The 230,686-nt window shown below is 69.4% G+C and carries 173 protein-coding genes, 12 pseudogenes and 1 riboswitch (2 of these 186 cut by a window edge); of the genes and pseudogenes, 109 read left to right on the top strand and 76 right to left on the bottom strand.

Translation table 11 applies throughout. The features are described from left to right. The 7 genes from OG609_RS02765 to OG609_RS02735 form a co-directional block, all read left to right on the top strand. Window positions 1–90, top strand: partial view of a M20 family metallopeptidase gene (locus OG609_RS02765; protein WP_327271269.1) — the 3' portion only. The gene continues 1,056 nt to the left of window position 1, outside the view; the window shows 90 of its 1,146 coding nt (coding positions 1,057–1,146); its start codon lies beyond the left edge, outside the window; the stop codon is at window positions 88–90. Further along, window positions 87–944: a GNAT family N-acetyltransferase gene (locus OG609_RS02760; RefSeq protein WP_327271268.1), complete on the top strand. Its 858-nt coding sequence runs from the start codon at window positions 87–89 to the stop codon at window positions 942–944. Before OG609_RS02765 ends, OG609_RS02760 begins: the two co-directional genes overlap by 4 nt. Next, a complete protein-coding gene (menC, locus tag OG609_RS02755) occupies window positions 941–2,047 on the top strand; it encodes an o-succinylbenzoate synthase (protein ID WP_327271267.1) in 1,107 nt (368 codons plus the stop codon). The genes OG609_RS02760 and menC overlap by 4 nt, the downstream gene beginning before the upstream one ends. After that, on the top strand, window positions 2,044–2,958 hold the full coding sequence (locus OG609_RS02750; protein WP_327271266.1) for a serine hydrolase: 915 nt from the start codon (window positions 2,044–2,046) through the stop codon (window positions 2,956–2,958). Before menC ends, OG609_RS02750 begins: the two co-directional genes overlap by 4 nt. A gap of 2 nt (window positions 2,959–2,960) precedes the next feature. Then, window positions 2,961–3,212, top strand: a complete 252-nt coding sequence (locus OG609_RS02745) for a hypothetical protein (protein ID WP_327271265.1) — start codon at window positions 2,961–2,963, stop codon at window positions 3,210–3,212. Continuing rightward, window positions 3,209–3,853: a PucR family transcriptional regulator gene (locus OG609_RS02740; RefSeq protein ID WP_327271264.1), complete on the top strand. Its 645-nt coding sequence runs from the start codon at window positions 3,209–3,211 to the stop codon at window positions 3,851–3,853. Before OG609_RS02745 ends, OG609_RS02740 begins: the two co-directional genes overlap by 4 nt. 146 nt (window positions 3,854–3,999) lie before the next feature. Continuing rightward, window positions 4,000–4,446 (top strand): nitroreductase family deazaflavin-dependent oxidoreductase, encoded by a 447-nt coding sequence (locus OG609_RS02735; protein ID WP_327271263.1) that lies wholly within the window; start codon window positions 4,000–4,002, stop codon window positions 4,444–4,446. Between the two features lie 77 nt (window positions 4,447–4,523). Here OG609_RS02735 and OG609_RS02730 read toward each other — a convergent pair whose 3' ends face one another. Together OG609_RS02730 and OG609_RS02725 are read right to left on the bottom strand one after the other, a co-directional pair. Further along, window positions 4,524–5,255, bottom strand: coding sequence for a flavodoxin family protein (locus OG609_RS02730; protein ID WP_327271262.1), 732 nt, complete (start codon window positions 5,253–5,255; stop codon window positions 4,524–4,526). A gap of 166 nt (window positions 5,256–5,421) precedes the next feature. Next, window positions 5,422–6,657, bottom strand: a complete 1,236-nt coding sequence (locus OG609_RS02725; RefSeq protein WP_327271261.1) for an MFS transporter — start codon at window positions 6,655–6,657, stop codon at window positions 5,422–5,424. A gap of 118 nt (window positions 6,658–6,775) precedes the next feature. On the opposite strand from OG609_RS02725, the gene OG609_RS02720 reads away from it, so the two are divergent. From OG609_RS02720 to OG609_RS02705, 4 genes are all read left to right on the top strand, one after another. Continuing rightward, window positions 6,776–7,252 carry a winged helix-turn-helix transcriptional regulator gene (locus tag OG609_RS02720; protein WP_327271260.1) on the top strand — a complete coding sequence of 159 codons (477 nt, stop codon included), beginning with the start codon at window positions 6,776–6,778 and terminating at the stop codon, window positions 7,250–7,252. A gap of 133 nt (window positions 7,253–7,385) precedes the next feature. Beyond that, complete coding sequence (locus OG609_RS02715; protein WP_114248076.1) at window positions 7,386–8,063, top strand: ABC transporter permease; 678 nt, start codon at window positions 7,386–7,388, stop codon at window positions 8,061–8,063. After that, on the top strand, window positions 8,060–8,737 hold the full coding sequence (locus tag OG609_RS02710) for an ABC transporter permease (RefSeq protein ID WP_327277921.1): 678 nt from the start codon (window positions 8,060–8,062) through the stop codon (window positions 8,735–8,737). Before OG609_RS02715 ends, OG609_RS02710 begins: the two co-directional genes overlap by 4 nt. Further along, complete coding sequence (locus OG609_RS02705; RefSeq protein ID WP_327271259.1) at window positions 8,734–9,687, top strand: ABC transporter substrate-binding protein; 954 nt, start codon at window positions 8,734–8,736, stop codon at window positions 9,685–9,687. The genes OG609_RS02710 and OG609_RS02705 overlap by 4 nt, the downstream gene beginning before the upstream one ends. Before the next feature lie 79 nt (window positions 9,688–9,766). Here OG609_RS02705 and OG609_RS02700 read toward each other — a convergent pair whose 3' ends face one another. Then, window positions 9,767–10,741 carry an acetylxylan esterase gene (locus tag OG609_RS02700; RefSeq protein ID WP_327271258.1) on the bottom strand — a complete coding sequence of 325 codons (975 nt, stop codon included), beginning with the start codon at window positions 10,739–10,741 and terminating at the stop codon, window positions 9,767–9,769. A gap of 351 nt (window positions 10,742–11,092) precedes the next feature. On the opposite strand from OG609_RS02700, the pseudogene OG609_RS02690 reads away from it, so the two are divergent. Together OG609_RS02690 and OG609_RS02685 are read left to right on the top strand one after the other, a co-directional pair. Next, a pseudogene (locus OG609_RS02690) lies at window positions 11,093–11,368 on the top strand (FAD-dependent oxidoreductase); the annotation flags it as partial. 195 nt (window positions 11,369–11,563) lie between these two features. Continuing rightward, window positions 11,564–11,839, top strand: a complete 276-nt coding sequence (locus OG609_RS02685; protein ID WP_327271257.1) for a DUF2087 domain-containing protein — start codon at window positions 11,564–11,566, stop codon at window positions 11,837–11,839. Between the two features lie 45 nt (window positions 11,840–11,884). On the opposite strand, the gene OG609_RS02680 is transcribed toward OG609_RS02685, so the two are convergent. Then, entirely contained in the window at window positions 11,885–13,048 is a 1,164-nt protein-coding gene (locus OG609_RS02680) for an ABC transporter ATP-binding protein (protein WP_327271256.1), read from the bottom strand. A 106-nt stretch (window positions 13,049–13,154) separates the two neighbouring features. Here OG609_RS02680 and OG609_RS02675 point away from each other — a divergent pair, with 106 nt between their 5' ends. Next, entirely contained in the window at window positions 13,155–14,450 is a 1,296-nt protein-coding gene (locus tag OG609_RS02675) for an alpha/beta fold hydrolase (protein ID WP_327271255.1), read from the top strand. Window positions 14,451–14,517: 67 nt separating this feature from the next. Here the strand turns inward: OG609_RS02675 and OG609_RS02670 are convergent, their stop codons facing one another. Beyond that, a complete protein-coding gene (locus OG609_RS02670; RefSeq protein WP_327271254.1) occupies window positions 14,518–15,090 on the bottom strand; it encodes a rhodanese-like domain-containing protein in 573 nt (190 codons plus the stop codon). Between the two features lie 100 nt (window positions 15,091–15,190). Here OG609_RS02670 and OG609_RS02665 point away from each other — a divergent pair, with 100 nt between their 5' ends. Then, window positions 15,191–15,469 (top strand): metal-sensitive transcriptional regulator, encoded by a 279-nt coding sequence (locus tag OG609_RS02665; protein WP_093896672.1) that lies wholly within the window; start codon window positions 15,191–15,193, stop codon window positions 15,467–15,469. Window positions 15,470–15,510: 41 nt separating this feature from the next. On the opposite strand, the gene OG609_RS02660 is transcribed toward OG609_RS02665, so the two are convergent. The 3 genes from OG609_RS02660 to OG609_RS02650 are packed head-to-tail and all read right to left on the bottom strand — an operon-like array spanning window position 15,511 to window position 18,058. Further along, window positions 15,511–16,257, bottom strand: a complete 747-nt coding sequence (locus OG609_RS02660) for a sulfite exporter TauE/SafE family protein (protein ID WP_327271253.1) — start codon at window positions 16,255–16,257, stop codon at window positions 15,511–15,513. Further along, window positions 16,254–16,613: a rhodanese-like domain-containing protein gene (locus OG609_RS02655; RefSeq protein ID WP_327277920.1), complete on the bottom strand. Its 360-nt coding sequence runs from the start codon at window positions 16,611–16,613 to the stop codon at window positions 16,254–16,256. The genes OG609_RS02660 and OG609_RS02655 overlap by 4 nt, the downstream gene beginning before the upstream one ends. A gap of 59 nt (window positions 16,614–16,672) precedes the next feature. After that, window positions 16,673–18,058 carry an MBL fold metallo-hydrolase gene (locus OG609_RS02650; protein WP_327271252.1) on the bottom strand — a complete coding sequence of 462 codons (1,386 nt, stop codon included), beginning with the start codon at window positions 18,056–18,058 and terminating at the stop codon, window positions 16,673–16,675. A 227-nt stretch (window positions 18,059–18,285) separates the two neighbouring features. On the opposite strand from OG609_RS02650, the gene OG609_RS02645 reads away from it, so the two are divergent. From OG609_RS02645 to OG609_RS02605, 9 genes are all read left to right on the top strand, one after another. Then, window positions 18,286–20,970: a beta-N-acetylglucosaminidase domain-containing protein gene (locus OG609_RS02645; protein WP_327271251.1), complete on the top strand. Its 2,685-nt coding sequence runs from the start codon at window positions 18,286–18,288 to the stop codon at window positions 20,968–20,970. Window positions 20,971–21,195: 225 nt separating this feature from the next. Then, window positions 21,196–22,164, top strand: a complete 969-nt coding sequence (locus OG609_RS02640; RefSeq protein WP_327271250.1) for an NADPH:quinone oxidoreductase family protein — start codon at window positions 21,196–21,198, stop codon at window positions 22,162–22,164. Then, window positions 22,161–23,348 carry an acyl-CoA dehydrogenase family protein gene (locus tag OG609_RS02635; protein WP_327271249.1) on the top strand — a complete coding sequence of 396 codons (1,188 nt, stop codon included), beginning with the start codon at window positions 22,161–22,163 and terminating at the stop codon, window positions 23,346–23,348. The genes OG609_RS02640 and OG609_RS02635 overlap by 4 nt, the downstream gene beginning before the upstream one ends. Then, window positions 23,345–24,475, top strand: coding sequence for an acyl-CoA dehydrogenase family protein (locus OG609_RS02630; protein ID WP_327271248.1), 1,131 nt, complete (start codon window positions 23,345–23,347; stop codon window positions 24,473–24,475). The genes OG609_RS02635 and OG609_RS02630 overlap by 4 nt, the downstream gene beginning before the upstream one ends. 174 nt (window positions 24,476–24,649) lie before the next feature. Beyond that, a complete protein-coding gene (locus OG609_RS02625; protein WP_327271247.1) occupies window positions 24,650–26,254 on the top strand; it encodes an ABC transporter substrate-binding protein in 1,605 nt (534 codons plus the stop codon). Between the two features lie 23 nt (window positions 26,255–26,277). Next, window positions 26,278–27,243 carry an ABC transporter permease gene (locus tag OG609_RS02620; RefSeq protein WP_327277919.1) on the top strand — a complete coding sequence of 322 codons (966 nt, stop codon included), beginning with the start codon at window positions 26,278–26,280 and terminating at the stop codon, window positions 27,241–27,243. After that, window positions 27,236–28,093 (top strand): ABC transporter permease, encoded by an 858-nt coding sequence (locus OG609_RS02615; RefSeq protein ID WP_327271246.1) that lies wholly within the window; start codon window positions 27,236–27,238, stop codon window positions 28,091–28,093. Before OG609_RS02620 ends, OG609_RS02615 begins: the two co-directional genes overlap by 8 nt. A 62-nt stretch (window positions 28,094–28,155) precedes the next feature. Next, on the top strand, window positions 28,156–29,073 hold the full coding sequence (locus tag OG609_RS02610; protein ID WP_327277918.1) for an ABC transporter ATP-binding protein: 918 nt from the start codon (window positions 28,156–28,158) through the stop codon (window positions 29,071–29,073). Then, the gene (locus OG609_RS02605) at window positions 29,066–29,758 is read left to right on the top strand and encodes an ABC transporter ATP-binding protein (protein ID WP_327271245.1); all 693 of its coding nucleotides are present in this window, start codon (window positions 29,066–29,068) and stop codon (window positions 29,756–29,758) included. Before OG609_RS02610 ends, OG609_RS02605 begins: the two co-directional genes overlap by 8 nt. 259 nt (window positions 29,759–30,017) lie before the next feature. On the opposite strand, the gene helR is transcribed toward OG609_RS02605, so the two are convergent. The 3 genes from helR to OG609_RS45995 form a co-directional block, all read right to left on the bottom strand. Continuing rightward, the gene (gene helR / locus OG609_RS02600; RefSeq protein WP_327271244.1) at window positions 30,018–32,165 is read right to left on the bottom strand and encodes an RNA polymerase recycling motor ATPase HelR; all 2,148 of its coding nucleotides are present in this window, start codon (window positions 32,163–32,165) and stop codon (window positions 30,018–30,020) included. Window positions 32,166–32,355: 190 nt separating this feature from the next. Further along, window positions 32,356–33,585 (bottom strand): glycosyltransferase, encoded by a 1,230-nt coding sequence (locus tag OG609_RS02595; protein ID WP_327271243.1) that lies wholly within the window; start codon window positions 33,583–33,585, stop codon window positions 32,356–32,358. Between the two features lie 137 nt (window positions 33,586–33,722). Beyond that, window positions 33,723–36,047 (bottom strand): carboxypeptidase regulatory-like domain-containing protein, encoded by a 2,325-nt coding sequence (locus OG609_RS45995; protein WP_442817931.1) that lies wholly within the window; start codon window positions 36,045–36,047, stop codon window positions 33,723–33,725. Window positions 36,048–36,508: 461 nt separating this feature from the next. Between OG609_RS45995 and OG609_RS02580 the strand changes: the two are divergent. The 3 genes and pseudogenes from OG609_RS02580 to OG609_RS02570 all read left to right on the top strand — a co-directional run. Continuing rightward, window positions 36,509–36,758, top strand: a pseudogene (locus OG609_RS02580) (hypothetical protein); the annotation flags it as partial. 139 nt (window positions 36,759–36,897) lie between these two features. Next, window positions 36,898–37,092 carry a hypothetical protein gene (locus OG609_RS02575; RefSeq protein ID WP_327271242.1) on the top strand — a complete coding sequence of 65 codons (195 nt, stop codon included), beginning with the start codon at window positions 36,898–36,900 and terminating at the stop codon, window positions 37,090–37,092. 524 nt (window positions 37,093–37,616) lie between these two features. Further along, window positions 37,617–37,949 (top strand): annotated as a pseudogene (locus OG609_RS02570) (hypothetical protein); the annotation flags it as partial. A gap of 18 nt (window positions 37,950–37,967) precedes the next feature. Here OG609_RS02570 and OG609_RS02565 read toward each other — a convergent pair. The 4 genes from OG609_RS02565 to OG609_RS02550 form a co-directional block, all read right to left on the bottom strand. Further along, entirely contained in the window at window positions 37,968–38,978 is a 1,011-nt protein-coding gene (locus tag OG609_RS02565) for an alpha/beta fold hydrolase (RefSeq protein ID WP_327271241.1), read from the bottom strand. 174 nt (window positions 38,979–39,152) lie between these two features. Beyond that, window positions 39,153–39,491, bottom strand: coding sequence for a DUF779 domain-containing protein (locus OG609_RS02560; RefSeq protein WP_327271240.1), 339 nt, complete (start codon window positions 39,489–39,491; stop codon window positions 39,153–39,155). Window positions 39,492–39,667: 176 nt separating this feature from the next. Further along, window positions 39,668–40,399 (bottom strand): polysaccharide deacetylase family protein, encoded by a 732-nt coding sequence (locus OG609_RS02555; protein ID WP_327271239.1) that lies wholly within the window; start codon window positions 40,397–40,399, stop codon window positions 39,668–39,670. A gap of 31 nt (window positions 40,400–40,430) precedes the next feature. Continuing rightward, the gene (locus OG609_RS02550; RefSeq protein ID WP_327271238.1) at window positions 40,431–41,744 is read right to left on the bottom strand and encodes an MGDG synthase family glycosyltransferase; all 1,314 of its coding nucleotides are present in this window, start codon (window positions 41,742–41,744) and stop codon (window positions 40,431–40,433) included. Window positions 41,745–41,928: 184 nt separating this feature from the next. On the opposite strand from OG609_RS02550, the gene OG609_RS02545 reads away from it, so the two are divergent. The 3 genes from OG609_RS02545 (at window position 41,929) to OG609_RS02535 (ending at window position 43,553) form a co-directional block, all read left to right on the top strand. Then, window positions 41,929–42,321 (top strand): BlaI/MecI/CopY family transcriptional regulator, encoded by a 393-nt coding sequence (locus OG609_RS02545; protein WP_327271237.1) that lies wholly within the window; start codon window positions 41,929–41,931, stop codon window positions 42,319–42,321. A 120-nt stretch (window positions 42,322–42,441) separates the two neighbouring features. Then, entirely contained in the window at window positions 42,442–42,621 is a 180-nt protein-coding gene (locus OG609_RS02540) for a hypothetical protein (protein ID WP_327271236.1), read from the top strand. Further along, on the top strand, window positions 42,618–43,553 hold the full coding sequence (locus tag OG609_RS02535; RefSeq protein WP_327271235.1) for a M56 family metallopeptidase: 936 nt from the start codon (window positions 42,618–42,620) through the stop codon (window positions 43,551–43,553). Before OG609_RS02540 ends, OG609_RS02535 begins: the two co-directional genes overlap by 4 nt. 24 nt (window positions 43,554–43,577) lie before the next feature. Here OG609_RS02535 and OG609_RS02530 read toward each other — a convergent pair whose 3' ends face one another. Continuing rightward, entirely contained in the window at window positions 43,578–44,276 is a 699-nt protein-coding gene (locus OG609_RS02530) for a response regulator (protein WP_327271234.1), read from the bottom strand. Then, a complete protein-coding gene (locus tag OG609_RS02525) occupies window positions 44,273–45,871 on the bottom strand; it encodes a sensor histidine kinase (protein WP_327271233.1) in 1,599 nt (532 codons plus the stop codon). Before OG609_RS02525 ends, OG609_RS02530 begins: the two co-directional genes overlap by 4 nt. A 219-nt stretch (window positions 45,872–46,090) precedes the next feature. Here OG609_RS02525 and OG609_RS02520 point away from each other — a divergent pair, with 219 nt between their 5' ends. From OG609_RS02520 to OG609_RS02510, 3 genes are read left to right on the top strand one after another with little or no spacing between them, the layout of a single operon-like run. Then, window positions 46,091–46,906 (top strand): ABC transporter ATP-binding protein, encoded by an 816-nt coding sequence (locus OG609_RS02520; RefSeq protein WP_327271232.1) that lies wholly within the window; start codon window positions 46,091–46,093, stop codon window positions 46,904–46,906. Then, window positions 46,896–47,759, top strand: a complete 864-nt coding sequence (locus OG609_RS02515; protein ID WP_327271231.1) for an ABC transporter permease — start codon at window positions 46,896–46,898, stop codon at window positions 47,757–47,759. Before OG609_RS02520 ends, OG609_RS02515 begins: the two co-directional genes overlap by 11 nt. Before the next feature lie 53 nt (window positions 47,760–47,812). Beyond that, window positions 47,813–48,847, top strand: a complete 1,035-nt coding sequence (locus OG609_RS02510; RefSeq protein WP_327271230.1) for an ABC transporter substrate-binding protein — start codon at window positions 47,813–47,815, stop codon at window positions 48,845–48,847. Between the two features lie 106 nt (window positions 48,848–48,953). Here OG609_RS02510 and OG609_RS02505 read toward each other — a convergent pair whose 3' ends face one another. Both OG609_RS02505 and OG609_RS02500 read right to left on the bottom strand, forming a co-directional pair. Continuing rightward, entirely contained in the window at window positions 48,954–50,210 is a 1,257-nt protein-coding gene (locus OG609_RS02505) for a hypothetical protein (protein ID WP_327271229.1), read from the bottom strand. Between the two features lie 44 nt (window positions 50,211–50,254). Next, window positions 50,255–52,288, bottom strand: coding sequence for a transglycosylase domain-containing protein (locus tag OG609_RS02500; RefSeq protein WP_327271228.1), 2,034 nt, complete (start codon window positions 52,286–52,288; stop codon window positions 50,255–50,257). Window positions 52,289–52,879: 591 nt separating this feature from the next. On the opposite strand from OG609_RS02500, the gene OG609_RS02495 reads away from it, so the two are divergent. The 18 genes from OG609_RS02495 to OG609_RS02415 all read left to right on the top strand — a co-directional run bounded on the left by OG609_RS02495 (window position 52,880) and on the right by OG609_RS02415 (window position 71,795). Continuing rightward, on the top strand, window positions 52,880–54,694 hold the full coding sequence (locus tag OG609_RS02495; protein ID WP_327271227.1) for a hydrogenase maturation protein: 1,815 nt from the start codon (window positions 52,880–52,882) through the stop codon (window positions 54,692–54,694). Between the two features lie 48 nt (window positions 54,695–54,742). After that, window positions 54,743–55,822, top strand: a complete 1,080-nt coding sequence (locus OG609_RS02490) for a hydrogenase expression protein HypE (RefSeq protein ID WP_093897375.1) — start codon at window positions 54,743–54,745, stop codon at window positions 55,820–55,822. 83 nt (window positions 55,823–55,905) lie between these two features. Further along, window positions 55,906–57,690, top strand: coding sequence for a nickel-dependent hydrogenase large subunit (locus OG609_RS02485; RefSeq protein ID WP_327271226.1), 1,785 nt, complete (start codon window positions 55,906–55,908; stop codon window positions 57,688–57,690). Beyond that, a complete protein-coding gene (locus OG609_RS02480; protein ID WP_327271225.1) occupies window positions 57,687–58,277 on the top strand; it encodes a hypothetical protein in 591 nt (196 codons plus the stop codon). The genes OG609_RS02485 and OG609_RS02480 overlap by 4 nt, the downstream gene beginning before the upstream one ends. Then, entirely contained in the window at window positions 58,274–58,942 is a 669-nt protein-coding gene (locus tag OG609_RS02475; protein WP_382942818.1) for a DUF5947 family protein, read from the top strand. The genes OG609_RS02480 and OG609_RS02475 overlap by 4 nt, the downstream gene beginning before the upstream one ends. Continuing rightward, window positions 58,939–59,640, top strand: coding sequence for a DUF6084 family protein (locus OG609_RS02470; protein WP_327271223.1), 702 nt, complete (start codon window positions 58,939–58,941; stop codon window positions 59,638–59,640). Before OG609_RS02475 ends, OG609_RS02470 begins: the two co-directional genes overlap by 4 nt. Continuing rightward, a complete protein-coding gene (locus OG609_RS02465) occupies window positions 59,637–61,085 on the top strand; it encodes a hypothetical protein (RefSeq protein WP_327271222.1) in 1,449 nt (482 codons plus the stop codon). Before OG609_RS02470 ends, OG609_RS02465 begins: the two co-directional genes overlap by 4 nt. Further along, a complete protein-coding gene (locus OG609_RS02460) occupies window positions 61,082–61,630 on the top strand; it encodes a hydrogenase maturation protease (RefSeq protein WP_327271221.1) in 549 nt (182 codons plus the stop codon). Before OG609_RS02465 ends, OG609_RS02460 begins: the two co-directional genes overlap by 4 nt. A gap of 16 nt (window positions 61,631–61,646) precedes the next feature. Next, window positions 61,647–61,751: a DUF6893 family small protein gene (locus OG609_RS45990; protein WP_382903752.1), complete on the top strand. Its 105-nt coding sequence runs from the start codon at window positions 61,647–61,649 to the stop codon at window positions 61,749–61,751. A 123-nt stretch (window positions 61,752–61,874) separates the two neighbouring features. Further along, window positions 61,875–62,267 carry a hydrogenase maturation nickel metallochaperone HypA gene (gene hypA / locus OG609_RS02455; protein WP_327271220.1) on the top strand — a complete coding sequence of 131 codons (393 nt, stop codon included), beginning with the start codon at window positions 61,875–61,877 and terminating at the stop codon, window positions 62,265–62,267. Between the two features lie 3 nt (window positions 62,268–62,270). Further along, window positions 62,271–63,092, top strand: coding sequence for a hydrogenase nickel incorporation protein HypB (hypB, locus tag OG609_RS02450; protein ID WP_327271219.1), 822 nt, complete (start codon window positions 62,271–62,273; stop codon window positions 63,090–63,092). 23 nt (window positions 63,093–63,115) lie between these two features. Further along, window positions 63,116–65,527 carry a carbamoyltransferase HypF gene (gene hypF / locus OG609_RS02445; protein ID WP_327277917.1) on the top strand — a complete coding sequence of 804 codons (2,412 nt, stop codon included), beginning with the start codon at window positions 63,116–63,118 and terminating at the stop codon, window positions 65,525–65,527. Window positions 65,528–65,579: 52 nt separating this feature from the next. After that, window positions 65,580–65,900, top strand: coding sequence for a HypC/HybG/HupF family hydrogenase formation chaperone (locus tag OG609_RS02440; RefSeq protein WP_093897385.1), 321 nt, complete (start codon window positions 65,580–65,582; stop codon window positions 65,898–65,900). Further along, window positions 65,897–67,024 carry a hydrogenase formation protein HypD gene (gene hypD / locus OG609_RS02435; RefSeq protein WP_327271218.1) on the top strand — a complete coding sequence of 376 codons (1,128 nt, stop codon included), beginning with the start codon at window positions 65,897–65,899 and terminating at the stop codon, window positions 67,022–67,024. The genes OG609_RS02440 and hypD overlap by 4 nt, the downstream gene beginning before the upstream one ends. Window positions 67,025–67,034: 10 nt before the next feature. Next, complete coding sequence (hypE, locus tag OG609_RS02430; protein WP_442818056.1) at window positions 67,035–68,138, top strand: hydrogenase expression/formation protein HypE; 1,104 nt, start codon at window positions 67,035–67,037, stop codon at window positions 68,136–68,138. A gap of 318 nt (window positions 68,139–68,456) precedes the next feature. Beyond that, the gene (locus OG609_RS02425) at window positions 68,457–69,311 is read left to right on the top strand and encodes a pyridoxal-phosphate dependent enzyme (RefSeq protein WP_327271217.1); all 855 of its coding nucleotides are present in this window, start codon (window positions 68,457–68,459) and stop codon (window positions 69,309–69,311) included. Window positions 69,312–69,313: 2 nt separating this feature from the next. After that, window positions 69,314–70,540 carry an MFS transporter gene (locus tag OG609_RS02420; RefSeq protein ID WP_327271216.1) on the top strand — a complete coding sequence of 409 codons (1,227 nt, stop codon included), beginning with the start codon at window positions 69,314–69,316 and terminating at the stop codon, window positions 70,538–70,540. 52 nt (window positions 70,541–70,592) lie between these two features. Continuing rightward, window positions 70,593–71,795 carry an ornithine cyclodeaminase family protein gene (locus tag OG609_RS02415; RefSeq protein ID WP_327271215.1) on the top strand — a complete coding sequence of 401 codons (1,203 nt, stop codon included), beginning with the start codon at window positions 70,593–70,595 and terminating at the stop codon, window positions 71,793–71,795. A gap of 63 nt (window positions 71,796–71,858) precedes the next feature. Here OG609_RS02415 and glpK read toward each other — a convergent pair whose 3' ends face one another. The 3 genes and pseudogenes from glpK to OG609_RS02400 form a co-directional block, all read right to left on the bottom strand. Further along, complete coding sequence (gene glpK, locus OG609_RS02410; protein WP_327271214.1) at window positions 71,859–73,376, bottom strand: glycerol kinase GlpK; 1,518 nt, start codon at window positions 73,374–73,376, stop codon at window positions 71,859–71,861. 45 nt (window positions 73,377–73,421) lie between these two features. Next, a complete protein-coding gene (locus tag OG609_RS02405) occupies window positions 73,422–74,267 on the bottom strand; it encodes an MIP/aquaporin family protein (RefSeq protein WP_327277915.1) in 846 nt (281 codons plus the stop codon). A 162-nt stretch (window positions 74,268–74,429) separates the two neighbouring features. Further along, window positions 74,430–74,690, bottom strand: a pseudogene (locus OG609_RS02400) (MarR family winged helix-turn-helix transcriptional regulator); the annotation flags it as partial. Window positions 74,691–74,694: 4 nt separating this feature from the next. Here OG609_RS02400 and OG609_RS02395 point away from each other — a divergent pair. After that, a pseudogene (locus tag OG609_RS02395) lies at window positions 74,695–75,072 on the top strand (integrase core domain-containing protein); the annotation flags it as partial. On the opposite strand, the gene OG609_RS02390 reads toward OG609_RS02395, so the two are convergent. After that, window positions 75,069–76,340 (bottom strand): APC family permease, encoded by a 1,272-nt coding sequence (locus tag OG609_RS02390; RefSeq protein WP_327271213.1) that lies wholly within the window; start codon window positions 76,338–76,340, stop codon window positions 75,069–75,071. The pseudogene OG609_RS02395 and the gene OG609_RS02390 overlap by 4 nt on opposite strands. A gap of 278 nt (window positions 76,341–76,618) precedes the next feature. Here OG609_RS02390 and OG609_RS02385 point away from each other — a divergent pair, with 278 nt between their 5' ends. Together OG609_RS02385 and OG609_RS02380 are read left to right on the top strand one after the other, a co-directional pair. Continuing rightward, complete coding sequence (locus OG609_RS02385) at window positions 76,619–76,960, top strand: hypothetical protein (protein ID WP_327271212.1); 342 nt, start codon at window positions 76,619–76,621, stop codon at window positions 76,958–76,960. A 102-nt stretch (window positions 76,961–77,062) separates the two neighbouring features. Continuing rightward, window positions 77,063–77,737, top strand: coding sequence for a DUF305 domain-containing protein (locus OG609_RS02380; RefSeq protein WP_327271211.1), 675 nt, complete (start codon window positions 77,063–77,065; stop codon window positions 77,735–77,737). A 103-nt stretch (window positions 77,738–77,840) separates the two neighbouring features. On the opposite strand, the gene OG609_RS02375 is transcribed toward OG609_RS02380, so the two are convergent. Further along, window positions 77,841–79,502 (bottom strand): ABC-F family ATP-binding cassette domain-containing protein, encoded by a 1,662-nt coding sequence (locus OG609_RS02375; RefSeq protein WP_327271210.1) that lies wholly within the window; start codon window positions 79,500–79,502, stop codon window positions 77,841–77,843. A 710-nt stretch (window positions 79,503–80,212) separates the two neighbouring features. Further along, a riboswitch (cyclic di-AMP (ydaO/yuaA leader) is annotated at window positions 80,213–80,398 on the top strand. A 4-nt stretch (window positions 80,399–80,402) separates the two neighbouring features. Here OG609_RS02375 and OG609_RS02370 point away from each other — a divergent pair. Next, window positions 80,403–81,146 carry a transglycosylase SLT domain-containing protein gene (locus OG609_RS02370; protein WP_327271209.1) on the top strand — a complete coding sequence of 248 codons (744 nt, stop codon included), beginning with the start codon at window positions 80,403–80,405 and terminating at the stop codon, window positions 81,144–81,146. 135 nt (window positions 81,147–81,281) lie between these two features. On the opposite strand, the gene OG609_RS02365 is transcribed toward OG609_RS02370, so the two are convergent. Further along, on the bottom strand, window positions 81,282–81,932 hold the full coding sequence (locus tag OG609_RS02365; RefSeq protein WP_327271208.1) for a DUF2461 family protein: 651 nt from the start codon (window positions 81,930–81,932) through the stop codon (window positions 81,282–81,284). Between the two features lie 296 nt (window positions 81,933–82,228). Here OG609_RS02365 and OG609_RS02360 point away from each other — a divergent pair, with 296 nt between their 5' ends. Further along, window positions 82,229–82,561, top strand: coding sequence for a hypothetical protein (locus tag OG609_RS02360; RefSeq protein ID WP_327271207.1), 333 nt, complete (start codon window positions 82,229–82,231; stop codon window positions 82,559–82,561). A 61-nt stretch (window positions 82,562–82,622) separates the two neighbouring features. Here the strand turns inward: OG609_RS02360 and OG609_RS02355 are convergent, their stop codons facing one another. Then, on the bottom strand, window positions 82,623–82,940 hold the full coding sequence (locus OG609_RS02355) for a hypothetical protein (protein ID WP_327271206.1): 318 nt from the start codon (window positions 82,938–82,940) through the stop codon (window positions 82,623–82,625). A gap of 349 nt (window positions 82,941–83,289) precedes the next feature. Between OG609_RS02355 and OG609_RS02350 the strand changes: the two genes are divergently transcribed. Next, complete coding sequence (locus OG609_RS02350) at window positions 83,290–84,687, top strand: APC family permease (protein WP_327271205.1); 1,398 nt, start codon at window positions 83,290–83,292, stop codon at window positions 84,685–84,687. A gap of 56 nt (window positions 84,688–84,743) precedes the next feature. Here OG609_RS02350 and OG609_RS02345 read toward each other — a convergent pair. Then, window positions 84,744–84,859: pseudogene (locus OG609_RS02345) on the bottom strand (TolB-like translocation protein); the annotation flags it as partial. A gap of 232 nt (window positions 84,860–85,091) precedes the next feature. On the opposite strand from OG609_RS02345, the gene OG609_RS02340 reads away from it, so the two are divergent. Together OG609_RS02340 and OG609_RS02335 are read left to right on the top strand one after the other, a co-directional pair. Further along, a complete protein-coding gene (locus OG609_RS02340; RefSeq protein ID WP_327271204.1) occupies window positions 85,092–86,468 on the top strand; it encodes an IS1380 family transposase in 1,377 nt (458 codons plus the stop codon). A 465-nt stretch (window positions 86,469–86,933) separates the two neighbouring features. After that, window positions 86,934–87,656: an alpha/beta hydrolase gene (locus OG609_RS02335; protein WP_327271203.1), complete on the top strand. Its 723-nt coding sequence runs from the start codon at window positions 86,934–86,936 to the stop codon at window positions 87,654–87,656. A 28-nt stretch (window positions 87,657–87,684) separates the two neighbouring features. Here the strand turns inward: OG609_RS02335 and OG609_RS02330 are convergent, their stop codons facing one another. The 6 genes from OG609_RS02330 to OG609_RS02305 all read right to left on the bottom strand — a co-directional run bounded on the left by OG609_RS02330 (window position 87,685) and on the right by OG609_RS02305 (window position 94,277). Further along, window positions 87,685–87,870: a hypothetical protein gene (locus tag OG609_RS02330; protein WP_327271202.1), complete on the bottom strand. Its 186-nt coding sequence runs from the start codon at window positions 87,868–87,870 to the stop codon at window positions 87,685–87,687. Between the two features lie 391 nt (window positions 87,871–88,261). Continuing rightward, a complete protein-coding gene (gene gap, locus OG609_RS02325; protein ID WP_327271201.1) occupies window positions 88,262–89,260 on the bottom strand; it encodes a type I glyceraldehyde-3-phosphate dehydrogenase in 999 nt (332 codons plus the stop codon). A 107-nt stretch (window positions 89,261–89,367) separates the two neighbouring features. After that, window positions 89,368–90,324: a GlxA family transcriptional regulator gene (locus tag OG609_RS02320; protein ID WP_327271200.1), complete on the bottom strand. Its 957-nt coding sequence runs from the start codon at window positions 90,322–90,324 to the stop codon at window positions 89,368–89,370. 238 nt (window positions 90,325–90,562) lie between these two features. Next, the gene (locus OG609_RS02315; protein ID WP_327271199.1) at window positions 90,563–90,991 is read right to left on the bottom strand and encodes a hypothetical protein; all 429 of its coding nucleotides are present in this window, start codon (window positions 90,989–90,991) and stop codon (window positions 90,563–90,565) included. A gap of 762 nt (window positions 90,992–91,753) precedes the next feature. Next, on the bottom strand, window positions 91,754–92,869 hold the full coding sequence (locus OG609_RS02310) for a MerR family transcriptional regulator (protein ID WP_327271198.1): 1,116 nt from the start codon (window positions 92,867–92,869) through the stop codon (window positions 91,754–91,756). A gap of 397 nt (window positions 92,870–93,266) precedes the next feature. Then, window positions 93,267–94,277 carry an ABC transporter permease gene (locus tag OG609_RS02305; protein WP_327271197.1) on the bottom strand — a complete coding sequence of 337 codons (1,011 nt, stop codon included), beginning with the start codon at window positions 94,275–94,277 and terminating at the stop codon, window positions 93,267–93,269. A gap of 324 nt (window positions 94,278–94,601) precedes the next feature. Here OG609_RS02305 and OG609_RS02300 point away from each other — a divergent pair, with 324 nt between their 5' ends. The 12 genes and pseudogenes from OG609_RS02300 to OG609_RS02245 all read left to right on the top strand — a co-directional run bounded on the left by OG609_RS02300 (window position 94,602) and on the right by OG609_RS02245 (window position 116,498). Further along, entirely contained in the window at window positions 94,602–95,681 is a 1,080-nt protein-coding gene (locus tag OG609_RS02300; protein ID WP_327271196.1) for an NAD(+)/NADH kinase, read from the top strand. Between the two features lie 73 nt (window positions 95,682–95,754). Beyond that, on the top strand, window positions 95,755–96,408 hold the full coding sequence (locus OG609_RS02295) for an HD domain-containing protein (protein ID WP_327271195.1): 654 nt from the start codon (window positions 95,755–95,757) through the stop codon (window positions 96,406–96,408). A gap of 196 nt (window positions 96,409–96,604) precedes the next feature. Next, on the top strand, window positions 96,605–97,477 hold the full coding sequence (locus OG609_RS02290; RefSeq protein WP_327271194.1) for an EamA family transporter: 873 nt from the start codon (window positions 96,605–96,607) through the stop codon (window positions 97,475–97,477). Between the two features lie 88 nt (window positions 97,478–97,565). Next, window positions 97,566–97,760 carry a hypothetical protein gene (locus OG609_RS02285; RefSeq protein ID WP_327271193.1) on the top strand — a complete coding sequence of 65 codons (195 nt, stop codon included), beginning with the start codon at window positions 97,566–97,568 and terminating at the stop codon, window positions 97,758–97,760. Between the two features lie 38 nt (window positions 97,761–97,798). Next, a pseudogene (locus tag OG609_RS02280) lies at window positions 97,799–98,254 on the top strand (serine hydrolase); the annotation flags it as partial. Between the two features lie 177 nt (window positions 98,255–98,431). Continuing rightward, window positions 98,432–99,292: a Gfo/Idh/MocA family protein gene (locus OG609_RS02275; RefSeq protein WP_327271192.1), complete on the top strand. Its 861-nt coding sequence runs from the start codon at window positions 98,432–98,434 to the stop codon at window positions 99,290–99,292. Window positions 99,293–100,307: 1,015 nt separating this feature from the next. Further along, a complete protein-coding gene (locus OG609_RS02270; protein WP_327271191.1) occupies window positions 100,308–101,249 on the top strand; it encodes a sterol desaturase family protein in 942 nt (313 codons plus the stop codon). 80 nt (window positions 101,250–101,329) lie between these two features. Continuing rightward, the gene (locus tag OG609_RS02265) at window positions 101,330–110,746 is read left to right on the top strand and encodes a non-ribosomal peptide synthetase/type I polyketide synthase (protein WP_327271190.1); all 9,417 of its coding nucleotides are present in this window, start codon (window positions 101,330–101,332) and stop codon (window positions 110,744–110,746) included. Continuing rightward, complete coding sequence (locus OG609_RS02260) at window positions 110,736–112,418, top strand: phytoene desaturase family protein (protein ID WP_327271189.1); 1,683 nt, start codon at window positions 110,736–110,738, stop codon at window positions 112,416–112,418. The genes OG609_RS02265 and OG609_RS02260 overlap by 11 nt, the downstream gene beginning before the upstream one ends. Further along, on the top strand, window positions 112,415–114,163 hold the full coding sequence (locus tag OG609_RS02255; protein WP_327271188.1) for a phytoene desaturase family protein: 1,749 nt from the start codon (window positions 112,415–112,417) through the stop codon (window positions 114,161–114,163). The genes OG609_RS02260 and OG609_RS02255 overlap by 4 nt, the downstream gene beginning before the upstream one ends. Further along, window positions 114,160–115,215 (top strand): MDR family NADP-dependent oxidoreductase, encoded by a 1,056-nt coding sequence (locus tag OG609_RS02250; protein WP_327271187.1) that lies wholly within the window; start codon window positions 114,160–114,162, stop codon window positions 115,213–115,215. Before OG609_RS02255 ends, OG609_RS02250 begins: the two co-directional genes overlap by 4 nt. A gap of 80 nt (window positions 115,216–115,295) precedes the next feature. Continuing rightward, window positions 115,296–116,498, top strand: coding sequence for a cytochrome P450 (locus tag OG609_RS02245; protein WP_327271186.1), 1,203 nt, complete (start codon window positions 115,296–115,298; stop codon window positions 116,496–116,498). An 85-nt stretch (window positions 116,499–116,583) separates the two neighbouring features. Here OG609_RS02245 and OG609_RS02240 read toward each other — a convergent pair whose 3' ends face one another. Beyond that, window positions 116,584–117,873 (bottom strand): cytochrome P450, encoded by a 1,290-nt coding sequence (locus OG609_RS02240; protein ID WP_442817930.1) that lies wholly within the window; start codon window positions 117,871–117,873, stop codon window positions 116,584–116,586. 705 nt (window positions 117,874–118,578) lie between these two features. Between OG609_RS02240 and OG609_RS02235 the strand changes: the two genes are divergently transcribed. Both OG609_RS02235 and OG609_RS02230 read left to right on the top strand, forming a co-directional pair. Further along, a complete protein-coding gene (locus OG609_RS02235) occupies window positions 118,579–119,817 on the top strand; it encodes a DUF4032 domain-containing protein (protein ID WP_327277914.1) in 1,239 nt (412 codons plus the stop codon). Window positions 119,818–120,077: 260 nt separating this feature from the next. After that, window positions 120,078–122,783 carry a SpoIIE family protein phosphatase gene (locus OG609_RS02230; protein ID WP_327271184.1) on the top strand — a complete coding sequence of 902 codons (2,706 nt, stop codon included), beginning with the start codon at window positions 120,078–120,080 and terminating at the stop codon, window positions 122,781–122,783. A 153-nt stretch (window positions 122,784–122,936) separates the two neighbouring features. On the opposite strand, the gene OG609_RS02225 is transcribed toward OG609_RS02230, so the two are convergent. Beyond that, complete coding sequence (locus OG609_RS02225) at window positions 122,937–123,557, bottom strand: TetR/AcrR family transcriptional regulator (RefSeq protein WP_327271183.1); 621 nt, start codon at window positions 123,555–123,557, stop codon at window positions 122,937–122,939. 453 nt (window positions 123,558–124,010) lie between these two features. On the opposite strand from OG609_RS02225, the gene OG609_RS02220 reads away from it, so the two are divergent. Together OG609_RS02220 and OG609_RS02215 are read left to right on the top strand one after the other, a co-directional pair. Then, window positions 124,011–125,207: a cytochrome P450 gene (locus OG609_RS02220; protein WP_327271182.1), complete on the top strand. Its 1,197-nt coding sequence runs from the start codon at window positions 124,011–124,013 to the stop codon at window positions 125,205–125,207. Window positions 125,208–125,238: 31 nt separating this feature from the next. Next, entirely contained in the window at window positions 125,239–125,427 is a 189-nt protein-coding gene (locus OG609_RS02215; RefSeq protein WP_093897037.1) for a ferredoxin, read from the top strand. Here OG609_RS02215 and OG609_RS02210 read toward each other — a convergent pair. The 10 genes from OG609_RS02210 to OG609_RS02165 form a co-directional block, all read right to left on the bottom strand. Continuing rightward, window positions 125,414–125,806 (bottom strand): hypothetical protein, encoded by a 393-nt coding sequence (locus OG609_RS02210; protein ID WP_442817929.1) that lies wholly within the window; start codon window positions 125,804–125,806, stop codon window positions 125,414–125,416. The genes OG609_RS02215 and OG609_RS02210 overlap by 14 nt on opposite strands. Further along, window positions 125,803–127,089: an MFS transporter gene (locus tag OG609_RS02205; protein WP_327271181.1), complete on the bottom strand. Its 1,287-nt coding sequence runs from the start codon at window positions 127,087–127,089 to the stop codon at window positions 125,803–125,805. Before OG609_RS02205 ends, OG609_RS02210 begins: the two co-directional genes overlap by 4 nt. 89 nt (window positions 127,090–127,178) lie before the next feature. Further along, window positions 127,179–127,385, bottom strand: coding sequence for an MbtH family protein (locus tag OG609_RS02200; RefSeq protein WP_327271180.1), 207 nt, complete (start codon window positions 127,383–127,385; stop codon window positions 127,179–127,181). Window positions 127,386–127,473: 88 nt separating this feature from the next. Continuing rightward, window positions 127,474–128,970 carry an amino acid adenylation domain-containing protein gene (locus OG609_RS02195; protein WP_327271179.1) on the bottom strand — a complete coding sequence of 499 codons (1,497 nt, stop codon included), beginning with the start codon at window positions 128,968–128,970 and terminating at the stop codon, window positions 127,474–127,476. Next, window positions 128,967–132,335, bottom strand: a complete 3,369-nt coding sequence (locus tag OG609_RS02190) for a non-ribosomal peptide synthetase (protein WP_327271178.1) — start codon at window positions 132,333–132,335, stop codon at window positions 128,967–128,969. Before OG609_RS02190 ends, OG609_RS02195 begins: the two co-directional genes overlap by 4 nt. Continuing rightward, window positions 132,328–134,127 carry a carbamoyltransferase family protein gene (locus tag OG609_RS02185; RefSeq protein WP_327271177.1) on the bottom strand — a complete coding sequence of 600 codons (1,800 nt, stop codon included), beginning with the start codon at window positions 134,125–134,127 and terminating at the stop codon, window positions 132,328–132,330. The genes OG609_RS02190 and OG609_RS02185 overlap by 8 nt, the downstream gene beginning before the upstream one ends. Before the next feature lie 50 nt (window positions 134,128–134,177). Further along, window positions 134,178–151,340, bottom strand: a complete 17,163-nt coding sequence (locus OG609_RS02180; protein ID WP_327271176.1) for a non-ribosomal peptide synthetase — start codon at window positions 151,338–151,340, stop codon at window positions 134,178–134,180. 501 nt (window positions 151,341–151,841) lie between these two features. Then, complete coding sequence (locus OG609_RS02175) at window positions 151,842–154,034, bottom strand: AfsR/SARP family transcriptional regulator (protein ID WP_327271175.1); 2,193 nt, start codon at window positions 154,032–154,034, stop codon at window positions 151,842–151,844. Between the two features lie 707 nt (window positions 154,035–154,741). After that, window positions 154,742–156,175, bottom strand: coding sequence for an ATP-binding protein (locus tag OG609_RS02170; protein ID WP_327271174.1), 1,434 nt, complete (start codon window positions 156,173–156,175; stop codon window positions 154,742–154,744). Continuing rightward, window positions 156,172–157,830, bottom strand: a complete 1,659-nt coding sequence (locus OG609_RS02165) for an FAD-dependent oxidoreductase (protein WP_327271173.1) — start codon at window positions 157,828–157,830, stop codon at window positions 156,172–156,174. The genes OG609_RS02170 and OG609_RS02165 overlap by 4 nt, the downstream gene beginning before the upstream one ends. 516 nt (window positions 157,831–158,346) lie before the next feature. Here OG609_RS02165 and OG609_RS02160 point away from each other — a divergent pair. From OG609_RS02160 to OG609_RS02150, 3 genes are all read left to right on the top strand, one after another. Continuing rightward, on the top strand, window positions 158,347–159,804 hold the full coding sequence (locus OG609_RS02160) for a multicopper oxidase family protein (RefSeq protein WP_327271172.1): 1,458 nt from the start codon (window positions 158,347–158,349) through the stop codon (window positions 159,802–159,804). A gap of 261 nt (window positions 159,805–160,065) precedes the next feature. Next, window positions 160,066–160,698: an alpha-ketoglutarate-dependent dioxygenase AlkB gene (locus OG609_RS02155; protein WP_327271171.1), complete on the top strand. Its 633-nt coding sequence runs from the start codon at window positions 160,066–160,068 to the stop codon at window positions 160,696–160,698. Window positions 160,699–161,048: 350 nt separating this feature from the next. Further along, the gene (locus OG609_RS02150) at window positions 161,049–161,816 is read left to right on the top strand and encodes an SDR family NAD(P)-dependent oxidoreductase (protein ID WP_327271170.1); all 768 of its coding nucleotides are present in this window, start codon (window positions 161,049–161,051) and stop codon (window positions 161,814–161,816) included. 41 nt (window positions 161,817–161,857) lie between these two features. Here the strand turns inward: OG609_RS02150 and OG609_RS02145 are convergent, their stop codons facing one another. The 4 genes and pseudogenes from OG609_RS02145 to OG609_RS02130 all read right to left on the bottom strand — a co-directional run bounded on the left by OG609_RS02145 (window position 161,858) and on the right by OG609_RS02130 (window position 163,699). Then, window positions 161,858–162,424: a YcxB family protein gene (locus tag OG609_RS02145; RefSeq protein ID WP_327271169.1), complete on the bottom strand. Its 567-nt coding sequence runs from the start codon at window positions 162,422–162,424 to the stop codon at window positions 161,858–161,860. Between the two features lie 41 nt (window positions 162,425–162,465). Continuing rightward, on the bottom strand, window positions 162,466–162,864 hold the full coding sequence (locus OG609_RS02140) for a hypothetical protein (RefSeq protein WP_327271168.1): 399 nt from the start codon (window positions 162,862–162,864) through the stop codon (window positions 162,466–162,468). Between the two features lie 241 nt (window positions 162,865–163,105). Beyond that, window positions 163,106–163,361: pseudogene (locus tag OG609_RS02135) on the bottom strand (isochorismatase family protein); the annotation flags it as partial. Further along, window positions 163,349–163,699 carry a hypothetical protein gene (locus OG609_RS02130; RefSeq protein WP_327278399.1) on the bottom strand — a complete coding sequence of 117 codons (351 nt, stop codon included), beginning with the start codon at window positions 163,697–163,699 and terminating at the stop codon, window positions 163,349–163,351. The pseudogene OG609_RS02135 and the gene OG609_RS02130, both read right to left, overlap by 13 nt. Window positions 163,700–164,172: 473 nt before the next feature. Here OG609_RS02130 and OG609_RS02125 point away from each other — a divergent pair, with 473 nt between their 5' ends. From OG609_RS02125 to OG609_RS02115, 3 genes are all read left to right on the top strand, one after another. After that, complete coding sequence (locus OG609_RS02125) at window positions 164,173–164,736, top strand: hypothetical protein (RefSeq protein ID WP_327271167.1); 564 nt, start codon at window positions 164,173–164,175, stop codon at window positions 164,734–164,736. A gap of 95 nt (window positions 164,737–164,831) precedes the next feature. Further along, window positions 164,832–169,424 carry a cation-translocating P-type ATPase gene (locus tag OG609_RS02120; protein ID WP_327271166.1) on the top strand — a complete coding sequence of 1,531 codons (4,593 nt, stop codon included), beginning with the start codon at window positions 164,832–164,834 and terminating at the stop codon, window positions 169,422–169,424. Between the two features lie 83 nt (window positions 169,425–169,507). Beyond that, complete coding sequence (locus OG609_RS02115) at window positions 169,508–170,143, top strand: DUF1345 domain-containing protein (RefSeq protein ID WP_327271165.1); 636 nt, start codon at window positions 169,508–169,510, stop codon at window positions 170,141–170,143. A 152-nt stretch (window positions 170,144–170,295) separates the two neighbouring features. On the opposite strand, the gene OG609_RS02110 is transcribed toward OG609_RS02115, so the two are convergent. Beyond that, window positions 170,296–171,117: a hypothetical protein gene (locus tag OG609_RS02110; RefSeq protein ID WP_327271164.1), complete on the bottom strand. Its 822-nt coding sequence runs from the start codon at window positions 171,115–171,117 to the stop codon at window positions 170,296–170,298. A 220-nt stretch (window positions 171,118–171,337) separates the two neighbouring features. On the opposite strand from OG609_RS02110, the gene OG609_RS02105 reads away from it, so the two are divergent. Then, window positions 171,338–172,354, top strand: a complete 1,017-nt coding sequence (locus OG609_RS02105) for a LysR family transcriptional regulator (RefSeq protein WP_327271163.1) — start codon at window positions 171,338–171,340, stop codon at window positions 172,352–172,354. Between the two features lie 733 nt (window positions 172,355–173,087). Here OG609_RS02105 and argG read toward each other — a convergent pair. Then, on the bottom strand, window positions 173,088–174,533 hold the full coding sequence (gene argG / locus OG609_RS02100; RefSeq protein ID WP_327271162.1) for an argininosuccinate synthase: 1,446 nt from the start codon (window positions 174,531–174,533) through the stop codon (window positions 173,088–173,090). A 280-nt stretch (window positions 174,534–174,813) separates the two neighbouring features. Between argG and OG609_RS02095 the strand changes: the two genes are divergently transcribed. From OG609_RS02095 to OG609_RS02085, 3 genes are all read left to right on the top strand, one after another. Next, a complete protein-coding gene (locus OG609_RS02095) occupies window positions 174,814–176,052 on the top strand; it encodes a sensor histidine kinase (RefSeq protein ID WP_327271161.1) in 1,239 nt (412 codons plus the stop codon). Beyond that, a complete protein-coding gene (locus OG609_RS02090; protein ID WP_327271160.1) occupies window positions 176,024–176,719 on the top strand; it encodes a response regulator transcription factor in 696 nt (231 codons plus the stop codon). Before OG609_RS02095 ends, OG609_RS02090 begins: the two co-directional genes overlap by 29 nt. 330 nt (window positions 176,720–177,049) lie before the next feature. After that, window positions 177,050–177,313: a hypothetical protein gene (locus OG609_RS02085; protein ID WP_327271159.1), complete on the top strand. Its 264-nt coding sequence runs from the start codon at window positions 177,050–177,052 to the stop codon at window positions 177,311–177,313. Between the two features lie 513 nt (window positions 177,314–177,826). Here OG609_RS02085 and OG609_RS02080 read toward each other — a convergent pair. The 3 genes from OG609_RS02080 to OG609_RS02070 form a co-directional block, all read right to left on the bottom strand. After that, window positions 177,827–179,413: a N,N-dimethylformamidase beta subunit family domain-containing protein gene (locus OG609_RS02080; protein WP_327271158.1), complete on the bottom strand. Its 1,587-nt coding sequence runs from the start codon at window positions 179,411–179,413 to the stop codon at window positions 177,827–177,829. A 239-nt stretch (window positions 179,414–179,652) separates the two neighbouring features. Continuing rightward, a complete protein-coding gene (locus OG609_RS02075; RefSeq protein WP_327271157.1) occupies window positions 179,653–180,078 on the bottom strand; it encodes a hypothetical protein in 426 nt (141 codons plus the stop codon). Window positions 180,079–180,625: 547 nt separating this feature from the next. Continuing rightward, on the bottom strand, window positions 180,626–181,570 hold the full coding sequence (locus tag OG609_RS02070) for a helix-turn-helix domain-containing protein (RefSeq protein WP_327271156.1): 945 nt from the start codon (window positions 181,568–181,570) through the stop codon (window positions 180,626–180,628). 146 nt (window positions 181,571–181,716) lie between these two features. Here OG609_RS02070 and tkt point away from each other — a divergent pair, with 146 nt between their 5' ends. The 9 genes from tkt to OG609_RS02025 all read left to right on the top strand — a co-directional run bounded on the left by tkt (window position 181,717) and on the right by OG609_RS02025 (window position 195,008). Then, window positions 181,717–183,804, top strand: a complete 2,088-nt coding sequence (gene tkt, locus OG609_RS02065) for a transketolase (protein WP_327271155.1) — start codon at window positions 181,717–181,719, stop codon at window positions 183,802–183,804. A gap of 19 nt (window positions 183,805–183,823) precedes the next feature. Continuing rightward, a complete protein-coding gene (gene tal / locus OG609_RS02060; protein WP_327271154.1) occupies window positions 183,824–184,960 on the top strand; it encodes a transaldolase in 1,137 nt (378 codons plus the stop codon). Beyond that, entirely contained in the window at window positions 184,957–186,669 is a 1,713-nt protein-coding gene (gene zwf, locus OG609_RS02055) for a glucose-6-phosphate dehydrogenase (protein ID WP_327271153.1), read from the top strand. Before tal ends, zwf begins: the two co-directional genes overlap by 4 nt. Beyond that, a complete protein-coding gene (opcA, locus tag OG609_RS02050; RefSeq protein WP_327271152.1) occupies window positions 186,666–187,601 on the top strand; it encodes a glucose-6-phosphate dehydrogenase assembly protein OpcA in 936 nt (311 codons plus the stop codon). The genes zwf and opcA overlap by 4 nt, the downstream gene beginning before the upstream one ends. Further along, the gene (gene pgi, locus OG609_RS02045; protein ID WP_327271151.1) at window positions 187,594–189,279 is read left to right on the top strand and encodes a glucose-6-phosphate isomerase; all 1,686 of its coding nucleotides are present in this window, start codon (window positions 187,594–187,596) and stop codon (window positions 189,277–189,279) included. Before opcA ends, pgi begins: the two co-directional genes overlap by 8 nt. A gap of 15 nt (window positions 189,280–189,294) precedes the next feature. After that, window positions 189,295–190,173 (top strand): phosphogluconate dehydrogenase (NAD(+)-dependent, decarboxylating), encoded by an 879-nt coding sequence (gene gnd / locus OG609_RS02040; RefSeq protein WP_327277913.1) that lies wholly within the window; start codon window positions 189,295–189,297, stop codon window positions 190,171–190,173. A gap of 5 nt (window positions 190,174–190,178) precedes the next feature. Then, window positions 190,179–190,784 carry a histidine phosphatase family protein gene (locus tag OG609_RS02035; protein ID WP_327271150.1) on the top strand — a complete coding sequence of 202 codons (606 nt, stop codon included), beginning with the start codon at window positions 190,179–190,181 and terminating at the stop codon, window positions 190,782–190,784. A 955-nt stretch (window positions 190,785–191,739) separates the two neighbouring features. Continuing rightward, window positions 191,740–194,394, top strand: coding sequence for an amino acid permease (locus OG609_RS02030; RefSeq protein WP_327271149.1), 2,655 nt, complete (start codon window positions 191,740–191,742; stop codon window positions 194,392–194,394). 209 nt (window positions 194,395–194,603) lie between these two features. Continuing rightward, window positions 194,604–195,008 (top strand): FG-GAP repeat protein, encoded by a 405-nt coding sequence (locus tag OG609_RS02025; protein WP_327271148.1) that lies wholly within the window; start codon window positions 194,604–194,606, stop codon window positions 195,006–195,008. Here the strand turns inward: OG609_RS02025 and OG609_RS02020 are convergent. Continuing rightward, window positions 194,998–195,582 (bottom strand): TerD family protein, encoded by a 585-nt coding sequence (locus tag OG609_RS02020; RefSeq protein ID WP_327271147.1) that lies wholly within the window; start codon window positions 195,580–195,582, stop codon window positions 194,998–195,000. The two genes, OG609_RS02025 and OG609_RS02020, sit on opposite strands and share 11 nt — an antisense overlap. Before the next feature lie 183 nt (window positions 195,583–195,765). Here OG609_RS02020 and OG609_RS45985 point away from each other — a divergent pair. Both OG609_RS45985 and OG609_RS45980 read left to right on the top strand, forming a co-directional pair. Further along, window positions 195,766–195,951 (top strand): annotated as a pseudogene (locus OG609_RS45985) (IS110 family transposase); the annotation flags it as partial. 256 nt (window positions 195,952–196,207) lie between these two features. Then, window positions 196,208–196,375: a hypothetical protein gene (locus tag OG609_RS45980; RefSeq protein WP_385656055.1), complete on the top strand. Its 168-nt coding sequence runs from the start codon at window positions 196,208–196,210 to the stop codon at window positions 196,373–196,375. Window positions 196,376–196,459: 84 nt separating this feature from the next. On the opposite strand, the gene OG609_RS02010 is transcribed toward OG609_RS45980, so the two are convergent. Together OG609_RS02010 and OG609_RS02005 are read right to left on the bottom strand one after the other, a co-directional pair. Continuing rightward, window positions 196,460–197,452, bottom strand: a complete 993-nt coding sequence (locus tag OG609_RS02010; RefSeq protein WP_327271146.1) for an aldo/keto reductase — start codon at window positions 197,450–197,452, stop codon at window positions 196,460–196,462. A 3-nt stretch (window positions 197,453–197,455) separates the two neighbouring features. Further along, a complete protein-coding gene (locus tag OG609_RS02005; protein ID WP_327271145.1) occupies window positions 197,456–197,668 on the bottom strand; it encodes a hypothetical protein in 213 nt (70 codons plus the stop codon). Between the two features lie 222 nt (window positions 197,669–197,890). Here OG609_RS02005 and OG609_RS02000 point away from each other — a divergent pair, with 222 nt between their 5' ends. Then, a complete protein-coding gene (locus OG609_RS02000) occupies window positions 197,891–198,157 on the top strand; it encodes a hypothetical protein (protein ID WP_327271144.1) in 267 nt (88 codons plus the stop codon). Window positions 198,158–198,256: 99 nt separating this feature from the next. Here the strand turns inward: OG609_RS02000 and bla are convergent, their stop codons facing one another. The 5 genes from bla to OG609_RS01975 all read right to left on the bottom strand — a co-directional run bounded on the left by bla (window position 198,257) and on the right by OG609_RS01975 (window position 201,794). Next, window positions 198,257–199,228: a class A beta-lactamase gene (gene bla, locus OG609_RS01995; RefSeq protein ID WP_327271143.1), complete on the bottom strand. Its 972-nt coding sequence runs from the start codon at window positions 199,226–199,228 to the stop codon at window positions 198,257–198,259. 443 nt (window positions 199,229–199,671) lie between these two features. Further along, a complete protein-coding gene (locus tag OG609_RS01990) occupies window positions 199,672–200,526 on the bottom strand; it encodes a DUF3592 domain-containing protein (RefSeq protein ID WP_327271142.1) in 855 nt (284 codons plus the stop codon). Between the two features lie 80 nt (window positions 200,527–200,606). Then, a complete protein-coding gene (locus OG609_RS01985; protein ID WP_327271141.1) occupies window positions 200,607–201,092 on the bottom strand; it encodes a hypothetical protein in 486 nt (161 codons plus the stop codon). A gap of 1 nt (window position 201,093) precedes the next feature. Then, window positions 201,094–201,372 (bottom strand): hypothetical protein, encoded by a 279-nt coding sequence (locus OG609_RS01980; protein ID WP_327271140.1) that lies wholly within the window; start codon window positions 201,370–201,372, stop codon window positions 201,094–201,096. Then, entirely contained in the window at window positions 201,369–201,794 is a 426-nt protein-coding gene (locus OG609_RS01975; protein ID WP_327271139.1) for a hypothetical protein, read from the bottom strand. The genes OG609_RS01980 and OG609_RS01975 overlap by 4 nt, the downstream gene beginning before the upstream one ends. 369 nt (window positions 201,795–202,163) lie before the next feature. Between OG609_RS01975 and OG609_RS01970 the strand changes: the two genes are divergently transcribed. The 5 genes from OG609_RS01970 (at window position 202,164) to OG609_RS01950 (ending at window position 209,962) form a co-directional block, all read left to right on the top strand. Next, window positions 202,164–203,534, top strand: coding sequence for a hypothetical protein (locus OG609_RS01970; RefSeq protein WP_327271138.1), 1,371 nt, complete (start codon window positions 202,164–202,166; stop codon window positions 203,532–203,534). Continuing rightward, window positions 203,534–204,820 carry a hypothetical protein gene (locus tag OG609_RS01965; RefSeq protein ID WP_327277912.1) on the top strand — a complete coding sequence of 429 codons (1,287 nt, stop codon included), beginning with the start codon at window positions 203,534–203,536 and terminating at the stop codon, window positions 204,818–204,820. Before OG609_RS01970 ends, OG609_RS01965 begins: the two co-directional genes overlap by 1 nt. Window positions 204,821–204,823: 3 nt before the next feature. Beyond that, window positions 204,824–207,739: a hypothetical protein gene (locus OG609_RS01960; protein ID WP_327271137.1), complete on the top strand. Its 2,916-nt coding sequence runs from the start codon at window positions 204,824–204,826 to the stop codon at window positions 207,737–207,739. Between the two features lie 535 nt (window positions 207,740–208,274). Continuing rightward, window positions 208,275–208,844: a DinB family protein gene (locus tag OG609_RS01955; protein ID WP_327271136.1), complete on the top strand. Its 570-nt coding sequence runs from the start codon at window positions 208,275–208,277 to the stop codon at window positions 208,842–208,844. Between the two features lie 470 nt (window positions 208,845–209,314). Continuing rightward, complete coding sequence (locus OG609_RS01950; protein WP_327271135.1) at window positions 209,315–209,962, top strand: class I SAM-dependent methyltransferase; 648 nt, start codon at window positions 209,315–209,317, stop codon at window positions 209,960–209,962. 46 nt (window positions 209,963–210,008) lie between these two features. On the opposite strand, the pseudogene OG609_RS01945 reads toward OG609_RS01950, so the two are convergent. The 8 genes and pseudogenes from OG609_RS01945 to OG609_RS01910 form a co-directional block, all read right to left on the bottom strand. After that, window positions 210,009–210,107: pseudogene (locus tag OG609_RS01945) on the bottom strand (NUDIX domain-containing protein); the annotation flags it as partial. A 56-nt stretch (window positions 210,108–210,163) separates the two neighbouring features. Beyond that, window positions 210,164–210,925, bottom strand: coding sequence for a MerR family transcriptional regulator (locus OG609_RS01940; RefSeq protein WP_327277911.1), 762 nt, complete (start codon window positions 210,923–210,925; stop codon window positions 210,164–210,166). A gap of 123 nt (window positions 210,926–211,048) precedes the next feature. Next, window positions 211,049–211,218, bottom strand: a pseudogene (locus tag OG609_RS01935) (IS5/IS1182 family transposase); the annotation flags it as partial. A gap of 372 nt (window positions 211,219–211,590) precedes the next feature. Continuing rightward, on the bottom strand, window positions 211,591–212,403 hold the full coding sequence (locus tag OG609_RS01930) for an ABC transporter ATP-binding protein (RefSeq protein WP_327271134.1): 813 nt from the start codon (window positions 212,401–212,403) through the stop codon (window positions 211,591–211,593). Continuing rightward, window positions 212,400–213,380 (bottom strand): ABC transporter ATP-binding protein, encoded by a 981-nt coding sequence (locus tag OG609_RS01925; protein ID WP_327271133.1) that lies wholly within the window; start codon window positions 213,378–213,380, stop codon window positions 212,400–212,402. The genes OG609_RS01930 and OG609_RS01925 overlap by 4 nt, the downstream gene beginning before the upstream one ends. Before the next feature lie 5 nt (window positions 213,381–213,385). After that, a complete protein-coding gene (locus OG609_RS01920) occupies window positions 213,386–214,273 on the bottom strand; it encodes an ABC transporter permease (RefSeq protein ID WP_327271132.1) in 888 nt (295 codons plus the stop codon). Further along, the gene (locus OG609_RS01915; protein WP_327277910.1) at window positions 214,270–215,223 is read right to left on the bottom strand and encodes an ABC transporter permease; all 954 of its coding nucleotides are present in this window, start codon (window positions 215,221–215,223) and stop codon (window positions 214,270–214,272) included. The genes OG609_RS01920 and OG609_RS01915 overlap by 4 nt, the downstream gene beginning before the upstream one ends. Continuing rightward, window positions 215,220–216,851, bottom strand: a complete 1,632-nt coding sequence (locus OG609_RS01910; protein WP_327277909.1) for an ABC transporter substrate-binding protein — start codon at window positions 216,849–216,851, stop codon at window positions 215,220–215,222. The genes OG609_RS01915 and OG609_RS01910 overlap by 4 nt, the downstream gene beginning before the upstream one ends. Window positions 216,852–216,987: 136 nt before the next feature. On the opposite strand from OG609_RS01910, the gene OG609_RS01905 reads away from it, so the two are divergent. Continuing rightward, a complete protein-coding gene (locus tag OG609_RS01905) occupies window positions 216,988–218,037 on the top strand; it encodes a LacI family DNA-binding transcriptional regulator (protein WP_327271131.1) in 1,050 nt (349 codons plus the stop codon). 4 nt (window positions 218,038–218,041) lie between these two features. Here the strand turns inward: OG609_RS01905 and OG609_RS01900 are convergent, their stop codons facing one another. The 4 genes and pseudogenes from OG609_RS01900 to OG609_RS01885 form a co-directional block, all read right to left on the bottom strand. Further along, window positions 218,042–219,676 carry an amidohydrolase gene (locus OG609_RS01900; protein WP_327271130.1) on the bottom strand — a complete coding sequence of 545 codons (1,635 nt, stop codon included), beginning with the start codon at window positions 219,674–219,676 and terminating at the stop codon, window positions 218,042–218,044. Between the two features lie 635 nt (window positions 219,677–220,311). Continuing rightward, window positions 220,312–220,767 carry a MaoC family dehydratase gene (locus OG609_RS01895; RefSeq protein ID WP_327271129.1) on the bottom strand — a complete coding sequence of 152 codons (456 nt, stop codon included), beginning with the start codon at window positions 220,765–220,767 and terminating at the stop codon, window positions 220,312–220,314. Window positions 220,768–220,812: 45 nt separating this feature from the next. Then, window positions 220,813–222,333, bottom strand: coding sequence for an acyl-CoA synthetase (locus tag OG609_RS01890; protein WP_327271128.1), 1,521 nt, complete (start codon window positions 222,331–222,333; stop codon window positions 220,813–220,815). A 3-nt stretch (window positions 222,334–222,336) separates the two neighbouring features. Next, a pseudogene (locus OG609_RS01885) lies at window positions 222,337–222,993 on the bottom strand (amidohydrolase family protein); the annotation flags it as partial. On the opposite strand from OG609_RS01885, the gene OG609_RS01880 reads away from it, so the two are divergent. From OG609_RS01880 to OG609_RS01865, 4 genes are all read left to right on the top strand, one after another. Continuing rightward, on the top strand, window positions 222,943–223,422 hold the full coding sequence (locus tag OG609_RS01880; RefSeq protein WP_327271127.1) for a PaaX family transcriptional regulator C-terminal domain-containing protein: 480 nt from the start codon (window positions 222,943–222,945) through the stop codon (window positions 223,420–223,422). The pseudogene OG609_RS01885 and the gene OG609_RS01880 sit on opposite strands and share 51 nt — an antisense overlap. A 95-nt stretch (window positions 223,423–223,517) precedes the next feature. Continuing rightward, on the top strand, window positions 223,518–224,912 hold the full coding sequence (locus OG609_RS01875; RefSeq protein ID WP_327271126.1) for an NAD(P)/FAD-dependent oxidoreductase: 1,395 nt from the start codon (window positions 223,518–223,520) through the stop codon (window positions 224,910–224,912). Between the two features lie 52 nt (window positions 224,913–224,964). Then, window positions 224,965–225,105, top strand: coding sequence for a hypothetical protein (locus tag OG609_RS01870; protein WP_327271125.1), 141 nt, complete (start codon window positions 224,965–224,967; stop codon window positions 225,103–225,105). 24 nt (window positions 225,106–225,129) lie between these two features. Then, window positions 225,130–226,485, top strand: a complete 1,356-nt coding sequence (locus tag OG609_RS01865) for a carboxylesterase/lipase family protein (RefSeq protein WP_327271124.1) — start codon at window positions 225,130–225,132, stop codon at window positions 226,483–226,485. 22 nt (window positions 226,486–226,507) lie between these two features. Here OG609_RS01865 and OG609_RS01860 read toward each other — a convergent pair whose 3' ends face one another. Continuing rightward, complete coding sequence (locus tag OG609_RS01860; protein WP_327271123.1) at window positions 226,508–226,666, bottom strand: hypothetical protein; 159 nt, start codon at window positions 226,664–226,666, stop codon at window positions 226,508–226,510. A gap of 350 nt (window positions 226,667–227,016) precedes the next feature. Between OG609_RS01860 and OG609_RS01855 the strand changes: the two genes are divergently transcribed. Continuing rightward, the gene (locus OG609_RS01855; RefSeq protein ID WP_327271122.1) at window positions 227,017–228,045 is read left to right on the top strand and encodes a helix-turn-helix domain-containing protein; all 1,029 of its coding nucleotides are present in this window, start codon (window positions 227,017–227,019) and stop codon (window positions 228,043–228,045) included. Window positions 228,046–228,197: 152 nt separating this feature from the next. On the opposite strand, the gene OG609_RS01850 is transcribed toward OG609_RS01855, so the two are convergent. After that, window positions 228,198–228,404 (bottom strand): hypothetical protein, encoded by a 207-nt coding sequence (locus tag OG609_RS01850; protein ID WP_327271121.1) that lies wholly within the window; start codon window positions 228,402–228,404, stop codon window positions 228,198–228,200. Window positions 228,405–228,487: 83 nt separating this feature from the next. On the opposite strand from OG609_RS01850, the gene OG609_RS01845 reads away from it, so the two are divergent. Further along, on the top strand, window positions 228,488–230,686 hold the 5' portion of the coding sequence (locus OG609_RS01845) for a S8 family peptidase (RefSeq protein ID WP_327271120.1). Its footprint extends 1,185 nt past the window's final position; 2,199 of the gene's 3,384 nt are visible here — the first part of the coding sequence; it begins with the start codon at window positions 228,488–228,490; the stop codon falls past the right edge of the window.

Here is a 230,686-nt window from a genome sequence, read left to right as displayed (position 1 = left end):
GAACTGCCCCGCCGCGCGGCACTGGTGGCCTCCCTGGTGGCCTCGCTCGTACGCGAGCCGCTGTCCGTACCCGGCCGGGTGACATCGTGAACGGTACGGAGTCGGCTGTCGCGGCGGCCGCCGCGGATCTGGCCGCGCACCGTGCCGGCGTGACCGTCACGGAGCTGCACGGACTGGACGAGATGCTGGCGGCCTGCCAGGTGCTGGACCGGGTCTGGCGGCCCGATCCCGGCAACCCGCTGATCACCCCGGAGCTGTTGCGGGTCTTCGCCCACTCCGGCAGTTATGTCGTCGGTGTCCACCAGGACGGCCGGATGGTCGGATTCTGCCTGGGCTTCCTGGCCACCGCCGGACTGCACTCGCACATCGCCGGGGTGGACGAGAGCGTTCGGGGCCGCAATGTCGGCTTCGCCGTCAAACTCCATCAGCGGGCCTGGGCCCTGGCCCGTGGCATCACCACGGTCACCTGGACCTTCGACCCGCTGATCAGCCGCAACGCCTACTTCAACCTGGCCAAACTGGGCGCGGCGCCGAGCGAGTACCTGGCCGACTTCTACGGCGCGATGCAGGACGAGGTCAATGCCGGGACCGAGACGGACCGGCTGATGGTCCGCTGGGAGCTGACCGGCGGACACGCCGTCGGCTCCGCCGCGGGCACACCTCACATCGTCACGGTCGACGACGCGGGTGCACACGCCGTGGTCGGTCTGGACGCCAAACCCGACGGCGGCCCCGCCGTCGGGCGCCGGGACGGCGACACCGTCCTCGTCCGGATCCCCTCGGAGATCGAGACACTGCGCCGCACCGACCCGCCCCTGGCCCGCGAATGGCGGTACGCGCTGCGGGAGGTACTCGGCGGCCTGATCGCCGAGGGGCACACCGTCACCGGATTCACCCGGGACGGCTGGTACGTGATCGACAAACGTCAGGAGAGGCAGGCATGAAGCTCGTCGGTGTGGAACTGCGCCGGATCGCGATGCCGCTGGTCGCACCCTTCCGAACCTCGTTCGCCACGATGACCACCCGGGAGATCCTGCTGGTCAGGGTCGAGACCGAACACCATGAGGGCTACGGCGAATGCGTCACCATGGCCGATCCGCTGTACTCCTCGGAGTACACCGCGGCCGCGGCGGACGTGCTGCGCAGCTGTCTCGTGCCCGCGCTCGCCGCCCTGCCGGCGCTCGACCCCTGGGCGGTCGCCCCGGCACTGGCCGCGTTCAAGGGGCACAGGATGGCCAAGGCCGCCCTGGAGACCGCGGTGCTGGACGCCTGGCTGCGCGCCCATGAACTGTCGATGGGGCAGTGGCTGGGGGCGACGGCCGAGCGGGTGCCGGCCGGGGTGTCGGTCGGCATCATGGACTCGGTCCCCGCACTGCTCGACGCCGTCGACGGCTATCTCGCCGAGGGCTATCTGCGGATCAAGCTGAAGATCGAACCCGGCTGGGACGTGGAACCGGTGCGCGCGGTCCGGGAGCGCTTCGGCGACGGCGTACTGCTCCAGGTGGACGCCAACACCGCGTACACCCTCGCCGACGCCGCACAGCTGGCCCGGCTCGATCCGTACGGGCTGCTGCTGATCGAACAGCCCCTGGACGAGGAGGACATCCGGGGCCACGCGGTACTGGCCGAGCGGGTGAGCACCCCCATCTGTCTGGACGAATCCATCGTCTCCGCCCGCTCGGCGGCCGACGCGATCGCCATGGGTGCCTGTTCGGTCGTCAACATCAAGCCGGGGCGGGTCGGCGGCTATCTGGAGGCACGGCGGATCCACGACGTGTGCGCCGCGCACAGTGTCCCGGTCTGGTGCGGCGGAATGCTGGAGACCGGCCTCGGCCGGGCCGCCAATGTCGCCCTCGCCGCCCTGCCGGGCTTCACCCTGCCCGGTGACACCTCCGCATCCGACCGGTACTACAGGACCGACATCACCGAACCGTTCGTGCTGAAGGACGGCCATCTCGACGTGCCCCGCGCACCGGGGCTCGGACTCTCCCCGATCCCCGAGCAGCTGGCCGAAGTGACCGAATCGACCGAATGGATCAGCCGATGACCGCAACTGTGTCAGGCACCGTCGAGACCAGGATCCGGACGGCGTTCGACGACGCCGGGGTCCAGGGGTACTTCTTCGCCCGGGAGATCGACGGCGACCGCACGATCGGCGTCGCGGCGGACGAACCGGTCTGCCTCGCCTCCGTGTTCAAGATCCCGATCGCCCTCGCCTACGCACGCGAGGCCGCCGCAGGACGGCTGGACAGGACCGAGCGCCACTCGGTGGACCCGCACTACCGCGACGGCGGCATCGGCACCTCCGGCTGCGCCGACCCGGTCGAGATGAGCCTGCGCGACCTGGTCCACATGATGCTGACGATGAGCGACAACGCCGCCACCGATGTGGTGCTGGCCCGCGTCGGTCTCGACACCGTCAACGGACTGCTCGCCGAACTGGGCCTGCGGCGGACCCACTTGATCGGTGGCTGTCTGGAGCTGACCGGCTCGCTCTTCGCCGACCTCGGCGTGACCACCGAGGTCGAGGCGCACGCGAGGATGGCGGCACTCGCCGCGCAGGGGCCCAAGAAGCTTCTGGAGCTGTCGGTGTGCGTCCCCGAACGAACCACCCGGGGAACGGCCCGCGACATCGCGGAACTGCTGGTCCGGATCTGGCGCGACGAGGCCGGCCCCGCCGAAGCCTGCGCCGAGGTACGGGCCGTGATGTCCCAGCAGATCTGGCCGCACCGGCTGTGGTCCGGCTTCGACGACAGTTACCGAGTCGCAGGCAAGACCGGGACGTTGCCGGGCTGGCGCAACGAGGCCGGGGTGATCGAGGACCGCGACGGCGGGCGCTGGGCGGTGGCGGTCTTCACCCGGTCCGACCGGCCGGACCTGCACAACTCCCGGGCGGACCGGGTGATCGGGCAGGTGGCAGCACTCGCCGTCGACGAACTCCGATCAATTAGCTTGTGAAGATGACGGAGCAGCCGCGGGCCGTGCTCGGCCGGATCCTCAACGATCTGGGTTCGACGTTGATCGAGGTGGTGGCCGGGCAGGCCGACCCGGCCCGCACCGTCAGCGGAGTGCTCATCCAGGACCCGCTGGACGACGCCGACTGCGCGCGGATCTGCTTGCCACGGTCCTGGAGGGCGGCACGCACGCGCCGCAGGCCGCCGTACGGCTGGGACTGTCCGCGCAGCCCGCCTGCGTACTGGCGCTCGCGGTGACCGGCGAGCCGTCGGCGCCCGACCGGGTGGCCGCGGGCCACCGCATCGCCGAGGCCCTCGCCCTGCACCTGGCCGCGGTCCATCCCCGTACGGCCGCGGCCTCACTCGGGGGCGTCACCTACGCGGTGCTGCCCACGAGTTCGGACGAGCACGCGCTACGGGTGGCCGAGGCGTTCCTGGGCCGTATAAACAACCGTGTCCCCGCCGTCATCGGCATCGGCCGGCTCGCCGCCCGCCCGGCCGAGCTGCGCCGCTCCCACGCCGACGCGGACCGGGCGCTGCGCGTTCTCGGCTCCGGCCGCTCGCAGCGCCGGGCCGCACGGCTGTCGGACGTCTACGCCGCCTCGCTGCTGGAGGAGCTGACGGACCGGATCGCCGCCGAGGACGATCTCCCCGACGGCCCGGTCATCCGGCTGCGCGCCCACGACGCCCAGCACAACACCGCCCTCACGGACACTCTGGAGGCCTGGCTGAGCACCTTCGGCGATGTGGCCGCCGCAGCTGACGCCGTACACATCCACCCCAAAACCTTCCGCTACCGGCTCAAACGGCTGGCCGTGGTGGCGGGCATCGATCTCAACGACCCGGAGGCCAGATTCGAAGCGATGCTGCAACTGCGGCTGAATCCGCCGCACCCCTGACGCCGGCCCGACTGCCGCCATGACACGCGGATCCGCCCGGCCCAGGGCGGGCGGAATGATGAAAGAGTTCTCGGAGCAGCGGGACGCACCTGTGCCCGCATGTCCGCGTGTCTGCGTAACCGAATGTCGACGATGGGACAGATGCCATGCCTCTCAAGGGTGAGTACGAGCCGAGCCCCGCGCAGTGGGTCCGCGATCAGGTCGAGCTGTTCGAGAGCTCCGGCGGGACGGAGGGGATCACGATGCGGGGCCTGCCGGTCATCATCCTGACCACCCGCGGGGCCAGGAGCGGCAAGATCCGCAAGACCCCGCTCATGCGGATCGAGCACAACGGCACGTACGCCGTGGTCGCCTCGCAGGGTGGCGCGCCCAAGCACCCCGTCTGGTACCACAACATCGTGGCCGACCCTCGCGTGGAGCTGCAGGACGGCCCGGTACGACAGGACATGAACGCCCGTGAGGCCACCGGCGAGGAGAAGGCGGTGTGGTGGCAGCGCGCGGTCGAGGCGTTCCCCGACTACGCCGACTACCAGCTCAAGACCGACCGGCAGATTCCGGTCTTCGTCCTGGAGCCGGCAGCCGAACAGCACTGACGAGCGCCCGGGGGAGGCGTGGGCCGCACGCCCGCCGCGCCTCCCCTCGGACGCGGTCTCGTCGGCTGGGGGCGCGGTCAGCGGTGCTCCGGGTTGGGATAGTCCGAGCGGCAGCCCGCATCCCACTCGGAGCGCTGGTTGCCGTGGGCCGGGATGCCGTTCGCACGCCTCAGCATCGTGGCGAGATGCATCAGGTTCCAGGCCATGAAAGAGGTGTTGCGGTTGGTGAAGTCGTTCTCCGGACCGCCCGACCCCGGGTCCAGATACGACGGGCCGGGCCCCGCCTCCCCGATCCAGCCCGCATCGGCCTGCGGAGGGATCGTGTAGCCGAGGTGCTGGAGGCTGTAGAGCAGATTCATTGCGCAGTGCTTGGCGCCGTCCTCGTTCCCGGTGATCAGACAGCCGCCCACCCGGCCGTAATACGCGTACTGGCCCTTGTCGTTGAGGATGCTGGAACAGGCGTAGAGGCGCTCGACGACTCGTTTCATCACCGAGCTGTTGTCCCCCAGCCAGATCGGCCCGCACAGCACCAGGATGTCGGCGGCCATCACCTTCTCGTACAGCTCCGGCCAGGCGTCCGTCTGCCGGCCGTGCTCCCTCATGTCCGGCCAGACGCCGGTCGCGATGTCGTGGTCGACGGCCCGGACCACCTCGGTGGTGACGCCGTGCTCCTCCATGATCGCGCGGCTGTGGTCGATCAGCCCCTGCGTATTGCTGATCTCCGGGGAGCGCTTGAGCGTGCAGTTGAGGTACAGCGCGCGCAGATCGTCGAAGCGGTAGGTGCCATCGGTGCGGCCGGGCGACGACATGCGGGGGCTCCTCGGTATGCATACGGGGAAGGGGCGTGAACCCCGGTCTACCGTCATGTGCGGCCGTACCGGGCGGTAGGCGCGCGGGTGCCCCCCATACGCAGCAAGTCCGGCTCCCGGAATCGCCGGGCCTGCCGCGCCGGTGCAGTGGGCGCCGCCCCCGGTATCAGGCGGATGCGCTCGGCGCTCCGGTCGTGCCTGCCGCAGGCGTTTCGTTGCGGGTCGCCGCCCACACGAGGAGTGCGAGTGCGCTGATCGCGGCACCGAGAACGCACACCGCACCCCATCCGGCCACCGCGTAGACGGTCGTCGAGGCGAGGGCGCCCGCAGCGCTGCCGACCGAGTAGAAGACCATGTAACCGCCGATCAGACGGCTGCCCGCGTCGGGACGGGCCGCGTAGATCAGGCTCTGACTGGTCACATGGACGGCCTGCACGGCGAGGTCGAGGACGACCGCGCCGATCGCCAGTGCCCAGAGCGACTGCCGGGTGAGGGAGAGGGGGAGCCACGACACGGTGAGCAGGGCCAGTGCGACGCCGGTTGTCCACCCGGCGAGGCCGCGGTCGTGCAGGCGCCCGGCCGGAGCGGCCGCGAGCGCGCCCGCAGCCCCCGCGAGCCCGAACGCCCCGATCGCGGTATGCGAAAGCGACAGCGGGGGTTCGCTCAGAGGCAGCGCGACGCAACTCCACAGGGTGCTGAACGCGGCGAAGATCAGCAGAGCGAGCACAGCTCGGACACGGAGTACGCGTTCCTCGGCGAACAGGACGAGTGTCGAGCGCAGCAGCTGCACGTATCGCATGGATGTGGGCGGTGTGGCGCGTCGTGGCAGCACACGATGGAGGGACAGGGTGAGCGCGAGGGTCAGTGCCGCCGATGTGAGGTAGACCGTTCGCCAGCCCGCCAGGTCGGACAGTGCACCGGAGACCGTGCGGGCCAGCAGGATTCCGATGACGATTCCGCTGGTGACCAGGCCGACCGCGCGGCCGCGTCGGTCCGGGGCGGACAGCGATGCGGCGAAGGCCACGAGGGTCTGCGTCACCACGGCGAGAAAGCCCACCGCGGCCAGGGCGGTCAGCAGGATCGGTGCGGTGGCCGCGGTCCCGGTTGCGATGAGTGCCGTCGCCAGCAGTACCAGCTGGGTCACGACGAGGCGCCGCCGGTCGACCAGATCGCCCAGGGGCACGAGCAGGAACAGCCCGAGGCCGTACCCGATCTGAGTGAGGGTGACGACGATGCCGACGGTCGCCGCACTGATCCGGAAGTCCTGGCTCAGGGTGACCAGTAGGGGTTGCGCGAAGTAGACATTGGCCACCGCCACGCCGGACGCGACCGCGAACAGCAGTGTCGTGCGTCCGGACAGGGTGCGAGCCGGTGTCGCCCCGTTCGTGTTCTCGGATCTCATCGTTCTCTCGCTGCCGGGCACGTGGCATCCCTCGATCGCATTGGTTGCATGTTGCTACCAGGTCGACCGTAGCCGCATCTGGTAGCATGTTGCAACCGATGGTGCGAGGGAGGACGGCATGGTCAAGCGGACACGCTTCGACGAGAGCGACTGCCCGGTGGCTCGTTCGGTCGACGCGATCGGCGACTGGTGGTCGCTCCTGATCGTCCGCGACGCGTTCGACGGCAGTCGCCGCTTCGGGGAGTTCCAGCGCAGCCTGGGCGTGGCGAAGAACATCCTCGCGTCGCGCCTGCGTGATCTGGTCGCGGGCGGCATCCTCGAGATGGCGCCGGCGGCCGACGGCAGCGCGTACCACGAATACGTGCTGACGCCCAAGGGCAGAGATCTCTTCCCGGTCATCGTCGCGCTGCGGCAGTGGGGCGAGGGCCACTTCTTCGATCCCGGCGAACCGCACTCGGAGATGGTCGACCTGCGGCACGGCCGTCCGCCCCGGGCGCTGGAGGTCCACTCGTCCGACGGGCGGCAGCTCGGACCGGACGACATCACGGTGAAGAAGGTCGAACGCCCCGCGGCCTCGGCGGCAGCGTCCGAATAGGCCGACGCGCCGCACGGCCCGGAGGCGCCGCCACCTCCCCGACCGTCCGCGTCACACGCGTACGCCCCGCACGGCCGCCCGGACAGTCGATCAGGACGCGCGTCCGCCCGCCTTCCCGCGCTCCAATGGACGGGTGACCGCGCCTCCCGACGACTGCCTCGCGCGCAATGAGTGGCTCTGCGGTGCCTACCTGACCAGCCGTCGCGAGATTCTTTGGGACGCTGTCGTCCAGCACCTGCAGCTCACCGCGGTCTCCGTACTCCTCGGACTGGTCCTCGCCGTTCCGCTCGCCCTCGCGGCGCGCCGCCGGCGCTGGGCGGCCGGCCCGGTCCTCGGCGTGACGACCATCCTCTACACCGTGCCGTCGCTCGCCATGTTCTCGCTGCTGCTGCCGGTGTACGGACTCTCCGCCTCGCTCGTCGTCGCCGGACTCGTCCTGTACTCGCTCACCCTCCTCGTAAGGAACATCCTCGCCGGACTGCGCGCCGTGCCCGCGGAGACCAGGCAGGCCGCACGTGGCATGGGGTACGGCCCCGTGCGTCTGCTCGTCGCCGTGGAGCTTCCCCTGGCCCTGCCCGCCGCCATGGCCGGACTGCGTATCGCGACCGTCTCCGCGGTCTCCCTGGTCACGGTCGGTGCGATCGTCGGCTACGGCGGACTCGGCAACCTCATCTACTCCGGGATGAACACGTACTTCAAGGCCCAGGTGCTCACCGCCTCCGTCCTCTGCGTCGTCATCGCCGTCGCCGCCGATGTGCTGCTTCTTCTCGCGCAACGAATCCTGACCCCGTGGACCCGGAGGCGGTCGTGAAAACCCTCGCCGCCGCCTGGTCCTGGCTCACGACCCCGGCGCACTGGTCCGGCGACGGCGGCATCTGGAACCGTCTCGGCCAGCATCTGTTCCTCACCGTCGTCTGCCTGCTCATCAGCTGTCTGATCGCCCTGCCCATCGCCCTGGTCCTCGGCCATCTCGGCAGGGGCGGCGCACTCGCCGTCAACATCTCCAACATCGGCCGGGCCGTCCCCACCTTCGCCGTGCTGGTGCTGCTGCTTCTCACCCCGATCGGCGGGTACGGCGAGTGGCCGACCATCATCGCCCTCGTCCTCTTTGCCGTACCGCCGCTGCTCACCAACGCCTACGTCGGCATGCGTGAGGTCGACCGCGATGTCGTACGGGCGGCCACGGGAATGGGCATGACGGGCAGACAGCTGATGCTGGGAGTGGAGGTGCCGCTCGCCCTGCCCCTGATTCTCACCGGCGTACGGATCGCCGCCGTCCAGCTTGTCGCCACCGCCACCCTCGCGGCGCTGGCGGGCGGCGGGGGACTCGGCCGCATCATCACCGCGGGCTTCAACCTCGCCTCCACCGCGCAGGTGGTCGCCGGGGCCGTGCTGGTAGCCGCCTTCGCCCTGATCGTCGAAGGGCTCTTCGAAGTGGCACAACGCCTCGCCCCCGACCGGTTCCGTGGCGAGGAATCAGGATGAGGCCGGGAACGGCCCTCCCCGTACTCCTCGCGCTCCTGCTGTCGGCGAGCGCCTGCACCACCGGCCCCTCTCTGGAGAACCAGGGCGAGGTCACCGCACCGCCGGGCGACAGCAAACACCTCACCATCGGCTCCGCGGGCTTCACCGAGAGCGATCTGCTCGCCCAGATGTACGCGCTGCTGCTCGACCGGGCCGGTTACTCGACGAAGATCATCTCCGTCACCAACCGTGAGATCTACGAACCGGCCCTGGAGAGCGGCCAGATCGACGTCGTACCGGAGTACGCGGCCACCTTCGCGGACTGGCTGAACGCCAAGAGGAACGGCGCCGACGCAGCCCCCGTCGGCTCGCCCGACCTCACCGCCACGATGAAGGCCCTGCGCGCTCTCGCCGCACCCCGTGGCCTCACCGTCCTCGACCCCGGGCGTGCCGTCGACCAGAACGCCTTCGCGGTCGCCGCCCCGTACGCGGCGAAACACCACCTGAATACCCTCGGCGACCTCGGCGGATCCGGACTGCCCGTGCGTCTGGCCGCCGGCGACGAATGCGTACAACGCCCCTACTGCGCACCCGGGCTGAAGAAGACGTACGGCATCCGCATCACGGCCGTGGACCCCAAGGGTGTCGGCACCACCCAGGCCAAACAGGCCGTCCAGAACGGTCAGGACCAGATGGTCCTGACCACCACCACCGACGCCACCCTCGACGACTTCGGCCTCGTCCTGCTCGCCGATGACAAGCACCTGCAGAACGCCGACTACCTCGTCCCCGTAGTCAACCGGTCCCGGGCGGGCAGCGAAGGCGTACGCAAGGCGCTGGGCAAGCTCAACACCGTACTGACGACCGCGGACCTGGCCCGGCTCAACGAGCAGGTCGACAGCTGGCGACGGCTCCCCGAGGACGTGGCACGCACCTACCTGGAGTCCGAGAACCTCATCCCGCGCGGCTGAAAGACTCCTGAAGATCTTGCTCGGGCCGCCCGACTCACAACGAATCAACGCGGCGCTGCACCGGGGTCGCTCTTCGGGATCAGGCCGTCAGCTTCCCGGGCAGCCAGCCCAGCTGCGCGGCCTCCTGGAACGGCCCACCGCCCTCGTGGTCGTTGAAGTCGTACACCTCGATGGTCTTGTCCTGGTGGGTGTACGCGTTGAAGGCGGCGAAGACGGTCGAGGGCGGGCAGGTCATGTCCTCCAGAGCCGTCGAGAACAGCGCCGGTGCACGCCCGCGTGCGGCGAAGTGCACCCCGTCGAAGTAGGACAGAGTGGCCCTCGCCTGCTCGGCCCGTCCCCGGTGCGTCTTGAGGTAGCTGCCCACCTCGCGGTACGGGTTGCGGTCGGTGACGGTGAGCGCGCGGGGGAAGTCGCACAGGAACGGGACGTCCGGCGCGATCGCCGTGAGGTCGGCTATCAGCCCGCCGACGGCGAGCGTGATGCCGCCGCCCTGGCTCTCACCGATGGCCGCGGTGCGCGCCGCATCGGTCAGCGGATGCGAGCGCGCCGCCTCCACCGCACGTACCGCGTCGGTGAACACGCGCCGGTAGTAGAACGCGTGCGGGTCCTCGATGCCCCGGGTCATGAAACCGGGGAACGAGGGCGCGCTGCCCACCGGGTCGGGGGTGTCGCCGACGAGCCAGCCGCTGCCCTGGCCCCGGGTGTCCATCACGAAGTGCGCGAAACCGGCCGACGCCCAGAGCAGATGGGTGTGGGGCAGGCCCCGCCCGCCTCCGTAGCCGATGAACTCCACGACCACCGGCAGCGGTTCGGTGGTGCCCGCCGGGAGAACGAACCAGCCCTTGACCGGGTGACCGCCAAAGCCCGCGAACGTCACGTCGTACACGTCGACGGTCGTCAACCCCGTGCCCGTACGCAGCTCGAACCGGGCGTCGAGGTCGTGGGACCTGGCCTCGTCGAGGGTCTCGGACCAGAACGCGTCGAAGTCCTCCGGCTCCACCGAACGGCTGCGATAGTCGCGCAGTTCGTCGAGGGGCAGATCGAACAGGGACATGCGAAACCGCCTTCTTCGCAGGGGTGAGCGATCACCCGGAGGGATGGTTGATCACACCGTACGGGTGCGGGCGGCGCGCGGGCGAGGGTGCCCCTGCGCCCGGAAGAAGTTGTGTCCGATCTCTTGACGGGCACTGGACCGGCCCTCACAGCACTCGTCAATGCGCATTACTGATACGCCTTACCTGATCCGAGGAGCCATGGTGGAGGACCCCAGGAAGGCGCGCCAGGCCCGGCCGTTCACCCGTACCGGCCGGCCGCACGGCCCGCCCGCGTCAGGCCGAGGTCGCACGGCTCGCCGGGGTCTCACAGGCCACGGTCTCGCTCGTGCTCGCGGACAAGAAGCAGGGCGACGCACGCCCCCGAGCAGGCCCGGCCGCTCAACCAGCGGGGCATCACCGTCTGCTTCGCCCTCTCGCACCACGAGGGCGAGAACCACACCATCGACCGCCCCGCCGACTACGGGTTCTGGCGCTCCTACCGCCCCGACTTCTGGCCCGGCCCGCTCCTCGGTTTCCAGGCGCCCGACCCCCGCTCCCTGGAATCGGTACCGCGTACCTTTGTCCCCAACCCGGACATCGACCCGCTCGCCGTCAGCGCCGACCAGAGTGCGGACGCGGGCGGCCGAGTTCCGGTACGCAGGACGGGGCGGCGTACATGGTCCACGAGGCGGGCGAGCGGCTCCAGGGGGCCATTGCGGTGGCCCGAGCCGTTCAGGGCCTGCCCGGCGGATCGGGGCCGGGCAGGCCCCATCCGCCATCCGGCCCGCGGGCGCGCCGAAAACACGTTGCCCGCAGGCCGGAGGCCTGCGACGCTCCCTCGCATGCCTGACAACGATTCAAGCGGTTCGGACCAGGTCGCGGCGCTCTTCTCGCACGGCCGTCTGACGGCGATCCCCCGTAAGACGGCACGCCGTGAGCAGTTGCTGGTCCACCTCAGCGAGACGCTCTTCGAGCGGGACCGGACCTACACCGAACGTGAGGTCAACGAGGCACTGCTCACGGTGCACGAGGACTGCTCGGCGCTGCGCCGCCACCTGGTCGTCGCCGGTCTGCTGCTCCGCCCCAAGGACGGCAGCAGCTACCGGCGTGGGCGGTAGGGCGAGTCCTGACCGGCGCGTGGCGTGGGGTGTACAGCGCGCGCCCTACGCGTCCGCGACCGAGTCGAACTGCACCTCGTCCCGGCCTACTCCCTGCGCATCGGCGTCCACCGAGCGGCGCAGCGCCTCGTGGAGTTTGGCCGGAGTCAGCACGCCGAGGAACCGCGACCCGTCCAGCACCGCGACCCACCCGGCGTCGTGCTGGAGCATCTCGCTGAACGCCTGCTTCAGCGGCGCACCGACCGGCACCCAGGCGTCCATCCGGCGGGCCAGCTTGCCGACCGTGCCGCGTTCCCCGGCGATCCGCATCGCGTCCGCCGACACCCAGCCGTGCAGGTCGCCCTCGCCGTTCAGTACCACCGCCCAGCGGGCACCCGCACTGCTCAGCCGTGCCGCCGCCGACCTCACCGGCTCGTTCAGCCGGGCGACCGGCGGCTCCTCCAGATCGTCCGGCTCGATCGTGGTGACCGAAAGGCGCTTCAGACCCCGGTCGGCGCCCACGAACTGTGCCACATACGAGGTCGCGGGAGACCCGAGCACCGCCCCGGGGCTGTCGAACTGCTCGATGCGCCCCGCCCCGTAGACCGCGATCCGGTCACCCATCCGGACCGCTTCCTCGATGTCATGGGTGACCATCAGGACCGTCTTCCTGACCGTCGCCTGAAGATTCAGGAATTCGTCCTGCAGCCGCTCACGCACCACCGGGTCGACCGCGCCGAACGGCTCGTCCATCAGCAGCACCGGCGGGTCGGCGGCCAACGCCCTCGCCACGCCCACCCGTTGACGCTGCCCTCCGGAGAGCTGGGCGGGGTAGCGGGAGCCGTACGTCTTCGGGTCGAGGCCCACCAGATCCAGCAGCTCGGCCGCCCGCTCGCGGGCCCTCGCCCGCTTCCAGCCGACCAGCGAGGGGACCGTCGCGGTGTTGTCGAGGATCGTGCGGTGCGGGAAGAGACCGACCTGCTGGATGACGTAGCCGATCCGGCGGCGCAGTTTCACCGGATCGACGCCGGAGATGTCCTCGCCGTTGACCAGGATCCGGCCCGACGACGGCTCGATCAGCCGGTTCACCATCATCATCGTGGTGGTCTTGCCGCAGCCGGACGGTCCGACCAGGGTGACCAGTTCCCCCTCGGCGACCTCGAAGGAAAGGCCGTCGACCGCGCTCGTACCGTCCGGATAGACCTTGCTGACCTGCTCGAACCGGATCATGCCTGCACGGTAGGAGGCCCCCGGGCGTGCCGCACACGGGCCGCGACTGTCCGTGTCACGGCCATGTGCTGAACTGTCCGTGGAACATCTGATTCAGGAGCACCTTGTGAGCAGCTACCGGCACCCCGGCATCGTCTTCACCGACCGCTATTTCACGGTCCCGCTCGACCACACCGATCCGGGCGGTGAGCAGATCGAGGTCTTCGGCAGGGAGGCCGTTGCGAGCGGCAAGGACGGCGAAGAGCTGCCCTGGATGGTCTATCTGGAGGGTGGCCCCGGCTTTGGCGCCAGGCGCTTCATCGGCACGGAGGCATGGCTGGGGCGGGCCGTGCAGCAGTTCCGTGTGCTGCTCCTCGACCAGCGCGGCACCGGCCTTTCCACCCCGGCCAACCGGCAGACCCTGCCGCTGCGCGGCGGCCCGCGCGAGCAGGCCGACTATCTCGCCCACTTCCGCTCCGACAACATCGTGCGTGACTGCGAGCTGATCCGCCCGCAGCTGACCGGCGGCGAACCGTGGACGGTACTCGGCCAGTCCTTCGGCGGCTTCTGCGCCGTCCGCTATCTGTCGGCCGCCCCCGAAGGGCTCAAGGCCGTCCTCATCACCGGGGGACTGCCCTCGCTCGACGCGCACGCCGACGACGTCTACCGAGCCGCCTACCCGCGGATCGAGCGCAAGGTCGCCGCCCACTACGCCCGCTACCCGCAGGACGTCGAGCGCGCCCGGGAGATCACCGCTCACCTCGCCGAGCACCGCCCGGAAAGCGCGGGGCACCGTCTGACACCCGAGGGGTTCCAGTCCCTCGGCATCATGCTGGGCGGCGGCAACGGCAGCCACCAGCTGCACTACCTGCTGGAGAACACCTTCGTCCGTACACCGCTCGGCACCGAACTCTCCGACACCTTCCAGGAGGCGATGCGCACGGCCAACTCGTTCGCCGGGCATCCGCTGTACGCGCTGATGCACGAGGCGATCTACGGTCAGGGCGAACAGCCCACCGGCTGGGCCGCCGAGCGGGTGCGTGCCGAATTCCCGCAGTTCGACGTGGCCACGGCGCTCAAGGGCGACGGACCGGTGCTCTTCACCGGTGAGAGCATCCACCCCTGGCACTTCGAGGTGGACCCGGCGCTGCGACCGCTGCGCGAGACGGCCGAGCTGCTGGCCTCCCGTACCGACTGGGCGCCGCTGTACGACACCGAGCGGCTGGCCGCCAACGACGTGCCGGTCGCCGCAGCCGTCTACCACGACGACATGTATGTCGACACCGGGCACGCGCTGCGCACGGCGGAGTCGATCCGCGGTCTGCGTACCTGGGTGACCAATGAGTTCGAGCACGACGGGCTGCGTGCGGGAGGACCGCGCGTACTGGACCGCCTGCTTGCCCTGGTACGGGAAGACGTCTGATCCGTTCCCGCAACGGGAGGAGCCGGTCACGCGGGTGCGTGACCGGCTCCTCCCGCTACGGGGCGGCTCAGTTCTGGAGGGCGTCCAGCGTCGCGTCCAGGTTCGCGGCCGAGTGCGGGGCCCGGTTGTACGGAAGCTTCGACAGGGCCGCCGCCATGCCGCATGTGTTCGTCACGGCGGCGAAGACGAGCCCGGAACCGACGCCGGCGGAGATCCAGCGCGCGGCCGGGAAGCGCACCCCGGCGAGCAGGCCGGCCACCACGAGCGAACCGGCGGCGAGCCGGACCTGACGCTCCATCGGCCAGGTCGCCCGGGTGCCGGCGGGACGGTCGAGATCGCGGCCCTCGCCCTCCCAGGCCGAGGTGCCGCCGGACAGGGTCACGGCGTCGATGTCGGCCGCTGCGAGAATGTCGCAGGCCCGGGTGGAGCGGACGCCGGAGGCACACACCACGAGAAGCGATCCGCGGGCCGCGGCGGACTTCAGCGCGGGCACCGCCTCGTGGAGGCGGTCCAGCGGGATGTTCAGAGCACCGGGAACGTGCCCTGAGGCGTACTCGCCGGGGGCCCGCACATCGATGACGGTGAACTCCGCGAGACGGGCCGCGGCCTGGGCGGGGGAGAGGGAGACGGGGCTGGTCACGAGCAGTGTTTCCTTTCGTTCACCGGGGCTGAGGAGGGACTCGGTCCCTCCTTCCCCATTCAGGTTAGAATACCCCTTGGGGTATCAGGAGGAGGATGTTGTGGAACTCGACATGGCGGCCGACGAACTGAAATCGGTCCTCAACCGACTTCGCCGCGCACAGGGCCAGCTCGCCGGCATCATCAGGATGATCGAGGAGGGCCGGGACTGCGAGGACGTCATCACGCAGATGGCAGCCGTTTCCCGGGCGCTCGACCGGGCCGGTTTCGCGATCATCGCGACGGGCCTGCAGCACTGCATGGCCGACGGCGGCAGTGAGCCCGCGGACCGCGACCAGATGCGGGCGCGACTGGAGAAACTCTTTCTGTCGCTGGCCTGAGCCGGCGGGCGCGGGCTGGTGGCGGGGGGTGACGCCGTGGCTCACACCACGGCGTCGACGAGCATGAACACGGCCACGGCCAGCAGTACCGCACCGAAGATCCGCTGCAACCAGGCTGTGGACACCTTCGCGGCCAGGCGCTGCCCGTCCCAGGCCCCGAGCACCGCCGCCGCCGTGAACGGGGCTATCACCGCCCAGTCCAGCGCGGTGGGCGTGGCGAGGCGGGTGACCAGGGCGGCCGTGGAGTTCACCGTGATGACCAGCAGGCTGGTACCGACCGCCGCGGTCATCGGGACGGCCAGCACGGTGACCAGGGCGGGCACCGCGAGAAACCCGCCGCCCACACCGAGGAACCCGGTCACGGCACCGAGCCCGGCGCCCGCCCGCGCGGCCCGCCCGGCGGGCACGGAGTCCTGTGGTGCGGGCTCGGCCCGAGGGCGGAGCATCCGTACCGCGGCGACCATCGCGAGCACCGCGAATGCCGCGGTCAGCACCCCGGACGGAATCCGCACCGACAGCGCCCCGGCGACCGCCGCCGGAACGATTCCTGCTGCGGCGAAGAGCCCTCCCGTACGCCAGCGGACCCTGCCCTCCCTCGCATGGGCGACCAGCCCGGTGAGGGACGTGATGATGACGATGAGCAGGCCGGCGGTGGTGGCGGCGGCCGGGGTGAAGCCGAGCAGATAGATCAGCGCGGGGACGGCGAGAACGCTTCCGCCGCCGCCCAGCCCGCCGAGCGCCAGACCCACAACCGCCCCGGCGGCCAGCGCCAGGATGAGCGTGGTCATGCGACGATGCCCGCCGCCCCGTGCCGGCCGTGCACGGGCAGGCCCGCGGCGGCCCAGGCGATCATGCCGCCCACGACGTCGACGGCCTGTGAGCCGCGGTCGGCGAACATCCGGGCCGCCTGCCGGGACCGGTTGCCGGAGCGACAGATCACCACCACCGGACGGCCCGTCGCCGAGTCCGGCAGTGATGCGCCCTCGGTGAGCCGGGACAGCGGTAGATGGATCGCACCCGGCGCGTGCCCGGCGTACCACTCGGACGATTCACGTACGTCCAGCAGAACCGCCGCACCGTCGGCGGCCCGCCGGGCGGCCTCGGCCGGGGTGACGCGGCCGGGGCCGCGACGGAAGAAGGGCATCGGGGAAGACAAGGAAAACACTCCTCGGGAGCGGCGTACGGGGTACGGACGTCGGGTGGTCAGGCTACGGAAGCCGGGGATGCAGGGACGGTCAGGCTCAGGCCGGCCTGTACCGCCGCACCGAAACCGTCGTCGACGGCCACCACCTCCCGTCCTGCGGCATCCAGCAGTGACGCCGCGATCGCCGCCCGCATCCCGCCCGCGCAGTGCACCCACACGACGCCCGGCGGCACTTCGTCCAGCCGCCGGGGCAATTCGTGGACGGGAATGTGCACCGCCCCCGTGATGGCACCGCCGCTGTGCTCGGCGTCCCTGCGCACATCGAGAACCACCGGGTCCTCGCCGCGTGCCCGGGCAGCCGCCAGACCCGCGAAGTCGGACCTGCGGAACGACCGCAGCTCTGCCGGCTCGTGTACCCAGCTCTCGGGATCGCCGATGGCCGCGGCCACCGGCCGGCCCATGCCGACGCGGGACAGCTCCCGCTGCGCATGCGCGACATCGGCGGCCGTACCCGCCAGCAGGGTGACGGGCTTCCCCCGAGGGATCAGCCAGGCCAGATACGTCGCGAGCTGTCCCTCGCCCTCGAAGTTGAACGATCCGGCGACATGGCCCTCGGCGAACGCCACCCGGCTGCGCAGATCCACCACCCACTCGCCCGCGGCCAGCCGCCGGGAGATCTCCTCGGCATCGGCCGCGCCGGGCGGGGTCAGATCGATCGGATCAGGGCCCGCGGCATTGGCCGGCCCCATGTGCGCGTAGTAGGCGGGTACGTCGTCCAGACCGGCGAGCAGTTCGGCGACAAAGGTGTCCACGTCCTTGACCAGCGCGTCGTTCCGCTTCCGCTCGTCGCCGACGGTCGTCGCTGTTCCCTCGGCCTGCGAGGAGGAACAGAAGCTGCCGAAACCGTGCGTCGGCAGAACAGGAACGGCGTCTTCGAGCTCGGCGGCGAGCCGGTGCGCAGAGGCGTGCTGGGCGCGGGCCAGTTCGGCGGTGAGCCGCGGCTCCACCAGATCGGGCCGGCCCACACTGCCGATCAGCAGTGAGCCGCCGGTGAAGGCGGCGACGGCGCGGCCGTCCTCCTCCAGCACATAGGACGTGTGGTGCGGGGTGTGCCCGGGAGTGGCGAGCGCGCGGAGGGTGAGCCCGTCGTCGACCGATGCCGTGTCACCGTCGGCCACCGGCACCCGGCTGAAGGAGACCTCCGCGGCGGCGGGCACCAGGTACCGCGCCCCGGTGACGCGCGCCAGCTCCAGGCCACCGGTCACATAGTCGTTGTGCAGATGCGTCTCCACCACCAGGGCGATCCGCACACCGCGCCGGGCGGCTGCGGTGATGACCCGGTCGATGTCGCGCGGCGGATCCACGACCAGGGCGGCCCGCTGCCCGCCCGCCAGATAACTGCGGTTGCCGAGGCCCGGTGTCTCCATGGTGTCGACGAAGAACACGACACGGCTCCTTCCGTTCGGTTTACCCCGGGGGGTATCTGTTGGTCAGGATAACATTGATACCCCAGGGGGTATTTCGAGAGCGAGTGAGACGTAGGTAACGCCGATAAAAGCCCAGGTCCACGTGTTGATGTTGTCCAGACCATTGACATGCAAGCGACACGATGTTGAATTCGGTGTTGTTGTGTTGTGCGACTCCGGTGACTTGAGTGATCAATGGAGGACCAGTGACGCTTCGCCCACCCCGTCTTACCGCGCTAGGCACGGCGGCGACCCTGCTCGCCGGCGGTCTGCTGACCGCCGTGCCGCCCGCCCAGGCAGCCGACAGCACCCGTTCCGCCACCCAGGCGAAGGCCGCGGCGGGTCAGCGGACTCCCGCCATTGCGCCGATCCCGCAGTCCGTGAAGAGCCGATCCGACCGGATCACCATCAGCCCCACCGTCACCCTGGTGGCGGGCGCAACCTCCGACGAGCCATCCCTCAAGGTGGTGGAGACCGCGATGCGCCGGGCCGGTGCACAGCGCGTCGTACGCAGCGACAGACCCGGCAGGAGTGGGCTGACCGTCCATGTCGGTGACTCCGCCGCGCTCGCCGCCCAGCACCTCGACGGCCCGTCCGTGCTGCCCGCCGACGGCTATGTCCTCGGCATCGGCGCCGGTCGCATCGTCCTCGCCGGCAAGGACACCACCGGCACGTACTACGCCGCGCAGACCTTGCGTCAGGTCCTGCCGCAGGCGAAGCATCCGGGTGCCGAGGTCGCCGGAATCGCGGTACGCGACTGGCCCGGCACCGCGCTGCGCGGCGTCATCGAGGGCTTCTACGGCACCCCGTGGTCGCACGAGGCAAGGCTCGACCAGCTCGACTACTACGGCGAGCACAAGATGAACATCTATGTGTACTCGCCGAAGGACGACCCGTATCTCCGCGCGAAGTGGCGCGATGCCTACCCCGCCGACCGGCTGGCCCAGATCAAGGAGCTCACCGACCGGGCCGTCCAGCGGCATGTGGAGTTCACGTACGCGCTCTCGCCCGGCCTCTCCGTCTGTTACAGCTCGGACGCCGACGCCAAGGCGCTGGTCGACAAGTTCCAGACGATCTGGGACATCGGCGTACGGACCTTCGCCGTGCCGCTCGACGACATCAGCTACACCAACTGGAACTGCGCCGAGGACAAGGCGAAGTGGGGGACCGGCGGCGGTGCGGCGGGCGCGGCGCAGGCCTTTCTGCTCAACCGGGTCAACAAGGAGTTCATCTCCACCCACCCGGGCGCCCAGCCGCTCCAGATGGTCCCCACCGAGTACTACGATGTCTCCGCCTCGCCGTACAAGACGGCGCTGTCCGAGCAGCTCGACCCCGATGTCCTCGTCGAATGGACGGGTGTCGGTGTCGTCGCACCGACCATGACCGTCGCGCAGGCCGACGCCGCCCGCACGGTCTTCAACCACCCGATCCTGACGTGGGACAACTACCCGGTCAACGACTACGCGACCAACCGGTTGCTGCTCGGCCCGTTCAACGGACGGGAGAAGGGTCTGCCCGGCAAGCTGGCCGGGATCACCGCAAACCCGATGATCCAGCCGTACGCCTCGAAGATCGCGCTCCATACCGTTTCCGACTACGCCTGGAACGACGCCGCGTACGACCCCCGCGCCTCATGGGGTGCGGGACTGAAGGAGTATGCGGGCGGCGACCCCCGCACGGAGAAGGCGCTGCGGGCCTTCGCCGACGTCAACTACAGCTCGGCACTCAACAAGGACCAGGCACCCGAACTGGCGGCGGAGTTCGCCGGCTACTGGAAGTCCGGTGACGCCGCCCGGCTTTCCTCGGTGCTCGGTGCGCTCGGCTCCGCGCCCGACCGATTGCGCAGCAGCCTCCCGGACCGCGGCTTCATCGCCGACTCCGACCCCTGGCTGGATGCGACCGAGTCCTGGGCGACCGCCGCTCGCACTGCCCTGCGCATGGTCGAGGCGGCCCGAGCCGGAAAGGGAGCGCAGGCCTGGGAGCTCCGGCAACAGCTGCCCGCGCAGGTCACCGCGGCGAAGTCCTTCGCCTACACCGGCCTCGACGGCCGCAAGGTGCCGGTCGCCGTCGGCGACGGGGTACTGGACCGGTTCATCGACGCGGCGAACGCCGAGCACGACCGGATCCTCGGGGTGAGCGGGCGGCCCTCGGCATCGACCAGCCTGGGCACGTACCAGAGCAACACGCTCGCGCGGATGCTGGACGGCGACGACTCCACCTACTTCTGGAGCGACGGTGCCCCCGCCGCAGGTGACCAGATCACCGTGGACCTGGGCCGGGCGCGGGACATCGGTGACATCACCCTCGCCATGGCCAAGCCGGGCAGTACCGACGACTACCTCCACGAAGGGGTGCTCGAGTACTCGGCCGACGGGCAGAGCTGGCAGCAGCTCACCGCCTTCTCCGGAAAGCCGGAGGTCACCGCGGCCGTGCCCGGCGGAACGAAGGCCCGCTACGTGCGGGTACGGGCGACCGCGGGCCAGGACAACTGGCTCGTCGTACGGGAGTTCAGCGTCGTGACCGAGGACGGGGCGGTGACCGGCGGACCGCCCGCCGCGACCGGATCCTCGTTGCGGGCGGCGTCCGACGGAGACCCCGGCACCGTCTACCGGGCGGCACGCGCTCCGGAGGCCGGGGAGTCGCTGGAGGTGGGGCTCGTCGTTGCACGTCCCGTCAGGTCCGTCACCGTCCTGCGGCCGGCCGGGTCGGCGGGCCGAGCCGACATCCAGCTGCGGGGCACCGATGGAACGTGGCAGACCGTCGGCGCGCTCGTCGGCCCGTACACCGAGGTATCCACTGCGGGCCGTACGGCCGACGCGGTACGCCTGGTCTGGAGCGCGGGGTCGGCGGCGCCGCAGATCGCCGAAGTGGTGGTGGCCGGCCAGGACTGAGGTCTGACGGACGGAGTGCGGGGGGATTGCGCCGTCCACCTCCCTGGTCGGGCCCGTGGACCCGTCCCATGCCAGGTCCGGCCCGAACTCTTTCGGGCCGGACCTGGCACATCCATGTTCGCCTCAGGCCGAAACCGGCACCGGCAGGTTGTTCCCAGAGGGGCAAGCGACCGCTTAGTATGCGCCGGAGCAGTGGTAATGCCGACAGTGTTGTGGAGGCCCCTCATGCAGGCATGGCGAGTGCACCGGAACGGCGAGCCGAGCGAGGTGATGCGGCTCGAAGAGACCGACCGGCCCACGCCCGGCGACGGGCAGGTGCTCATCGAGGTGCTCGCGGCGAACATCAACTTCCCCGACGCGCTGCTCTGCCGCGGCCAGTACCAGGTGCGGCCGCCGCTGCCGTTCACACCCGGCGTGGAGATCTGCGGCAGGACGGCGGACGGACGGAGAGTGCTCGCCACACCCGCCCTGCCGAACGGCGGGTTCGCCGAGTACGTCGTCGCGGACGAGGCGGCCCTGCTGCCCGCCCCGGACGCCCTCGACGACGCCGAGGCCGCCGCCCTGCACATCGGCTACCAGACCGGCTGGTTCGGCCTGCACCGCAGGGCGCACCTCCAGGCGGGCGAGACCCTCCTGGTCCACGCCGCGGCCGGCGGTGTCGGCAGCGCGGCCGTCCAGCTCGGCAAGGCGGCCGGAGCCACCGTCATCGGTGTCGTCGGCGGCTCCGAGAAAGTGAAGACCGCCACAGAGCTCGGCTGCGACCTGGTGATCGACCGCCGCAGCGAGGACATCGTCGCCGCGGTCAAGGAGGCCACCGGCGGACGCGGCGCCGACGTGGTGTACGACCCGGTCGGTGGCGACGCGTACGCCAAGTCCGTGAAGTGCATCGCCTTCGAGGGCCGGGTGATCGTCGTAGGCTTCGCGAGCGGCGTCATCCCCGCCCCGGCGCTGAACCACGCCCTCGTCAAGAACTACTCGGTCCTCGGACTCCACTGGGGCCTGTACAACACCAAGGACCCGGCCGCGGTCCGCGCCTGCCACGACGAACTCACCCGGCTCGCGGCTCAGGGCGTCATCAAGCCGCTGATCAGTGAGCGGGTCGAGCTGGCCGGGGCCGCGGTCGCCGTCCAGCGGGTCGCCGACGGCATCAGCACCGGCCGGATCGTCGTCCTCCCGACAGGAGCCGCCCGATGACAACGCCTGACGCGGCCGAACTGCGCCGCCGCACCCAGGACCTGCTGGCCGCACACCCCCCGGCCGCCACCGACCGCACCGACTTCCTCAGGGCCCGCTTCGACGCCGGACTCGCCTGGGTGCACTACCCGGCCGGCCTCGGCGGCCTCGACGCGCCGCGCTCCCTGCAGCCCGTCGTCGAAGCCGAACTCGCCGCCGCGGGCGCCCCCGACAACGACCCACGCCGGATCGGCATCGGCCTCGGCATGGCAGCCCCCACCATCCTCGGCTACGGCACGGACGAGCAGAAGCAGCGCTTCCTGCGTCCCTTGTGGGTCGGCGAGGAGGTCTGGTGCCAGCTCTTCAGCGAACCGGGCGCCGGCTCCGACCTCGCCGCACTCGGCACCCGCGCCGTCCGCGACGGCGAGGACTGGGTGGTCGACGGACAGAAGGTCTGGACATCCAGCGCCCATCTGGCCCGCTGGGCGATCCTCATCGCCCGCACCGACCCGGACCAGCCCAAGCACCGCGGCATCAGCTACTTCATCTGCGACATGACCGACCCCGGCGTCGAGGTCAGGCCGCTGCGCCAGATCACCGGCGAGGCCGAGTTCAACGAGGTCTTCCTGACCGGCGTACGCATCCCGGACAGCAGGCGCCTGGGCCCGGTCGGCGAAGGCTGGAAGGTCGCCCAGACCACCCTGATGAACGAGCGGGTCTCCATCGGCGGAGCACGTATCGCGCGCGAGGGCGGCATGATCGGCCCGGTCGCCCGGACCTGGCGCGAGCGTCCCGAACTGCGCACCCACGACCTCCATCAGCGCCTGTTGACCCTCTGGGTCGAGGCAGAGGTGGCCAGGCTCACCGGCACTCGACTGCGCCAGCAGCTCGTCGCCGGACAGCCCGGTCCCGAAGGCTCCGGTATGAAGCTCGCCTTCGCCCGCCTCAACCAGGAGATCAGCGGCCTGGAAGTCGAACTCCTCGGCCAGGAGGGTCTGTTGTACAGCGACTGGACCATGCGCCGCCCGGAGCTCGTCGACTTCACCGGACGTGACGCCGGCTACCGCTACCTCCGCTCCAAGGGCAACTCCATCGAGGGCGGCACCAGCGAGGTGCTGCTCAACATCGTTGCCGAGCGCGTCCTCGGCCTGCCCGTCGAGCCGCGTAACGACAAGGACGTCGCCTGGAAGGATCTGGCCCGATGACCGCACCGACCGAAGAGACCCAGGCACCCGATCTGCTGTATTCGGAGGCCGAGGACGATCTGCGGGCAGCGGTGCGTTCGCTGCTCGCCGACCGGTGCGACGCGCCGACGGTGCTCGCCCGCATCGAGTCCGACACGCCGTACGACCCGCAGCTCTGGAAGGCCCTCGCCGCCGGCATCGGCACCGCCGGGCTGCTGGTGCCGGAGAAGCTGGGCGGGCAGGGTGCAGGACACCGGGAGGCCGCGGTGGTGCTGGAGGAGCTGGGCCGCAGCGTCGCCCCCGCGCCGTACCTGACGAGTGCGGTCGTCGCCACCGAGACGCTCCTCGCGCTTGCGGCGCAGGACGGACCGGTCGCCGAACTCCTCGGCGACCTCGCTACCGGACGCAGGATCGCGGTCCTCGCCGTGCCGTTCTCCGCCCCGGCGCCCGACGCCGCGCAGCCGGCCGGTGTCGTGGCCGGCGCGGTGGAGGGGACGGTGACCGGCGTCGCCGACGCGGCCACGGCCGATGTGCTGCTGGTGCCGACGACCGACGGTCTGTACGCGGTGGAGACCGGCTCCGCCGGTGTCACCGTCGAGCCGCTCGTCCCGCTCGACCTCACCCGCCCGCTCGCCAACGTCAACCTCGCCAAAGCCGCCGCAACCCGCCTGGCCGACGGCGCGTCCGCGGTATCAGCGGTGCGCCGAGGGCTGCTGGCGGGCGCTGGACTGCTCGCCTCCGAACAGCTCGGACTCGCCGAGTGGTGCCTGACCGAGACGGTCCGCTACACCCGCGAACGACACCAGTTCAATCGGCCCGTCGGCTCGTTCCAGTCCCTGAAGCACCGCATGGCGCAGCTCTGGCTGGAGGTCGTGTCGGCCCGCGCCGCCGCGCGAAACGCCGCGGACGCCCTCGCGACCGGCAGCCCCGACACGCCGTTGGCGGTGGCCGTCGCGCAGGCGTACTGCTCGAAGGTCGCGGTGCACGCGGCGGAGGAGTGCATCCAGCTGCACGGCGGCATCGGCATGACCTGGGAGCACCCGGCGCACCTGTACCTCAAGCGCGCCAAGGCCGACTCGATCGCGTACGGCACGGCCGGACACCATCGCGAGGCCATTGCCGAACTCGTGGAACTCCCCGCACCGTAACCGGACGCGGGGAACGCCCCGCGACACAGCGGGACTTGGGAGCGGAGGTGCGTGCTCACGCACCTCCGCTCCGCCGTTTCCCCGTCCGGCGGGGTACCGGGCATCCCTTTACCTGTTGTTTAATTGCGACTGACTCGCAATAACAGTCGATCTTCAATAAGGGATGTGCAGAGTATGACGGCCCGATCGATACGGGGAGCGGTCGCCGCGACACTGGCGACCGTGCTGTCGTTGACCGCGGCAGCCTGTTCACAACCGGGTGGCTCGGACGGCAGCAACTCCGGTTCGGGTGCCGGGGACTCGACGGTGGTGGGTATCGCCTACGAGCCCGACAGCCTCAGCCCGCTCCTCGGCTACGGCAAGGACGGCAACTCCAAGATCTTCGACGGGCTGCTCGCCCTCGACGGGAACATGAAGCTGCGGCCCGCGCTCGCCACCGCCCTGCCCGAGGTGAGCGACGACGGACTGACGTACACGTACAAGCTCCGCCGCGGCGTGAAGTTCAGCGACGGGAAGCCGTTCGGCGCCAAGGACGTCGTCTTCACCTACCGCACCATCCTGGACGAGAAGACCAACAACGCGTCCCGGACCGAACTCGACGCGGTGAAGAGCGTCGAAGCGACCGGCGACGACACCGTCGTCTTCACGCTCAAGTACCCCTACGCGCCCTTCGCCCAGCGCACCGTCCTGCCCATCGCCCCCGAGCACGTCGCGGGCAGGCAGGACGTCAACACCGGCGCCTTCACCACCCACCCCATCGGCACCGGACCCTACGTTCTCACCAAGTGGTCCAAGGGCGAGAAGCTGAGCTTCAAGGCCAACCCCGACTACTGGGGCGGCGCACCGAAGGTGAAGAAGTTCACCATGGCGATCATCAAGGACGACGACGTCCGCGCCACCCGGCTGCGCTCCGGCGAGCTCGACGGCGCGATCCTGCCGCCCAACCTGGCCAAGGGTTTCGCCCGCGACAGCGGCACGCGCACGTACGCCGCCACCACGTACGACTACCGCACCGTCACCCTGCCCACCCACAACAAGGTCGCGGGCGACACCGCGATCCGGCGCGCTCTCGATGTCGCCGTCGACCGGCAGGCCATGGTCGACTCCATACTCAACGGTGAGGGCAGGGCAGCCTACGGCCCCGTCCCCACCGACAGCGAGTGGTTCGCCAAGGGCACCGAACGCACCCACGACCTCGACGCCGCGAAGAAGATCCTCGACGACGCCGGGTGGAAGCCCGGCAAGGACGGCATCCGCGCCAAGGACGGCGTACGCGCCGCGTTCCCGCTCTGGTACCTCACCGGAGACAAGCTCCGTCAGGACCACGCACTCGCCTACGCCTCCGACGCCAAGAAGGCCGGCATCGACATCACCACCGAGGCCGGCACCTGGGAGGTCATCGAGCCCCGGATGGAGCAGGACGCGGTCCTCGCGGGCGGCGGATCGCCCGCCGACCCCGACTTCGACCAGTACACCCTGCTGAAGTCCTCGCTCGCGGGCGACGGCTTCAACAACATGGCGTGGTACGACAACAAGGCCGTGGACCAGGCCCTCGAAGCGGGCCGCAGGAGCGGTGACACGGCCGAGCGCAAGGCCGCCTACGACACCGTCCAGCGCGAACTGGTGAAGAACCCCGGCTATACCTTCCTCACCCACATCGACCATCTCTACGTCGTGAAGGACCGTTTCGGCGCGCTCACCACCCAGGTGGAACCGCACGACCACGGTCTGGCATCCGGCCCGTGGTGGAACATCGAGGACTGGACGCCGAAGAAGTGAACCACCGCCTCCCCTGGGGGCCGATGGGCAGGATGGCGGGACGGCGGGCGCTGCTCGCCGTCCCCGTCCTGGCCGCCGTGACGTTCGGTGTCTTCGCCGTCGCCGCCGCCTCCCCCTTCGACCCGGTCAAGGCCTACGCGGGCACCGCCGGTCTCACCGCCTCGCAGGAGAACCTCGATCAGCTGCGGGTCAACCTCGGCGTCGACCAGCCCCTTGTGACCCGCTGGTGGAACTGGCTGACCTCCGCGCTGAGCGGCGACCTCGGCGACTCCAGCGTGATGCGCCAGCCGGTCTCCGATGTCATCGGCGAACGCCTGGGCTGGTCCGTGCTGCTCGCCGCGAGCGCTTTCGCCGTCGCCGTCGTCCTGGGTACGGGCCTCGGCGTGCTGGCCGCACGCAGGCCCGGCGGCCTGCTCGACCGGTGCGTCAGCTCCGCCGCGTACACGCTCGAAGCCGCACCGGCCTTCTGGCTCGGACTGCTCGCCATCTGGTTCTTCGCCCTGAAACTCGATGTGCTCCCGGCCGGCGGCCTCACCGACGCGGCCAGCGACACGGTCACCTTCGGCCAGGTCGCCACCCATCTGGTGCTCCCGGCGGCCGTGCTCGGGATCTCCCAGCTGCCGTGGTTCTTCCTCTACGTGCGCCAGGGCGTCGCCGACGCACTGGACGAGGACCCGGTGCGCGGCGCACGCGCCCGTGGACTGCGCGAACGCACCGTGCTGCTCGGCCACGCACTGCGCTCCGGGATGCTGCCGATGCTCACCCTCATCGGCTCCCGCGTCCCCGAACTCATCACCGGCGCCCTGCTCGTCGAGACGGTCTTCAGCTGGCCCGGCATCGCCGCTGCCACCGTGCAGGCCGCCACCTCCGTCGACTTCCCGCTGCTCGCGGCGCTCACGGTGCTCGCCACCGCGGCGGTCGTCCTCGGCAACCTTCTCTCCGATCTGCTGTACGCGATCGCCGACCCGAGGGTGGGCTTCGATGGCTGAACTCGTCCTCGGACCCACCCGCCGCACGACCCGCCGTATCCGCGTGGTCAGCTCCGCCGGGATCGTTGCCGCGGTGCTGCTCGCGGTACTCCTCGTACCGCCGCTGGTCCAGCTCGACCAGCAGGCCGTCGACCTCGCGGCCAAACTCCGACCACCCTCCTGGAAGCACCCGTTCGGCACCGACGATGTCGGCCGTGACCTGCTGCTGCGCTGCGTCTACGGGCTGCGGGTCTCGCTGCTCGTCGGCATCGTCGCCGGGCTCACCGCCACCGTCATCGGGACCGCCGTCGGTGCGCTCGCCGCCGCGTTCGGGGGCTGGACCGACCGGATCGTCATGCGGCTCGTGGACACTTTCTCGTCCGTACCGCATCTGCTGCTCGGCATCTTCATCGTCGCCATGTTCCGGCCCGGCGTCGGCCCCGTGATCGTGTCCGTCGCCCTCACCCACTGGCTCTCGACGGCCCGGATCGTCCGCTCCGAAGTGCTGTCGCTGCGCTCGCGCCCGTTCATCGACGCGGCGATCTCCGGCGGCGCCTCGCGCGGGCGGGTCATCGTCCGGCATCTGCTGCCCGCAGTGCTTCCGCAGGCGGGCCTCGCCGCGGTGCTCATGGTGCCGCACGCCATGTGGCACGAGTCCGCGCTCTCGTTCCTGGGGCTCGGACTCCCCACCCACCAGGCGAGCCTCGGCAATCTCGTGCAGACGGCGCGCGGTTCGCTGCTCGCCGGGGACTGGTGGCCGACCCTCTTCCCCGGCCTGTTCCTGATCATCCCGACACTCGCTCTGGCGGGCCTCGCCGGCGCCTGGCGGGAACGGATCAACCCCCGCCGCCGATCGGAGCTGATGCTGTGAAGACCACCCCGGACCCGCAGACCCCGGTCCTCTCCGTCCGTGGGCTCTCCGTCCGCTTCCGGATGCGTGGCGGGCGGCACATCGCGGCCGTCAGCGACGCACGCTTCGAGGTCGAGGCGGGGGAGTGCCTGGCCCTGGTCGGCGAGAGCGGCTGCGGCAAATCCGTACTCGCCTCAGCGCTGCTGGGGCTGCTGCCCGGCAACGCACAGACCGAGGGTTCGGCGGTGCTCGGTGACGGGACCGATCTCCTCACCGCCGATGAACGGACCCTCGCCCGCACGGTACGAGGCCGCCGCATCGCACTCGTACCGCAGAGCCCCGCAGCCCACCTCACCCCGGTCCGAACGGTGCGTGCCCAACTGGAGGAAACCCTCCGTGAACTGACCGGCATCCGAAAGCCCGCGCTGCGCGCCGCGGCGGAGCAAGCCGCCGCGCGCGCCGCCTTCCCGGCCGGCCACCTGGACCGGTATCCGCACGAGCTCTCCGGCGGTCTCGCCCAGCGCGCCGCGACCGCGCTCGCCCTGATCGGCGACGCACCCCTCCTGCTGGCCGACGAGCCGACCACCGGACTCGACCGCGACCTGGTCGAGCGAACCGTCGACGAACTGCGCCGCCACACCGACGGGGGCAGGTCGCTGCTGATCATCACCCACGATCTGGCGGCGGCCGAGCGGATCGCCGACCGGGTCGCCGTGATGTACGCGGGCCGCATCGTCGAACTCGCCGACGCCGACCGGTTCTTCGGAGAGCCGGGACCACGCCATCCGTACGCGCGCGGCCTCCTCGACGCCCTGCCCGAGCGCGCCTTCGCCCCCATCCCGGGAATGCCGCCGGAGCTCGGAGCCCTCCCCGACGGGTGCGCGTTCGCGGCCCGCTGTATCCGCGCCGACGACCGGTGCTCCGTACCACCCCCGTTCGACGGCCATCTCGCGTGCCACCACGGTGTGCGGGCAGGCGCGGAGGAGTCCGCCCATGCTTGAACTCACCCGCATCACCGCCGGATACGACCCCCGTGACCCCGTCGTCCGCGATGCATCCCTGACGCTCGCGCCGGGGGAGTCCGTCGGACTGCTCGGCCCGAGCGGCTGCGGCAAATCCACCCTGGCCAAGGTCGCCGCCCTGCTGCATCGCCCGGACGCGGGCACGGTCGTGCTCGACGGCCGGCCGGTGCGGGGCTGGCGGCACCGCGCCCCGCGGGCGCAGCGCACCGCGGTCGGCGTCGTCTTCCAGCAGCCCCGGCTCTCGGCCGATCCCCGGCTCAGCCTGCGCGAACTCATAGCCCAGCCGCTGCGTGCGACCGGCCGGCGCGCGGAGGTGACGGACCGGGTGGCCGAGCTGGCACCGGCTGTCGGTCTCACGGCCGAACTGCTGAACCGGCGTCCCCACGAGGTGAGCGACGGCCAGTTGCAGCGCGCCTGCCTGGCCAGGGCGCTGGTCCTGCGGCCGCGCTGGCTCATCTGTGACGAGATGACCGCGATGCTCGACGCGTCGACCACCGCCGCTCTGGTGGCGGTGGTCGAGGCCTACCGACGCGAGTCCGGGGCCGGGCTGCTGGCCGTCGGCCACGACCGGGTGCTGCTGGAACGCTGGTGCGACCGTACCGTCGGCTGGCAGGGAATCTCCGGGCGTGCCGCAGACCAGGAGTCCATGAGCCCGACCGGATGAACCCATGCCCTTCGCGCATTCGACAATGGGGGTGCTGGGGCACGCCCCGCATTCGGCGGATCCAGGTGGAGGGGAAGCATGGCTGATCAGTGGGTGAAGCTGGAACTCGATGTCAGCGCGTTCGACGCCGGTCGATTTGAGGGGCGACGTCCGTCGAGGCGCGCATGAGCACGCTGCCGAAGCCCACGTACACCGGTGGTGTGCAGGCGTCCAGGAACGCCACCAACTCGGCCGGGAGTGGGGGTTCGTCCGGCCGACGTCAGGAGCTCGTGAGGATAGCGAGTTGCCGGGTCGCTCGGGTCATCGCGACATAGCGGTCGACCGCTCCTTCGATGCCCTTGCCGAACGCCTCGGGGTCGATGAGGACGACCAGGTCGAACTCGAGCCCCTTCGACAGCTCCGGGGTCAGCGACCGGACGCGGGACGTCGTCCGGAATGTGGGATCGCCGATGACGCAGGCGATCCCGTCGGCATGTGCGGCGAGCCAGGTGTCGAGGACCGAGCTCAGATCCGAAGCGGATCCGTGTACGACGGGGACGTCGCTACTGCGGATGGAGGTCGGCACGTTGGCGTCCGGGAGCACGGCCCGGATGACCGGCTCGGCTTCCGCCATGATTTCCTCCGGCGTCCGGTAGTTGATGCTCAGAGAAGCCAGGTTGATCCGGTCGAGCCCGATCCGCTCGAGCCGCTCCTGCCACGACTCCGTGAACCCGTGCCTGGCCTGGGCGCGATCCCCGACGATGGTGAAGCTTCGGGACGGGCACCGGAGCAGCAACATCTGCCACTCCGCGTCGGTCAGTTCCTGAGCCTCGTCCACGACGATGTGCGCGAACGGGCCGGCGAGCAGGTCCGGTTCGGTGCCGGGCGATGCGGTCCCGTCGACCAGTGTGTCCTGAATGTCCTGTCCGCGCAGCATCGTCACCGCACCTTCACCGTCGTCATCGGCCTCGAGCAGGGCGTCGATGACGTTGGCCATGTGCTCGCGTTCGGCGGCGACAGAGGCGTTGTGCCGACGCTTACGTCGCGACGCCTCCGGGTCGCCGACCCGCTGCCGTGCCGCGTCCAGGATCGGCAGGTCGGACACCGTCCAGGCCTGGGCGTCCACGCGCTGCAGCTGCGACACGTCATCGGGGCTGAGCCAGGGAGCGCACTTCCGCAGGTAGGCGGGTACCGACCACAGGTCTCCGACGAGGTCGGCCGCTTCGAGCAGCGGCCACGCGCGGTCGAAGACCGTGAGCAGCTCCCTGTTCTGCAGAAGCGACTTGCGGAGCAGGTCGGCCGAGACCTCGCCGTCGTGCTTGTCCACCAGGATCGTGAGCAGCTCCTCCCAGACCTGGTCGCGCGCCTCGTTGTGCGGAGCACCGGGTCCTGCTGATTCGAACGCCACGGCCCAATCGTCGGCGCTCAGCCAGATGTCGGACCACTGAGTCGTGATCGTCATTCCCTTGGTGGGCGGCTCCTCGTAGAACCTGACGGCCGTCTCGATCGCCTTCACCAGGTTCGCGGACGACTTCAGGAGGGCCACGTGCGGGTCGGCCTCGATCGTTGCTGCGGCTCCCTCGGCGACGAGGTCCCGCAGGGTGCAGGTCTGCACGCCCTCCTCTCCGAGGCTGGGGAGGACATCGGCGACGTAGCCCAGGTAGGGCTGGTGCGGACCGACGAACAGCACGCCGCCCCGGCGGTGACCGAGGCGAGGGTCGGAGTAGAGAAGGTAGGCGGAGCGGTGCAGAGCGACGACGGTCTTCCCCGTACCCGGACCGCCGTCGACGACGAGAGCGCCGCGGGATCCCGCGCGGATGATGGCGTCCTGGTCGGCCTGGATGGTGCCGAGCACGTCTCGCATCCGTGGTGACCGGTTGCTGCCCAGGCCGGCGATGAAGGCGGACTGGTCGTCGAGTGCGGCGTGCCCGGCAAACCCGTCCGCGGTGAACACCTCGTCCCAGTAGTCGCTGATCCGGCCGCGGGTCCAGCGATACCTGCGGCGGCTTGCCAGCCCCATCGGGTTGCCGTGGGTGGCTCCGAAGAACGGCTCAGCCGCAGGAGAGCGCCAGTCGAGCAGCAGCCGACGACCCGCGCTGTCCGTCAGGCCAAGTCGTCCGACGTACACGGGCTCGGGACTGTCCGCGCCCACCATGTGTCCGAGGCACAGGTCCAGACCGAAGCGACGCAGTGCGCGCAGGCGAGCGGCCAGCCGGTGGATCTCCATGTCCCGGTCCATCGCCTGCCGGCCGATGCCGCCGGGCGCCCTGCGCTCGGCATCGAGGCGGTCGGACAGTTCGGCGATCGACTGCTCGAGGCACTCCGCGATGGCCGCGAAGTGCTGCTCATCGCCGGCGATCAGCGTCGGGTCGGCCTTGGGGGAGAGGCGGTCGGGAAGGTCGAACGCGCTGGTGGTCAGGGGGTTCACGTCATCAGCTCCGAATTGAGGCCGCTTGCAACCATTGCGCGCAGCAAGGCGTCGGGACCGGCGGGACGAACCGGGTGGCCATGACGAGCAGCGCTCCGCCCGACATGGCCCCCGTGGCCGTTGCCGGTTCAGGGCGCCAGGGTTTGTAGGTTCTCGTGTTCTGGGGCCTGGCTCGACGATCCCGCGTGGTTCACGCGGACATGGGCGGCCTTTCTCGGCTGATGGCGTCGAGCAGCAGCTTCGCGGCCACCGTCGCCCCGTCGGTGCGGATCGTGCCGGCCACGGCCCTCGCTCGTGCGCGGGTCTCGGGGGTCAGGGCCGTACGGAGCGCGGCTGACAGGGACTCAAGGGTCGGAGTCGGACCGTCGTGTGCCATGCCGATGCCCAAATCGGCCACCCGGCCGGCCCAGTACGGCTGGTCCGCCGCCTGGGGTACCACCACCTGAGGCGCGCCGGCCCGGGTGGCCGTCGTCGTGGTGCCCGCGCCCCCGTGGTGCACGACGGCGGCCACCCGGCCGAACAGCGCCTGCTGGTTGACCTCGCCGACGACGAAGCAGTCGTCCCGGTCGTCGATCAGGGCCAGGTCGGCCCAGCCGCGGGAGACGACTGCGCGGCGGCCCTGCGCTCGGACCGCCTCGATGGCCACCTGGGCGACGTCCGTCGAGGCGCGCATGGGCATGCTGCCGAAGCCCACGTACACCGGTGGTGTGCCGGCGTCCAGGAACGCCACCAACTCGGCCGGGAGTGGGTGAACGTCGGGCAGGATCCACGCGCCGGTCCGGACGACGTCGAGGTCCGGCGTCTCCAGCCACGGGTCCAGGATCGGGTCCGTCGCCAGCCACGGCTCGTCGCCGATGACGTAGTCGCGGACGTTGTCCACCGGTGGCAGGCCGATCGACGCCCGGTTGGTGTTGAGCGCCTCACCGAACAGCGCGTCGATGCTCTGGGCGTCCAGGTCCCACAGCACCCGGTTGTCGGTCACCTCCGGCGGGAACGGCCGGCCCGGATACGCCAGCGGCGGGCGATGCGGCGACGGCAGGGTGAGCTGCTGGAACGTCACGGACACGGAGCGGATGCCCAGTTTCTCGGCCACCGACAGCGCGCCGGCTGCGGCCGGCATCATGCCGGTCGCCACCAGTACATCGCATCCATCGGCCGCCGCAGTGACCACGTCGAACTGGCCGGCGATCACCTCGGCCGCGCGCTGGGACAGGGACGACGGCGGCGGCGCCGCCTTCGTCAGAGCACGCGCCGACGGGCCGACCGGCACCAGCGGCACGCCGACACCGGCCAACCGCTGAGCGAAGTCCTTGTCCGGCGGCGCGCACACCCGCACCTCCGCGCCGAGTGCCTGCAACTGCACCGCGAGTCCCACCAGCGGTTCGATGTCCCCGCGCGACCCGTACGTAGACAACAACACACGCACTTCGTGACTCTCCCATTTCCTCAGGTTCTGGCCTCGGCCGACGATTCTGCGGCATGACCCGGGTCTTGCCGCAAGGCCCCCCATGCGCTATATGTTGAGAGTGGAAAGGAGTGGGTACTCCCCTTTCCCCTTTATCGTCCGCTGTGGACGGACAACCTCCTCGCGAAGCGGCGGCGTGCCGCGTACGGCGGTACCGTCGGCCCAGGAGGATCTCCCATAGGTCTACGGATGCAGCCGCGGAACGAGAATTTCTCCACCCTCTTCATTCGTGACGAGATCTTGCAGGGGTGTCCTCGCGGGGCGTGACCGGTGGGATGAATCCGGTCGTTTGCATGGTGTGAGTAGGCGGCCGTGGATCGTGGACGATGACCTGTGGGCGTTGATCGAGCCGTTGTCACCGGCCTGGACGGACAAGGCTCCGGGACCCCGGCCGGCGCCGGACCGGCTCTGCCTTCAGGGCATCCGGTACGTCCTGCACAACGACATCGCCTGGCAACTGCTGCCGCACGAGCTGGGGTTCGGCTCCGGACGGACGACCCGCGCTGCTCGCCCCGGTCGTCCTTCAGATCTTCGGCAGTCATGGTGATGTGTGAGGCCCGCTGCCGGACGAGCAGTGACAGCGCGACGCCGGCCGACGCGTCGACTGCCACCCGGCCGTACCCGGATTGGTGAGCGGGCGAACACGGCAGGGCCACGCGGGGCAGCGATGGGCCGGCTCCTCGTGAGGAGAGAGCGCCATGCGCGTAGCCGGCGGCGGTGCAGGAGACCTCGTCGACGTGGACGCCGAAGTCCTGGGACAGCTTGGTGTCGGCCACGGTGATGTCCTGGTCGGCCTGTTCGTATCCGGGGTAGGCGGCGTCGACCTGCAGGGTGTAGGCGTCGTCGACCGGCAGGTTCAGGGTGTAGCGGCCGGTGGCGGGGTCGGTGTGCACCATGCTCGTGGGTTCGCCCTTGACCTGCACGCTCGCGTACAGGGGCCAGCCGTGGCCGGAGGCGTCGTGGACCTTGCCGCTGACGGCGGCTGTGGCCCTGGCGGTGAGTGCGGCGTTCTCGGTCAGCGACTGGCCGTCGACGAGGGTCACTGCGGAGAAGATCTGCGGCTTGTACCCGAACTTGGCGACCTTGATGTCGTAGGTGCCGGGCGGCACGGACAGCTGGTACTGACCTGCCGCATTGGTGGTGGCGCTCTGGTCACCGGCGGATATCGTGGCGCCGGCGACCGGGGCCCTGCCGGCGCTGCCGGTGACCTTCCCGCTGACCACGGCGCGCGGACCGGAGGCGAAGGCGTCGACGCCCTTGGGCGTGCCCAGGCCGGTCGGGCCGTCGTAGCCGGTGGTCGCGGTGCACAGGTACGAGCCGCTGCAGCTGCCGTTGGACCCGGCAGTGACATCGTTCAGGGCCGAGGGCTTGACGTACGGATAGGTGTTCGGCAGGGAACCGGCTGCCGGGGTGCCGCCGAGTGCGTACACCGAGGCGGTGATCGGCGCGGAGACGCTGGTGCCGCCGTAGACGTGCCAGGCGCCGGCGACGTAGACCGCAACGCCGGTACCGGGGTCCGCGACCGCGGAAACGTCCGCGACCGTGCGCCGCGCACAGCCGGAGTCGCTCTGCATGCTCGGCTTGGCCTCGTACCTGGAGCATCCGCTGCCCGCGCCGCCCCAGGCGGCCTCGCTCCAGCCACGGGTGGAGGAGTCCTTGACCAGCGACGTCCCGCCGACCGCGGTGACGTACGGTGAGGCGGCCGGATAGCTCACCCCGTACCCGTCATCACCACTGCTCGCGGTGATGGCGACACCAGGGTGCTTGAAGTACTGTCCGTCGAAGGTCGACTCATCGGAGCCTTCGCCACCGCCCCAGCTGTTGGAGACGTACTTCGCACCCGACGCCACGGCCTCGTTCACCGCGGCACCCAGGTTCTCCATGTAGTTGTCGTCCGCTTCCACCAGCAGGATGTGGCAGTTCGGACAGGTCGCACTGACCATCTGGACGTCGAGTGCGATCTCCGCCCCCCAACCGCTGTCGGCGGGAGGGTAGTTGGTGCCGCCGCGCTGGTCGACCTTCTTGAAACAGCCGTTGGCGGTGGTGCAGGGAGGCAGTCCGTACTGCTGCCGGTAGACGGCCAGCTCCGCTTCGGCGTTGGGGTTGTCGAAGGCGTCCACGATCGCTACCGCTTGCCCCCCGCCGGCGGATGACGCGGGCAGGTTGTAGGCGCTCTGCAGGTCGGCCGGCCCGAAGCCGAACGGGGTCGCGGCAGCTGCCAACTGCGCCTTGGGGACCTTGACATCATCCCGCTCGAAGGAGCGGCAACTCATCTGTGAGGCGCGCTTGGGCACCGCACAGACCCGGTGCGAGGGGTGAGCGCCCGGAGCGGTGGGGCTGGGCGCGTGGGTGGCGCTGGGGCTGGCCGCTTCGACTGTGCTCGCGGCGACCGCCTGGGCCGGGAGTTGTACGGCCAAGGCGGTGATGGCAGCTGCGCCCAGCGCGACGAGGCGGGCGCATCTGCTGCGTAGTCTTCCATGGGGAGCCAAAGGTTTTCCCTCCGACGTGCTGACGCGTGAGTGTCGGCCATGTTCATGGCGAGGCCAGCGTGGCAGCGTGCCTGGCTGTTCGGGGGGTCTCGGTTCGTCCAGGTGCGGACAACTTCCCAATCCGGTCAGGGGGTTAGCAACGAGCCAAGGCCGCTCGCCCGCGGCGTGGACGCTGCACCGGCGGATCGGGGATCCGCAGCACCGACTCGGCAGCACCGGCCGTTCTCAGACGGGGGTGCGGCAGCGACGCGCGGCTGGCTGTGAGTCGGAGGGAGGTGCGGGTGGGCCCGCCGGGACACTTCCAGGTGCGGGCCCACCGCATCGCTTCGCGGAGTGAGGGCTACGGTCACGGATCCGGCGATTTTGCCCAAGGTCCTGGGCGACGACACGGCGCAGGCCCCTTCCCCGTGGCCGAACGGGACAAACTGTGCTCGCTCGTCGCCACGGCCCACCGAAGCGGCCGACGCGTCCGTCTCCGCCACGCCCGACGTCCCGGGACCGGAGCGGGACGCCGTATGGACCGAACTGCCGGCCGCCGGGGTCGACCACCTCAACACCGACGACCTGGCAGGGCTCGAACACTTCCTGCGCACACATGACAGGGGCGCCAGGACCGAGGCTGCTCGCCTTGACGGCTGACCGGACGCGGGCGCGCCGTCCGGACCGTGACAGCCAGTCAACACCCATATGGCGGACATGCCAGTCCGCCGGATGGCCTCTCCGCTACGCCACACTGGCGGCCGAATGCCGCATTCCGGCGCGGCGGAGGAGGTTGGCCATGGCCATTTCGATCTCACTGGTGCTGCTTCTGCTGATCCTTGCGGTGATCTTCCTCCGCAACGGGGGCCTGAAGATCTCGCACGCGCTGGTCTGCGCCATGCTCGGGTTCTTCCTCGCGGGTACGAGCATGGCGCCGACCATTCAGAACGGCCTGACGGCCACGGCCGATGTCGTCAGCAGCCTCAAGCCCTGACTTCCGCAGCCCGTTCGGTGACCGGGGCCCCAGGGGCGCGGACACGCGAACTGCTCGGATGCCGGGCGCGGGCTTCCGTGCCCGCGGGAATCAATCGGAGACGATCCGGAACAGGGCGGATCAGGGTCGGCCTCACGAACAGAAGATGATCGTCCTGAAGGGTCGGCAGCGCGATGCCGTCATCCGGGGACGGCCGGTGTGTGGGGATGAAAAGGTCCGAGGTGACACCGACGGACCGGCGGGCTGGCCGGAAGAGGGCCTGGCGCCAGGACCCGTACCACGCCAAGGACCTGGAGAACGCTGCCGCGAGAAGGACGGGGCGGTAGGCATCTCTGGAGCGCTCATGAGATCGCCGAGCGGCTGCTGCGCCCTGGGTCCTGCTCCAACCCGCAGTGCGAGGACGGCTGTCTCGCCTGACGCCGGGCACCGCTGCCTCGGCGGGCGAGATCCCCAGGGCGCCAGGACACCGCCTGGTCAGGCAGCGGGAGCTTGTACTCGGCCGGCGTGTCGAGGGTGCGGGGATCGTCGTGGGCGGCGTCACCCGGATCGATGTGCGGGCCGACGGCAGCGGCTGCGACACCGTGTGGCAGAGCGCCGTCCGGTCACCCTCGACCGTGCCCGAAGTCTCCACCGCCAACGGTCTGTTGTGCTTCTACGAGAAGGAGCCCAACAGCCTCGGCACCGACGGCGGGTACCTCACCGCCGTGGACTTCCGCACCGGCGAACGCCGTTGGAAGAAGCTCACCGGCACCGGCCCCTCGTACGACAACAACTGGGCGCCGATCGCGATCGGTCCCGACGGGACGGCGTACGTGGGTGTGTTCAACGGCATCGTGGCGGTCCGGGACACGGAGTGACCGTGGGCCGGATGCGGCTCACCGGGTGGCGCGCACCTGCGGGGAGCGCAGCCATTCAGTGAGCAGGCGATTGACGTCGGCGGCGCGCTCCTGCTGGATCCAGTGCCCGCACCCCGGCAGGACGTGGGAGGACACCAGACCGGGAAGGGTCTGGGGGAAGCTCTCGATGGCATCGGCCATCCAGGTGGTCGACGCGTCGAGCTCTCCCCCGATGAACAGCGAGGGCTGGATGATCGGCGCACCGTCCCAGGCGGCGAGGTCTTCCCAGTCCCGGTCGACATTGCGATACCTGTTGAGCGCCCCCGCCAGGCCGGTCCGCTCGAACTCCGCCGCGTAGAAATCGAGATCGGCCTCGCTCAGCCACGCAGGGAGGGGGTCGGCGGCGAACCGGTCGCGGAGCCGTGCCCCCGGCGGGACGAAGAAGAGACTGCCCTCACCGTCCGAAGGCATCGTGTCGGCGGAGAGTCCGGCGTAGAACCCGGCCAGCCAGCCGCGCACATCGGGCTCGATCTCCGCCTCGGCCCGTCCCGGGGACTGGAAGTAACTGACGTAGAACTCCTCGGCACCTCCGATACGGCTGAGGACGTCGCTCGGCCGGTGACCGTTCCGCGGCGCGTACGGGACGCTGAGCAGTGCCACGGAGGTGAAGACATCGGGCATGAGCAGCGCGCTGCCGGCGGCGATGGTCGAACCCCAGTCGTGGCCCACGATCGTCGCGCTCCGTTCACCGAGCGCATGCACGACACCGACGTTGTCCGCGACATGGGCCGGCATTCGGTACGCCTCCACATCGCCGGGCTTCGACGAGCGCCCGTAGCCGCGTACATCGATGGCGACCGCACGAAATCCTGCCGCGGCAAGGGCCGGAAGCTGGTGGCGCCACGAGTACCACGACTCGGGGAAGCCGTGGACCAGCAGGACCAGCGGGCCGGTGCCCTGTTCCACCAGGTGGATACGGCCTTCGGGCACTTTCACCAGCCGGTGGACGGCATCCGGCAGCGGAGCGGCGGGAAAGTCGGTGGGCGGCATGTCTTTCTCCTCGCGGATGCGGCCGATTCTCGTGCGGTGGCCGTCGACGCGGGGGTTACCCGGCCGGGAGCGACTCGCCCATCGGCGCCACCTGTGCCACGATCATTCGGCCACGGCCATCTCGCCCACAAGAATTCTTGCCGTTACGGCAAACCCGCGGTATGCGTTGCCGCCTCAACGTCCGACGAGCCGGGACCGGATCAGGAACCGCACCCCCTCCGGAGCCTCCAGAGAGAAACCACCGCCCCGACCCTCCACCACATCGACGATCAGGCGGGTGTGCGCCCACAGCTCGAACTGACTCTTCGACATCCAGAACGGGACACTCTCCGCCACTCCGTCGACATCGAGCGAGGCCAGCAGCACGTCGGAGCCGCCGGTACGGAATTCTCCGTACTGGTAACACATGGGCGAACTGCCGTCGCAGCAGCCGCCCGACTGGTGGAACATCAACGGGCCATGGGCCTCTCGCAGTCGACGTACCAGATCGGCGGCGGCGGGGGTGAGCTCCACGAGCGGCGCGTCCTGCGGACTCGTCCGGGATGCCCCCAACGGCAGCTCATCAGCGGGAAGTTGGCCGGGGGGCGGACTATTCGTCTCGTCTCGGTTCATGCATCAGCCCTTGTCGCATCGGATGGCGCACCGGTCGGCTGGGACGATATGGGCGAACGCTACCAGTCGCGCTCCGTTCAGCAAGGGGTGTGCGAACGCAGCGGTCCGATCCGCAGCCCCCGTTCGCCGCAGGTATCGATGATCATGGGGAGTGCGCCGAGTGCGGAGCGCCAGGCGCCGGGCGCGGAGGTCACGTCGCTGTCGTGCAGCAGGATGGTGCCCCCGCCGCTCAACCGCGCGATGACGGTGCGATGGACGGATTCGGCGGTTGCCTGCCGGGTCCAGTCGCGGCCCCAGGTGGTCCAGAGAACCGGAGTGAGTCCCAGGTTTAGGGTGGCGAGGTGTGCTGCGGTGCTCATTGCTCCGTACGGAGGCCGGAAGAGCCGAGGCATCTCTCCGGTGACGTCCGCGACGAAGTCGCGTGCGCGCCGCAGTTCGCCGAAGGTGGCCTTCGGCCCGCGCAACGGGAGCGGCCGGTGGTGCCATCCGTGGATACCGATCTCATGTCCGGCCGCCGCCATGTCACGCAGCAGGCCGGGGGAGCGTCGGCTCATCGAGCCCAGGACGAAGAACGTGGCACGGATGCCGTGGGCGTCCAGAAGGCGCAGGAAGAAGGGGGTGGACAGCGGGTCCGGCCCGTCGTCGAAGGTCAGCGCGACGTGATCGGGCCGGCCGGCCCCCGATAGCCGTGGCAACAGCTTCGTGCGCAGCGGCCCCAGTGCGGTCAGAGCGGGAGCGCACTGCATCGCCGCCAGGGCGGGAAGGGCGTAACGCCCCATGCGGAGTGCGGTGTTGGCGGAAGATGACATCGAAGCTCCCCTGGTGCGGAAGGCTGGTCGGTCAACGGTCGAGCGCATGTACGAGCTCGTGGCTGCTGTGGAGGATCGCTGCCTCGGTGGTCTCCGGGACCGCCAGCCCCATTGCTGCGACCGCGGCTGCGACGAGCACGGCGGCCGGGCCCCTTCTGCGCAGAGCGCCGTAGCCGGTGGTGGCCGCCGCTGCCCGCCGTACCGCCGTTGCGTCGGCGGCCGACGACCGGGGGACTGCTGCGAGCACGGCTGCTTCGGGGCGCGGGCCGACCGGGTGGTGGAACAGGGCCAGGCCGGCCTCCTGCTGCCGCGTCCGGGCCGGTCCGGAGACAAGTGCGGAGAGGGTGGGTCTCAGCCGGTCCGCTGTGCGTATCCACGGGGCCAGACCGGCTTCTTCGAGAGCGGCGGCGTTGGTTCGGCCATGTCCCGGTATGCAGTTGTAGGAGACGACGGGCACCCCGCTGGCCAGTGCTTCGAGTGAGGTGAGCCCACCGGCGTTCTGCACCAGCACGTCGACGGCCCGCATCAGCGTCGGCATGTCCTCGACCCATTCGAAGACGTGCTCGATCCCTGCCTCGCGCAGCTGGACGGCGAGGCCGCTGTTGCGGCCGCACACCACCACGGGCGTGACCCCGCCGGCATCGCGCACCTCCTGCGCTGCGCCGACGACATCGCCCACCCCCCAGGAACCGGCGACCAGGAGTGCCAGCGGCCCCTGAAGGGGCAGTGAGAATCGATCGCGCGCGGCGGAACGCCGACCGGGCGCGGGGGGAGCGAAGCCGGAGGCGACGAGGGGACCGGTGGCCAGTACATGGCGGGCCCCCACGGCTCTTGCCTGTCGGGCCGGCACGGTGTGCGTGGCCAGATGGAGGTCGATGCCCCTTGCGACCCAGGTGGAATGGACCGAGAAGTCCGTCAGATACGTGAGTGCCGGCACGGCCAGGCGCCCGCTTCTGCGCAGCGCGCCCAGTACTTGGCTGGCGAGCGGATAGGTGGAGACGACCGCCCGGGTGTCCGGGGGCAGAACCGCGAGCATCCGGGACTCCGCCGCACGCAGCAGTGTCGTGGTGAACCGGCCGCCTCCGTCGCGGTGTTCGGTGGCGGCGTACACGCGCTGATAGCCCCAGGGGGCGTGAGTCAGCATCCGGTGGTAGGCACTGCTGAGGAGCGGGCCCAGCCGACCCGGCATCAGATCCAGGAAATCGTGCAGCTCCACGCGGACGCCACTGACGCGCAGACGACGCGCGAGCTCCGCCGCGGCACCGTCGTGACCGGCCCCCACACTCGCGGAGATGATCACAACGGGGCCGTCGCCCGCCTCCGTCGCATTGTCGAGGTACGACACGTAGGACCTGCTTCCCGTACGCCGGTGAATGCGCGGAACTCTACAGCGTGTAGTAGTTCGCCGGGAGGCGGGGCGGGTGGTCGAATCCGTGGGTCCGCTCGGGCTGTGCGCGAAGCGGTAGATTGTCGACTCGTGCCATCGTGTTTCGGAGCCGGGGCGCGTGTGCGGATTTGGAGTGTGAGGAGTGGGCGAGGCGGGGCGCAGGCCGACGCGGGAGAAGCGTCGCAGGGCTGCGGGGGAGCTCGAAGGCGAGGTTCTGGCCGCTCTCTGGGGCGCGGGCGTGCCCCTGACCGCGGCCCAGGTGAATGAACAGCTACCGGGGGAGCTGGCGCACACCACGGTGCTGACCATCCTCGTCAGACTCTTCGACAAGGGTGTGCTGACGCGGGAGCGCGCGGGCCGGGGCTACGCCTATGCGCCGGTCGACGATCAGGCCGGTCATACCGCCGACCAAATGCGCTCCCTCCTCGACGGCGGCGCCGACCGTGCGGCCGTGCTCGCCCGCTTCGTCTCCGAACTTCCCTCGCAGGACGAGGAGTTGCTGCTTCAGCTGCTGGCGGAGCAGCGCCGGGACTGAGCCGCTTCGCGCGGACGCCCGTCGTTCCTGGCCCGCGTCGAGCGGTCGCACCAGTATGACTACATCTCTGTAGTCGGTCTACCCTGCTGGGGACAAGCAGCCGGGACGAGGAGCGTTCCCATGACCGACAGCAAGGCCGGACGTCGGCGTTCGGGAGAGCCGGTACCCGGCGCGACGGCAGCTCCGCGGGGTGCCGCAGGGGACACCGACCAGGAGATCGCGGCGGCATGCCTCGTCGCAGAATTCGGCATCGAGGACGAACGTCCTCCGCGCGCACCGCTGGAGGACGGCTCGCTGTGATTCTGTTTCTTCTTGTCCCCGTCGTTCTCGCCTTCGGCCTGCCACCGCTGACACGGATCGCGGTCGATCGGCTGACCCCGGTCGCCGCCCTGGTGTCGCTCACCGTGACGACGGTGGTCCTTGCCGGGTGTTCCCTGGCCGCGCTGGGGGCGCTCATGCTTTCCGGGCTGCTGAAGGAACCCGCGGTCGCGGCGATCGGCGCACTGATCCACCCGTTCGACGCCGCTCCCAACGTGTTGTTGATGCCCTCGGCCGCGCTCTCCCTGGGCGCCCTCGGCGTCTGTACGTGGAACATCCTGCGGTCGGCCCTCCGTCAGACAGCCGCCCTCCGCAGGGCGAAGAGCCAGGCCGATACCCGTTACACCGCGGGCGACCTCTGCATCATCGACACACCCCGCCCCGATGCCTATGCGCTTCCGGGGCGGCCGAGCCGGATCGTGGTCACCACGGGGATGCTGCGCAGCCTGGATCCCGCGGAACGTGAAGCCCTCTTCGCGCACGAACGCGCACATCTCGACGGCCGTCACCACTACTGCCTCGCGCTGGCCGAACTCGCCGCTCACTGTCACCCCGGCCTGCGGGCGGCGCGCGACGCCATCCAGATGTCCGCGGAGCGCGCGGCCGACGAAGCCGCCGCTGCGGTGACCGGGGACCGGTGTCTGACGGCTCGCGCGATCGGCCGCGCGGCGCTGGCCACCCGTGCGGCACAGGCTCACCGGCCGTCCTTCGCCCCCGCGGCCACGTCCGGACCGGTGCCGCAGCGCGTCGCGGCCCTCATGCGTGCCCCGAAGCCTCACAGCCGTCGAACGCTCGCCGCGGTCGGCGCCCTGCTCCTCTGCATGATGACCGCCTCGCTCGTCGGGGTGGCGGCCGGTGTGCACGACCTGCACCGCAACGTGGAGATCGCCCAGGGAGAGCAGCCGAACGGCTGAGATCGGCTGCGGCCCGTACGCTGCTCAGCTCGCCTTCGCCCACGCGTAACGGTGTTCGGGCCGGCCGGTGTCGCCGTACTTGAGGCTGAGGCTGATGCGGCCCGCGCCCTCCAGGTACTTGAGGTATCGCTGGGCGGTGGAGCGGCTCAGCCCGGCACGGGCGGCGACCTCATGGGCGGACAGTGGCTCGTCGGCGGCCGACAGGACATGGCGGATGACGTCGGCCGTGGGTGCGGAGTGGCCCTTGGGCAGGGCTGCCGCGGGACCGGAATCCGCGGTGCGAAGGGCGCCGAAGATCTGGTCGACCTGTTCCTGTCCCGCCTCGCCGCGGCCGTTTCCCATGCCTTCGAGGGTGCGGCGCAGGGCCGCGTAACTCTCCAGCTTGGACCGCAGACCGGCGAAGCTGAACGGCTTGACCAGGTACTGCAGGGCGCCGTACCGCATGGCGGTCTGGACGGTCGACACATCACGGGCCGCGGTCACCATGATCACATCGGCCGGGTGGCCCAGCTGGCGCAGCCGCCGTACAAGTGTCAGCCCCGTCTCGTCCGGCAGATAGTGATCGAGAAGCACGAGGTCGACATGGTCACGCTCCAGGAAGGCGAGCGCCTGCGCGGCGGTGTGTGCGCGTGAGATGACACGGAAGCCGGGGACCTTGGCGACATATGCGGCATTGATCTCGGCAACACGGAAGTCGTCGTCCACCACCAGGACATCGATCATCGCAACTCTCCCACTTCGGACAGCGGCCGGACGCTGAGTGCCTCTGGCAGGACGACGGTGAAGACCGCACCACCGCCGGCCCGGGCCGTGACACGGGCCGCGCCACCGTAGCGCTCGGCCAGCCGGCGCACCAGCGCCAGCCCCAGACCGCGTCCGCGATGCGCGGGTGACTCCTTGGTGGACCAGCCCTCGGTGAAGATCTGCTCGCGCATGCCGGGAGGTACCCCGGGACCGTTGTCACTGACCCGCAGGACCGCGGTGGTGCCCTCGGCGAGAAGCTCGACCTCGATGAGCGACGCGACGTCCAGTGCGTTGTCGATGAGGTTGCCGAGGACGGTCACCAGATCGCGCGGGTCCACCACCACGTCCGGGAGCCGGGTGGCCGGTGAGATGCGCAAGGAGGCGCCCCGCTCCGCCGCGATGGCCGACTTGCCGACCAACAGCGCCGACAGCAGAGGATCGTTGACGCGTTCCGCGACCTGCTCCGCCGATGCCCGGTGACCATTGGCCACCTCCGCGACGAACTCCACCGCGGCATCGTGCCTCCCGAGTTCCAGCAGCCCGAGCAGGGTGTGCAGCCGGTTGGCGTGCTCGTGGTCCTGGGCGCGCATCGCATCCAGCAGGCCGTGCGTGGAGTCCAGTTCACGGCCGAGCAACTCCAGCTCGGTACGGTCGCGCAGGGTGACGACGGCTCCGCCGTCACCGGTGGGCATACGGTTGGCGATCAGCACGCGTCCATTGCAGACGGTGATCAGATTGTCGCCATCGACCCGTCCCGCCAGCACCTCCGTCGTACGGCCCGGGGGCAACACCTCGCCCAGCGCCCGTCCGACGGCGTCCTGGTCCAGCTCCAGCAGACGCTGCGCCTCGTCGTTGAGCAACCGGATCCGGCCCTGGGCGTCGAGGGCGAGAACGGCCTCGCGAATGCTGTGCAGCATGGCCTCGCGCTCGTCCAGCAACGCGGAGATGTCGCCGAAGGCAAGTCCATGGGTGCTGCGCTGTAGCCGCCGCGAGACGGCCAGGGCGGCCAGTACACCCACGGCGAGCGCCGCTCCGGAGTAGAGCAGCAGACCGGGAATGGCCCCGAGGAGCCGCTCATGGACGCTGTCGTAGGCGATGCCGACCGAGACGGCGCCCACGATGGTCCCGTTCCCGTCGCGCAGGGGGACTTTCGCGCGTGCCGAGCGGCCCAGGGTTCCGTTGTCGATCTGCATGATCTCCCGGCCGCCCAGAGCCGTGCTGGGATCGGTCGAGACGTGCCGGCTGATCTGCGCGGTGTCGGTGTGCGACCAGCGCACTCCGCGGGTGTCCATGACCACGATGTAGAGCGCCCCGGTGGCCCGCCGGATCCGCTCCGCCTCGGCCTGCACGGGTCCGGAGGGGCTGGGGTCGGTGCTCGTCAGATTGCGCACCAGACCGGGTTCGGCGGCGGTGGTCTGGGCGATGGACAGCGCCTGGTGCATCGCCTGGTTGTCGAGCTGGTGGCTGAGGGGCGCGAGGAAGAGTCCGGTGACGAGCATGATCACGCCGGTGGTGATGGCCACCTGGGTGAGCAGGACCTGGGCGAAGACACGGCGGGGCCAGTGAATCCGCATGTGCTTCGACCTCTGCCTTCCGCCGGCCAGGAACCTGATGCTCCGTTTCGTCCTTGTGTGAACGCAACGTAAACGTCACCGACGCCGATGACCAGTCTTCGTGTCGCATTCGTTGTCACAGCGCGAGCAAAACGAGCAGAACCGCGGGTTATGGGCAGAAGCAGGAGTTGTGAGCGCAAGGGTGCCCAGGTCCGCGCGCCGCACTTAGCGTCCCGCTCCATGAACAGCGATACGAGCCCCGCCATCGAGCTGCGGGGGGCGAGCAAAGCGTTCCGGACTCCGTCGGGGACGCTCCACACCGCCGTACGAGATCTGGACCTCACGATCGGGCGCGGCGAATTCGTCGCCGTGGTCGGCCCCACCGGATGCGGCAAGTCGACCACGCTGACCCTGGTCAGCGGTCTGGAAGAGCCCACCGAGGGCGAGGTGCTGGTCGGCGGCGAGCCGGTGCGCGGCATCGGCGACAAGGTCGGCTTCGTCTTCCAGCAGGACGCGGTCTTCCCCTGGCGGACCGTCCTTTCCAACGTGATGGCTGGGCCCCGCTTCCGCGGCGTGCCGAAGCCCGAGGCGAAGGAGCGGGCCAGGGAATGGCTCGCCCGGGTCGGTCTTTCCTCCTTCGAGGACCGTTATCCCCACCAGCTGTCCGGCGGCCAGCGCAAGCGGGTCGCCCTCGCGGCCACCTTCGTCAACGACCCCGAGATCCTGCTCATGGACGAACCCTTCTCCGCACTCGACGTGCAGACCAGGGCCCTGATGTCGGACGAACTGCTGGAGCTGTGGGCCGGCACCGGCGCCTCCGTCGTCTTCGTCACCCATGACCTGGAGGAGTCCATCGCGCTGGCCGACAAGGTCGTGGTCATGACCGCGGGACCGGCCACGATCAAGGAGGTCTTCGAGATCGACCTGCCCCGCCCCCGCAAGGTCGAGCAGGTGCGTCTGGAACCCCGGTTCATCGAGATCTACCGGGAGATCTGGTCCTCGCTCGGTGAAGAGGTCCGTATCACCCGCGAGAGGGGTGCGTTCAATGTCGCCTGAAACCATCACCGCGAGCGCCCCCGTCACCAAGACCGAACGGACCCAAGCCCGGGCGCGGGCCGCCCGGAACCGCAAGTTCCTCGTGCTCGGGAGCCGGGTCGCGGTGCTCATCGCGGTCATCGGGCTGTGGGAGTGGCTGGCCCGGACCGCGGTCATCGACCCGTTCAACTTCTCCATGCCGTCGAAGATCTGGGACCAGATCCGCACCTGGGTCGTCGACGGCACGGCCCAGGGCTCCTTGTGGGAGCAGATCTGGTACACGCTCTACGAGGCGCTGCTCGGCTGGGTCATCGGTGTGATCGCCGGTGTGCTGCTCGGAATCGCATTGGGACGCGTCCGGTTCGCCGCCGATGTCCTCGGCCCGTACATCAAGGTGCTCAACGCCCTGCCGCGTATCGTGCTCGCGCCGATCTTCCTCATCTGGTTCGGTCTCGGACCGGCCTCGAAGGTCGCCTCCGCGGTCGTCCTCGTGTTCTTCCCCGTCTTCTTCAACGCCTTCCAGGGAGCCAGGGAGGTCGACCGCAACCTTGTCGCCAACTCCCGCATCCTGGGTGCCAGCAACCGGCAGGTCACCCTTCAGGTGGTCATCCCCTCGGCCACGTCGTGGATCTTCACCAGCCTGCACGTGAGCTTCGGCTTCGCGCTCATCGGCGCCATCGTCGGTGAGTACATCGGTGCCACCAAGGGGCTCGGACTGCTGGTCGCCGCCTCCCAGGGCACGTTCAACGCCGCCGGTGTCTACGCCGCGATGGTCATCCTCGCGATCGTCGCGCTGCTGGCCGAAGGCCTGCTGACCTTCCTCGAAAAGCGGCTCTTCCGCTGGAAGCCGGCCGACGCCGACACCGCCCGCTGACGCCCGCCGCACACCCGTACACCCGACTTTTTCTTCACAAGGACGTGAATCAGATGCGCACATCCACCCGGATCTCGGCCGTCGCTGTCGCAGGGGCGCTCGCCCTGACCACCCTGACCGCCTGTGGTGACTCGACCTCGGCCTCCGGTGACAAGAACGACAAGGTCAAGATCATGGTCGGGGGCCTGGACAAGGTTATTTACCTGCCCGCGATGCTCACCGAGCGGCTCGGCTACTTCAAGGAGGAGGGGGTGTCGGTCCAGCTCCTCACCGAGCCCGCGGGCGTCCAGGCCGAGACGGCACTGGTCTCCGGCGATGTCCAGGGCACGGTGGGCTTCTACGACCACACCCTCGACCTTCAGGTGAAGGGCAAGCACGTCGAGTCGGTCGTCCAGTTCTCCCATGCTCCCGGCGAGGTCGAGATCGTCTCGAACCAGGCGGCGGGTGACATCAAGTCGGCGAAGGACTTCAAGGGCAAGAAGCTCGGAGTGACGGGTCTCGGCTCCTCGACCGACTTCCTGACGAAGTACCTTGCCGTGAGCAATGACGTGCAGACCAGCGAATTCACGCCCGTGGCCGTCGGAGCGGGGCAGACGTTCATCTCCGCGCTTCAGCAGGGTTCCATCCAGGGCGGCATGACCACCGACCCGACCGTCGCCACCATCCTGGACAAGAAGCTCGGCAAGGTCCTCGTCGACATGCGGACCCCCGAGGGCTCCCAGCAGGCGCTCGGCGGCCCCTACCCGTCCTCCAGCCTCTACATGCAGACCGAGTGGGTCAACAGCCACAAGGACACCGTCCAGAAGCTGGCCAACGCGTTCGTCAAGACCCTGAAGTGGATGTCCACGCACAGCGCCGACGAGATCGCCGCGAAGATGCCCGCCGATTACGCACAGGGCGGCGGCAAGGCTCTGTACGCACAGGCGATCAAGAGCACGCTGCCCATGTTCACCACGGACGGCGTCATGCCCGCGGACGGCCCCGCAACCGTCGAGCGGGTCCTGAAGGCCTTCAACCCGAACCTGAAGAACGCGAAGGTGGACCTCGCCAAGACGTACACCACGGAGTTCGTCAAGAAGGCGGGCTGACCGAGGGCGTCGACGACGCCTGTGCACACAGGACGGCGGAGCCCCGGCCTGAACGATTCGTCATACGAGTTGTTCACCCGGAGCTCCGCTTTCCGCATTCATCCGCCTACTGCTTCCAGTTCGGCGGCTGGGCAGGATCGAGTGTCCGCCACTGGGCGAGGACCCTGGGGTCCTGCGCATCGAGCCAGTCGGTCAGTTCGCGGAAGGACACACAGCGCACCTCCTTGCGCGGGCAGACCTCTCGCATGGTTTCCTCGACGGCATCCATGTAGATCCCGCCGTTCCAGTCCTCGAAGTGATTTCCGATGAACAGCGGTGCCCGGCTGCCGTTGAACACCCGCTCGAATCCGGCGATGTAGGAGTCCCGTGCCTCCTTGCGCCACGTCCGGTACTGCGCGGGGTCGCCCTCGGTGCTGCCTTCCGACTGGTTGTAGAGGAAGTTGAAGTCCATGGACAGCACCTGGAAGTCCTTGCCGGGGAACGGCAGCATCTCCAGCGGGAGGTCCCAGATGCCGTTCTTCTTGGACGGCCAGATCTGGAAGTCTCCCGGGGAACTCGCGTCGTACCGCCAGCCGAATGGCTTGGTCGCCGGCAGAAGGGTCTTCTGGCCTTCGAGGCAGGGGGCACGTCCGCCGACTACCTCGCGAGTGGGGTCGAAGGGCAGCGGATCGAGGTCCTTGAAGCCCGTGTTCGTCTTCCAGTTCTGTACGAAGGAGTAGAACTGGTTGATCTCGCTCATCCACTCGTCCGTACTCCAGTCCCCACCGCCCTTCTTGTCGCAGAAGTGGCCGTTGAAGTGGGACCCGATCTCGTTGCCCTCCCGCCAGGCGCCGCCGAGCTGTTCCAGCGTCATGCGGATGTGCTCGCGCGTCGGGTAGGAGATCGCGGCCGCTCCGGGCTTGTGCTGGGGCGGCTCGTAGAGGTTCCTCTTCTCCTTCGGGAGCAGGTAGATACCGGTGAGGAAGAACGTCATGTGCGCATTGCTCTCCTTCGCCGCACGACGGAAGCGCGAGAACATACGATCGTCGCCCTCGAGCGCACCGTCCCACGAGAACACCACGAACTGGGGCGGTTTCTCACCCGGCTTGAGCCGCTCGGCCTTCAGCTGGCCGGGCTGCGGCCCGGTGTAGGACGTGGAACCGTCCCCCAGAATCTTGACCTTCCCGTCCCACTTCTCCTCTTCCGCCTCCTTTCCGTCACCCCCGCGATGCTCCCGGGCGGTCGGCGTCGGCGCCGCGATGGTGCTCGTGCCCTGCTGAGGGGTCCGGTTGTCCGAGGATTCGTCGGACGCCAGCGGGATGAGCGCCGCGGAACCCGACGCGACCGCACATGCCGCGAGCCCCAGGACGATACGGGGCGTCAAGCGGGCCCGTATTCGGCGAACGGCAGATTTTTCTCTGGTATCTGTCACTTCGTCATGGCTTCCGTGTATGTGTTCCAGATCTGGGACGAGAGCTTCTTGCCGGCCGCCGATTCGCCGCCGAGCCCCTTCAGTGGCAGTGGCGCCAGACTCTTCGCCAGGTCCATGCGGTACACGACGACGGCCGTGGACGCGGCCCGGTTGTAACCGACGTACCAGCGCGCGGTGTCGTCCTCGGTGGTTCCGGCTTTGGCAGCGACCGGTGAGGCGTAGGCGGTGCCGCTCGCCCCGCCGGGCCGTGCGAGCGCTGCGGTGACCTCGTCGGCGACGGCGGTCCGCACGGCGCGCTTCGCCTGCGGCAGATCCAGCCGGATCGGCTCGCCGTTGCGCGTGACCTTCCGTACCGAGTACGGATCGGTGTGCACGCCGTGGGCCGCGAACATGCCGTACGCGTCGGCCATCCGGATGGCGCTCGGTGTGGAGTTGCCCATCGAGAACGCGGGAACGGGTGGACCGAAGCTGGACGGGAGCAGTCCGGATGCCTCGGCCGTACTGCGGACCTGCTTCAGTCCCGCATCCATACCGAGTTGGAGGAACGGGGAGTTCACGGCCTTCGCCATGGCGTCGTGCAGACTGATGCGGCCGTAGGAGCGGTCGCCGTCGTTCTGGCCCTTGACCATCTTGCCGCTGCGGTCCCAGTAGGGACCTTCGGGCGTCATGACCGGAATGTCGTCGTCACCGTCGTACATGGTCGAGGGCGTTACGCTGGTCCGGGGCCCGTTGCGTTTGCGTGAGATGCCGTGCTCCAGGCCGGCGGCGTAGACGAACGGGGTGAACGCCGAACCGGCAGGGACGGTGCCCGCGTTGGATTCGTTGAAGGCCTGCCGCTCGAAGTCCGGTCCGCCGTACACGGCGAGGATCCGGCCGTCCGGGGCGACGGACGAGGCCCCGAACCGGACATGGCGGTCGGCCTTGCGCTGCTCGGGATGGAGCGTGTTGCGCGCATCCTTCACGGCCCGGGTGAGGGCGGTCATCCGCGGCTTCTCGAACGTTGTGTAGATCTGGTAGCCGCCGAGGTCGAAGCGTGCGTCGGAGATGTGTCCGGCACGCTTGGCGTACGACTCGGCGAGCTGAACGAGGTAACCGTCCTGCCCGGCAGTGCTGTTCGGCCTGTGAGGGGGCTTCGGTTCGGGAAAGGTGGTGTACCGGGCACGCTCGGCCGGGCTCAGCTTGCCGATCTTCACCATTCGGTCCAGTGTCCACTTCCACCGTTTGACGGCGCGGGCGTGGTTGTGGGGGTTGATGGCGGGGTCGTAGAGCGAGGCCCCCTTGAGCAGCGACGCGAGGAACGCGCCCTCACTGGCGTTGAGTTGGGTGACCTCCTTGCCGTAGTAGGCCTGGGCCGCGCGCTGGAGACCGTAGGTGCCCCGGCCGAACCAGCTGGTGTTGAGATAGTCCTCAAGGATCTTGTCCTTGCTCACACGACGGTCGAGTTTGACCGCGAGCAGCATCTCGGTGAACTTGCGGGAGAAGGACTGGTCCTGCGAGAGGTAGACGTTCTTGACGTACTGCTGGGTGATGGTCGAGCCGCCCTGGGTGTCTCCCTCGCCGACCGTGCGCCACAGCGCGCGGGTGATTCCCTGCGTCGATATGCCGTGGTCCGAGTAGAAGTCGGCGTTCTCGGCCGCCAGTACGGCCCACCGGACATCGTCGGGAATCTTCGACAGAGGCATCTCCTGGCGGCTCACCCAGCCCGTGCGGGCCATGGGGGTCCCGTCGGCCCAGTAGTAGACGGTGTCCTGCTGGGTGGCGAACGCGTTGAGGTCCTTGGGGATGTCCGTGCGCGCGTAGGCGATGCCCACCACGGTCGTGAGCGTTGCGATGAATATCAGGAACGACCCCACGACCAGCCGCCACGAGGGCACCCATCTTCGCCATCCGCGCCGGCCCGTGCGCGGATAGTCCGGTTTGCGTAGCAGGCGCAGGCTCGGTCGTTTCGCCTGCTTCCGGCGTCCCGTCCCGGGGTGCAGTGCGGCCCGAGCGGCGTGCGTCGTTCTGCTTAATAAGTTGTGCTGTGTCATTCCGTCCAGCCATGACAGGCCGGGCCGGCCGCAGACTACGACCGTGCCCGTACACGTGTAGTGGTCATTGCTCGTCCGCCGCCGCACTCCGTTTCGGTCGGCCCCCCGGGGCCCTGCGGACGTCTGCCCGCGTCAGGCGGGCGGCGGAGTCATCCGTCTCGGCCGGTGTATGGCATGTGCATCCCCAGGTTCAGTTCAGGCCGTGCGGCCGCTGATCGGACCGAAACGCCCAGACGGCGGCCGCGTGCTTCCCCCTCGCCGACTCCACCACGGCAAAGGCCAAAGCGTGACTGAGAGTTGCGGCGCGAAGTCACGTAAAGATAACAGGCCGTCGGGGCGGATCACGCCGACCGGCCCCGACCGGCCTCAGTGGGGTGCGTACTTGGGCTCGTATCGAACGCCCGGCTCTGCGTCATGTCGCTGCTCGGTTCATTCCGATCCGCTGGGCGCGGGGCTTGCTGTACGGGTTCCACTGAGTGGTCGCCGATGTTTTCGCTTTCGGGTGACTTCGCGGCCGGTTGCCGCTGGAGCTCCGCCCGCAGTGCCCCACCATCGCAAGCAGCCGGATCTGGCCGGCGTTGGGAGATCGTTGTGCACATCCTGCTCGTGGCGAGCGCGTTCAACAGCCTTACTCAGCGTGTTCACGCAGAACTGAGGGACCGGGGCCACGCCGTGGCGGTGGAACTCGCAGCTCCGGAGCCGTCCGTGCGCGACGAGTCGCTGCGGCGGGCTGTTCGCGAGTTCGCGCCCGACCTCATTCTGGCCCCGTTGCTGAAGACCGCCATCCCCCGGGATGTCTGGGCGGCACACACCTGCCTCGTCGTCCACCCCGGCCCCCCGGGCGACCGCGGGCCCTCCTCACTCGACTGGGCCATCCATGAGGGCGCGGACACATGGGGCGTGACGGTTCTGCAGGCCGACGAGGAGATGGATGCCGGGGACATCTGGGCATCGGCCGCCTTTCCGGTGCACCCGGTGGGCAAGAGCGACCTGTACCGCAACGAAGTCTCCGATGCCGCGTTGCAGGCCGTGCACCTCGCCATCGAGCGCTTCTCGTCCGGTACGTACGTTCCTCGACCGCAGACCGGCGGGGATGAGGAGTTGCGCATCCGTGCGCGGCCGTACCTGCGCCAGGAGCACCGTCGCATCGACTGGGAGTCGGACTCAACACAAGCGGTCCTGCGCAAGCTGCGGGCCGCCGACTCGTACCCCGGCGTGCGCGACGAACTGCTAGGGGACGAATGGTTTCTGCACGGGGGGCACCCGGAGCACGAACTGCGCGGCAGGCCGGGCGAGCTGGTGGCCGTACGGGCAGGGGCGGTCTGCCGGGCGACGACCGACGGCGCGGTGTGGATCCCCGAGCTTCGGCCCCGCCGCAGGCCGGGAGGACCCGCCACGTTCAAACTGCCCGCTGTGACGGCGCTCGCCGGGCGTCTGCCCCCACTGCCGGAGCACCCTGTCCCGCCGCACGAGGAAGGGCGCCGACACAGCTGGAGCGACATCGGCTATCGGGAGGTGGGGCAGGCCGGTTTCCTCTCGTTCTCCTTCCCCGGCGGTGCGATGAGCACGGCGCAGTGCCGACGCCTGCACGACGCCTACCGGCTGGCCTGCCGACGGCCCACCTCGGTGCTGGTACTGGGAGGCGGCCGGGACTTCTTCTCCAACGGCATCCACCTCAATGTCATCGAGGCCGCCGCCGACCCCGGCGAGGAGTCCTGGGCCAACATCAACGCCATGGACGACCTCGTGGAGGCCGTGCTGACCACCACCGACCGGCTGGTGGTCTCCGCCGTGGGCGGCAACGCGGCCGCAGGCGGGGTGATGCTCGCCCTGGCTGCGGACGAGGTCTGGTGCAGGACGGGGGCGGTGCTGAACCCGCACTACCGTCTGATGGGGCTGTACGGCTCCGAGTACTGGACGTACACGCTGCCGCGCAGGGTGGGGGCCGCCACGGCGGAGCGCCTCACCGGCAAGGCGCTGCCGGTGAGCGCCGAGGCCGCTGTGAGGCTCGGCCTGGCCGACCGGACGGTCGACTGCGACGCGCAGTCGTTCGCGGGCGAGGTCGTCCGGCTGGCGGCCCGTCTCGCCGCGTCGCCTGCGGCACCGTCGCGGGTCGCGGCGAAGAAGGCCGAACGGGACCGGGACGAGGCCGACAGACCCCTGGCCCACTACCGGGAGGAGGAGCTGGCTGTGATGCGGCGGACCTTCTTCGACCCTCGGTCGCCCTATCACGCACTACGGCGTGCGTTCGTGCTCAAGGATCCTCCGTCGGGCCGGCCGTCGCACCTCGCCCCGGCCTCGACCGGCAGATCCGGAGTGGACCGGCCCACCCGGGAGCCCGATGTCACCGGACTGGCGGCACACCATGGCGTACTCGCACCGGGCGCTTGGTACCAAGAACAGTGAAGGTCGATATGTCGGCCTTCGTGTGTCTCTTTCCAGGGAGGCATCCTCATGGATGCAACAACGTCGAACACGGTGGACGCACCTGCTGCGGCCACCGGAGAAGAGTCCCCGATCCATATCCTCTGGATCAACGCGGGGCTGAGCTGTGACGGCGACTCGGTGGCCCTGACTGCCGCGATGCAGCCGAGCATCGAAGAGATCGTCGTCGGTGCGCTGCCCGGTCTGCCCAAGATCGAGGTCCACTGGCCGCTGATCGACTTCGAATGCGGCCCCGTGGGCGGTGCGGACACGTTCATCGAATGGTTCTTCAAGGGCGAACGCGGCGAGATCGATCCCTTCGTCCTGGTCGTCGAGGGTTCCATCCCGAACGAGACGATCAAGCCGGAGGGGTACTGGTGCGGTTTCGGTGACAACCCGGAGACCGGCCAGCCGATGACCACCAGCGAATGGATCGACCGGCTGGCGCCCAAAGCCCTTGCGGTCGTCGCCATCGGCACCTGTGCCACGTACGGCGGCATTCACGCGATGGCCGGTAACCCGACCGGGGCCATGGGCCTGCCCGACTATCTCGGCTGGGACTGGAAGTCGAAGGCCGGTATCCCGATCGTGTGCGTGCCGGGCTGCCCGATCCAGCCGGACAACTTCTCGGAGACCCTGACGTACCTGCTCTACCAGGCGGCGGGATCCGCTCCGATGATCCCGCTGGACGACAAGCTCCGTCCGGCCTGGCTGTTCGGCGCCACCGTGCACGAGGGATGCGACCGGGCCGGCTACTACGAGCAGGGTGAGTTCGCCCAGACCTACGATTCGCCCAAGTGCCTGGTCAAGCTCGGCTGCTGGGGCCCGGTCGTCAAGTGCAACGTACCCAAACGCGGCTGGATGAACGGCATCGGAGGCTGCCCGAACGTCGGCGGCATCTGTATCGCCTGCACCATGCCGGGCTTCCCCGACAAGTTCATGCCGTTCATGGACGAACCGCCGGGCGCCAAGGTCTCCGCCACCGCCAGCGGCGCGTACGGGGCGGTCGTCCGCAGGCTCCGTGCGATCACGGCGAAGACCGTGGACGCGGAGCCGAAGTGGCGGCACAAGAGGGGTCGGCTGACCACCGGCTACCGGCCCCCGTGGTGAACATGCCGAGGACTCCGATCGCACCCCACACCTTCCGGTGACGACCCCACCTCACGCTTCTCAGAAGGGCTATGGCACACACGATGGCACCGAAAACGAAGGCGGCCGGCGACGGCAGCGGCCTGGTGGAGATGGCCTGGGATCCGATTACCCGGATCGTGGGCAGTCTCGGTATCCACACGAAGATCGACTTCAAGCAGAAGCGGGTCGCGGAGTGCTACAGCACCTCGTCGGTCTTCCGCGGCTACAGCGTCTTCATGCGGGGCAAGGACCCCAGGGACGCGCATTTCATCACCAGTCGCATCTGCGGGATCTGTGGCGACAACCACGCCACGTGTTCCGTATACACGCAGAACATGGCGTACGGAGTGAAGCCGCCGCACCTCGGTGAGTGGATCATCAACCTCGGCGAGTCCGCGGAGTACATGTTCGACCACAACATCTTCCAGGAGAACCTGGTCGGGGTCGACTACTGCGAAAAGATGGTCCGCGAGACCAATCCCGGTGTCCTGGAACTGGCCGAGCGCACCGAAGCGCCGCACGCCGGGGAGCACGGCTACCGTACGATCGCCGACATCATGCGGTCGCTCAACCCCATCGAGGGCGAGTTCTACCGCGAGGCCCTCCAGGTGAGCCGCTACACCCGGGAGATGTTCTGCCTGATGGAGGGGCGCCATGTGCACCCGTCCACGCTCTACCCGGGCGGCGTGGGCACCATCGCCTCCGTCCAGCTCTTCACGGACTACCTCAGCCGCCTCATGCGCTATGTGGAGTTCATGAAGCGGGTCGTGCCCCTGCACGACGACCTGTTCGACTTCTTCTACGAGGCCCTGCCCGGGTACGAAGAGGTCGGCCGCCGACGGGTGTTGCTCGGGTGCTGGGGAGCGCTCAACGACCCTGAGCACTGCGACTTCACGTACGCCAACATGAGCGACTGGGGACGGAGGATGTTCGTCACCCCCGGTGTGATCGTGGACGGCAAGCTGGTCACCAATGACCTGACCGAGATCAACCTCGGCATCCGGATCCTGCTGGGCAGTTCGTACTACGACGACTGGGAGGGCAAGGAGCAGTTCGTCACCCACGACCCGCTCGGCAACCCGGTCGACCCCCGCCACCCGTGGAACCAGCACACGATCCCGGCGCCGCAGAAGCGGAACTTCGACGACAAGTACAGCTGGGTGATGTCGCCGCGCTGGTTCGACGGCAAGGACCACCTGGCCCTCGACACCGGCGGCGGCCCCATCGCCCGGCTGTGGTCCACCGCGCTCTCCGGACTCGTCGACGTCGGCTACGTCAAGGCCACCGGTCACAGCGTCGTCATCAACCTGCCGCGCACGATGACCAAGCCCGAGACCACCTTCGAGTGGAAGATCCCGAAGTGGAGCAACGCGCTGGAGCGCAACCGCGCCCGCACCTACTTCCAGGCGTACGCGGCCGCGATCGCGCTGCACTGTGCGGAGAAGGGACTCGAAGAGGTCCGCGCCGGACGTACCCAGACCTGGGAGAAGTTCGACGTCCCGGACGAGAGCATCGGCGTCGGATTCACCGAGGCCGTACGCGGCGTGCTGTCGCACCACATGGTGATCAGGGACGGCAAGATCGCCAACTATCACCCCTACCCTCCGACGCCGTGGAACGCCAGCACCAGGGACAGCTACGGAACTCCCGGTCCCTACGAGGACGCCGTGCAGAACACGCCGATCTTCGAGGAGAACCCGCCGGAGAACTTCAAGGGCATCGACATCATGCGCACCGTGCGCAGCTTCGACCCCTGTCTCCCGTGCGGCGTCCACATGTACGTCGGTGGGGGCAAGACGGTGCAGAAGATGCATGTGCCCACCGGGCTGAGCGGACTGGGCGGATGAGCGCGACAACACATTCCGCGGCGACGAAGTCGCCGGACGCGGAGCAGGCCGGACGTCGCATCGAAGAGGTGCTCGGGCAACTGACGGCGGCCGGTGACCGGAAGGCCTCCGCGGTGGCCGAGGAACTGGTGCGGGTCCTGATGGACTTCTACGGCGCCGGGCTGGCCCGGATCCTCGACGGGCTCCGGGCCGCACCGGGCCGCGAAACCGGCGACACGCTGGAAGAACTCCTGGGCGACGACCTCGTGTCGAGCCTGCTGGTCCTGCATGACCTGCACCCCGAGGACATGGGTACCCGCATCGGGCGGGCCCTCGCGGCCGTCCGCGACCCCGTCGAGGTGGTGAGCTTCGACGAGAGCACAGGCACTCTGCGCCTGCGCAACGCCGGCACGGGCGGATGCGGCTGCAGCGGCGCGTCGTCGGCGCAGCAGTCCGTCGAGAACGCCCTGGCCTGCTTCGCACCGGAGGTGACCAGCGTGGAGATGGAGCCCGCCTCCGCCACTCAGGAGCCGGCACTCCTTCAAATCGGAACCCGCCCGCCGCAGGGCGTGGCAACCGCCCGGCCGGCCTCGGCCGGAACGTCATGAGCGCGCCCATGACGTGGGTCGGGCGGCCCGCGCCCGCCTCGGGCGTGCACACGCTGCGGCGGTTCGCGGCACCGCGCGAACCCCGGCAGGAGCGTTGCGAACTGTGCGGAGTGCCGGTGGCCGAGGGGAACCACCGGCATTTGGTGGACACCGAGGAGCGTTCCCTGGCGTGCGCCTGCACCCCGTGCGCCCTGCTCTTCGAGCGGCCCGGCGCCGCCCACGGCCGGTTCCTGAGCGTCCCGGACCGCTATCTGGCCGACCACGACCACCGTCTCGACGACAACGCGTGGGAACTCCTGCAGATCCCGGTCAGCGTGGCTTTCTTCTTCCGGAACGCCGCACTGGACCGGCTGGTGGCGCTCTACCCGAGCCCTGCCGGAGCCACCGAGAGCGAACTCGATCCGTCGACCTGGCAGACGGTCCTCGGCGGCAGCCGTCTCTCCCAGCTGCTCGAACCCGACGTGGAGGCACTGCTGTTGCGCCGCACCGAGGGCCGGGCCGAGTGCTATCTGGTACCGATCGACATCTGCTACGAGCTGGTGGGACGCATGCGCCTGCTGTGGCAGGGCTTCGACGGAGGAGCCGAGGCCCGTGCCGATCTGCAGGCCTTCTTCGAACACGTCGAACGCCGGGCCGAGGCAACGGTGGGGGAGCTACGACCATGACGGACTTCACCTTCACCTGCACCGGCGTACGCGCCGACCCGTACGCCGCCGGCCCCACCCTGGTCTTCCGGCTGCGCATCACCGCATCCGAAGAGGCGCGGGTGCACGCACTCGCGCTGCGCTGCCAGATCCGTATCGAGCCGGCCCGGCGCGGCTACGAAACGACTGAGGCCGAGGGCCTGACGGACCTGTTCGGAGAGCGCTCACGCTGGGGCAGCACACTCCAGCCTGTGCAGTTCGCCCAGGTCCCGGTCATGGTGCCCGCGTTCACCGGGGCGACCGAGACGGACGTCGTCGTGCCCTGCACCTATGACCTGGAGATCGCCGCAACACGGTACTTGAACGCGCTGACGGATGGTGAGGTGCCGCTCCTCATGCTCTTCTCCGGCACCGCTTTCACCGGTTCCGGAGGCTTCCGGGTCGAGCCGGTGCCCTGGGACCTGGAGGCGCCCTTCCGGATGCCGGTGGCGGTGTGGAAGGAGATGGTCGACCAGCACTTCCCCGGGTGCGGCTGGATCCGGCTTCCCCGCGACACCATGAGCGACCTGATCGCATACCGCTCCCGGCACGCACTGCCCTCCTGGGAGACGACCGTCCGGGCGCTTCTCGACGCGGCCGGGACCACGGCCCTCCCGCCGGCGGACCGGGCATTCGCCGACGCCGGGCTCGCCGGGCTCGCCGAGAGGACGGCGCAGTGACCACATCCGCGCTCACCCCCGCGCTGGAGTCCCGTTTCGCCGCCGCCCGGGGTGTGGCCGACGCCGTCCTCTTCGAGGGCTACGTCCTCTACCCGTACCGCGCGTCGGCGGCCAAGAACCGGCTCCGCTGGCAGTTCGGGGTGCTCGTACCATCGGCCTGGGCGGCAGCGGCCGAAGAGTACGACTTCCAGCACACCGAGTGCCTGATGGAACCGAAGGCCGACGCGACTCTGGCGGCCGAGGCGCGGTTCCTGCACGCCCAACGGCGCACCGTGCAGCAGCTCCGCGACGACGGCACCTTCGAGACCGTCCCCGAACTCCACCTCACCGACCGGGTCCTGGTTCCGTGGGACGAGGGTGCGGAAGAACGGGTCGAAGTGCTCGCGACCGTGGCCGAGCTCACCGGCGACGGAGTCGTCGTCCCCTTCACACGCCCGGCACGCGAGGAGACCGAAACCGTCCGTGACGAGGACGGCCGGACCGTGGGCCGCCTGGTGCGCCGTTGCGAGGAGATCAGCGGCGCGGTACGGCTGTCCGCTGCCGAACTCGACGGCCCCTACCGCGCGATGCGGCTCACCGCCGTCGTGGAGAACACCAGCACATGGACGCCGAACGCCGGCGACGTAGACCGCGACGCCGCTCTGCCCAGGTCACTGGTGGCCGCCCATCTTCTCCTGGGCCTGAGCGCGGGCTCGTTCCTGTCGATGACGGACCCTCCCGAGTGGGCCAAGGGCGCAGTCGCGGGCTGCCGGAATCTGCACACCTGGCCCGTACTGGCCGGGGAGCCCGGCCGCGCGGACCTGGTGCTCTCGTCCCCGATCATCCTTGAGGACCACCCGGCCATTGCCCCGGAGAGCCCCGGAGCGCTGTACGACTCCACGGAGATCGACGAGATCCTCGCGCTGCGCACGGCCGCCCTGACGGACCAGGAGAAGCGCGAGGCCAGGGGGACGGACGACCGGGCGGCCGCCGTGATCGACCTGGCCGACTCGATGCCCCCCGAGGTCCTGGAGCGGCTGCACGGCGCGGTGCGGGCCCTGCGGGAAGTCACCGAGCCGGGTGCGCCCGCGGCCGTTCGGCCCGACGGATTTCCGCAATTGCCGGAAGGGCCCGACGAGTACGACCTGATCCGGCCGGACCAGCCGTGGTGGGACCCGGCCGCCGACGCCGACGCCGACCCGGCACGCGACCGGATCCTGGTGGACGGGCGGTCGGTGGGCGCGGGCAGCCGCGTACTCCTGCGGCCGGGCCTGCGCCGCACCGACGCCCAGGACCTCTTCCTGCAAGGTCGCAGCGCACTGGTCGAAGCGGTACTCCACGACGTGGACGGGGGAGTGCACCTCGCGGTCACCGTGGAGGGCGATCCGGGTGCGGACATCCGGCGCGAGCAGGGCCGGTTCCTGTACTTCCAACCCGACGAGGTCGCACCACTGGAGGACGCATGACAGCGCCCTCGGAGCGGAGAACGACGACTTTGGTGGCGGGCGTCGGCAACATCTTCCTCGGCGACGACGGCTTCGGCGTCGAGACCGTACGACGACTGGCGTCAGGGCCCCTGCCCGGCCACGTCGAAGCGGTGGACATCGGGGTGCGCGGAGTCCACCTCGCCTACCAGCTCCTCGACGGATACGACACGCTGGTCCTGATCGATGCCACCGAACGCGGCGGCGATCCCGGAACGCTGTATCTGATCGAGGCCGACCGGCCCGGCCGTATCGAGCCGCAGGAAGCTCTGCTCGACGGCCACCGCATGTCCCCCGACGCGGTCCTGGCCCTGCTGGAGACCCTGTGTGCCGGGACGGGCTGCACCCCCCCGAGACGCACGCTGGTTGTCGGATGCGAACCAGCCTGCGTCGAGGAGGGCATCGGCCTGAGCGGTCCCGTGGCCGCTGCTGTACCGGAGGCCGTGAACATGGTCCTGCGCCTTGTGCGGGATGACGAACGGACCGCGCCCACCGCACAGTCGGCGGTCGGCCAGGCCATCAACTGAGGAGACGAACACCGTCATGAAGAAGATCATCATCGGCGGCGCGCTCGCCGCCGTCGTTGCCGCACTCGTGGCCCAGGTACTGCCCGACATCAGGCGCTACGTGCGCATGCGGTGCATGTGACGGCACCCCGATCCGTCAGGTCCCGGGCTGCACCGAATGACGTACGTACCGTCCGGCACCGGCGAGCCAGCCCGGCTGCGGCTGCAACCCCCCGGTGTAATGACGCGGGCAGGACGGAGATCCATGCATGAGATGTCCATCGCCATGGCCGTCGTCGGCCAGGTGGAAGAAGCAGCCCTGGCCGGCGGCGCCGTCGCCGTCACATCCGTCCGGCTCCAGGTCGGCGAGCTGGCCGGAGTGGTCCCCGACGCACTGTCCTTCTGTTTCGAACTGGCCTGCGCCGGGACCGTTCTGGAAGGCGCGGAGCTGGTGGTCGACTCCGTACGGGCGAGAGCACGCTGCGCGCCCTGTGCGGACGAATGGGCGGTCGGAATGCCTCCGCAGCTGTGCTGCCCCTTGTGCGGCGAGGCAACCGCGGAGCTGCTCTCGGGCCGCGAACTGCAGATCTCCGACGTCCACTGGGACGAAGGACCTGCGCAAAGACGTACCCGTGAACCGATTTCCGAGGAGCGCTGAACCATGTGCCGTGTGGTCGATCTGCAGCAGGCGGTACTCGCGAAGAACGACACGACAGCGCATCGCCTGCGCACCGAACTTGCCGCCCGCGGGACCGCGGTCGTCAATCTGCTCTCCAGCCCGGGCAGCGGGAAGACGGCACTGCTCGAACGCGAACTGGTCCTGGCCCGTGAGACGGGCGTCCCCGTCGCGGCGCTGACCGCAGACCTGGCCACCGAGAACGACGCCATGCGCCTGGCCCGTTCCGGAGTCCCGGTCAAGCAGGTGCTCACCGACGGCCTCTGTCACCTGGAGGCCCGGATGCTGGGTGGGCATCTCGACGGGTGGCTGCCCGAGGACACCCGGCTGCTCTTCGTGGAGAACGTCGGCAACCTGGTCTGCCCGGCCTCGTACGACCTCGGGGAAACCCTGAGGGTCGTCCTCGCCTCGGTCACCGAGGGCGAGGACAAGCCGCTGAAGTACCCCACCGCCTTCGGGCTGGCGCACCTGGTGCTCGTCACCAAGACGGACATCGCCGAGGCTGCGGCCTTCGACGAGGACGCGTTCCGCGCCCACGTCGAGCAGGTCAATCCCGGTGTGGAAGTGCTCCTCACCTCTGCCCGGAGCGGTGACGGCGTAGGGGCGCTCCTCGAACGGGCGCTGGACGCCGCGAACGGAACCCCGGTCCACCGGCCTGTCATGGCCCAGCAGCACCACTCCACACACACGCATACACACACAGAGCCCGGCGAGACTTCTCACGGCCGCCCCCACACGCATGCCGGTCGGGGCGAGCCCGGTGCTGCGACGGATGCGTCCGGCGCAATGGCGCAGACCCGCGCGTGACGACCCAACGGTCCGGCCCGGCCATGGGTGAGCCGGCGCAGCGTCGCCGGGTCACCGTCCGGGGCGTCGTCCAAGGCGTCGGGTTCCGGCCCTACGTGTACACGCGCGCCCTCGCGATGGGCCTGGCAGGACACGTCACCAACACCCCCGAGGGCGTCGTCGCGGAAGTCGAGGGCTCACCTGCCGCCGTGGCCCTGTTCTGCGAAGGGATCGTCGCGAACGCACCGCCCATGGCCGTCCTCGATTCCGTCGAGCACAGGGAAGTCCCCGCCGAGGGCGGTGCCGGATTCGCCATCGTCGCCTCCCGGACCGGCGGCCCCTCCCGCACGCTGGTCCCCCCGGACGTGGCCACCTGCGCCGACTGCCTCGCCGAACTGGCCGACCCCGCGGACCGGCGCCACCGGCACCCCTTCATCACCTGCACCAACTGCGGGCCGCGGTTCACCATCGTCACGGACCTGCCGTACGACCGCGCACACACCACCATGGTCCGCTTCCCCATGTGCCCCGACTGCGCCCGCGAGTACGCAGACCCCGCAGACCGCCGCTTCCATGCCCAGCCGGTCGCCTGCCACCGATGCGGGCCGCGCCTCGATCTGCTGGTGGCGCACCCGGATCCGGACCAGCCCCCGCGACGTGTCACCGCGGCGGACCCGGTCGCCGAGGCCCGCAGACTCCTGGCCGACGGCGCGATCCTCGCCGTCAAGGGGCTCGGTGGGTACCACCTCGCGTGCGATGCGACCAATGCCCGGGCCGTGGCCGCACTCCGCCGCCGCAAGGCCCGTGGAGACAAGCCGTTCGCCCTGATGGCCCGCGACATCGCCGACATCGAACACCTTGTCCATGTCGGCGCGGAGGAGCGGGCGCTGCTCACCGGCGTCATCCGGCCGATCGTCCTGCTGAGGCGCCGCAGCCGCGCCGTCCCCGGGCCGGACGCGCCGGCACCGTCGGACAACGTCGCCCCGGGCAGCCCGGATCTCGGCGTCATGCTTGCCTACACCCCCCTGCACCACTTGCTCCTCGGCCTGCCCGGCGACCCGGCCGGGCCACGCCTTCTCGTCATGACGAGCGGCAACGTGGCCGGGGAGCCGATCGTCACCGACGACGCCGAAGCGCTGGAACGGCTCGCCCGCATGGCCGACGCCTGGCTGATCCACGACCGGCCGATCCAGGTACCGTGCGACGACTCCGTCGTACGCGTCTGTGACGGGGAACTGCTGACCGTACGCCGCTCACGCGGCTACGCCCCCCGGCCCGTTGAACTGCCTCTCCCGGTACCGGCGATCCTCGCCGCGGGCGGCGACCTCAAGAACACCCTGTGCCTGGCGGAGGGGCGCAGAGCCTGGCTGTCCGCCCACATCGGAGACATGGACGACCTCGCCACACAACATGCCTTCGAGGATGCCGGTCAGCAGTTGGAGACCATCACCGGGGTGCGTCCCGCAGTCCTGGCCGTCGACAGACATCCCGGATACCGCTCGGGACAGCTGACCCGCCGTCTGGCCGGTGAACGGCAGGTCGTACGCGTACAGCACCATCACGCACACATCGCCTCCGCAATGGCAGAACACGGCCTGGACGGCAGTCGGCGCGTGATCGGCGTCGCGTTCGACGGCACCGGCTACGGCGACGACGGAGCCGTGTGGGGCGGAGAGATCCTGCTGGCGGACTACGACGGTTACCACCGGTTCGGGCATCTCGCGTATGTCCCTCTGCCGGGCGGCGACGCCGCCGTACGGCGTCCCTACCGCATGGCCCTGGCACATCTGCACGCGGCAGGAATCGGCTGGGCGCCGGACCTGCCGTGCACCGCGGCCTGCCCGCCCGACGAACTGGACGTACTGAAGCGTCAGTTGGAGCAGAGTCTCAACTGTGTCCCCACCTCCAGCATGGGCCGGCTGTTCGACGCCGTCTCCTCCCTCACCGGACTCTGTCACCGGGCCGGATACGAGGCCCAGGCCGCCGTCGAACTCGAAACCGCCGCGCTCCAGGCGGCCGAGGACGACTGCGCAGGTTACGGCTTTGCGCTCCGCTCTCCCGCACCGGACAGCGGGAGCGCGCTGATCGCCGACCCCGCGCCCGTACTGACGGCGGTGGTGGAGGACGTGCGCGCGGGTACTGCGCCGGGCGTCATCGCGGCACGCTTCCACGAGTCGGTCGCCGCCCTCGTGCGCAGCACCTGCGTCCTGGCACGTGAGCGGTACGGCCTGGACACCGTTGCCCTGACCGGCGGAGTGTTCGCCAACACCCGGCTCTCCTCGGCCTGCGCCCGGACGCTTCGCGGACACGACTTCACCGTCCTGCGACACCACCAGATCCCCCCGAACGACGGAGGGCTGGCACTGGGGCAGGTGATGGTCGCCGCCCGAATCCGCGCCGCCCGAACACCGGATGGCCGCATCGGAGCGGCGCAGGGGAGTGCGGCCATCCACTGAGGCGTGTCCCGGCAGGACCGGGCAGGCGGATCAACCACAGCAAGGAGAAGCCATGTGCCTGGCGGTGCCCGGCAGAGTACTGGAAATCGAGGAACGGGACGGCACACGCATGGCCACCGTCGATTTCGGCGGAGTGGTCAAGGAAGCATGCCTGGAGTATCTGCCGGACCTTCAGGTCGGCGAGTACGCCATCGTCCACGTGGGGTTCGCCCTGCAGAAACTGGACGAGGAATCGGCCCGGCAGACACTGGAGCTGTTTGCCCAACTCGGCATGCTTCAAGAAGAGTTCGGCGACCCGTGGGAAATGGCGGCAGAGGCCGGCGGGCTGCCGCTGCCCGGCGCCGGAGAAGCGGCCCAGGAGGCGCAGCAGTGAAGTACATCGACGAATTCCAGGACCCCGCACTGGCCCGGCGGCTGCTCGAGGAGATCCGCTCCACCGTGACCAGGCCATGGGCGCTGATGGAGGTCTGCGGCGGGCAGACCCACACCATCATCCGGCACGGCATCGATCAACTGCTGCCGGACCAGGTCGAACTGATCCACGGACCGGGCTGCCCGGTGTGCGTCACCCCGCTGGAAGTCATCGACAAGGCGCTGGAGATCGCCTCCCGCCCGGAGGTGATCTTCTGTTCCTTCGGCGACATGCTCCGCGTCCCCGGCACCGGCCGGGACCTGTTCCGGGTCCGCAGCGAGGGCGGCGACGTACGGGTCGTCTACTCCCCGCTCGACGCGCTGAAGATCGCCCAGCAGAACCCGGATCGGGAGGTCGTGTTCTTCGGAATCGGCTTCGAAACCACCGCGCCTCCAAATGCGATGACGGTCTATCAGGCACGCAGGCTCGGCATCCGCAACTTCAGTCTGCTGGTGTCACATGTCCGGGTGCCACCGGCGATCGAGGCGATCATGCAGTCGCCGAACTGCAGGGTGCAGGCATTCCTCGCCGCAGGACATGTATGCAGCGTCATGGGCGTGGGCGAGTATCCCCAGCTGGCCGAACGGTACGGCGTCCCGATCGTGGTGACAGGATTCGAACCGCTGGACATCCTGGAAGGCGTGCGCCGTACCGTGGCCCAGCTGGAACGCGGTGAACACACGGTGGACAACGCCTACCCGCGCGCAGTGCGCCCAGAGGGCAACCCCGCCGCTCTGGCCATGCTGGAGGACGTCTTCGAGGTGACCGACCGGTCCTGGCGCGGCATCGGCGTCATCCCCGCCAGCGGCTGGCGGCTCTCCCCGCGCTATCGGGACTACGACGCCGAATACCGTTTCTCGGTGACCGGTATCGATACCCGTGAACCCGCTCAGTGCCGCAGCGGAGAGGTTCTGCAGGGCCTGCTGAAGCCCCATGAATGCGAGGCATTCGGCACCATCTGCACTCCTCGCACACCACTCGGAGCGACCATGGTCTCCAGCGAGGGCGCCTGCGCCGCGTACTACCTCTACCGGCGGCTGGACATGAAGAAGACCGCACCTCTGGAGGCGAGCTCCGTTGGCTGAGACCGTCGAGATCCCCACGCGCGGCGACGTAACCGCTTCGGCAACGCCTTCCTCCAGCACCCCGCCGCTCGATCCCACGGCATGGACGTGCCCGGCCCCGCTGCGGGATCACCCTCGCATCGTGATGGGCCACGGCGGTGGCGGCGCGCTCTCCGCAGAGCTGGTCCAGCACATCTTCGCCCCCGCCTTCGGAGGTGAGGTGCTCGCGCAGATGGGCGATGCGGCATCGGTTTCGATGGGCGGCGCCCGCCTGGCCTTCTCCACCGACTCCTTCGTGGTGCGTCCGCTGTTCTTCCCCGGTGGCAGTATCGGCGACCTCGCGGTCAACGGCACCGTCAACGACCTGGCCATGAGCGGTGCGCGTGCCGCCTATCTGTCCTGCGGATTCATCCTGGAGGAGGGCGTCGAGCTATCCGTCGTCGCGCGCGTGGCCGACGCCTTCGGCGCCGCCGCGCGCAACGCGGGCGTCGAGGTGGCGACGGGGGACACCAAGGTGGTCGAAGCCGGTCACGGCGACGGCATCTTCATCAACACTGCCGGCATCGGCCTCATCCCGGCCGGCATCGACCTGCGTCCGCAGCGTGTCGTCCCGGGTGACGTCGTGATCGTCAGTGGGGCGATCGGTGTCCACGGCGTGGCGATCATGAGCGTGCGCGAGGGACTGGAGTTCGGCGTCGAGATCGAAAGCGACTGCGCGGCCCTGGGAGGACTGGTGGAGGCCATGCTCTCGGTCACCGGGGACCTGCACGTACTGCGCGACCCCACCCGTGGGGGGCTCGCCGCATCCCTCAACGAGATCGCAGCGGCGTCGGGCACCGGCATCGTGATCCAGGAGCGAAAAGTCCCCGTCCCTCCGCCGGTGGCCAATGCCTGCGCCATCCTGGGCCTCGATGCGATGTACGTCGCCAATGAGGGGAAGCTGGTGGCATTCGTACCGCGTGAACACGCCGATGCGGTCCTGGACGCGATGCGTGCACACCCGCTGGGCCGGGACGCGGCGGTGATCGGTGAGGCGGTGGAGGCCCACCCGGGCATGGTGGTGGCCCGCACCGGGCTCGGCGGTACACGGGTGGTCGATCTGCCGGTCGGGGAGCAACTGCCGCGGATCTGCTGACGACCCGCCGCCCTGCGCCGGATCCCCCGGCATGCCCGCCCGAGCGCGCGCCGGATCCGGTTGCAGGGCACGGGAGTTCACTGACCATGTCGGTGGCCCGGCCGGCCTCTGCCCGGCAGTCCGGGCCACCACGTGGGGCTCCGACCACACAGCGACGGAACCGTTCCGGCACAGGGTCGGGACGGTTCTCGTCGTGCGGGTCCGGCAGCACCGGCAGGTGTTGTACCGAACCGGCCATTTCGAATTGCCGACCGTACCCGGCGTGCGGCGGACCATTGAGCCATCCCCTCCCGGTCGGCGCTGGGATCCTCAGCAGGGATGCGGAAGGGCGCGAAGAGGCGTCAAGCGCTGTTCTGGCCAAGAGCGACACGCGCGCCGGACAGTGGCGTGGTGACACCGGGGGGTGCATGCCTAAGGTCTGAGTGCGCGCAGCGGGGCAGAGCGGTCGACCCATGGAAGAGGTCAACGACGCATCGCACAGGGGGAAGCAGTGCCGCGTGTCAAACCCGTCATGGCACGGGCCCTCCGCAAGATTCCCTTACTCCACCTGGACGTCGCCCACCGGGGCCGGGTGCGGCGTCTGGGACTGAAACTCGAGGAACACGGCCCCTCCACCGCCGCACCACCGGACCCGAGATCACCGAGCAGGCGGGACCGGAACTCGGCGCGGTGTACGTGCCGGTCTCCACCGGCGGCGCCCTCGCCGGCATCAGCGCACATCTGCGCCAGCACCGGCCCGACGTCGCCGCGGTCGCCGTGGACGTACACGGTTCGCCGGCCGTCGCAGGCAGCGCCGGACGCCGGCTGCTGCCGGGCATCGGAGCCAGTCGGCCGTCCGCCTTCCTGAAAGGGCCGTGCGGCTACGACCGTGCCGTGCACGTCGACGACATCGAGGCGATCGCCTACTGCCGGATCCTCGCCGAGGACGTGGGACTTGTACTCGGGGGATCCAGCGGCTTCGTCGTACGCGCGCTGCTGACCGACCTGGAGAACGGCCGCATGGACGACCGGCTCGCGGTCTGCCTGGCCGCCGACGACAGCGGCAAATACCGCGACACCCTCTACTGCGACGACTGGGCGACCGAGCAGGGCGTCGTCAAGGAGATCACGGCCGCCGTGGAACAACTGCGCCGCGAAGGCCTCTTCTTCAACCGAAAGCACCAGGAGCACTGACAATGAGCACGAGCACCACCCTTGACCAGCGGCGGACGGGCCCCGACTACCGGCAGTTCCTGCCGCTGGTCCAGGGCGCCACGCTGATCGAGTGGACCGGCACAGGACTGTTCCTCGCCGTCTCGACCATCTATTTCGTCAAGGTCGCTCATCTCAGCACGTCGTCCGTCGGCACCGGCCTGACGATCGGCGGAGCCGTCGCCATTGCCGCCGCCGTGCCCATCGCCCGGCTGGCCGGACGATTCGGGCCGAAGCCGGTGCTGATCGGTGTGATGCTGCTGCGCGCCCTGGCCACCGTCGGCTATCTGTGGGTGGATGGCTGGTGGAGCTTTCTCCTCGTGGTGGGCGTCATCGCCGTCACCGAGCAGTCCTCGCCTCCACTGGTCCAGTCGTACGTCGGTGCGCGAGCCCCCGAGAGCCTGCGCGCGAAGGTGATGGCCGTGCAGCGCACCGTCGTCAACCTCGGCATCAGTCTGGGCGGGCTGATCGCCGGAGTCGCCCTGGGTTCCGGAGCGCCCGGAGCCTTCCGGCCGCTGCTGATCGGTGGCGCACTCGCTTATGTGGTGGTGGCCGTGGTGTACGCCACCGCCCAGGGAGAGGAAGCCGCGACCGCTGTCGAGAGCGCCCGCGTCGCGGATCTGCTCAAGGACCGACGGCTGCTGGGCTTCACCGCGTACAACGCACTGGTGTCGCTCTGGATGCCGGTGCTCAACGTGGCCTTCCCGTTGTGGCTCGTCACCGGGACCGACGTACCGGAGCGCTATGTCGGAATCCTGTACGCCGTCAACACCGTGCTGTGCATCGCCCTTCAGTACCCGCTCAACCGCTGCTACAGCACAACGCGCCGGGCGTGGTACTCCTACGCGACCGCGGCACTGCTGCTCAGCTGCGGCACCCTGGCCTTCGCCGCCGCGCCCGGCTTCGGAGCGCGGGAAGCACTGCTGGTGCTCGGCGCCGCCGTCGTCCTCCTGACGTTCGCCGAACTGCTCCAGGTCGGCGCATCGTGGACTCTCTCCTTCGAGTTGGCACCCGAGCGGGCGCGCAGCGCCTACCTGGTGCTGTTCAATACCAGCCGCACCGTCGCCAACCGAGTCGCGGGCCCGGTGCTGATGACCGGCGTCGTCCTCACCCTCGGTACGGCCGGCTGGGTCGCGCTCGCCTGCGTGCTGCTGCTCGGCGCGCTCGTCCCCTTCGCGATGCTGCGCGGGCCGCGCGGCGCCGGCGACTGACCCCCCCGGACTCTCCCCACCACCGACCCTCACGCCAAGGAGCCTCACCGCAATGGACTTCGAGCAGTACCCCGACAGCCACTTCCGCTGTCTGACCCGTGCGGACGTCATCGAGGCGGCCCGCGACGTGGACATCGTGGCGGCGGTGGCCGAGGCGCTCATGCTGCACTCCGCCGGACAGTCGGTCCTCCCCGAGGAGGCCTACCTCGGCTGGACCACGCCTCAGGGCGACTCGGCCCGGCTGCCGGCCATGCCCGGCGCGCTGGTCCAGGACGGCCGGCCACCGCTCATCGGTATGAAGACCATCAACGCCTCGATCGGCAACCCGGGACGCGGAATACCGCGCACCCAGGGCTTCACCCTGCTCCTCGACCCGGAGACCGCCCGCCCCCTCGCACTGATGGAGGCCGCGTACATCAGTGCGATGCGCACCGCGGCGGTGACCGCGCTCGCCGTTCGCCATCTGGCGGTGGAGGAGCCTCGACAGCTGGCGCTTCTCGGCTGCGGCGCGCTCGCACAGGCGCATGTGGCGCTGCTGCTGCGCACCGTGCCCACCCTGCGCCGAATCTCGCTGTACGACGTGGCGCCCGACCGTGCGAAGTCTGTAGCCCGGTACATCGCTTTGCTCCCCGAGACCGCGGACGTCGGGACGGTGCTCGCTGACGGTCCGCGCGAGGCTGTGCGCGACGCCGAACTCGTCGTGCCCGTCACGACGGTGACCCGGGGCTACATCGAGCCTGACTGGCTGCGGCCGGGCACGCTCGTCTGTCATGTCTCGCTGGACGACCTCACCGAGGCGGCGGTGCTCTCGGCCGGCACGGTGATCGTCGACGACTGGAGCCTGGTCCGCGACGACCCACGTCGGCTGCTGGGCCGGATGCACCGAGCGGGCACCCTGCTCGGCCCCGACGGCACCCCGAGAGAAGGAGTCACCGCACGGCCCGGTGCCCGTCGCGTCGACGGCACGCTCGGCGATGTGCTCGCTGGCCGGCACCCCGGCCGCCGAGACCGGGACGACGGCCGTACGCAGGACACACCCCGGAGTACGGGCCAATGCCTGCCAGTTCGAGGCGGTCACCAGCGCGGTGCCGTTCCGGGAACAGAAAGTACCCGTCTACGGCATGTCCCGTTCACCGTGAAACGGGACATGCTCAAGCGCATGCACGGCACCGACGAACACATCGGCGTCGAAACCCTGCGGCAAGGCACCGAAACCGTCTACCAGCTGCCGGCCGGACTGCGCACCGAGGCCTGACCCGACCGCACCGTACGGGCGTACCCGGCCGGGCACGCCCGTACGGTCGTCGGACACCTGCCGTCATCCCACCCTCACCCAGTCGAGAGTGCGCTCGACAGCTTTCTTCCAATCGGCGTAACCCTCGGCGCGCTGCTCGTCGCTCCACTGCGGCTCCCAGCGTTTCGACTCCTGCCAATGCGCCCGCAACTCGCCCTGGTCGCGCCAGAAACCGGTGGCGAGACCCGCCGCATACGCGGCGCCCAATGCCGTGGTCTCGGCGACGACCGGGCGGCTCACCTGTACCCCCAGGACATCCGCCTGGATCTGCATGCACAGATCGTTGGCCGTGACCCCGCCGTCGACCTTGAGCACATCGAGATGGACACCTGAGTCCTGTTCCATCGCCTCCACCACATCCCGGCTCTGGTAGCAGATGGCTTCCAGAGTGGCCCGCGCCAGATGGGCGTTGGTGTTGTAGCGGGCGAGACCGACGATGGCGCCGCGGGCGTCCGAGCGCCAGTAGGGAGCGAAGAGGCCCGAGAACGCCGGCACGAAGTACATCCCGCCGTTGTCCTCGACGGTTCCGGCGAGCCGTTCGCTCTCGGCGGCTTCGCTGATGATCTTCATCTGGTCCCGCAGCCACTGCACGGCGGATCCCGTGACCGCGATGGAGCCCTCCAGAGCGTAGACCGCCGGGCTCTTGTCGAACTGGTAAGCGACGGTGGTGAGCAGGCCGTGCCGTGACCGGATCAGTTTCGTACCGGTGTTGAGCACGAGGAAGTTTCCGGTGCCGTAGGTGTTCTTCGCCTGGCCCGGCTCGAAGCACACCTGCCCCACGGTGGCCGCATGCTGGTCGCCGAGCACCCCGGTGATCGGGATCGCGGCCCGCAGGGGCCGGGACGTGCGTGTGCGGCCGTACGCCTCCGCGTCGGAGGACGGGTGGATGGCCGGCAGCATTGCCCTGGGGATGCCCAAGATGCCCAGCAATTCGTCGTCCCAGTCGAGCGTCTCCAGGTTCATCAGCATCGTCCGGCTGGCATTGGTCACGTCGGTGGCGTGGATGCCGCCGTCGGGGCCGCCGGTGAGGTTCCACAACACCCAGCAGTCCGTGTTCCCGAACACCGCATGGCCCCGTTCCGCAGCCTCGCGGACTCCCTCGACATTGTCGAGGATCCACTTGATCTTCCCGCCGGAGAAGTAAGTGGCCGGAGGCAGACCCGACTTGCGGCGAATGACTTCGCCATGGCCCTCGTTCTCCAGGGCCTTGGCGATCGAGTCGGTCCGGGTGTCCTGCCACACGATGGCGTTGCAGTACGGACGACCGGTGCGGGGGTCCCAGACGACGGTGGTCTCGCGCTGGTTCGTGATCCCGATGGCATCGAGATCGGTGGCGCTCAGACCTCCGGTGCGCAGAGCGTTCTGCATCACCGAGTTGGTGCGCTCCCAGATCTCCACCGGGTCGTGCTCCACCCAGCCGGGGCGGGGCAGGATCTGCTCGTGCTCCAACTGGTGCTTGGCCACTTCGTTCCCGTCGTGATCGAAGATCATGAAGCGGCTGCTGGTGGTGCCTTGATCCACCGCGCCGATGAAGTCCGCCATGGCGTGCTGCCTCTCCTGAGTCCCCGCTCGACGAAGAACCGGGCGTCACTCCTCCGATGGAATGGGGATACTGCCCTCCGGCTCCGCCTCCGCGGTGGGCAGGAAACGGCCGACGAGGACCTTGTAGAGGAATGCACCGACCGGGCCACCCACGAGTGGGCCCACAATGGGCACCCAGTAGTAGAAGTTCCCGTACTGGTCCCGCCACGCTCCTCCGTAGCCGGTGAGGAAACTCGCGAGCCGGGGCCCGACGTCACGGGCCGGATTGATCGCGTACCCGGCATTGGTGCCCCACGCCATACCGATGCCCACCACGATGAGGCCCACGATGAACGGGCCGAGATTCGCGCCCGGTGGCGTATTGAGAAGATCCGTGACCGCGAAGATCAGCAGCACAAGAATGGCGGTTCCGATGACCTGGTCCCGCAGCGCTCCCCATTCGGTAACCGGAAGCGCGGGGTTCCCGTTGGCGGGCAGCGTTGAGAAAACGAATTGTGTCTTGATCGTGTGCCCCGGGTCCGCCTTCGCCAGGGCCTCGGTGTAATTCCATCGCACCACCAGTGCCCCGACGAACGCTCCTGCGAGCTGCGCGAGTGCGTAGGGAGCCACTTTCTTCCAGGGGAAGTCCTTGAAAGCGGCAAGTGAAAGAGTCACAGCGGGATTGAGGTGCGCCCCGCTCAGCCTGCCCGCCACATAGACACCCAGAGTGACTCCGAGACCCCATGCCCAGGCGATGCTGTCGTGATTTCCGAGACCCCCCGGCGGCTCGGTGAGTGCTCCGCCGGCTACGACCTGGGCCACCACACCACAGCCGAAGAGGATGAGAATCATCGTGCCGAGGAACTCCGCCGAGAGCTCCCCGACGATTCCCGACATCTTGAGCCGCTCCATGGGGATCTCGCTTCCTGTCGAGTCACCACCGTTGGCGGCATAGATCCACATATGAGCGTAGACGCAGAGAATTGGTTCCGCATTTGGTGGCCGTGTGGTGGCTGAAGCCTTGCAGCCGGCGCAGGGATCGCCTCGTGAAGGGGCTCGAACCCGGGCCTGGCGTCAGTCCAGGTCGACGTCGTCGAAGAGTTCAAGCATGCTGCTGAGCACCCGTACGCAGGCCGTCACGTCGGCGTCGGTCAGGTTCCCGTCCACTTGGCGCAGCAGGGCCTGCTCGCGGGCGAGGACGGAGGTGATCGCCGCCCTGCCGCCGTCGGTCAGCCGGATCAACGAAGACCGCTGGTGAGCGGGGTTCGGGATGACCTCGACCAACTGTCCCGCCGTGGCGTCGTTGACCATGTGCTGCACGAACTGCCGGCTCAGCAGCGCCGGCTTCCTCACACGCGCAGCCGCCTTCTTCGCAGCCTGTGGCATCGACCGCATCGACCGCATCGAACGGGTCATCACCGACAACGCCTGGACCTACCGCAAGAGCGCCGCCTTCCGCCAGGCCATCGCCGACCTGGGCGCCGAACAGCGCTTCATCCGCCCCCACTGTCCCTGGACCAACGGCAAGGTCGAACGCTTCAACCGCACCCCGCAAACCGAATGGGCCTACCACCAGGTGTTCACCAGCAACACCGAACGCGCCCACGCACTGGCGCCGTGGCTGACTTCTTACAACACTCGACGCCGACACACAGGGCTCGCAGGCCAACCCCCGATCAGCCGACCTGTCACCAAAGTCATGACCAAGTACACCTAGCTGCGCGCGCGGCTGAGGACCGTGCGTACGCCATAGGCCGCGGCTCCGGCCGCGATCACCGCGGTGCCGGAGACGACCGAGGCCGACGGCAGGGTGAAGGCGAGGAGCAGACAGCCCGTCAGGCCGGCGCCGGGCACGATGCGGGGCGGGCGGCCTTCGTCCGCGGTGAGCGTCCAGGCAGCGGCGTTGGCGATGGCGTAGTAGGCGAGGACACCGAAGGAGGAGAAGCCGATCGCCCCTCGGACGTCGGTCGTGGCGGCAAGGACCGCAACCACGGCGCCGACGGCGGCCTCCGCGCGGTGAGGGACTTTGAAGCGGGGGTGCACCGTGGCCAGGACGTGCGGCAGGTGGCGGTCGCGGGCCATGGCCAGGGTGGTGCGTGAGACACCGAGGATGAGCGCGAGGAGGGAGCCGAGTGCGGCGACGGCCGCACCGGCCCGCACCACCGGCGCGAGGCCGGGGACGCCCGCCGCGCGTGCGGCCTCGGCCAATGGGGCCGCGGTATGGGCGAGGCGATCAGGACCCAGGACGGCGAGCACCGTGACGGCGACGGCTGCGTAGACGAGCAGCGTGATGGCCAGCGCGAGCGGGATCGCGCGGGGGATGGTGCGATGCGGGTCGCGTACCTCCTCGCCGAGGGTGGCGATCCGCGCGTATCCGGCGAACGCGAAGAACAGCAGACCGGCCGCCTGCAGAACTCCGCTGACAGTGGCGTCCGCGCCGATGGCCAGATGCCCGGCATCGGCGGTTCCGCCGCCGATACAGGCGGTGATCACCGCCGCGAGGACCGCTAGGACGAACGCGACGATCACCCGGGTCAGCCAGGCAGACTTGTGCAGACCGGTGTAGTTGAGCGCGGTCAGCGCCACCACCGCCGCGACGGCGACCGCGTGCGTCTGGCCGGGCCACACGTAGGAGCCCACGGTGAGTGACATGGCCGCACAGGAAGCTGTTTTGCCGACGACGAAGCCCCAGCCCGCGAGATAACCCCAGAAGTCGCCGAGGCGTTCACGGCCGTACACATAGGTGCCACCGGACTCCGGGTAGCGACCGGCCAGCCGGGCGGAGGACGTCGCGTTGCAGTACGCGACCACCGCAGCCAGCCCCAGGCCGAGCAGCAGCCCGGACCCGGCGGCCGCGGCGGCAGGTGCCGGTGCGGCGAAAATGCCGGCGCCGATCATCGAACCCAGGCCGATGACCACGGCGTCGAACACGCTCAGACGGCGCTTCAACTCGTCCGTTCCCGCCGACGCCGTCGACGTGTTCATCGCTCACTCCCAGCCGGGCGCCCCGCACGAGCAGGTCCCGCAATCCGTACGTATGCCGAGTTTCGCGGGCACCGTAGCCCAGCAAGGTGTCCGGACGGTGCCGGGTGCGATGGTCGGGGTGCGACAGGACGGGGAAACCCTGCGGGGGTATCCTCGGGCACGTACCGCAGGACCTGTACGACCGAGAATTCGAGGCAGCCGTGGATCGCAGGCGGACGCGCACACCGGGAGTGTCCCGGCTGCTCGTGCTGTGTGCCGTCCTGTGTGGGCTGTTCCTCATGCATGGGGCCCCGGCGAGCGCCGCCGAGGGCTGCCACGGCGCAATGGCCGTGACCTCGGACGCGCCCGTTTCCACGACGACGGGTGCCGGCCACACAGCCTTGACGGGTGAGCACGGCACCGCCCACGCGGCCGCGGTCATGCCCGGGATGAACGGCGAGTCGTGCGTATCCACCCACGCCCGCGACCGCCTGCTGCCGCTCCTCATGGCGCTGGGCCTCGTGGTCCTGGCCGTATGGGTGCTCGGCAGGCGACGTACGGCGGTGCGCGGACCGGCACGGCGGGGTCCGCCGTTCGCCGGCAGGGATCTACTCCTCCAGGTGTGCATCGCGCGGACGTGACAGGTGTCTGCCGGCTCCCGGCCATCAGGCCGGACCGGCCTGATGATCCTGCCCCTTTTCGCGCGCCACGGACGTGGCGCATCCACCTGGAAAGAACGTTTGATGTCCGCTTCTCTGTCTTCCCCTGCCCGTCGCCGCGCGCTCGCGGCCGCCGGCATCGTCGCCTCACTCGCTCTGACGCTGGCGGCCTGCGGCTCCTCCGAAGGATCCAGGACCGACGGCTCGTCCATGCCCGGCATGGACCACGGCTCCGCCGGCGCCACCGCGCCTGCCACCCCCGGCAGTGCGTTCAATGACGCGGACGTGAAGTTCGCGCAGCAGATGATCCCGCACCATCAGCAGGCCATCGAGATGGCGCGGCTGGCCGACGGCCGCGCCGCCGACCCCGAGATCAAGGAGCTGGCCGCCGCGATCGAGAAGGCCCAGGACCCCGAGATCAACACCATGAAGGGCTGGCTGACGTCCTGGGGCAAGCCGCTGCCCTCGTCCTCTTCCTCGATGGGGGACATGCCCGGCATGGACCACGGCTCGGACGGTTCGGCGACGCCCGGGATGATGTCCGACAGCGACATGAGCAACCTCGAAGCCGCCAAGGGCAAGGACTTCGACAAGAAGTTCGCCCGGCTCATGATCGGCCACCACGAGGGCGCGGTCACCATGGCCGAGGACGAGCAGAAGAACGGCAGCAACGCCGACGCGAAGAAGCTCGCCGGCGCCGTAATCACGGCCCAGACCGCCGAGATCGAGAAGATGAACAAGATCACCGCCAGGCTCTGACCCTCGACAGGGGGTGCGGGCCTTCGTCATGCTGAAGGCCCGCACCCCCTCCCGTACGTCCGAGGGGCCGGACGAGCCCGGCCTCTCGGAGATACGCGGCCGCTCAGTCCGCTTCCGGTGTTGCGAGCAGGTCGCCCACCTCCTCCGCGGTGGTGTCCCGGAGCTCCTCCGCGAGGAGCAGCCAGCGGGTGATGCCGACCGATTCGAGGAACGGCAGGTCGTGGCCGGCGATCAGCAGCGCACCCTCGTAGGACTCAAGTGCGCTGGTCAGCTGTCGCACGCTGGCGATGTCGAGATTGTTGGTCGGCTCGTCCAGCATCAGCAGCTGCGGGGCCGGTGCGGCGAGCATCGTCGCCGCGAGCGCGGCACGGAAGCGTTCCCCGCCCGAGAGGGTGCCCGCCGGTTGTTCCGCGCGTTTCCCCTGGAACAAGAAGCGCGCGAGCTGGGAGCGGATGTGGTTGTCGGCGACCCCGGGAGCCATGCGGGTGACGTTCGCCGCGACGCTCAGCTCCTCGTCCAGCACATCCAGCCGCTGTGGAAGGAACCGCAGCGGTACGAAAGTCCTGGCCTCGCCGGACAGCGGAGCCAGCTCGCCGGTGAGGGTGCGCAGCAGTGTCGTCTTGCCGGCGCCGTTGCGCCCGACGAGCGCGATCCGTTCGGGCCCGTGTACATGGAGGTTGCCCTCGTACAGCCGACCGAACCGGGGACGCAGTTCGTGCAGGCTCAGCACGGTGCGTCCGGTGGGAACGGCGGTGTGGGGAAGGCTGACTCGGATCTCGGCGTCGTTACGGATCGCGTCCGCGGCCTCTTCGCGGCGCTCGCGCGCCTCACTCAGCCGGTCCTCCTGGAGGCCGCGAAGCTTGCCCGCCGACTCCTGTGCGGACCGCTTCCGCGCGCCGGCGAGGATCTTCGGGAGCCGCCGCTCGGCCTCGATCTTCCTGCCGTGCCGCTGGCGGCGCGCCAGCTTCACATGGGTCTCCTCCAGCTCGCGCTTCTGCCGGCGTACGTCGGCCTCGGCGGCCCGCAACATCCGCCCGGCGGCTTCCTGTTCGGTGGCCAGGGCTTCTTCGTAGGCGGACCAGCCGCCTCCGTACCAGTTCACGGATCCGGAGCGCAGTTCGGCGATGCGGTCCACGCGCTCCAGCAGTTCGAGATCGTGGCTCACCACGACGAGGACACCGGAGCGCCAGGAGTCGACGGCCTCGTAGAGCCTGCGGCGAGCGAACACATCGAGGTTGTTGGTCGGTTCGTCCAGCAGGAGAACGTCGGGATGCTCCAGCAGCAGTGCGGCCAGGCGCAGCAGGACGGTCTCCCCGCCGGACATCTGGCCTACGGTGCGGTCCAGTTCGACATCGCCGAGTCCGAGTGACCCCAGTGTCGCGAGGGCTCGTTCCTCGACGTCCCAGTCGTCGCCGATCGTCTCGAAGTGTTTCTCGTCCACATCCCCGGCTTCGATGGCGCGCAGCGCATTGCGCCGTCCGGCGATGCCCAGGGCCTCGTCCACACGCAGGCTCGTGTCGAGGGTGATGTTCTGAGGGAGGTGGGCGAGGCTGCCGCCGACGGTCACCGAGCCCTGGGACGGGCGCAGTTGGCCGGCCAGAAGTCGCAGCAGTGTCGACTTGCCCGCGCCGTTGGTCCCGACGAGACCGGTGCGGCCGCGGCCGATGCTGAGGGAGAGCCCGTCGAAGACGGTCGTGCCGTCCGGCCACTGGAAGGACAGGGCGGAGCAGGTGAGAGAGGCGCTGGGGGCGGTGGGTGTCGCCATGGTGATCCTCGCAGTCGCAAGCGCGGTGAACGGGGGCTTCGTATGCGAGCACCACGCAGCGACCGAACCGGGAGGGAGGTGCGGCGGTCCGAAAGATCGAGGGACGGCTCATGCACCGAGGTCGCATCCACGCGGGGTCACGGGCAGGACTGAACACTGCCACTGCGTGACGGGCGTACGGCCGGAGCCGTACGGCGCGATGATCGCGAACCTCAGATGCGCAACGTCCACCTCTATCGGAGACAACAGAGCCGTTGAAAACGATAACGACCCGGAGGACGAATGGCAAAGCCTCGATGTCGTGCGGGGGAGTGCGACGAGCGGCCCGCGGGCCGCTTCGCCAGGAGACCGGAGGCCATGGAGTCCCGGCGGATGCGATCGGCCCGAGAGACATCCGGATCGCATGTAAATGTTCCAGTATGGGCGATTTGCTTAGAAGTGATCCCTTGGTTAATAAAGAGGAATTTGGGGAGAATTGCGACCCTTGAATGCTGACCAAATTGCCCCTTTTGTGGATCCCGTGGTGTGAGTCACGTTAAGAGTTCAAGACGCCGTGGCGCGCTGTCCGGTTCCCTTCTGTGCAAGGAAATTTGGCTTCGCGGTGTGAGGTGGATTACTGCCAATTCCGCGGTTTGATCTTGCAAATGAATTGTGATCCAAAAATAGGGGCTTGTTCCCTTCGGTGTTTCTCGCCTACGGTCACCGTCAATCCGGACGGAACGCCGAATCCTGCCGCCGTCCGGCAATCCGACCACTCATGGACGGCAGGAGCGGGGGACCCAGGTAAGCCGCCGATCCGGTATCCGGAACGGCTCGGGGCGAAGCCGCATTCGCGTGCGACCGGACATCTCCAGTCCGAACCCGACAGCTCACCTCGTAGGCGACGGAGAGGAATTCGCTATGTCTGCAACGGGTATCCACCGTCGTCGCAAGTCCACTTCGCTGACCCGTGGTCTCATCGCCGCGACCACGGGCGGAGCCGCTCTCGTGCTTCCGCTGGTCGGTGCCGGCTTCGCCTCGGCAGCGCCGGTGCAGTCCGCCACCGCCGAAAAGGCTGCGGCGTCGACCGTCGCCACCGTCAAGGAAAAGACCGCGCAGAAGGATGCGCCCACCATCTATTCCGTGATCGCGGGCGATACCCTTTCCAAGATCGCGCGGGAGCATTCACTCAGTGGTGGCTGGCAGAAGCTGTACGAGGACAATCGAGAGATCGTCGGCGACAACCCCGCAGGGATTCGCCCGGGCATGAAGCTGACAATCGGTGCCCAGGCCGAGTCCAAGACTTCCGCCACTGCCGCACCGGCCGCGAAGGCTGCGACGTACACGAACGACCTGGACGGCTGGATCAAGCAGTCGCTGGCCGTCATGGCCAAGCACAGCATCCCCGGCAGCTACGACGGAATCCACCGCAACGTCATGCGCGAGTCGTCCGGCAACCCCCTGGCCATCAACAACTGGGACTCGAACGCCGCCAAGGGCACGCCGTCCAAGGGCCTCCTCCAGATCATCGACCCCACGTTCCGTGCCTACCACGTGCCCGGTACGTCGATGGACAGCTACGACCCGATCGCCAACATCACCGCAGCGTGCAACTACGCCGCCGACAAGTACGGCTCCATCGACAACGTGTTCGGGGCCTACTGACGCACAGCAGCGCCGATGGCGGTTCAGTACCGAAGGGTGGCGAGGGGCCGAACAGGCCCCTCGGGAGGGACCACACCCGCCGGTCACGGACCGCCTTTCGGTCGCTCACCGCGGGGACGGCATGCGGAGGCGACGCTAGACGGCGTGCCGGCGGGAACCGGGAACCGTCACATGGCCGGCGAGCCAGGAGAGCAGGGGCTCCAACTCCTCCGCCGCTCGGAGCACGGCGTCGAGCAACGCCGGCGTGTGCTGCGCGCAGTCCCCGCCGAGCGGACGGGCAGCGGAGACCGAGCGGTACCGGAGCAGGTCGGCGCGGGGATGGCCGGCGTCATGGCCACGTGGCATGCGCTTCATGGTGTCGCCGGTGATCTCGTACCCCCGGGCCCCCAGCGCCTCGATGGCGCGCACCAGATCGGGGCCGCTGTCCTGCGCGGCAACGGCCGTACGGAACAACGGGACCTGCCCCGGGTCCGGGTAGGTCCAGCCGCCCTTGATCCGGAGCCCGTCGAGGTCGAAGCGGAGCCCGATCTCGACGTTGCGTGCGATCCGGATCACCGCCACTTGGTGCTGCCACCACCACGGATCCTTGCGGAACCCCCAGACGGAGAAGTCTTCGTAGGCCTGGTCCGCGTCGGCCACATCGTTCAGCAACGCGATCATGGGCTGCCGTACGAGACGCTCCCGTTCCTTGCGGCGCTGTTCGCGAGCTTCTTGCGAGGGCATGCCCTCCAACTGCAGGAGCAGCTCGAACGCTTGCTCTGTCCAGCCGCTGAATGCTCTTGTCACGCAAGAGATCCTAGTGATCCGGGGCTTGGGGTGGGCGCGCACCAGGCTCTGAGCCGAAGTCGTGCCCTGCTCGCCTGCTGGGGCTCATCCGCGGCCGTCGGGGCGGTTCAACCGCCAGATCGCGCCTGTGTCGGCGTCCGAGGGGAGGCGGGTGCCCTCTGTTCGCGTCTGGCCTCGACGAACCCCGGGCGCCGCGCTTCACCCTGCCGACCGACTTCGTCGGAACCGAGAACAACGCCCTCGCCCATGGCCAACTCATCCCCCTGGCCGGTCATGCGTCCCGCGTAGGCCTTCTCATGACCGCCACATACGCCCCGGCTTCCGGCCTGACCGGCACCGTCACGGTCGCCTACGCCGACGGAACCAGCAGCGCACTCCCGATCACCGTCCCCGACTGGGGCGCCACAACCGTCCCGAAGGGAACGGTGATCGCGGCCGACGGAGGCAAGGTCAACGGCAGCGGCCGGGCACAGAGCACACGCACCGCAAAGCTCTACACAATCGGAGTGGACGTCGACCCGTCCAGACAACTCGCGCCGATCACCTTGCCGTCCGGGCCTCAGTACATGGGCTCCAAGACACCGGCACTCCATGTCTTCGCCATCGCCACGGACCGCCACACCGCCTGAACCGGGCTGCCACCCGGTGATCCGGACCGCAACGTCCGGCGCGCGCCCGCCGACGCAGCCCTCACTCCTGGGCGCTCTCCGTCGGCTGCTCCGGCTTCTGTGGCGGAGGCCTCGGAACCGTGGCCGCCGCTCCCTGCCGGACGGACTCCACCACCGCCTCGTGAAGGCGCCGGCTGTCGTCCTCCGAGCAGCACGGCACCGGGCTGCCCGACATGGTGAACCAGTCGATCGCACCCGTGTACTGCACAGTGACCTGGGCCGTGTCATCGGCCCAGGTCGTGTGAACGGTCAGGTCTCCGGACAGGACGCCGACCTCCTCCGTGAGCACGCCACCGCGCCCGGAGAACACACCGCGAGTCGTCCATGACGCCCAAGCCATGACTCCAGGCTGGCATCAAGACCGTGGATGCGCGACCCGCGGCCATCCGCGCATCGTGGCGCTCCGGGACGCCCGCACCCTTCCGGAATCTGGAATGGGCGAAACTTTGCACCGGATCCTGCTGCGGTTCCCGCACCCGCCGATCCCCATACAATGACGCGCTCTTAACGCCAAATCGTCAGATCCGCTCGCCAAAACAACGAATTCCGAAGGTGAACACCTCTTGACCTGCGGAACTCGTCAGGATTGCATGTCGCGCTGGGAGCGACGAAACCAATCACCACGTCCTCGTCTGGAGGCGATACCGCTCCCGCGCTCAGACACCGCACCTGTTGATCGGAATCGCACGATGACCGAAACGCTCAGCGCTCCCCAGGCGCTCGCCCCAGCGACCGGCCCCACTCCACAGAAGCTCAAGCGTTCCATCGGCGTCGTGGGCGGGACGCTGCTCACGCTCTCCTGCGTGACGCCCGCTTCGACCCTCTTCGTGGTCGTTCCCGACCTGTTCTCCAGCCTGGGCACGTACACCGCCCTCACCATCGCCATCGGCTCGCTGCTCTGTATCGCGGTCGCCTTCTGTTACTCGGAGCTGGGCACCCTCATACCGAGCGCGGGAGGTGAGTACGCCATGGTGTCGACCATGGCGGGGCGGCTGGCCGGGTGGCTCGTCTTCGTGCTCTCCCTGCTGGTCGTGATGATCGTGCCTCCGGTCATCGCCATGGGGACGGCCGACTATCTCGCTCCCGTGGTGCACATTCCGGCTCCCGCCGCGGGCGCCGGAGTCATGGTCCTCGCCACCCTCGCCGGTCTCCTGGACCTGCGCGCCAACGCGTGGATCACCGGTATCTTCCTTGTCCTCGAAGTGATCGCGGCGGGCGTCGTCGCCGTTCTCGGCTTCGCGCACTCCGAGCGCGGGGTCTCCGCGCTGGTGCACGGGTCGGTCGCCTCGTCAGGCAGCACGACCTCCACGGTCACCGCGATGATGGTGGTCTCCGGGCTCGCGATCGCGCTCTTCATCACCCAGGGCTTCTCCACGGCCGTCTACCTCTCGGAGGAACTGGAGAACCCGCGGCGCAACGTGGCCCGCACCGTGCTCGCCACCCTCGCCATCTCCACCGCGGTCATCCTCGTCCCGGTCATCGCCATCACGCTGGGCGCCCCGGACCTCGCGGCCCTGACCTCGGGCGACCTCAACACCATGGTCGCCGCCTGGTCGAATTCGGCCGTCGGTACATTCGTCAGCCTCTGCGTGGCCCTCGCGATCATCAACGCGGGCATCGTCATGGTCATCCAGAACTCACGGGTCCTGTTCGCCTCCGCCCGTGACAAGGCGTGGCCCGAGCCGATCAACAACGCCCTGTCCCGACTCGGCCGGTTCGGCTCCCCGTGGGTGGCGACCCTGGTCGTCGGCGTCCCCGGCGCGGCGCTCTGCTTCGTCAACCTCGACACCCTGTACGGCGTCACCGGCGTCTCCGTCACCGGCATGTACCTGCTGGTCGCGGTCGCCGCACTGCTCTGCCGCCGCGGCACACACCGCGAGGCACCGGCCTGGCGCATGCCCCTGTGGCCCGCGATTCCCGTACTGCTCATCGCCGTGCTCGCGTACATCCTGACCCAGCAGGAGACCGAGTACCTGCTGTGGACCGGCGGGATCACAGCGGTCGCCACGCTCTACTGGGCGCTGTATCTGCGGCCCCGCCGGGAGACCCGCTGGCTGGTCAGCATTCCGGAGGACGCGCAGTCCTGACCGGACGACAGGGACTCGCGACCCGCATCCCGCACTCGCCCTGGCCCGCTGAGCTGTCACCCCGGACAGGCCGGGGCGACGGCGGAGGTCATCACCGGCGGGCCGCACCGGTGCCGTCGGCCGGGACGGTCCACAGGTCCGAGCCGTAGTCGCCGGGAAGGGCGTGGACGAGGGCGAACCTTCCCGGGGCCTGACCGGTGCCCACCAGCGCCTGCCCGGCGCGGGCTCATGGCGGCGGCATCGTCGCAGCAGCTGTACCAGGCCGGGGCCAAACCGTCCCTAGCCTCGGGCTTTCACGTGGCTGGGTGTCCGATGCGTGATCGGAAACGCGAAGAGTGCTCCTGACCTGCAACGATGGGACTTGTCTAGGGTCCAGGTCGGCGCATGAAAGAAGCACTCCTCAGGTGAAGAAGCGTATCGGGTCCTATCCGCGTGTCCGCATCGAGGGCGGCGGGAGCGGGGTGGTCTCGCAGGCTGGCGGAGTACTGCTGGTCGAGACTGCCCGTAAGACCGGCCTGGATACCGAGATATCGGCGGCGCTGACGCCGTGGCGGCGGCCTCGGGCGGTGCACGATCCGGGCAAGATCCTGCTGGATGTGGCTCTCGCGGTCGCGCTGGGCGGGGACTGCCTGGCCGATGCGGGACTGCTGCGGGCCGAGCCGGCCGTGTTCGGGCCGGTGGCCTCCGACCCAACGGTCTCCCGGCTGATCGACACCCTCGCCGCGGCCGGGGACAAGGCCCTGACCGCGATCCGCTCGGCGCGCGCCGAAGTGCGCGAGTACGTCTGGACGTTGGCCAAAGATGCGGCGCCGGATAGGGGCGGCCAGGTGATTGTGGACCTGGACGGAGTGCTGGTCCTGGCCCACTCCGACAAGCAGGACGCGGCCGCGACCTGGAAGAAGTCGTTTGGACATCACCCCCTGATGGGCTTCGTCGACCACGGAAGCGGTGGCACCGGGGAGCCGGTGGCAGCACTGTTGCGGCCGGGGAACGCGGGATCCAACACCGCCGCCGACCACATCACCGCCACTCAACTCGCTTTGGCCCAGCTCCCCAAGCGTCACCGGCGCGGCCGGTCCACACTGATCCGTACCGACTCCGCGGGCGGCACCCATGAGTTCCTCGCCTGGCTCACGAAACGGGGCCGGTGGCTGTCGTACTCGGTCGGGATGACCATCACTGAGCAGATTCATCAGGCCGTGTTGAAGGTCCCGGCCTCCGCCTGGACCCCAGCGGTCGAGCCGGGCGGCGAGATCCGCGACGGCGCCTGGACCGCCGAACTCGACGGCGACACACTCAAGGGCTGGCCGAAGGGAATGCGGCTGATCGTCCGCAAGGAACGGCCCCACCCCGGCGCCCAGTTGCGCTTCACCGACGCCGACGGCCTGCGGCTCACCTGCTTCGCCACCAACACGACGGGCGGGAAGATCACGGACCTGGAACTGAGGCACCGCCGACGGGCGAGGGCAGAGGACCGCATTCGGAACGCACGGGCCACCGGCCTGCGGAACCTGCCCCTGCACGAGACCGCACAGAACCGGATCTGGCTGGAGATCGTCCAGCTCGCCCTCGACCTGCTCGCCTGGATGCCGATGCTCGCTCTGACCGGCAAACCCCGCCTCTGGGAGCCCCGCCGCCTGCGGTTGCGGCTGTTCTCCGCCGCTGCCCAACTCATCACCACCGCCCGCCAACGGCACCTGCGATTCGCCCACCACTGGCCATGGACCGACGTGATCACAGACGCGATCAGACGGCTCGACACCCTCCCGAACCCACGCTGACCAGCAACAACCCGTCCCGACGAGCAGAAGAGCCACCGACCGGAACCGTGGAATCCGGCGCCCACCCGATGCGACGATCGGGCCACCCGTATGCCCGCACACGCTCCACAACGACGCATTGGCCGCCAGCCGAAGCTGACGACCAATCACGAAAGATCGAGGCTAACAGGGCTCCGCTTCCTACGTCCCGGCCTACACCACACCGTGACCACACAGGCCCGAAGCCCTTGACTACACGGCCTTGGCCTTCAGGCGAGTGGTTCCGTGGCATCCGGCCACGGAGCCTCCGCAAAAACCTGTTGGCGAACCACGGCGACCACTGCTAGTTTTCCGGAGGCCGTGCGAGAGAACGAGGAGGTGGTACCCGTGAACGCAGTATCGACATGGGTGCTCCCCTCCGGGGTCACGGTCGGACGATAGGTCGTCCGGGAGCGCCGTTCAAGAGCACTCCCGAAAGGCACGACCATGCAATTCACTTCCGAACAGCGCCTCGACGACGGCGTCCTCGAACGCGAATTCACCCTCGGCGAGATCCCCGGCATCCTGTGGACGTCTGGATCCGCACCTGCCCCGCTGATCCTGATCGGCCACAACGGCGGCTTGCACAAGCGGGAATCGCGGCTGGTGGCCCGGGCCCGGCACTCCGCGGCGGAGTACGGCTACGCGGTGGCCGCCATCGACCACCCCGGGCACGGCGACCGGCCCCGTTCCGCCGTCGATGAGCAGGCCCGCGCCGACCTCCGCCGGGCGATGGCGGCCGGCGAGCCGGTCGATGAGATCTTCGAGTCCTTCATCGTCCCGCTGGTCGAAAAGGCGGTCCCGGAATGGCGGACCACCCTGGACGCCCTCCTTTCGCTGCCCGAGATCGGCGGCCCGGTCGGGTACTCGGGGATGACCGCCATCGGCATTCGGCTGGCGGTGGTCGAACCACGCATCTCGGCCGCCGGTTTCTTCGCCGGGGGTTTCGTGCCCCGCGCCCAGCGCGAGGAGGCCCGGCAGGTCGCCATTCCGCTGCAGTTCCTGCTGCAGTGGGACGACGAAGGGAACGACCGGCAGCTGGCCCTGGACCTGTTCGACGCCTTCGGCACCAAGGAGAAGACGCTGCACGCCAATATGGGCGGGCACGCCGGCACCCCGTGGTTCGAGGTGGACGACGGAGACCGGTTCTTCGCCCGGCACCTGAAGTGAGGCCGGGCCGTCAGGCCGGCAGCAGACGCTAGGCGGTTTCGGCCAGGATGCCGCTCATCGAGGACAGGCCCCGGCCCTCCTCGATGGCGGCAGCCAGCAGATGCACGACCGCCCCGATCGCGGCAGTACCGGCCATCAGTGGTACCGGCCGGTCGGGGCAGCGCTCGGCCACCAGCGCCTCCATCATGTTCGTCGGCAAGACCTCCTTCCACATGCTGACCGCGTTCCTGACTGGCTACGACCAGCACGCGATCCGGCATGGCGCACATGGACTCGTCGGCTGGCACGAGTTGCTGGGGCTCCTTGAAAATCCCCGGCTCCGCTCTTCGTCCCCAATTGGTTGTGAGCTTGACCAGGGCAGCGGGTCCGTTTGATAGCCGCCAGATTCGAGGGGCGTCGCGGACTGTCAGGGGTGGCCGTAGGCCATCGCGGGGCGACGCTCGAAGAGTGCCTTGACCGACCGTGGCGCTCCCGCACCCCCCGAAGCCGAGCGGACCCGCTTCTGTGACTGAGCGCTCTGGTTGGCCCGACTGATCAACCAGAGCGCCCAAAGAAAGTGCTGGCCGGCGCGGTCGCCGGAGGCGGGGCACCACCCCGGCGTCCGGTCAGCGGGTGGCGAGGAACTCGAGCGTGTCGATCACGCGGTTCGAGAAGCCCCACTCGTTGTCGTACCACGCGACCACCTTGACGTGGCGGCCGTCGACGCGGGTGAGGGCCGAGTCAAAGATCGACGAGGCGGGATTGCCCGTGATGTCGGACGACACGAGCGGGTCGTCCGAGTACTCGAGGATGCCGGCGAGCGGCCCCTCCGCTGCGGCGCGGTACGCCGCCAGCACGTCGTCGCGCGTCACATCGCGGGCGACGGTCGTGTTGAGTTCGACGATCGAGCCCACCGGCACCGGTACGCGGATCGAGTCGCCCGAAAGCTTGCCGTCGAGGTTCGGCAGCACCAGGCCGATCGCCTTGGCGGCGCCGGTCGTGGTCGGCACGATGTTGACGCCGGCGGCTCGGGCGCGACGGGCGTCGCGGTGCGGACCGTCCTGCAGGTTCTGCTCCTGTGTGTAGGCGTGCACCGTCGTCATGAACCCGTGTTCGATACCGGCGAGTTCGTCGAGGACCGCGGCCAGCGGCGCGAGCGCGTTGGTGGTGCAGGAGGCGTTCGAGACGATCGTGTGCACGGCCGGGTCGTAGGCGTCGGTGTTGACCCCGAAAGCGAGCGTGACGTCGGCGCCGTCCGACGGCGCGCTGACGAGTACCTTCTTCGTACCCGCGTCGAGGTGGGCCCGGGCGGCCTTGGCCGAGGTGAAGCGGCCGGTGGCTTCCAGGACGATGTCGACGCCGAGTTCGGCCCACGGCAGCTGCGCCGGTTCGCGCTCGGCCAGCACCGTGATCCGACGGCCGTCAACGACGAGGGCGTCCCCGTCGGGGGTCACCGGGCGCCCGAGCCGGCCGGCCGTGCTGTCGTAGGCGAGCAGCCGGGCGAGAGTGGCGGGCTCCGTCAGGTCGTTGACGGCGACGATCTCGAGGGCGCTGTCGCGCTCCAGCAGTGCGCGCAGCACATTGCGTCCGATGCGGCCGAATCCGTTGATGGCGATGCGAGTCATGAGTGATGTCCCTTCCCTTCCACACCAGGCTCGCCCGCGGCTAGCGCCGCTGACAGTGGCGGGATCGCCACGGTTCAAAAGGATCCCGCCACGCGGTGCCGGGCGGGTTACTCGCCCCGGGTGAAGGTGCGCCGGTACTCGCTCGGTGTGGTGCCGAGGATGCGCTGGAAGTGCAGGCGCAGGTTCGCGCCGGTGCCGAGCCCGATGTCGGCGGCGATCTGTTCGACGCCGCGCTGCGAGCGCTCGAGCAGTTCGCGGGCCAGGTCGATGCGGGCGCGCATCACCCACTGCATCGGCGTGTAGCCGGTCTCCTCGACGAAGCGCCGGGAGAACGTGCGCGGCGAGACCCCCGCCTGCCGCGCCAGTATGTCGAGGGTGAGGGGCTCGCCGAGCCGGTGCAGCGCCCACTCGCGGGTGGCGGCGAACCGCTCGCCGAGCGGCTCGGGGACACTGCGCGGCACGTACTGGGCCTGGCCGCCGCTGCGGTAGGGGGCCGCAACCAGACGCCGGGCCGCGTGGTTGGAAGCGGCCACTCCGAGGTCGCCGCGCAGGATGTGCAGGCACAGGTCGATGCCGGAGGCGGCGCCGGCCGAGGTGAGCACGCTGCCCTCGTCGACGAACAGCACGTTCTCGTCGACCTGGACGAGCGGATGCCTGGCCACGAGTGCCCGCGTGTAGTGCCAGTGCGTCGTGGCGCGCCTGCCGTCGAGCAGGCCCGTGGCGGCGAGCGCGAAGGCGCCCGTCGAGATGGCGGCGAGCCGCGCGCCCCGGTCGTGGGCGGCGATCAGTGCCTCGACGACGGCCTGCGGCGGGTCGTCGCGGTCCGGGAACCGGTAGCCGGGGACGAAGACGATGTCGGCCCACGCAAGCGCGTCGAGGCCGTGGGCGACGCAGTACGCGAGGCCATCGCCGCCGGTCACGAGACCGGGTGTCGCCCCGCACACCCGCACCTCGTACGGCATGCTCGCGCGGGTCGTGAAAACCTGCGCAGGAATTCCGACATCGAGCGGCTTCGCACCCTCGAGCACAAGGACGGCGACGCGATGCAGGCGGGGTGCAGGCATAGGAAGAGGTTACGTGGGGCGTGGCTTCGATACGCCCACTGCGCGGACCGGGCAGACGACAGGCCGGCCGGGTTGTCTTCCACGTTGCAGTCCACCGCCCGCCCCACCCGTCGCCCGCCTCCAGCCGATCTGACACCGAACACGCGCTCAAGAGGAACCTCTACCCTCCACGCTCTCCAGGACCCCATCAGCCCCGTCGGGCCAAGTCGGCCGCTCACGGGCCGACTGAAGCGCTCAGTTACAGCTTCACAACCATCGGCCACTTCGCTGGGTGGGGAACAATCCGCTCCCACCTTCGCCCGACGTGGTCCAGGTGGAGCGCGGCCTCCCGGGCATCGGCGAGCAGTGCCGCGTCCAGGGCGGGCCATCGCGTCGGAGGGGCGGCCCGCAGAGTCTCCAGATGGGCGAGAAAGCGTACGGACGCCAGGGAATCGGCCCGCAGGTGGGCGGCGGAGGCGCCGAGCGCGTCGGCGAGGACGGTACGCACCACCGAGTCGGTGAGTTCACCGAGGGCTGTGAGCACCGGATCACGTCCTCCGGCCCGGACGACGAGCTGTGCGGCTCGGCGCCGCACTCCCTCGTCGGGGTCGGTGAGCCGGGCCAGTGCCGCTTCGGCGGCTGCGGGCCAGGGGAGCCTGTCCCAGACCGAGCTCTGGAGGAGGTCCATGACCTCACGACGCGCGAACGGGTCTTCGGCCTGGGCGAGCTGAAGGAGACGAACCGCGACGAGGCCGGCACGGTCGCAACGTATCGCAGCTGAGATCGCGTCACGTGAGGGATGGGCAGGCGTCGTCGCGGTGCCGGAGGCCACAGCCTCGTCGAGCCACTTCAACGGACGGGGCGGCGGTCGCCCTTCCGAACGAAGAATTCGGTCATGGGGCCGATCATGTCACGCGTGGCGACAGCCGGGCCACGGGCGGCCCTTGCTGGGATCTCGACATCCGCAAGTGGTGAATACATGGCCGCTGTCCTATCTCCCGGTCGTCGCGACGCCGACCCGCAATGGCTCCTGGTTGGGCCGGTGCTCACAGGAAGGAGGGACTGGCCGGCTCACGCGCGCGACTGCTCCGCCGCCGGTTCACCATCGCCCGCAGCGCGGGGGTCGGGCACGGTCGACGCAGCAAAGTTGAGTCGGGTGGCCATGTCGAGGTTGACCTCGCCGTACGGGCGTGCGTGGGTCCAGAACAACGAGCAGTGAGGACCGGCTTCGGCACCCGCGAGCGCGGGCCAGCCGCGACCACACCGATGAGTGCCTCGCTGTCCATCTGCGTCCCCCTGCCCGGTCGTCGACCGCTTCGGCTCTACTTACGGTTCCGGATGGTGCGGACCTTCGCGCGGATCGAGTCGATGTGCAGGCCGGTAGTGTCCGCGATGCACATGACCGGCGGGCCGTCCAGGAGCCGCCATGACGCTGACGCTGCGACGCGGTTCAAGCTATGAGCAGGCGGAGGCCGAGATCTGCCGCGTCGAGGTCGGCGAGGTCGCTGTTGCGCTCGGCCCACCGGCCGGAGTCGAGGTCGTCGCTGAGGCTTCGCACCGCCCGCTGCTCGGCCTCCGGCCCGACCCTCGTCCACACCGACATCGCACGGCGCACGTGATCCTCCAGATACGCCTCCGGTCGGCGCCAGTACGCCTCGAACAGGCCGTCAGCGCAGTCCCACGGGATGGGCACCGGCTCAGCGCGGGCGCCGATCGCGTCGGCCATCCCAGCAAGCGAAGGAAATTCAGCGAGGACGGCGGCGAACTCGGGCAGGTAGTCGCGGGTAAGCCAGAACCGGTCCTGCCATCCGGGCTCGTCGGTGTCGAACGTGAGCACCACCACGCGGCGGGCCACGCGCCGCATCTCGCGCAACCCCGCTATCGGGTCCCCCCAGTGGTGAACGGTGGAGGCGGCCATCGCGACGTCGAAGGACTGGTCCTCGAACGGCAGGCTCTCGGCAGCGGCGGCCACGCACGGCGCCGTTCCGGCAGGCCGCTGCCCCCGCATGACCGCCGATGGCTCCACCGCGGTCACGTTGCGATCAGCAGGCTCGTAGGAGCCGGTGCCGGCCCCGACGTTCAGCACCGTCTGCGCGTCCCCGAGCACGTCCCAGATCTGCGCGGCGATCCGCGGCTCAGTACGCCGTGTCGCGGTGTAAGCGCCGCCGATCGCGTCGTACAGCCGTGCGCCGAGCATCTCCAGTTGCTTCTCCGGCGTCACCTCGACCCCCTTCGCCCGTGCCTCGAGTTCTCTGTCGATGGCCGCCACCATGGCATCGGCGTGATCGCGCCGTTCCAGCAGCAGGCCGCGCAGTCGGCGCAGGTGCGCGACCGCGTCGGTGGATGGGTCGCCGACCAGGTCCGCGACCTCCCGCAGTCCGAAGCCCAGGCGCCGGTAGGCAAGTACCTCGCGCAGTCGCTCCACGTCGCCGACCGAGTAGGCCCGGTACCCGGCTGCAGTTCGCGCCGACGGCCGTACGAGCCCGATCTCGTCATAGTGATGCAGCGTGCGGACGCTCACGCCCGCCAACTCGGCCACGCGTCCCACGGGCAGGTGCTCCTCCATGGCACCGACTATGCAGCCTGACGCCACGTGAGGGTCAAGCGCCTCGCTTCTGGCAGCGAGAGCCGAACGCCAAGCAGCGAGTCCGAGACGACTGCTGCAAGCCAGGGCGATGGTCTGGTTCAGAGAAGCCTGCGTTCGATGCCCCGTCCTCATCGTTCACGCGACGGAACGTCCGCGGGTCGTCGAGATCCGCGACAACCTCCTCGCACGGATTCTGGAAGCCGAACGCGAGGGCTGGCTCGGCGAGATCGAAGGACTGCAGAGCAGCCTGACCCATGCCGAGGAGGAGATCGCTACAGCGGTCGTCGATGGTCGGCTCTGTAAGCGGCCTGACGGCTGGCGCGTCGTCGGCCTCCCAGGAGACTTGATCAGGCCTTGTTCTGGGTCGGAGCGGAGATCACTCGTTGTGCAGCACCTCGGCGATGGTGAGCCGTGCCGCCGAGCGAGCCGGGATCAGCGCGCCGAGGACGGCGATCGCGACGCCCGCCAGGGTCAGGGCGGCCAGCTGCGGCGCATGCCAGACATCCTTCATGGACTCCGGGAAGGTGAGCACTCCGGCATGGTCCACGAGCAGCCGGTGTGCGACTGCCCCGAGGGGGATGCCGATCAGGCCGCCGACCGCGCCCAGCCCCGCCACGGACGTCACTGTCATCACCACGACCTGGCGCGGCGTCATCCCGATCGATTTGAGCATGGCCAGGTCGCGGCGCCGCTCCCTGGTGTTCAGCAGGACGGTGTTGAAGACGCCGAGCGCCGCGACGATGGTCAGCAGCAGCGTAAACACCGACGAGAAGCCGACGACGGTAGTGGTGGCGGCATCCGGCGAGTCGCTCCTCAGCGACGGATGGAGGCCCGGGTCAGCCTCCTCGATCCCCCTGACGTAGGCCTGGGCGTCGGCATGGGGGCTGAGCTGGACCGTGTAGTCAACGGCGCTTGTGTTCGGGGCGAGTTCGGTCGCGGTCTGCCAGTCGGAGTCCATGGCCTGGGCGTTGCCCAACATGACTTCGCCGACGACGGTGACGTCGGTCTGCCTGCCGTTCAGATACATGGTCGTCCGGTCACCGACCGCGAGCCCGTGCTGTTTCAGGAACGACGGCCCGACGGCGACCTCACCCGGTCCGCTCGGCCAGTGCCCCTCGACGATCTGCTCAGCCTCGGCCGGAGCGTCCCCGCGGTAGAAGTTGACGAATACGGTGTTCGTGGTCCCCGCGAGGTGCACCTTGGTGAGTGCGCGAGCGGTCACCCGGTCCGCTCCGGGAAGGGATCGCAGCCGTGCTTCGATCTGGCTGTCATCCAGCTTCGGTACGTCTCGGCCTTGTGCTGGCGTGCCCACCCGTACGTCGACCAGCGCGACCCCGCTGTGCTTGCCCGCCTTCCTGGCCGCCACCATGCTGCTGGAACTTCGCACCGGGGCACCCCGCAGCGGGGCCGGCACCAGGCCGTACCCGAGCGGCAGGCTGCCGTGACCCGCCAGGAACAGCCGACGGCGGCCGGTGCGGCCCGGACCTTGTTGTCCTCGTCGAACGTGCAGGCGAACCCATCCCCACCATTCTGCCGCGCGGTGGGCGGACCACGCTGCGCCGGTAGAGGCCCGATCACGCCGCCCTCCCAGGGGCCCGATCGCCTGACCGAGAGCGGTCTGTCGGCCCGGCGACGAAGCCCGCACACGCCTGGACCGTCAAGGTGGGACCAGGACACCGCCACATCGTCGGAGTACGGGAGCCGGAGCGAGATGAGTGTCGAGCGGGTGGGAGTCGTTGTCCACCAGGGACGTCCCGAGGCCATTGCCGCGGCGCGCGTCGTACGCGACTGGTGTGCGGGCGAAGTCGTTCCGTGCACGGACATCGACGTGTGGCGCGGCGACGCACGCCGGCGTGGCGGACGGGAGGAGGCCGATGTCGCGGGCAACCCCGATCTCATCGTGACGCTCGGAGGCGACGGCACATTTCTGCGCGGCGCCAGGATCGCGGCCAAGAACCACGCCGCCGTCCTCGGGATCGACCTGGGCCGGGTCGGCTTCCTGACCGAGGTGCCGGCCGAGGACGTCGTCCGGGCGCTCGACGCCGTCCACCACGGACGGGCGGACGTCGAGGAGCGCATGACGCTGACGATGAGGGCCTCCCGCGTACTCGAAGTGCCCAAGGACATCGACGCCCTGATGGGCTACGGACGACGCCCGATGCTGCCGCCTCCCCATGTCGACCTGGAGGCGGAGGCCGCGGCGGAGGACTGGGGCGTGGCGCTGGATGTCACGGCCCTCAACGACGTCGTCGTGGAGAAGCTCGCGCGCGACCGGCAGGTGAGTCTCGGCGTCTATATCGGCGGCCGGCTCCTCGCCTCGTACTCGGCCGACGCCGTCATCATGGCCACCCCCACCGGGTCGACCGCCTACAGCTTCGCCGCAGGCGGTCCGGTGGTCTCACCACGAATGGACGCCGTCCTCTTCACACCCGTCGCAGCGCACATGACCTTCAACCGCACAGTGGTCGTCGCGCCGGACGAACCGGTCGCGGTGCGGGTCCTGCCCCATTCGGGGCAGGGCGCGGTCACGATCGACGGCCAGCTGCGCGGCGTACTGGACGCCGGAGACTGGCTCGGGGTGTATGCGGCCCCGCGTCGTCTGCGCGTCATCAGGCTCGGCCCGCACGATTTCTACGGGCGGCTGCGCACCCGGCTTCGCCTCACGGACGCTCCGGCCACGGCCGCCGACGGGGAGAGCGCGCCCCTGTTCCGTCCCGACGGCCCAATCCCGCACGACCTGGCCCATCTCCATTTCTCCCCGGCGGACAGGGACGAGGCAGCCGGTGGTTGACCGGGCGGGGGAGAGCCGCAGGCTGAAGAGTCGGACAGGAAGAGCCGACATGTCCTACGACAAAGGAGTTCACATGCCCAGCAGTGCCGACCTCCCTGCCGCCACCGGAGTGACGGTGCCCGACACCAAGCTGGCCGCCGCGGCCACCGAGCTGGTGCGTGACGCGACCGATGACCTGATCTACCACCATTCCCGCCGGGTCTACTTCTTCGGCAGTCTGCAGGGGCAGAACAAGGGGCTGAGCTTCGACCCGGAGCTTCTCTACGTCGGAGCCATGTTCCATGACCTGGGCCTCAACGAGGAGTTCCGCGGGAGCGGGCGCCGGTTCGAGGTGGACAGCGCCGACGAGGCACGAAGGTTTCTGCAGAGCCACGGCGTGCCCGAGGACAGCATTCGCCGCGTCTGGACAGCGATCGCGCTCCACACGACGCCGGGAATTCCACAGTTCATGGAACCCGAGGTCGCCCTGGTGACCGCAGGGGTGGAGTACGACGTGCTCGGCATCGGGTACGCCGACATCAGCGACGCGGACCGCGCGTCGATCGTTTCCCTCCATCCCCGCCCCGACTTCAAACAGCGCATTCTCCGGGCCTTCACCGAAGGCATCGAAGCCAAGCCGGACACCACTTTCGGCAATGTGAAGGCCGATGTGCTGGAGCGTTACGTACCCGGTTTCAAGCGGGGCAACTTCGTGGACACCATCCTGGATTCCCCCTGGCAGGAGTGAGGATCCCGCAGGGCACGCAAGTCGATGGACGCCTTCGTCCGGGCGCACCATGATGGGCGGTCCGAGCTGCGGCGCTTCGTGGCGAACGAAAGCCGTGGCAGCCACCGGGTGGGGTGGTGTCCATGGGTGACAGGGCAGGTCGTACGGCTCCGAACCCCGCTGCCCTCCTCCCACGCCCCTGAGGAAAGGCGACACTGTGCCGGTCGCCCTCGTACTGCTGCTCGCAGGGACGTGGCTGCTCTCCGGCGCCCTGGTCACCGGAACCGATCCGCTGATCGTCGCTGTGGGCCGCACCGCGGTGTGCTGCGTGGTGCTCACCGTCGTCGCCGCGTCCAGCGCGGGTGGCCGGGCCGATCTGCGCCGGGCCGCGGCCCGCCCGAGCATCGTATGGCTGCTGGGCCTGCTCGGCTTCGCCGGTTACGCGGCCGGTACCCTCCTGGCCATCCTGCGCATCGGCACCTCGCTCACCAACCTCGTTGTCGCGCTGATGCCATGCGCCTCGGTGGCGGTGGGGGTCGTGTTCTTCGGTGAGAGGTCCGGGCCGCGCAAGGCGGCGGGGGCAGTTCTGGCCTGCGCGGCGGCGGCCGGATACGCGGCGCTCGGCGCGGACGCGGGGGACCTGGACGGGGTGGGGCTGCTGCTGGTGGCGGCCGCGACCGTGGCGTTCGCGGTGTACGGGTTCCTGTACAGGGAACGGCTGTCGGGGCTGCCGCCCCTCGCCGTTCTGCCCGTGCTGCTCGCGGCCGCCACCTGTCTGCTGCTCCCGATGGCCCTGCCTGCCCTGATCGCCCACCCGCCGACACTCGCCGCGACCGGCGGCATCGTGGTGCTCGGCGCGGCCGTCTACGCGCCCGCCTACCTCGTACAACACCGGCTCATCCTGCTACGCGGGCCGGTCTTCACGGCAGCTGTGCAGCTGGCCGTTCCGTTCACCGTGCGCCTCGGCGACTGGGCACTGAACACCGCGCCCGCGCCCTCGACCGCCGAACTGATGCTCCTCGCGGTGTGCTGCGCGGGGATCGCCCTCGTCACCGTCCAGCCGCACGACCGACTCGCCACCGCTCAGTGACCGCGAAGCGGTCCTCAACGCCCTGCTCGACAACGGCGTTCTGGTTTACGGGCCGCACTGCCTTCAGGAGCGAAACGAGACCTTCGAGGTGCCCAGGTACGCGCCTGACTGGGTGCTGGTCGGCGACGACAGCGGGGGCGGCGGACTGTTCATGCGCCGTCACGGCCGCGACCGCACCCGTGTGTACCATCTCGATCTGGGCGCGATCGACGAGGACGTCGAAGCGGACGGCGACCTGATGACGGATGACCTGCTCGGCTGGCTGAGCGCGGGCCGGGCCTGACGGACCCCGGCCCGTGCGGGGGCGCCGGAGCCGGGCGCGTGGAAAGGCTCCGCGGACCGACGTCCGTCACTCGCCTCTGCCGGTCGATCGAAGACTCGGTGACCCGGCTCGACCGCTGGGAGCCGGAGCTGAACTCGGCGGAACCAGGGCGTGTGACCGACACCACCAGCCCTCGAGCCATTGGGAAGACCTACGCACAGCTCGTCCTCGGGGGCGCGCTGGAGGCGGGGGACCGGAAGAGGTCGACCGGGTGGTTGCTGGCCAATACGACCGGCGGCAAACGCTTGCGCGCCGGCCTCCATGAGGATTGGTCCGTCGGCGACAAGACCGGCACCGGCAGCTACGGCACCGCGAACGACGTGGGCATCGTCTGGCCGCCCGGCCAAGGGCCGATCGTGATGGCTGTTCTGTCCGCCAAGCACGACGCCGACTCCGAGGCGGACGCCCCTTTGGCCGCCAATGCAGCCGCCATCCTGGCAGCCGCCCTCAACTGACGTCCGGCGCGGCTGTACGGTCGGGGTCGTCGGGCCGGCAGCCCCGCTCTGTCGGCACAGCGCGCGGTTCCTGGTCCCTTTGCCGGGCGCTCGACGCAGCGACAGCCCCAGGGGCGAGCTCCCTGTGGCCGGGGAGTGCGCTCAACCTGCCTGTCACCGTGAAGGTAGCCTCTCTTGATGCGTATCGGGATCGTTGGCACCGAGAACACTCATGTCGACCACATCATCGGCCACCTCAACGTCCACGAGGCGGGCGGCGACGCCCGCGTCGTGGCTCTCAGCGGCGGGCACAGTCGGCGCAACGACACGCTGGCGTCCACCGGAGGGATAGAAAAGATCGTCGACGAGCCCACCGGCCTGCTCGGACTGGTGGACGCCGTCATCGTCGCGGACCGGCACGGCGCGCACCACCGCGACCAGGCGACCCCCTTCCTGGCCGAGGGGCTTCCGGTATTCGTCGACAAGCCGCTGGCCTGCACCGTCGAGGACGCCCAGGCCATGATCGACACCGCGCTCGCCCATGACGCGCCGCTCACGTCATCCTCGGCGCTCCGCTGGATTCCCGACACCGACGCACTGGTGGCCCGGACCGCGCGGGGCGGCCGACCGCATGTGGTCGTCACGTCCGGACCTGCCGACCCCGACGGCGAGTACGGCGGGATCTTCTTCTACGGCATCCACCCGGTGGACGTAGCTCTCCGGCTCGCCCCCGGTGAGATCTTCGACGTACGCACGGACACCACCGACACCACAGTCACCGTGTCATTCACCGCGGGCGGCACCCGTGTGCTCGTGAACTTCGTCAAGCCGAACGACACGCACCAGACCCCCTTCCACGCAATGGCGCTCACTCAGGACACCGTGGTCGAGCAGACTCTCACCCTCGACGCCCACTACTGCGTGCCGGGTCTCGAAGCGTTCCTGGAGATGACCCGTACGGGCATGCCTCCGATCGGTTATAGGGACTTGTTGCGCCCCATCGAGGTTCTGGAGTCCGTTGCCGCGGCCCTGCCTACGCAGTCGACCGCCCCGCGGTGAGGTGACGCACCTCGGTCCACCTGGACCTCGGCGGCCGCAGGGGTGTCTGACGAGGTCCCTGTGTCCACCGACCGGTGGACATGCGGTTCAACCGGTTGGGGCCGCCGGAGGATTGGTCCTGCGGACCAGCGTTTGAGGCATGAGAGACCTCAAACGCCCCCATGGCTCGTTGGAGCGCCAGGCATCCGTGGCGGCCCCTCCCCGGATTCGCGCCACGCTCCAGTCCTCGAAGGTGCAACATCGGCACCGCTGACATGCAGTAAAGGACCGGCGGGTTCCCCTGCCGGGCTCCGGCACCAGACGCTCAACCATCAACACGCTGCCGGTCTACCGAGACCTCCGGCTGAGACGATCTCTGACACGGTCGCCGCCCTGGATCCGGCGTTTATGAGCCATGGCAGACCCGATTACGTCCCGCGAGTCCGGCCGTCCGATCACGAGGCCCGCACAGCGCTGTGGGCCCGTTGCATCGTCAGGACCGGGGCCGAAGCCACGCTGCCGTCCTGGCGGCGGCGAGCGAGATCCCGACCGGCAGGGAAGGCCGTTCCGGCCCGGGCGGCCTTCCCCAGGTCTCTCCGGCCCGCGCCGACCAATCGAGGGATCCTCGCCCGGAAAAAGGGGGAGCCATAAAGTCCCAATAGATTATCAGTATTACTAGTAATCCACTTGATGGAAGGTCGAATTATTCGCATTCCGCCCGGCTGGTCCGCCTGGTTCATTGAAAATTGGACGGGGTGGCGAATATTGACCTGGCAGTCCGGCACATCAAGACGAGGCTTGAATCAGACGGTTGAGGGCGCCGAAAAGGGAAATGCAACAGAGCGGGTCCACCCGGCGGCCCCGCTCGGGTTCGCCGGGTCTGTATGGCAGTTCACATCAGTCTCCAGGTACGAATATTTCAATGCGTGACAACTGACGTCCGAAGCGTCGGTCCAGCGCGCCCGCAAGAAGTCATCAGTTCGTCCTTGCGGTCTGTGCACTCTTCTGTGCTGGTTCCTTCGTAAAGGTGCTACGGATGGAAAATTGCGAACCACTGCCCGATGGTGTTCCGGAGAAGGATTCCGGCCCGGTGCAGCGGGAGAGAGCGCTCGTACTCTCGGCGCGCGTTGTTCTCCGCGTGCTGGCTTATCCGTTCCTGCTGGTGGCCACAGTTTCGGTCGCCGCGGCGGCGCTGTGTCTCGACTGGGATCCAGAGCGCGTGAGCCCGCTCTTCCTGGTCGGCACCATCGCCTACCTCACCGTTCTTGAACGTCTGATTCCGTATCAGCGCGCGTGGCACCCGAGCCCCAGCGAATGGCGTTGGTACGGCATCTACTTCTTGCTGACGATGGCGGCCAGCGCCCTGGCGCAATATATGGTCACCGCGGCCGTCTCCGTGGTGACGCCCGACGAACCCGCGCTCAATCTCTGGGCGGAAATACCCGCGGCCCTGCTGACCGGCTCGCTGGCCAGTTATCTCGTGCACCGACTGGGTCACGCCAACTCGATATTGTGGCGAGTGCACGGTGTGCACCATGTGCCGCAGAAAGTCAACGTCGCCAATAACGGCGTCAATCACGTTCTCGATATCATCCTTGCGCAGGGAGTAGTGCAACTGGCTCTGGCGTTGGTCGGGTTCTCCCATGATTCCGTCTTCGTCGTGGGTCTTTTCGTGGCTGCCCAGGGCTATTTCGTCCATGCCAACATCGACGTGCGAATCGGGCGGCTCAATCATGTGCTCGCCAGTCCCGAACAACACCGCCTGCACCACAGCACCAAGCTGTCCGAGGCGGGCCACTACGGCTCGGATCTTTCGATCTGGGACCACCTCTTCGACAGCTACACCTGGCGGCCCGGCCGCGAGCCGATCGCGGTCGGAATCGGCGATCCCGAGTCGTTCCCCCCTACCGGGGAGATCGCCACCACCCTTCTCCACCCCTGGCGCCGTGCGAAGAGGGCCGGGCCCGGTTCCGCCTGACCGCCTCTCATCATCGGGAAACCGCACCGCCCTCCCGCATCCATGCCGTGCCGCTGTGCCACGACTTGAGGAGTACGACCTTGCCCGACGTGAACAGTGCCTCTGTGAGCGACAAAGTAGCGATCATCGGCATGGGCTGCCGACTGCCAGGCGGTGCATCGGACCACCGCACGTACTGGCAGAACCTCATGAACGGCAAGGACTGCATCACACCGACACCGGCGGACCGCTACGACGTCATGACGCTCGGCAGCAGATACAAGGAGAAACCCGGACGTCTGATCGGTGGCCGAGGCGGATACATCGACGGTTTCGACGAGTTCGACCCCGGCTTCTTCGGTATCAGCCCGCGTGAGGCCGACCAAATGGACCCGCAGCAGCGCAAGCTGCTGGAGGTGGCCTGGGAGGCGCTGGAGGACGGCGGTCAGCGGCCCTCGGAGCTCGCCGGAAGCAATGCCGCCGTGTTCGTCGGCGCGTTCACGCTGGACTACAAGATCCTCCAGTTCTCCGACCTGAGCTTTGCCTCACTGGCCGCTCACACCGCCACCGGCACCATGATGACGATGGTCTCGAACCGTCTGTCGTACTGCTTCGACTTCCGGGGTCCCAGCCTCTCGATCGACACCGCGTGCAGCTCCTCCCTGGTGGCGGTGCACCTCGCCTGCCAGAGCCTGAACAACCGGGAGACCGATCTCGCGTTGGCCGGTGGCGTCCTGCTGCATGCGGCACCGCAGTACACCATCGCCGAGACGAAGGGCGGCTTCCTGTCGCCCGACGGCCGCTCGCGTACGTTCGATGCCACGGCCAACGGTTATGTACGGGCCGAGGGCGTCGGAATGGTCGCGCTCAAGCGGCTGGACGACGCCGTACGCGACGGCGATCCGATCCACGCAGTGATCCTCGGCACGGGGGTCAACCAGGACGGCCGCACGAATGGCATCACCGTGCCCAGCGCGGACGCCCAGGTCGCCCTCATCCAACGCGTCTGCGCCGGAGCCGGCATCACCCCCGGCGCGCTGCAGTACGTGGAAGCGCACGGCACCTCGACACCTGTCGGCGACCCGATCGAGGCGAACGCACTGAGCCGGGCACTCGCCGTGGGCCGCAGACCCGGTGCCACGTGCTACGTCGGGTCCGTCAAGACGAACATCGGGCACACCGAAGCGGCAGCGGGCATCGCCGGACTGATCAAGACCGTTCTCTGCCTCAAGCACCGGCGTATTCCGCCCCACATCAACCTGGATCGGATCAACACCGCCATCGACCGGGAGTCCTCCCCGTACCGGATCCCGACCGAGCCGACCGCTTGGCCCGAGCACGAGGGCCCCGCCCGGGCCGGGGTGAACGCGTTCGGCTTCGGCGGCACGAACGCGCATGTGGTGCTGGAGCAGGCACCCGAGCGGGAAGCACAACCGACCGCGCCCGGTGAAAGGTCCTGGAATCTCCTTCCGCTGACCGCCCGGACCCCGGATGCCCTGCCGGAGCTGGCGGCGGGCATCCGCGGCGAGCTGGCAGGGGTCCAGGGGTCCGAGGTGTCGCTACCCGACCTCGGATACACGCTTGCACGCCGCCGCCAGCACCTTGAGTCGCGCCTCTGCGTCGTGTACTCCTCACGGCCCGATCTGGATGAGGGGCTCGCCGCCTTCCTGCGGGATGAACCTCACCCCCGGGTGATCCACGGCAGTCAGCTCGACGTCGAACAGCGCGGCCTGGTCTGGGTCTTTACCGGAATGGGGCCGCAGTGGTGGGGCATGGGGCGCCAACTGTTCGAGGGCGATGAGGCGTTCCGGGACGCGGTCACCCGCTGCGATCTCGCCGTCCGCGAGCTTGCGGGCTGGTCCCTGATCGAGGAGATGACGGCCGACGAAGCCGGATCGCGCATGGGCGAGACATGGCTTGCGCAGCCGGCCAACTTCGCCGTCCAGGTGGGACTCGCGGCCATGTGGCGTCAGTACGGTGTGCGGCCCGACGCCGTGGTCGGTCACAGCACCGGTGAGATCGCTGCCTTCTATGAGGCGGGGGTCTACACGCTGGAGGACGCGGTCAGGATCGTGGTGGACCGCAGCCGGCTCCAGCAGAAGCTCACCGGGACCGGCACGATGCTGGCCGTGAGTCTGCCCGAGGAGGAGGCACAGCTCCGGGCGGGCGCGTACGGGGACCGGGTGTCCGTGGCCGCGGTCAACAGCCCCTCGGCCGTCACGCTGGCCGGGGACCGGGACGCACTGGCCGAGCTGGCGAACGGGCTTCGCGCCGAGCGGATCTTCGCCAAGTTCCTGACAGTGCAGGTCCCGTACCACAGCGCGAGCATGGAGGCGATCAAGGACGAACTGCTGGCCTCACTGGACGGGCTGGACCCCCGGAAAGCGACGGTTCCGCTGTATCTGACGGGTCAGGAGGGCACGGCGCACGGCAGTGAGCTGGACGCCGGCTACTGGTGGAAGAACGTCCGCCATCGGGTCCGCTTCCGCTCGGCCGTCGACCGGCTCGCCGACGACGGGTACGGGCTGTTCCTGGAGATCGGCCCGCATCCCGTGCTCGGTCACTCCATCCGTGAATGCCTCGACGGCCGGGGGACGGACGTACGTACCCTTCCGTCGATCCGCCGCCAGGAGAACGAACCGGAGCGCTTCGCCGCCTCGCTGGCAGAGCTGCACAACCTCGGCGTCCCCGTCGCGTGGGACACCCTGCACCCGGTGGGCACTCCCGTGGCCCTTCCCCGCTACCCGTGGAAGCGCGACCGCCACTGGACGGAGCCCGGCCCCGTGGCTCAGGTCCGCCTCGGGCACGCCGACCACCCTCTGCTGGGCCGCCGCACGAAGCACCCCGAACCGACCTGGCACACCTCCCTGGACACTGAGCGGCTGCCCTACCTCGACGACCACCGCATCCAGTCCACCGTGGTCTTCCCGGCAGCGGGATACCTGGAGATGGCCATGCAGGCGGTCCGCTCCCTGACCGGCGGTACCCATGCCGTACTGACGGACATCGAACTCCGCAAAGCGCTCTTCCTGCCCGAGGGCGAGGACCGGGCCGTGCGTCTGACGCTCTCGTCGCAGAACGCGGCGTTCACGATCGCTTCGGCAGGGGAGGGCGAGGGCGACCGGGCAGTGCACGCGAGCGGTGTCGTGCGCTCCGGGCAACCGCGCCCGGCCGGCCCGCCCGTCGATACCGCCGCCCTCCGGGCACGCACCCTGCACCGGCTGGACGGCAAGGACTGCTACGCGGCGCTGGCCGCCCTGGGTTACGACTACGGCCCCGCGTTCCGGGCCATCGAAGAGGTGTGGATCGGTTCCGGTGAGGTACTCGCCCGGCTCCGTCCGCCTGAGGTGATCGGTGACGACGCGGCCCGGCACCACATCCATCCCGTGCTGCTCGACGCCTGCTTCCAGTCGTTGCTGACGACGCAGCTCCTCGATGACGGCGCGGACCGGCAGCCCTCCGGGATCCGCCTGCCCCTGTCGATCGACGAGGTGTGCCTCGCCCCGGTGGGAGACCAGCCGATCTGGGTGCATGCCACCGTCACCCGCAGCGACGGGGACGAGCTCGTCGGGGACATTGCCGTCTACGCGGACAGAGGTGAACCTCTGGGCGGCATCGGTGGGTTCCGCGCAGCCGACGTGGAAAAGACGTCCACGGCGGTCGGACTCGGCACGATTGATTCCTGGCTCGCCGAGACCGTCTGGATCGACAGGCCCTTCGACGTCGCCGAGAACCAGGCCGACTCCGGCAGCCCCGTCTCCACCAGCAGCGACTGGCTGGTGTTCGCCGATCGACAAGGTGTGGGCGACGCCCTGAGCGCCGTGCTCACCGCGCGCGGCGAGCGCTGCCACCTTGTGCGTCCGGGGGACTTGTACCAGAAGGGGGGCGAGGGAAGGGAATCCACTGTCGTCCCGGGGTCCGCCACTGACCTGGATCAGCTCTTCGCCGACCTGGGTATGGACGGCGAGGACGGCCGGCCGTCCTTCGGCACCATCGTGCATCTGTGGAATCTCGACCTGCCGCACCTTGCTCAGGCCTCGCGGCAGGACCTCGTACGGCACAGCGGCACCGGGACGTACTCACTGATCGCCCTCGCCCGGACGCTGCTCCGCCACGGGGCCGACGGCCGGCTGCACATCGTGACCCGCGGCGCGCAGCATGTCGAGCCCGGCGAGGCCGTCGAACCTCTGGGGGCGCCCGCGTGGGGGGTCGGCCGGGTACTCAGGCACCAGGAGCTGATCTCCCATCGCGGCAAGCTGATCGATCTGGATCCCGGCCGCCGGCAGGGAGATGAGGGATACCTGGCCGAGGCGCAGGCGCTGTTGCGCGAGATCCTGACCGACGACGAGGAGGAGATCGCGCTGCGTGGCGCCGGCCGCCTCACCAGCAGGGTGCGGCGGGCCGAAGGGCTGACCCGCCCCCTTCCGCTGACCCTGCGCGCCGACGCGAACTACCTTGTCACCGGCGCCTTCGGAGCGCTCGGTCGGCTGCTCTGCCGGACACTCGTACGGCGTGGGGCGCGCAGTCTGATCCTGATCGGACGCACCGCCCTGCCGGAGCGCTCCGCCTGGCGCGGTCTCGATCCCGCCACTGCCGATGGCCGTGCCGTGGCCTTCGTCAAGGAGTTGGAGGCGCTCGGTGCGCGGGTCGTCCTGGCACCGCTCGACATCACCGATGAGGCCGCGTTCACGGCCTGGCTCGAAGCTCACCGGCTCACCGACCCGCTGCCGGTCCGCGGGGTGTTCCATCTCGCCGGGCAGGTCCGCGACACACTCGTCGCGGACATGGACCAACAGACGTTCGCCGAGGCCCACGATCCCAAGGCCGTCGGCGCGTATCTGCTGCACCGGCATCTTCGGGACGAACCGCTCGACCACTTCGTACTGTTCGCCTCGATCGCTTCGCTCATGACCACGGCGGGCCAGACGAACTACGCCGCCGGGAACGCGTTTCTGGACGCGTTGGCCCAGCACCGTCGGGCGCTCGGCCTGCCGGGACTCAGCGTCGACTGGGGACCGTGGGCCACCGGCATGATCGAGGAACTGGGGCTCGTCGACCACTATCTGCACAGCCGTGGGATGAGCTCGCTCGCACCGGACGTCGGCATGGCGGTCCTGGAACGCGTCATCGGCCAGGACCGGGCCCAGTTGCTTGTCGCCACCGTCGTCGACTGGCCGGTGTTCCTGGCCTGGTACCCCTCCCCGCCTTCGCTGGTGGCCGAACTGGCGGCGACGGCCTCAGCCGCGACGGCCGACGGGACGAGCGACGGCATCCTCGACACCTTCCGCAACGCGGACGCCACGGAACGCCTCGCCCTGGTGACCCAGCGGTTCACCGCAGTGGCCGCCTCGGTGCTGCGGACGAACCCCGATCAGATCGATCCGCAGGCCGGCCTCAACGCGCTGGGACTCGACTCGCTGCTGGCGATGGAGCTGCGCGCCCGGCTCAGCTCCGAGCTCGGCGTAGCTCCCCCCGTGGTGGCTCTGCTGAGCGGTACATCGGCCGGCGAACTGACCGCACAGCTCCACGATGCCCTGTCCGATTCGGTGGCGTTGGCAGCCGGCGGCGACAACACGGCGGCGGCGGAGGTCTTCGAGGACGAGTTCCGCCATCCACTGACGCAGAACCAGAAGGCCCTGTGGTTCCTCAGGCAGCTCAACCCCGAGGGCTACGCGTACAACATCGGGGGCGCGGTCGAGGTTCGCGTCGCTCTCGACCCCGACCTGATGTTCGAGGCCGTCCGCTGCCTGGTCGCTCGCCACCCCGCGCTGCGGACCAACTTCCTCACGGTGGACGGACTGCCGCTGCAGCAGGTTTCGACGGACCGGATCCCGGACATCGCGCTGTTCGACGTGCAGGACCAGGAATGGGAGAAGATCCACCGCACGATTGTGGCCGAGTACCGCAGGCCGTACGACCTGGAGCGTGACCCGCTCTTCCGCTTCCGCCTCTTCAAGCGCGGCCACGACCGCTGGGTGATCATGAAGGCGGTCCACCACATCGTCTCCGACGCGATCTCGACGTTCACCTTCATCGAGGAGCTCCTTGCGGTGTACGAGGGGCTGCGCCAGGGCCGTGCGCCCTCGCTGCCGCCGGTCACCGCGCGCTATCTGGACTTCCTCAACGCGCAGAACCGCTTCCTGGCCGGTCCCGCGGCGCAGCGCATGCTCGACTACTGGCGCTCGCATCTGCCGGCCGAGGTGCCGGTCCTGGAACTGCCCGTCGACAAGCCCCGTCCGGCCGTCCAGACACACAACGGAGCCTCGGAGTTCTTCGTACTGGACACGGCGCTCACCGCCCGCGTTCACGCCCTGGCCCGCGAGCACGACGTGACCCCGTTCATGGTGCTGCTCAGCGCCTACTACATGCTGCTGCAGCGCTATTCCGGTCAGGACCACGTCATCGTGGGCAGCCCGGTCACCGGCCGGACCGAGCAGCGGTTCGCCTCCGTCTACGGCTACTTCGTCAACCCGCTCCCGCTGCACGCGGATCTGTCCGGCGCGCCTTCAGTCGCCCAGCTGCTGCAACAGGTCCGTACGACCGTGCTGGGCGGCCTGGACAACCAGGAGTATCCGTTCGTCCTGCTGGTCGACGAGCTGGGGCTCCAGCACGACCCCAGCCGCTCCGCGGTGTTCCAGGCCATGTTCATCCTGCTGACCCACAAAGTCGCCACCGAGAAGCACGGCTACCGGCTCGACTACATCGAACTCCCCGAAGAGGAAGGACAGTTCGATGTCACCCTGTCCGTCTACGAGGACGAGGCGGAGCATCGGTTCCACTGTGCTCTCAAGTACAACACCGACCTGTTTCTGCCGGAGACCATGCGGCGGATGGCATCGCACTACACCACACTGCTGGACAGCATGACCCGGGCGCCGGCCGATCAGCCCATCACCCGGCTGGAGATGCTGGGCGCACAGGAGCGTGAGCGGCTGGTCGGTGAGTGGAGCGGCGCCGGGCGCGCCGCCCTTCCTCCTGGAGCAGGGGAGCGCGAGGCGGACGGCGTCCGTCCGGTGCATCAGCTGATCAGCGCGGTCGCCGCCCGGTGTCCGGACGCCGTAGCCGTCACGGTCCCGGCGCGTCAAGGGACGGCCCTTCGCCTGACGTACGGGGAACTGGACCGTCGCTCCGGGGAGCTGGCCCGGCGGCTGCGGGGGCTGGGGGTCGGAGCCGGCTCGGTGGTGGCGCTGTGCCTGGACAAGTCGTCGGACCTCGTCGTCGTGCTGCTCGCGGTGCTCAAGGCAGGCGGCGCCTACCTTCCTGTCCCGCCCGACCACCCGGCCGACCGCGTCGCCCACACCGTGCGGACGGCGGCCGCCAGCCTCGTCGTCGTCGAGGACGGCGCGTGCCGGGACCGGATGGCAGGACTGACGGCCAAGACGCTGACGCTGCGGGAGTTGTACGAGGCGGACGACGATCGGGTGCCCGCGGTCGGCGTCGAGGACCTGGCAGGTCTCGACTCACCTGCTTACGTCATCCACACCTCCGGTTCGACAGGGCGCCCCAAGGCCGTCCAGGTCAGCCACCGGAGCCTCGCCTCGGCGTACGGAGCCTGGCTCCAGGAGTACAGGCTGGACCGCGACGTCCGGGTTCACCTCCAGATGGCGGCCCCGTCGTTCGACGTCTTCACCGGCGACCTGGTGCGCGCGCTTTGCTCGGGCGGCAATCTGGTACTGATCGACCGCGATCTTCTCTTCGACACCGAACGCCTGTACCGGACCATGTGCGAGGAGCGCGTCGACTGTGCGGAGTTCGTCCCCGCTGTCGTACGCGGTCTCATGGACCACTGCGAACGCGAGGGCCTGCGGCTGGATTTCATGCGTCTGCTGGTCGTCGGGTCCGATGCGTGGAAGGCCGGGGAATACCGAAGGCTGAGCGATCTGTGCGGACCGCACACCCGTCTGATCAACTCCTACGGGGTCACCGAGGCCACCATCGACAGTGCCTGCTTCGAAGGACCCGTCAACGACCTGGAACCCGGCCGGACGGTGCCGATCGGACGCCCCCTGAGCAACAGCACGCTCCATGTGCTCGATCGGCACGGTGAACCGGTGCCACCCGGTGTGCCGGGCGAACTGTGGATCGGCGGCGACGGCGTCGCACTCGGCTACGCGGGTGACCCCGCAGAGACGGCCCGGCGATTCGTGACCCGGACACTGAGCCGGGAGCCGGGCGCCGAACCCGTACGCCTCTACCGGAGCGGCGACGCGGCGCGCTGGGACGCGCACGGCCGGGTCCATCTGCTCGGGCGGGTGGACGACCAGGTCAAGCTCCGCGGCCATCGAATCGAGATCGGTGAGATCGAGGCACACCTCGCCCAGTGGCCCCAACTGGCCCGAACGGTCGTCACGGTGCGCCCCGACGCCCGGGGAGAAGATGCGCTCTGCGCCTACTGCGTACCGGCGGACGGAGCAGCGCTGGACTCGCGCGCGCTACGCCGGCACCTCGCGGGACTGCTACCCGCGTACATGGTTCCTTCGCACTTCATCGCCTTACCGGAACTGCCGCTGACCGCCAACGGAAAGGTCGATGTCGCGGGCCTGCCGACACCGCGGTTCGACGCCGACGACGAGCCGGAGGAGATGCTCGGTACACCGTTCGAAGAGAGCATGGCGCGCCACTGGAAGGAGCTGCTCGGGCTGGAGCGGGTCGGCCTGACTCAAGAGTTCTTCGAGGCCGGAGGCAGCTCCATCAAGCTGATCGAGCTGATCCACCGCCTGCGGCAGGAGTTCGGTGTCGGCATCCCCGTCAGCCTCCTGTACCGGGTCACGACCCTGCACGGGATGGCCGCGACGGTGGAGCGTCTTGCCACCGGCGGCGGCTCGGACGACCTGCCCTGCCTGAGCTTCAACAGCGATCGGGAGCCCACAGTGTTCTGCTTCCCACCGGCGGGCGGCCATGGGCTCGTCTACCGGACATTCGCCGCCCAGCTGCCCGAGTACCGGCTGATCGCCTACAACTACGTCCCCGGCGAGAACAAGGTGGCCCGCTACGCCGACCTCGTCGAGTCTCTCCGGCCCGAAGGCAGATGCCTGCTGCTCGGCTACTCCCTCGGCGGCAACCTCGCATTCGAGGTGGCCAAGGAGCTCGAAGGCCGGGGACGCGACGTCGCCCATGTGATCGTCCTGGACTCGCACCGCATCCTGGAGCCCTACGTACCCGGCCCCGAGCACTTCGAGTTCTTCGAGGCGGAACTCGCCGAGCACCTGCTCAAGCACACAGGGTCGGAGATCGTCACCCGCGAAACCCTTGACCACGCAGCGGAGTACCTGGCGTTCTGCGGCCGCACACCGAATCTCGGTGTGGTGTCCGCGACCGTCAGCATTGTCACGGACGAGGAGAAGACAGCGCTCTACGCCGCGGACGCACGCGGCACCTGGCACGGCAGCTCCACCACGGCCACGGCAGTGCTGCGCGGCTCCGGAATCCACGCCGACATGCTCGACCCCAAGCACGTGGCCCGCAACGCCGAGCTGGTGCGCGGCATCCTCCAGGAGGGCGGCGCCGATGGCCGGTGACGAGGGCGACGCGTGGAGCGCCGAAGAGCGGGAGACGGACGGCAGGCCCCGTGTCATCGTGATCGGTGCCGGCGTCGCCGGAATGTCCACCGGGTGCTACGCGCAGATGAACGGGATGCGTTCTCGCATCTTCGAAAAGCATGTGCTGCCCGGGGGCTGCTGCACGGCCTGGTCGCGCGACGGCTACATCTTCGACTACTGCATCGAGTGGCTGATCGGCACGGCCGCCGGCAACGACGCCCATCAGGTGTGGCGCGAACTGGGGGCGCTCGACGGCAAGACCATCACCAACTTCGAGATGTTCAACCGAGTCGTCGACGAGACCGGCCGGTCAGTGGTCTTCTACAACGACCCGGACCGGCTGGAGCGGCACCTGCTCGGTCTCTCGCCCGCCGACGCCCGGCTGATCCGCTCATTCTGCCGAGACCTGAGGCGATTCATCGGCATCGAGCTGTACCCGTTCCTCACCGCCCCCGCCCTGCGGACCGTGCGGGAAAGAGCGGCGACGCTGCGCACGGTCCTGCCCGCGTTCCGTCTGTTCTGGCGTACGGCGGCGACACCGATGCACCGGTTCGCCGACCGGTTCCAGGACCCGTTGCTACGACGGGCGTTCCGCAACATCTTCTTCCAGGACCCGGAGGGCTTCCCGCTGCTCCCGTACCTGTTCAACATGGCCAGCGCCTATCACCACAACGCCGGTTTCCCGCAAGGAGGTTCGCTGGGCCTGGCCCGGTCGATCGAGGAGCGGTACAAGGCGCTGGGCGGCGAGATCAGCTACCGGGCACGGGCCGAACGGATCCTCGTCGAGGACGGGCGTGCCGTCGGCATCGAACTGCGCAACGGCAGGCGGTACTACGCCGACCATGTCGTCTCGGCCTGTGACGGCCACACCACGATCCACGGTCTCCTGCAGGGCCGGTTCACCGGTCCACGGATCGACAAGCTGTACAACGACCTGCTGCATCGTTCGGGCACCCTGTTCCCCGCGGTGGTCTCGGCCTTCGTCGGGGTCCGGGGCGACCTCGGCCCCGACCGGGCGCACAGCACCACGTACCTGCTCTCTTCCGAGGACGCCGCCCAGCTGCCCGGCGCACTGCAGAGCAGTCTGGTGGTCCAGTTGCGCTCCCACTACTCGGACGGATTCGCCCCGCCCGGAAGGTCGGTGGTCCACTGCACCTACTTCAGCGACTTTGCCTACTGGAAGGCGCTGCGCGCCGTCGACCGCAAGGAGTACCGGGCGAAGAAGCACCAAGTGGCCGACTTCGTAAGGAACTTCCTGGAACGCCGCCTGCCGGGCACGGCCGAGCGCATCGAGCTGGTCGATGTAGCTTCCCCGGCGACGACCCGGCGCTACACGGGTAACCACGACGGCTCCATTCTGGCCTGGAAGGCGTTCTCCGAGGCCGACGACATCGCGGCCGAGCTGGTAGGCAAGGACCGGATGCGCCTGCCGGGCCTGCACGGATTCTCCATGGCCGGGCAGTGGGTCGGCATGGGCGGCTTGATCCGTGCCGCGTCGACCGGCCGCTTCGTCATCCAGTACCTCTGCGACGAGCTGGGACGCGGGTTCACGGTGTCCGAGAGCCAAGGCGGCGAGCCATGGCATCCCGGAAAGCTGGGCCGTCTGCCGCAGCTCGACAGATGGTCCGCGCGCGAGGACAACCGCACATGAACACCGAGGAGAGCAGGTTCATGGCGCGTTCCGAACGACAGTCGATGATTATCATCGGCGCAGGGCTCGGCGGTCTGTCCACCGGCTGCTACGCCCGGATGAACGGCTATCGCACCCACGTCCTGGAGATGCATGAACTGCCGGGCGGCTGCTGTACGGCCTGGGACCGCGGCGACTTCACCCTGGATCCCTGTGTCAGCTGGCTCCTCGGCAGCGGCCCCGGCAATGAGATGCACCAGATCTGGCTGGAGCTGGGCGCTTTGCAGGGCAAGGAAGTACGGCACTTCGATGTGTTCAATGTCGTGCGCGGCCGGTGCGGCCGGGCCGTGTACTTCTACTCCGACCCCGACCGGCTACAAGCCCATCTGACGGACATCTCGCCCGCCGACTCCGCTCTGATCCGGGACTTCTGCAAGCAGCTGCGCGCCTTCCGTAAATGCCTCGCCGTCTATCCGTTCCTCAAGCCGGTCGGGCTGATGCCGACGCTGGAACGATGGCGGATGCTGGCTTCGTTCGTCCCGTACTTCAACGTCGTGCGCAAATCCATCAGCGTACTGATGACCGACTACTCGGCGAGATTCACGGACCCCCTGCTGCGTGAGGCGTTCAATTTCATCCTGTACGAGAAGCATCCGGCGTTCCCGGTGCTGCCGTTCCACTTCCAGCTCGCTTCGCACGCGAACCTCTCCGCGGGCGTCCCCGAGGGCGGATCGCTCGGACTGGCCGAGTCCATCGAGGGCCGCTACCGCAGGCTCGGCGGCCAAGTGACCTACAACGCCAAGGTCGAAAAGGTGCTGGTCGAGGACGACCGTGCGGTCGGGGTACGGCTGAGCGACGGAAGCGAACTGCACGCCGACATCGTCGTCTCGGCCTGCGACGGCCGCACCACGACGATGGATCTGCTCGGCGGCCGCTACCTCAACGAGGCGTACCACCGCCTCTACACCCGGACCATCCGTGAACCCGGCATGGTGTTCCCCGGATACTTCACACTCTTTCTCGGCCTCCGCCGGGACTTCCCCGACGCCGACCCCTGCACGACCTATCTGCTCGACGAAGCGGAAGCGGCAGGCCTGACCGGCATACGTCACCCGAGCATCAACGTCCAGTTCCGCAGCAGGCACTACCCGGAACTCTCCCCGCGTGGGACGAGCATCGCGTACGTCACCTACTTCTGCGACATCGCCCCCTGGCGGGCTCTGGACGAAGGACCGGAGCAGGCGACGCGGACCCGTGGCGGCCAGGAACTCCACACGCTGCCGGTACGCCATGGCCGCGGGTACTACGCGGCCAAGCGGCGGGCCCGCGACGCACTCGTCGAATTCCTGGAACGGCGCCACCCCGGCATCGCGGACGCGATCGCGGTGCGCGATGTGTCGAGCCCGCTCACACAGGTCCGCTACACGGGCAACTACGACGGCACAGTGCTCGGCTGGCAGCCCTTCGTGGAAAGCGGGGAGACGCTGGAGACGCTCATCAAGAAGCACGGCCCCGGCCTGCCGGGACTGCGGAACTTCTACCAGTCCGGCGTATGGGCGACGACGGGCGGACTGATCCGCGCGGCGGCGGCAGGCCGGCACGTCGTGCAGTTCATCTGCCGGGACGACGGCCGGACCTTCACCGCGTCCGTCGACGAGAGCGGGCCGCCCCCCACCCATCTGGTCGTTCCGGTGGGGCCCCGACCGGACGCGCGGTCCGTCATGGAGGACCGCTCGTCTCCTTTGGAGAGGAAGGGAATGGGATGAGGGCCAGGAAATGGGTGGTACGTGAGCACATCGAAGGCGTCCCCGACGTCGCGAGGGTCTACGGACTGGTCGAGGAGGATCTCGACGTCGACCTCGCCCCGGACGAGATGCTGCTGAGGACGCGCTACGTATCGGTGGACCCCTACCTCCAGGGCATTGCGCTGGACACCCCTCTCGGTGCGCACATGGGCGCCGACTCGATCATGGAGGTGCTGGAAGCGGGTCCACTGGCGGCCCACCGGCCCGGTGATCTGGTGCAGGGGTTCGGCGGCTGGCGCACCCATCTCATCAGCAACGGCGCGGCCACCCCCTGGCAGACCGGGACGTTTCCGATGGTCTTTCCCGCCTTCCGCCGCCTGGACCCCTGCTGGTACGACGACGCGCTTCCGCTCCCCACCGCGCTGAGTGTCATGGGCGGTCCCGGTATGACGGCCTGGGGCACCCTGACCAAGTTCATGTCGGTCCGCTCGGGTGACACCGTCGTGATCAGTGGTGCCTCCGGCTCCGTCGGTTCGCTGGTCGGCCAGCTGGCCAAGCTCGCGGGCGCCCGCGTGGTCGGCACCACCTCGACGACGGAGAAGGCCGAATACCTCGACGGGCTGGGATTCGACGCGGTCGTCGTCTACCGCCACGGGGACAGCTGCGAAGCGGTGCGATCCGCTCTCACCTGTGCCGCACCGGATGGAGTTGACAAGTACTTCGACAATCTCGGTGGCACGGTGACGGATGCCGTGTTCTCCATGCTCAACGTAGGCAGTCAGGTGGCCGTGTGCTGGCAGTGGGCCACCCAGGTCGGCCGGGAGGTCACCGGACCACGGCTGCTGCCGTACATCATGTTCCCGCGCACATCCGTGCGCGGCATCTTCTCGCTGGAATGGTTCACCGAGCAGAATTGGCGCGCGCTCCACGATGAGCTCGGCGGCCGGATCCGGAGGGGCGAGGTCCGCTGCGGGCACACCCTCCACCACGGCTTCGAGAACATCCCGGACGCCTATCGGAGCCTCTACCAGGACACGGGAGCGAGCCGGGGCAAGGTGCTGGTCGAGCTCTGACCGCCGTTTCCCCCGAACCCCGTTTCAGCCGGCCCGCCCGGCCGCAGCCCCTCCCGTACCCGTGCAAGCCAGGAGGTCCCGTGCCCCGCTCCGACGACACCCACGCGATTGCCGGCCCGCCGTCGCTCCCTCTGCACCGTCTGAGGTTCGACCCGGCCGGGCCGCCCAGGCCCATTGCGTTACCCGATGGCACTCAGGCCTGGCTGGTGAGCCGGTACGCCGACGTACGCATGGTTCTGACCGACAACCGATTCGGACGCGCACAGCTCCACGCACCGGACGCCCCGACCTTGTCGGGCGAATCCGGTCTGGTGGGCAGCCTCGACCTGATGTTCAACCAGGACGGCGAGGACCATCTGCGTCTGCGCCGCACCCTGCGGCGTGCGTTCACGCCGAGGGCCGTCGCCCGCTGGCGGCCCTGGATCACATCGATCGTGGAGCAGCGCCTGGACGAACTCGCCGACAGCACACCTCCGGTGGATCTGGTGGCCCGTTTCACCCTTCCGCTCCCGGTCGAGGTGATCAGCCGACTGATGGGTCTCGACGCCCCGGCACGGGAACGGCTGCGCCACTGGAGCCAGTACGCCTTCTCCGACGGCTCCCACCCCAAGGAGGAGATGGAGTCGGCGCTGGCGGAGTTCGCCGCTTTCGGAAGCGCGCTGCTGGCCGAGCGGCGAAGCGCTCCGGGCGACGATCTGACCAGCGTGCTCGTCCGGGCGGCCGATGACGAGGGCGGTATCCCGGAGGGGCAACTGGTCGACCTCGTGTGCGGGCTGGTGGTGGGCGGACACGACAGCACGATGACGATGCTCGGCAACTCCCTGCTCTACCTGCTCGGCGAACGGCCGGAAAGCTGGCGGCGTCTCGGTGCGGACGAACAGGCCGCCGGGGTGGTGGCCGAGCGGCTGCTGCACCTGGTTCCGCTCGGCGACGACCGGGGGACCGCGCGCCACGCCGCCGCGGATACGGAGGTCGGCGGCGTGACCATCCCGGCGGGCTCGGTGGTTCTCGCCGACTGCGGCATGGCCAACCGTGACCCCGATGTGTTCCCGCCCCGGCAGTTCGCCGACCTGTTCGCACCCTTGGAGGCCCCCACTCTGTCGTTCGGCGCCGGCCCGCACTACTGCCTGGGTGCCTGGCTGGCCCGGCTCGAACTCCAACTGTCCCTGCACCGGCTCGCCGCCCGCTTCCCCGGCCTTCGGCTGGCGCGGCCCGCCGACGCAGTGGAGTGGCGTCGCGGCACCACATCCCGCAGTCCTCAGCGGATCACAGTGACCTGGTAGGAGGGCATCCGCAGCGTCGGCCGGGGAAGACGGCCCGTGTACGGCCCGCTGTCGCTGTGCAGGTGCGCTGAGGGTGGGCGCCCGCTCAGCGCAGGTGCACCGGCAGCGATTCGATGCCGTAGACGATCGACAGCTTGCGGAAGGCCAGGTCCTGGGGCGGGACAGCGAGGCGCATCCGGGGAAACCGCCGCGCCAGGGCTGGGTAGGCGGAACGTAGTTCCATGCGTGCCAGTTCGGCGCCGATGCAGCGGTGGATTCCGTAGCCGAAGGCGAGATGCCCTGAGGTGTCGCGGTGCGGGTCGAAGCGTCCGTCGTCCATGACGTACGACGCATCACGGTTGGCGCTGCTCAGTGAGCAGAGCACCATGTCGCCCCGGGGAATGAGCACCCCGGCTATCTCTATGTCCTCGCGTGCGAACCGTGGGAAGGCGAGCTGCACCGCGGAGAGGTAGCGCAGCACCTCCTCGACGAACGGCGCGGCCATTGCGTCGTCCGTCCGTATTCGCTCGAAGACGTCCGTGTTCCGAAGCAACACGAGGGAGCCGAGGGCGATCGTGCTGGCGGTCGTCTCGAACCCGCCGGTGAGCACGCCGTCGGCGAGGCCCGCGAGTTCCTCGTCGTCGACGCTGTCGCCGTGCTCCTTCACGATCATGCCGAGCAGTCCGTCGCCCGGTTCCTCGCGCTGCATCTTGACCACATTCCTGAAGTACGCCAGAGACTCCGACATGGCGCCGAAGGGTGCGGTCGTCCCACCGAAGAGGTCGAAGCGGTCCATGGCCAGCTTCTGGAAGTCCTGGCGGTCCTCGTAGGGAATGCCGAGCAGCTCACAGATCGTGAGGGAGGGGATCGGCAGCGCGAACTCCTGCACCAGGTCGACCGGGCCCTGACGGGCTTCCATCGCGTCGAGGTGCTCCTCGACGATGGCATCGATCCTGGGGGTGAGGCGACGCAGCCGGCGCATCGTGAATTCCGGGGTCAGAATGCGGCGCAGCCGGGTGTGCACGGGAGGATCACTGAACCCGAGCCCGCCGGGGCTCTGCTCCGCTGCGACTCCGGCGTTCGTGGCGAGGTGGGCGAAATCGGTGCTGAACCCGTCGGCCGATCCGAGGACGGCTTTCGACTCCTCGTAGCCGGTGACCACCCAGGCGTCCATTCCGAACGGCAGCGAGACCTTGGACACCGGCGCCTTCGCCCGGAGCCCGGCCAGCTTGTCCACCGGGTCCAGGCCATCCCTGCGCAGCAGCATCAGCAGGTCTTCGGGCAGCAGCCTGATCGTGGAAGAACCGATCCCGTACTTCTGGATCCTGGACAGGTAGGTGCGCCCGAACCGGGCGGTGATACGAGAACGGAACGTCGTCCTCAACGTGCACTCCATTAGTCGTCGCGCTGTCCGCACACACGGTGCGGACATGAGAAGGCTTTGCAGTAGGCATGGACACGGACATTGGCCGACGCCAACACGGTTTTCGCCGAGAGACGTTGTGTCGCAGGGCAGGAACCGGAAGAGCGCTGGTAGCACACGGTAGCTGAGCGGACGGAGTGGGCAGTCGGCATGTCTTCGAAGCCAGGACCGGCCGACCGCCGCTGCATCTGCTGCGGGCGTCCAGTGCGGCGCGCCCTCCCGGTAGTCGGCGCGGACCGGCGGATCGGCATGTCAAGATCGGCGCGACTACGACCCATCAGGCGTTTGCCGACGTGGTACGGCGGTCCGGAGAGCTGGTCGACAATCAGACGTGCGCCGACCCGTCCGCAAGTGCGGTGGTACAACTCCGCCGCATGCGACGCCTACCTGCACACCGCCCGACGGACCACCAGCCTGCCCGAGCAACGCTATCTGCTCGACCGCGCCCGACCTTCGCCCAGGCCGCTGCAGCCCTGACGCGGCAACCTGAGACCAAGACGGCCCGGCTGCGAAGAGCCGGGCCGTAACGGAACTCGAGGACGCCCGACCCGTCGCGAGCACTGGGCAATCCGTCGGCCCGGCGGGCACCTGCAGGCCAAGAGGCCCAGGCTTGCCACGGTGCTCGCGACCGGCTACGTCACACTGGTGTTCCCGTCACCGTACGAGCGAGGCGACCCGATGGCTTTGCAGTTCAGCGCCACCAACCCCGAACACCCCGCCTTCCTTCTCGAACTGCCCTGGCACCTGCCGCTCGAAGAGTGGCCGGAGAAGCATCTGGTGACGCTGCCGCGCGGCATCTCCCGCCACGTCGTGCGCTATGCCCGAGCGGGGGGCGATGTGGTGGCGGTCAAGGAGCTCGCCGAGCGACCGGCGGTGCGCGAGTACGAGCTGCTGCGTACCCTTGCCCGGCTCGGGATACCCGCGGTTGACCCACTCGCGGTGGTTACCGGGCGCACCGGCAGCGACGGGGAACCGCTGGAGCCGGTGCTGATCACCCGTCACCTCAACGGGTCCCTGCCCTATCGCTCGATGTTCGAGACGACAATGCGCCCGACCACGGTGCACCGGCTCATGGACGCACTCGCCGTACTGCTGGTCCGGCTGCACCTGGCGGGGTTCGCCTGGGGCGACTGCTCTCTGTCCAACACACTCTTCCGCCGGGACGCCGGTGCCTACGCCGCCTACCTCGTAGATGCGGAGACCGGCGATGTGCACAGCCGGCTCAGCACAGGGCAGCGTGAATACGACATCGATCTGGCCCGGGTGAACATCAGCGGAGAGATGCTCGACCTGGAGGCCGCGGGTGCGCTTCATCCCTCGGTGGATCCGATTGCGTTCGGCGCGGAGATCTGCCAGCGGTACGAGGAGCTTTGGAAGGAGCTGACCCGCACTTCGGTCTATCCGGCAGGCAAGTATCACTACATCGAACGTCGCGTGCGCAGGCTCAATGATCTCGGCTTCGACGTCGCCGAGATGCAGATCGCCAACTCCTCGAACGGCGATACGATCACTTTCGTCCCCAAGGTTGTCGACGCAGGCCATCATCAGCGTCAGCTGCTGCGCCTGACCGGAATCGATGCCGAGGAGAACCAGGCCCGGCGACTCCTCAACGACCTCGAGAGCTGGATGGCGACACAGGAGGACCATGCGCCGGGCGACCCGCTCGGTGCCCGTGCGGAGGTGCTTGCCCACCGCTGGGTCCGCGAGGTGTTCAGGCCCACGGTGCGTGCGGTTCCGCGGGATCTCCGGAGCTCCATGGACCCGGCCGAGCTCTATCACGAGCTGTTGGAACACCGCTGGTACATGTCCGAGCGGGCACAGCAGGACGTCGGTCTGGAGGCGGCCGTGGCGGACTTCAGCACCACTGTTCTTCCCGAGCGGGACACCGAAGCGCCGGCAACGGGCGATTCTCCGTAACCCGCGTGAGTCCGTCCACCGGGCGCGAGGTGCACGCCCTCGGCCGTCCGGTGTAGGCGTCACACACCTCGGGTGTCGCCGCGCGCCAAGGGCGTCAACCAGTGTCGGCCGGGGCGCTGGGGCCCGCGAGGGCCGGAATCGGGCGGGCCTTGTACCCTGGCCGACTCGCTCCGGGCCGGCTCGCTCCACCTTGCCCGACGGGCCTCGCACGCTGCGCCGGACTGCTCGCCCAGCGTGTGCGCAGGGTGTACAAAGAAGGCATGACCGGACGGTACGGCCGCCGACGCTCGGTTCTCAAGATGCGAACCGTCGCAGGTCAGTTCTTTCTCCTGCAGGTGGCGATCGTCGTGCTGCTCGTGGCCGCAGCCGTCGCCGCGCTCGTGTCGCAGTCCCGGGCCGACAGCGAAAGAGAAGCCCGCGGCCGTTCGGTCGCTGTCGCCGAGGCCTTTGCCGGTTCACCGGGCATCGAGGCAGCGCTGACGAGCCCGAACCCGACCGCGGTGCTGCAGCCGTTGGCCGAGCGGGCCCGGAAACTCTCAGGGGTCGACTTCATCGTCGTGATGAACCGGGCCGGAATCCGCTACACCCACCCCCTGCCCGACCGGATCGGGAAGAAATTCGTCGGCAATCTTCAGCCCGCGCTGAACGGCGGCATCGTCGTCGAGAGAGTCACCGGGACCATCGGCCCCCTCGTACAGGCAGTGGTGCCCGTCATCGGACGTGACGGCACCGTCGTAGGTCTGGTGTCCGCCGGAATCACCCTCAAGCGTGTGGGCGGCGTCGTCGAGCAGCAGTTTCCCCTCCTGTTCGGGTCGGCTGCGGGGATCCTGCTGCTCAGCACGGCCGGGACGGCGGCGGTGAGCAGACGGCTGCGTCGCCAGACCCACGGCCTCGGTCCCACCGAGATGACGCGGATGTACGAGCATCACGACGCCGTTCTGCACGCGGTGCGGGAGGGCGTGCTCATCATCGACGGCGACGGCCGGCTGCTGCTCGCCAATGACGAGGCCCGTCGGCTGCTCGGCCTGCCGGCGGACGTGGAGGGGCGTGTGCCGGCCGAGCTGGGGCTGGATCCTGTCACCACGGAGTTGCTGGCCTCGGGGAGGACCGTGACCGACGAGGTGGTTCCGGTCGGCGAACGCCTGCTCGCTGTCAACCAGCGGTCGACCGACCGGGACGGCGGCCCGCCCGGCAGCGTGACGACACTGCGTGACACCACCGAGCTCCGGGCACTCACCGGTAGGGCCGATGTGGCACGGCGGCGGCTGAATCTGCTGTACGAGGCCGGCACAGAGATCGGCACCACCCTCGACGTGGTGCGTACGTGCGAGGAGCTGGCGGAGTTCGTGAGGGCCCACTTCGCCGACTTCGCCACCGTCGATGTGGCGGAGGCCGTACTGCGCGGCGAGGAGCCGACGGCCGTGGGCATGGATGCCGAGTGGCGTCGGACCGCGTTCAGCGGCATCCGGGAGGACACGCCGCTCCACCCTGTCGGCTCGGTGATCCGCTTTCTGCCGACCACGCCCCTGGGGGCCGGTCTGCGCAGGGGGGAGGCGGTCCTCGATGCGGATCTGGCGGCCTTCTCAGGGTGGCAGCAGCAGGACCCCGCACGGGCGCGGCAGCTCGTCGAGCACGGATTCCACTCGGTGATCGCGATTCCGCTGCGCGCCCGCGGTGCCATCCTGGGCGTGGCCCTGTTCTGGCGTTCGGCGAAGTCCGAGCCGTTCGAGGACGAGGACCTGTCCGTCGCCGAGGAACTGGTCGCCCGGGCCGCGGTGAACATCGACAATGCCCGCCGCTACACACGCGAGCACAACATGGCGGTGACCCTGCAGCGCAGCCTGCTGCCGCGCGGCGTCCCGGAACAGAGCGCCATCGACGTCGCCTACCGGTACCTGCCGGCACAGGCCGGAACGGGTGGGCTGGGCGGTGTCGGCGGGGACTGGTTCGACGTCATCCCGCTGCCCGGCGCCCGAGTCGCGCTCGTGGTGGGCGATGTCGTCGGCCACGGACTGCACGCCGCGGCGACCATGGGGCGCCTGCGCACGGCGATCCACAACTTCTCCGCCCTGGACCTGCCGCCCGACGAACTCCTGTGGCACCTGGACGAACTGGTCGCCCAGATCGACCAGGACGAGGCAGTCGACAGCGCCGACCTGGGAGTCACCGGCGCCACTTGCCTCTATGCGATCTACGATCCGGTGTCCGGGCGCTGCACCATGGCGCGGGCCGGCCACCTCAAGCCGGTGATCGTCGACCCGGAGGGCACCTCGGAATTCGCCGATGTGCCGGGCGGCCCACCGCTGGGGCTCGGTGGCCTGCCCTTCGAGACCCTCGAAGCGCTGCTGCCCGAGAACAGCCGCCTCGTGCTCTATACGAACGGACTCGTCGAGGACCGGCACCGGGACATCGACGAAGGGCTGGCACTCCTGCGCCGGACCGTCGCCGAGAACGCCGACCGGACACCCGAGGAGACCTGCGAGGCGGTCCTGCGCACCCTCGTGCCCGAGCGTGCCCGCGACGACATCGCGCTTCTCGTCGGCCGTACACGCAGGCTGGATGCCGCGGACGTGGTCCAGCTGCACGTACCCTCCGACCCTTCGGCGGTGTCCCAAGTACGGGCCGAGGTGTCCCGCAAGCTGGCCGAGTGGGATCTGGTGGAGGAGGCGTTCACCACAGAGCTGATCCTCAGCGAACTGGTCACCAACGCCATTCGCTACGCCACAGGCCCCATCGGTGTACGACTGCTCCGTGACCGCTCCCTGATCTGCGAGGTCTCGGACCACAGCAGCACCTCGCCTCATCTGCGGCAGGCGGCCACCACGGACGAGGGAGGCCGGGGGCTGTTCCTCGTCGCTCAGTTCGCCGACCGATGGGGGACTCGCTACACGGACCGCGGCAAGGTCATCTGGACGGAACAGGCGCTGCGGGCCGCCCCGCCGCCGAGCAGCCCATCGGCTCCGTGACGCGGCCCCGGCCGCGATGCTTCTCTCGCCGGACCCGGGTCGGCGCCGTGACGTCCGGCCTTCCGGTGCTCGAGTGTTCTCGCCGATCTACGAAGCACGTGGCGTCCGCACCCGCCTTGATCCGCCATCCGCTGCCGGTCGGGGACGGCGCCGTCAGCCGGTGGTGGCCGAGGGGGCGCCTGCGCAGCGCAGTGACATCGCTATCAGCTCGGCCACCAGATGATCGGCCGCGTCGCCGGTGGGAGCGGACAACGGGTCCACCAACACCTCTCCGATCGCGCCGGTCAGTGCGGCGGCCGTGACCTCGGGATCCTGTTGGGGGAACAATCCGGCGGCGACGCCCTCGCGAACCACATCGGTGAACACCGCGCGATAGCGGCGCCGGAATTCCGAACGGGCCTCGCCCAGCGAGGGCTCGGCCGGGGCCGCGAGCAGGGCGTAGGCCAGTCCCGGGTGTTGCAGGGCGCGGCGGGCGAAGACGCGGACTCCGCACGCGAGTCGTTCCGCCGCGTCGCCGCTGCCGTCCCGGAGTACTTCTCCGAGCACCTCGACCTCGCGTGCCGAGGCGCGCCGGAAGACTTCCACGGCCAGGGCACCCTTCGAGGGGAAGTGCTGGTAGACGGACCCGACCGACATTCCGGCAGCGGCGGCGACTGCGGTGACGGAGGCATTCGCCCAGCCCACGTCGGCGACGACGGACGTGGCGCACTGGATGAGGCGGTCCCTTGCGGCGGCGAGCCGGTCCTGCACTGCGGGGGTTTTGCGGTAGGCCATGAAAGAAGTGGACCATTGTTCGGATCTTCCTGTCACCCTCCTTGCCGCCTCGCCAAGGTGACCAAGCCAGTTCTGCGGGCCGACCTGGCACGCTCCTGAGCATGTGCGCAGCGCGCACCGGTGCCGTGGGGCGGCAAATCTCGGCGGGAGCCTGTGGCCGCCATGCCCGGATTCCCGGTCGCCCCTGTCGGCGTCGTGGTACGCGGCACCCTCGCCGCCCCGGTCTTCCGGAGCAGCCGCCGGAGCAGCCGCCGGAGCAGCCGCCGGGGCTGCCGTTCCGCGCGGCCGTGTCCGCCGGTGGCTCGCGGGGCGGGACGCAGGTCGCGGCGTTACGCTTCCGAGGGGCCGCACACCCGGCGAGTTGGCCGAACACTGCGTAGACTAGATAGGTGACTGAGGCATCTAGTGGGGGAGACCGGTAGGAACCCCTACGTCCTCATTGCGAGGCCCGCCATGGCAGACACCGAGACCGTCTCCTTCCCGCAGGACCGCACCTGCCCGTACCACCCGCCGGCGGAGTACCGGCCACAGAACGACGGGCAGAAGCCGCTGTCTCCCGCCAGACTCTTCGACGGCCGCCGGGTGTGGCTGGTGACCGGGCATGCCGAGGCGCGTGCGCTGCTGGTCGACCGGCGGCTGTCGGCCGACCGGGAGAACCCCGCGTTCCCGGTGTTCACCGAGCGGGTGGCCCGGAGCACCAGACGGCGTATCGAACTGATCGGCGTCGACGACCCCGAGCACAACGCGCAGCGCCGGATGCTGATCCCGAGCTTCTCCGTGAAGCGGACCGCCGCATTGCGGCCGAAGATCCAGGAGACCGTGGACCGGCTGCTGGACGCCATGATCGAGCAGGGCCCGCCCACCGATCTGGTGAGCGCCTTCGCGCTGCCCGTTCCTTCAATGGTGATCTGTGCGCTTCTCGGTGTTCCGTACGCCGACCACGACTTCTTCGAGTCCCAGTCGCGCAGGTTGCTGCGCGGTCCCGGGGCTGCGGATATCGAGGCCGCGCGGGCGGCGCTCGACGAGTACTTCCGGTCGCTGATCGAACGCAAGCGGTCCGACCCGGGCGAGGGATTGCTCGACGAGCTCATCACCCAGCAGCTCGACACCGGGGCCATCAGTCGCGACGAACTGGTCCAGCTGGCAGAGATCCTGCTGGTAGCGGGACACGAGACGACCGCGAACATGATCTCGCTGGGTACGTTCACTCTTCTTCAGTATCCGGACCAGCTGGACCGGTTGCGCACGTCCGAGGATCTGATGCCCGCCGCGGTCGAGGAGTTGCTGCGATTCCTGTCCATTGCCGACGGCATCTCACGGGTGGCGACGGAGGACATCGAGGTGGGTGGGGTGACCATCCGAGCCGGTGACGGCGTCGTACTGTCCACTTCGGTGATCAACCGGGACGAAGCCGCGTACCCGGCGCCGGATGAACTGGACCTCGGCCGGGAATCGCGCGGCCATGTCGCCTTCGGCTTCGGGGTCCATCAGTGCCTCGGCCAGAATCTCGCGCGGGCCGAGCTGGAGATCGCACTGCGCACCCTCTTCGACCGACTGCCGGAGCTGAGGCTGGCGGCCCCCGTCGACGAGATCCCGTTCAAGCCCGGCGACACGATCCAGGGCATGCTCGAACTGCCTGTGGCGTGGTGACCGGACCCCTCCTGGAAAGGATGCAGTGGTGATGCGGATCAGTATCGACAGGGATGTGTGCATCGGTGCCGGCCAGTGCGCGCTGACCGCGCCGAAGGTCTTCACACAGGACGACGACGGCTTCAGCGAACTGTTGCCGGGTCACGAGGAGGACGTGGATGACCCGATGGTCAAGGAAGCGGCCCGCGTCTGCCCGGTGCAGGCGATCACGGTGGAGTAGGGGAGCGGCGGAGCAGCCCGGCTACGACTGCTGAAGCCGGTCCGTGCAGTGCGTTGGGGCGGTCGGCGTCCGCGGGCGCGGTCAGGGCGTCTTTGGTGACCCTGGCGGACATGCGCGCCCGGTCGTCGGTGACCACACGGCGGCCGTCGGGGCGTGCGGCCGGAGTGATCCGGCCGAGCTCGTCCAGCGGGAAGACGTCGGGGCCCGCGATGTTCCGGATGCCCTGAAACGGCGTTTCGCCGCGGCCCCCACGACAGCCGCGGCGACGTCGGAAGCAGCGATCGGCTGCAAGGGTCCGTCCCGTACGCCCGTCGTCGTGGGAGCCTTCCACACCGCGCTCGGTGCGGCTCGTTCTGCGGGCCCGGGCGGCGGGACTCACCCCACCCGCGGTTCGCCCGCGGGTGCGGCGCTGCCCTGCTCACGCGCGGAGGCCGCGCCCCGTGCGGGCCCCTCGTCGGCCGGGGCGTCCGCCACCGACGGCACCACCTGCGGAGCGGGAATCGAGCGGACCAGGAGACTGACCGCGCACGCCACCGTGGTCACTGTCATCACCAGGTACATGACCCGGTAGTCCAGCACCCCGATCAGCGCCGCGCCCGCCGTGAGCGACAGGGTCTGCGCTCCGTCCTTCGCGGTGTTGACCGCGGCGTTGACGCGACCCTGCATCCGGGCCGGTGCGTACAGGTGCACCGCCGCGCCCAGCACCACGGCCACGAACGGCAGGCCCGCACCGATGAGTGTCGTCCCGACGAGGAAGAGCGCCACATCGCGTGAGACGCACAGCAGCAGCCCCAGGGCGACGAGCCCGTAGCCGACGCAGCTGGTACCGACGTCACCCAGACGCCGTATCACTGTCCCGGAGATCAGACCGCCGAGCGCTGAACCGGCGCCTTGGATGGACGCCATGACTCCGACGAACGCCGCCGGGCGGCCCAGACCGTGATCGACGGCGGCGAACGCCGCGGTCTCCAGCATGCCGATGCCGCCGAGGAAGACGACCATCGCCAGCGTCAACCGGAACAGCAGCGGTGTGCCGCGCAGATGCCGCAGGCCGGCGGCGAGGGAGGTGCCGAAGGACTCCTCGACGGGGTCCGGTTCCGACTCGATCACCTTGACCGAACCGATCAGCAGCGCGGCCGCGCTCAGTGTGAGCGCCCCCAGCACAGCCAGCGCGACGCCGCCGAAGGCCACGTACACCCCTGCTCCGGCCACCGGGGAAGCGATGCGCACGCCCTCCCTGGTGGCGATGAGGAGCGACCTGGCCTGGACGGCGTCGGACGACGGCAGCAGGTCCTTCAGCAGCGCCTGGCGGGCGGGGGTGGAGACCAGCACCCCGTAGGCGAGGGCGACCACATAGATGATCCACAACTGGCCGGAGCCCCGGACGGCCAGCAGCGACAGCACGAGAACCGCCATGCCGCCGTACATCCTGACCAGCAGCGGCTTGCGATGCACCCGGTCCACGAGGTGCCCCAGCAAGGGCGCGGACAGGCCCGGCACGGTGAGTGCCAGCATGACCAGACCGGCGGCGGCGTTCGAGCCGGTGAGGTCCTTCGCCCAGATGGCGAGTGACAGAAACATGGCGCTGTCCCCGAAGCTGGAGACCGCCTCGCCGGCGAACATCCGACGGAACTGCGCATTGCGGCGAAGAAGCGCCCACACGGCTGACCTCCACTGCTGGCTGGGGATACGGCGGGGGAAGGCACCCGTGCGACGATGGGTTCCCTCCCCGGCCCTCGGTCGATGAGCTCTCAGTTCTCGTCCATGGCCACCCGCAGGCTCCTGGGGCGCATGTCCGTCCAGACCGTGTCTATGTGGGCCAGGCACTCCTCGCGCCCGCCGCTGAAGTCCGTGCGGTGCCAGCCGGCCGGGAGCGGCCGCCCTTCGGCCCAGAGGCTGTACTGCTCCTCATCGTTGTGGACCACGCTGTACCGGGTGCCGGTCGTCTGCTCGCTCATGAGTCCGCTGCCTTTCGTGACTGACGGTTGAATCGACTGGAAGGATCTGTTCGGGCGCACGACCGGTGACGGAGTGCGTGTGCCTGGCTCAGGGACGTCTCAGACGCTCCTCGACGATCCGCCGCACCCCGTTGCGGTCGGTCTTCCCCGAGGCGTTGCGCGGCAGTTCGTCGAAGAACAACAGGCGTCCCGGCCGCATGTGGACGGGCAGGTCCCGCCGCAGGCGTTCGCGCAGCGCGGCCGCGGCGGCCCCCGGGCCGACGGGTTCGCCGTCCTCGGCCCGGCACACCACGGCGAGATGCAACTCGGCCCGCCCACGCAGCGCCTCGGTGAGCAGGGCGACCGCCTGCGAGACGCCTGGGGTGCGCTCGGCGACCGACTCGATCTCGCCCAGCTCGACACGGTGTCCCCGGATCTTCACCTGGTCGTCGATCCGCCCGTGGAAGAAGTACTGTCCGTCGGCACCGATCCGCACCATGTCGCCGGTCAGATAGGCACGGGAGCCGTCGGGACCGGTGGTGAAGGACCGGGCGGTGAGGCCGGGCTCACCGACGTAGCCGCGCGCCACGCCGACCCCGTAGAGGCAGAGTTCACCGACCTCACCCTCGGGAACGGGCTGCCGCGACCCGTCCAGCACCTGGGCGCGCAGACCGGTGATCGGTACGCCTATCGGCAACGGGTCCCGATAGGGGGGACGGACCTCGGTGCACAGGCCGCAGACGGTCGTCTCGGTGGGGCCGTACCCGTTCCACAAGGTACCGACGACCCCGTCCAACTCCTCGGCCAGCGCGGCGGGCAGCGCCTCCCCGGCGCTGACCAGGTGGGTGAAGGCCCGCTCACCGGCCAGAAAGGGAAGCAGCAGCCGCAGCTGACTGGGTGTGGCGTACGCGGCGCCGGGCTCCTGGGTGAGCAGCCATTTCGCGAAGAACTCCGGGTTGCGCGCACACCGCGACGGAGCGACGGCGATCGTGCCGCCGCTCGTCAGCGGCACCAGCATCTCCGGCACGGACATGTCGAAGACGATGCTGCTGTGCGCGAGCATCCGGTCGCCCGGCCCCAGCCCCATGGCGCCGGAGAAGTGGTCCAGCATGGTGAGCAGCCCGGTGTGCTCGATCTCCACCCCCTTGGGGAGCCCGGTCGAGCCCGAGGTGAACAGGATGTACGCGGCAGGCTCGCCCGCGTCCGGCGGGCCGGCGGTCCCGGTCGCCCGCTCGGAGATCTCGTCGGCGACGGCGGCGCGGACGACGCCGTCGGCGTACGGAAAGGGAACGGCCGCCTCGCAGCCCGCCTGTCGGACCTGATGGCGGCGGCGTTCGGCCGGCGCGGCCGGATCGAGCGGCACCGCCACCGCCTCCAGCAGCCAGGTCGCCAGCAGGGCGACCACGTAGTCGGCGCCGTACCCGCACTCGACGGTGACCCGCGTACCGGGGCGCACCCCGTCAGTCGACAGCCTGGCCGCACGGGCACGCGCGGCGGACTCCAGTGCCGCGTAGGTCAGTTCGCCGCTCTCGTCGACGATCGCCACGGCGTCCGGCTGGACCTGCGCCCAGTGAAGGAAGCGGCCCAGAGAGGGAGCGGCGCTCACAGCTCGCCTCCCGTCAGCTCCTGCCGTACGAGGGTGGTGAGCCCGCGCAGGGTGGGGTTCTCGAAGAAGTCGACCAGATCGATCGTGACGTCCAGCTCCTCGCCGAGGAGGGCCAGCAGCCGCATGGCCTTGATGGAATGTCCGCCCGCGTTCAGGAAGTTGTCCTGCGGCCGGACGCTCCCGGTGCCGAGCACCTCCTGCCAGAGCGCAGTGACCGTGCCGTCGACCGTGCCGTCGACCGTGCCGTCGACCGGGTCGCCGTCCTGCGACGGATCGGCGGACTCTGCCGGAGTGCAGCCACCTGCCCCGGCCCCGGCCGACGCCGACAGGAGTGCCTCGCGGTCCGCTTTTCCATTGGCGGTGACGGGGATGCGGTCGACGACGATCACCGTCGGCAGCATGTACTGCGGCAGTTCGCTGCGCAGTCCGTCCCCGAGCACGGTGACGTCCAGGGCCGCCTGAGGTCCATCCCCGGGGGTGTCCGGTGTCACGAAGGCGGTGATCTCGATGCCGTCGTCCGTCGGACGTGCGTGCACGACGGCGTCGGCCACCCCGTTCTGCCTCCGTACCGCTGCCTCGATCTCGGCGAGTTCGACGCGGTGGCCGCGCACCTTCACCTGGTCGTCGAGCCGCCCCACGTACTCGTACCGCTCACCGGGCAGGACCCGCACCTGGTCGCCCGTGCGGTAGAGCCGCTGCCCGGGACGCCCGGCGAACGGGTCGGGGACGAAGGCTGCGGCGGTCTGCGCGGGGGCGTCGAGGTAGCCGTGGGCGAGCCCCTCGCCGCCGACGTACAGCTCTCCGGTTCCGCCGGCCCCGACCCGCTGCCCGGATGCGTCGAGCACGTACGCCGTGCTGCGCGGGAGCGGGCGGCCGAGGGGGACCACGCCCTTGGCGAGATCCTCGGCGGTCACCTCATGGGTGGTGCTGAATGTGGTGTTCTCGGTGGGGCCGTAGCCGTTCACCACTGTGGCGGGCGGGCCGGCCGCGAACAGCTTCCCCAACCTGCGAGCATCGTGCTTCTCACCGCCGAAGAGCAGCACCCGCAGATCCCGGAAGGCGTCCGGCGCGAAGTCCACCACCTGGTTGAGGAGCGTCACGGTGAGGAACATGACGGAGATGCCCTCGTCGGTGACGAAGGAACGCATCCGCCGCGGTGACAGCAGGACGTCCCGGTCCGCGACGACGAGGGTGCCGCCGCCGGCCAGCGCTCCCCAGATCTCCAGCGTCGCCGCGTCGAAGGCGGGATTGGACACATGCGCGACCCGGTCGGCGGGGCCGAACGCCACGAAGTCCGCGTCCGGCACCAGCCGCACGACGGCACGGTGCGGCACCACCACCGCCTTGGGACGGCCGGTCGAGCCCGAGGTGCAGATCACGTAGGCGACATCGGCGCCGGTCACCGCCGCCGGGGCCACCGGGGCCTCGTCGGTGACGAGCAGCTTCTCCAGCAGGTGCGCGGGCACCACCTCCGCGAGCAGTTCGGCCGCCGCGTCGTCCATGACGACGGCCGCCGTCGCCGCGGTCCGCACGATGTGCCGGGTGCGCTCGGCCGGCTGAGCGACGTCCACCGGCAGGTAGGCGGCGCCCGCGTACAGGATGCCGAGGCATGTGGTGACCGACGCGATGCCGCGCTCCATGGGCACGGCCACCACCGCGCCGCGGCCGATCCCGGCCGTCCGGAGCCCGGCGGCCAGCACGCTCGCCCGCCGGTCCAGCTCCCCGTACGTCAGCGTCGTCCGCCCGTGTCGCACCGCCACCGCGCCGGGGTGCTCCACGGCCCGGCGGTGCACCCTCTCGTGGATCGGTACGAACCCGTCGAGCGCGTCCGTACCGCACTCCGTCAGAGGGGCGTCCGGCTGTGCGAAGGCGTCGCCGATGGCCGCCACCATGCGTCGGTGCAGGGCGGCCGCCGCCTCGTCGGTGAACAGGTTCGTGGAGTACTCCAGTTCACAGACCGTTCCGCGACCGGTCCGCGTGACCAGCCACAGCACCTCGTACTTTGCGGTGCCCGTGCCGATCTGCTCACGCTCGGCGCTGTGGCCGTCCCACCGCAGCCCGCACCGTGTGGTGTCCATGTAGGTGAGGGCGGTCTGAGCCAGCGGGGCCCGCGAACGGTCGGCGCCGGACCACACCTCCTCGACGAGCGTCTGGAACGGCACCTGCTGATGGGCCAGGGCACCGGTCACCACACGACGTACCAACCGCACCACATCACGGGCCGTGGCCCCGGGCCGGACGGTGAACCGCAGCGGCAGCGTGTCGACGAACATGCCGACCTCGCCCGCCTGGGCGGGACCCCGGGACGAGGCCGGCACGGCGAGCACCAGATCCCGGTCGCCCGTCACCGCTATCAGGCCGGTCACATAGGCGGCCACCCACGCCATGAACGGACTGAGCCGTTCCTCCTCGGCCGACGACAGGATCGTCGACACCTGCTGGTCCGTGAGCGGGATGCGATGGGCGGCGCCTTTGACACCGGGCCGCGCCGGACGGGCCAGATCGTGCGGCAGGGACAGCGCCCCGGGGCAGCCGGCGAGCATCGTCCGCCAGTGGTCCAGCGCCGCTGCGGCATCCCGGGGCCGTACGGAAACGGCCTGCCGGCCGGCGGACTCCCATTCCGTGCCCTCTGAATCCGAGCCGTCCTCGTAGAGTTGCTGGAGCTGTGTTTCGAGGAGGTCCAGCGAGGCCCCGTCACACACCAAGTGGTGCACGGTCAGGACCAGTTCACTGCCGGCGTCGCCCCGGTCCACGAGGAGGGCCCGCAACAGCGGAGGCCGGCCCAGGTCGAACGGTGTGCGCACCTCGGTGTCGACGAGTTCGCGCACACTCTCGTCCGACACGCCCTGCGCGTCCACCCACCGGCAGGCCACGGAGACCTTCCGCGCGGTCAGTGAGAGCGCGGGCTTCACGAAGCCGCGCCGCAGCGCCTCGTGCCGGGCCGCCAGCTTGTCGAGCGCGGCGCGCAGCCTGATGACGTCGAGACCGCCGGGGAAGCGGTAGCGGACGGCGAGATGGTAGACGGCGCTCCCCGGGTGGAGCTGTTCGGCGGTCCACAGCCGTTCCTCGGCGGCGGTCAGCTCCCTCGTCTCCGGCCCTCCCTCATCGGGGCCTCCGCTCAACGCCGCCGACAGTGCGCCGAATTCCGGGTATTCGTAGAGGATATCCAGTTCGAGTTCCTGGCCGGTGAGTTCGCGCAGCGAGATCGCCACCTCCACGGAGAGGACGGAGTCGCCGCCCTCGTCGAAGAAGTTGCAGTCGTCGCGGACGTCGTCCAGACCGAGGGCATCGCGCCAGATCGCGGCGGCGGCCTCACGGAGCTCCGCCACGGAACGTGCCCCGCCGAGGGCGGGCCGCTCACTCATCGGTCGCACCTGCGGTCCCGGCGGTCGACGGCTGGTCACGGGTCACCAGCCAGTCGCCGATCGCCAGCGCGTCCAGCGTCGAGCGGGCGTACGTGGCGACCGCGACGTCCGGCGTCCGCACGATCGGCTGGCCGCGCAGATTGAACGAGGTGTTGACCACCATCGGGATGCCCCGGTCGTCACCGACCCGGCGGATCAGGCGCCAGAACCTCGGGGCGCTCTCCCGGTCGACGGTCTGCACGCGGGCAGAGCCGTCGACATGTGTGATCGACGGCAGCTTGTCGCGGTACTCGGGCCGCACCTGTGCCACGAAAAGCATGTGACGGTACATCGACTCCTGCCCCGGCTCGATCTCGAAGTAGGTGGTCGCCTCCTCCGCCAGGACGGCCGGCGCGAACGGCCGGAACTCCTCACGCTGCTTCACGACGGTGTTCAGATGGGCACGCATGCCGGGCGATGCCGGGTCCGCGAGGATGCTCCGGTTGCCCAGCGCACGCGGGCCGAACTCCATCCGCCCCTGGAACCAGGAGACGACCTTCCCCGCGCCGATCAGCGACGACACCTCGGCCAGCAGCTGGTCCTCGGACAGCTTCCGTACGGTGAATCCGTCACCCAGTCCACGCAGCTGCGCCTCGATGTCCGCGTCGTCGAACTCCTCGCCCCAGTACGGCATCGTCATCGGGGCCGGTGGCGCCGGTACGTGCTGCTGGAGCTGCCACAGCGCCGCGCCGAGGGCCGTACCGTCGTCCCCCGACGCCGGCTGCACGAACACCCGGTCGTACAGACCGCTGCGGGCGATCACACCGTTGGCCGTGCAGTTCAGCGCGACACCACCCGCCATGCACAGATTGCGGGAGCCGCCCGCGGCATCGGCCGTCTCGCGCAGGACATACAGCAGGCTCTCCTCCAGCTTGCGCTGGACGGTCGCCGCGACATCCATGTGCCGCTGGTCGAGCGGTGCCTCCGGATGCCGGGCCGGACCGAACAGCTCCTCCAGCCGTCGGATGGCCCCCCGGTGCGTCTCGCGCTCCGTCGGCGACTTGTCGTGCGCCAGGACGGGGGCCAGCAGCCGTCCGCCCGGAGCCCTGCGCACCAGCTCGTCGGCCACATTCGCGTACCGGCTCGCGTCCCCATAGGGCGCCAGACCCATCACCTTGTACTCGTCCATCCCCGGCAGGAACCCCAGGTACTGGGTGACGACGCTGTAGAGGATGCCCAGCGACGCGGATATGGAGTAGCTGCGCACACCGTGCAACGCGTCACCGCTGCCCCGCAGGACCGACGTGGACTCGGCCTCGCCCATGCCGTCGGCCACCAGAACCGTCGCGTCGGGGAACCCGCTCAGGTAGTAGCTGCTGGCGGCATGGGCGACATGGTGGCCAACCCGGACGAACTTGCGCTCCCAGTCCTGGTCCGGATAGTGCGCGCGCAACACCTCGTACTGCACGTCCTCGCTGTACACCTCCCGGTACCAGCGCCGGGCGAACTCGTCGCGCTCGAACGCGACGGACGGCTCGTACCGGAAGCCGTGCGCGACGAAGTCGACGTCGTCCAGGGTCACTCCGGCCATCCGCAGGCACGCCTCGACCGCGTCGACGGGGAACGTGCCCGTACCCTTCACCCCGTCGTGTCGTTCCTGCGCAGAGGCGGCGATCACGCCCTGCTCCCCGACCAGGGCCGCGGCCGAGTCGAGGCCCTGCACCACACGCTGTTCCCGCCGGTCCAGACCGGGCAGCATGTTCTTCTTGACGGACAACGATCGGTCGAGTCCGCTGACACCGAGCACCAGCACGTCGAGTTCCTTTCGAAAGGGTCCAGCCGGATTCGGATGTGTACGGCGGATCAGGACCGGCCGGACACGCCCCCGTCGGTCTGATCTGTCGGATCGTCCGGGCCGGCGAACACCTTGGCCACGTCCCCGATCCAGGGCTCCCGCATGAGCTGGTAGTGGTCGCCGTCGGCGTACGAGACACGCAGCGTCCCGGCGAACCGCTCCCATCCGGTGACCGCGGCACGCACGGCCGCCTCTTCACCCCGGCCGGACACCACGAGGTGCACGGGGCCCGGGTAGGGGGAGGGCCGGTGTCCGGCCAGGCCGGACAGCATCCCCTGCCAGAACTCCATGAGTGACGCGGTGACGGGCCCGTTCAGCTCCGCCAGTGCCTCCGCGTCCACGCCGAGCAGCCGCAGCACGTCGTCGATGGCGTGCTCCGCCAGGAGCCGGCGCGGTCCCAGCCGTGCCACATCGGTACGCAGCCGCTCCAGCGCCGCCGCGTCCGCCGCCGCGTCCGGCCCCTGCTGGGGAGCGGCGTCGATGATGACGACACGATCGGCCACGATGCCCCGGTCCGCCAGCCGTGAGGCGACCTCGTGAGCCAGCACACCGCCGGCCGACCAGCCGGCGACCACGGGCCGTCGCCCCCGGAGCAGGGGTGCCAGTTCACGGGCGTAACCCGACGCCAGCGAGGCGAAGTCCGCCGTGTCCCCGCCGCCCATCAGGTCCCCCTGGACCCCCAGGACCTCGAAGGAGTCCGCGACCCGTGCCGTCAGATCCCGGTAGCAGAAGAGCGTGCCGCCGAGCGGATGCACCAGCACCAGCGGCTGGAGCCCGGGAGAGCCGCCGAGGACGATGATGCTGCGCGGGCCGCCGTTTCGGCCCCTGCCCTCCCGCGCGTGCCGGGCGTCATCGAGGTACGCCGCCTGACCCGCCAGCGTGGGAGTGCTGTACAGCTGCGGCAGGGGAACCGTGGTGCCGAAAGCGGCGCCCAGCTCACCCGCGAGCCGCACGGCCAGCAGACTGTGCCCGCCGATCGCGAAGAAGTCGTCCTGCCGGGCGGCACGAAGGCCGAGGAGCTTGTGCCACACCTCGGCGACGCGCCGCTCCGTCCGGGAGAACGCCGACTCCGCCGCGCCACGGCCCGGTTCGCCCGGACCCCCGATACCTTCTGGACCTTCGGTTCCCTCTGGACCCGAGACGGGGCCGGCGGTCAGCAGAGCGCCACGGTCCAGCTTTCCGGCCGGGGTGAGCGGCAATGCGTCGACCACCACGAAGTGCGTCGGAACCGCTGCCGACGACAGCCGGGAGGCGGCATGCCGTCGCAGTTCCCGCTGGTCCGGGGCACCACCCTGGGCCGGTACGACGTTCGCCAGCAGCCCCTCGTGGTCCGGATGGCGGCCGACGATCGCGCCGGCCACGCCCGGATGGGCGCGTAGCACCGCCTCGACCTCCTCCGGCTCGACGCGCTCGCCGAGCACCTTCAGCTGGTGATCCACCCGCCCCAGGAACTCCAGATCACCGGAGTCGGTGAGACGGCCGACGTCACCCGTGCGGTAGAGACGGCTGCCCGCCGGGCCCCAGGGGTCCGGCACGAAACGGTCGGCCGTGACCCCGGGCCGGCCGAGGTAGCCCCGGCCCACCCCGGCGCCGCCGACGCAGATCTCACCCGCGGTGCCGGGCGGCACTTCACGCCCTGCGGCGTCCAGGAGATGGATCCTGGTGTTGGCGCAGGGCCGGCCGATGACGGGCCCGCCGTCACCTGTCACCTGTGCCACGGTCGCCTCGACCGTCGCCTCCGCCGGCCCGTAACTGTTGAACGCCCGCACGCCGGACCGCTCGCCCAGCGCCGCCCACAGATCGGGCGGGCACGCCTCGCCGCCGAAGACGAGCAGCTTGGGTGGCCAAGGCGCTTCCAACAGCCCTTGCTCCACCAGAAGTTGAAGTTGAACGGTGGTCGTGTCGATGACGTCCACGGCCCGCTCGCGATCATGTGCGCGGGCGACGAGATGCCCGGGGTCACGCCGCTGCTCCTGGCTCAGCACACACAGCGTGTGACCGTCGAGCACCAGGAGAACCTGCGCCAGCAGGAAGTCGGAGATGTACGCCGACGTGCCGGTCACCACCCGCAGTGGCTTCTCGGCACCCAGAGAGCGAGTGCGTCCCAGCGGCGTACCCACCGCATAGGCGGAGAGGCTGCCGTGTTCGATCATGACGCCCTTGGGGCCGCCGGTGGTGCCGGACGTGAACATCACATAGGCCAGGTCCCGCGCGCTCACGGACGGCAGCGCGGCACTGTCCCGGCCGTCCCCGGACCGCGTACCGGTCTCCTCCGGCCCTGCGTCGTGCGTGACGGCCGAAAGATCGAACAGCCGGTGACCGTTCGGGGCGGCCTTCGGGTCGTCGGTGATCAGCAGAACGGGCCGGGCCTGATCCAGCATCGAGCGCAGACGGTGTTCCGGTAGCCCGGGATCGAGCGGGACGAACGCGGCCCCCGCCTTCCACACCGCCCAGAAGGTGGTCAGCGCGGCCGATCCGGGCCGCAGGAAGATGCCGACGAGATCGCCGTGACATACCCCGTCCCGACGCAGCCGCCGCGCGAGGCGATCGCTGTCCGCGTCCAGCCGGGCGAAGCTGATCCGCGTCTCGCCGTCCTCGATCGCGAGCGAGTCCGGGGTACGGGCGGCCTGCCGCCGTAGCAGCTCGTGCACCGGAACCCTGCCGGCCGCCCGGGCGTCCGTCGTGTAGTTCAGCATGTCGAGCAGCGCCTGCTCGGCCTCGCTCAGCAACGGCGCCCCGTACGCGTCTGCTCCGATGTCCGCCGCCACCGCTTCCAGCGCCCGCAGGTGGTAGTCGCGCAGCCGGGCGACCTGGTCGGCCGACAGCTCCGCGGTGTCGTACTCCAGCTCCATCCACATCCCGCCGAGCACCGATTCCCGGCTGAGCGTGACGCTGAACGGGAAGCTCGTGGGGGCCACGCCAGGGACGTCGTTGCCCGGTCCCTCCTTGGCCAGCGCACCCGCCTCGGCGAGCGCACCGAACTGCGGAAAACTGTTGTAGGTGAAGTTGACATCGAAGAGCGGTGCACCACCGAGCTCGCGCCGGAGCGCGGCCATCGGATACCTGCGGTGCGGCAGCATCTCACGCTCGGCGTCGAACACGGCCCGCGCCAGATCGGCCCAACTGCCCTCGGGCAGATGGAGCCGGAACGGCACGGTGTTGAGGAAGAGCCCCCGCACCTCGGCCCCGTCGGTCTCCTCCAGCCGCCCATTGGCCGTCAGCCCGGTGATGACATCCGGGCTCCCCGTCGCCAGGCTCAACGCACGCAGATGGGCGGCCAGCAGCACTGCCTTGAGCGGAACACCGGCCTGCGCGGCACCGTGCTCCAGCGCGGCGAGGAGTTGCGGGGGCAGATGCGTGGTGACGCTGCGGTAGCCCGGCTCGTCGGACAGTGCGGCGGAATCGCGCGAGAGGCGGGTGTCGGGGCGGTCGGTGAGGAGGTTGTGCCAGTAGGTGGTGTGTGCGGGGGTGGTGAGTGCGTTTTGTTCGGCTGCGATGTAGTCGCGGTAGGTGGAGCGGAGGGGCGGGAGTGTGGGGGTGTGGCCGTCGAGGAGGGTGTGGTAGGTGTCGATGATTTCGGCGAGGGTGGAGGCGAGGCTCCAGCCGTCGAGGATGGCGTGGTGGTCGGTGACGGTCCACTGGAAGGCGTCGTCGGACAGCACATGGACCGTCATCCGGCACAGCGGTGCTGCACCGATGTCGAACACCTTCGCCCGCTCGGTACGGACACACTCCCGCAGAGCCGTGCGCTGCGCGTCGTCCCCGAGACCCCGCAGATCCAGCACCGTCAGCTGCACATCGGCGTCTGTGTGCACCAGTTGGAGCGGCTTGCTGTACCCGGTCAGCGCCAATGACGTACGCAGAATGGGGTGCCGCTTCACCACCAGCGCGAGAGCCCGTCGGAAGACGGGAGCGTCGAAGGGACCGGCGACCGGAAGGTTCTCGACGTTCAGATAGGGGTTGCGGTCGGGGTCGCGTTGCATTTCGTAGACCATGCCGACTTGGAGTTCGGCCATGGGGTAGGCGTCGTCGAGGTGGTCGGGGAGCTGGTCGCGGTCGTGGGGTGTGAGGAGGGAGAAGGGCTGCGCGGTGGTGGGTGGTGTGGTGGTGGGCTGGATTGTGGCTGTGGTGGTGGCGAGGTCGGCGAGTGTGGGGTGGTGGAAGAGGTCTTGGAGGTGGAAGGTGAGTCCGTTGTCGCGGGCTCGGCCGAGTATCTGGATGCTGCGGATGGAGTCGCCGCCGAGGTCGAAGAAGTTGTCGTGGCGGCCGATGCGGTCGACGCCGAGAACGGTGCTCCAGATCCCCGCGAGCAGTTCCTCCGTCCCGGGCAGCGGAGCGATGAACTCGGCTGCCAGTGCCGGGCGTTCGGTCGTCGGAGCGGGCAAGGCCCGGTGGTTGAGCTTGCCCTGCGGAGTGAGGGGGAGGGCGTCGAGGAGGACGAAGTTCCGCGGGATCATGTAGTCGGGGAGGTGGCCGGCGAGGGCGTCGCGGACTTCGCTGGTGGTGGGCCGGTCGATGCCCGGTCCCGGCACGAGATAGGCGACCAGATCTGTACGGTCCTCGAGATCGTCCCGGACGACGACAACGGCCTGCAGGACCGAATCAAGTCGAGCCAACTGAGACTCGATCTCGCCGAGTTCGATGCGATAGCCGCGGATCTTGACCTGTGCGTCGGCCCGGCCCAGGTACTCCAGGTCGCCGGAGGGTGTCCAGCGGGCGAGGTCCCCACTGCGGTAGAGGCGGGCACCGGGGGTCGGCGTCAGGTGATCCGGTACGAATCGTTGTGCGCTGAGAGCGGGTTGACCGGTGTAGCCACGTGCCAGGCCCGCGCCGCCGATGTGGAGTTCTCCGACCACTCCGATCGGGGTGGGGTTCCCGTACGGGTCGAGGACATGGACTCGGAGGTCCGGGAGGGCCCGCCCGATCCTGGTGGTGCCGTTGTGCAGTTGGTGTTCGTCGATTTCGTTGGTGGTGACGTGGACGGTGGTTTCGGTGATGCCGTACATGTTGATGAGGCGGGGTGTGGTGCAGCCGTGGCGGTTTGTCCAGCGGCGTACGGAGGGTGTGTCGAGTGCTTCGCCGCCGAAGACGACGGCGCGTAGGGCGAGGTGGCGGTTGTGGGTGTGGTCGGTTGCTTCGAATTGGCGGAAGGCTGATGGTGTTTGGCTGAGGAGGGTGATGGCCTGGTCGTGGACGAGGGTGTAGAAGGCGTCTGTGTCGCGGCTGGTGTGGTAGGGGACGACGACGAGGCGTCCGCCGGTGGTGAGGGCGCCCCACATTTCCCAGATGGAGAAGTCGAAGGCGTAGCTGTGGAAGAGGGTCCAGGTGTCGTGGGGGCCGAAGGGGAGGCGTTGTTGGACGGCGTTGAAGAGGCGGGTGACGTTGGCGTGGGTGACGGTGGTGCCTTTGGGGCGTCCGGTGGATCCGGAGGTGAAGATGATGTAGCAGGCGTGGTCGGGGTCGAGGTGTTGGGGGAGGTGGGTGAGGGTGTGGTCGAGGTCCGGGGTGGTGGTGGCCTGGAGGGTGTCGATGTTCAGGGTGTGCCAGGGGCCGTGGGGGAGGGTGTCGTGGGTGGGTTGGTGGGTCAGGACGAGGGTGGCGTCGACTTCGGTGAGCATGTGGTGCATGCGGTCGGTGGGGAAGGCGGTGTCGAGGGGGACGTAGACGCCGTGGGCCATGAGGACGGCGAGGGTGGTGATCACGGTGTCGAGGGATCGTTCGACGCAGATGCCGACGCAGACCTCGGGTCCCACGCCCTGCTCGATCAGCAGTGCGGCGATCTGGGCTGCGCGGGTGGCGAGTTCGGCGTAGGTGAGGGTGTCCTCGTCGCAGACGACGGCCACGGCGTCGGGCGTCTCCAGCGCCCGGCGTATGACCAGTTCGTGGATCGCGCCGACCGGGAGTTCTCCGCCGTCACCCGCCCACGACTCCACCAGCTCCCGCTCGGCGTCTCCCAGCAGGACGACGTCCCCGAACGCGGTGTCCGGTTCGCAGACCATCGACTCGAGCACCCGCACATACGAGTCGCGCATCAACGCCACCTGGACGGCGGTCAGTTCTCCGCTGTCGTACTCCATCTCCAGGCTCAGCCCCTGGTGCCCGGGCTCCTGGCTGACGGCCACCAGCAACGGGAAGTGGGTCCGCCCGCCTCCGGTCGCACGGGCGTGATCGTCGTTCGTGTCCGCCCCACCGGCGAGTGCGTCGATCTGGCGGAAATGGTTGTACACGAAGCCGGTCTCGAAGAGCGGTTCCCCGCCCAGTTCGCGCTGGATCGCCGACATCGGGTACCTGCGGTGGGGCAGCAGGTCCTGCTCGGCCTCGAACACCGCGAGCGCGAGGTCCCGCCAACTGCCGTCCGGCAGTTCCAGCCGGAACGGCAGAGTGTTGAGGAAGAGCCCTCGCACCTCGGTGCCGTCGGTCTCCTCCAGCCGTCCGTTGGACGACAGCCCCGTGACAACGTCCCGGCTGCCGGTGGCGAGGCTCATCACCCGCAGATGCGCTGCCAGCAGCACGGACTTCAGCGGCACCCCACAACGCCTGGCGAACCGGTCGAGACCATCGCCCAGACCGACCGGCAGGGGCGTGACCAGTTCTCCGTGCCGGCGCTCCGCGTCGTTGCGGTGCACCTCGCCCGCGCTGCACAGCCCCGCGAGCCCGTCGGGAAGAGCAGTGGTGTGGCGGGGGAGGCGGGTGTCGGGGCGGTCGGTGAGGAGGTTGTGCCAGTAGGTGGTGTGTGCGGGGGTGGTGAGTGCGTTTTGTTCGGCTGCGATGTAGTCGCGGTAGGTGGAGCGGAGGGGCGGGAGTGTGGGGGTGTGGCCGTCGAGGAGGGTGTGGTAGGTGTCGGTGATTTCGGCGAGGGTGGAGGCGAGGCTCCAGCCGTCGAGGATGGCGTGGTGGTCGGTGACGGTCCACTGGAAGGCGTCGTCGGACAGCACATGGACCGTCATCCGGAACAACGGCGCCACCGCCACCGAGAAGCCCTCGTCCTGCTCGCGACGGACGCACTCCGCCACCGCCGCCCGTTGCGCACCGTCGTCCTGACCCCGCAGATCGACGACGGTCAGCGGCGGCTCGACCCGCTCGTGCACGAGCTGAACCGGCTCACTGTATCCGCTCAGGTCGAACGAGGTACGCAGGACATCGTGGCGGCCCACGGTCAGCTCGACGGCCCGCCGGAAGGCGTCCACCTCGAACCGCTCGCCGAGCCGCACCGTACTGACGTTGTGGTAAGGATTGCGGTCCGGGTCGATCTCCATCTCGTAGACCATGCCGACCTGGAGGGCCGCCATCGGATAGGCGTCGACCAGCCCCTCCGGCAGCGCCTGCCGGTCCTTCGCCGACAACAGGGCGAACGGCTCCGCCGTCGGTGCGGGGAGCAGGTCGTCCGTCATCGAAGTCACCTCGGTGCCCAGCGCGTCGAGCGTCGGCGACCGGAACAGTACGGGCAGCGTGAGCAGCAGACCCTCCTCCCGGGCCCGTCCGATCACCTGAATGCTGCGGATCGAGTCGCCGCCCAGGTCGAAGAAGTTGTCGTGCCGGCCGATCCTGTCCACCCCGAGGACCTGACGCCAGATCACCGCCAGCCGTTCCTCCACCCCGGGCAGCGGCGCCGCGTACTGAGCCGACAGCTCCGGGCGGTCCCCGGACGGTGCGGGGAGCCTGCCGCGGTCCACCTTGCCCTGGGCCGTCAGCGGGAACGCGTCGAGGAACACGAATGCCTTCGGCAGCATGTACTCCGGCAGCTTCTCCCGCAGCGCCGACCGCAGTTCGGACACATGGGGTGCTGGGGCGTCGCACACCACGTACGCCACCAGATCTGCCCGGCCCGACGCGTCCCGCGGCGCTGTCACGACACACTGGCGAACGCGCGGATGAGCGCTGATCGCCTCGCTCACCTCGCCGGGCTCCACCCGGTAGCCGCGAATCTTGACCATGTGGTCGACCCGGCCGAGGAACTCCACCTGGCCTTCGGCCGACCAGCGCCCCCGGTCACCCGTGCGGTACAGCCGAGCACCCGGCACGGAGGGATGCGGCAGGAAGCGCTCGGCGGTCAGCGCGGGTCTGCCGAGATAGCCGCGTGCGAGGCACGGCCCGGCCACGTACAGCTCACCCGGGCTGCCCACGGGCACGGGATGGCCGGCCTCGTCCAGCACCCGGACCTCGGTGTTGGCCAGTGGTGTGCCGAGCGGCAGCGGGCCGGCCGGAAGCGAGTCCGCGGTGAAGATGCCGCAGACGGAGAACGTGGTGGTCTCCGTCGGCCCCCAGCAGTTGACCAGCTCAAGTTCAGGGCATCGGGCGAGGATCCGGCCGGCATGCGGTGCGGAAACCGTCTCACTGCCGGTGAGCAGACGGCGCAGTCCGTCGAACGCCTGCGGCTGCTCGTCCACGAGCAGGGTGAACAGTGAGGCGGTGGCGTGGAGGATCGTCACGCCGTGATCCGTCACCCAGCCCGCCACATCGGCCGGGGCGTACCGTGCCGGTGGAGCGAGCACGAGCCGGGCCCCCGCCGCCAGCGGTGCCCATATCTCGAAGGTGGAGACATCGAAGGCGACCGTCGCGATCTGGAGAACGGTGTCGTCCTCCCGCAGTTCCATCGCGGGGCCGCCGTGCAGCAGTTCGGTCACGTTGCGATGCCGGGTCACCACGCCCTTCGGCCGCCCCGTGGAACCGGAGGTGAAGATGGCGTAGCAGGCGTTGTCCGGCCCGGCGCCGGCCTCCGGGACCCGGCCGCACCGCGCCTGCTCGGGCAGAACGACGGTGTCCACGTCGACCGTCTCCCACGGCCCCCGCGGAACCAGCTCCGTAGTACTCGCCCCGGCCAGGACCACCCGCACGTCCGCCTCCTGGAGCATGTGCGCGAGCCGGGCCGCGGGGAAGGAGACATCCAGCGGTACGTAGGCCCCGCCGACCTTGAGTACGGCCAGCAGCCCGACGACCAGTTCGGGCGAACGGTCCAGGGCGACCCCGACGAAGACCTCTGGGCCGACGCCCAGCCGGCGCAGGTGATGGGCCAGCCGGTCGGCACGCGCATCGAGTTCGCCGTACGTCAGGGACCGCTCCCCGGCGACCACGGCGACGCGGTGGGGTTGCGCCGCCGCCCGCGCCTCGACCAGCTCGTGGACGGGTGTGGACGGGACAGGGGCTGCGTTGTCGTTCCAGCGCTCCAGCAGAGCCTGCTCGGCCTCGCCGAGCAGGACGGCCGCTCGGTGGGCGGCGTCCGGATTCTCGGCGATCGCCCGCAGCGCCCGCAGGTGATAGTCGCGGATCAGACGCATCTGCTCCGCAGGGAACTCCCTGGCGTCGTACTCCAGCTCCAGTCGCATACCGACCAGGCCCGGTTCGCGGCTCATGGCCACATGCAGAGGGAAGCTGGTCCGGGCGACACCGGCGGCCGTCTCGTCGTGCGGCCCGGAGACCGAGGCACGGCCCCCCTCGGCCAGCTCGTCCACGTGGCGGAAGTGGTTGTAGACGAAGCCGGTCTCGAACAGGGGGTCGCCGCCCAGCGCACGTTGCAGCGCCGGCATGGGGTACCTGCGGTGCGGCAGCATCTCCCGTTCGGCATCGAACACGGCGCGCGCCAGATCCGCCCAGTTGCCGTCTGGCAGTCGCAGCCGGAAAGGCAGCGAATTGAGGAAGAGCCCCCGCACCTCGGTGCCGTCGGTCTCCTCCAGTCGCCCGTTGGACGACAGCCCTGTGACGATATCCGCGCTGCCCGTGACCAGGCTCAGAACCCGCACGTGGGCGGCCAGGACGACGGCCTTGAACGGCACACCGATCCGGGCGGCGCTGTCCTCCAGCGCCGACAGGAGCTCCGGCGGCACGACGGTGACCAGCGCTCCGTACCCGCCGGTGTCGTCATGCTCATGCACCTCGTCGTCGAGCCGTTCCCCGATGAGCAGGGAGTCGCCGTTGCCGCTGTGGCGGGGGAGGCGGGTGTCGGGGCGATCGGTGAGGAGGTTGTGCCAGTAGGTGGTGTGTGCGGGGGTGGTGAGTGCGTTTTGTTCGGCTGCGATGTAGTCGCGGTAGGTGGAGCGGAGGGGCGGGAGTGATGGAGTGCTGCCGTCGAGGAGGGTGTGGTAGGTGTCGGTGATTTCGGCGAGGGTGGAGGCGAGGCTCCAGCCGTCGAGGATGGCGTGGTGGTCGGTGACGGTCCACTGGAAGGCGTCGTCGGACAGCACATGGACAGCCATCCGGCACAACGGCGCCACCGCCGGATCGAACCCCTTCGTCCGCTCCCCACGGACGTAATCGGCCAGCTCACGCCGCTGTCGGGCCTCGCTCAGCCCGCGCAGATCCACCAGGCCGAGAGGCATCTCGACTTCCGCGTGCATCAATTGCATCGGCACGGACAGACCACTGAGGTCGAAAGAGGTACGCAGCACAGGATGCCGCTCCACCACCATGGACACTGCCGCACGGAAGGCTTCCTGCTCGAACCGGCCCGGGAGATGCAGCGACGTCACATTCAGATAGGGGTTGCGGTCGGGGTCGCGTTGCATTTCGTAGACCATGCCGACTTGGAGTTCGGCCATGGGGTAGGCGTCGTCGAGGTGGTCGGGGAGCTGGTCGCGGTCGTGGGGTGTGAGGAGGGAGAAGGGCTGCGCGGTGGTGGGTGGTGTGGTGGTGGGCTGGATTGTGGCTGTGGTGGTGGCGAGGTCGGCGAGTGTGGGGTGGTGGAAGAGGTCTTGGAGGTGGAAGGTGAGTCCGTTGTCGCGGGCTCGGCCGAGTATCTGGATGCTGCGGATGGAGTCGCCGCCGAGGTCGAAGAAGTTGTCGTGGCGGCCGATGCGGTCGACGCCGAGGATGTCGGCCCAGATGGCGGCGAGAGCTTCTTCGGTTCCGGGGAGGGGTGGGGTGAACTCTGTTTCGAGGGTGGGGCGTTCGGTGGTGGGGGCGGGCAGGGAGCGTCGGTCGAGCTTTCCTTGCGGGGTGAGGGGGAGGGCGTCGAGGAGGACGAAGTTCCGCGGGATCATGTAGTCGGGGAGGTGGCCGGCGAGGGCGTCCCGGAGTTCGCTGGTGGTGGGCCGGTCGGTGCCCGGTTCCGGCACGAGATAGGCGACCAGATCCGTACGGCCGTTCGCCTCCTGATACGGAAGGACAACGACCTCACGCAGACCGGCCCCCCGAGCCAACTGTGCCTCGATCTCGCCGAGTTCGATGCGGTAGCCGCGGATCTTGACCTGTGCGTCGGCCCGGCCCAGGTACTCCAGGTCGCCGGAGGGTGTCCAGCGGGCGAGGTCCCCACTGCGGTAGAGCCGGGTTCCAGGCGTCCGTCCCAGGTGATCGGGGACGAAACGCTCAGCCGTGAGGGCCGGCCGCGCGTCGTACCCGCGCGCGAGCCCCGGCCCTGATACGTACAGTTCGCCGATGACACCGATCGGCGCGGGATTGCCGTGCTGATCCATGATCCGGACTCGGAGGTCCGGGAGGGCCCGCCCGATCCTGGTGGTGCCGTTGTGCAGTTGGTGTTCGTCGATTTCGTTGGTGGTGACGTGGACGGTGGTTTCGGTGATGCCGTACATGTTGATGAGGCGGGGTGTGGTGCAGCCGTGGCGGTTTGTCCAGCGGCGTACGGAGGGTGTGTCGAGTGCTTCGCCGCCGAAGACGACGGCGCGTAGGGCGAGGTGGCGGTTGTGGGTGTGGTCGGTTGCTTCGAATTGGCGGAAGGCTGATGGTGTTTGGCTGAGGAGGGTGATGGCCTGGTCGTGGACGAGGGTGTAGAAGGCGTCTGTGTCGCGGCTGGTGTGGTAGGGGACGACGACGAGGCGTCCGCCGGTGGTGAGGGCGCCCCACATTTCCCAGATGGAGAAGTCGAAGGCGTAGCTGTGGAAGAGGGTCCAGGTGTCGTGGGGGCCGAAGGGGAGGCGTTGTTGGACGGCGTTGAAGAGGCGGGTGACGTTGGCGTGGGTGACGGTGGTGCCTTTGGGGCGTCCGGTGGATCCGGAGGTGAAGATGATGTAGCAGGCGTGGTCGGGGTCGAGGTGTTGGGGGAGGTGGGTGAGGGTGTGGTCGAGGTCCGGGGTGGTGGTGGCCTGGAGGGTGTCGATGTTCAGGGTGTGCCAGGGGCCGTGGGGGAGGGTGTCGTGGGTGGGTTGGTGGGTCAGGACGAGGGTGGCGTCGACTTCGGTGAGCATGTGGTGCATGCGGTCGGTGGGGAAGGCGGTGTCGAGGGGGACGTAGGCGCCGTGGGCCATGAGGACGGCGAGGGTGGTGATCACGGTGTCGAGGGATCGTTCGACGCAGATGCCGACGCAGACCTCGGGTCCCACGCCCTGCTCGACCAGCAGTGCGGCGATCTGGGCTGCGCGGGTGGCGAGTTCGGCGTAGGTGAGGGTGTCCTCGTCGCAGACGACGGCCACGGCGTCGGGCGTCTCCAGCGCCCGGCGTATGACCAGTTCGTGGATCGCGCCGACCGGGAGTTCTCCGCCGTCACCCGCCCACGACTCCACCAGCTCCCGCTCGGCGTCTCCCAGCAGGACGACGTCCCCGAACGCGGTGTCCGGTTCGCAGACCATCGACTCCAGCACCCGCACGTAGTAGTCCCGCATCAACGCCACCTGGTCCTCGACCAGAACACCGAGGTGGTAGTCGAGACTCAGGAGCAGCCGTGTGGAGTACGGATTGCGGATCACGCCGACACTCAGCGGGAAGTTGGTCGGCTCGGCACGCAGCGTGCTGAAGCTGTCGATCTTCCCGTCCACGATCGTCAGGCGCCCCTCACCGAACTCGTCGGTGAGCACGTGGAAGTGGTTGTACACGAAGCTGGTCTCGAACAGGGCCTCGCCGCCCATACGACGCTGCAACGCCCCCAGCGGGTATCTGCGGTGGGGCAGCATGTCCTGCTCGGCCTCGAACACCGCGCGTACGAGGTCCAGCCAACTGCCGTCCGGCAGATCCAGCCGGAACGGGACGGTGTTCAGGAAGAGTCCCCGCACCTCGGTCGCCCCGGCCTCCTCCAGCCGTCCGTTGGACGACAGCCCGGCCAGCACGTCCGTGCTTCCGGTGACCAGACTCATGACCCGCAGATGCGCTGCCAGCAGCACGGACTTCAGCGGCACCCCACAACGCTTGGCCAGCGCCAGCAGCTCGTCGCACAGCTCCGCCGGCAGCAGCGTCTCGATCGAGCCGTGCTTCTCCGCCGTGTGCAGCACCCGCCACTCGTTCTCGCGCTCGGGCGTGGCCAGCCGGGCGTCGTGCCGGTCCGGCCAGCGTGGGAGCCGGCCCGTGGGCCGGTCCGTGAGCCGCTCCAGCCAGAACGCCTCGCTCTCCTTCGAGCGCAGCACCTCCCGTTCCGCCGCGATGAAGTCGCGGTACGCGGACTCGGGCGGGTCCAGGGCGACGACCGTGCCCGCACCGGTCGCGAGCCGGTGGTAGAGGCCAGTGATCTCGGCGAGCGTGGAGTGAAGGCTCCAGCCGTCGAAAATGGCGTGGTGCTCGGTCACCGTCCACTGAAACGCATCGTCGGAGAGCCAGTGGATGCCGAACCGCAGCAACGGCGGCCGGGAGTGGTCGAACACATGGGAGCGTTCGAAGGTCACGTATGCGGCGATCGCCGACTGTTGCGCCTCGTCGTCGAGCGCGCGCAGATCGGACACCACACACGGCATCTCCGCCGTGGCATGCACCAGCTGGAGCGGCTCGCTGTAGCCGCTCAACTCCAGGGACGTGCGGAGTATCGGGTGGCGTTCCACGACCAGGCGGAGCGCCTCCTTGAAGCTGCGCTCGTCGAACCGGCCGTTGATGCGCATGCTGTCCACGTTGTGGTACGGCAGCCGTTCACGGTCCAGCTCCATCTCGTAGATCATGCCGACCTGGAGTTCCGCCATCGGATAGGCATCCACGAGGCCCAGTGGCAGCCGCGCCCTGTCCTCGGCGCTCACCATGGAGAACGGCTCACGGTCGCGCTGCGGAGCCTCGGACGCCGAATGGGTCGAGGCGGCCTCGGCCAGCCCCGCCGGGGTGGGCGTGCGGAAGAGGTCCTGCAGCTCGAAACCGACCCCCTGGGTACGAGCCAGTCCCAGTACCTGGATGCTGCGGATGGAGTCGCCGCCGAGGTCGAAGAAGTTGTCGTGGCGGCCGACCCGGTCGACGCCGAGAACGGTGCTCCAGATCCCCGCGAGCAGCTCCTCCGTCCCGGGCAGCGGAGCGACGAACTCGGCTTCCAATTGCGGGCGTTCGGTCGCCGGAGCGGGCAAAACCCGGTGGTTGAGCTTGCCCTGCGGAGTGAGCGGGAGGGCATCGAGGAAGACGAAGTTCCTCGGGATCATGTAGTCGGGGAGGTGGCCGGCGAGGGCGTCACGGAGTTCACTGGTGGTGGGCGGGTCGGCGTCCGGCTCCGGTACGAGGTAGGCGACGAGGTCCGTGTGGCCGCCGAGATCGTCCCGGACGACCACGACGGCCTGCCGGATCTCGGGCTGCCGGCCCAGTCGGGCCTCGATCTCCGGCAGCTCGATACGGTAGCCGCGCACCTTCACCTGGGCGTCGGCCCGGCCCAGGTATTCCAGGTCGCCGGAGGCCGTCCGGCGGGCGAGGTCCCCACTGCGGTAGAGCCGGGCCCCCGGCGCACGACCGAGGTGGTCCGGAACGAAACGCTGTGCGGTGAGCGCCGGTTGGCCTGTGTAGCAACGCGTCACGCCGGGCCCGCCGACGTAGAGCTCCCCGACGACACCGATCGGACTCGGATCGCCCGACGGATCCAGGACGTAAAGACGGAGATCGGGCAGCGCCCTGCCGATCCGGCTGAAGGTACCGTCGAGCTGGCCCTCGTCCACCTCGGTGTACGTCACGTGCACGGTGGTCTCGGTGATGCCGTACAGGTTGACGAGAAGTGGTGAGGCGTAACCGTGACGGGCGCCCCAGCGGCGCACCGAAGCCCGGTTCAGCGCCTCGCCTGCGAACAGCACAGCCCGCAGGGCCAGTTCCCCACCCTCCACTGCATCGACTGTCTCGAACTGGCGGAAGGCCGAAGGGGTTTGGCTGAGCATCGTGACCGACCGGTCGCGTACGAGTGCGTAGAACGCTTCCGAGTCCCGGCTGGTCAGATACGGCACCACGACAAGGCGTCCGCCGGTGGTGAGGGCGCCCCACATCTCCATGACCGACACATCGAAGGCGTAGCTGTGGAAGAGGGTCCAGGTGTCGTGGGGGCCGAAGGGGAGGCGTTGTTGGACGGCGTTGAAGAGGCGGGTGACGTTGGCGTGGGTGACGGTGGTGCCTTTGGGGCGTCCGGTGGATCCGGAGGTGAAGATGATGTAGCAGGCGTGGTCGGGGTCGAGGTGTTGGGGGAGGTGGGTGAGGGTGTGGTCGAGGTCCGGGGTGGTGGTGGCCTGGAGGGTGTCGATGTTCAGGGTGTGCCAGGGGCCGTGGGGGAGGGTGTCGTGGGTGGGTTGGTGGGTCAGGACGAGGGTGGCGTCGACTTCGGTGAGCATGTGGTGCATGCGGTCGGTGGGGAAGGCGGTGTCGAGGGGGACGTAGACGCCGTGGGCCATGAGGACGGCGAGGGTGGTGATCACGGTGTCGAGGGATCGTTCGACGCAGATGCCGACGCAGACCTCGGGTCCCACGCCCTGCTCGACCAGCAGTGCGGCGATCTGGGCCGCGCGGGTGACGAGTTCGGCGTAGGTGAGGGTGTCCTCGTCGCAGACGACGGCCACGGCGTCGGGCGTCTCCAGCGCCCGGCGTATCACCAGCTCGTGGATCGCACCGACCGGGAGTTCTCCGCCGTCACCCGCCCACGACTCCACCAACTGCCGCTCGGCAGGAGCCATGAGCGGCAGTCGGCTCACCGGAAGATCGGGCGTGGCGAGGATCTGATCAAGCAGGATCTGCCAGTGGTCCACCAGGGTACGGATGGTGGCGGCGTCGAACAGGTCCGTCGCGTACTCGACCTGGAGACGGAGCCCGTCCGGCCGCCGGTACACCGACCAGGTGAGGTCGAACTTCGCGGTCCCCGTGGCCACCATGGAACGCTCGACGCTCAGCCCCTCACCGAAGGGCTCCAGCGGCTCCTCCTCATGGAAGGCGAAAAGCGTCTGCACAATCGGGTTGTGACTCAGTGACCGTTCCGGGTGCAGCTGCTTCACGGCGAGATCGAACGGGGCCCTGCTGCGGGAGAGTGCGCTCAGCAGCGACGCGCGGGAGCGCGCCACGAGCTCCCGGAAGCCGGGGTCGTCCCCCAGGTCCACCCGGAGGACGAGCGTGTCGACGAAGAAGCCGACCAGATCGTTGAGCTTGGCGTTGTCCCGGCCCGCCACCGGCGAACCGACGACGACATCGCTGCTTCCCGAGTGGCGCGCGGCGAGCACCTGGAAGGCAGCGAGCATCACCGTGTACAGACTGACGTTCTCCTCGGCGGCGAACGCCTCCAGTGCCGCCGAGGACACTCCGGTGAGCGGGAAGTCCGTCGTCTCGCCCCGATAGCTCATCTCAGCCGGGCGGGGGCGGTCCGTGCCGAGGTCCAGCACGGCCGGAGCATCGGCCAGCGCGTCCGTCCAGGCCGCCAGGGCCTTCTCCGTACGAGGACCGCGCAGTGTCTCGCGCTGCCACAACGCGTAGTCGGCGTACTGGACCGGCAGTGGCCCGGCCGACCCGCCACCGGCACGGTACGCCTCGTTCAGCCGGCGCTGGAACACATCGAGCGACCAGCCGTCGCAGGCGATGTGGTGGAAGGTCAGCTGCAACCAGTGCTCGTCCTCGGACAGTCGGTACAGCGACGCACGCAGCATCGGATCCCGGGCCAGGTCGAACGGCTTGCGGGCCTCCGCCTCGACGGCCTCCCGTGCGCTGCGGACACGGTCGGCGGATGCGAGTCCGGTGAGGTCGACGAGCGGGCAGTCCGTCTCACGGGTGTCCAGCAACCGCTGGCGCGGCTCCCCGTTCCCGTCCGCCTCGAAGACGGTGTACAGGGCGTCATGGCCGGCCGTGGTCGTAGTGACGGCGGCCGTCAGGCGGGCGGCGTCCAAGGGGCCGGTGAAGCGAAGAACGACCGGAATGTTGTAGACGGCGTTGTCCCCGAGCCAGCGGTCGAGGAACCAGAGCCGCTGCTGGCCGAAAGAGAGCGGTCCGCGCTCATCCGGCCTGGCGCGGAGCCGGCCGGCCGAGGACGGTCGCGTTCCGCCTCCCGTACGTGCGTCTTCTCCCGCGTTCTCGTCGGTCGTGGGGATGCCGTCCATGATGACGCCCTTCTCACCGGTCCACTAAAGGTCCAATAAAAACGAAACGCGGTCGCGGTTCTTGAAGAGCACACAGAGCAGTGCGTACGTGCATCGCCGAAGAGAACCTGTGAACGCTGCGAATAACTGGGGGATTATTTGCATGGGACATGGAGGAGCGCTGCCACATTAGAGATGCGCATCAGGGCCGGTCAACCCTTGTGTTTAGCGCCTGACCTGCATCTTTTAACGATTGGGAGGGTTTTGAATCACATCGTTAGCGTAAATTTAGGGAAGTGATAGAGGTAAATAAGCACGCGTCCGCCTTGTATATGAACGGCAGATTGAATCGTGTCCCGGCGCGGCGTTCCCCCGGAGCCCGTCGGGGTTCGCGGGTGAGTTTTGGGAGACCGCCTGAGAGGCTGCCGGCAGGACAGCCGTGACGGGATGCGCGCCGGTATCGGGCGGCAAAAGGGAATGGGTGCCCATGGCCGAACCGCCGGGCTGCCACCCGAGGGGGAATCACTTCCGGGCCAGCACCGTCGAACTGCTCGCCAGGCGACTGGAAATGGTACACAGGCCGATTTCGGCTGCCTGCCGGCCCGCCGCCTCCACCTGGGCGCGCTCCTGCTGGTACCAGGCGAACGGGTCCGCCAGCAGACGGTCGATCAGGCTCTGCGGCATCGCATGGCAGCGGATGGGCTCATCCGGTACGGGCGGGTCCCCGTACCCGCCGCGGCGCTGCGCTTCTCCGGTGAGATACGCCAAGGTGTCGAGAACGCGCCGCAGCGCCGCCCGCTGCTCCTCCGGCGCCTCCTCCGCCGCCAGTCGCTCCAGGGCGAAGGCCCGTACGAAGGCGGGGAAGCGGTACCGGACGGCTCTGGACGCCTGGTCCACCACCGCGTCGAGCAGATAGGACTCGGTGAGCTCGTCCAGCAGGTCCTGGGCGTGGTGCGGTTCGCATTCGAGCAGGGGAGCGCCGACCCAGGGGGCGAAGTCGGGTATCTCCAACTGGGCGAGGCGGCGCAGGGCCTGCTGGGCCTCCGGACTGAGCGCCTCGTAAGCCGGGGTCATGCACGTGCGGACCGCCTGCTCCACGTGGCGCAGCTCGTCCGGGCTGCGGGCCACGTCCGTGCATCGGTCCACCGCCTCGGCCTGGGCGACGGCGTCCGCCACGGCCCGGTGCGGCCGGGCAGCCAGGCGTGCGGCGGCCGCGCGCAGCACGAGCGGCAGATCGTCGCAGGCACGGCAGAGCTCCTCGACGGCCAGCGGTTCGGCGGCGACCCGCCGCCGTCCGATGATCTTCATCAGCATTTCCACGGAGCTTTCCCGCCGGAACCTGGAGAGCTCGATACGGGTGTCCGCGGGCAGCCCGGTGAAGCGCCGCCACGAGGTGATCAGCACCCGCGATCCGGACGACCCGGGGAGCAGCGGGGCGACCTGGCACTCGGATGCCGCGCCGTCCAGCACGACGAGGACCCGGCGCTCCGCCAGCAGGTCACGGTACATCTCGGCGCGCTCCTCGACGCTGCTCGGGACGGCTTCGTCGCTCACGCCGAGCGCGCGCAGGAAGCGCCGGAGCACCTCGGCGGCGCTCGTCGGGTGGCCCGGGGCGCCGGACAGTTTCGCGAAGAGCTGCCCGTCGGGGTAGTCCGGAGCGAGCCGATGGGCGACATGTACGGCCAGCGTCGTCTTGCCGGAGCCACCGCGTCCGGTGATGACGGTGACGGGGACGACGGTTCGGGGTGCGTCGGTGCGGGTGGGGGCGGCCAGAATGCGCTGGATCGCTCGAGTGCGGCCGGTGAAGTCGGCGATATCGGCGGGTAGCAGCCGCGGAATCTTGTGTGCCGGAACTGCGGCGGGCGCCGGCGCTGCCGGAAGGGCCGGGACCGCCGGGCCGCTGCCGGGTCCGTCCGGCGCGGGGGCGGGCGCCGTCACCTTGATGAAGGGCTGGACCCGGGGCGGCGTGCCCCACTCCTCTTCTCCCGCCAGGATCATGCGGTGCAGACGCTGCAGTTCCGCGCCGGGCTCGATGCCGAGCCTCTCGACGAGGGCCGCCCGCGCCCGGCGGTAGGCGTCCAGGGCCTCGGCCTGCCGTCCCGCGCGGTGGAGCGCGGTCATCAGGAGCACCCGCAGGCGTTCCCGGAGCGGGTGGGCGGCGACCAGAGCGCCGAGTTCACTCACGGCGCGGTGGTGATTGCCGAGCCGTAGTTCGAGTTCAAGACACTGTTCCTGTACGGCGAGGCGCCGCTCGTCGAGTTGGACGGCGTTCGCCCGTACCGGCTTGCTGCTGATATCGGTCAGGGCGTGACCCTGCCACAGCCCCAACGCGGCCCGTAACTCCTTTACCGCCTGCTGGGGTTGATGGGCGGCAGCGGCTCTTCCGCCTGCGGCTACCCGTTCCTCGAAGGCGTGGAGGTCGAGTTGCCCCTCGGTCATCCGTAAGAGATAACCGGGCGAGCGGGTCACGATGGGGCCGGGGTGGGGCCCCGCGGGGAGCATGCGCCGCAGCGCGCAGATGCCGATCTGTACCTGGGTGCGGCTCGTCGCCGGCGGCTTCCGCTCCCATATGGCCTCCACCAGGCGGTCATTGGAGACGACACGTCCCGATTCGAGGAGCAGCATCGCCAGAACCGTGCGCTGGCGCTGCCCGCTGACATCTATGTGCCTGCCGTCGTCCACGACTTCGAGCGGCCCCAGAATCCTGAATTGCATGGGGCCCCCTTCGTGGCAATGACGGCTCGTAGAGGGCGATGGCGAACGGCCTGACGCACAGGCCCGCCGACCTCCACCGTGCCTGGCGTGTTCGAATACTGGTGCAGGGTGTACGAAAAGCGGATACGGGATGTGCATTCGAATGATTGCATGATCGAAAGGGGCCAGTCAACGACTCACTGCCCTGGCCGCGTCCGTCAACTTATTTTCTCTTCAAACACGTTATGAGGTGCCGCTATCCGTAAGCTCCGGAGAAAAGAACGTCTGAAATTCCATGTTTGAAGCGCGAGCACCCCGGTTTTCTCCACGTGTGATTCGCTGGGGATGCTCTCACCGGCGCCAGGCGATATGTCCGATGTCTATCGAGTCCGCGACTCCGGGACGCCGCCCCCGTGCGTCGTTCGGAAACCTGCCTCGGCACCTTGATATGTGGCTGGTGGGCCGGCGGTGGCCTCGGCGCCTGCTCAGTCGCCGCTGCTGTGGTCGAGCACCATTCGGCGGAACCGATGGAGTGAATCGCGGCGGGCCGCGTGCGGGGGAGTTGGGGCGTGCGGGGCGACGGCGGGCCATGTCGGCCATCGTCGTAGTGGATGGTCAGCCGCGTCAGCCTCCGCCGTCCTCCGCGTCGCGGCCGCCACGACATCGCGTCGCGGACAACACAGGGCCGAGCCCAGAGCTGCCCCCACTGTTGGGTGCCACGACAGTGCTTAGGAGTCCTCGGGCTGCAGGTCGATCGGCAGACACACCTGGAAGCGGGTGTCGCCTGGCTGCGAAGAGACCCGGATGTCCCCATGATGCTTGTTGACGATGATGCGGTAGGAGATGTCCAGCCCCAGCCCAGTGCCCTCTCCGACCGGCTTGGTGGTGAAGAACGGCTCGAAGATCCGCGGTCTGATCTCAGCCGGAATGCCTGTGCCCGTGTCGGCCACCTCCACGAGCAGCCGCGCGTCCTCCCGCCACGTCCGAATCGTCAGCGTGCCCCCGTCAGGCATGGCATCGACGGCGTTGACGATCAGATTGGTCCATACCTGGTTGAGCTCGGCTCCGAAAGCCGGAATCGGCGGCAGCCCATGGGCGTACTCCTTGACCACCTGGACGCTGGAGGGGATCTTCGCCTGCAGCATGGTCAGCGTGGCGTCGAGCAATGTGTGCACATCCACGGTCTGCTGCGGTGCCCGGTCCAGCTGCGCGTACTGCTTGGCGGCGCCGACCAGCCCGGAGATGCGGGTCACGGCATCTTCGATCTCGCCCATCAGAAGTTCCGTATCGACGGTGTACGCCAGCCAGCGCACCGTGGGGCCGAGGTTGTCCTCACCGATGGTGTCGGCTGCCGAGGTCAGCCACGGCACGTCGATGTCCGCGGCGACCAGTGTCGGTGCCAGTTCCCATGCTTCCGTCACCCCGCGCTCATCGAGCCAGTCGCCGACGGCATCCTCGGCATCGGCAGCAGCCAGCGCGGGCAGACCGGAAGCCGTTGCGGCCTGTTGCACCGCATCATCCTGCAGCTCTACGAGACGGTGCAGTTCGGCGCCGTCCAGCCGACCGTCAGCGATCAAGGCGAGTTTGTGGCGCATGCCGGCCACTCGCTCCCGCAGAGCCGCAGTGGCCCGCACAGCGGCTGCCGCAGGATTGTTCAACTCGTGGGTCAGGCCTGCCGACAGCGAGGCCAGGGCCAGCAGCCGCTCCCGCTCACTCACGATCGCATTGGCCGCCCGCGTACCGAAGAAGAGTCCCTCCAGCAGGTGCAGCGCCATCGGGAACCACGTGCGTACCGCGTGGGCGAAATCATCGGCGGGCAGCACGAAGAACTCGGCATCGGTGACAGCTCGCAGCGTGTGGGGATACCGCTGCTCGACGCGGTCCCCGAGGTACGCACGGGTTGCCCCGCTGTACACACCGCGTTGATCGGTGCGGTTGACCTCCACATCGTCGCCGTGCAGCACACGGCTGAGCGCGATGGCACCGCTGAGCAGGACGAAGAAGCACGTGGCCGGTTCGCCCTCCCCGTACACCACACCTCCGGCCGGCCGCTGCTCAGCACGGCCGCGCTCCGCCAGCCAATTGAGCTGCTCGTTGCTGAGCTTCTCGAACAGGAACAGCGTCCGCAACTGCTCCGGTGACAGATGTACTGGCGTGCTCACTGTGCCTCCAGATAGCGATGCACCAAGGAGACGGCCATGGCTCCCTCGCCGACGGCCGACGCGACTCGTTTGACCGAGGAGGAACGCACATCTCCGGCGGCGAAGACACCAGGCACGCTTGACTCCAGGTGGTACGGATCTCTTGGCAGTCGCCAGCCCGCCGGACGCTGCCCTCCGGCCACCAAGTCCGGGCCGGTCAGCACGAATCCGCGTTCATCACGGGAGACCACTCCCTCCAGCCACTGGGTATGCGGCTCGGCCCCGATGAAGATGAACAGCCAGGACGCAGCAACGGTACGCACGATGCCGGACCGGCCCTCGCGAAGGGTCAGCCGCTGCAGGTGTCCCTCGCCCTCACCGCCGAGGACTTCGGTCCACGCGTGGATCTCGATGTTGTCGATGCCGTTGATCTGGTCGATGAGATAGCTGGACATCGAACGGGTCAGATCACCTTGACGGATGAGTACGTGGACGCGCCGCGCGTAGCGCGAGAAATAGACCGCTGCCTGTCCCGCGGAGTTGGCTCCGCCGACGATGTACACATCCTCCCCGGAACAGCTGGGGGCCTCGGTGACGGCGGACCCGTAGAAGACGCCCGCACCCGTGAATTCCTGCAGCCCGGTGGCGGCCAGCCGCCGGTAGGCCACTCCGGTGGCCAGGACCACGGTGTGGGCGGCAATGGAGCCCTCCGGCCCCAGGTGCAGCACCCGGCCCGATCCTGCTGCCTCCAGCGCTACGGCCCGTTGCGCACTCAGAATCTCCGCCCCGAACTTCAGCGCCTGACGGCGAGCACGTTCGGTCAGCTGGGAACCGGAGACGCCGTCGGGAAAACCGAGGTAGTTCTCGATACGGCTGCTCTGTCCGGCCTGTCCGCCGGTCGCCTGCTGTTCCACCAGGACCGTACGCAAACCCTCCGAGGCCCCATAGACGGCAGCTCCCAGACCGGCCGGCCCGCCACCGACCACCACCAGGTCGTAGAAATCCGAGGCCGGAACTGTGCTGAGGCCTACCTTTGCAGCGAGTTCCCGCTCGGTGGGGGAGACCAGGGGCTCGCCGTCCGGGGTGATGACCAGCGGTACGTCGGCCGCCGACATCCCTGCGGCGGCCAGCAGACGTTGCCCTTCCGGCTCGTCGGAGAGCAGCCACCGGTAGGGCACGAGGTTGCGGGTGAGGAAGTCACGGACAGCGAAGGACGGCGCGGACCAGCGGTGCCCGACCACGCGGGTCTCCGTGATCCCCGGATCAGGCGTGGCCTGCCACAGGTCCAGCAGTGTGTCGATCACCGGGTAAAGGTGCTGTTCCGGCGGGCTCCAGGGTTTGACGAGATAGTGGTCGAGATCCACGACGTTGATGGCGTCGATCGCCGCTTCCGTGTCGGCGTAGGCGGTCAGCAGCACACGACGGGCGAGTGGGAAGAGATCCATGGCCGCCTCGAGGAACTCGATGCCGTTCATGTGGGGCATGCGATAGTCGGCCAGCATGAGCGCGAGCTGATCGCCGCGCAGCTTGAGCTCGCGCAGTGCGTCCAGAGCATCGCTCCCGGAGAGAGCGCGCACGATGCGGTAGCGGTCGCCGTACTCGCGCCGGATGTCGCGGGCGACCGCCCGGGAGACCGCCGGGTCGTCGTCGACAGTCAGGATCGTCGGGTTCGCCATGACTCCATCATTCCCGCAAAGATGCGGAAACGACGGGTGAAGATCGGATGGGGGATCCGGCAGCACGGAGAGCAGCTCCACGGCCGCTGCCCCTGCCGGGGCCTTCCTTCCACAGGCCATGGCCGCGCTCATGGGCTTACGGTTCCTGCGGAATCCGCGTCGGCGCTTGGTCAGCCTCTCTCCCGACCGACGTCGCGCTGGGGTCGAGGCCCCTCAGCGCGCGGCGGCGAGAACAACCCTGTGGTGCGGATGGATCGTACGGATGCACTCGGTTTGCCAGGCATACGCGGTTGATCAGGCCCGCGATCTCCGCATCCTCCGGATTCGGCGGATCCCAACCGCAGGAATGCCCACATCCCGGCGGACCGTCGTCCGCGCCCGCAGCCCCGAGCGACATCCGTACGTCGGGGGTGGCTGTGTCGCGCGAACGCTCCACCGGGGTAGCGCACAGGTGGGACCACGTGCTTGCTGGGAGTGAGCTACGTGCGATGGGGGAGTCCCAGGAGTGGAGAGGTAATGCGGTCTCGGTCCAAGCTGCCCGAACTGGCCACTGCCGTCGTTGTCGTCATCGCCCTCCTGGTCGGTGGCTGTGCCGGTGAGCAGCCACCGGAGCGGGAACCGGCGCAGGCACAGCCGGCGGATGTTCCCCTGCAGTCGCCGGCGGTTGCGCAGGGCGCGCCGCTGAAGGAGCCGGCGCAGATGGTGAGCCGCAACGGGGTCCTGCGGGTGGAACTCGTCGTGGAGAGGCGAAAGGTGGAGGTGGGCGGCCGCAAGCTGTGGGCCCTTACCTACAACGGCAGTTACATGCCTCCCACGCTGCGGATCCGGCCGGGGGACAAGGTGGACCTGTCGATGAAGAACTTGCTGAACGAGTTCACCAATCTGCATGTTCACGGACTTCATGTGTCGCCGAGCGGTAACTCCGACAACATCTTCGTCCACATTCATCCCGGCCAGACGTTCCACTATGCCTACCAGTTCCCGAACACCCTGCGGCCCGGCACCTACTGGTACCACTCACATGCGCACTCGATCTCGGCACCGCAGGTCGCCGGGGGCATGTCGGGCGTCCTGATCGTCGACGGGCTGCAGGAGTACCTGCCGGCGAAGTTGCGTCACATCACCGAGCATGTCGTCGGGCTCAAGGACTTCCAGGTCCAGGGTGATGCGGTCCGGACCCAGAACCTGCACATCGGCGCGTCCACCAATCGCACCGTCAACGGTCAGCTGAACCCGACCATCCGCATCCGGCCGGGTGAGACCCAGCTGTGGCGGCTGGCCAACATCAGCGCCAACGTCTACTACAACGTCCGCCTGCAGGGTCAGCGGTTCCATGTGATCGCCCACGACGGCACCCCCGTCGACCGGATCTGGACGGCCGACTCGCTCCTTCTTGCGGCAGGCGCGCGCTTCGACGTGCTCGTACAAGGCGGTCCGACCGGCCGTACCCAGCTGCAGACGCTCGCGTACGACACCGGGCCGGCCGGAAACAAGTTCCCGCAGGCGACCCTGGCGACCCTGGTCTCCGAAGGACCTTCCGCGCACCCGGAGGCCCTGCCCACCTCGGCCTTCGCACCGGTCGCGGACCTGAGCCACTCGGCGATCGCCGCCCGGCGCACCCTCGTGTTCTCCGAGAACAAGGACGGCAGCAAGTTCTACATCAACGGCAAGCGGTTCGATCCGAACCGGGTGGACGTCCGGTCCAAGCTGAACACGGTCGAGGAGTGGACCGTGCGCAATGACAGCAACGAGGAACACTCGTTTCACGTGCACGTCAACAAATTCCAGTTGATGAGCATCAACGGCCGACCGCACCACGGCCACGGCCTGCAGGACACGGCGAGCGTGCCCGCCAAGGGGAAGCTCGTCGTCCGGACCCACTTCAGGAACTACACCGGCAAGACCGTGCTTCACTGCCACATCCTCAACCATGAGGACGCGGGCATGATGGCGGTGCTGGAGATCGTCCAATAGCGTGCCGACGCCCGTAGCGCCGGGGCGAAGCGGTCACCACCTGCGCCGACGGCGGAGGGAACGAGATCTCCGCGACGATGGCCCGCCACAACGTCAGGCGCCCACCCGTCATCCACGGCCCCGCCTGGTCCCGCATCCCGGGTTCGATGCCCCTCGCGCCGTACGCATCGCCCTGATCCGATGCCCCGGCGCTCACGGGCGGCAGAGGCACGCACGCATTCCTTATAGCTCAAATGTTCGAATGCGAGGTACGCTGCATGCATGGCATCGCACCAGCTCCAGGGGTCCCTGTTCGATCAGAGCGACGACGTGCGTCTACGCCCACTGCACGGCCTCCGCAGAGAAGAGCTCGGCGACGGCGCCTGGATCGACGTCCTGCCGGGCTGGCTGAGTGGCGCCGACGCCCTGTACGAACAGCTGGCCACGAATGTTCCCTGGAAGGCCGAGCGTCGGCAGATATACGAGCGGGTCGTGGACGTCCCGCGCCTGCTCGCCTTCTACCGCGCCGGCGAACCGCTGCCGCACCCCGTTCTCGACGAGGCGCGGCGGGCACTCTCCGCGCACTACGCCGCCGAGCTCGGCGAACCCTTCACAACGGCAGGCCTGTGCCACTACCGCGACGGGCGTGACAGCGTGGCCTGGCACGGCGACCGCATCGGCCGGGGGGCTCACGAGGACACGATGGTCGCCATCCTCTCCGTGGGAGCGCCCCGCGACCTTATGCTGCGCCCGTGCCGCGGCGGCGGCGACGTCGTCCGGCGGCCACTCGGGCACGGCGACCTGATCGTGATGGGCGGTTCCTGCCAGCGGACCTGGGAGCACGCCATCCCCAAGACCGCGCGGGCCGCGGGAGGACGCATCAGCATCCAGTTCCGGCCGCATGGGGTGCAGTGACCTCTCACCTCGCAGGGGTGTACTCGCAGGATTGACGCCCCTTCGCCCTTGGACTCAGCCGGCGAAACCCCCAATTGACGCGCCCGGGGCGAGCTGGTGGCGGACGGCGGGGGTGCCACTCGGGGCCGGACTTCGCTCCGAGTGGCGCCAGTGCCCGGGCCGGGGCGATTGTGGTGCTTACGGCCCGGTGGTGAACGAGTACGCGCCCACCGTGACGAGGACGATCACGGCAGTCCTCCACTGCGTATGCGCGGTGAAGAATTCATCTGCTGCCGTGAGTTCCGGGACCCATACGCCGCAGCATGCGCATTCTGCATGACCGCCGGATTGCCATGGACGGGAGAAGGCCGATGAGCGGAAAGCTGACTGGCAGGAAGGCCCTGGTCACCGGTGGCGCACGAGGGATCGGCGCGGCTGTGGCCCGCAGGCTCGCCTCTGACGGAGCCGACGTGGCGATCAACTACCGGAGCAGCGGTGACGCGGCCGAAGCGCTCGCCGCCGAGATCAGCGCCGACGGCCCCCGCGTGGTCGCGATCAAGGCGGACCTCAGCGATCCGGACGAGATCCGTCGGCTGGCCGATCAGGCCGCCGAAGCTCTTGGTGGACTGGACATTCTCGCCAGCAACGCCGGAATTGAGCACTTCGGCAAGCTGGGCGACGTCACCCCCGCCGACTTCGACCGCGTCTTCGCCATCAACACACGAGCCCAGTTCTTCGCCGTACAGAACGCGGTACGGCATATGGGCGAAGGAGGGAGGATCGTACTGACGTCATCGCAGAGTGCCCACAAGGCGGTCTTCTACCACGCCCTTTACGCGTCGAGTAAGGCCGCCGTCGAATGCATCGCGCTCAACCTCAGCGCCGAACTCGGCCGGCGCGGCATCACCATCAACGCCATCGCGCCCGGAGGAACCGTCACTGACATGTCCGCTCACGCGGCTTCCCACTACGTCCATCCCGACGTCGACACTGAATTCCACACTCTCATTCGCACCGCCAGTTCGCTCGGACGGATGGCCCAGCCCTCCGAAATCGCCGCGGTCGTCTCGTTCCTGGTGTCGGACGATGCCTCGTTCATCACCGGCAGGACCATCCAGGCCGACGGCGGCTGGTTCTGACCTTGGATCGAACAGCCGGCGCCGGGTGCCTTTCGAGTTCGTCACACGCGAGTGGTGTGCTGGTCCAGGATGGCCCGCAGCCGGTTGAGGCCCTCGGCCTCATGTACGCCCCGCTTGGGCAGGACATCGAGGCACATGATGTTGGGGTCCCGGCTGAGCAGGACGAAGTGACCTGCCGTCTCCCGGTAGCCCCGGAAGACGGACCACTTCTGGACCAACGTGCTGTGGTCGCTGCGGCAGGTGATCCCGGCCGGAGACACAGTGGCGCGGTACTCGCCCTGCCATCCGGTGATCCGCTGCACGTGGGCGGCCTGTAGCCGCGGGTACCCCCACACCACCAGGACGACGAACAAGAACAGAACCGTTGAGACCGCGTCGATACTCCCGCGGCCCACGGTGGAGACCAGCCAGTGGCCTACCCACAGTACGAGGAACACGCCCCGCAGAAGTAGCCCGGTCCGCTTGATCCGCTCGCGGACCCGCAGGCCGACCAGTGTGTCGGCAGACCGGGGCCGGTACACCAAGTGGACCGCGGTCTGCTCGTCCACGACATCGTCAGAGGTTTCCGCGCTGTTGTTGGTGCCCTCGGCGTTACGGCCCTCGGCCATGGTCCCTCCCCGGTACGAAGACCTGCGGATCCTACCGAACCTCAGTGCCGGGGCGGACGGCCGCCGTGGCGGGGCAGGTGGCGATCGAGTACGCCGCGCAGCCGGTCGGTGTCGTCCCTGCCTATGGCGCGCTTCGGCAGATAGTGCACGACGAGCAGGTACGGCGGATGCGTCAGCAGGACGAATCCGGCGGCGGTCTCCACGTCCCCGCCGAAGCTCCGCCGGCCCCGGCGCGTCTCCAGGTGCATGCCCGCGAAGCGCACAGCGTCGCCAGAGTCGCCGACGGTCACGGTCCAGGGCCCCAGCGGGGTGCCCATCTCGGTATGTCGCGCGACCAAGACGCCCGTCCTGACGACAAGGCCGAACAGGCTGCCGAGGAAGGCGATTCCCGCAGCCAGGACGTGGTCGACGCGCAGCCATACCGTCACCGCGAAGAGCACCGGCGGTAGCAGTCCTTGCAGCCGGCCCTCGCCCCCCGTACCCGCCCGCGTGCGTGGAACGCGTCGGACCAGTCCGGCTGCCCCAGCTCGTATCTCGGCTCGACGACGGAGCCCGCCGCCACTCTCCACTCCCCTGTCACGGCCCCTCCCCGGTGCTGCTCGGTGACGAGCCGTGACCGTAGCGGGCGAGTCGGCCTCAGCCCAGGTCGAGGACTGTCAGCCCATACGACACTGCGAGTTCGACCTGGTCCGGCGGCGGCGCTCCCCATGCCGTCCGGTCCTCCGTCGTGTGGGCGTCGCTGACGAGGGTGGTGTCGTACCCCCTGACGAATGCGCCGTGGAGCGTCGAGCGGATGCACGCATCGGTCTGTGCGCCGACGACGACGAGTCGCCCGGCTCCGAGGCCCGACAGGACGGTTTCGAGGGTGGTGTCCGAAGGGATCGCCGTAGTTCTTCTCGACGAGCGGCTCGGCGTCGCGCGGAGTCAGCTCGGGGACGACGGTCGGGAAGCCGGCGAGTGCGATCCGGATGGGACCGCTCGCGCAGCCTGGTTCGGGATGGCGGCGGGTGTGCCGCTGAGGAGTGCCTGCCGGGTGAACCGGATGGCGTACGGCAGGGCGGCCCGGGTGAGTGCGTCCGCGCCGGAAGCGCGGGCTGCGGCTCCGATGACGGGCTCCGCGCATGCGACGGCGCGCCGAAGGGCAGCAGGAGTCCGCAACCGGCTCGTGTACCGCAGGGCCGGGCGGAGCAGGTCCGTGGCGGGAAGGTCCGGGAGGGCCAGGGTCAGGGTCCGGTCCTCGGCGCCAGGGCGCGGCCAGGTCAGTTCGATGCGCATGAAACGGCCTCCGGTGGAGGTAGGGGGCTTGACGCCGGCCCGGCCGGTCGGGCAGAGAGCAGTGTGTGGCGGGTCAGCCGACGAGCCGGCCGCGGTCAGGCGGTGCCGACGTCGGTGGGCGAACGTTCGGGAAGTCGGCTCTGGGCCGGGACGAGCGCTCATGCCCTCATTTCCTCGCGGCCAGGACACACGCGGGTGTCGGTCAGCGATCCGCAACGACCCCCTGTCGGGACCGGACAACTGGTCTTCTCGGAATTTCCGCAGCCGGGAAGTCCCTTGGCGTCGAGGACACCGCCTGTTACCTCACTTGGCGGTAAGCGGACATGTCCAGGCTTGCCGGATGTGCGCGATCTTGTCAAGGTTGCTGAAACGTGAGAGGCGTCACGGCCACGTGCCGCCCGTCATCCCTGCCCCACGGAGAGAGAGCGACCATGACTGACAGGTCCCATGTGTCTGGCTCAGGGGACACAAAGGTGCAGCATCCCGTTCAGGAGACACTGGCGCACCCCGTGCAGAGGGTGACGACAGCAGTCGAGAGGGTCCCCGGGGCAGACCGGGTCAAGGGGATCGTCGACGGTGTTCTGGACTCCGTCGGGATCGTCTCGCCGCATGCACGGCGTGTCGCGGCGTACACCGGTGCCGGACTGCTCGGCGTAGCCGGTGTGGTCGAGTGGCCCGTGGCCATGGCGGGCGCCGCGGTGGTGTGGCTCACGCAGCCGCGTCCGAAGGATGTTGCGACGGCCCCTGCCGCCGGCGAGGCCCGCACCGAAGGATCGCAGGCGAAGCGGGCCGGCAGGCCGGCCAAGGCGCAGACCACCGCGAGGCCGGCGAAGACCCGCTCGGCCAAAGCATCGACCACCTCGAAAACGGCAAAGAAGCGTCCGGCCAAGTCATCGACCGCCTCCGGGACGGCGAAGACCCGCCCGGCCAAGGCGTCGACCGGCTCCGGGACGGCGAAGGCCCGCGCGTCCAAGCGCGCAGCCACGAGCGCCACGGGCACCACGCGCGCCAAGGCACATGGGCGGAAGAAGCCCTGAGGTCGCCTCCCATCCGCTATTACGACCGTGCCGTGCCGGCGCCTGTTACGACCGTTCCGCCCCGGCCGCGTGCGGCAAGCCCGCGAAGGTGAGACATGCTGCTCCGCTTCCTGACCGGGCTGCCCGCCGTGGCCCTCCAGAGCGCCTTGGCTGTGCCGGTCGAGGCCACCCGCCGGATCGCCACGCCGACCGCAGATGCGGCGCGGTTGGCCGCTGAGCTTGTGAACGCCGGTGCACGCGGCGCGGTGGACGGGGCGGCAGCGGTGTCGGCGACCGCTTTGCGGGTCGGCAGGGTCGCCCGCAACGCGATGACTCCTCAGGTCGGTTACTGGCGCGCCGGAACCCGGATGCACCTCGTGCTGGAGCACCACCCGGACGCGCCCGTTCGCACCGTGGAACGACTCGAGGCCGCCGCCAGAAAAGTGGCCGTCGAGCTGGCCGAGCACCCCGACGTGCTGATGGCCTACTGGGACGGCGGCCTGGGGCGGTTGGTCGTGCAGACCACCGACGACGCGGTCAGCGAGCGGGTGGTGGACCAGGTGTCCGAACTGGCCGCCGAACACGGGCTGGTGCACGTCGGCGATCAGACGCTGGAACACGTGCACCCGGGCGCCGCCGGGGGCGTGCGCGCCAACGCTGTGGCCCTGGCGTGCGACGCGGCGGGCATCGGCGTCGCATTCGCCGCACGGGCAGCCTTTGTGAAGCGCGCGCCGGAGGCCATGGTGGCCGCGGTCGTCGTGATGCGTGAGGACTCGCGGGTACGCGTGGTGCTGAGCCGTGCGCTGGGCCCGGACGCAGCCGATCTGGTGCTGGCCGCGGCCCATGCGGCCGTCTGCGGGATCGGGCAGTCGCCGAGTCCGCTGCTCCTCGACGCGGCACTGCGGACCGCCCAGTTGGTGGAATCGCTGGCTCAGCTCGCGACGTTCGACGCCGTACACGACACGCTGTGCGCCCCGGACCGGCTGACCGTAGCCAACACCGACGTCGTACGTCCGCCGCTGCGTCCGTGCCCGGGCGAGGAATATGCCGCCGCCGCGGTCAACGGGATGCTGGGCGGCGCCGCCACCACGCTCCTGTTCACCCGCAGCCTCGACGAGGCGGCCGAGACCGTACTCGCCGGTTCGCCCAAGGCCGCACGTTACGGCCCGGCGGCCTTCACCGCGGCACTCGGCAGTGCCCTGGCACGCGAGCACGTGCTCGTCCGCGACCCCGAGCGGCTGCGCCAACTTGAGCTCGTGGACACCGTGGTCCTGCATCCCGAGGCACTGCGCAGCACTCGGCGCACTGTGCTCGAGGTCCACCCCAGCACGACCGACTGGGATCACCACCGGTTGTGGCAGGAAGCCACCGCGGCCCTGAGCGCACCCGAGGGCGCGGCAACGCCGTCCGAGGAGTCATGCATCGGCCTTCGCCCAGTGCCCGATGAGACGGCGCCGGACGCGGGACTGATGATCGCGTCGGTTCGCGGAACGGATATCGGCACCGTCCTGGTCGGCTGGGAGATCCACCCCATGGCCGAAGCCGCGTTGAACGCGGCGCGCCGAGCCGGTCTGCACGTCGTCGTGGTGGACGACTGCTCGCTCGGTGAGTTCGGGACCCTGGCCGACCAACTCGTCTCTGCCGAAATCCCGTTGGCCGAGGTGGTGGCTGCCCTGCAGAACGAGGGCCGAACGGTCCTTACGGTGGCGCGCGTCCCGCACGACCGGGCGGCAGCCGAACGGGAGTTGACCGCCGCCGCCCACGACGTACTCGACGGACTGCTCCGCAGTGACATCGCCGTCGCAGTCACCGACGAGCGTAGCGCCGTCGTCTGGGGCGCCGACCTTCTGCCCCTGCGCGGACTGGAGGGCGTGTGGCGGCTGCTGTCGGCCGTACCCGCAGCGCGGGCGGTCAGCCGGCGTGCCAAGTTCTGCGCCGAGGCGGGCGCCACGCTCTCCGAGCTCCTGGTACTCACGCAGGGGGCTCGGTCGCAGCGGGTTCCCTTCCCCGTCGAAGTGCGGCTCAGTCCCGTCACTATCGCCACTGCCGCGGCCCTGGTCATGGGCTGGTGCGCCGCACTCGGTGTGGCCGCCGGTACGACCCCCCACCCCAGGCCGCGGGTGCCCTGGCACGCCCTGCAGCCCGAGCAGGTCATGGTCCGGCTGGCGAGGGCGTCACGCGCCGCGCCCACCGCCCTGACGGTGGTACGGACCCGGGTCGGCCACATCGCGGGCACCGCTGCCACGCACCCGGCCTTCGCGCCTGCACGGGTGAGCGCGCGTCTGGCCGGCGCAGTGTGGGCCGAACTGGATGACCCGTTCACCCCGGTCCTGGTGGTCGGTGCCACCGCGCAGGCACTGCTGGGGTCCGCGGTGGACGCATTCCTGGTCATTGCCGCCGTGGCGATGAACGCCCTGGTCGGTGGGGTACAGCGATTGCGTGCGGAGCAGGCGCTGTCCGCACTGGTGACCGGGCAGCGGCGAACCGCCCGGCGACTCGCTCACCCGTCAGCGGGGGAGGCATCTGTCGTGGAGGCCGTGCGGCTGAAGCCCGGCGAGGTGATCGAGCTGCGCACCAACGATGTGGTGCCGGCCGACGCGCGGCTGCTGGAAGTCAGTGGCTTCGAGGTGGACGAGTCTTCGCTGACGGGCGAGTCACTGCCCGCCCGCAAGCAAGTGGCCGCTGTACCGCAGGCGTCCGTCGCCGACCGCAGCTGCATGGTGTTCGAAGGCACCACGGTAGTGGCCGGCCACGCCCGGGCAGTGGTGGTGGGCACGGGTGACCAGACCGAAGCCGGCCGCGCGGCCTCCCTCGCCGCCCGGGTCCCCACCTCGGCGGGGGTTCAGGCACGACTGCACCGGCTGACCCGCCGGGTGCTGCCCCTCACCCTCGCCGGCGGCGCCGCGGTGGCCGGCCTGTCCATGCTGCGCGGCCGCCCGGTGCGCACGGCCCTCCAGGGCGGACTGGCAGTTGCAGTGGCCGCCGTGCCCGAGGGCATGCCTCTCGTGGCGACCGTCGCGCAGATGGCCGCGGCACGGCGGCTGAGCAAGCTCGGCGTCCTGGTACGCACGCCACGCAGCCTGGAAGCGCTCGGACGCGTGGACACCTTCTGCTTCGACAAGACCGGGACCCTCACCGAGAACCGGTTGCAGGTCGTCCGCCTGATCGGCGGCACAGGTGTTGAGCATCCGGCCGACGCCGTCGAGGCGGAACACATCCTGCGCATTGCCGCCCGGGCCTGCCCCCGTGTTGCCGAGCAGCCGGGCGTCCACGCCCATGCCACCGACGAGGCGGTCCTCGCAGTAGCGCCGCCCGAGGCAGGGTGGACCACCGTACAGGCCCAGCCCTTCGAGGCGAGCCGGGGTTACGCCGCCGCCGCTGGAAGAGAGGCGGACGGCGCGAACATGCTGGTCGTCAAGGGCGCGCCGGAAGTCGTGCTGCCCTGCTGCCCGGATACGGATCCGGCAGCCGTCGAAGAGGCACACTCCCTCGCCGGCCAGGGCCTGCGGCTCCTGGCCGTCGCCCAGCGCCGTCTCGCGACGGACGACGAGGCGAGGGAGGCACTGGACAAGCCCCTCGAACTGCTGGAGCTCATCGGGTTCGTGGCACTGGCCGACACCCCCCGCGCCAGCTCCGCACCGCTCGTGGCCGGTCTCGGAGAGATCGGCGTACGACCCGTCATGCTCACCGGCGACCACCCAGAGACCGCCCGCTCCGTGGCAGTCGCCCTGGGCTGGCCCCCGGATGTCACGGTCGTCACCGGTAACGAGTTGGCTTCACTGGACCGGGCGGGACGGGCCCGCCTGCTCCGGGACTGCGGCGTCGTGGCCCGCGTCGCACCCGAGCAGAAGCTCCAGGTCGTCGAGGCACTCCGGGAGGCGGGTTGCGTCGTGGGAATGGTCGGCGACGGCGCCAACGACGCCGCCGCAATCCGCGCTGCCGATGTCGGGGTCGGTATCGCCGCGCGCGGATCGGCAGCCGCACGCAACGCCGCAGACCTCGTGATCACCAACGACGAACTGTCGGTTCTCATCGACGCCATCGGCGAAGGCCGAGCCCTTTGGCGCAGCGTGGCCGACGCGATCAGCATCCTGCTCGGTGGGAACGCCGGCGAGGTCGGCTTCTCCGTACTCGGCACACTGCTGTCCGGCACGTCGCCGCTGTCGACACGTCAGCTCCTGCTGGTCAACCTGCTCACCGACATGTTCCCGGCGATGGCGGTCGCGGTTACCCCCCACGACCCGGAACCCGCCGGTGAGTCCACCGCGGACGACACCGTACCCGTGGGCCTCGCCGTCCTCGGACAACCGCTGACACGCCAGATCCGCCATCGTGGCCTGATCACCGGTATCGGTGCGGCCATCGCATGGCTCATCGGCACCCTCACTCCCGGCTCGGCGCGACGCACCAGCACCATGGCCCTGTGCGGTGTGGTCGGTGCCCAACTCACGCAGACCGTCGTCGGACGCCGGCACAGCCCGTTGGTCCTGACCACAGTCCTCGGCACCGCCGCCGTGCTGATCGCCCTGGTTCAGACACCCGTCGTCAGCCACTTCTTCGGATGCACGCCACTGGGCCCACTGGCCTGGACCGGAGTAGCAGTCGCCGTCGGCACCGCCTCCCTCGGACCCCACGTACTGCCACAGGCCGAACAGTTGCTGGCCGACCTCACGTCACGACTGCGCCCTGTGGTCCGGCTCGTCCGCTGACGCCCTGTAACGAGGGCGAAGTTGCCGCCCATGCCAGCCTGAGACCCTTCACCGAGTTATCGAGGCGGTCGCTCTTGAGGCCCATGAACCACTGGTTGGCACTTTCCGCCGTTCCTCGACTGGCCGGCTCGGCGGTCGTCGGCGCGGTGATCGGCGCGGTCGTCGGTGTACTGACCAACACACCGCTTGGAATTCTCGCCGGAATCACCGCGGCCGAGACGATCTTCGTCGTGGCAGGATGGATGGTCTTGTGGCCCATGGACGCCGCCACCACCCATCACAACGTCCGACGCGAGGAGTTCCGGCCCGTCACCGAAGAACTCGTCGTCGTCGCGGCCGCCCTGTGCGGACTGGCCGGCATCGTGGCGCTGCTCCTGGTCGGCGACTCGGAGCTGAGCCACGCCGCGGCCGCGACGGCACTCTGCGGCGTGTTCATGGCCTGGGCGGCACTCCACCTGATGTACGCCGCCCGCTACGCGTTCCTTTATTACCTGACACCCGAAGGCGGGATCGACTTCAATTCCAACGACCCGCCGCAGTACAGCGACTTCCTCTACTTCAGTTACAACCTCGGAATGACCTATCAGGTCTCCGACACCGGCGTCTCCAGTTCCACGATTCGCGCGGTCGCTCTCCGGCACTGCCTGCTGTCCTATGTCTTCGGCGCCAGCATCCTGGCCACCACCATCAACCTTGTCGTCGGAATCGTCACGCGCTGATGTGAGGGCGGTCCCGTACGGTCATGCCGGGACCGCGACCCGAGCCGATGCGCGGCGAGAGGCACCACACAGACATCCAAGCCGGGTCGAGGCACTTGGGCGCATGCCGGGCCGGGCGTCCAAGGCAGTGCGCTGATCAGAGCTGATCGGCACTACTGCCGTGGGACCTCGACCTCGGCGCGGATCGCCCGCATGATCGGGGCGACATCCACGGCGGTGAAGCCGAGCTTGGTGCTGGTGCCGTCGGCCTTTGAGACGAGGGTGATGCCGGCGGCGGTGGTCGGGGTGAACCAGGAGCACGTGGAGACCGCTGTGGTGAGCATGTCGGTGTGGACCAGGACGGTGTTGCAGATCGCCCGGCCGCCGTGCGGGCCGGGCTTGGCATCAATGGCGCTGGTGGTGGTCCGGTCACCCGCGCCGTCGTCGTTGACCGCCGGGAGCTGGTAGAGGATGTCGTGCAGATGGTCGGGGTCGAAGCCGCTGCCGGTGACCCCGGTGTAGAAGATCCACGCGCCGTCCGCCCGGTCGTCGTAGTAGGCGTGTACCGGTGTGCCGGACACGCCGAGACGCGCGGCGTTCGGCCGGGTATCGGTGTTGAACCTCTGCACCATGTCCGCCGGTGGCTGGCCCTGCGGATAGCCGGCCGCGACCTGCGGGGCACTGAGTACCCACGAGGCGCCGCCGTTCCCGCCGATGCCGCCGTCAGAGGTCCCGCCCCCGGACAGGCTCCCGTTTGCGGCCGGGTCGGTGGCACCGCCCTGAGTGGTGGTACCGCCGCTCCCGGCTGTCGCCGGGGCAGCGGCACCGCTCTGAGCTGCGGATGCGACAGGGCTGTTGGCCGAGCCGGTGGAAGGGCCGCAGGCCGACACCAGGGGCAGCCCCAGCAGGGTGCAGACCACGGCGAGCGCGACAGTGGACTGACCGGGACGCGGGGCGGACGACGCTCGGACACGCTTCGGAACGGAACTGGCCACGTGGGGCCTCCTTGTGAACGGGACATGACCGGGCTTCGGGCATGCCTGTGCCAGGGCGGGTGCCGGCCGAAGCCCTCGGGGTGTTGGCAAGTCTGGCACCTGCACGGCCGCGAGGCAGCCCCGCTGCACAGCGGTGCTTACCCCCCTCGACAGGAGAACTGGCGGTGCGTCGGTACAGTCCGTGGCCCGGTTTCCCCTGACGCGGAGGAGGGCGGTACGCATGGACCTCGACCCCAGGCGCCTGCTGGTCCTGAGCGCGATCGCACAGAGCGGCGGCCTCGCTCCGGCGGCGCGCGTGCTCGGCCATACGCGTTCGGCGGTTTCGCAGCAACTGGCAAATCTGGAACGAGAAGTGGGCCTGCCCCTGGTCGACCGTTCGGGCGCACGACTGGAACTCACAGCAGCCGGACGGCTGCTCGCCGCCACCGGGGACCGCATCGGCAAGGAACTCGTTCTCGCGGTACAGCAGTTGGGTTCCGTGAACCAACAGGTCATTCAGGGGCCGGTGGCGATCGGGGCGACGTCGTGGGTGCTTGCCCGGATCGCGGTCCGGGCACTGCGGCTGCTTACCCGATTGCACCCGCAGGTCGAGCCGAGGTTCGTGGAGGCCGGGCTGTCGGACGGCCTGCGACAGCTGCGGCTGGGCGAGTTGGACGTCCTGGTCATCACCGACGACCGGGACACCGCGTTGCCGCTGCCACCCTCGATTCGGGCACAGGTGCTGAGCGAGGACGACTACCGCGTGGTCGTCCCGGCCACCTGGGACGTGCCGACCGCCGCCGCCGGACTCTCCGGCCGTCCGTGGATCAGCGCCCCTGCGCACTCCGCTCGCGGTCGTGCCTTCGCCCGGTTGGCGAGCGCCCACGGGGTGGTGCCGTCTGTCGAGCACCTGGCCGACCACATGATGGCCGTCCAGGCGCTGCTGGCCGGGCAGGTCGGTGCCGCGGTCCTGCCCGCGTATCTCGCGGCCCAGCTGGAGCAGGTGACAGTGACGATGCTGCCCGTCACCGGCAGTCAGATCACGCGGACGCTCTATCGCACCGGTCCCGGCGGCACCGCCGCGGCTGCCCGGGTGGTGGCGGACGCGTTGAAGCAGGCGGCCCGTGACCACGCCGAGGCGGCGACCGTCGCCGGACGCGCGAGGGGCGACATCGTCGTTCGTCCTCTGCACGACCCCACCGAGGTACCTCCCCCCTCGGTCCCCCGTCACACACCGGGCAACCCGCGAAACCGCTGACGGGCCGCGGCGCCGACGGCATCGGCGAGGCTCATACCGAGGTGTCTCTCGGCCGGGGCGACACGGCCGTCGTCATCGGCCGGGGCGCCAAGATGGGCCGCGGCTTCCTTCGAGACCTCACCGGCCTTCTCCTTGCCCGGAGTTGACGTTCCTTGCGAAGGCCGGCACCGGCGGTCCCTGGTAAACGTACCGAGCGACTGCTGCCACGATCCCGTGTGCATCAGGGCAGCCGGAGCCCAGGCGTCCTTGCGGGCCTCGAAGCCGGTGGCGTGGGGCTCGCGGACTCACAGAGGCGGCCGTGGACGGCGGCCATGGCGATGAGTGCTGCGGTGAGGGACCAGGCCGCGTACACGATCCACGACCCGCTGATGGTCGCCGGGTAGGGTGCCGATCCGAAGCGGTCACCCATCTGCACCAGGCGTTCCCACGCACTACGGGGCAGAGCGTGAAGAATGGCGGACGACCAGCGATGGCGGTCGTTGAGGAGGAACGGCAGCAGCAGCAGTAATGATGCCGCTCGTGCATTTTGCAGAGCACGGCGGTGGTCAGTTGCTCCGGACGTCCGGGTCGGGGAAGACCCGGACGACATCGGTGCGACGGCGCCTCCGACTCCTCCTGACCACAGGCCCCGGGTGGCGGAAAAGGCCGGCTCGGCGCCGATGGCGCCGAGCCGGCCTTTTCCGGTCGCGCATCCCCCTCGGGGGTGCCGAGCCCTTCCGCTCGACGGGGCTGGTCAGTCCGTGCCGAACTCCATCGCGGCGCGGTCCAGCATCTCGTCGTCACCGGAGACCTCGCCGCGAGAGGCGATGGCCTCGGCGCCGCCCTCCGGCATCGTGCCGATCAGTCCGGTCGCGGCCGCCTGGGCGGCACCGATGGCGGGATTGGCAGTGCCGATCAGGCCGAGCCCGGCGTACTGCTCCAGCTTGGCGCGCGAATCGGCGATGTCGAGGTTACGCATGGTGAGCTGGCCGATCCGGTCCACCGGGCCGAACGCCGAGTCCTCGGTGCGCTCCATGGACAGCTTGTCCGGGTGGTAGCTGAACGCCGGGCCTGTGGTGTCGAGGACGGAGTAGTCCTCGCCGCGCCGCAGCCGCAGCGTCACCTCGCCGGTGACGGCCGCGCCGACCCAGCGCTGCAGCGACTCGCGCACCATCAGCGCCTGCGGGTCCAGCCAGCGGCCCTCGTACATCAGCCGACCGAGGCGCCGTCCCTCGTTGTGGTATTGGGCGAGGGTGTCCTCGTTGTGGATCGCGTTGACCAGACGCTCGTACGCCGCGTGCAGCAGGGCCATGCCGGGCGCCTCGTAGATGCCGCGGCTCTTGGCCTCGATGATCCGGTTCTCGATCTGGTCGGACATGCCCATGCCGTGGCGGCCGCCGATGGCGTTCGCCTCCATCACCAGGTCGACGGGGGAGGCGAACTCCTTGCCATTGACCGTCACCGGGCGGCCCTGGTCGAAGCCGATCGTCACGTCCTCGGTGGCGATCTCGACGGAGGGGTCCCAGAACCGCACGCCCATGATCGGCTCCACGGTCTCGACGCCGGTGTCGAGGTGCTCCAGGGTCTTGGCCTCGTGGGTGGCGCCCCAGATGTTGGCGTCGGTGGAGTAGGCCTTCTCGGTGCTGTCGCGGTACGGGAGGTCGTGGGCGAGCAGCCACTCCGACATTTCCTTGCGGCCGCCGAGCTCAGTCACGAAGTCTGCGTCGAGCCACGGCTTGTAGATGCGCAGGTGCGGGTTGGCGAGCAGGCCGTACCGGTAGAACCGCTCGATGTCGTTGCCCTTGAAGGTCGAGCCGTCGCCCCAGATCTGTACGTTGTCCTCGAGCATCGCCCTGACCAGGAGGGTGCCCGTGACCGCGCGGCCGAGCGGCGTGGTGTTGAAGTAGGCACGCCCGCCCGAGCGGATGTGGAACGCCCCGCAGGTGAGCGCGGCCAGACCCTCCTCGACCAGCGCCGCGCGGCAGTCGACCAGGCGCGCGATCTCGGCACCGTAGGTCTTCGCACGGCCCGGCACCGAGGCGATGTCAGGCTCGTCGTACTGGCCGATGTCGGCGGTGTAGGTGCATGGGATGGCGCCCTTGTCGCGCATCCACGCGACCGCGACCGAGGTGTCGAGGCCGCCCGAGAAGGCGATGCCGACGCGCTCGCCGGCGGGAAGGGAGGTGAGGACCTTAGACATAGGAAGATTATGCATAATCTCGCATGGTCATGCAAAATCGCACCTGGCGCTGCTCCTAAGGCGGGGCACGCCACCGCTGCAGCGAAGTGCCCCGCCGCTCTCGTGGTGGAACCGACGCGGGCCGCTTCATCCCTCACGCAATGGATACACAGGTCGTCCAGCACACCGTGTATTTGCTGCTCGCCGTCCAAAGCTTCCCGAACGTCCGGACGCCGACGGTCGGGGCACCCCTGTCACGCCAGACGATGCCCGATGCGGCCGTCGACCCTACCGTGGTGACATGGCGGTGATCAGCGATGTGAAACGGGGAGCGCGGCCCCGGATCGGTGTGGTGGAGGCACTGGGCGTGGCGCTGCTGTTCGTGCTGTCGGTCGCGGCTGCCTCGGTCGTACGGCACGGGCACCAGTTCTCCCTACGGTGGCCCATCGTGGTGCTGGCGGGTGTCGGTTGCGCTGCGTTGGTATGGCGGCGCCGTTACCCTTTCGGCGTACTGGCCGTCGCAGTTGCCTGCGGGGTGGCCTTTCAGGTACTCGGGATTCGGGAGAGCCCGCTGGTGATCAGCCCGGTCCTGGTGTCGGTCTACAACGTGGCCGCGCTGACCGACCGGCGTGCCACCTGGGCTGCGGCATCATTTTCGGCTGTTGTGCTGGTGGGCGCCGCCGTGCTGTGCGACCCGCACTCATGGCTGGCCCCCGACAACGCGGCGATGCTGGCATGGACGGCGCTGCCGGCTGCTGTCGGGGACGGAGTGCGCTCACGTCGCGCCTATGTGGCGGCCGTGGAGGAGCGGGCGGAACACGCGGAGCGTACGCGTGAGCAGGAGGCGCAGCAGAGGGTGGCGGCCGAGCGGGTGCGGATCGCGCGCGAGCTGCACGACATCGTCGCGCACCACATCGCCCTGATCAACGCTCAGGCAGGCGTGGCCGTCCATCTGGTGGAACGGCGGCCTGAACAGATCCTGGCCGCTTTGGAGGACATCCGGGACACCAGCAGGTCCGCGCTGGACGAACTACGGGTGACCGTGGGGCTGCTGCGGCAGTCCGGTGATCCGGTGGCGCCGCGTGATCCGATGCCGGGCCTTGCGCGCGTACCGGCGCTTCTGGCGTCGTTCGAACGCGCCGGCCTGACCGTGAGCCATACTCGGCGGGGCATCGCCGAACCACTGGCGCCGACGGTCGACCTGGCCGCGTACCGCATCGTGCAGGAGGCTCTGACCAACGTGCACAAGCACGCCAACGCCGACCACGCCCGGTTGTTCCTGCACTACCGCCCTGAGCGTCTGACGATCACCGTTGAGGACGACGGACGGACCGGAGGGAACCCGGCCCATCCGGGGACGGGCCACGGGCTGATCGGAATGCGTGAGCGCGCTTCCACGGTCGGGGGTTGGCTGTACGCGGGAGAGCGCCCGGAGGGCGGCTTCACCGTGACGGCTGAACTGCCGCTACGTCCCGGCCTGGTAATGGGCAAACCACCGAGGAGAGACGGGCATGACGATTCGCGTACTGCTTGCGGATGACCAGGCCCTGCTGCGGGGTACCTTCAGGATGCTGTTCGACTCCACGGACGACATGGAGACGGTGGGGGAGGCGTCCAACGGGCAGGAGGCAGTGGAACTGGCGCGTGCAGAGCGTCCGCATGTGGTCCTGATGGATATCCGCATGCCGGAGATGGACGGCCTCGACGCCACACGGCTCATCAGTGAGTCCGAGGACCTCTCAGCGGTGAAGGTGCTCATCCTGACCACCTTCGAGGACGACGAGCACGTCGCCGAGGCTCTGCGCGCCGGTGCGAGCGGCTTTCTCGGCAAGGGAGCCCGGCCCGAGGAGCTTCTCGACGCCGTCCGCACGATCGCCGCCGGCGAGGCACTGCTGTCCCCGTCAGCGACACGTGCGCTGATCAAGCGTTTCCTTGCGCAGCCGGACCCGTGCCCGGCGGGCGTGCACGAGCGGCTGGAGTGCCTGACACGGCGGGAACGCGATGTCGTGGGGCTGGCGGCACTGGGGCTGTCGAACGACGAGATTGCAGAGCATTTGTTCGTGAGCCCGCTGACTGCCAAGACCCACGTCAACCGGGCCATGACCAAGCTGGCGGCTCGTGACAGGGCCCAGCTCGTCGTCATCGCCTATCAGTGCGGCCTGGTCAGTCCAGCAACGGAATCCGGGCGTTCACAGGAGTCCGAGTAACCGTCGGCGCGGTATGTGCATGTCGGTTCAGTCGTAGGCAGGCGTGGCAGATACCGCAGCCGTGGTAGCCGGGAATCGCTGCGGGGGGACGACGCGCGAGGGGCCGTTCCTGGGCGAAGGTGAGAAGGCGAACGGAGGTTTCGCCATGATCGAAGCCCACTGCCCGACCAAGCGATACAACGCCGAACCGATCAAGCCGCACACCGTGCGCCGATCACACTGCGTGCTCGCATCCTTGACCGCGGCCTGCGTCGCCGCTCCCTTCGGTGGCCAGACGGTCCCGTCCTCGCATCACCTGACCACACACTCTCCACCCCCAGCATCACCCGTGTGATCTTCGGTACCGCCCTCCATCTCACCACCGCCGGACTGCTCGGCGTCGCCCTCGACGCCATCGTCCGCAGTTCCGCCGGAACCATTGCAGCCTCGGTGGGCATCCATCTCGTCCTGCCCGGTCCGGCAGCCCTGCTGCCGACCGACTGGGCGCAGCTCACCACCCCCTACGCGGCCGCGACGACCGCGCGACCGGCACCCCAGCACAGGAAGGACCCCTCCCATGCTCACGGCATCCGAGAAGCGCCGCACGATCAGTGAACGACCGGCAACCTGCCCCCCGTGCCGGGACGGGGACGACTTCGGTGCAGCCCTGCCCGTGCACCTGTCCCTGCTCCGCGACGCCCTGGCCGACAGCTCCGGCCGATACCAGGGGACGTCCAGGGACGGTCAGGCCGAACGCCGCCATGTGGCACCCACACAGCTCACCCTGTCCCAGTGGGTCAGCAGGACCGCGAGGATAGGGGACCAAAGCTGACGCGATAGCAACGACGAGCCCCGGGGGGCCTGGCACACGGCCGCCGGGGCTGAGCGGTCCTACCGCATGTCGGCGCAGCGTGCAGAGCCCGGTAGTGGCTTGGAACGATTGGCCGCCTGGCATTCCGCGACGACTCGACCGCTTACGGGATGCGCGCGACAGGATCGCTCGGTGAGGACATGCCGGCGAAGCTGTCGCAGCGGGTGGCCAACGACAAGGCCGCACTGCTCAATCCGATGGTGTCGTCGTCGCACTGAGCAAGGGCGAGCCGGTGACCCGGGCGATCGATCATGACATCAGCGTGGTGCGGACGCGTATACGTCCCTCACATTGTCCCTGGGCTTCGGCCTGCTCCTGCCGCACGGGCCCGCCGCGAACGCGTGGAGCAGATTCTCCGTCGCGCGGGTGACGAAAGCCCCCGTACGGGCGTCCATGCCGTGGTTGCGTCCGTTCTCACGGGTCCCCGCCATCAGAGCCTCGACCCACCGCATCGTCCCGGAGGCGAAGACGCCCGCTCCGCTCGGCACGGTGTAGTAGACGGAGTCGGAATAACTGTGTCTGCCCTCGCAAACGAGAGGGGAATGGGCGATGATCTCGAGCGGCGCCGGGGTGGGCATGTCCGGAGCGACTCGGTCGTACTCGACCCCGACCAGGTGCTCGAAGGGGTCTCCTCGCTTCACGCCCGTCCCCTCGAAGAGCCAGTGGTCGCTCCGGTGGACGACATATGGGGCGTCCACCGGATAGCCGTCGTAGAGGACGCCGGTCAGGGACGACTCGGGGGAGGCGCCGGGTGGCAGGCGGAAGTCGTTGGTCGGCATGTCCGGGTGGTCAGCGAGGTACGGGTCGTTCCGGTAGTCGGTCTTGTAACAGACGACAACGCGGTCGGCGCCGGTGGCGTCCGGCTCCAGCCTGACCCTGCGGAAGCAGGCGTTGGCGCCGAGGAAGGCCACGTTGGTGCCCGCGTCGCGCGCCCGGGTGACGTGAGCCCGTTGCTGGGGCGTCCAGTACTCGTCATGTCCCAGTGAGACAGCTCCGGCGGCGTTTTCGAGAATGCCGGGGTCGCGATGGATGTCCGCGCCTGTGGTGTAGGCGAGCGGGATGCCCAGCCTCTCCGCCAGGACCACCGCCGCCCGTTCGTAAACCATGAACTTCTCGGCGCCATTGCCGTCATAGGGACGGTCGAAACTGACAGCGAGCGACCGTGTGCTGTACGCACCGTTCTCGCCCTGGTAAAGGCTGTAGCCGCCCCATGTGTTGTACGCCTGCCATGTTGCTACGGCATGCATCAGTACGATTCTGCCCGCCGCGCTCGCCGAGCGGACGATCAGTGGCACATAGCGCTGGTGGCCGTTGTCCGAGTCCAGCCGGAGCAGATACGCGCCCTCCGGCCAGCCGCTGGTACGGACACGGAGTGTGCGTCGCCAGTCTGCCCGTACGGTCCGGGTGACCTGGAGCAGCCGCGGGTGGGCCTGGACCGACCCGGAAATACGGTGCGAACGCCAGATCAGTCGCGCCTGTGCCCCGTCGTACCAGCCGACGCGGTAGGCCGAGACCCGGAACGCGGGGGCGGTGGTGGAGACGTACATGCCGAACTCCTCACCCGGCACCACGCTCACCTTGTCGGCATAGCCCTCGATGGCCCCGGGCGGGCCCACCGAACGGATACGCCAGTCGGAGTCCGCGGCCCGATCTCTGTCCGCTTCCTCGGTGCGGCGGGAGGCGTCGGGCGGAGCGGCCCCGGTGTCGGTCCCCCCGGCTGCGGACGAGTGGCAACCGGTCACCGCCACGCCGCCGGCCACCGCCCCGCCCGCTGCGACGGCGAGGAAGAGCCTGCGGTCCAGCCGGCCGGCGATCCCGGCGTCCTGTCTCTCACCATGCTTCATGTCGCCCGCCGAACCCGTCCCGCAGCGCTGTCACCAGCCATCGTCACCCGCCACCTGCTCGGGCACGATCCGGGAAGGGCCGAATCGGGGACGGGCCGCTTCGTGCGCAACCAGCCGGGTCCGATCGCCTCGCGCCATCCCGCCCTGCCGTCGGTCGAAGAGGTGTGAGCTCCGCTGTGACGAGACGGCGGCCCGCCGCGTCGCAGGCGGGCGCGTCGGGCGATGCGCCGGGGGTCTGGTCAGCGCCGGGGAGCGTCCCTGTTGCCTTGCCGGATCCAGTGTGCCCGGCGCTGGTAGCGGGCGACCGGCGGGGTGACCGCTGGACAGGGCGACGGCGCAGCCCCGCCGGTCGGGGTCGGGGCGGGCGTGTCGCTGGGCGGGCGGAGCCCTTCCGCCGAGTACTGCGTCGTGGCGATGCTCTCCACGAGCTGCTCTTCGGTGAAGTTCTCCGAACCGGACACATGAGGTACGAAGCCGATGAGCACTCCGTCGCTGACGATCTCCGCGTCGAGCCCCGAGGCCCCATCGACGTCCCACAGCGCCTCGATGCCCTCGTCGAGGACGACCCGGATCCCGAACTCGTAGACGCCCGCCTCTACGAGATGGGCCATCACGCCACGGGCACGAAGCGCCGACACCAAACGGCCGGCACGTTCCGAATCCATACCGGGTGCACCTCCTTCGAGTACGGACGCGCGAGGTGGACGACCGAACGGGGGCTCGTCCCGAGTGCCTCGGAACCGTCCTGGCGAACGGCGGCCTCGCCCGGTCCTGGCCGTCAGTCGGGGCCGGCCCCGGCGCGCAGCACCCGGGCGGCGTGGTGCCGATGACTGTCGCGCAGTGCAGCGCCCCTCTTCTGGGGCCGCTGGCTCCATGGGGGTCGGCTGCGGCGGAGCGGGGAAGCGGGGCGGCGCGGTGAGTCCTTTTCAGAGCGAACCGGCAACGCGTGCATACAAAGTGAGCCTAACGCGTCCCACGGTTGGCGGCCCGACCTGCGCGGACTGCCGCGCAGGTCGGGCCCGGACAGCAGCTGCTGGGCGAGTTCGAGCCCGCCGTCGGCCGGTCCGGGCTCGGTGAAGGCGAGGACGAACGCGCGCCGGGCCTGGCTGGTGGTTCGTTCGCCTGCAGCACCGTGCTGTCCGGCTCCGTTCCGGGCCGCTCCGTACGCTACGCCCGAGCGGTCCATCCTTGCCTTGCCGGCGTACAGGGTTATCAGGCACGTGAATCGGCCGCCGGCGACCTGACCTTCCGCGACGGCGTGACACCTGCACAGCGCAGTTCCGCCCGGAACGCCACTGGAGTCGTCCCCGTGTGCTGATGGAAGAACTTCGAGAAGTTGGCTGCGTCGGGAAAGCCCACGGAAGCGCCGATACGGCCGATCGGTATGTCCGTGTGGGCCAGTAGCCGTCTGGCTTCGAGGACGACACGTTTGTCGATGAAGCCCTTGGGGGTATTGCCAGTGGCCGCGCGCACCGCGCGGACGAGGGTGCGGCGGGAGTAGCCGAGGGCGTCCGCGTACGCGCTGACGCTGTGGTTGGTGGCGAAGCCCTTCTCGACCGCGTCCCGGAAGCGGGTGAAGGTGGTGTCGGTCTGCTCGCGTGCCGTCTCGGCGGAGCTCGCCGCGAGGTGGGCCAGGCGGAGCAGGAATGCGGTCAGGGAGTGCCGGAGCACCGCGGTGTGGAGGCTCAGCGGCAGCGTGGTCGTGTCGACGTACTCGCGCTCCAGCTGGGCGAGGGAGTGCTCGAGGGCGGCCAGCTGGAGCGCGTCGGGGCGCAGCAGCGGGGGCTGGTCATAGCGGTAGAGGCCCGTCGCCTCGACGGTTGCTCGGGGCAGGAAGCCGGGCTGCATGGTCAGGACGGTCCCGCGGTACCCGGCCGTGGGGGAGAAGCGGTGCACCTGACCTGGGCGGATCCACAGGAGATCACCGGCGGAGACCTCGTACTCGGCGAAGTCGATCATGTGCCTGACGGGGCCGCTGTGGAACAGCATCACCACGTGGAAGTCGACGCGGTGCACGCGCTCCAAGGGCGCGTCCGCATGCCAGGTCCGGCCGGGCTCCATGGGTCCGACCTGCATACCTACGCCGGAGACGCTCAGGTTCGTGGGGAAGGGAAAAGTCTTGATCCCTCCACCCTCTTGGTCCGTTCTGTCTGTCATGTCCCTCTCGCGTCGGCTCGGTACGGCACTCGCTGTCCCACTTTCACCGAAGGCTGACACAGGGGCACCTTCCCCAGCAAAAGTCATACTTTTAGGTTTGAACGCATCAGAGCACTTCCCCGGCTCCTATCGAGGACTTCTTGAAGATGAGCACGCAGATACCCGACAGCTTCCCTGACGGATTCGAGTGGACCGAACTCGACCGGCGTGCCGTCGACACCGCCCGCCTTCTGGCGGCCGATGCCGTACAGCAGGTCGGAAACGGCCACCCGGGCACCGCGATGAGCCTGGCGCCGGCCGCGTACACCCTCTTTCAGAAGGTGATGCGGCACGACCCGGCCGACCCGGAGTGGACCGGCCGGGACCGCTTCGTCCTCTCCCCGGGCCACACCTCGCTGACCCTGTACACCCAGCTCTTCCTCTCCGGGTACGAGCTGGAGCTGGACGATCTGAAAGCGTTCCGTACGCACGGTTCGAAGACGCCCGGTCACCCTGAGTACGGGCACACCGCGGGCGTCGAGACGACCACCGGTCCGCTCGGACAGGGTGTCGCGAATGCCGTGGGCATGGCGATGGCCGCCCGCTACGAGCGCGGCCTGTTCGACCCCGAGGCGCCGGAGGGAGAGTCCCCCTTCGACCACACCATCTGGGCGATCGTCTCGGACGGCGATCTGGAGGAGGGCATCTCCGCCGAGGCCTCGTCCCTCGCGGGTCACCAGAAGCTCGGCAACCTCGTCTTCGTCTACGACGACAACCACATCTCCATCGAGGGCGACACGGCAACCGCCTTCTCCGAGGACGTCCTGAAGCGGTACGAGGCGTACGGCTGGCACGTCCAGCGGATCGAGCCCTCGGCCGACGGCGACATCGACGTCCGAGCGCTGTACGGGGCGTTGACCGCCGCCCGCGCCGAGACCGGGCGCCCCTCGATCATCGCGATGCGCACGATCATCGCCTGGCCCGCCCCGAACGCGCAGAACACCTCGGCTTCGCACGGTTCGGCGCTCGGCGCCGAGGAGATCGCGGCCACCAAGCAGGTCCTGGGCTTCGACCCGGAGCAGTCCTTCCAGGTGGAGCCCGCGGTACTGGCCCACGCCCGCGAGGCCCTCGACCGCGGCGCCGAGGCGCACGCCGCATGGGAGAAGCAGATCGCCGAATGGCGCACCGCCGACCCCGAGCACGCCAAGCTGTTCGACCGTGTCGTCGCCGGTCAGCTGCCCGAGGGCTGGAAGGACGCTCTGCCGCAGTTCGAGGCAGGCACATCCGTCGCGACCCGTGCCGCGTCCGGCAAGGTGCTGCAGGTGCTCGGCGGTGTGATCCCCGAGCTGTGGGGCGGCTCCGCCGACCTCGCCGGCTCGAACAACACCACGATCGACAGGACCAGTTCCTTCCTGCCGAAGGGCAACCCGCTGCCGGAGGCCGACCCGTACGGCCGCACGGTCCACTTCGGTATCCGCGAGCACTCGATGGCCGCCGAGATGAACGGCATCGCGCTGCACGGCAACACCCGCATCTACGGCGGCACCTTCCTGGTCTTCTCCGACTACATGCGCAACGCCGTGCGCCTGTCCGCGCTGATGCAGCTCCCGGTCACGTACGTCTGGACCCACGACTCCATCGGCCTCGGCGAGGACGGCCCGACCCACCAGCCGGTCGAGCACCTGGCCTCGCTGCGCGCCATCCCGGGCCTGAACATCGTCCGCCCGGCCGATGCCAACGAGACTGCGATCGCCTGGGCCGAGATCCTCAAGCGGCACGCCACGAACCCGGCTCCGCACGGCCTCGCGCTCACGCGCCAGGGCGTGCCGACGTACGAGGCGAACTCCGAGGCGGCGAAGGGTGGTTACGTCCTGCGCGACTCCTCCGCAGAGACCCCTGACGTCATCCTCATCGCCACCGGCTCCGAGGTACAGCTCGCCGTCGCGGCGCGTGAACTGCTCGAGGCCGAGGGGGTCGGTACGCGTGTCGTGTCGATGCCGTCCGTCGAGTGGTTCGAGGAGCAGTCCGCAAAGTACCGCGCGAGCGTGCTCCCGGCGTCCGTGAAGGCCCGCGTGGCCGTCGAGGCGGGGATCGGCCTGACCTGGTACCGGTACGTCGGTGACGCCGGACGCATCGTCTCCCTCGAGCATTTCGGCGCCTCCGCCGACGCCAGGACCCTGTTCGCCGAGTACGGCTTCACCGCCGAGAACGTCGCCTCCGCCGCGCGGGAATCTCTTGCCGCAGCGCGTGGTTGATCAGACCGCCAGAGAGAAGATGATCACTGTGAGCAACACCGCCGAACCCCTCAACGCCCTCTCCGAGGAAGGCGTTTCCGTCTGGCTGGACGATCTGTCCCGCAAGCGGATCACATCCGGAAACCTCGCCGAACTCATCGAGCGGAAGCACGTGGTGGGCGTCACCACCAACCCCTCCATCTTCCAGGCCGCCATCGGCTCCGGAGAGGGGTACGAGGAGCAGCTGGCCGACCTCGCCGTACGCGGCGTCACGGTCGACGAGGCCGTCCGCATGATGACCACCGACGACGTTCGCGCCGCCGCCGACATCCTGCGGCCCGTGTACGTCGCGACCGGCGGCCGTGACGGCCGGGTCTCCATCGAGGTCGACCCGCGCCTCGCCCACAACACCGCGGCGACAGTCGCCGAGGCCAAGCAGCTCGGATGGCTGGTCGACCGCCCGAACGTGATGATCAAGATCCCGGCGACGAAGGCCGGTCTCCCGGCGATCACCGAGGTCATCGGCCTCGGCATCAGTGTCAACGTCACGCTGATCTTCTCGCTGGAGCGCTACCACGAGGTCATGAACGCGTACCTGGCGGGCCTGGAGAAGGCGCAGGCAGCGGGCATCGACCTGTCCACCATCCACTCGGTCGCCTCGTTCTTCGTCTCCCGCGTCGACAGCGAGATCGACAAGCGCCTTGCGAAGGTTGGCACGGCCGAGGCGCTCGCGCTCAAGGGCAAGGCCGCGCTCGCCAACGCCCGTCTCGCGTACGAGGCGTACGAGGACGTCTTCGCCGCCGACCGCTGGACCGTCCTCGCCACCGCGAGCGCCAACAAGCAGCGCCCCCTGTGGGCGTCGACGGGCGTCAAGGACCCCGCGTACAAGGACACCCTGTACGTCGACGAGCTGGTCGCGCCCGGCACGGTCAACACCATGCCGGAGGCGACCCTCGACGCCACAGCCGACCACGGCGACGTCCATGGCGACTCGGTGACCGGCGGCTACGCCCAGGCCCGCGCCGACCTCGCAGCCGTCGAGCGGCTCGGGATCTCGTACGACGAGGTCGTGAAGCAGTTGGAGGACGAGGGCGTCTCGAAGTTCGAGGCGGCCTGGGAAGACCTGCTGGGCGCGGTTGCGATCTCGCTGAACAGCAAGGGAGTTGAAGGGGAATGAGTGAGCGCGAGACGCTTCCCGACGGTGCCGCGCAGGATGCGCACACCGCGGCGGAGGGATCTGGTGACGCGGCCGTGGAACCGGGCGGCATGAGCGCCGGATCCGGTGACGCGGCCCGGGAACCGGGCGACGCGACGGAGGAATCCGGTGACGTCACGGCCGACAGGAGCGCCACCGTCCCGGCCCTCGACTGGAGCAACCCGCTCCGCGATCCCCGCGACCGCCGCCTTCCTCGAATCGCGGGCCCCTCCGGCCTCGTCATCTTCGGCGTCACCGGCGACCTCTCCCGCAAGAAGCTGATGCCCGCCGTGTACGACCTCGCCAACCGGGGCCTGCTCCCGCCGGGCTTCTCGCTCCTCGGATTCGCCCGGCGCGAGTGGGAGGACCAGGACTTCGCGCAGGTGGTGCACGACTCGGTGCGCGAGCACGCCCGCACGGAGTTCCGCGAGGAGGTCTGGCAGCAGCTGGCCGAGGGCATGCGGTTCATCCCGGGCGACTTCGACGACGACACGGCGTTCAAGCAACTTCGTGCCGAAGTCGATGAGTTGGACGCGTCCCGGGGCACCAGTGGCAACTACGCCTTCTACCTCTCCGTACCACCGAAGTTCTTCCCGAAGGTCGTCCGGCAGCTCAAGAAGCACGGTCTCGCGGACGCGCCGGAGGGTTCCTGGCGGCGTGCGGTCATCGAGAAGCCGTTCGGCCACGACCTGGCCAGCGCGCGCGAGCTGAACGCGATCGTGCACGAGGTGTTCGACCCGGACCAGGTGTTCCGTATCGACCACTACCTCGGCAAGGAGACGGTCCAGAACATCCTGGCGCTTCGCTTCGCCAACCAGATGTACGAGCCTGTCTGGAACCGCAGTTACGTCGACCACGTGCAGATCACGATGGCCGAGGACATCGGCATCGGCGGCCGCGCCGGTTACTACGACGGCATCGGCTCGGCCCGTGACGTCATCCAGAACCACCTCCTCCAGCTCATGGCGCTCACCGCCATGGAGGAGCCGGCCGCCTTCGACGCGGAGTCGCTGCTCACCGAGAAGCTGAAGGTCCTCAAGGCCGTGAAGCTGCCGGAGAACCTGGGCGAGCACACCGTGCGCGGGCAGTACGTGGCGAGCTGGCAGGGCGGCGAGAAGGTGCGCGGCTATCTGCAGGAGGACGGCATCGACCCCAAGTCGACAACCGATACCTACGCGGCCGTCAAACTGGAGGTCGACAACCGCCGCTGGGCGGGCGTTCCCTTCTATCTCCGCACCGGAAAGCGCCTCGGCCGCCGCGTCACCGAGATCGCGGTCGTCTTCCAGCGCGCGCCCCACTCCCCCTTCGACTCGACCGCCACCGAGGAGCTCGGCGCGAACGCGATCGTCATCCGTGTCCAGCCCGACGAGGGCATGACGGTGCGCTTCGGATCGAAGGTGCCGGGCACGTCGATGGAGATCCGGGACGTCACGATGGACTTCGCGTACGGCGAATCCTTCACCGAGTCCAGCCCGGAGGCGTACGAACGCCTCATCCTGGACGTCCTGCTCGGCGATGCCAATCTCTTTCCCCGTCATCAGGAGGTGGAAGAGTCCTGGAAGATCCTCGACCCGATCGAGGGGTACTGGGAGGCGCACGGCAAGCCCGCGCCTTACGCCTCGGGCAGCTGGGGTCCCGAAGAAGCACACGAGATGCTCGCACGAGACGGACGGAGCTGGCGCAGGCCATGAAGATCGATCTGACCGACACCACGGCAAGCAAGATCAACAAGGCGCTCGTGCAGGGGCGCCGCGCTATCGGCACTCCTGCCGTGGGCATGGTCCTCACGATGGTCATCGTGACCGACGAGGAGAACGCGTACGACTCGATCAAGGCGGCCGAGGAGGCTTCACGCGAGCACCCCTCGCGCACCCTGGTCGTCATCAAACGCGTCGCACGCGCCCCGCGCGACCGCACGAACTCCCGCCTGGACGCGGAGGTGCGGGTCGGCTCGGACGCGGGCACCGGCGAGACGGTCGTCCTGCGGACGTACGGTGAGGTCTCCGACCACGCCGACTCGGTGGTCCTGCCGCTGCTGCTGCCGGACGCGCCGGTCGTCGTCTGGTGGCCGGTGGACGCGCCCGACGTCCCGGCCAAGGATCCGTTGGGCGCCCTGGCACAGCGGCGGATCACCGACTTGTACGCCGTCGAGGCCCCACTCGTCACCCTGGAGGCCCGCGCCTCCTCGTACGCGCCCGGCGACACCGACCTGGCGTGGACCCGGCTGACGCCGTGGCGCTCGATGCTGGCCGCGGCGCTGGACCAGGCCCGCAAGAAGGTCGTGTCGGCCGCCGTGGAGAGCGAGGCCGAGAACCCGAGCGCCGAGTTGCTGGCCCGCTGGCTGGAGGCCCGGCTCGAGGTCCCGGTCGAGCGCATCGTCACCGCCGGGCCGGTCGTGACGGCCGTACGGCTCGGCACCGAGAGCGGCGAGATCGTGATCGACCGCCCCGACGGTCCACTGGCCACCCTGTCCCTGCCGGGTCAGCCCTCGCGCACCCTGGCCCTGAAGGTGCGCAGCACCTCCGAGTTGATCGCCGAAGAGCTGCGCCGCCTCGACGCGGACGAGATGTACGCCGTCGCCCTGCGCGGGGACGGCACCAAGGAGAACCCCCGTCATGTCTGACTCCCCCAAGCTCACGCACCGCCCGGAGTGGACGGCCCTTGAGGACCACCGCGCAGGGGAGCTGCGCCACCCGCAGCTGCGTGACCTGTTCGCCGCCGACCCCGCTCGTGCGGAGCGCTACACCGTGCGGGCCGGCGATCTGCGCATCGACTACTCCAAGCACCTGATCACGGACGAGACCCTCGCCCTGCTCCAGGACCTCGCCACCGTGACCGACGTGTTCGGGCTGCGGGACGCCATGTTCCGCGGCGAAAAGATCAACGTCACCGAGCAGCGTGCCGTACTGCACACCGCGCTGCGCGCCCCGCGCGACGCCGTCGTCGAGGTCGACGGTCGAAACGTCGTCCCGGCCGTTCATGCCGTGCTCGACAAGATGGCCGACTTCTCCGAGCGCGTCCGCTCGGGCGAGTGGACCGGGCACACCGGAAAGCGGATCCGCAATGTCGTCAATATCGGCATCGGTGGGTCGGATCTCGGCCCCGCGATGGCATACGAGGCGCTGCGGGCCTTCACCGACCGCTCGCTGACCGTACGGTTCGTCTCGAACGTGGACGGCGCCGATCTGTACGAGGCCGTACGGGACCTGGATCCGGCGGAGACGCTGTTCATCGTCGCGTCCAAGACCTTCACGACCATCGAGACGATCACCAACGCCACGTCGGCGCGGTCCTGGCTCCTTGCCGGGCTCGACGATGGGGACGCCTCCCGCTCGAACGAAGTCGAGGGTGGGGGAGAGAAGGCGGTCGCGAAGCACTTCGTGGCGTTGTCGACGAACGCCGAGAAGGTAGCGGACTTCGGCATCGACACGGCCAACATGTTCGAATTCTGGGACTGGGTCGGCGGGCGCTACTCGTACGACTCGGCCATTGGCCTGTCGCTGATGATCGCCATCGGTCCGGACCGGTTCCGCGAGATGCTCGACGGCTTCCACCTCGTCGACGAGCACTTCCGAACCGCACCCGTCGCGTCCAATGCGCCCTTGCTGCTCGGCCTGTTGGGCGTCTGGTACGGCTCGTTCTTCGGCGCCCAGTCGCACGCGGTGCTGCCGTACTCGCACTACCTGTCGAAGTTCACCGCGTACTTGCAGCAGCTGGACATGGAGTCCAATGGCAAGTCGGTGGATCGCGACGGCAATGCGGTGGAGTGGCAGACCGGCCCCGTGGTGTGGGGCACGCCCGGCACCAATGGGCAGCACGCTTACTACCAGTTGCTCCACCAGGGCACGAAGGCCATCCCGGCCGACCTGATCGGCTTCGCCAACCCGGTCGACCAACTGAGCCCCGAACTCAAGGACCAGCACGACCTGTTGATGGCCAACCTGTTCGCACAGGGCCAGGCGCTCGCCTTCGGCAGGACGAGCGACGAGGTGCGCGCCGAAGGCGTGCCCGAGGAGCAGGTGGCGCACCGCACGTTCCGCGGCAACCATCCCACCACGACCATCCTGGCAAGCGAGTTGACCCCCTCGGTCCTCGGCCAGCTGATCGCGCTGTACGAGCACAAGGTGTTCGTGCAGGGCGCGATCTGGAGCATCGACTCCTTCGACCAGTGGGGTGTCGAGCTGGGCAAGGTCCTCGCCAGGCGCGTGGAACCCGCGCTCACCGAAGGAGCGGACGTCCCCGGCCTCGATCCCTCCACCGCTGCCCTCGTGGCCGCGTACCGCACTCTCCGGAAGAAGTGAAATAGCATGACAACGATGCAATTGGGCCTGATCGGCCTCGGCAAGATGGGCGCCAGCATGCGCGAGCGGATCCGCCGCGCGGGCCACACCGTCATCGGCTACGACCGCAACCCGGACCTCGCCGACGTGAGCAGTCTGGCCGAACTGGTCGAGAAGGTCGAAGGCCCGCGTGTGGTCTGGGTGATGGTGCCCGCGGGCGGCCCGACCCAGTCCGTCATCGACGAGCTCGGCGACCTCCTGGAAGCCGGCGACACCGTCGTCGACGGCGGCAACTCCCGCTGGACGGACGACGAGAAGCACGCCGAGGAGCTGGCGGCCAAGGGCATAGGCTTCGTAGACGCGGGCGTCTCGGGTGGTGTCTGGGGTCTCCAGAACGGCTACGCGCTGATGGTGGGCGGCGACGCCGAGCACATCGCGAAGGTCCAGCCCATCTTCGACGCGCTCAAGCCCGAGGGCGACGCCGGCTTCGTCCATGCGGGCAGGGTCGGCGCCGGCCACTTCGCGAAGATGGTCCACAACGGCATCGAGTACGCCATGATGCAGGCCTACGCCGAGGGCTGGGAGCTGCTGGAGAAGGCCGACTCCGTCACCGATGTGCGCGAGGTCTTCCGCTCCTGGCAGGAGGGCACGGTCATCCGCTCCTGGCTGCTCGACCTGGCCGTCAACGCCCTTGACGACGACGAGCATCTGGAGAATCTGCGCGGCTACGCGGAGGACTCCGGCGAGGGCCGCTGGACCGTCGAGGCGGCGATAGACAACGCGGTGCCGCTGCCCGCGATCACAGCGTCGCTCTTCGCGCGTTTCGCCTCGCGGCAGGACGACTCCCCGCAGATGAAGATGATTGCCGCGCTGCGCAACCAGTTCGGCGGCCACGCCGTCGAGTCGGCGAAGTAACCGCCATGGGCGACCTCCTGCTGGTCCGCCACGGCGAAACCGAGTGGAGCGTGTCGGGCCGGCACACCAGCTGGACCGACCTGCCCCTCACCCAGCGCGGCGAGGAGCAGGCCAAGTCCCTCGCCCCGCTGCTCGCCGGGCGGTCCTTCGCCCTCGCGCTCACCAGCCCGCTGGGCCGCGCCGTGCGGACAGCGGAACTCGCGGGCCTGCACGACGTCGTGCCCGAGCCCGATCTGCACGAGTGGGACTACGGGGCGTACGAAGGCGTGACGACCCTTGAGATACATCGCACCAGGCCCGACTGGTACCTGTGGAACGCCGGGGTGCCGCGCGGTGCGGCCGGTCATCCGGGCGAGTCGCCGATCGAGGTGGGACAGCGCGCCGACCGCGTGCTGAACCGCATCGGGACGGCACTCGACAGCGGTGACGTGGTGCTCGTGGCCCACGCCCACTTCCTGCGGGTGCTCACGGCGCGTCGCCTCGGGCTGCCCGCCGCGGACGGACGGCTGTTCCAGCTGGCGACGGGGACGGTCAGCCGGCTCTCCACCGAGCACGGACGAGCTGTGATCGCCGAGTGGAACGCCACAGGAACTTCTGCGGCCGTGCACTGAATTTCTACGGTGCCGTAGAAACCGAAGAGGTTCCGGTCAGCCCCCGCGGGTTGGCCGGGCGGCCTGCTCGCCGAATAGGTTCTGCGGGCCGATCCGGGTCCCGTCATCATGTCCGTGGCTGCCCGGGCCGTTCTCGGCTCTCGGCGGGCTGGCTGTCCGGCTGCCGCGGTGCTCGTACCGTCCCTGGTCGCCGAGAAGATCGCCGAAGCCGCCGGGATCGCCGCACAGGCCGGGGCGACGACGGTTCCGGCGCCCGTGGAGACTTCCTTGTCCAAGTCCAGGGCGGACGAGGCACCGGGCGGCACTTGGCGGCGTCACCCGGCACGAACGCACAGGGCGGCCGGCTGCCGCGCCACCGGACCCAGTCAGGGCCGTCGAGCAGAGTCCTACCAGCTCCTCGACGTATGGAAGCCGGCGTCCAGCACCACCGCGGCAACGGTCAGCAGATCCAGCAGCCCACCCAGGCGTGAACGCTCGGGGCGCAGTCGGGCTGATGTCGGCCCGGAAGGATTCGAAGCTGTCCATGCAAGGCACTCCCTCCGCCTGCCAACCGGCGCGGGACCTCCTGCCGGCCTTCGCTTGCGCCGGTCTCCTCGCAGCGTCGGACACCCCCATTTTCCCCGGCCCCGCCGGTATCCCAGCACGGTTGGCGGGCCGGAGAGGGCTTGGCTGACGGACGGCAGGCGGCTGCGCGTGTCACCGGAGCCAGCGCCACGACCGGACCGGCGTCACGGTGGCCCTGCCCGCGTCGTCAGCGGCCACCGGGCCGCCCTCCTGTACGGTGCCGCGCTCGCCGAGGCAGCGCCGCGGCCCCGCCGGACTGGACGCTCGGCAGTCCGGTACCACTGGTCCTGCTGATCGCGGCGGAGATCATCCAGCCGGTCTCCCGTGGCAGGCCTTCTCGCCTGCGGTGAAAATGGTGATCGGAAGGCAAATGAGGAGGTTGGCATCCGGTGTGAAGCTCTCCCGTAGCCGTGCTGCGTCCGACTCGCGGCTCGCGCTCGGCTCAGGCGCGGGTAGGAAAGGGCTCAAATCCGGTGCCCTGGGACCGTGGTCCTCCGTTGCCATCGGCCTGGCGTCCACCGCCCCGGCGTACAGCCTCGCGGCCACGCTCGGCCTCATCGTGGCGGCCGTCGGCCCGCAGGCCCCGGTCATCACGATGCTGGCGTTCGTCCCGATGCTGCTGATCGCGTACGCCTACAAGGAACTCAACGCGAGCAATGCCGACTGCGGGACCACCTTCACCTGGGCGACCCGTGCCTTCGGCCCGCGCACCGGCTGGATGGGCGGCTGGGGCATCATCGTCGCCGACATCATCGTCATGGCGAACCTCGCCGAGATCGCCGGCATCTACAGTTTCCGGCTCCTGGGCTACGACTCACTCACCCAAAGCAGGGTGTGGACCACCATCGCGGGCGTCGTCTGGATCGTCGTGATGACCGCGATCTGCTATGTCGGCATCAAGATCTCGGCTGCCGTTCAGTGCTGGCTCCTGTTCATCGAGGTGGCCGTACTGGTGCTGTTCGCCGTCACCGCCCTGGTCAAGGTCTACACCGGTTCCCCCGAGACGGCGATCCATGTCTCCGCCTCCTGGTTCAACCCCTTCCACGTGCCATCGGTCGAAGCACTGACCTCGGGCATCCTCGCGGCCGTCTTCATCTACTGGGGCTGGGACACCGCCGTCACGGTCAACGAGGAGACCGCGGACAGCACGCGCATCCCCGGGCGCGCCGCCGTCATCTCCGTTGTGCTCCTGCTGGTCCTCTACGCCCTGGTCGCCACCTCGGCGCAGGCCTTCGCCGGAATCGGCTCCGCCGGAATCGGGCTGGGCAACAAGGCGAACGAGGGCGACGTGCTCTCGGGCCTGGGCAACGCCGTCTTCGGCGGCCAGGGCCTCGGGCCCGCCCTCTCCAAGCTGCTGATCCTCATGGTGCTGACCTCTGCGGCGGCCTCCACCCAGACCACCATCCTCCCGATGGCCCGGACCGTCTTCTCCATGGCCGCGCACAAGACCATCCCCTCGCGATTCGCCCGCGTGCACCGCAGATACCTCACCCCGACATGGTCGACCGTCAGCCTGGGCCTGGCCTCCGTCGGCTTCTTCGTCCTCCTGACGGCATTCAGCCGCAACGTCCTGGCCGACTCCATCGGGTCGGTCGGCCTCGCGATCGCGTTCTACTACGGCCTCACCGGCTTCGCCTGTGTCTGGTACTTCCGCAAGGTGCTCACCCGCAGCAGCCGGGACTTCCTGTTCAAGGGCCTGCTGCCGGGTCTGGGCGGGCTGACGATGCTCTTCCTCTTCTGCTACGCCGCCTTCGGCGTCTACGCCGACCCCGAGTACGGTGCGACCTCCATCGATCTGCCGTTCATCGGGCAGACGGGCGGGGTGACCGTCGTGGGCCTCGGATTCCTGTTGCTCGGCGTCGTGCTGATGCTGGTCGTCACGCGCGAACACACCGCGGCCCTCAGGCTTCAACGCATCCTGCTGCCTCACCGGCTGCCGCAGCGGACCGCTGTCGAGATGGCGAGCCGCTACGTGCCCGCAGACAGCCGGTCCGGGGTAGGCGGTGACTGGTTCGACGTCATCCCGCTGTCGGGCACGCGTGTCGGCCTGGTCGTCGGGGAGGTGATCGGCCACGGACTGCTCGCCGCCGCCACCATGGGGCGCCTGCGCACCGGCGTACGTGTCCTCGCCCGCCTGGACCTCGCCCCGGACGAGCTCCTCTCGCGCCTGGGCGACCTGGTCGGCCAGACAGCCAAGGAGCAGGTGGCCGCTCAGGGCGCAGGCGGCGTGCGGCCCGGGGATGACGAAGCCCTGGGGGTGACGTGCCTGTACGCGGTGTACGACCCGGTGTCGGGACAGTGCAGCATGGCACGTGCCGGCCATGCGCTGGCTGCGGTCGTCCTGCCGGACAGCGGCGTCGCCACCTACCCCGAGCTCCCGCCGGGCCCTCCGCTGGGACTGAGCGGTCTGCCCTACGAGACCGCGGAATTCCAGCTGCCGCGGGGCAGCCTTGTCGCCCTCTTCACCGACGGCCTCGTCCAGGCGGCCGTCGACGACCTCGACGTCGGACTCGGCCTGCTCGCCGAAATCCTCGCCCAGTCCCGGCGTCCCTTGGAAGAACTCTGTGATCGCGCAGTCGCGACCCTGGTGCCGGGGCCGGCGAACGACGACGCGGTGCTGCTCCTCGTACGGACACGGATGCTCGACGATCAACGGGTGGCCGTGTGGGAACTGGCCGCGGAACCGGCGATGGTCGGCAACGCCCGTACCATGGCCACGGGGCAACTCGGAGCGTGGGGATTGGACGAGCTGTCGTTCACCACCGAACTCATCGTCAGCGAGTTGGTCACCAACGCCATCCGCTACGCCGCCGGGCCGATCCACGTCCGGCTCATCCGCGACCAAACCCTCATTTGCGAGGTTGCCGACACAGGGCACACCTCACCCCATCTGCGCCACGCCGCGGCTGACGACGAGAGTGGCCGCGGCCTGTTCATCGTCGCCCAGATCGCGCAGCAGTGGGGCACGCGCTACACGCCCACCGGCAAGACCATTTGGGTGGAGCAGGCCCTGCCGGCAGCCCCTGCCGTCGGTGAAGCGTCCTGACAGAGCGTTTCGTCCCGGGACCCCCGGGCGGGGCCGTGGAGCCGTGGCAGACGTCGGACATCGGCGCCGCGGGGTCCAGGAGCTGCGCGCAGGCGTGCCGTGCACGAGGCGCCGTCACACCGGGTTCCGTCGCCCGTGACAGACCGCCTCATGGCGCACGGTGGAGGCGAGTCGAGGCAAGCGACCTTCCATTGTCGAACGAGGGTGTTATGGCATGGCGCGCCCTCGCCGTCGGCGCCGCGGCGTCCACGCGGGCCGAATTCGACGGTGACGGATACACGGACGTGGCGGTCGCTGCCCCAGGCGGTACCGTCAACGGAAAGTCCGGCGCCGGGTACTTCGCCGTTGTCTACGGCATGGCCGAGGGCCCCAACGGCGTCGAGCGCCAGGTGACCGCAGGCGCGGCCCAGGACCGGCCCGCCGATCCGCAACGCCCTGCCCGAGTCGCGGGCCGATCGACGTCAACGGTCAACTCGGACTCTGCGACCGAGGTCAAGCCGTCTTTGCCGCCTACGGAACGGGGCCGGTCGGCGCCGGTGAACGCGCGACCGCCCGGCGGCCGACCGAGCAGTAGTAGACCGGGACCGGGCTGGCCATTGCGCGCTACTTGCTGACGGCGAAGCGCATCAGGGCGTGCTCGTTGCCCTGCTTGATCTTCCCCGTCGTATTGATCACTTCGAGCTTCCAGCTGTCGCTGACGCGTATGGCCTTGGCCACGGCGCAGCCGTTGTCCTGGGTGAGCAGGCTCGGCCAGATGTCGGCGACCTGCTGGGAGCTGCCCCCGGTGGCGTCGTACACCTTGAAGCTGATGTTGCGTGCCTTCTGGAAGGAACTGCCCTTCTTGTAGGCGGCGGCGACGAACACTATCGACGTGATGTTGGACGGTATCCGCGCGAACTCGACCGTCACCGTCTCGTCGTCGCCGTCCCCGTGCCCGGTCTGGTTGTCGCCGCTGTGAACCAAGGAGCCGTTACCCATGGGATCGAGGGAGTCGAGGCCCGCCAGACGCACTGGATCCCCGCCTTGCATCGCGATGGCGATCAGGTCGAGGTCGGTACCGGACTTGCGGCGGAGCATGCCCATCACCCCACCGCTGCTGCCGGCGGTGGGATCCCAGGACACTCCGATGGACAGATGGGTCACTCCGTCCAGATCCGCCGGGCCGTCTTCCTTCTTGAGCGTAATCATGCGTGAATCTTCCTCTTGACGATGTGACTGCGACAAACAGAGTGTGCCTGGGGCATTCGGGGTTCTGCACACCTGGTCCACCGATTGCCGTTTCGTCCCATTACGTCATGTGCCGGTGCAAGGTCACGCCGGGCTGCGAAACTCGTCCCCCACAGGAATACCCTGCGGCGGCGCAGTTGACGTTTGACCGGCTCCGGGCCCCGGGCGGCCGCACTGATCGTTCCGAGCCTGGCCGGCTTCCTCACCGCCGCCCTTGACCAGCGCAGACTCCTGGCCGGACAGATCGAAGAACGCCTCGAAGCCCACTCTCTTTCCAAGGTCCTGATCTTGACGCCCGGAGTCGTTGCGAACGGTGACGCGCAGCTGGTGGACGCCCCCGTCGGGCGGTGGAGCAGCGTTGCCCGCGTTTACGTCCGGGGGCGGGCGGACTGGTCTCCACGGTCGACGACTGGCTGGCGTTCGCCCGGATGCTGCTCGCCGACGGCGGCGGACTGCTGTGCCCCGCATCGGTGCGGCAGATGACCACCGACCAACTTGCCCCGGCCCAGAGCAAGGCCGGTGCGCTGTTCGTCGAGGGTCAGGGCTGGGGCTTCGGCGGCTCCGTGGATGTGGAAAAGGCTGATCCGTGGAACGTGCCGGGGCGCTGCGGGCCGTGTCGGCGGCACGGAGGGCGATGGCCCACCTCACCGCGTCCACGGGCGCGGTCACCATCATGCTCAGCCAGTTGGAGATGACCGGACCGACGTCGCCCGAGCTGATGCGGGACTTCTGGCGGTATGCGGCGGACGCCTGACGCGGCAGGGCGACGAGCCGCCTCGCGTGCCGGCCGGCACCCCGCCGGCCGGCCTGCCAGGCGGCGGGGTGCCGGCCGCCCTCGTCAGGCCAGCAGCGTTGCGATCTCCGTCAACTGCTCCTCCCGCAGCGGCCCGTGGGCCAGCGCCCCGGCGTTCTCCTCCGCCTGGGCGACCGTCCGGAATCCGGGGATCGGCACGGTGTGCGGGCTGCGGGCCCAGAGCCAGGCGAGGGCGCCCTGCGCGAGGGTGCGTCCGTCCGCGGTCAGGACCTCGCGTACGGCATCGACCCGCGCCGCCCACTCGGGCGCTGCGGTCCCGCCCGCCCCGAACCACCGCAGCCAGGCCGGCGGGGTGGCCCGGATGTCACCCGTTCCGCCGCGCCGTTCGGGTCCGTACGCGCCGGTGAGCAGCCCCATCGCGAGCGGGCTGCGGTTGATGCTCGCGAGCCCCCGCTCCGTGCAGAGTGCGAGCATCTCCGGCGCGTCCTCCAGCACATTGCAGGCGTGCTGCACGGCGACGCAGTGCGCGCCCTCCGCGAACAGTGCGGCGCGCACCGGGTCGTCGGTGCTCCAGGCGTAGGCCCGGATCAACCCCTCGGCCACGAACCCCTCGCAGGCATCGCGGAGTTCTGCGGCTTCGTCGAGCGGCGCGTCGGACAGATGCAGCTGGTAGAGGTCGATCCGGTCGGTGCCGAGCCTGCGCAGTGAGGCGACGAGCGCATCGCGGGCGTACGTGGGGGAGCTGTCGCCCCCGATCAGCGTGCGGGCCTGCTCGTCGAAGCGATTGCCCCACTTGGTGGCGATGACGACGTCATCACGGCGCCCGGCTAGAGCCCGGGCGAGAATCCGTTCGCTATGCCCGGTCCCGTACACGTCGGCCGTGTCGAAGAACGTCACGCCGAGCTCCAGTGCCCGCCGGACCGCCGCGACGGACTCCTCGTCCTCGACCTTGCCCCAGCCGAGCGGATTGCCGTCCGGGTCCGCCCACTCGCCGCCGATGGCCCAGCACCCGAAGCCGAGCGCACTGACCGCGATGCCGTCGCGCCCCAGGTTCCTGCTCTTCGTCTCTGTCTCCATGCCTCAGGAGGCTAGGAGTTGAAGTGCGCACGAGGGCAAGTCCCGCGCAATCGGTTTCGGCAGCGTACGGGCCATTGCCCACAGGTCGAGGGCGAGCCACGCCCCCTGGTGCCGGTTCGAGCCGATGTCGTATGCCAACTCCTCGCCGAACAGGAGGCGTTCGGACTCCGAGACCTCGTCGCCGTTCTTCGTCTGGTCAACGGACTCCTCACTCATGCCCTCCACCTCGTATCCGGGCGTGCTGAACGGCGGTCGAAGGTGTCAACCTGCTGTACCCCGAGGTGGGGATAGCCGGGACGGGCCGCCGTTGTTCGAATCCGATGGGCTGATGCGCGGGGCGGGTACAGGATTCATCGTGTCCTCCAGCAGGTCATCGAATGGCACGGATGCTCCAGACACGGGGCTTCTGGCTCGCCGTAACGGGTGACGGCGGGGGGAATGCGGGACGCCTGTACGAATGTCGAGGCCGATGTCAGGCGCCGTGGGGCGGGTCCTTCGAAACGCCGCTTCCACCTGATGGGGCTGGCGCTGGTGTCCGCACTGGTGGTGCTCTTCTCCTTCCGGGAGACGCTGCGCTTTTCGGCTGACACGCACCACCGTGTACGAGGAGTAGCACCGTCCCGACGCGCGGCGGTGGCCGGCCCGGAACTCCGGGCCGGCCACCGTCGTGTGCTCCTCGTCCTGCCGTACGGGGTGATCTCGTGATCGGCGTGGAGCGTTCTTGCCGCGAAGCCGGCCGACTGAAGGCCGAGCTCGCCATCACGCTCCTGCGGAGATTCCCCGGCCGGGTGCGACCAGGGCCTCTCAACCGGGCCGTGACTGCGAGCCCCGGGCAATTGCTTCGAGGGCGACCTCGGCGGCGCGGGCGATGAGCGCGTCGTCGCGTTCGGCGTTCTTGGTGTCGCGGCGGGAGAGGACGGCGAGGGCGACGGGGGCGGCGCCCGGGGGCCAGACGATGGCGATGTCGTTGCGTGTGCCGTAGCCTCCAGTGCCGGTCTTGTCCCCGACCTGCCACCCGTCGGGGGCGCCTGCGCGGATGGTGTTGTCGCCGGTCGTGTTGCGCTTGAGCCAGTCGGTCAGCACAGCCCGCTTGTCCGCGGGGAGCGTGGTGCCGAGGACGTACGCTTTCAGATCCGTGGCCAGGGCGCGGGGTGTGCTGGTGTCACGGAGGTCACCGGGGGCGGCCTCGCTGAGGTCGGCTTCGTAGCGGTCGCAGCGGGTGACGTCGTCACCGAGCGCGCGGAGAGCGTCCTGCAGGCCCCGAGGGCCGCCCAGTTCGTGGAAGAGGAGGTTGGCCGCGGCATTGTCGCTGTAGCGGATGGCGGCGTCGCACAACTCACGCAGGGTCAGTCCGGTGGCGACGTGCTTCTCAGCGATCGGCGAGTTGCTGATGAGATCGTCGCGGCCGTAACGCACGAGCCGGTCCATCTGCCGGAGGGAGTGCTTGTCCAGCATGGCGGCGGCAAGCAACGCCTTGCAGGTGGAGGCGTAGGCGAAGCGTTCGTCGGGCCGGTGGGTGACGGTCCGGCCGCTGCCGGTGTCGAGGGCGTACACCCCCAACCGGGCGTCGAAGTTCCGCTCCATTTCGCCGAATGCGTGCTCCGTATGCGGATCGACCGGTGCCGATGCGGCGGGCACGGTGGCGGGTGGAGTCGTGCCCGACGGACTCGGGGAGGCGGCATCCGGCGTGGCCGTGCATCCGGAGAGTGGCAAGGCCGCGAGCCCGGCCAGTGTGGCGAGAGCACCACGACGGGGGACAGGGGGGCGAGAGTGCATGATGTGTGGGCCTTCTGTTCCGAGGTTCCGTGCATCGTCGGTGCTTGGTGTGCGCGTTCGGCACGAGGTGCCGTCACTAGGGTTGTGTGTGGCCAGGAAGAAGTATGTCGGGGACTGAGATCTGCAGTCGTGGCTGAGCGAGCCGACGATGTTGTCACTCGATGTCGACTCCGTGCGCGTGGGCGAGTCCGTCGAGGCTGTCAGCCCAGCCCGGCCCAGCCCTGGCCGATGGCCCTTGGCTTCCAGATGGGTTGGCCGCCCATGCGGTGCCGATGGAGGTCGGCGATGACCACGGCGCGGATGTTGATGACCACGGCGCGGATGTTTGGGTCTGCCGGGGCTGGAAGGTCCAGGCGGCGCTGACCTGCGAGGCGTAGCCCTGGCAGCGGTACCCGGCGACGCGGGCGGTGCCGGTGCCTCGCCCTGCGACGAGGCCTGAGGCGTCACAGCGTGGCCGCGCCGGTCACGATCGCCGCTGTTCCGGTGAGCAGGAGGGTGACGATGAAGGCGATGCTCTTCGCTCCGGAGCGGCGGTCGGCTGCGGGGTCGGGCGTGTAGACGGCCGGGTCCTTGGGGGCGTAGTGGATGGTGAGGTCGCGGCCGAGGGACAGGCCCGGTTCGGGGATGCCGTCGCGGGACAGCACAGTGACATGGGTGCCCTGACGGGTGGTGAAGGTGACGACGGGGGCGTGGTTGACGATCTCGCCGGCCTCTCCGTCGGTGTAGATGTCCTTGGTGACGGCCACGACACGCGCCGGGACGGCGACGGCCGAGGCCAGCAGGGCGTTGCGGGCGCGCACCATGCGAATGTCGGGGCTGATCGCCGCGAGGGCGGTCAGCAGGGCACCGAAGCCGAGCAGTGCCCACGGGTAGCCCCAGACGACGGTCGCATGGATCACCAGCCCGATGAGGAGCAGGACGACCGCGCAGTCGGGGCCCTTGCGTCCGCTCTTCTCGCCCGCGGTGTCGATCACGATGAGGAACCGGTGCGGTTGCCCGGATGGGTAGCGCACGTCAAGTTCCCTGCCTACCCAGGCTTCCTGGACCGCGTCGCCGTGCTTGCCTGCGTTCGGCAGGGTGAACTCCTGCCCGGTGGCCGGGTCCTGGAACGCGATCGTCACCGGTATCCCGGGCCTCTTGGAGTCGCCGTGGGCCGGCTGCTCCACTTCTACGATCCGCGCCTTGACCCATACCGCTCGCTGGGCCCGGGTCACCCCGGCGAGCGAGCGCCCGTAGCCGAGCAGCGCCAGCCCCGCGGGCACCACCCACCACAGCCCCAGTACCTCGTAACTGCTCATCTTCCCCACCTACGACTAGGACCCCTGAGCAGACTTCGCCGCCGCGCAGTCACCGCTGCCCCCTCCGCGGGCGAGCCCGCTCAGAACTCGACACGGAACCGGCCGCCGGACGGGTCGACGACGGCTGGGAGCCGAAGACCTACGCGCAGGGCGGGATGGTGCGTGCGCTTCCAGGTCGTCTCGAACGTCCGCAACCCCGGCCCGCTGACCCGTAGACCGACCGTGACGCCGGATTCCTCCCCGCTCCAGTCGAAGTCGGTCAGGTCGGTGATCTCCGCGGTCGCCGGAACCCCGACGGCGTCGAGCCGCCGGTTGTGCTCTCTCTCCACGACAGCGTTGCCGCAGAGCCCCAGGCCCAGGGGAACAAAGACCACCGTGAACACGATGCCCATGACCATGAGCTCCGCGCCGGTGAGGACGGCGAAGCCCAGCATGACCGGACCGCACAGGCACATCACCGCGGCACTGATGCACAGGGATGTGGTTTCCCCCAGGCCGACCCGCGATATCTGCGCCATCTGCGTTGGCTCGGGGCCGGTCTCGTCCCTGTCCCCGTCGTCGGCCATGTCAGTGCTCCGAGCCCTCGGGTCGGCTCCGCGCCAGCCGGTCCGCCAGGGCTTGCAGGCCGACGAGCCGGTGCGGGTCGTACGGGATGGAGTGGCGTCTGCCGTGCTTGGTGGTGATCGTCAGTCTGCGGCTTCGGCCGGGTCGGAACTCCAGACGAGGCTCCTCCCAGATGTGGTGCCGGGCGGCGTCGGTGTAGCCGAACACCTCCAGCACCCGGCCGTCGAAGGAGAGCAGGACGGAATCGGTCGCCGGCGCCTCGTGCAACGGTGTCGGGGTCACGGTGCCACGCCGTCCCCGGCGTAGAGGTATCCGCCGGGCCGGGCGGGGTCGGACACCAGCAGCACCTGGTCGCCGGTGCGGGGGATCCGCAGTTTGGAGACGATGGTCTGGAGGGTGATCCGGTCGGTGGTCCCGGACGGTTGCAGGACCAGGTCGACGACCGGCTCGAAGTTGACCAGTTTGCCGGTGTCGCTGATCGATACGACGACGGCGGGTACGGTCGGCGCTCCCATGGCGAGCAACTGCCGGACGTCCAGGCCGGAGTTGTACGCACCGATCGACTGCTGGACTCTGGTGAAGTCCTCGTTCCCGAGGAACGCACGCGTGGCGCGGCCGTAGAAGCCTTTGCCGCTGGCCACCTTGCCGGCGATCTCGGCCGCCCGTTCCTCGCGGTTCCGGCGACGTTTCCTGAAGATTCCCATGACGGCTCTCCTTGTGGTGATGTCCGGTGCGGTTCGGACACGGGGGTTGGCTGGCAGCCGGAGGGAGACCTCGTTCTCGGCGACCGGCAGGTACGGGACGGTGACGACGCGGCCGACCTGGAGGCGGCCGGTCAGGCCGGCGGGGAAAGGCCGTTGGACGGTCGCCTCGTACGACGATCCGCCGGGGCGGCTGACGGGTTGCCCGGCGACCGAGGTGACCGTCCCACGGCCGATGCCGCGCGGTTGACCGTCCTGGTCATCGGTTCCCTCCTCGCCGTCGGCCCGGCCTGACGGTGTGGACGCTAGCGGCCGGGGACACCTACCGATCCCAGGTTCGCCCGCCCGTTCCGGACGACGTACTCTCCTCACATGCCGCCTCCGAGCCAGCAGACCGGCGAGCGCCGACCGCGCGCCATGGTCATCGACCGGGCCTGGCGTGGCCTCGGGCCGGGGCTGGAGTCGCTGAGCGGCCCCGGTGGCGCACCATTGACCCGGACCGTCAAGCTGATCGTGCTGCCGCTGATCATCAGGCCCGCGACGCATCCTGAACTCGCGGTCGACTTCCTCGGACCGGCGCAGGCCGCGCGCCTGGACGCGCTGATCCGGGAGTCAGGTGCGCGTCTTGAGGCGACGGCACAGTGGTTCACGCTGCTCAAGAGGACCCGCCGGGCTCTGGGCATCGTGGCGGGCAACCCCCAGGATCTGTACTTCCAGCGCTGCTTCGAGCTGGCCACCGAGCACGGAAGGCCCTCGGCCGGTGCGGACACGGTGGCCAGGGCGGTGGTGGAGGACGTGGCCGGCGCGGCCGGCGGACGCACGGTGGAAGTGCTGAAAGATCACCTGGCGGACGCTGTCCGGCGCGCCCGGCTCGATGGGGAGCTGGCCACCGCGTGGGAGAGTCATCAGCCGGCCCCGGCCGCCGACGCGGTCGCGGCGGTCGTGCTGGCGGCCGAGGTGCTGGAAGCCTGCGGCGCGCCGGGGCGGTCGCGGAACTCGCCGGAGTACACGGCCATGGTCGAGGCGGGACACGGAGGATTGTTCGGCCGGGCCCTGTGGGCGGAGGCGAGCGGTGTCTGGGGCCGCGACGATCTCCCGGTGCATCTGGGGCTGACCGCGTGGCAGGTGCCGCCGTGTCCGGAGGCCGGGCGGGGTGCTTCGACGGCCACGCTTCCCGCGCCGCTGGACCGCACGCTCTTCGAGCGGCTCTTCGTCGTTCTGCAGTCGTCGGCCCGGCGCGAGGAACTGCCGACGGTGCCTGAGCTCGTGGGGCGGGAGGTCGGACGCAGTTGCGCTCCGCTCGGTCTGTACGACGAGAGCCTGCGCGCCGCCGTGGTCCTCGGCGGCCGGCTCGCGGTCGGTCTCGATCCGCTGGGCAGCGGGGATTCCGCGCTGGGGCGGACAGCGGCACACCGGGCCGTCAACAGCCGCTGGCGACGGGAGGCTTCGGCTCTTCGTGCACGCCGGATGACCGTTTCTCCCCGCCCCGACCCGGACGGCGGCGTCCTGGACGCCCTCGCCCAGGACCTCCGTACCCCCTGGTCTGCCTATATGCGTCGGCTGTGGGTGCGGCTGCACGGGCGGGATGTCCGCGACGCACCGCTGGGCGACATCGCGTCGGCCTGGGCGGTGCTCGACGGGGTCGCCCGCTCGGTGATGATGGACCACCGCGCCAGGGTCCGGTCGGCGCTGCGCACGCTGTCGGCGACCGCCGCGGAAGCGGCCGAGCGGAGCAGCGCGTGATGGCGCAGGCCGGCATCGACGTCCATGTCGCGAGGGGCGGGGACGGCACGATCCGGGTCGCCGCCGGCCCTGTCGTCAACCGGGCCGAGGACGGCAGCGACGCGGTCGCCGTGGGTTCCGGCTTCACCGGGGCCGTTCTCGACGTGGCGGGCGCGGTTCTGGTCTGGCCCGTCCTCGGGGAACCGGGTCTGCCAGTGGCGGAGGTGCATGACGCGGGGCGGGCGCAGCAGTGGCTGTGGGCGGTCTACGGCGAGCGCACCGCCGCCGCCGTGCACGCCTGCGCGGCAGGGGAGCCGACCGGTGTTCGGGTGACGGCGGGCATGACCCCGCTCGCGGGCGGCGCCGCCCGGCTCGGCTTCGGGCACTGGGCGTCCCGGTGGTGGCCGGCGTCGTACGAGGACGGGATACCGGCGCTCGAACCGGACGTGCTCGGTCTGGAGCTGGCCGCGCTCACCCACCGGTGCCAGCAGTTGTTCGACGACTTCGGTGATCAGCCCGATGACTGCGTGGCCGAACTGATCGAGGAGCATCAGGCCGCCCTCGACCCGCTGATCCAGTGGTGGCGCGCGGCACCACAGCCGGCGGACACGGCACGCCACCTGGAGAGCGTCCTGCGGCTGATCGACGACGCGGCGGACAGCGCCGGGCTGGACGGGGCGGCGCTGCGCCGCCTCCGCTCATCCCTGGACCAGCGCCGTCCGGCCGGTGCCCCGGTCGGCCCCGGCGCGCTGTTCGCACGGCGCGACGGCTACGCACTTGCGGCGGGCGAACCGCTCCTTGCGGGCGGCCGGGTGATCGCCCGGGGCTCGGGGACCAACGACTGGCGCCGATACCCGCCCGGCTTCGTCGACGCTTCCGAGCACGCGGTGTCCTGGACCGCTCGCGCACTCGGCGCGCGTCGGCGGATCGAGGTCGAGGTCGTCGCGCACGTCGCGGCACCCGCCGGCGGTGCGCCCCTCGTGGCGGAGGTCCGTGTGAACGGTGGCCAATCGGACCGGGTGTTCCTCGCCAGACGGGACGACATGTGGACCGGTCGGGCGGATCTGGACCTGCACCTCTCGGCCGGGGCGATGCCGCCGCATTTCGAGGTGGGTGTACTGCTGCCCGGATTCGACCCGGGTCCGGGTCCCGAAGGCCGCGAAGACCGCGACGCGATCCGCGCGCTGGTCCGGCGGCGACTCGCAACCGCGGTACAGCCCCTGGCGTACGACGCGTCGCCTCACGACGCTTCTTCGGGGCTGTTCCTTGCCGAGATCGCCGCTGCTGCCACCAGTGAGGACTACTGACGGATGCCGGACGAGGAGAACGCAGCGGTGACGCAACTGTACGGGGAGCCGTTCGACAGCGGCTTCGCCCTGGCCGAGGAGCATCAGCTGGCTGCTGATTCCGGGGCCGCGTGCGCCGTCTACGAGGAGTTGCTCACCGTGGCCGAGTCCATCGAGGACTCGCCCGATGTGCGGTTCCTGCGGGCGCACCTGCTGTCCGACATCGCGAGCGTCCGGCTCACCGCCACTGACCTGGTCGGGGCGGAGGAAGCCGTCGAGCGGTCCCGCGGCCTGCTCGACGGCATCGCGTCGGTGCCGATGGGGCCGCGCGGTCGTCAACTGTGGCTGGAAATCGGGCTGAAGACGCTGCTCGCCAGGGCCGACCTGCTGCGCAGGACCGGGCGCCTGGACGAGGCGCTGGGGTGTCTGGACGAGGCGGCGGTCCGGCTGCTCGAGTTCGACGATCCCGAGGGGCTGCGTACTTCCGAACTCGGCCTGAACCGGGTGCATCTGCTGATGGAGCGGGGCGAGTGGGGAGCGGCCGAGGAACAGGCCTCGGTGCTGCTGTCCACCCTGCCGGCGTCTGTCGTGGAGACCGTGCCGCGGCTGCTGACCGCCCTCGGCGTGATCTGCGCCTCGACAGGGCGGTTCGATCCGGCCGAGGACTACTTCGCCCGCGCGGAGGACGGTTTCCGGGCGATGGGGGACACCGGTGAATTGCAGTCGCTGGTCGCCCACCGGGCGTACGTCGCGATGCACCGGGGCGACCTCGACCTCGCGGAGCGGTTGTTCGCCGAGGCATCCGCGGTCTTCGAGCGGCAGGGGCGGTTCGGTGACCTGGCGGTCTGTGAACAGGCCCGTGGCTTTCTCGCCGGCCGGCGTGGCGAGACCACCGGCGCAGACGACCTGCTGGGGGCGAGCCTGGCCCGGTTCGAACGAATAGGCGCCTCGATCGCCGCCGCCGACACCATGCTGCTGGGCGCTCAGCACGCCCATGACCGGGGCGACATCGAGGAGATGAAACGGCTGGCCCACGAGGCCCGCGAGGTGTACCAGGCACGGGAGGTGTACGAGCGGTGCGCACAGGTCGACCTCATGCTCGCGAAAACTCTTGAGCGCAACCTGAACCTCACGCACCACGGCGACCACGAGACGGAGTCCATCGGCACCGCGCTCTCCCTCGCCCTTCCCGCCGCGCTGGCCCTGGAGGCGGCCCGCTACGACTTCGTCACCGCCCACGCGCGCAGTCAGTGGCTCGAACTGGCGGACGACGCCATGCAGTTGGTCTTCCGCCTCGCCGTACGCCGACAGGACCAGGGACTGCTCTTCGAACTGGTGGAACACCGCTGCGCGGGCGCCTCCCTGGCACTGGACCGTACGCCGCTGTCGGCGACGCGCACCTCGCCCTCCGGGTCGGCCGATTCCGCCGAATCGGTCTTCCCGAGTGCGGCCATGAAGGCATACGGGCATGGCGACGGCCCGATGATGCTCGGGGGGGTGGCGGCGGAGGCCGCTGCCTCCGCCGGCCTGCGCGTCGCACCGCCGCCGAAGGTGCGGATGCCGCCGGAATCCGGCCGCGTCGCGCTCCAGGAGTACATCGCGGCGGCCGAGTTCCGCTATCACCGGCCGATCGTGAGCGAGGAAGAGGTGCCGTTCTGGATCACCGACGACCTGACGAGCCGCCCGGTGGTCCAGGTCCGGCTGGCCGACGCCGGGGACCTGTTCATGACCTGGACGTGGGCCGGCGGGGCCCGGGGATTCGGCACCGGCCGCGGGCCCGGTGACGAAGTCGACCAGGCGGTCGGTGCGCTGGCCGCCGCGCTGCCTGGGGCGGGCGGCGGAGCGGAGGGGATACGGCGAGCGTTCGACTCGGGAGCGATGTCCGATCACCGGACCGAACACCGGCTCGCGCGTGTGCTGGCCGAGGCGCTGTGGCCGGAGGGGCTGACGACGCAGATACGTCAGGTGTCGGCGGGGGCGGGCCGTCCGCTGGTACGGATTCAGCCGTCGTCCCGGGTCGCCCAGGTCCCCTGGGAACTGCTCGCCGTCGACGACGACGATGTTCGGCTCATCGATCTGGCAGACGTCGTGACCACCGCCCCGGTGTCGTTGCAGCGGCAGGATCCGGCCGCGCGTCCGACGCCGGACGCGGACACCGACGCCGACACGGTCGTTCTCGTCCTCGACCCCCGGGTGCCCGGATTCCGGGCCGACTCCTCGCTCGGCTCGGTCCTGGGACCGCCCGACTCGGACCCGGAGCTGCTGTCGTTCGTCCAGAGCCGCCTCGACACGGGCACCGTCGTACCGTCCGTCACCACCCCGGCCGAGGCATTCCGCCGCACCGACCTGGACCGGGACTGGCTGAGCGGCATGCTCCGCAAGGGTGCACGCAGACTGATGTACGTCGGGCACGTGAGCGGCGCGCCGGTCGAGGGCGGGCAGAGCGAGGACGGCACGCTCCATCTGTGCTGCGGACAGGGGACCGACGGCCTGGCCGAGCCGATCCGCACCCATCGGCCGCTGTCCGCCAAGGACCTCCTGCTCGGCACGCTCCCCCTGCGCGCGGACGGGGAGCCGGGTGCGCGGATCTGGCCCGCGCCGTCCCGTGTCGCCCTCATCGGCTGCGAGAGCGGCGGCGATCTGCGGTTCGCCGAGTCGTTCGGCCTGGCGACAGCGATGATCCACAACGGTGCCGAGCTGGTCACCGCCACCCGCTGGGTACTGCCCACCAGCTTCGCCTTCCACCGGCTGGCCGGCCTGGCCGAGTCCGTACGCCCGCTGTCGGAAGCGATCATCGCCGTCGACACCGCCCACGAGCACCGCGACCCCGTACACCGGCTCGGCCGCTGGCAGCGCGAGCAGCTCAACCGCTGGCGCGCCGGCGGCCGGATCGAGCACTCGCCCCTGCTGTGGGCGGCCATGACCTGCATCGTCGTGTGACCAGCAAGCGGTCCGCCGGTACCCGACACTCCCAGAGGCTGTCTGTCCGCTGGCTTTGGTCTGTACGACGACAGCTGGGCTCGGCACCCCGAAAGACCGCCGTGGAATCGGTGTCGCCCGGGATCGTGCCGATGGCGGCTCCATCGTCGGCGTTCCACAGCTTATAGGCGCTGCCTACCTCCTTCGTGATCACCGGTCCGCTGTTCGTCGCGCCTATGACACTGGCATGCCGACAGGACGCAACCAACGTACTTTCCGAGCATCAATTCGACCAGCGCGCATAAGCGTTGACTATCACTGACCGAATCCGCATCGGCCATTGCTGTACGCCCGCCTCGGTCGGATCGAAGCGCACAAGCAACTCGGCTGCGACCCGAGCGCGTTCGCCCAGGTGGCCGGGTACGTGGGGCACATGAGCGGCATGCTCGGCATGGGCGAGCCGGACGGGGGCACACCTGCCCCGGGTCCTCAACGGAGTCTGGAGGTGATCGCCTTTGGGAAAATCACTGGTCAACTTGGGCTCTCATGGCCGAACATGGAACGCATGAGTGATCAACCCGGTCGATGGAGCCGAGCAACCGTCCACCCCGACATGTGGGCTGACCCGGACGACGACCCGCGCAACAGCGAAGGAGTCAGTTCGGACGGCGAGCTCGCGACGCTGCGGGACTTCCTGGCGGACTACCGCATGACCCTGCGGATGAAGTGCGAGGGTCTGGATGCGGAACAGTTGGCCCGTCGGTCGGTTCCGCCGTCGACGATGTCGCTGCTCGGTCTGCTTCGACACCTCGCCGAAGTGGAACGGGACTGGCGGAACTGGATCAGCGACGGTGATCCACTGGTGAAGCTGTACGGCGAGAAGGACGCGGACTTCGACGGAGCCGTCGCCGAGCAGGCCGAGGTCGATGCTGCGTACTCCGCTCTGGATTGTGAGCAGGCCGAGACCGACGCCGCGCTGGCCAGGCACCCGGATCTGAGCGAGCGTCTGGGGAAGGACGGGACCTCAGTTCGGGAACTGATGGTGCACAGGATCGAGGAGTACGCCCGCCACTGCGGGCACGCCGACCTGTTGCGCGAGCGCATCGACGGAAGGGTAGGCCAGTGAGGTTTCCTCAGTGAAGACAACTTCCACTGGTTGTTGAGGGCGAGCGCGGAGCGGGTCACCGGTCCGCCCGGAGCTGAGGCATCGGCATCGTCCTCCGATGACAGCTGGTTGCTTCCAAGCATCGGCCTGGGGAAGGTCATCCCGACTCCTTCGTACGGTGTGCAGGGATGCCGAGGTCGACAGGCGTTCGCTGGGCTCGACGTTGGGGCCAGTCCCTTCGCCCGAAGGAACGTGAAGGTGAGGTCGATGCCTTCGATCTCACCGACCCGGCCCTCGGCTTCGGCGCGTGCTCGGCGGGCGGGAAGGCCGGTCTCCAGCTCCGCGAGGTGGGGCAGCGTCTTGGGGTTGACGTGCAGCATCGGGCGGCGGACCCAGGCTTCTCCGAACCGGCGACAGCCCGGGCGAACGGGCGGGAGGGAAGATCGTGCTTCTCTCGGCTCGCCTCGGGGCCAGGAACTACTGTTGCGAGCATGGTCGAACACGATGCCCTCAGTGCCACCCGCGAGGCTTATGACGCTGCTGCCCCCACCTACGCGCAGCTGTTCCGCGACACGCTGCGTGACAGTCCCCTGGACCGCGCGATCTTGGGTGCCTTCGCCGAGGTCGCAAGTGCGAGCGGGGACGGTCAGGTCGCGGACCTGGGGTGTGGACCTGGCCATATCACCGCTTATCTGGACGAGCTGGGGCTGGCGCCGTTCGGCGTTGATACCTCTCCCGCGATGATCAAGTTGGCTCGACAGGCCTATCCGGGCCTGCGGTTCGACGTGGGCTCGATGGCCGCGTTGGACATCGCTGACGGCATGTTGGGCGGCGTACTCTCACGTTGGTCCATCATCCACACTCCGCCGCAAGAACTCCCCGTCATCCTGGCGGAGTTCCACCGTGTGCTGGCACCTGGCGGCCACCTTCTGGTCGGCTTTTCGGCAAGCGATGATCCGTCTCACCCGACGCAGGTCTTCGATCACACAGTCGCGCCGGCCTATCGGTGGTGGCCTGATCACCTTGCCGCGATGCTGCGCAAGTCCGGGTTGGCCGAGGTGGCCCGGATGGTTCGCGAACCTCAGCCAACCGACCGGCGGCAGTTCCAGGAGATTCAACTGCTTGCCCGCAAAGCCTAGGCAGGGGCTGTCCGACCGAACACACGACCGCATCCAACCTGCCTACGACACCGGTTTCTTCCAGCAGCTCCCGCGCGGCCCCGGCGCTCAGGGACTCGCCCCGGTCGAGCTTGCCCGACGGCATGTGCCAGCGGCCGTAGCCGTAGGAGAGAGTTGCTTGTCGCCGGGGGTCTGCAGCCCCCCGGCAGTGTGAGCCGGCGGTCAGTTCAGTCGCGCATCGGCGTAGACGACCATCGCGTCGCGCTGGTAGACGGCCAGCCCGTCGGCGATCTTGTCGTAGTTCGCACGGATCTGCGGGTCATCGACGTAGGTCTGTCCCAGTCCCTTGTAGGCGGCCGCGTCCGGGGTCCAGAACTGGCAGACGCCCTGGTAGTGGGCGTCCACTTCGACCTGCACCGCAGGATCGGCAACCGGTGTGCCGGCCACCATGAACTCCGCAATACGGATCATCTGTGCCGTGACCTCACGCTGCCACTGCTCCTGATCCTCGGCGGTCATCGTCTCGATGGCCTGTCGGGACTGCTCCCACGCCTTCGGCCACCGCTCGCGCACCTCGGCCTCAGCCGAGTAGTGCTCGAATCCCTCGAACAGGTTCTCCGGCCTGTTGATCCTTGCCATGTCGTTGTTGTCCTTCCCCTCCTCCAATTCGGCGATGGTCCGCCCGACCGTGCGGACGAGCGTCTCCAGCCGGTCACGCTCCCTGAGCAGCCGCCGGTGGTGCTCGCGCAACACAGTCACCTGGTCGACCTGGCTGTCCAGAACCGCCTGGATCTCGCGCAGTCCCAGGTCCAACTCCCGCATCAGCAGGATCTGCTGCAGCCGCAGCAGATCGGCCTCTTCGTAGTAGCGGTGCCCGTTGCTTCCGATCCGCGCAGGCGGCAGCAGTCCGATCTCGTCGTAATGCCGCAGCGTCCGGGATGTCACCCCGGACATCCGGGCCACATCCGCGATCGACCAGGCCATTGCCGTGCCTCCCATCGCCGGGCCGGTCTCTCCGGCCACATGGACGACCGTAGGAGTTGACGCAGCGGAAACCGCAAGCCCGATCTGACGCCGCCGCAGGTAACGGCGGTGACGACGTGGCTAGTACGCTTTGTCGGCGGTCAGCAGCCGGGACGCGCGTGGACGCCCGCCGGTCGGTCTGGGCACACGCAACCGTTCCAGAACGAGGATCCTCTGCGAGCCGTCACCCCACAGCTTGGTGTGACCAGTAGGTCCAGCGGGCGTCGACCGCCCTCACCGGCCAAGTGAATCCTCCCCTTGATCACCTTCCGGTGACACTTTCACCGCCCATCCCGCCCGACGTTTCGCGACAAGTGCCGCTCTCCATCCGAGCCCACTCCGTATCGGACAGCTCACTTCGCCCCGTACATACGAGGGTGAACGATCCACGATGCAGGCCGAGAACCGTGAATCGTTCGGTGTCACTCCCATCAAGGAAGATGCGTCGATGACCGGCAACAACATGACCGAGGCCGAATCTGTTGAGGCGGCCGGGCCGCAGCCGGCGCGGGCCGTGAATGACCGGCTCATCGACGAGCTGGTCGTCCGCGCCCAGGCCGAGGGCCTCCAGGCCCTCGGCGGGAAGTTGAGGGACGCCGAGGCGTCCGGGGCTCGGATCGGGTTGGTCAATCGAGGGAGCGGCGGGCAGCCGCGGCGTCGGCGGGGTTCCAGCCGCGTCGGGGGACGGAGCTGAGCAGCAGACGTGTGTAGGGGTGGTGAGGCGCGTCCAGGATCTCGGTCGTGGGGCCCGCCTCCACCACCTGTCCCTCCCTGAGGACCATCACCTCGTCGGTGATGTGCCGGACGACGGCGAGGTCATGGGTGACGAAGAGGAAGCCGATGCCGACCTCGTGCCGGATGGTGCCCAGGAGTTCGAGGACCTGCGCCTGAATGGACACGTCCAAGGCCGCCACGGCCTCGTCGAGGACGAGGACGCGCGGTTCGGCGGCCAGCGCGCGGGCGATCGCCACGCGCTGGCGCTGGCCGCCGGACAGCTTGCCGGGCAGGGCGGCCGCCTCCCGTTCGCCGAGCCCGACCTGGTCGAGGAGTTCGGCGACGCGCTCCTGCCGGGCCGTCGCCTCCATCGGGAAGTGGAGGCGCAGGACCTCCTCGACGCACCGGCCCACGGTCACCCGCGGATCGAGGGACAGGTACGGATCCTGGAAGACCATCTGGATCTCGCGTGCGCGGGCGAGTCGCTCGGCTCTGCCCCGGGCGGGCGCCGAGCGGTCACGTCCACCGATGCGGATGGTGCCGCCGTCGGGGCGCTCCAGGCCGACGAGCATCCGCACCGTCGTGGTCTTGCCGCTGCCGGATTCGCCGACGATGCCGAGGGAGGAGCCCGGCGGCAGGGTGAAGGACACGTCCTCCACCGCCGTGTGGTCTCCGTACCGCTTGCACAGCCTCTGAACGACGAGTTCCCCGGTTGCCCCGGTCACAGTTTGATCCCTTCGTCGGCGCGGTGGCACGCGGCGAGCCCGTCGCCGTGGTGCGCAAGTTCGGGCGTCTCCTCGGAACAGCGCGGCTGCGCATGGGCGCAGCGCGCTGCGAAGGCGCACCCTGGTGGGGCCTCGGCGAGGGAGACGGGTCGGCCCGGGATGGGGCGTGGGGCGGCGGCTCCGGTCTCGATACGGGGCGTGCAGGCGAGGAGTCCCGCCGTGTACGGGTGGCGTGGGCGGTCGAACAGCGCGTCGGTGCCGCTGGTTTCGACGATCCGGCCCGCGTACATGACGTACACGCGGTCGCAGATCGCCGAGGCCAGTTCGAGGTCGTGGGTGACGAAGAGCATTCCGGTGCCACGTGCGGCCTGGAGGCGAGTGAGGATCGCGATGATCTCCGCCTGGGTGGTGACATCGAGGGCGGTGGTCGGCTCGTCGGCGACCAGAAGGGCGGGCTCGCCCGCGAGGGCAGCCGCAATGACCACGCGCTGGAGCATTCCGCCGGAGAACTGGTGCGGGTAGCGGCGCAGCGCGCCCCGCGGATCGCGGATGCCCACCGCGTCGAGGAGTTCCTCGGCCCGGTTCTCGGCCGCGGCGGCGGGGGTTCCCGCACCGCGCAGTCCCTCGGTGAGGAAGTCGCCTACGCGGCGCAGCGGGTTCACGGACGCGCGCGGGTCCTGGAAGATCATCGCAACCTGTCTGGCGCGCAGCCCGGCCAGTTCGGCGCGGTTCATGGTCAGGACGTCGTGGCCCGCGACCCGCACCTCACCACTCGTTCGCGCCCGAGGCGGCAGCAGCCCGAGCACGCTGCGGCACGCGACCGACTTGCCCGAGCCGGACTCGCCGACCAGGCCGACGGTCTCGCCGGCCTCGACCCGCAGCGTGACGCCGTCGAGGATGGGCCGGGCCGCCTGCTCGCCGGGCAGACGGACGCCGAGCCCGTCGATCTCCAGGGCGGGGGTTTCATACTCGGTCATGGGACTCACCGCTCCCGCTTCGCGATTCGGTCGGCGAGCCCTTCGCCGACGATGCCGAAGGCGACCACGGCGAGGACGATGCACGCGGACGGCGCGAGCGCGGGCAGCATCGCCCCCTGCTGGATCGCCGACTGGCCTTCGTTGATCATGGCTCCCCAGTCGGCCGTGGGCGGCTGCACCCCGAACCCGAGGAAGGACAGCGCGGCCAGATCCATCAGTACGTAGCCGAAGTTCATCGCGGACTGCGCGAACACGGTGGGTGCGATGTTCGGCAGCAGATGACGCAGGCAGATCGTCCAGCCCGACCAGCCCTGCACGCGGTAGGACTCGATGTAGGCGCGGGCCTTCTCCTGGCGGGCGATACCTCGGACCAGGCGTCCGACGTACGGGGTGTAGGCCACGGCCATGGCGATCACGGGCGCGGCCATGCCCGAGCCGAGGACAGCTACCAGAAGGATGGCCAGCAGCAGTCCGGGAATCGCGAAGGCCAGGTCCATCGACCGGGACAGCAGGGCATCGGCCCAGCCACCGCGCCAGGCGGCGACCATGCCGATGAGCGTGCCCAGGAGGGTCGAGACGCCGACCACGAGGAGTGGTCCGAGCAGGCCCGTCCGCGCTCCGTGGATGAGCCTCGACAGGATGTCGCGGCCCGACTGGTCGGTGCCGAGGAGATGGTCACCGCTGGTTCCCGTCAGGCTCGCTGACAAGTCGAGCACGTCGGGGTCGTACGGTGCGAGCACGGGGGCAAGGACCGCGATCAGGACGAGCGCCGCGAGTACGACGACGCTTGCCGTGAACAGTGGGCCCTGGCCGAGAACCCGCAGTCCGCGCAGGCCCCGGCGGCGGCGTAGCGCACCCGGGGAGGGGGACGCGGGGGAGACGGTGGTGGTCATCGGGAAGCCTCCCCGTAGAGGGACAGCCGGGGATCGACAATCGGCACGAGCAGGTCGACGATCAGGTTGACGACGACGAACGCCGCCACGCTGAGCAGGGTGATCGCCTGAACGACGGCGAAGTCCTTGGCTGTCACCGACTGCACCAGCAGGGAGCCGATACCGGACACGTTGAAGGCGGTTTCGACGATCGAGGTACTGATCAGCAGGCCGGCGAGCATGGTGCCGCCGACGGTGACGATGGGGCCCATCGCGTTGCGCAGCACGTGCCGGCGGACCACGGCGCCTCTCGCGACACCGCGGGCGCGCGCCACCTCGACGTGTTCGCGCCCGAGTTCGTCGAGCATTGCCGACCGGGTGACCCGGGCCAGCAGTCCGGCGAATGTGATCGCCAGGGCGAAGGCGGGCAGTGTCAGATGATAGAGGCGGTCGCCGAGGCCCTCGGGAGTGCCTCCGGGCCCGGGAAACCAGCCCAGTTGGACGGAGAAGAGCGAGACGAGCGCGATGGCGCTGACGAACGAGGGGGTGGCTGTGGCCACGCCGGTGCCGAGGAGTACTGCGCGGTCCACCGCCCCGGGGCGCAGGGCGGCCATGATGCCGCCCGTCACTCCGAGGACACCGACCAGCAGCGCCGCGTACCCGACGAGCAGCGCGGTGCCCGGCAGGCGGGAGGAGATGAGGGAGCCGACGTCCTGGTGGAACTGGGTGGAGCGGCCGAAGTCGCCGTGCAGGACGCCGCCGAGCCACTTCGTGTACTGGACCGGCAGCGGGTCGTCCAGGTGGTACTGCGCGCGCAGGGCCTCGACCGCGTCCGGGGTCGCGGGGCGGCCGTGGAGCAGGAAGGTCACCGGGTCGCCCGGCGCGAGATGCACGGTGCCGAAGACGATGAACGAGGTGACGAGCAGTACCGTCGTCAGGCCGAGGAGGCGGCTCATCAGATAGCGCGTCATTGCTGCGCGGCCCCGATCGTCGCGGCCCATGGGTAGTACAGCTGGGCGATGCCGGTCGGCGCGCCCGTCACCCGGCTGCCGAGGAAGACCGAGTAAGGGGCTTCGTACAGCGGGATGATCGGGAGCTCGCGCACGGCGATGCGCTGGAGTTCGGCGGTCAGTTCCGCGCGGCGCGCCGCATCGGGCTCCGCGTTCGCCTTGTCGAAGGCGGCGTCGAACTCGGCGTCGGACCAGTTGCCGTAGTTGCCGAAGTCGCCCGTGCGCAGGTACTGGTAGAACTCCAGCGGATCGGGTGTGTTGTCATACCCGTTGGTGATGACGAGGTCAAGTCCCTTGCGGGCGCTGGGGTCGACGAAGATGCTGCTGTACGCCTCCGGGGCGACGGCCTTCAGCTCGACGTCGAGGCCGATCTGCTTGCCGGCCGCCTGGACGGCGTTGGCCACGACGCTGATCTCCGGGGCGAGCGAGCTGGTGACGAGGGTGACCTTGCGCCCCGTGGCACCGGCCTCGGCGATCAGCTTCTTCGCGCCGGCCACGTCGTATTCGGGCTCGGGCAGCGCCTTGAAGTAGTCGTCGGCCTTCTCGGGCGCGAGCGCCCACGCGCCGCGCGCGGCGGGCGCCTTCGCGGGAATGCCGATGCCGCCGGCGGCAGCCTTGACGATGCTCTTGCGGTCGAGGGCCATGGAGAGGGCCTGGCGGACCTTGAGGTCTCCGAGCGGGCCCTTGAAGTCGAGCACGGCGAGATCGGAGGCCGCCGTGTTGGGGCCGAAGTACACCGTGCCCTTCGAGCCGGTGCGCAGCTGGGCGAGGGAGGAAGAGGGCACCATGTAGCCGCCGTCGGCCGTGCCGGACAGGAAGGCGTTGGTGCGGGCGGACGCGTCCTCGATGAAGGTGAATGTCACAGTGTCGGTCTTGGGGGTCAGCGACCGGTTCCAGTAAGCGGTGTTCTTCTTCAGGGTGAGGCTGTCGCCCTGGGCCCAGTTGTCGAGCGCGTAGGGGCCGGTGCAGTTGACCTTGCCCTTGGGACCGCCGTAGTCCTTGCCGGCCTTGGCCAGGAAGGCGGCGCTCTCGACGGTGCCGGGGGAGGCCGCCATGAGTTCGTTCAGGAGCGCGTCGGGCTTGCTGAGCCGGATCGTCACCTCCAGCGGGCCGCTCTTCTTGATGGAGGCGACGTTCTTGAAGGACGAGCCCCACGGGGATCCGGTGGCCGGATCCATGTGGCGTTTGAGGGAGGCGACCACGTCGTCCGCCGTCATGGTCGATCCGTCGTGGAACTTCACATCCGGTCGAAGGGTGTACACCCAGGTTTTCGGGTCCGGGTTCGCGTACTTCACGGCCAGCCCGGGTTCGATCTTCATGTCGGGGGTGACCCGCAACAGCTGCTCGCACACGTTGGCGAGCACGGTGTTCGGCGGGTAGTCGTAGGCGAGGGCGTAGTCGAGCGTGTAGGGCTCGGCGTACAGCGACCAGGTGAAGGAGTCGAGGGAGCCCTTCGCCGCAGGGGAGTTCGGGGTGACGGTGTAGGCGGGGGCGCCGCCGCCGGGCCGGGACCCGGTCGCGCCGGAACAGCCGGCGGTGGCGGCCGTGACGACGGCGGAACAGACAAGCAGCGCGGTGGCTCTGGACATGCGCAAGGAGACCCACCCCTTTACGGGTGTAGTGACGGGCGCTGGGGGATGGAGCGAGTATTGATGCGGGAACGTTCCCGCGCAAGACTTTGCGGGAACGGTTTTGCTGAGGTCGCGAGGGTGGCAGCATCAGTGCATGACCTCAGCTCCCCAACGCGGCGCGCACACTTTGCGGACTGCCCCGCCCCGCGTCCGTCTCGTCGATGTCGCCCGCGAGGCGGGCCTCTCCAAGACCACCGTCTCGGCGGCCCTCAATGGCACGGGAAGGCTCTCGCCGGCAGTGCGGGAGAAGGCCAGGGAGACTGCGCGCAGGATGGGATACCGGCCCAACGCCACCGCCCGGCAGTTGCGTGCGGGGCGGGCCCGGCTGATCGGTTACGTCGTGGGGGAGTTCGCAGGGACCCCGTGGACGTATCTGGAGTCGCCGTACTTCGCCCAGCTGACCAGCGCCACGGCGGCTTCGGCGCTCAAACGCGGGTACGCCCTGGTGATGCTGCCCGCGGGATCGCTGCACAGCGAGTGGGCCGACCTGCCGCTCGAAGCGGTGATAGTTGCCGATCCGGTTGCCGACGACCGGGTGGTGGAGGATCTGCTTGCCGCCCGTATCCCCGTCTTCAGCGACGGATCGGTGGACGGCAGACCTGGAGCGCACTGGGTGGACGTCGATGCCGAGGAGGCGGTCCGCACAACCCTGGAGCATCTGGGATCGCAGGGCGCACGGCGGACGGCGCTCGTGCTGCCCGACAGCACCACCCGCTTCCACCGGGGGGTTCTGGCTGCCTACCGGGGCTGGTGTGCCGCACGCGGCCACACGGCCCGGGTGACCTTCGCCGCCGACGCCGGCAACGGCCCGGTGGTCCGGGCGGTGGACAGCGCGCTGACGGCTGCCGAGCGGCCCGACGCCCTCTTCGTGGTGGCGGAGCTGAGCCCGCCGCTCGTCCTGGAGGCGGCACGCCGCCACGGCTACGACGTACCCGGCGACCTTCTCGTGGTGTGCGTGAGCGAGGACGGTACGGCCGAGCACACCGAACCTCCGATCTCGACGCTGAGCCTTCAGCCCCGGGAGGTTGCCGAGGCCGGGATCGAACTCCTCGTCGCCGCCCTGGAGAACGGCGACGAAGGGCCCTCGGGCGTGCTCGTGCCGACGCGCCTGCTGGTCCGGGAGTCCTCGCGGCGGCCGTCTTAGGTCCTCAGGCGGAGTGCACCAGCGTGCCGCCTACGTAGGTGCGCAGGACCTGGGCCTCGGCGATCTCCTCCGGAGGCAGCGTGAAGATGTCCCGGTCCAGCACCACCAGGTCGGCCAAGTGGCCAGGGAGCAGACTGCCGGTGTCGTCGAGCCCGTTCACATGTGCCGAGCCGGCGGTGTAGGCGGCGACCGCGGTGGCGAGGTCGAGGCGCTGCTCCGGCAGGAAGACCCGCCCGTCAGTGGCCTCGGGTTCCATCCGGTTCACCGCGACATGGATTCCGGCGATCGGATCGGGGCTGCTGACGGGCCAGTCGCTGCCTGCGGCCAGGGTGGCTCCAGCGCGCAGGAGGGAGCCGAACGGGTACTGCCAGGAGGCCCGTTCGGGTCCGAGGAAGGGAATGGTCAGCTCGTCCATCTGGGGTTCGTGTGCGGCCCAGAGCGGCTGGATGTTGGCGATGGCGCCGAGCCGTGCGAAGCGATCCAGATCGTCGGGGTGGACCACCTGGAGGTGGGCGAGATGGTGGCGGTTGCCACGCCGCCCATGGGCCTCGACGGCTGCCTCGACCGCGTCCAGGGCCTCCCGCACCCCCCGGTCGCCGAGCGCGTGGAAGTGAACCTGGAAGTCGTGGGCGTCGAGCTCGGTGACGTACGAACGCAGGGCGACGGGGTCGACGAAGCTCAGACCCGAGTTGGCGGTGGCGCAGCCGCAGCCGTCGAGGTAAGGGCTGGTCATGGCCGCCGTGAAGTTCTCGGCGATGCCGTCCTGCATGATCTTCACCGCACGGGCCCGGAACCGTCCGTGGCTCAACTGCTCTCGCTGGGACAGCAGTTCGGCGATCTGCTCAGCCCCCCGCTCGCGGTCCCACCACAGGGCCCCTGTCACCCGGGCGGTGAGCGTGCCTTCACGGGCGGCCGCCAGATAGGCGTCGGACGGGTCCGGATTGCCGCCGAACACGCCCAGCAGGGCGTCCTGCCAGCCGGTGATTCCGAGGGAGTGCAGCAGCTTCTGGGCCCGCAGCAGACCGCCGAGGCGGTCCGCCGGTGTGCTGGGCGGCACGATCCGGGAGACCAGGGCGGTGGCGCCCTCCTGCAGCATGCCGCTCGGGGTGCCGTCCGGCTCACGCTCGATCCGGCCGTCGAAGGGATCGACGGATTCCCGGGTGAGGCCGGCCAGTTCGAGCGCCCGGGTGTTGGCCCAGGCGCCGTGGTGGTCGCGGTTGGCCAGAAGGACCGGGCGGTCCGGGATCACCGAGTCGAGGAGCTGTCGGGTGGGCAGTCCGCCGTCGAAGCTCTCCAAGGACCAGCCGCCGCCCGTGATCCACGAGCGGTCCGGGTGCGCGTCGGCGTAGGAGCGTATGCGGGTGAGGTAGTCCTCGACGCCCACGGTGCCGGTCAGATCACACTCGGCCAGTTCCATTCCGCCGAACACGGCGTGGATGTGGGAGTCCTGGAATCCGGGGAGCAGCAACTTGCCCTGGAGATCGATGACTTCGGTGTCCGGGCCGATCAGTTCGCGCACCTCGTCATGGCCGACGGCGGTGATGCGCTCCCCGGTGACGGCCAGGCTGCTTGCCCGGGTGCGCGCGGGATCGCCGGTGTGGATGGGGCCACGGGTGAAGATCAGATCGGGCTTGGCCATGAGGTGCTCCAAGGCGAGAGGGAGGGATGTGTCGAACGGTCATGCAACCGAGGTGCTCATTTACATGTCAACGCTGTTGTCGTAAGACTGCCCAGTGAGGTTCACAACTGCTGGTCCGGTACCTTGTTTTGGCGAACATGGAAACGATTGAGTGAACGGTGTTCCGGTCTGTGGGTGTGCCTGGCGGGGTGTGCGTAACGTGTGTGAAGCGATCTGGGACGCCGGGTGTGGCGTCAGCAGTCGGGGCCGCCGTATCACCGGAGTGATGGTTCGGGGCCTCTCCGTCGCCTCTGGCCACACCCACATGGCCGGGTCGTAGGGATTCCGCCCACCTGGGACGGACCGCATACGTGATATGCGTCGCCGCCCAGGACGAGAAGGCGGAGGACCAGTGCGCCCAACACCGTTCGGGGTGTACCGGTGAGCCAGGACTCACTCCTGCTCACTGCCCAGGAACGGTTTCCGAGGAGTGGCGGGGCCAGGCGGCCGCAGGGCGCCGTGTGCGGGACAGCGGCTGCTCCTTCGCCCCTGAGCTCATGCTCTATGCGGCGGCGTGGCTGCCGGAGAGCGACGGTGAGGGGGGTGAGCCCGAGGGCGGCGGCTTCGGTGGGCGCCCCTCGGGCTCGTCGTACGACTCAGGCGTAGAACCTGCACACCGCCTGGGCGACACAGGCGGGCTTCGCCGAACCGTCGATCTCCACGGTCAGGTCGACGACGACCGCGACCCCGACCTGGATCTCTTCCACGGACACGACCCGGCCGTGGGCGCGGACCTTCGCGCCGACCCGCACCGGAGAGGGAAAACGGACCTTGTTCAGACCGTAGTTGACAGCCATCGAGACGCCCTCGACCCGCAGCAGTTCGCTCCACAGGGGGATCAGGAGGGAGAGGGTGAGGTAACCGTGGGCGATGGTCCCGCCGAAGGGGCCGGCTTTGGCGCGCTCGGCATCGGTGTGGATCCACTGGTGGTCGCCGGTGGCGTCGGCGAAGGTGTCCACGCGCGGCTGGAGGATCTCCAGCCAGCCGCTGTGGCCGAGATCGGCTCCGGCCTGGGCCTTGATCTCGTCGATTCCGTTGACGGTGAGGGGCATGCGGTACTCCCGGGTGCTGAGAGGGATTCTGTTGATGAGAGGCGGTCAGTCGCCGAATTCGGACCGGATGACGCCCTTGAGCAGCTTTCCGGTGGCGTTGCGCGGCAGCATCGTGCCGCGCAGGAGGCGAAAGGTCCGGGGAATCTTGTAGCGGGCCAGTCGGCCGTTCAGATGGGCGAGGAGTTGAGCCTCCGTCGTGGCGGAGCCCGGAGAGAGGACGACCACGGCCCGGCCGACCTCGCCCCACTTGGAGTCGGGCACGCCGAAGACCGCGCATTCGATGACGTCCGGATGTTCGAGGAGCGCGTCCTCGGCCTCGGCGGGGTAGATGTTCTCTCCACCCGAGATGATCATGTCCTTGAGGCGGTCGACCAGATGCACATAGCCGTCTGCGTCGACCAGCGCCACGTCGCCGGAACGGAACCAGCCGTCCTCGGTGAAGGCCGCGCGGCTCTCCTCCGGAAGATTCCAGTAGCCGGGCGTGACGTTCGGGCCCGAGACGACGACCTCGCCCTTCTCGCCCGGTGCCGTGTCCTCGCCCGCCGCGTTCCGGACGCGGACATCCGTGAAGAAGTGCGGTACCCCGGCCGAGCCGACGCGGTCGAGGGAGTCGGCGCGGTCCAGGACGAGCGCCCCGGGCGAGGTCTCTGTCATCCCGTACCCCTGGACGAACGCCAGTCCGCGCTCCAGATAGGCGCGCGCGGTGCGGGCGGGGACGGGTGCCCCGCCGCAGAGGAGGGTCCGCAGGCTCGACAGGTCGGCGGTGCCCCAGTCCGGCGCCGAGGCCATCGCGTCGTACATGGTCGGAACCCCGAACAGACAGCTGACACGGTGCTGTTCCACCAGCTCAAGCGTGCGGTCGGGATCGAAGGACGACTCCAGCAGGACCGTGCCGCCCTTGAGCAGGGTGGGCAGGGCAGTCATGTTGAGGGCCGCCGTGTGGAAGAGGGGCGCGCTGACGAGCGCGACGTCCTCGCCGGACAGGTCGGTGTCGACGAGGACGTTGACGCTGTTCCAGATGATGTTGCCATGGGTCAGGACGGCGCCCTTCGCCCTGCCCGTGGTGCCCGAGGTGTACATGATCAGGCAGGGCTCCTCGTGCCCCACCTCTTCATCGATCTCCTCCGCCGAGGCGGCGGCGATCGTCTCCTCGTAGGCGAGTCCCGGACCTGCCGTCACAGCGATCAGCGTCGCGAGACCGGCCCGGTCCGCGAGTTCCGCCATGTCGGCGGCCGGCCGGTGGGCGTGGACCAGGACGCGGCTGCCGGAGTCGGTGATCTGGTGCACCAGTTCGGGCACGGTGAGACGGGAGTTCAGGGGTACGAAGACCGCCCCGAGCTGCCCCGCCGCGAAGAGGGCCTCCAGGAAGGCCGGATGGTTCGGGCCGAGGAAGGCCACCCGGTCCCCGCGCTCGACCCCTGCGTCACGCAGGGCATGGGCCAGCCGTGTGCAGCGGTCGTGCAACTCCCCGTAGGTGAGGCCGCGACCCTCGTGGACGAGGGCGGGGCGGCGTGGCGTCTTGCGATTGCGCCGGGCGGTCCAGGAACCAATCCCCTGGTTGCGCATGGCTCACTCCTCCGTCAGGCCGAGCAGCCGGGCCGCGTTCTCCTTGAGGATCTTCGGACGCACCTCGTCCTTGACCGGCAGCTTCGCGAAGTCGGCGAGCCAGCGGTCGGGGGCGAGCAGCGGGTAGTCGGACCCGAACAGCACCTTGTCCTGCAGCAGGCTGTTGGCGTAACGCACGAGCTGTGGCGGGAAGTACTTCGGCGGCCAGCCCGACAGATCGATGTACACCTCCGGCTTGTGCGTGGCCACGGCGAGAGCCTCGTCCTGCCAGGGGAAGGACGGGTGGGCGAGGATGATCCGCATCCCGGGGAAGTCGGTGGCGACGTCGTCGACGTCCAGCGGGTTCGAGTACTTCAGCCGGATGCCGCCGCCTCCGGGCGCCCCCGCACCGATGCCGGTCTGCCCGGTGTGGAAGACGGCGATCGCGCCGGCCTCCTCTATGGCCTCGTACAGCGGGTACGCCATGCGGTCATTGGGGTGGAACGCCTGGATGTTGGGGTGGAACTTGAATCCCCGGACCCCGTACTCGGCGACCAGCCGGCGGATCTGGCGCACGGCGGCCCTGCCCTTGTACGGATCGACCCCCGCGAACGGGATGATCACGTCCGGGTGCTCCCGGGCCGATTCGGCGATCTCCCCGCCCCGCGCCGAGTCGACGTCGCCCCGCCGGCGGCGGAGTTCGGGCTCGGGGATCACATCAGGGCCTTCCATGGCGAGGCCGCGCCGCCGACCGAGGCCGGGTCACTGTTGCACGCCGCCTTCGACGTGGACGCGATCGCCACCGGCTACCGGTCCTTCATCGATCGGTGGGGCGGCTCCGTTCCGCCGGGCGGAGCCGCGGACGACATGGCGCTGCAGCTCCTGTTGCACACCGACTGGCTGGAACTTGTGCGCGACGCCCCCTATCTGCCCGCCGAGCACTTGCCCGAGGACTGGCCGGCTGCGCGCGCCGAGGAGCTCTTCCGTGAGCTGGCGCGGCGGTGTGAGCCCGGTGCGTCGCGGATCGCGGACGAGATGCTGGACCGGATCGACCTGGCCGACGGGGCCGTGACCGAGGGGGCCGCGGGCGATGAGCCCGGGGTCGGCTGAGCGCTTATGACAACACCGTTGACGTTATGACCTCCAAGCGGTCTGATGGCGGCACTTCGGAGGCACGTTCCTCCCTATTCCGAAGGAGCCGCCTCATGGACCCCCTCATCTCGCTCCGGGACGCCGAACCGATCCCCTTCTGGCTTGACGACCCCGACCGGCCCCACGCAGCCGGCGCTCTCGTCGGGGCCACCCGCTGCGACCTGCTCGTGGTCGGCGGCGGATACAGCGGACTGTGGACCGCACTGATCGCCAAGGAACGCGACCCGTCCGCCGACGTGGTGCTGATCGAGGCGCAGGAGGTGGGTGGAGCGGCTTCGGGCCGCAACGGCGGATTCTGCGAAGCCAGCCTCACCCACGGCCTCAACAACGGACTGCAGCGCTGGCCGAACGAGATCGGTCTGCTGGAGCAGTTGGGCCGCGAGAACCTCCAGGCCATCGAGGACACGATCGAACGGCACGGGATCGACTGCGCCTGGGAACGCACCGGCTCTCTCGTCGTGGCCACCGAGCCCTATCAGGCCGCGGGCCTGACGGAGGAGGCCGAGAACGCCACCCGGTACGGCGGCAGCCCGGTCCTCCTCGACGCCGACGCCGTACGGGCCGAGATCGACTCACCGACTTTCCTCGGCGGCCTCTGGAACAAGGACGACGTCGCCATGGTCAACCCGGCCAGGCTGGCCTGGGGCCTGAAGCAGGCGTGTCTGAACCTCGGAGTGCGCATCCATGAGCACACTCCCGCGACGGAGCTCACCGAGGCCGGCTCCGGAATCGCCGTCCGCACCCCCTACGGCCGCATCGACGCCGCGCGCGTGGCGCTCGCCACCAACGCCTACCCCTCCCTGGTCCGCCGCCACCGCCCTTACACCGTGCCCGTGTACGACTACGCCCTGATGACACAACCACTGACCGACGCCCAGCTGGCTTCCGTCGGCTGGCGCAACCGACAGGGATTCGCGGACAGTGCCAATCAGTTCCACTACGTACGCCTGTCCGCGGACAACCGCGTCCTGTGGGGCGGGTACGACGCCGTCCACCGCTACCGAGGCCGTGTCAGCGCCGAGCGCGACCAGCGGCCGGAGACCTTTGCCACCCTCGCCCAGCACTTCTTCCGGACCTTCCCGCAACTGGAAGGCGTCCGCTTCACGCACGCGTGGGGCGGCGCCATCGACACCAGCACCCGCTTCTGCGTGTTCTTCGACACGAGTCACCGCGGGAAGGTCGCTTACGCCGCCGGCTACACCGGACTCGGCGTCGGGGCCACGCGCTTCGGCGCAGAGGTCATGCTCGACCTGCTCGCAGGCGACCGCACCCGGCGCACCGCGCTGGAGATGGTCCGGAGCAAGCCCCTGCCCTTCCCGCCGGAGCCGGTCCGCTCCCTGGGAATCGGCATCACCAAGTGGTCCCTCGCTCGCGCGGACGAGAACGCCGGCCGGCGCAACCTCTGGCTCAAGGCCCTGGACCGCTTCGGTCTCGGCTTCGACAGCTGACACCGGACTCGGCTGCTGCCAGGAGCGGCCCGACGATTCCCGCAGTGAGTCCGTGAGGGGGGCCGACGCCACGAAGCTGTTCCACGACGGGTGTATTGCCGTCACATCCGTCATCGCCGACCGCATGGCCGAGTATGCGAAGGTCCTGGTGCGTACCCGCCACTGCATCGAGCGCGCCGCGCCCCGCCGCTGACCGACACCGCCAGAGAGGCCCCGCATGACGGAAGACATCATCCGTACCAGCCACGGACCGGTGCGTGGCGAACGTACCGAGACAGGCGTCCGCTTCCTCGGTATTCCCTACGCCCGGCCGCCGATCGGACCGCTCCGCTTCGCCGCGCCCGTCCCCCCGGAGCCGTGGGTCGACGTCCTCGACGCCCGCGTGTACGGACCCACCGCGCAGCGCCGTCCGTTCGCCGAGGCAACCACCATCCCCGAGCCCTGCGTTCCCGGTGACTCCACCCTGAACCTCAATGTGTTCACCCCGGCCCGAGCCGCCGGGCAGGCCGGCCTCCCCGTCCTCGTGTGGATCCACGGCGGCGGCTTCGTCGCGGGCTGCTCGGCCAGCCCCTGGTACGACGGCACCGCCTTCAACCGTGACGGAGTGGTCCTGGTATCACTGGGCTACCGGCTCGGCATCGAGGGCTTCCTGCACATGGAGGACTCGCCCGACAACCGCGGGGTGCTCGACTGGATCGCAGCCCTGCGGTGGGTGCGGGAGAACATCGCCGCCTTCGGTGGGGACCCGGACAAGGTGACCATCGCCGGCCAGTCGGCAGGCGGCGGCGCGGTCCAAACACTCCTGGCCACGCCGGCCGCGGCGGGCCTGTTCCGGGCAGCGATCTCGGCTTCGGGCGCGGTCATGCGACCGCAGGGCCCCGAGTTCGCGGTGAACGTCTCCGAGTTCTTCACCGCACGCACCGGAGTGCCCGCCACGGCCGAGGCGCTCCAGAGCCTGACGGACGAGGAGATCCTCGCCCTCCAGGACGCGCTGAACGCCCCCGGTCCCGATCGCGATGCCCTCCCGATGTTGGTCCTCGCCCCCTTCGCCGACGGAGTGCTGATCCCCGAACCCGTACCGGAGGCACTCATCGCCGGCGCGGCGGGCCAGCACATCCCGCTGATGATCGGCTGCACCACGCACGAGTTCAACGCAGTCGCGGAGGGAGAGGCTGGTCAGGCCCTCACCGACCAGATCTTCCGTGCACCCGCCCTTGCCCTCGCCGAGTCCCGGGCGAGCCGCGATCTCCCCACGTGGCTCTACCAGTTCGATTGGACCGCGACCGCACCCGCTTTCGAGGGCCTGGCCCACCACTGCGTCGACCTTCCCTTTGTCTTCGACCTTCTGGGCGCCGAAGGGGTCGACAAGGCGTTGGGGGAGGTGCCCCCGCAGCAGCTCGCCGACGCCGTGCACACGGCCTGGGTCGCCTTCGTCCGCGACCTCGACCCCGGTGCGGCCTGGCCCTCCTACTCCACCGAGCGGCGCGAGACCCGTATCTGGAACACGGAGTCCCGCACGGCGCGCGACCCGCTCCGTTCCGTACGGGAGACCTGGCTGGGCGCGGAGACCTGACCGCGGTCTCCGCGCACCGTCGTCACCGGCCCGGCGTGTCCTCCTCAAGGACCGGCCGGGCTGCGGCGTAGGCGGCGTTGGCGGCCGGGACCCGGTGGACCGCAGCCTGGGGCAGGGGGCGATCGAGGTCCGCAGAGTGTGCCGGGGGAGACGCGGCCACGGGCATCGTTGCGGTGTCCATGATGTCCTGGCCGGCCGCGCCCCGGTGGACGCAGGGGCCGTACCCCCGTGGCACGGTCGGACGTCGCGGCCTCGGCGGGGGAGCCGGCCCGCCCTGTCGGTGATCAGTAGGAGTCCGGGCGGTCGGTGCCAGGCGGGGTTCGCAGGCGAGGAGCGCCATCAGGACCTCGCTCACGTCGACTTTCGAGCAGGCTGGAGCCCGGGTGATCGGCATCCTGGCCGGGGTACCGGCCAGGCGAACAGCCAATGGCGACAACCTGACAGAGGGATAGGGTTCGGCTGAGAAGAATCCGCTCGGTGCACGGGAGCTGCGCCAGGACCGGACACGGTGGCCACCCGAGGAGGAGCCGGATGCTGCAGGCGCTGGGATTGGGCCCGGCCGAAGAGGCCATCTACACGGCACTGCTGGCCCGCCCGACAGCCTCCGCGCAGGACCTCGCCCGGCAAACCGGACTCGACAAGGCCGAGAGCATGCGCATTCTGCTCGACCTGGCGGCGCGCGGCCTGGTGGCCGTCGCCACCGCGGCCGAGAGCGGGGCATCCGACTCGGCCGATTGCGATGCCGGTCTCCGGCCTGCCCACTACCGGCTCACACCGCCCTCGGTCGCCCTGGCCCCGCTCCTCGTCGAGCAGCGCAACGCGCTGCACCAGGCCGAGACCGCGTTCTCGATGCTGACCGAGCAGTACCGCAGCACCGCCGCACACACTGCGGGCGGTGTCGTGGAGGTGGTCGTCGGCGTGGAGCAGGTCGCACACCGGTTCCACCAACTGCAGCGCGGCGCTCAGCGGGAGTTGCTTGTCTTCCTCGTCGGCGCGCCCATCGCGGTACCGCGCGAGGATACCGACACGTCGGAGAGTTCCGCGCTGGACCGCGGGGTCGACTTCCGGGTCGTGGCTGACAAGAACTATCTCGACAGTCACGACGTCGTGCGGGACGTGCGGGCGGCCGTCACGGCAGGCGTCGAGCTTCGCCTGGTCGATTCGCTGCCGCTGAAGATGGTCGTGTCGGACCGGGAGCGCGCCATGGTGCCACTGGACTTGGCGGACTCCGGCGGTGAGCCGAGCGCAATCGTGGTGCACCGCAGCGGCCTGCTGACGGCCCTGGTCCATCTTTTCGAGAAGGAATGGGCCCAGGCCCGGCCGATGTACACCACTGCCACGGGCGTGCGCGAGGAGCCGGCAGCCGATCAGCAGCCGACCGAGGAGGAACTGGAGGTCCTGGCCTTGCTGCTGGCAGGGATCTCCGACCGGCGGGCGGCATCCCAACTCGGTCTCTCCATACGCACCGTGGAGCGACGGATACGCCGTCTGATGGACCTTGCCGGGGTGGAGTCGCGCCTGCAACTCGGATGGCACGCTGCACGTGCGGGCTGGCTTTGACCTCCTCTTCGGCCTGACAGCCAAGGATCTTCCGTCCCGTCGGTGGCCCCTGCGAGGGTGGCCGCCAACTCCTGGCGGGGTTCTGCTTCACTGCCGACGGGCCCGTTCCCCGGCGGCGGATCGGAGTCCGCACGGATCCGGAGGAATCGGCGTCACGGAAGGAGCTTGAGGCAGGCCGGGGACTGCTGCTGGTCAAGGAGCGGGTGAATGTGCCCGTGCGCCCCCTTCGGCGAGAGCATCCGGGCGAGCGTCGGCCCGGCGAAGCGCGCCCCCATCTGCCGGGCCCGAAGATCCACCGAGCTGACGAACCAATTGATGTGACCGCGTGACGGAATACCGCCACGTGGGAAACCCGTCACGCGCGGCATCCCCAATCAAGCCACACGTCTGCCAGGCTGCAGCCGCAGTTTGGCATATGTTCATGGCTCACATAGGGAGATTCATGCGTTCCATAACGCGTATGGCCTTGGGCACGGCGACCGCCGCCGTCCTGGCCGTCACGGCGGTCGCGCCTTCCGGCGCGGCGGACACTCCGCCTGACGGTGCCTCGGGGAAGAGGCCCGTCATCGGCAGCAAGGCCGCAGGTGGCAAGCAGGTGACGGTCACGCTCGTCACCGGCGACAAGGTGATGGTGACCACGGACACGTCGGGTCGCAGCTCGGCGGCGGTGCTGCCCCGCAAGGACGGCACACAGCCGATGGTGCAGACCTATCAGAGGGGCAAGGACCTCTACGTCTACCCGGAGGACGCCTCTCAGGCGATCGCCCAGGGCAAGGTCGACGAGCAGCTGTTCAATGTCACCGGGCTCATCCGCCAGGGATACGACGACACACATACCGACACGTTGCCGCTTATTGCCACTTACCAGAACAGTGTGAACGTCGCCGACAGCGCGCCGGCGGCTCCGCGCGGAGCCGATCGGGGCCTGAGCCTCCCGGCTGTGGACGGCGTCGCGCTCAGGGCCGGCAAGGACACCGCCGCCGCCTTCTGGCAGGACGTCACGAACCCGCGCTCACGTTCTGGCTCCACGTTGAAGAAGCTGTGGCTGGACGGCAAGGTCGAGGCCACGCTGGACCGGTCCACCGCGCAGGTGCACGCGCCGGAGGCCTGGGCGGCCGGCTACGACGGCAAGGGCACCAAGGTCGCCGTGCTGGACACGGGTGTGGACGCCGAGCACCCGGACCTGGTGAACCGGGTGGACGCGTCCAAGAACTTCACGGATTCCAAGACCACCGACGACCATGTGGGCCACGGCACGCACACCGCCTCCACGGTCGGCGGGTCCGGAGCGGCGAGTGACGGCCGTAAGAAGGGCGTCGCCCCCGGTTCCTCCCTGCTCATCGGCAAGGTCCTCAACGACGCAGGCTACGGCCTGGACTCCTGGATCATCGCGGGTATGCAGTGGGCCGTCGACCAGAAGGCCGACGTCGTCTCCATGAGCCTGGGCAACCCCAGGATCGGCGACTGCGCCGACCCGATGGCCCAGGCCACGCAGGAGCTGTCGAAGAGCAAGCACACCCTGTTCGTCGTCGCCGCCGGCAACTCCGGCCCGGGCGCCGAGACCGTTTCCTCGCCCGGGTGTGTGCCCGGCGTGCTGACCGTGGGCGCCGTCGACCGCGACGACACCACCGCGCAGTTCTCCAGTCGCGGTCCGGTGGCCGTCACCCACACCCTCAAGCCCGAGATCGCCGCCCCCGGCGTCGACATCTCGGCGGCGGCCGCGGGCGGCCGCGGCGTCTATGCCTACCGGACGATGTCGGGCACCTCCATGGCCACCCCGCATGTCGCGGGCGCTGCGGCTGTCGTCCGCCAGGCGCACCCGGACTGGACCGCGCAGCAGATCAAGGCTGCCCTGGTCTCCTCCGCCCGCACCGGCGGCAAGGTCGCCGGCGCCGACCAGACCGGCGGTGGGGTGCTTGACGTGTTCGGCGCGGTGAACCAGAAGGCGCTCTCCGCGCCGGCTGTCCAGGCCGGCAGCTACAACTGGCCGCAGGACGCGTCGGACCGCACCACCGTGCAGGTGCCCTTCACCAACACCAGCGACAGCAACCTGACGCTCCATCTGAAGCTCAGCGGTGTGCACGGCAACGACGGCAGCGATGTCACCTCCGGAATCATCAAGCCGGAGCAGAACAAGGTGACGGTCCCGGCGGGGGCCACCGCTCAGGTGCCGCTGCAGATCGACCCCACCGCCCGTCTGAAGCCCGCCCAGTACGGTGCGGTCACCGGCCGGGTCCTGGCCACCGGCGGCGATGTGCACGTCTCCGTGCCCGTCACGCTCTACGTCCAGCCGGAGACGGTCACCCTCCGGGTCAAGGTCGTCGACCGCAACGGCAAGCCCGCGACCGGCTCCTCCTCCCTGGACGTCGCCAGCATCGACTCCGACGAGGGCGAGCGCCGCACCAACGCGGGTGCGTCCGAGCAGATCTACCGTGTGCGCCCGGGCGACTACGCCCTCAGCAGCTTCGTGGCGACGCCCGACGCGAGCAACACGCCCGAATCGGTCAGCTACCTCGCCCACCCGCAGATGCGGATCACCAAGGACACCACCGTCGTCCTCGACGCCCGCAAGGCCCACCAGCTGAGCCTGCACACCAACCGCCCCTCGACGCTGCAGGGCACCACGTTGAACTACGCCCGC

It is taken from the genome of Streptomyces sp. NBC_01224 (genome assembly GCF_036002945.1).
GTDB lineage: Bacteria > Actinomycetota > Actinomycetes > Streptomycetales > Streptomycetaceae > Streptomyces.
Note: the sequence above shows the minus strand (reverse complement) of the source record. Positions and strands in the feature narration are given on the sequence as shown.

Excerpts from the sequence above, each read along its gene's own strand:
- OG609_RS01890 (WP_327271128.1), bottom strand. The coding sequence starts at position 222,333 with ATGCGCAACCAGGGGATTGGTTCCTGGACCGCCCGGCGCAATCGCAAG.
- OG609_RS02620 (WP_327277919.1), top strand. The coding sequence starts at position 26,278 with ATGGGCAGGATGGCGGGACGGCGGGCGCTGCTCGCCGTCCCCGTCCTG.
- OG609_RS02360 (WP_327271207.1), top strand. The coding sequence starts at position 82,229 with ATGACCGCCACATACGCCCCGGCTTCCGGCCTGACCGGCACCGTCACG.
- hypA (WP_327271220.1), top strand. The coding sequence starts at position 61,875 with ATGCATGAGATGTCCATCGCCATGGCCGTCGTCGGCCAGGTGGAAGAA.
- bla (WP_327271143.1), bottom strand. The coding sequence starts at position 199,228 with ATGCACTCTCGCCCCCCTGTCCCCCGTCGTGGTGCTCTCGCCACACTG.
- OG609_RS02230 (WP_327271184.1), top strand. The coding sequence starts at position 120,078 with ATGACCGGACGGTACGGCCGCCGACGCTCGGTTCTCAAGATGCGAACC.
- OG609_RS02275 (WP_327271192.1), top strand. The coding sequence starts at position 98,432 with ATGCGTATCGGGATCGTTGGCACCGAGAACACTCATGTCGACCACATC.
- OG609_RS02705 (WP_327271259.1), top strand. The coding sequence starts at position 8,734 with ATGAGGCCGGGAACGGCCCTCCCCGTACTCCTCGCGCTCCTGCTGTCG.
- OG609_RS01990 (WP_327271142.1), bottom strand. The coding sequence starts at position 200,526 with ATGAGCAGTTACGAGGTACTGGGGCTGTGGTGGGTGGTGCCCGCGGGG.
- OG609_RS02480 (WP_327271225.1), top strand. The coding sequence starts at position 57,687 with ATGAGCGCGACAACACATTCCGCGGCGACGAAGTCGCCGGACGCGGAG.
- OG609_RS02355 (WP_327271206.1), bottom strand. The coding sequence starts at position 82,940 with ATGGCTTGGGCGTCATGGACGACTCGCGGTGTGTTCTCCGGGCGCGGT.
- OG609_RS02130 (WP_327278399.1), bottom strand. The coding sequence starts at position 163,699 with ATGCGCATCGAACTGACCTGGCCGCGCCCTGGCGCCGAGGACCGGACC.
- OG609_RS01875 (WP_327271126.1), top strand. The coding sequence starts at position 223,518 with ATGGACCCCCTCATCTCGCTCCGGGACGCCGAACCGATCCCCTTCTGG.
- OG609_RS02005 (WP_327271145.1), bottom strand. The coding sequence starts at position 197,668 with ATGAGTGAGGAGTCCGTTGACCAGACGAAGAACGGCGACGAGGTCTCG.
- OG609_RS02380 (WP_327271211.1), top strand. The coding sequence starts at position 77,063 with ATGTCCGCTTCTCTGTCTTCCCCTGCCCGTCGCCGCGCGCTCGCGGCC.
- OG609_RS02735 (WP_327271263.1), top strand. The coding sequence starts at position 4,000 with ATGCCTCTCAAGGGTGAGTACGAGCCGAGCCCCGCGCAGTGGGTCCGC.
- OG609_RS02610 (WP_327277918.1), top strand. The coding sequence starts at position 28,156 with ATGCGTGGCGGGCGGCACATCGCGGCCGTCAGCGACGCACGCTTCGAG.
- OG609_RS02565 (WP_327271241.1), bottom strand. The coding sequence starts at position 38,978 with ATGCCGCCCACCGACTTTCCCGCCGCTCCGCTGCCGGATGCCGTCCAC.
- OG609_RS02530 (WP_327271234.1), bottom strand. The coding sequence starts at position 44,276 with ATGATCGATGTCCTGGTGGTGGACGACGACTTCCGTGTTGCCGAGATC.
- OG609_RS02150 (WP_327271170.1), top strand. The coding sequence starts at position 161,049 with ATGAGCGGAAAGCTGACTGGCAGGAAGGCCCTGGTCACCGGTGGCGCA.
- OG609_RS02635 (WP_327271249.1), top strand. The coding sequence starts at position 22,161 with ATGACAACGCCTGACGCGGCCGAACTGCGCCGCCGCACCCAGGACCTG.
- OG609_RS02255 (WP_327271188.1), top strand. The coding sequence starts at position 112,415 with ATGAACACCGAGGAGAGCAGGTTCATGGCGCGTTCCGAACGACAGTCG.
- OG609_RS01860 (WP_327271123.1), bottom strand. The coding sequence starts at position 226,666 with ATGGACACCGCAACGATGCCCGTGGCCGCGTCTCCCCCGGCACACTCT.
- OG609_RS02415 (WP_327271215.1), top strand. The coding sequence starts at position 70,593 with ATGGACTTCGAGCAGTACCCCGACAGCCACTTCCGCTGTCTGACCCGT.
- OG609_RS02720 (WP_327271260.1), top strand. The coding sequence starts at position 6,776 with ATGGTCAAGCGGACACGCTTCGACGAGAGCGACTGCCCGGTGGCTCGT.
- OG609_RS02390 (WP_327271213.1), bottom strand. The coding sequence starts at position 76,340 with ATGAACACGTCGACGGCGTCGGCGGGAACGGACGAGTTGAAGCGCCGT.
- OG609_RS01955 (WP_327271136.1), top strand. The coding sequence starts at position 208,275 with ATGGAACGCATGAGTGATCAACCCGGTCGATGGAGCCGAGCAACCGTC.
- menC (WP_327271267.1), top strand. The coding sequence starts at position 941 with ATGAAGCTCGTCGGTGTGGAACTGCGCCGGATCGCGATGCCGCTGGTC.
- OG609_RS02730 (WP_327271262.1), bottom strand. The coding sequence starts at position 5,255 with ATGTCGTCGCCCGGCCGCACCGATGGCACCTACCGCTTCGACGATCTG.
- OG609_RS01925 (WP_327271133.1), bottom strand. The coding sequence starts at position 213,380 with ATGACCGAGTATGAAACCCCCGCCCTGGAGATCGACGGGCTCGGCGTC.
- OG609_RS01960 (WP_327271137.1), top strand. The coding sequence starts at position 204,824 with ATGCCGGACGAGGAGAACGCAGCGGTGACGCAACTGTACGGGGAGCCG.
- tal (WP_327271154.1), top strand. The coding sequence starts at position 183,824 with ATGATCACTGTGAGCAACACCGCCGAACCCCTCAACGCCCTCTCCGAG.
- OG609_RS02615 (WP_327271246.1), top strand. The coding sequence starts at position 27,236 with ATGGCTGAACTCGTCCTCGGACCCACCCGCCGCACGACCCGCCGTATC.
- OG609_RS02680 (WP_327271256.1), bottom strand. The coding sequence starts at position 13,048 with ATGATCCGGTTCGAGCAGGTCAGCAAGGTCTATCCGGACGGTACGAGC.
- hypB (WP_327271219.1), top strand. The coding sequence starts at position 62,271 with ATGTGCCGTGTGGTCGATCTGCAGCAGGCGGTACTCGCGAAGAACGAC.
- OG609_RS02095 (WP_327271161.1), top strand. The coding sequence starts at position 174,814 with ATGGCGGTGATCAGCGATGTGAAACGGGGAGCGCGGCCCCGGATCGGT.
- OG609_RS02200 (WP_327271180.1), bottom strand. The coding sequence starts at position 127,385 with ATGAGCGAGCAGACGACCGGCACCCGGTACAGCGTGGTCCACAACGAT.
- OG609_RS02315 (WP_327271199.1), bottom strand. The coding sequence starts at position 90,991 with ATGGACCTCCTCCAGAGCTCGGTCTGGGACAGGCTCCCCTGGCCCGCA.
- OG609_RS02685 (WP_327271257.1), top strand. The coding sequence starts at position 11,564 with ATGCCTGACAACGATTCAAGCGGTTCGGACCAGGTCGCGGCGCTCTTC.
- OG609_RS01915 (WP_327277910.1), bottom strand. The coding sequence starts at position 215,223 with ATGACGCGCTATCTGATGAGCCGCCTCCTCGGCCTGACGACGGTACTG.
- OG609_RS02475 (WP_382942818.1), top strand. The coding sequence starts at position 58,274 with ATGAGCGCGCCCATGACGTGGGTCGGGCGGCCCGCGCCCGCCTCGGGC.
- OG609_RS02180 (WP_327271176.1), bottom strand. The coding sequence starts at position 151,340 with ATGGACGGCATCCCCACGACCGACGAGAACGCGGGAGAAGACGCACGT.
- OG609_RS02420 (WP_327271216.1), top strand. The coding sequence starts at position 69,314 with ATGAGCACGAGCACCACCCTTGACCAGCGGCGGACGGGCCCCGACTAC.
- OG609_RS02115 (WP_327271165.1), top strand. The coding sequence starts at position 169,508 with ATGAACCACTGGTTGGCACTTTCCGCCGTTCCTCGACTGGCCGGCTCG.
- OG609_RS01855 (WP_327271122.1), top strand. The coding sequence starts at position 227,017 with ATGCTGCAGGCGCTGGGATTGGGCCCGGCCGAAGAGGCCATCTACACG.
- OG609_RS02270 (WP_327271191.1), top strand. The coding sequence starts at position 100,308 with ATGGAAAATTGCGAACCACTGCCCGATGGTGTTCCGGAGAAGGATTCC.
- OG609_RS02520 (WP_327271232.1), top strand. The coding sequence starts at position 46,091 with ATGAACAGCGATACGAGCCCCGCCATCGAGCTGCGGGGGGCGAGCAAA.
- OG609_RS02405 (WP_327277915.1), bottom strand. The coding sequence starts at position 74,267 with ATGGAGCGGCTCAAGATGTCGGGAATCGTCGGGGAGCTCTCGGCGGAG.
- OG609_RS02540 (WP_327271236.1), top strand. The coding sequence starts at position 42,442 with ATGACCGACAGCAAGGCCGGACGTCGGCGTTCGGGAGAGCCGGTACCC.
- OG609_RS02350 (WP_327271205.1), top strand. The coding sequence starts at position 83,290 with ATGACCGAAACGCTCAGCGCTCCCCAGGCGCTCGCCCCAGCGACCGGC.
- OG609_RS02515 (WP_327271231.1), top strand. The coding sequence starts at position 46,896 with ATGTCGCCTGAAACCATCACCGCGAGCGCCCCCGTCACCAAGACCGAA.
- OG609_RS02625 (WP_327271247.1), top strand. The coding sequence starts at position 24,650 with ATGACGGCCCGATCGATACGGGGAGCGGTCGCCGCGACACTGGCGACC.
- OG609_RS02250 (WP_327271187.1), top strand. The coding sequence starts at position 114,160 with ATGAGGGCCAGGAAATGGGTGGTACGTGAGCACATCGAAGGCGTCCCC.
- OG609_RS02165 (WP_327271173.1), bottom strand. The coding sequence starts at position 157,830 with ATGGCGAACCCGACGATCCTGACTGTCGACGACGACCCGGCGGTCTCC.
- OG609_RS02225 (WP_327271183.1), bottom strand. The coding sequence starts at position 123,557 with ATGGCCTACCGCAAAACCCCCGCAGTGCAGGACCGGCTCGCCGCCGCA.
- glpK (WP_327271214.1), bottom strand. The coding sequence starts at position 73,376 with ATGGCGGACTTCATCGGCGCGGTGGATCAAGGCACCACCAGCAGCCGC.
- OG609_RS02750 (WP_327271266.1), top strand. The coding sequence starts at position 2,044 with ATGACCGCAACTGTGTCAGGCACCGTCGAGACCAGGATCCGGACGGCG.
- OG609_RS02575 (WP_327271242.1), top strand. The coding sequence starts at position 36,898 with ATGGCCATTTCGATCTCACTGGTGCTGCTTCTGCTGATCCTTGCGGTG.
- OG609_RS02370 (WP_327271209.1), top strand. The coding sequence starts at position 80,403 with ATGTCTGCAACGGGTATCCACCGTCGTCGCAAGTCCACTTCGCTGACC.
- OG609_RS02375 (WP_327271210.1), bottom strand. The coding sequence starts at position 79,502 with ATGGCGACACCCACCGCCCCCAGCGCCTCTCTCACCTGCTCCGCCCTG.
- zwf (WP_327271153.1), top strand. The coding sequence starts at position 184,957 with ATGAGTGAGCGCGAGACGCTTCCCGACGGTGCCGCGCAGGATGCGCAC.
- pgi (WP_327271151.1), top strand. The coding sequence starts at position 187,594 with ATGTCTGACTCCCCCAAGCTCACGCACCGCCCGGAGTGGACGGCCCTT.
- OG609_RS01985 (WP_327271141.1), bottom strand. The coding sequence starts at position 201,092 with ATGGCCGACGACGGGGACAGGGACGAGACCGGCCCCGAGCCAACGCAG.
- OG609_RS02300 (WP_327271196.1), top strand. The coding sequence starts at position 94,602 with ATGAGTGTCGAGCGGGTGGGAGTCGTTGTCCACCAGGGACGTCCCGAG.
- OG609_RS01950 (WP_327271135.1), top strand. The coding sequence starts at position 209,315 with ATGGTCGAACACGATGCCCTCAGTGCCACCCGCGAGGCTTATGACGCT.
- OG609_RS02295 (WP_327271195.1), top strand. The coding sequence starts at position 95,755 with ATGCCCAGCAGTGCCGACCTCCCTGCCGCCACCGGAGTGACGGTGCCC.
- OG609_RS02490 (WP_093897375.1), top strand. The coding sequence starts at position 54,743 with ATGGATGCAACAACGTCGAACACGGTGGACGCACCTGCTGCGGCCACC.
- OG609_RS02260 (WP_327271189.1), top strand. The coding sequence starts at position 110,736 with ATGGCCGGTGACGAGGGCGACGCGTGGAGCGCCGAAGAGCGGGAGACG.
- OG609_RS02605 (WP_327271245.1), top strand. The coding sequence starts at position 29,066 with ATGCTTGAACTCACCCGCATCACCGCCGGATACGACCCCCGTGACCCC.
- OG609_RS01900 (WP_327271130.1), bottom strand. The coding sequence starts at position 219,676 with ATGGCCAAGCCCGATCTGATCTTCACCCGTGGCCCCATCCACACCGGC.
- OG609_RS02500 (WP_327271228.1), bottom strand. The coding sequence starts at position 52,288 with ATGACACAGCACAACTTATTAAGCAGAACGACGCACGCCGCTCGGGCC.
- OG609_RS02220 (WP_327271182.1), top strand. The coding sequence starts at position 124,011 with ATGGCAGACACCGAGACCGTCTCCTTCCCGCAGGACCGCACCTGCCCG.
- argG (WP_327271162.1), bottom strand. The coding sequence starts at position 174,533 with ATGTCTAAGGTCCTCACCTCCCTTCCCGCCGGCGAGCGCGTCGGCATC.
- OG609_RS01895 (WP_327271129.1), bottom strand. The coding sequence starts at position 220,767 with ATGCCCCTCACCGTCAACGGAATCGACGAGATCAAGGCCCAGGCCGGA.
- tkt (WP_327271155.1), top strand. The coding sequence starts at position 181,717 with ATGAGCACGCAGATACCCGACAGCTTCCCTGACGGATTCGAGTGGACC.
- OG609_RS02525 (WP_327271233.1), bottom strand. The coding sequence starts at position 45,871 with ATGCGGATTCACTGGCCCCGCCGTGTCTTCGCCCAGGTCCTGCTCACC.
- OG609_RS02145 (WP_327271169.1), bottom strand. The coding sequence starts at position 162,424 with ATGGCCGAGGGCCGTAACGCCGAGGGCACCAACAACAGCGCGGAAACC.
- gnd (WP_327277913.1), top strand. The coding sequence starts at position 189,295 with ATGCAATTGGGCCTGATCGGCCTCGGCAAGATGGGCGCCAGCATGCGC.
- OG609_RS01905 (WP_327271131.1), top strand. The coding sequence starts at position 216,988 with ATGACCTCAGCTCCCCAACGCGGCGCGCACACTTTGCGGACTGCCCCG.
- OG609_RS02310 (WP_327271198.1), bottom strand. The coding sequence starts at position 92,869 with ATGGAGGAGCACCTGCCCGTGGGACGCGTGGCCGAGTTGGCGGGCGTG.
- OG609_RS02655 (WP_327277920.1), bottom strand. The coding sequence starts at position 16,613 with ATGCCCTTCTTCCGTCGCGGCCCCGGCCGCGTCACCCCGGCCGAGGCC.
- OG609_RS02725 (WP_327271261.1), bottom strand. The coding sequence starts at position 6,657 with ATGAGATCCGAGAACACGAACGGGGCGACACCGGCTCGCACCCTGTCC.
- OG609_RS02335 (WP_327271203.1), top strand. The coding sequence starts at position 86,934 with ATGCAATTCACTTCCGAACAGCGCCTCGACGACGGCGTCCTCGAACGC.
- OG609_RS02105 (WP_327271163.1), top strand. The coding sequence starts at position 171,338 with ATGGACCTCGACCCCAGGCGCCTGCTGGTCCTGAGCGCGATCGCACAG.
- OG609_RS02460 (WP_327271221.1), top strand. The coding sequence starts at position 61,082 with ATGACAGCGCCCTCGGAGCGGAGAACGACGACTTTGGTGGCGGGCGTC.
- OG609_RS02215 (WP_093897037.1), top strand. The coding sequence starts at position 125,239 with ATGCGGATCAGTATCGACAGGGATGTGTGCATCGGTGCCGGCCAGTGC.
- OG609_RS02660 (WP_327271253.1), bottom strand. The coding sequence starts at position 16,257 with ATGACCACGCTCATCCTGGCGCTGGCCGCCGGGGCGGTTGTGGGTCTG.
- OG609_RS02240 (WP_442817930.1), bottom strand. The coding sequence starts at position 117,873 with ATGGAGTGCACGTTGAGGACGACGTTCCGTTCTCGTATCACCGCCCGG.
- OG609_RS02745 (WP_327271265.1), top strand. The coding sequence starts at position 2,961 with ATGACGGAGCAGCCGCGGGCCGTGCTCGGCCGGATCCTCAACGATCTG.
- OG609_RS02080 (WP_327271158.1), bottom strand. The coding sequence starts at position 179,413 with ATGAAGCATGGTGAGAGACAGGACGCCGGGATCGCCGGCCGGCTGGAC.
- OG609_RS01965 (WP_327277912.1), top strand. The coding sequence starts at position 203,534 with ATGGCGCAGGCCGGCATCGACGTCCATGTCGCGAGGGGCGGGGACGGC.
- OG609_RS02555 (WP_327271239.1), bottom strand. The coding sequence starts at position 40,399 with ATGTCATCTTCCGCCAACACCGCACTCCGCATGGGGCGTTACGCCCTT.
- OG609_RS01865 (WP_327271124.1), top strand. The coding sequence starts at position 225,130 with ATGACGGAAGACATCATCCGTACCAGCCACGGACCGGTGCGTGGCGAA.
- OG609_RS02510 (WP_327271230.1), top strand. The coding sequence starts at position 47,813 with ATGCGCACATCCACCCGGATCTCGGCCGTCGCTGTCGCAGGGGCGCTC.
- OG609_RS02025 (WP_327271148.1), top strand. The coding sequence starts at position 194,604 with ATGGCATGGCGCGCCCTCGCCGTCGGCGCCGCGGCGTCCACGCGGGCC.
- OG609_RS02075 (WP_327271157.1), bottom strand. The coding sequence starts at position 180,078 with ATGGATTCGGAACGTGCCGGCCGTTTGGTGTCGGCGCTTCGTGCCCGT.
- OG609_RS02640 (WP_327271250.1), top strand. The coding sequence starts at position 21,196 with ATGCAGGCATGGCGAGTGCACCGGAACGGCGAGCCGAGCGAGGTGATG.
- OG609_RS02385 (WP_327271212.1), top strand. The coding sequence starts at position 76,619 with ATGCATGGGGCCCCGGCGAGCGCCGCCGAGGGCTGCCACGGCGCAATG.
- OG609_RS02020 (WP_327271147.1), bottom strand. The coding sequence starts at position 195,582 with ATGATTACGCTCAAGAAGGAAGACGGCCCGGCGGATCTGGACGGAGTG.
- OG609_RS02120 (WP_327271166.1), top strand. The coding sequence starts at position 164,832 with ATGCTGCTCCGCTTCCTGACCGGGCTGCCCGCCGTGGCCCTCCAGAGC.
- OG609_RS02035 (WP_327271150.1), top strand. The coding sequence starts at position 190,179 with ATGGGCGACCTCCTGCTGGTCCGCCACGGCGAAACCGAGTGGAGCGTG.
- OG609_RS02010 (WP_327271146.1), bottom strand. The coding sequence starts at position 197,452 with ATGGAGACAGAGACGAAGAGCAGGAACCTGGGGCGCGACGGCATCGCG.
- OG609_RS01920 (WP_327271132.1), bottom strand. The coding sequence starts at position 214,273 with ATGACCACCACCGTCTCCCCCGCGTCCCCCTCCCCGGGTGCGCTACGC.
- OG609_RS01940 (WP_327277911.1), bottom strand. The coding sequence starts at position 210,925 with ATGGCCTGGTCGATCGCGGATGTGGCCCGGATGTCCGGGGTGACATCC.
- opcA (WP_327271152.1), top strand. The coding sequence starts at position 186,666 with ATGAAGATCGATCTGACCGACACCACGGCAAGCAAGATCAACAAGGCG.
- OG609_RS02190 (WP_327271178.1), bottom strand. The coding sequence starts at position 132,335 with ATGAGTGAGCGGCCCGCCCTCGGCGGGGCACGTTCCGTGGCGGAGCTC.
- OG609_RS02470 (WP_327271223.1), top strand. The coding sequence starts at position 58,939 with ATGACGGACTTCACCTTCACCTGCACCGGCGTACGCGCCGACCCGTAC.
- OG609_RS02160 (WP_327271172.1), top strand. The coding sequence starts at position 158,347 with ATGCGGTCTCGGTCCAAGCTGCCCGAACTGGCCACTGCCGTCGTTGTC.
- OG609_RS02000 (WP_327271144.1), top strand. The coding sequence starts at position 197,891 with ATGCGGGACGCCTGTACGAATGTCGAGGCCGATGTCAGGCGCCGTGGG.
- OG609_RS01910 (WP_327277909.1), bottom strand. The coding sequence starts at position 216,851 with ATGTCCAGAGCCACCGCGCTGCTTGTCTGTTCCGCCGTCGTCACGGCC.
- OG609_RS02235 (WP_327277914.1), top strand. The coding sequence starts at position 118,579 with ATGGCTTTGCAGTTCAGCGCCACCAACCCCGAACACCCCGCCTTCCTT.
- OG609_RS02155 (WP_327271171.1), top strand. The coding sequence starts at position 160,066 with ATGGCATCGCACCAGCTCCAGGGGTCCCTGTTCGATCAGAGCGACGAC.
- hypF (WP_327277917.1), top strand. The coding sequence starts at position 63,116 with ATGGGTGAGCCGGCGCAGCGTCGCCGGGTCACCGTCCGGGGCGTCGTC.
- OG609_RS45990 (WP_382903752.1), top strand. The coding sequence starts at position 61,647 with ATGAAGAAGATCATCATCGGCGGCGCGCTCGCCGCCGTCGTTGCCGCA.
- OG609_RS02320 (WP_327271200.1), bottom strand. The coding sequence starts at position 90,324 with ATGCCTGCACCCCGCCTGCATCGCGTCGCCGTCCTTGTGCTCGAGGGT.
- OG609_RS02440 (WP_093897385.1), top strand. The coding sequence starts at position 65,580 with ATGTGCCTGGCGGTGCCCGGCAGAGTACTGGAAATCGAGGAACGGGAC.
- OG609_RS02485 (WP_327271226.1), top strand. The coding sequence starts at position 55,906 with ATGGCACCGAAAACGAAGGCGGCCGGCGACGGCAGCGGCCTGGTGGAG.
- OG609_RS02425 (WP_327271217.1), top strand. The coding sequence starts at position 68,457 with ATGCGGAAGGGCGCGAAGAGGCGTCAAGCGCTGTTCTGGCCAAGAGCG.
- OG609_RS02330 (WP_327271202.1), bottom strand. The coding sequence starts at position 87,870 with ATGTGGAAGGAGGTCTTGCCGACGAACATGATGGAGGCGCTGGTGGCC.
- gap (WP_327271201.1), bottom strand. The coding sequence starts at position 89,260 with ATGACTCGCATCGCCATCAACGGATTCGGCCGCATCGGACGCAATGTG.
- OG609_RS02090 (WP_327271160.1), top strand. The coding sequence starts at position 176,024 with ATGACGATTCGCGTACTGCTTGCGGATGACCAGGCCCTGCTGCGGGGT.
- OG609_RS02630 (WP_327271248.1), top strand. The coding sequence starts at position 23,345 with ATGACCGCACCGACCGAAGAGACCCAGGCACCCGATCTGCTGTATTCG.
- OG609_RS02070 (WP_327271156.1), bottom strand. The coding sequence starts at position 181,570 with ATGACAGACAGAACGGACCAAGAGGGTGGAGGGATCAAGACTTTTCCC.
- OG609_RS02175 (WP_327271175.1), bottom strand. The coding sequence starts at position 154,034 with ATGCAATTCAGGATTCTGGGGCCGCTCGAAGTCGTGGACGACGGCAGG.
- OG609_RS01975 (WP_327271139.1), bottom strand. The coding sequence starts at position 201,794 with ATGGGAATCTTCAGGAAACGTCGCCGGAACCGCGAGGAACGGGCGGCC.
- OG609_RS01970 (WP_327271138.1), top strand. The coding sequence starts at position 202,164 with ATGCCGCCTCCGAGCCAGCAGACCGGCGAGCGCCGACCGCGCGCCATG.
- OG609_RS02700 (WP_327271258.1), bottom strand. The coding sequence starts at position 10,741 with ATGTCCCTGTTCGATCTGCCCCTCGACGAACTGCGCGACTATCGCAGC.